General features: G+C 45.4%; 200 protein-coding genes, 4 tRNA genes, 1 other RNA gene and 1 pseudogene (1 of these 206 cut by a window edge). 117 read left to right on the top strand and 89 right to left on the bottom strand.

All coding sequences use genetic code 11. The annotated features are described in order from the left end of the window. Positions 1 to 590 carry the end of a 2,4-dienoyl-CoA reductase FMN-binding domain-containing protein gene (locus MU515_RS05545; protein WP_432816134.1) on the top strand. It extends 1,414 nt beyond the left edge of the window, so 590 of the gene's 2,004 nt are visible here — the last part of the coding sequence; the start codon falls outside the window, past its left edge; its stop codon occupies positions 588 to 590. A 69-nt stretch (positions 591 to 659) separates the two neighbouring features. Here the strand turns inward: MU515_RS05545 and purU are convergent, their stop codons facing one another. Continuing rightward, on the bottom strand, positions 660 to 1,493 hold the full coding sequence (gene purU / locus MU515_RS05540) for a formyltetrahydrofolate deformylase (RefSeq protein WP_260259381.1): 834 nt from the start codon (positions 1,491 to 1,493) through the stop codon (positions 660 to 662). A 231-nt stretch (positions 1,494 to 1,724) separates the two neighbouring features. Here purU and MU515_RS05535 point away from each other — a divergent pair, with 231 nt between their 5' ends. Together MU515_RS05535 and MU515_RS05530 are read left to right on the top strand one after the other, a co-directional pair. Next, positions 1,725 to 1,925, top strand: a complete 201-nt coding sequence (locus MU515_RS05535; protein WP_260259380.1) for a hypothetical protein — start codon at positions 1,725 to 1,727, stop codon at positions 1,923 to 1,925. A 131-nt stretch (positions 1,926 to 2,056) separates the two neighbouring features. Beyond that, on the top strand, positions 2,057 to 2,749 hold the full coding sequence (locus tag MU515_RS05530) for an aspartate/glutamate racemase family protein (protein WP_260259379.1): 693 nt from the start codon (positions 2,057 to 2,059) through the stop codon (positions 2,747 to 2,749). A 60-nt stretch (positions 2,750 to 2,809) separates the two neighbouring features. On the opposite strand, the gene MU515_RS05525 is transcribed toward MU515_RS05530, so the two are convergent. Further along, entirely contained in the window at positions 2,810 to 3,058 is a 249-nt protein-coding gene (locus MU515_RS05525) for a DUF3297 family protein (RefSeq protein WP_260259378.1), read from the bottom strand. A gap of 152 nt (positions 3,059 to 3,210) precedes the next feature. Between MU515_RS05525 and yoaA the strand changes: the two genes are divergently transcribed. The 8 genes from yoaA (at position 3,211) to MU515_RS05485 (ending at position 13,680) form a co-directional block, all read left to right on the top strand. Further along, on the top strand, positions 3,211 to 5,136 hold the full coding sequence (yoaA, locus tag MU515_RS05520) for a DNA repair helicase YoaA (RefSeq protein WP_260259377.1): 1,926 nt from the start codon (positions 3,211 to 3,213) through the stop codon (positions 5,134 to 5,136). An 8-nt stretch (positions 5,137 to 5,144) separates the two neighbouring features. Continuing rightward, positions 5,145 to 5,846, top strand: coding sequence for a tRNA (adenosine(37)-N6)-threonylcarbamoyltransferase complex dimerization subunit type 1 TsaB (gene tsaB / locus MU515_RS05515; RefSeq protein WP_260259376.1), 702 nt, complete (start codon positions 5,145 to 5,147; stop codon positions 5,844 to 5,846). 52 nt (positions 5,847 to 5,898) lie between these two features. Continuing rightward, positions 5,899 to 6,201 (top strand): chromosome partitioning protein ParA, encoded by a 303-nt coding sequence (locus MU515_RS05510; protein WP_260259375.1) that lies wholly within the window; start codon positions 5,899 to 5,901, stop codon positions 6,199 to 6,201. A 49-nt stretch (positions 6,202 to 6,250) separates the two neighbouring features. Continuing rightward, a complete protein-coding gene (locus MU515_RS05505; protein WP_260259374.1) occupies positions 6,251 to 6,805 on the top strand; it encodes a Slp family lipoprotein in 555 nt (184 codons plus the stop codon). Continuing rightward, entirely contained in the window at positions 6,805 to 7,671 is an 867-nt protein-coding gene (locus MU515_RS05500) for an alpha/beta fold hydrolase (protein ID WP_260259373.1), read from the top strand. Before MU515_RS05505 ends, MU515_RS05500 begins: the two co-directional genes overlap by 1 nt. A 141-nt stretch (positions 7,672 to 7,812) precedes the next feature. Continuing rightward, a complete protein-coding gene (fadD, locus tag MU515_RS05495; RefSeq protein WP_260259372.1) occupies positions 7,813 to 9,525 on the top strand; it encodes a long-chain-fatty-acid--CoA ligase FadD in 1,713 nt (570 codons plus the stop codon). 67 nt (positions 9,526 to 9,592) lie between these two features. Further along, on the top strand, positions 9,593 to 10,711 hold the full coding sequence (gene rnd, locus MU515_RS05490; protein ID WP_260259371.1) for a ribonuclease D: 1,119 nt from the start codon (positions 9,593 to 9,595) through the stop codon (positions 10,709 to 10,711). Positions 10,712 to 10,977: 266 nt separating this feature from the next. Further along, a complete protein-coding gene (locus MU515_RS05485; protein ID WP_260259370.1) occupies positions 10,978 to 13,680 on the top strand; it encodes a hypothetical protein in 2,703 nt (900 codons plus the stop codon). A 63-nt stretch (positions 13,681 to 13,743) separates the two neighbouring features. Here MU515_RS05485 and MU515_RS05480 read toward each other — a convergent pair whose 3' ends face one another. The 3 genes from MU515_RS05480 to rne all read right to left on the bottom strand — a co-directional run bounded on the left by MU515_RS05480 (position 13,744) and on the right by rne (position 20,479). Continuing rightward, the gene (locus MU515_RS05480; protein ID WP_279256972.1) at positions 13,744 to 15,327 is read right to left on the bottom strand and encodes a phospholipase D family protein; all 1,584 of its coding nucleotides are present in this window, start codon (positions 15,325 to 15,327) and stop codon (positions 13,744 to 13,746) included. A gap of 143 nt (positions 15,328 to 15,470) precedes the next feature. Then, positions 15,471 to 17,030 carry a SulP family inorganic anion transporter gene (locus MU515_RS05475; RefSeq protein WP_260259368.1) on the bottom strand — a complete coding sequence of 520 codons (1,560 nt, stop codon included), beginning with the start codon at positions 17,028 to 17,030 and terminating at the stop codon, positions 15,471 to 15,473. Between the two features lie 425 nt (positions 17,031 to 17,455). Next, positions 17,456 to 20,479: a ribonuclease E gene (gene rne, locus MU515_RS05470; RefSeq protein ID WP_260259367.1), complete on the bottom strand. Its 3,024-nt coding sequence runs from the start codon at positions 20,477 to 20,479 to the stop codon at positions 17,456 to 17,458. Between the two features lie 568 nt (positions 20,480 to 21,047). Here rne and rluC point away from each other — a divergent pair. Continuing rightward, positions 21,048 to 21,995: a 23S rRNA pseudouridine(955/2504/2580) synthase RluC gene (rluC, locus tag MU515_RS05465; protein WP_260259366.1), complete on the top strand. Its 948-nt coding sequence runs from the start codon at positions 21,048 to 21,050 to the stop codon at positions 21,993 to 21,995. A 58-nt stretch (positions 21,996 to 22,053) separates the two neighbouring features. Here rluC and MU515_RS05460 read toward each other — a convergent pair whose 3' ends face one another. Next, the gene (locus MU515_RS05460) at positions 22,054 to 22,635 is read right to left on the bottom strand and encodes a Maf family protein (RefSeq protein WP_260259365.1); all 582 of its coding nucleotides are present in this window, start codon (positions 22,633 to 22,635) and stop codon (positions 22,054 to 22,056) included. A gap of 160 nt (positions 22,636 to 22,795) precedes the next feature. Between MU515_RS05460 and yceD the strand changes: the two genes are divergently transcribed. From yceD to MU515_RS05385, 15 genes are all read left to right on the top strand, one after another. Next, the gene (yceD, locus tag MU515_RS05455; protein ID WP_260259364.1) at positions 22,796 to 23,320 is read left to right on the top strand and encodes a 23S rRNA accumulation protein YceD; all 525 of its coding nucleotides are present in this window, start codon (positions 22,796 to 22,798) and stop codon (positions 23,318 to 23,320) included. A 31-nt stretch (positions 23,321 to 23,351) separates the two neighbouring features. Continuing rightward, a complete protein-coding gene (gene rpmF, locus MU515_RS05450) occupies positions 23,352 to 23,522 on the top strand; it encodes a 50S ribosomal protein L32 (protein ID WP_260259363.1) in 171 nt (56 codons plus the stop codon). A 9-nt stretch (positions 23,523 to 23,531) separates the two neighbouring features. Continuing rightward, positions 23,532 to 24,557, top strand: coding sequence for a phosphate acyltransferase PlsX (plsX, locus tag MU515_RS05445; protein WP_260259362.1), 1,026 nt, complete (start codon positions 23,532 to 23,534; stop codon positions 24,555 to 24,557). A gap of 5 nt (positions 24,558 to 24,562) precedes the next feature. Further along, a complete protein-coding gene (locus MU515_RS05440) occupies positions 24,563 to 25,513 on the top strand; it encodes a beta-ketoacyl-ACP synthase III (RefSeq protein WP_260259361.1) in 951 nt (316 codons plus the stop codon). A 74-nt stretch (positions 25,514 to 25,587) separates the two neighbouring features. Further along, positions 25,588 to 26,511 carry an ACP S-malonyltransferase gene (gene fabD, locus MU515_RS05435; protein ID WP_260259360.1) on the top strand — a complete coding sequence of 308 codons (924 nt, stop codon included), beginning with the start codon at positions 25,588 to 25,590 and terminating at the stop codon, positions 26,509 to 26,511. Between the two features lie 21 nt (positions 26,512 to 26,532). After that, a complete protein-coding gene (fabG, locus tag MU515_RS05430; protein WP_260259609.1) occupies positions 26,533 to 27,267 on the top strand; it encodes a 3-oxoacyl-ACP reductase FabG in 735 nt (244 codons plus the stop codon). A gap of 236 nt (positions 27,268 to 27,503) precedes the next feature. Next, a complete protein-coding gene (acpP, locus tag MU515_RS05425; protein ID WP_004406112.1) occupies positions 27,504 to 27,737 on the top strand; it encodes an acyl carrier protein in 234 nt (77 codons plus the stop codon). Positions 27,738 to 27,828: 91 nt separating this feature from the next. Beyond that, positions 27,829 to 29,070, top strand: a complete 1,242-nt coding sequence (gene fabF, locus MU515_RS05420) for a beta-ketoacyl-ACP synthase II (protein WP_260259359.1) — start codon at positions 27,829 to 27,831, stop codon at positions 29,068 to 29,070. An 85-nt stretch (positions 29,071 to 29,155) separates the two neighbouring features. Further along, positions 29,156 to 29,959, top strand: coding sequence for an aminodeoxychorismate lyase (gene pabC / locus MU515_RS05415; protein ID WP_260259358.1), 804 nt, complete (start codon positions 29,156 to 29,158; stop codon positions 29,957 to 29,959). Beyond that, positions 29,956 to 30,972, top strand: a complete 1,017-nt coding sequence (gene mltG / locus MU515_RS05410) for an endolytic transglycosylase MltG (RefSeq protein ID WP_260259357.1) — start codon at positions 29,956 to 29,958, stop codon at positions 30,970 to 30,972. Before pabC ends, mltG begins: the two co-directional genes overlap by 4 nt. Continuing rightward, positions 30,969 to 31,601, top strand: coding sequence for a dTMP kinase (gene tmk, locus MU515_RS05405; RefSeq protein ID WP_260259356.1), 633 nt, complete (start codon positions 30,969 to 30,971; stop codon positions 31,599 to 31,601). The genes mltG and tmk overlap by 4 nt, the downstream gene beginning before the upstream one ends. Continuing rightward, positions 31,602 to 32,564: a DNA polymerase III subunit delta' gene (locus tag MU515_RS05400; protein ID WP_260259355.1), complete on the top strand. Its 963-nt coding sequence runs from the start codon at positions 31,602 to 31,604 to the stop codon at positions 32,562 to 32,564. Further along, positions 32,555 to 33,322 carry a TatD family hydrolase gene (locus tag MU515_RS05395; protein WP_260259354.1) on the top strand — a complete coding sequence of 256 codons (768 nt, stop codon included), beginning with the start codon at positions 32,555 to 32,557 and terminating at the stop codon, positions 33,320 to 33,322. Before MU515_RS05400 ends, MU515_RS05395 begins: the two co-directional genes overlap by 10 nt. Positions 33,323 to 33,767: 445 nt before the next feature. Beyond that, positions 33,768 to 35,264, top strand: coding sequence for a PTS glucose transporter subunit IIBC (gene ptsG / locus MU515_RS05390; RefSeq protein ID WP_260259353.1), 1,497 nt, complete (start codon positions 33,768 to 33,770; stop codon positions 35,262 to 35,264). 192 nt (positions 35,265 to 35,456) lie between these two features. Continuing rightward, entirely contained in the window at positions 35,457 to 35,876 is a 420-nt protein-coding gene (locus MU515_RS05385) for a hypothetical protein (RefSeq protein ID WP_432816131.1), read from the top strand. A gap of 56 nt (positions 35,877 to 35,932) precedes the next feature. Here MU515_RS05385 and MU515_RS05380 read toward each other — a convergent pair whose 3' ends face one another. Both MU515_RS05380 and MU515_RS05375 read right to left on the bottom strand, forming a co-directional pair. Next, positions 35,933 to 36,028, bottom strand: coding sequence for a MetS family NSS transporter small subunit (locus tag MU515_RS05380; RefSeq protein WP_260259352.1), 96 nt, complete (start codon positions 36,026 to 36,028; stop codon positions 35,933 to 35,935). A gap of 2 nt (positions 36,029 to 36,030) precedes the next feature. Then, entirely contained in the window at positions 36,031 to 37,497 is a 1,467-nt protein-coding gene (locus tag MU515_RS05375) for a sodium-dependent transporter (protein WP_260259351.1), read from the bottom strand. Between the two features lie 632 nt (positions 37,498 to 38,129). On the opposite strand from MU515_RS05375, the gene MU515_RS05370 reads away from it, so the two are divergent. After that, the gene (locus MU515_RS05370; RefSeq protein WP_260259350.1) at positions 38,130 to 38,630 is read left to right on the top strand and encodes a type II secretion system protein; all 501 of its coding nucleotides are present in this window, start codon (positions 38,130 to 38,132) and stop codon (positions 38,628 to 38,630) included. Here the strand turns inward: MU515_RS05370 and MU515_RS05365 are convergent. Next, positions 38,627 to 39,223 (bottom strand): porin family protein, encoded by a 597-nt coding sequence (locus MU515_RS05365; protein WP_260259349.1) that lies wholly within the window; start codon positions 39,221 to 39,223, stop codon positions 38,627 to 38,629. The two genes, MU515_RS05370 and MU515_RS05365, sit on opposite strands and share 4 nt — an antisense overlap. 193 nt (positions 39,224 to 39,416) lie before the next feature. On the opposite strand from MU515_RS05365, the gene cydH reads away from it, so the two are divergent. From cydH to MU515_RS05345, 4 genes are all read left to right on the top strand, one after another. Next, entirely contained in the window at positions 39,417 to 39,509 is a 93-nt protein-coding gene (cydH, locus tag MU515_RS05360; RefSeq protein ID WP_260259348.1) for a cytochrome bd-I oxidase subunit CydH, read from the top strand. A gap of 9 nt (positions 39,510 to 39,518) precedes the next feature. Beyond that, on the top strand, positions 39,519 to 40,691 hold the full coding sequence (locus MU515_RS05355) for a patatin-like phospholipase family protein (protein WP_260259347.1): 1,173 nt from the start codon (positions 39,519 to 39,521) through the stop codon (positions 40,689 to 40,691). 242 nt (positions 40,692 to 40,933) lie between these two features. Then, complete coding sequence (gene mlc / locus MU515_RS05350) at positions 40,934 to 42,151, top strand: sugar metabolism global transcriptional regulator Mlc (protein ID WP_260259346.1); 1,218 nt, start codon at positions 40,934 to 40,936, stop codon at positions 42,149 to 42,151. A 103-nt stretch (positions 42,152 to 42,254) separates the two neighbouring features. Next, positions 42,255 to 43,202 carry a chemotaxis protein CheV gene (locus MU515_RS05345; protein ID WP_260259345.1) on the top strand — a complete coding sequence of 316 codons (948 nt, stop codon included), beginning with the start codon at positions 42,255 to 42,257 and terminating at the stop codon, positions 43,200 to 43,202. A gap of 305 nt (positions 43,203 to 43,507) precedes the next feature. On the opposite strand, the gene MU515_RS05340 is transcribed toward MU515_RS05345, so the two are convergent. The 4 genes from MU515_RS05340 to MU515_RS05325 form a co-directional block, all read right to left on the bottom strand. After that, entirely contained in the window at positions 43,508 to 46,579 is a 3,072-nt protein-coding gene (locus MU515_RS05340) for an error-prone DNA polymerase (RefSeq protein ID WP_260259344.1), read from the bottom strand. A gap of 9 nt (positions 46,580 to 46,588) precedes the next feature. Continuing rightward, positions 46,589 to 47,986, bottom strand: coding sequence for a Y-family DNA polymerase (locus MU515_RS05335; RefSeq protein ID WP_260259343.1), 1,398 nt, complete (start codon positions 47,984 to 47,986; stop codon positions 46,589 to 46,591). Positions 47,987 to 47,988: 2 nt separating this feature from the next. Then, a complete protein-coding gene (imuA, locus tag MU515_RS05330) occupies positions 47,989 to 48,666 on the bottom strand; it encodes a translesion DNA synthesis-associated protein ImuA (protein WP_260259342.1) in 678 nt (225 codons plus the stop codon). A 143-nt stretch (positions 48,667 to 48,809) separates the two neighbouring features. Then, on the bottom strand, positions 48,810 to 49,562 hold the full coding sequence (locus MU515_RS05325) for a YciK family oxidoreductase (protein WP_260259341.1): 753 nt from the start codon (positions 49,560 to 49,562) through the stop codon (positions 48,810 to 48,812). Positions 49,563 to 49,652: 90 nt separating this feature from the next. Between MU515_RS05325 and sohB the strand changes: the two genes are divergently transcribed. Beyond that, the gene (sohB, locus tag MU515_RS05320; protein WP_260259340.1) at positions 49,653 to 50,714 is read left to right on the top strand and encodes a protease SohB; all 1,062 of its coding nucleotides are present in this window, start codon (positions 49,653 to 49,655) and stop codon (positions 50,712 to 50,714) included. Between the two features lie 201 nt (positions 50,715 to 50,915). On the opposite strand, the gene MU515_RS05315 is transcribed toward sohB, so the two are convergent. The 11 genes from MU515_RS05315 to rrtA all read right to left on the bottom strand — a co-directional run bounded on the left by MU515_RS05315 (position 50,916) and on the right by rrtA (position 60,751). Continuing rightward, positions 50,916 to 51,770, bottom strand: a complete 855-nt coding sequence (locus tag MU515_RS05315; RefSeq protein ID WP_260259339.1) for a tagatose bisphosphate family class II aldolase — start codon at positions 51,768 to 51,770, stop codon at positions 50,916 to 50,918. Next, entirely contained in the window at positions 51,761 to 52,954 is a 1,194-nt protein-coding gene (gene nagA / locus MU515_RS05310) for an N-acetylglucosamine-6-phosphate deacetylase (RefSeq protein WP_260259338.1), read from the bottom strand. The genes MU515_RS05315 and nagA overlap by 10 nt, the downstream gene beginning before the upstream one ends. Continuing rightward, positions 52,944 to 53,384 (bottom strand): PTS galactosamine/N-acetylgalactosamine transporter subunit IIA, encoded by a 441-nt coding sequence (gene agaF, locus MU515_RS05305; RefSeq protein ID WP_260259337.1) that lies wholly within the window; start codon positions 53,382 to 53,384, stop codon positions 52,944 to 52,946. The genes nagA and agaF overlap by 11 nt, the downstream gene beginning before the upstream one ends. 59 nt (positions 53,385 to 53,443) lie before the next feature. Beyond that, positions 53,444 to 54,328: a PTS N-acetylgalactosamine transporter subunit IID gene (gene agaE / locus MU515_RS05300; protein WP_260259336.1), complete on the bottom strand. Its 885-nt coding sequence runs from the start codon at positions 54,326 to 54,328 to the stop codon at positions 53,444 to 53,446. Then, positions 54,318 to 55,094, bottom strand: a complete 777-nt coding sequence (gene agaW, locus MU515_RS05295; RefSeq protein WP_260259335.1) for a PTS N-acetylgalactosamine transporter subunit IIC — start codon at positions 55,092 to 55,094, stop codon at positions 54,318 to 54,320. Before agaW ends, agaE begins: the two co-directional genes overlap by 11 nt. Positions 55,095 to 55,112: 18 nt before the next feature. Further along, positions 55,113 to 55,586, bottom strand: coding sequence for a PTS N-acetylgalactosamine transporter subunit IIB (agaV, locus tag MU515_RS05290; protein WP_260259334.1), 474 nt, complete (start codon positions 55,584 to 55,586; stop codon positions 55,113 to 55,115). Positions 55,587 to 55,644: 58 nt separating this feature from the next. Then, a complete protein-coding gene (locus MU515_RS05285) occupies positions 55,645 to 56,802 on the bottom strand; it encodes an SIS domain-containing protein (protein ID WP_260259333.1) in 1,158 nt (385 codons plus the stop codon). Continuing rightward, positions 56,802 to 58,109: a D-tagatose-bisphosphate aldolase, class II, non-catalytic subunit gene (locus tag MU515_RS05280; protein ID WP_260259332.1), complete on the bottom strand. Its 1,308-nt coding sequence runs from the start codon at positions 58,107 to 58,109 to the stop codon at positions 56,802 to 56,804. The genes MU515_RS05285 and MU515_RS05280 overlap by 1 nt, the downstream gene beginning before the upstream one ends. Positions 58,110 to 58,117: 8 nt before the next feature. After that, positions 58,118 to 58,894: a transcriptional repressor AgaR gene (gene agaR, locus MU515_RS05275; RefSeq protein ID WP_260259331.1), complete on the bottom strand. Its 777-nt coding sequence runs from the start codon at positions 58,892 to 58,894 to the stop codon at positions 58,118 to 58,120. Between the two features lie 433 nt (positions 58,895 to 59,327). Beyond that, on the bottom strand, positions 59,328 to 60,101 hold the full coding sequence (gene agaR, locus MU515_RS05270) for a transcriptional repressor AgaR (protein ID WP_260259330.1): 774 nt from the start codon (positions 60,099 to 60,101) through the stop codon (positions 59,328 to 59,330). 86 nt (positions 60,102 to 60,187) lie between these two features. Continuing rightward, positions 60,188 to 60,751 carry a rhombosortase gene (rrtA, locus tag MU515_RS05265; protein WP_349775408.1) on the bottom strand — a complete coding sequence of 188 codons (564 nt, stop codon included), beginning with the start codon at positions 60,749 to 60,751 and terminating at the stop codon, positions 60,188 to 60,190. Between rrtA and MU515_RS05260 the strand changes: the two genes are divergently transcribed. Next, entirely contained in the window at positions 60,740 to 61,351 is a 612-nt protein-coding gene (locus MU515_RS05260; RefSeq protein WP_260259328.1) for a tRNA-uridine aminocarboxypropyltransferase, read from the top strand. The two genes, rrtA and MU515_RS05260, sit on opposite strands and share 12 nt — an antisense overlap. A 15-nt stretch (positions 61,352 to 61,366) precedes the next feature. On the opposite strand, the gene MU515_RS05255 is transcribed toward MU515_RS05260, so the two are convergent. The 3 genes from MU515_RS05255 to MU515_RS05245 form a co-directional block, all read right to left on the bottom strand. Beyond that, entirely contained in the window at positions 61,367 to 62,683 is a 1,317-nt protein-coding gene (locus tag MU515_RS05255) for an anti-phage deoxyguanosine triphosphatase (RefSeq protein WP_260259327.1), read from the bottom strand. Between the two features lie 120 nt (positions 62,684 to 62,803). Beyond that, positions 62,804 to 63,388 (bottom strand): 5'-deoxynucleotidase, encoded by a 585-nt coding sequence (gene yfbR / locus MU515_RS05250; protein ID WP_260259326.1) that lies wholly within the window; start codon positions 63,386 to 63,388, stop codon positions 62,804 to 62,806. 123 nt (positions 63,389 to 63,511) lie between these two features. Beyond that, a complete protein-coding gene (locus MU515_RS05245) occupies positions 63,512 to 64,726 on the bottom strand; it encodes a pyridoxal phosphate-dependent aminotransferase (RefSeq protein WP_260259325.1) in 1,215 nt (404 codons plus the stop codon). A gap of 207 nt (positions 64,727 to 64,933) precedes the next feature. On the opposite strand from MU515_RS05245, the gene MU515_RS05240 reads away from it, so the two are divergent. The 7 genes from MU515_RS05240 to MU515_RS05210 all read left to right on the top strand — a co-directional run bounded on the left by MU515_RS05240 (position 64,934) and on the right by MU515_RS05210 (position 72,459). Beyond that, complete coding sequence (locus tag MU515_RS05240; protein ID WP_260259324.1) at positions 64,934 to 66,241, top strand: isochorismate synthase; 1,308 nt, start codon at positions 64,934 to 64,936, stop codon at positions 66,239 to 66,241. After that, on the top strand, positions 66,241 to 67,974 hold the full coding sequence (menD, locus tag MU515_RS05235; RefSeq protein ID WP_260259323.1) for a 2-succinyl-5-enolpyruvyl-6-hydroxy-3-cyclohexene-1-carboxylic-acid synthase: 1,734 nt from the start codon (positions 66,241 to 66,243) through the stop codon (positions 67,972 to 67,974). The genes MU515_RS05240 and menD overlap by 1 nt, the downstream gene beginning before the upstream one ends. After that, positions 67,961 to 68,752, top strand: a complete 792-nt coding sequence (gene menH, locus MU515_RS05230; RefSeq protein WP_260259322.1) for a 2-succinyl-6-hydroxy-2,4-cyclohexadiene-1-carboxylate synthase — start codon at positions 67,961 to 67,963, stop codon at positions 68,750 to 68,752. The genes menD and menH overlap by 14 nt, the downstream gene beginning before the upstream one ends. Before the next feature lie 25 nt (positions 68,753 to 68,777). Then, on the top strand, positions 68,778 to 69,644 hold the full coding sequence (menB, locus tag MU515_RS05225; RefSeq protein WP_260259321.1) for a 1,4-dihydroxy-2-naphthoyl-CoA synthase: 867 nt from the start codon (positions 68,778 to 68,780) through the stop codon (positions 69,642 to 69,644). 131 nt (positions 69,645 to 69,775) lie between these two features. After that, positions 69,776 to 70,762, top strand: a complete 987-nt coding sequence (menC, locus tag MU515_RS05220; protein ID WP_260259320.1) for an o-succinylbenzoate synthase — start codon at positions 69,776 to 69,778, stop codon at positions 70,760 to 70,762. Then, entirely contained in the window at positions 70,762 to 72,177 is a 1,416-nt protein-coding gene (gene menE, locus MU515_RS05215; RefSeq protein ID WP_260259319.1) for an o-succinylbenzoate--CoA ligase, read from the top strand. Before menC ends, menE begins: the two co-directional genes overlap by 1 nt. 108 nt (positions 72,178 to 72,285) lie before the next feature. Continuing rightward, positions 72,286 to 72,459: a hypothetical protein gene (locus MU515_RS05210; protein WP_260259318.1), complete on the top strand. Its 174-nt coding sequence runs from the start codon at positions 72,286 to 72,288 to the stop codon at positions 72,457 to 72,459. Here the strand turns inward: MU515_RS05210 and MU515_RS05205 are convergent. The 3 genes from MU515_RS05205 to MU515_RS05195 form a co-directional block, all read right to left on the bottom strand. Further along, the gene (locus MU515_RS05205; protein WP_260259317.1) at positions 72,456 to 73,379 is read right to left on the bottom strand and encodes a YeiH family protein; all 924 of its coding nucleotides are present in this window, start codon (positions 73,377 to 73,379) and stop codon (positions 72,456 to 72,458) included. The genes MU515_RS05210 and MU515_RS05205 overlap by 4 nt on opposite strands. Positions 73,380 to 73,522: 143 nt before the next feature. Next, a complete protein-coding gene (locus MU515_RS05200; RefSeq protein WP_260259316.1) occupies positions 73,523 to 75,397 on the bottom strand; it encodes an MFS transporter in 1,875 nt (624 codons plus the stop codon). A 16-nt stretch (positions 75,398 to 75,413) separates the two neighbouring features. Next, positions 75,414 to 76,004, bottom strand: a complete 591-nt coding sequence (locus MU515_RS05195; RefSeq protein WP_260259315.1) for a TetR/AcrR family transcriptional regulator — start codon at positions 76,002 to 76,004, stop codon at positions 75,414 to 75,416. A gap of 194 nt (positions 76,005 to 76,198) precedes the next feature. On the opposite strand from MU515_RS05195, the gene MU515_RS05190 reads away from it, so the two are divergent. Together MU515_RS05190 and MU515_RS05185 are read left to right on the top strand one after the other, a co-directional pair. Beyond that, positions 76,199 to 77,074, top strand: coding sequence for a Tim44 domain-containing protein (locus tag MU515_RS05190; protein ID WP_260259314.1), 876 nt, complete (start codon positions 76,199 to 76,201; stop codon positions 77,072 to 77,074). A 104-nt stretch (positions 77,075 to 77,178) separates the two neighbouring features. After that, on the top strand, positions 77,179 to 77,499 hold the full coding sequence (locus MU515_RS05185; protein ID WP_260259313.1) for a DUF1244 domain-containing protein: 321 nt from the start codon (positions 77,179 to 77,181) through the stop codon (positions 77,497 to 77,499). A 57-nt stretch (positions 77,500 to 77,556) separates the two neighbouring features. Here MU515_RS05185 and tsaA read toward each other — a convergent pair whose 3' ends face one another. Together tsaA and MU515_RS05175 are read right to left on the bottom strand one after the other, a co-directional pair. Next, entirely contained in the window at positions 77,557 to 77,955 is a 399-nt protein-coding gene (tsaA, locus tag MU515_RS05180; RefSeq protein ID WP_260259312.1) for a tRNA (N6-threonylcarbamoyladenosine(37)-N6)-methyltransferase TrmO, read from the bottom strand. A 10-nt stretch (positions 77,956 to 77,965) separates the two neighbouring features. Continuing rightward, positions 77,966 to 78,853, bottom strand: coding sequence for a DMT family transporter (locus MU515_RS05175; RefSeq protein ID WP_260259311.1), 888 nt, complete (start codon positions 78,851 to 78,853; stop codon positions 77,966 to 77,968). A 104-nt stretch (positions 78,854 to 78,957) separates the two neighbouring features. On the opposite strand from MU515_RS05175, the gene MU515_RS05170 reads away from it, so the two are divergent. After that, positions 78,958 to 79,542, top strand: coding sequence for a TetR/AcrR family transcriptional regulator (locus tag MU515_RS05170; protein ID WP_260259310.1), 585 nt, complete (start codon positions 78,958 to 78,960; stop codon positions 79,540 to 79,542). A 28-nt stretch (positions 79,543 to 79,570) separates the two neighbouring features. Here MU515_RS05170 and MU515_RS05165 read toward each other — a convergent pair whose 3' ends face one another. Together MU515_RS05165 and MU515_RS05160 are read right to left on the bottom strand one after the other, a co-directional pair. Further along, positions 79,571 to 80,770 carry a CobW family GTP-binding protein gene (locus MU515_RS05165; RefSeq protein ID WP_260259309.1) on the bottom strand — a complete coding sequence of 400 codons (1,200 nt, stop codon included), beginning with the start codon at positions 80,768 to 80,770 and terminating at the stop codon, positions 79,571 to 79,573. Between the two features lie 207 nt (positions 80,771 to 80,977). Continuing rightward, on the bottom strand, positions 80,978 to 82,051 hold the full coding sequence (locus MU515_RS05160; RefSeq protein WP_260259308.1) for a PLP-dependent cysteine synthase family protein: 1,074 nt from the start codon (positions 82,049 to 82,051) through the stop codon (positions 80,978 to 80,980). Between the two features lie 125 nt (positions 82,052 to 82,176). Here MU515_RS05160 and MU515_RS05155 point away from each other — a divergent pair, with 125 nt between their 5' ends. After that, entirely contained in the window at positions 82,177 to 82,644 is a 468-nt protein-coding gene (locus MU515_RS05155) for an Lrp/AsnC family transcriptional regulator (protein ID WP_260259307.1), read from the top strand. Between the two features lie 47 nt (positions 82,645 to 82,691). Here the strand turns inward: MU515_RS05155 and tesB are convergent, their stop codons facing one another. Further along, positions 82,692 to 83,552, bottom strand: a complete 861-nt coding sequence (gene tesB, locus MU515_RS05150) for an acyl-CoA thioesterase II (protein ID WP_260259306.1) — start codon at positions 83,550 to 83,552, stop codon at positions 82,692 to 82,694. 190 nt (positions 83,553 to 83,742) lie between these two features. On the opposite strand from tesB, the gene MU515_RS05145 reads away from it, so the two are divergent. Then, on the top strand, positions 83,743 to 84,165 hold the full coding sequence (locus MU515_RS05145; protein ID WP_260259305.1) for a YbaY family lipoprotein: 423 nt from the start codon (positions 83,743 to 83,745) through the stop codon (positions 84,163 to 84,165). A gap of 49 nt (positions 84,166 to 84,214) precedes the next feature. On the opposite strand, the gene MU515_RS05140 is transcribed toward MU515_RS05145, so the two are convergent. Further along, positions 84,215 to 84,517: an MGMT family protein gene (locus tag MU515_RS05140; RefSeq protein ID WP_260259304.1), complete on the bottom strand. Its 303-nt coding sequence runs from the start codon at positions 84,515 to 84,517 to the stop codon at positions 84,215 to 84,217. A 124-nt stretch (positions 84,518 to 84,641) separates the two neighbouring features. On the opposite strand from MU515_RS05140, the gene MU515_RS05135 reads away from it, so the two are divergent. The 3 genes from MU515_RS05135 to ffs all read left to right on the top strand — a co-directional run bounded on the left by MU515_RS05135 (position 84,642) and on the right by ffs (position 87,805). Further along, the gene (locus MU515_RS05135; RefSeq protein ID WP_260259303.1) at positions 84,642 to 85,382 is read left to right on the top strand and encodes a VP0952 family biofilm-associated protein; all 741 of its coding nucleotides are present in this window, start codon (positions 84,642 to 84,644) and stop codon (positions 85,380 to 85,382) included. A 130-nt stretch (positions 85,383 to 85,512) separates the two neighbouring features. Beyond that, positions 85,513 to 87,549, top strand: a complete 2,037-nt coding sequence (locus MU515_RS05130) for a GGDEF domain-containing protein (protein WP_432816133.1) — start codon at positions 85,513 to 85,515, stop codon at positions 87,547 to 87,549. A gap of 159 nt (positions 87,550 to 87,708) precedes the next feature. Further along, positions 87,709 to 87,805: signal recognition particle sRNA small type (gene ffs, locus MU515_RS05125), an RNA gene on the top strand. A 170-nt stretch (positions 87,806 to 87,975) separates the two neighbouring features. Here the strand turns inward: ffs and MU515_RS05120 are convergent. Next, positions 87,976 to 88,350, bottom strand: a complete 375-nt coding sequence (locus MU515_RS05120; RefSeq protein WP_260259301.1) for a YbaN family protein — start codon at positions 88,348 to 88,350, stop codon at positions 87,976 to 87,978. 95 nt (positions 88,351 to 88,445) lie between these two features. Then, on the bottom strand, positions 88,446 to 89,078 hold the full coding sequence (locus MU515_RS05115; RefSeq protein ID WP_260259300.1) for an SDR family NAD(P)-dependent oxidoreductase: 633 nt from the start codon (positions 89,076 to 89,078) through the stop codon (positions 88,446 to 88,448). 282 nt (positions 89,079 to 89,360) lie between these two features. Here MU515_RS05115 and MU515_RS05110 point away from each other — a divergent pair, with 282 nt between their 5' ends. The 3 genes from MU515_RS05110 (at position 89,361) to hutX (ending at position 93,582) form a co-directional block, all read left to right on the top strand. Next, positions 89,361 to 91,529 (top strand): TonB-dependent hemoglobin/transferrin/lactoferrin family receptor, encoded by a 2,169-nt coding sequence (locus MU515_RS05110; protein WP_260259299.1) that lies wholly within the window; start codon positions 89,361 to 89,363, stop codon positions 91,527 to 91,529. A gap of 167 nt (positions 91,530 to 91,696) precedes the next feature. Continuing rightward, positions 91,697 to 93,070 (top strand): heme anaerobic degradation radical SAM methyltransferase ChuW/HutW, encoded by a 1,374-nt coding sequence (hutW, locus tag MU515_RS05105; protein WP_260259298.1) that lies wholly within the window; start codon positions 91,697 to 91,699, stop codon positions 93,068 to 93,070. An 11-nt stretch (positions 93,071 to 93,081) separates the two neighbouring features. Beyond that, complete coding sequence (gene hutX, locus MU515_RS05100; RefSeq protein ID WP_260259297.1) at positions 93,082 to 93,582, top strand: heme utilization cystosolic carrier protein HutX; 501 nt, start codon at positions 93,082 to 93,084, stop codon at positions 93,580 to 93,582. 251 nt (positions 93,583 to 93,833) lie between these two features. Here the strand turns inward: hutX and MU515_RS05095 are convergent, their stop codons facing one another. From MU515_RS05095 to MU515_RS05085, 3 genes are all read right to left on the bottom strand, one after another. After that, a complete protein-coding gene (locus MU515_RS05095; RefSeq protein WP_260259296.1) occupies positions 93,834 to 94,337 on the bottom strand; it encodes a hypothetical protein in 504 nt (167 codons plus the stop codon). 77 nt (positions 94,338 to 94,414) lie between these two features. Next, complete coding sequence (locus MU515_RS05090) at positions 94,415 to 95,122, bottom strand: type 1 glutamine amidotransferase (RefSeq protein ID WP_260259295.1); 708 nt, start codon at positions 95,120 to 95,122, stop codon at positions 94,415 to 94,417. A gap of 155 nt (positions 95,123 to 95,277) precedes the next feature. Beyond that, positions 95,278 to 96,297 (bottom strand): permease, encoded by a 1,020-nt coding sequence (locus MU515_RS05085; protein WP_260259294.1) that lies wholly within the window; start codon positions 96,295 to 96,297, stop codon positions 95,278 to 95,280. 145 nt (positions 96,298 to 96,442) lie between these two features. Here MU515_RS05085 and MU515_RS05080 point away from each other — a divergent pair, with 145 nt between their 5' ends. The 4 genes from MU515_RS05080 (at position 96,443) to MU515_RS05065 (ending at position 98,641) form a co-directional block, all read left to right on the top strand. Beyond that, a complete protein-coding gene (locus MU515_RS05080; protein ID WP_260259293.1) occupies positions 96,443 to 96,721 on the top strand; it encodes a hypothetical protein in 279 nt (92 codons plus the stop codon). Further along, positions 96,722 to 97,111 (top strand): ArsR/SmtB family transcription factor, encoded by a 390-nt coding sequence (locus tag MU515_RS05075; protein ID WP_260259292.1) that lies wholly within the window; start codon positions 96,722 to 96,724, stop codon positions 97,109 to 97,111. Positions 97,112 to 97,298: 187 nt separating this feature from the next. Beyond that, positions 97,299 to 97,451, top strand: a complete 153-nt coding sequence (locus MU515_RS05070) for a hypothetical protein (protein WP_260259291.1) — start codon at positions 97,299 to 97,301, stop codon at positions 97,449 to 97,451. Positions 97,452 to 97,681: 230 nt separating this feature from the next. Then, a complete protein-coding gene (locus MU515_RS05065) occupies positions 97,682 to 98,641 on the top strand; it encodes a DUF3187 family protein (RefSeq protein ID WP_260259290.1) in 960 nt (319 codons plus the stop codon). 35 nt (positions 98,642 to 98,676) lie between these two features. On the opposite strand, the gene MU515_RS05060 is transcribed toward MU515_RS05065, so the two are convergent. Beyond that, positions 98,677 to 99,561, bottom strand: a complete 885-nt coding sequence (locus tag MU515_RS05060; protein ID WP_260259289.1) for a LysR family transcriptional regulator — start codon at positions 99,559 to 99,561, stop codon at positions 98,677 to 98,679. Between the two features lie 167 nt (positions 99,562 to 99,728). Between MU515_RS05060 and MU515_RS05055 the strand changes: the two genes are divergently transcribed. The 6 genes from MU515_RS05055 (at position 99,729) to oppF (ending at position 106,629) form a co-directional block, all read left to right on the top strand. Beyond that, entirely contained in the window at positions 99,729 to 100,448 is a 720-nt protein-coding gene (locus MU515_RS05055; protein ID WP_260259607.1) for an SDR family oxidoreductase, read from the top strand. 533 nt (positions 100,449 to 100,981) lie between these two features. Further along, complete coding sequence (locus MU515_RS05050) at positions 100,982 to 102,658, top strand: ABC transporter substrate-binding protein (RefSeq protein ID WP_260259288.1); 1,677 nt, start codon at positions 100,982 to 100,984, stop codon at positions 102,656 to 102,658. 98 nt (positions 102,659 to 102,756) lie between these two features. Next, complete coding sequence (gene oppB, locus MU515_RS05045) at positions 102,757 to 103,677, top strand: oligopeptide ABC transporter permease OppB (RefSeq protein ID WP_260259287.1); 921 nt, start codon at positions 102,757 to 102,759, stop codon at positions 103,675 to 103,677. A gap of 15 nt (positions 103,678 to 103,692) precedes the next feature. Then, positions 103,693 to 104,595: an oligopeptide ABC transporter permease OppC gene (gene oppC / locus MU515_RS05040; protein ID WP_260259286.1), complete on the top strand. Its 903-nt coding sequence runs from the start codon at positions 103,693 to 103,695 to the stop codon at positions 104,593 to 104,595. Between the two features lie 73 nt (positions 104,596 to 104,668). Continuing rightward, positions 104,669 to 105,640 (top strand): ABC transporter ATP-binding protein, encoded by a 972-nt coding sequence (locus MU515_RS05035; protein ID WP_260259285.1) that lies wholly within the window; start codon positions 104,669 to 104,671, stop codon positions 105,638 to 105,640. After that, positions 105,637 to 106,629, top strand: coding sequence for a murein tripeptide/oligopeptide ABC transporter ATP binding protein OppF (gene oppF / locus MU515_RS05030; protein WP_260259284.1), 993 nt, complete (start codon positions 105,637 to 105,639; stop codon positions 106,627 to 106,629). The genes MU515_RS05035 and oppF overlap by 4 nt, the downstream gene beginning before the upstream one ends. A gap of 76 nt (positions 106,630 to 106,705) precedes the next feature. Here the strand turns inward: oppF and MU515_RS05025 are convergent, their stop codons facing one another. Next, the gene (locus MU515_RS05025) at positions 106,706 to 107,251 is read right to left on the bottom strand and encodes a TetR/AcrR family transcriptional regulator (protein ID WP_260259283.1); all 546 of its coding nucleotides are present in this window, start codon (positions 107,249 to 107,251) and stop codon (positions 106,706 to 106,708) included. Between the two features lie 104 nt (positions 107,252 to 107,355). On the opposite strand from MU515_RS05025, the gene MU515_RS05020 reads away from it, so the two are divergent. The 7 genes from MU515_RS05020 (at position 107,356) to MU515_RS04990 (ending at position 116,285) form a co-directional block, all read left to right on the top strand. After that, positions 107,356 to 107,814, top strand: a complete 459-nt coding sequence (locus MU515_RS05020; protein WP_260259282.1) for an HPP family protein — start codon at positions 107,356 to 107,358, stop codon at positions 107,812 to 107,814. A gap of 125 nt (positions 107,815 to 107,939) precedes the next feature. Beyond that, a complete protein-coding gene (locus MU515_RS05015) occupies positions 107,940 to 108,884 on the top strand; it encodes a glutathione S-transferase family protein (protein ID WP_260259281.1) in 945 nt (314 codons plus the stop codon). Between the two features lie 380 nt (positions 108,885 to 109,264). Continuing rightward, complete coding sequence (locus tag MU515_RS05010) at positions 109,265 to 109,783, top strand: pilus assembly FimT family protein (RefSeq protein WP_260259280.1); 519 nt, start codon at positions 109,265 to 109,267, stop codon at positions 109,781 to 109,783. Then, positions 109,780 to 110,172 (top strand): type IV pilus modification PilV family protein, encoded by a 393-nt coding sequence (locus MU515_RS05005; RefSeq protein WP_260259279.1) that lies wholly within the window; start codon positions 109,780 to 109,782, stop codon positions 110,170 to 110,172. The genes MU515_RS05010 and MU515_RS05005 overlap by 4 nt, the downstream gene beginning before the upstream one ends. Beyond that, positions 110,172 to 110,882, top strand: coding sequence for a prepilin-type N-terminal cleavage/methylation domain-containing protein (locus tag MU515_RS05000; protein WP_260259278.1), 711 nt, complete (start codon positions 110,172 to 110,174; stop codon positions 110,880 to 110,882). The genes MU515_RS05005 and MU515_RS05000 overlap by 1 nt, the downstream gene beginning before the upstream one ends. A 49-nt stretch (positions 110,883 to 110,931) precedes the next feature. After that, the gene (locus MU515_RS04995) at positions 110,932 to 111,372 is read left to right on the top strand and encodes an MSHA biogenesis protein MshP (protein WP_260259277.1); all 441 of its coding nucleotides are present in this window, start codon (positions 110,932 to 110,934) and stop codon (positions 111,370 to 111,372) included. A 5-nt stretch (positions 111,373 to 111,377) separates the two neighbouring features. Beyond that, positions 111,378 to 116,285 (top strand): LamG-like jellyroll fold domain-containing protein, encoded by a 4,908-nt coding sequence (locus MU515_RS04990; RefSeq protein ID WP_260259276.1) that lies wholly within the window; start codon positions 111,378 to 111,380, stop codon positions 116,283 to 116,285. A gap of 168 nt (positions 116,286 to 116,453) precedes the next feature. On the opposite strand, the gene MU515_RS04985 is transcribed toward MU515_RS04990, so the two are convergent. Then, entirely contained in the window at positions 116,454 to 117,053 is a 600-nt protein-coding gene (locus tag MU515_RS04985) for a TetR/AcrR family transcriptional regulator (RefSeq protein ID WP_260259275.1), read from the bottom strand. Between the two features lie 145 nt (positions 117,054 to 117,198). Between MU515_RS04985 and MU515_RS04980 the strand changes: the two genes are divergently transcribed. Together MU515_RS04980 and MU515_RS04975 are read left to right on the top strand one after the other, a co-directional pair. Further along, a complete protein-coding gene (locus MU515_RS04980) occupies positions 117,199 to 118,299 on the top strand; it encodes an efflux RND transporter periplasmic adaptor subunit (protein WP_260259274.1) in 1,101 nt (366 codons plus the stop codon). Continuing rightward, complete coding sequence (locus MU515_RS04975) at positions 118,299 to 121,346, top strand: efflux RND transporter permease subunit (RefSeq protein ID WP_260259273.1); 3,048 nt, start codon at positions 118,299 to 118,301, stop codon at positions 121,344 to 121,346. Before MU515_RS04980 ends, MU515_RS04975 begins: the two co-directional genes overlap by 1 nt. Before the next feature lie 94 nt (positions 121,347 to 121,440). Here the strand turns inward: MU515_RS04975 and MU515_RS04970 are convergent, their stop codons facing one another. The 5 genes from MU515_RS04970 to MU515_RS04950 all read right to left on the bottom strand — a co-directional run bounded on the left by MU515_RS04970 (position 121,441) and on the right by MU515_RS04950 (position 127,545). After that, on the bottom strand, positions 121,441 to 121,692 hold the full coding sequence (locus tag MU515_RS04970; RefSeq protein WP_260259272.1) for a DUF3081 domain-containing protein: 252 nt from the start codon (positions 121,690 to 121,692) through the stop codon (positions 121,441 to 121,443). 97 nt (positions 121,693 to 121,789) lie between these two features. Beyond that, positions 121,790 to 122,797, bottom strand: coding sequence for a GGDEF domain-containing protein (locus MU515_RS04965; protein ID WP_260259271.1), 1,008 nt, complete (start codon positions 122,795 to 122,797; stop codon positions 121,790 to 121,792). 114 nt (positions 122,798 to 122,911) lie between these two features. Beyond that, positions 122,912 to 123,928: a GGDEF domain-containing protein gene (locus tag MU515_RS20040; RefSeq protein WP_349775406.1), complete on the bottom strand. Its 1,017-nt coding sequence runs from the start codon at positions 123,926 to 123,928 to the stop codon at positions 122,912 to 122,914. Between the two features lie 140 nt (positions 123,929 to 124,068). Continuing rightward, positions 124,069 to 126,213 (bottom strand): phosphate acetyltransferase, encoded by a 2,145-nt coding sequence (gene pta, locus MU515_RS04955; protein WP_260259269.1) that lies wholly within the window; start codon positions 126,211 to 126,213, stop codon positions 124,069 to 124,071. Positions 126,214 to 126,348: 135 nt separating this feature from the next. After that, positions 126,349 to 127,545 carry an acetate kinase gene (locus tag MU515_RS04950; RefSeq protein WP_260259268.1) on the bottom strand — a complete coding sequence of 399 codons (1,197 nt, stop codon included), beginning with the start codon at positions 127,543 to 127,545 and terminating at the stop codon, positions 126,349 to 126,351. Positions 127,546 to 127,911: 366 nt separating this feature from the next. On the opposite strand from MU515_RS04950, the gene yfbV reads away from it, so the two are divergent. Beyond that, positions 127,912 to 128,364 carry a terminus macrodomain insulation protein YfbV gene (yfbV, locus tag MU515_RS04945; protein WP_260259267.1) on the top strand — a complete coding sequence of 151 codons (453 nt, stop codon included), beginning with the start codon at positions 127,912 to 127,914 and terminating at the stop codon, positions 128,362 to 128,364. A 9-nt stretch (positions 128,365 to 128,373) separates the two neighbouring features. Here the strand turns inward: yfbV and MU515_RS04940 are convergent, their stop codons facing one another. Together MU515_RS04940 and MU515_RS04935 are read right to left on the bottom strand one after the other, a co-directional pair. Next, a complete protein-coding gene (locus tag MU515_RS04940) occupies positions 128,374 to 129,093 on the bottom strand; it encodes a LytR/AlgR family response regulator transcription factor (protein ID WP_260259266.1) in 720 nt (239 codons plus the stop codon). After that, positions 129,086 to 130,252, bottom strand: coding sequence for a sensor histidine kinase (locus MU515_RS04935; protein WP_260259265.1), 1,167 nt, complete (start codon positions 130,250 to 130,252; stop codon positions 129,086 to 129,088). Before MU515_RS04935 ends, MU515_RS04940 begins: the two co-directional genes overlap by 8 nt. Before the next feature lie 344 nt (positions 130,253 to 130,596). Between MU515_RS04935 and MU515_RS04930 the strand changes: the two genes are divergently transcribed. Both MU515_RS04930 and MU515_RS04925 read left to right on the top strand, forming a co-directional pair. Continuing rightward, the gene (locus MU515_RS04930; protein WP_260259264.1) at positions 130,597 to 136,353 is read left to right on the top strand and encodes an Ig-like domain-containing protein; all 5,757 of its coding nucleotides are present in this window, start codon (positions 130,597 to 130,599) and stop codon (positions 136,351 to 136,353) included. Between the two features lie 95 nt (positions 136,354 to 136,448). Continuing rightward, positions 136,449 to 137,036 (top strand): annotated as a pseudogene (locus tag MU515_RS04925) (outer membrane beta-barrel protein); the annotation flags it as partial. A gap of 87 nt (positions 137,037 to 137,123) precedes the next feature. Here the strand turns inward: MU515_RS04925 and ald are convergent. Further along, complete coding sequence (gene ald, locus MU515_RS04920) at positions 137,124 to 138,248, bottom strand: alanine dehydrogenase (RefSeq protein WP_260259262.1); 1,125 nt, start codon at positions 138,246 to 138,248, stop codon at positions 137,124 to 137,126. A 156-nt stretch (positions 138,249 to 138,404) separates the two neighbouring features. On the opposite strand from ald, the gene lrp reads away from it, so the two are divergent. Further along, entirely contained in the window at positions 138,405 to 138,899 is a 495-nt protein-coding gene (gene lrp / locus MU515_RS04915; RefSeq protein WP_260259261.1) for a leucine-responsive transcriptional regulator Lrp, read from the top strand. Between the two features lie 267 nt (positions 138,900 to 139,166). Beyond that, positions 139,167 to 142,055, top strand: a complete 2,889-nt coding sequence (locus tag MU515_RS04910; RefSeq protein ID WP_260259260.1) for a DNA translocase FtsK — start codon at positions 139,167 to 139,169, stop codon at positions 142,053 to 142,055. Positions 142,056 to 142,263: 208 nt separating this feature from the next. Here MU515_RS04910 and dsbB read toward each other — a convergent pair whose 3' ends face one another. Both dsbB and nhaB read right to left on the bottom strand, forming a co-directional pair. Next, a complete protein-coding gene (dsbB, locus tag MU515_RS04905) occupies positions 142,264 to 142,782 on the bottom strand; it encodes a disulfide bond formation protein DsbB (protein WP_260259259.1) in 519 nt (172 codons plus the stop codon). A gap of 104 nt (positions 142,783 to 142,886) precedes the next feature. Continuing rightward, positions 142,887 to 144,473 carry a Na(+)/H(+) antiporter NhaB gene (gene nhaB, locus MU515_RS04900; RefSeq protein WP_260259258.1) on the bottom strand — a complete coding sequence of 529 codons (1,587 nt, stop codon included), beginning with the start codon at positions 144,471 to 144,473 and terminating at the stop codon, positions 142,887 to 142,889. 645 nt (positions 144,474 to 145,118) lie between these two features. Between nhaB and fadR the strand changes: the two genes are divergently transcribed. Beyond that, positions 145,119 to 145,958 (top strand): fatty acid metabolism transcriptional regulator FadR, encoded by an 840-nt coding sequence (gene fadR, locus MU515_RS04895; RefSeq protein ID WP_260259257.1) that lies wholly within the window; start codon positions 145,119 to 145,121, stop codon positions 145,956 to 145,958. Positions 145,959 to 146,035: 77 nt separating this feature from the next. Here the strand turns inward: fadR and MU515_RS04890 are convergent, their stop codons facing one another. From MU515_RS04890 to MU515_RS04870, 5 genes are all read right to left on the bottom strand, one after another. Then, positions 146,036 to 147,073 (bottom strand): FAD-binding oxidoreductase, encoded by a 1,038-nt coding sequence (locus MU515_RS04890; RefSeq protein ID WP_260259256.1) that lies wholly within the window; start codon positions 147,071 to 147,073, stop codon positions 146,036 to 146,038. A gap of 44 nt (positions 147,074 to 147,117) precedes the next feature. Beyond that, on the bottom strand, positions 147,118 to 148,779 hold the full coding sequence (gene hcp / locus MU515_RS04885) for a hydroxylamine reductase (protein WP_260259255.1): 1,662 nt from the start codon (positions 148,777 to 148,779) through the stop codon (positions 147,118 to 147,120). Between the two features lie 187 nt (positions 148,780 to 148,966). Beyond that, the gene (gene norR / locus MU515_RS04880) at positions 148,967 to 150,490 is read right to left on the bottom strand and encodes a nitric oxide reductase transcriptional regulator NorR (protein ID WP_260259254.1); all 1,524 of its coding nucleotides are present in this window, start codon (positions 150,488 to 150,490) and stop codon (positions 148,967 to 148,969) included. Between the two features lie 132 nt (positions 150,491 to 150,622). Beyond that, a complete protein-coding gene (locus tag MU515_RS04875; RefSeq protein WP_260259253.1) occupies positions 150,623 to 151,792 on the bottom strand; it encodes a DUF1887 family protein in 1,170 nt (389 codons plus the stop codon). A gap of 153 nt (positions 151,793 to 151,945) precedes the next feature. Next, positions 151,946 to 153,937, bottom strand: coding sequence for a methyl-accepting chemotaxis protein (locus MU515_RS04870; RefSeq protein ID WP_260259252.1), 1,992 nt, complete (start codon positions 153,935 to 153,937; stop codon positions 151,946 to 151,948). A gap of 227 nt (positions 153,938 to 154,164) precedes the next feature. On the opposite strand from MU515_RS04870, the gene hinT reads away from it, so the two are divergent. The 7 genes from hinT (at position 154,165) to MU515_RS04835 (ending at position 160,439) form a co-directional block, all read left to right on the top strand. Then, the gene (gene hinT, locus MU515_RS04865) at positions 154,165 to 154,515 is read left to right on the top strand and encodes a purine nucleoside phosphoramidase (protein ID WP_260259251.1); all 351 of its coding nucleotides are present in this window, start codon (positions 154,165 to 154,167) and stop codon (positions 154,513 to 154,515) included. 86 nt (positions 154,516 to 154,601) lie between these two features. Then, positions 154,602 to 155,993 carry a COG3014 family protein gene (locus MU515_RS04860; RefSeq protein WP_260259250.1) on the top strand — a complete coding sequence of 464 codons (1,392 nt, stop codon included), beginning with the start codon at positions 154,602 to 154,604 and terminating at the stop codon, positions 155,991 to 155,993. Continuing rightward, positions 155,993 to 156,379: a YcfL family putative periplasmic lipoprotein gene (locus MU515_RS04855; protein WP_260259249.1), complete on the top strand. Its 387-nt coding sequence runs from the start codon at positions 155,993 to 155,995 to the stop codon at positions 156,377 to 156,379. Before MU515_RS04860 ends, MU515_RS04855 begins: the two co-directional genes overlap by 1 nt. Positions 156,380 to 156,506: 127 nt before the next feature. Then, positions 156,507 to 157,097: a penicillin-binding protein activator LpoB gene (gene lpoB / locus MU515_RS04850; RefSeq protein ID WP_260259248.1), complete on the top strand. Its 591-nt coding sequence runs from the start codon at positions 156,507 to 156,509 to the stop codon at positions 157,095 to 157,097. Positions 157,098 to 157,112: 15 nt separating this feature from the next. Continuing rightward, positions 157,113 to 157,967, top strand: a complete 855-nt coding sequence (locus tag MU515_RS04845) for a phosphotransferase (RefSeq protein ID WP_260259247.1) — start codon at positions 157,113 to 157,115, stop codon at positions 157,965 to 157,967. 152 nt (positions 157,968 to 158,119) lie between these two features. Further along, positions 158,120 to 158,662: an alpha/beta hydrolase YcfP gene (gene ycfP, locus MU515_RS04840; protein ID WP_260259246.1), complete on the top strand. Its 543-nt coding sequence runs from the start codon at positions 158,120 to 158,122 to the stop codon at positions 158,660 to 158,662. 487 nt (positions 158,663 to 159,149) lie between these two features. Continuing rightward, positions 159,150 to 160,439 (top strand): NAD(P)/FAD-dependent oxidoreductase, encoded by a 1,290-nt coding sequence (locus tag MU515_RS04835; RefSeq protein ID WP_260259245.1) that lies wholly within the window; start codon positions 159,150 to 159,152, stop codon positions 160,437 to 160,439. 88 nt (positions 160,440 to 160,527) lie between these two features. Here MU515_RS04835 and MU515_RS04830 read toward each other — a convergent pair whose 3' ends face one another. From MU515_RS04830 to pspF, 7 genes are all read right to left on the bottom strand, one after another. Continuing rightward, entirely contained in the window at positions 160,528 to 161,067 is a 540-nt protein-coding gene (locus MU515_RS04830) for a GNAT family N-acetyltransferase (RefSeq protein ID WP_260259244.1), read from the bottom strand. Between the two features lie 10 nt (positions 161,068 to 161,077). Then, positions 161,078 to 161,872: a peptide ABC transporter ATP-binding protein gene (locus tag MU515_RS04825; RefSeq protein ID WP_260259243.1), complete on the bottom strand. Its 795-nt coding sequence runs from the start codon at positions 161,870 to 161,872 to the stop codon at positions 161,078 to 161,080. Further along, entirely contained in the window at positions 161,869 to 162,864 is a 996-nt protein-coding gene (locus MU515_RS04820) for a peptide ABC transporter ATP-binding protein (protein WP_260259242.1), read from the bottom strand. The genes MU515_RS04825 and MU515_RS04820 overlap by 4 nt, the downstream gene beginning before the upstream one ends. Continuing rightward, positions 162,864 to 163,751, bottom strand: a complete 888-nt coding sequence (gene sapC, locus MU515_RS04815; RefSeq protein WP_260259241.1) for a putrescine export ABC transporter permease SapC — start codon at positions 163,749 to 163,751, stop codon at positions 162,864 to 162,866. The genes MU515_RS04820 and sapC overlap by 1 nt, the downstream gene beginning before the upstream one ends. Next, a complete protein-coding gene (locus tag MU515_RS04810; RefSeq protein WP_260259240.1) occupies positions 163,738 to 164,700 on the bottom strand; it encodes an ABC transporter permease in 963 nt (320 codons plus the stop codon). The genes sapC and MU515_RS04810 overlap by 14 nt, the downstream gene beginning before the upstream one ends. Beyond that, a complete protein-coding gene (locus MU515_RS04805; RefSeq protein WP_260259239.1) occupies positions 164,701 to 166,320 on the bottom strand; it encodes an ABC transporter substrate-binding protein in 1,620 nt (539 codons plus the stop codon). It lies immediately after the preceding gene. Between the two features lie 152 nt (positions 166,321 to 166,472). After that, positions 166,473 to 167,465, bottom strand: a complete 993-nt coding sequence (pspF, locus tag MU515_RS04800; protein WP_260259238.1) for a phage shock protein operon transcriptional activator — start codon at positions 167,463 to 167,465, stop codon at positions 166,473 to 166,475. A 185-nt stretch (positions 167,466 to 167,650) separates the two neighbouring features. Here pspF and pspA point away from each other — a divergent pair, with 185 nt between their 5' ends. The 7 genes from pspA to MU515_RS04765 all read left to right on the top strand — a co-directional run bounded on the left by pspA (position 167,651) and on the right by MU515_RS04765 (position 174,931). Next, the gene (pspA, locus tag MU515_RS04795) at positions 167,651 to 168,319 is read left to right on the top strand and encodes a phage shock protein PspA (protein WP_260259237.1); all 669 of its coding nucleotides are present in this window, start codon (positions 167,651 to 167,653) and stop codon (positions 168,317 to 168,319) included. 79 nt (positions 168,320 to 168,398) lie between these two features. Beyond that, complete coding sequence (gene pspB / locus MU515_RS04790; RefSeq protein ID WP_260259236.1) at positions 168,399 to 168,632, top strand: envelope stress response membrane protein PspB; 234 nt, start codon at positions 168,399 to 168,401, stop codon at positions 168,630 to 168,632. Next, complete coding sequence (pspC, locus tag MU515_RS04785) at positions 168,625 to 169,011, top strand: envelope stress response membrane protein PspC (RefSeq protein WP_260259235.1); 387 nt, start codon at positions 168,625 to 168,627, stop codon at positions 169,009 to 169,011. The genes pspB and pspC overlap by 8 nt, the downstream gene beginning before the upstream one ends. Positions 169,012 to 169,151: 140 nt before the next feature. After that, complete coding sequence (locus MU515_RS04780; RefSeq protein WP_260259234.1) at positions 169,152 to 170,183, top strand: efflux RND transporter periplasmic adaptor subunit; 1,032 nt, start codon at positions 169,152 to 169,154, stop codon at positions 170,181 to 170,183. A 1-nt stretch (position 170,184) separates the two neighbouring features. After that, positions 170,185 to 171,264 carry an efflux RND transporter periplasmic adaptor subunit gene (locus tag MU515_RS04775; RefSeq protein ID WP_260259233.1) on the top strand — a complete coding sequence of 360 codons (1,080 nt, stop codon included), beginning with the start codon at positions 170,185 to 170,187 and terminating at the stop codon, positions 171,262 to 171,264. After that, positions 171,257 to 174,355, top strand: a complete 3,099-nt coding sequence (locus MU515_RS04770) for an efflux RND transporter permease subunit (RefSeq protein WP_260259232.1) — start codon at positions 171,257 to 171,259, stop codon at positions 174,353 to 174,355. Before MU515_RS04775 ends, MU515_RS04770 begins: the two co-directional genes overlap by 8 nt. A gap of 9 nt (positions 174,356 to 174,364) precedes the next feature. Then, positions 174,365 to 174,931 carry a DNA-3-methyladenine glycosylase I gene (locus MU515_RS04765; protein WP_260259231.1) on the top strand — a complete coding sequence of 189 codons (567 nt, stop codon included), beginning with the start codon at positions 174,365 to 174,367 and terminating at the stop codon, positions 174,929 to 174,931. Between the two features lie 18 nt (positions 174,932 to 174,949). Here the strand turns inward: MU515_RS04765 and MU515_RS04760 are convergent, their stop codons facing one another. Continuing rightward, positions 174,950 to 176,155 (bottom strand): cystathionine beta-lyase, encoded by a 1,206-nt coding sequence (locus tag MU515_RS04760; protein WP_260259230.1) that lies wholly within the window; start codon positions 176,153 to 176,155, stop codon positions 174,950 to 174,952. A 110-nt stretch (positions 176,156 to 176,265) separates the two neighbouring features. Beyond that, positions 176,266 to 177,714 (bottom strand): cardiolipin synthase, encoded by a 1,449-nt coding sequence (gene cls, locus MU515_RS04755; protein ID WP_260259229.1) that lies wholly within the window; start codon positions 177,712 to 177,714, stop codon positions 176,266 to 176,268. Positions 177,715 to 178,103: 389 nt separating this feature from the next. Here cls and MU515_RS04750 point away from each other — a divergent pair, with 389 nt between their 5' ends. The 4 genes from MU515_RS04750 to MU515_RS04735 all read left to right on the top strand — a co-directional run bounded on the left by MU515_RS04750 (position 178,104) and on the right by MU515_RS04735 (position 183,011). Beyond that, on the top strand, positions 178,104 to 179,447 hold the full coding sequence (locus MU515_RS04750; RefSeq protein WP_260259228.1) for a sodium-dependent transporter: 1,344 nt from the start codon (positions 178,104 to 178,106) through the stop codon (positions 179,445 to 179,447). Positions 179,448 to 179,618: 171 nt separating this feature from the next. Further along, positions 179,619 to 181,238, top strand: a complete 1,620-nt coding sequence (locus MU515_RS04745; protein ID WP_260259227.1) for a methyl-accepting chemotaxis protein — start codon at positions 179,619 to 179,621, stop codon at positions 181,236 to 181,238. Positions 181,239 to 181,368: 130 nt separating this feature from the next. Next, positions 181,369 to 182,064: a TIGR01621 family pseudouridine synthase gene (locus MU515_RS04740; RefSeq protein WP_260259226.1), complete on the top strand. Its 696-nt coding sequence runs from the start codon at positions 181,369 to 181,371 to the stop codon at positions 182,062 to 182,064. Positions 182,065 to 182,072: 8 nt separating this feature from the next. After that, positions 182,073 to 183,011, top strand: a complete 939-nt coding sequence (locus MU515_RS04735) for a class I SAM-dependent methyltransferase (protein ID WP_260259606.1) — start codon at positions 182,073 to 182,075, stop codon at positions 183,009 to 183,011. Positions 183,012 to 183,051: 40 nt separating this feature from the next. Here the strand turns inward: MU515_RS04735 and MU515_RS04730 are convergent, their stop codons facing one another. From MU515_RS04730 to MU515_RS04705, 6 genes are all read right to left on the bottom strand, one after another. Further along, positions 183,052 to 183,921, bottom strand: coding sequence for a glycosyltransferase family 2 protein (locus tag MU515_RS04730; RefSeq protein ID WP_260259225.1), 870 nt, complete (start codon positions 183,919 to 183,921; stop codon positions 183,052 to 183,054). 196 nt (positions 183,922 to 184,117) lie between these two features. Continuing rightward, complete coding sequence (locus MU515_RS04725; protein ID WP_260259224.1) at positions 184,118 to 184,726, bottom strand: CDP-alcohol phosphatidyltransferase family protein; 609 nt, start codon at positions 184,724 to 184,726, stop codon at positions 184,118 to 184,120. After that, entirely contained in the window at positions 184,719 to 185,366 is a 648-nt protein-coding gene (locus tag MU515_RS04720; protein ID WP_260259223.1) for an ATP-binding cassette domain-containing protein, read from the bottom strand. The genes MU515_RS04725 and MU515_RS04720 overlap by 8 nt, the downstream gene beginning before the upstream one ends. Beyond that, positions 185,332 to 187,032: an ABC transporter permease gene (locus tag MU515_RS04715; RefSeq protein ID WP_260259222.1), complete on the bottom strand. Its 1,701-nt coding sequence runs from the start codon at positions 187,030 to 187,032 to the stop codon at positions 185,332 to 185,334. The genes MU515_RS04720 and MU515_RS04715 overlap by 35 nt, the downstream gene beginning before the upstream one ends. A 32-nt stretch (positions 187,033 to 187,064) precedes the next feature. Continuing rightward, a complete protein-coding gene (locus tag MU515_RS04710; protein ID WP_260259221.1) occupies positions 187,065 to 188,210 on the bottom strand; it encodes an ABC transporter substrate-binding protein in 1,146 nt (381 codons plus the stop codon). A gap of 204 nt (positions 188,211 to 188,414) precedes the next feature. Further along, positions 188,415 to 188,864 (bottom strand): META domain-containing protein, encoded by a 450-nt coding sequence (locus MU515_RS04705; protein ID WP_260259220.1) that lies wholly within the window; start codon positions 188,862 to 188,864, stop codon positions 188,415 to 188,417. A gap of 142 nt (positions 188,865 to 189,006) precedes the next feature. Here MU515_RS04705 and MU515_RS04700 point away from each other — a divergent pair, with 142 nt between their 5' ends. Next, positions 189,007 to 189,255: a DUF1289 domain-containing protein gene (locus tag MU515_RS04700; protein WP_260259219.1), complete on the top strand. Its 249-nt coding sequence runs from the start codon at positions 189,007 to 189,009 to the stop codon at positions 189,253 to 189,255. Between the two features lie 20 nt (positions 189,256 to 189,275). Here MU515_RS04700 and MU515_RS04695 read toward each other — a convergent pair whose 3' ends face one another. Continuing rightward, positions 189,276 to 189,497, bottom strand: coding sequence for a hypothetical protein (locus MU515_RS04695; protein WP_260259218.1), 222 nt, complete (start codon positions 189,495 to 189,497; stop codon positions 189,276 to 189,278). 558 nt (positions 189,498 to 190,055) lie between these two features. Between MU515_RS04695 and MU515_RS04690 the strand changes: the two genes are divergently transcribed. Further along, positions 190,056 to 191,342: an outer membrane protein transport protein gene (locus MU515_RS04690; protein WP_260259217.1), complete on the top strand. Its 1,287-nt coding sequence runs from the start codon at positions 190,056 to 190,058 to the stop codon at positions 191,340 to 191,342. Positions 191,343 to 191,395: 53 nt separating this feature from the next. Here the strand turns inward: MU515_RS04690 and MU515_RS04685 are convergent, their stop codons facing one another. From MU515_RS04685 to MU515_RS04660, 6 genes are all read right to left on the bottom strand, one after another. Further along, positions 191,396 to 191,785: a GspS/AspS pilotin family protein gene (locus MU515_RS04685; RefSeq protein ID WP_260259216.1), complete on the bottom strand. Its 390-nt coding sequence runs from the start codon at positions 191,783 to 191,785 to the stop codon at positions 191,396 to 191,398. Continuing rightward, a complete protein-coding gene (locus MU515_RS04680) occupies positions 191,785 to 192,081 on the bottom strand; it encodes a YciI family protein (RefSeq protein ID WP_260259215.1) in 297 nt (98 codons plus the stop codon). The genes MU515_RS04685 and MU515_RS04680 overlap by 1 nt, the downstream gene beginning before the upstream one ends. Before the next feature lie 157 nt (positions 192,082 to 192,238). Next, the gene (gene yciA / locus MU515_RS04675; protein WP_260259214.1) at positions 192,239 to 192,634 is read right to left on the bottom strand and encodes an acyl-CoA thioester hydrolase YciA; all 396 of its coding nucleotides are present in this window, start codon (positions 192,632 to 192,634) and stop codon (positions 192,239 to 192,241) included. 146 nt (positions 192,635 to 192,780) lie between these two features. After that, positions 192,781 to 193,311: a septation protein A gene (locus MU515_RS04670; RefSeq protein ID WP_260259213.1), complete on the bottom strand. Its 531-nt coding sequence runs from the start codon at positions 193,309 to 193,311 to the stop codon at positions 192,781 to 192,783. 84 nt (positions 193,312 to 193,395) lie between these two features. Beyond that, entirely contained in the window at positions 193,396 to 193,647 is a 252-nt protein-coding gene (locus MU515_RS04665; protein ID WP_260259212.1) for a regulatory protein GemA, read from the bottom strand. A 152-nt stretch (positions 193,648 to 193,799) separates the two neighbouring features. Then, a complete protein-coding gene (locus MU515_RS04660; RefSeq protein WP_260259211.1) occupies positions 193,800 to 196,292 on the bottom strand; it encodes a response regulator in 2,493 nt (830 codons plus the stop codon). Between the two features lie 407 nt (positions 196,293 to 196,699). Between MU515_RS04660 and MU515_RS04655 the strand changes: the two genes are divergently transcribed. Both MU515_RS04655 and ihfA read left to right on the top strand, forming a co-directional pair. Next, positions 196,700 to 198,823 carry a diguanylate cyclase domain-containing protein gene (locus MU515_RS04655; protein WP_260259210.1) on the top strand — a complete coding sequence of 708 codons (2,124 nt, stop codon included), beginning with the start codon at positions 196,700 to 196,702 and terminating at the stop codon, positions 198,821 to 198,823. A 346-nt stretch (positions 198,824 to 199,169) separates the two neighbouring features. Further along, a complete protein-coding gene (gene ihfA / locus MU515_RS04650; RefSeq protein ID WP_260259209.1) occupies positions 199,170 to 199,463 on the top strand; it encodes an integration host factor subunit alpha in 294 nt (97 codons plus the stop codon). A 176-nt stretch (positions 199,464 to 199,639) separates the two neighbouring features. Here the strand turns inward: ihfA and MU515_RS04645 are convergent, their stop codons facing one another. Next, entirely contained in the window at positions 199,640 to 199,960 is a 321-nt protein-coding gene (locus MU515_RS04645; RefSeq protein WP_260259208.1) for an HI1450 family dsDNA-mimic protein, read from the bottom strand. Continuing rightward, positions 199,960 to 200,526 (bottom strand): elongation factor P-like protein YeiP, encoded by a 567-nt coding sequence (gene yeiP, locus MU515_RS04640; protein ID WP_260259207.1) that lies wholly within the window; start codon positions 200,524 to 200,526, stop codon positions 199,960 to 199,962. The genes MU515_RS04645 and yeiP overlap by 1 nt, the downstream gene beginning before the upstream one ends. A gap of 189 nt (positions 200,527 to 200,715) precedes the next feature. Between yeiP and MU515_RS04635 the strand changes: the two genes are divergently transcribed. Both MU515_RS04635 and MU515_RS04630 read left to right on the top strand, forming a co-directional pair. Further along, positions 200,716 to 201,483 (top strand): nucleotidyltransferase domain-containing protein, encoded by a 768-nt coding sequence (locus MU515_RS04635; protein ID WP_260259206.1) that lies wholly within the window; start codon positions 200,716 to 200,718, stop codon positions 201,481 to 201,483. Positions 201,484 to 201,673: 190 nt separating this feature from the next. Then, complete coding sequence (locus MU515_RS04630) at positions 201,674 to 203,731, top strand: EAL domain-containing protein (protein WP_260259205.1); 2,058 nt, start codon at positions 201,674 to 201,676, stop codon at positions 203,729 to 203,731. Here MU515_RS04630 and MU515_RS04625 read toward each other — a convergent pair. The 3 genes from MU515_RS04625 to MU515_RS04615 form a co-directional block, all read right to left on the bottom strand. Next, positions 203,717 to 206,080: a DNA polymerase II gene (locus tag MU515_RS04625; protein WP_260259204.1), complete on the bottom strand. Its 2,364-nt coding sequence runs from the start codon at positions 206,078 to 206,080 to the stop codon at positions 203,717 to 203,719. The two genes, MU515_RS04630 and MU515_RS04625, sit on opposite strands and share 15 nt — an antisense overlap. Before the next feature lie 83 nt (positions 206,081 to 206,163). Further along, on the bottom strand, positions 206,164 to 208,014 hold the full coding sequence (locus tag MU515_RS04620; protein WP_260259203.1) for an Lnb N-terminal periplasmic domain-containing protein: 1,851 nt from the start codon (positions 208,012 to 208,014) through the stop codon (positions 206,164 to 206,166). A gap of 125 nt (positions 208,015 to 208,139) precedes the next feature. Beyond that, on the bottom strand, positions 208,140 to 208,625 hold the full coding sequence (locus MU515_RS04615) for a DUF3015 domain-containing protein (RefSeq protein ID WP_260259202.1): 486 nt from the start codon (positions 208,623 to 208,625) through the stop codon (positions 208,140 to 208,142). A 370-nt stretch (positions 208,626 to 208,995) separates the two neighbouring features. Between MU515_RS04615 and uvrY the strand changes: the two genes are divergently transcribed. From uvrY to pgsA, 3 genes are all read left to right on the top strand, one after another. Then, on the top strand, positions 208,996 to 209,640 hold the full coding sequence (gene uvrY, locus MU515_RS04610) for a UvrY/SirA/GacA family response regulator transcription factor (RefSeq protein WP_260259201.1): 645 nt from the start codon (positions 208,996 to 208,998) through the stop codon (positions 209,638 to 209,640). Continuing rightward, positions 209,640 to 211,472, top strand: a complete 1,833-nt coding sequence (gene uvrC / locus MU515_RS04605; RefSeq protein ID WP_260259200.1) for an excinuclease ABC subunit UvrC — start codon at positions 209,640 to 209,642, stop codon at positions 211,470 to 211,472. The genes uvrY and uvrC overlap by 1 nt, the downstream gene beginning before the upstream one ends. 75 nt (positions 211,473 to 211,547) lie before the next feature. Then, positions 211,548 to 212,105, top strand: a complete 558-nt coding sequence (pgsA, locus tag MU515_RS04600) for a CDP-diacylglycerol--glycerol-3-phosphate 3-phosphatidyltransferase (protein WP_260259199.1) — start codon at positions 211,548 to 211,550, stop codon at positions 212,103 to 212,105. A gap of 104 nt (positions 212,106 to 212,209) precedes the next feature. On the opposite strand, the gene MU515_RS04595 is transcribed toward pgsA, so the two are convergent. Beyond that, a complete protein-coding gene (locus tag MU515_RS04595) occupies positions 212,210 to 215,221 on the bottom strand; it encodes an EAL domain-containing protein (protein ID WP_260259198.1) in 3,012 nt (1,003 codons plus the stop codon). 331 nt (positions 215,222 to 215,552) lie between these two features. Here MU515_RS04595 and MU515_RS04590 point away from each other — a divergent pair. From MU515_RS04590 to MU515_RS04565, 6 genes are all read left to right on the top strand, one after another. Beyond that, positions 215,553 to 215,626, top strand: a tRNA-Cys gene (locus MU515_RS04590). A 4-nt stretch (positions 215,627 to 215,630) separates the two neighbouring features. Then, positions 215,631 to 215,706, top strand: a tRNA-Gly gene (locus MU515_RS04585). 86 nt (positions 215,707 to 215,792) lie between these two features. Then, positions 215,793 to 215,879 (top strand) — tRNA-Leu (locus MU515_RS04580). A 15-nt stretch (positions 215,880 to 215,894) separates the two neighbouring features. Next, positions 215,895 to 215,970: transfer RNA gene (locus tag MU515_RS04575), tRNA-Gly, on the top strand. A 357-nt stretch (positions 215,971 to 216,327) separates the two neighbouring features. After that, positions 216,328 to 216,834, top strand: a complete 507-nt coding sequence (locus MU515_RS04570) for a hypothetical protein (protein ID WP_260259197.1) — start codon at positions 216,328 to 216,330, stop codon at positions 216,832 to 216,834. A gap of 17 nt (positions 216,835 to 216,851) precedes the next feature. After that, positions 216,852 to 218,342 (top strand): diguanylate cyclase, encoded by a 1,491-nt coding sequence (locus MU515_RS04565; RefSeq protein ID WP_260259196.1) that lies wholly within the window; start codon positions 216,852 to 216,854, stop codon positions 218,340 to 218,342. Position 218,343: 1 nt separating this feature from the next. Here MU515_RS04565 and MU515_RS04560 read toward each other — a convergent pair whose 3' ends face one another. Continuing rightward, entirely contained in the window at positions 218,344 to 219,453 is a 1,110-nt protein-coding gene (locus tag MU515_RS04560; protein WP_260259195.1) for a PQQ-dependent sugar dehydrogenase, read from the bottom strand. Between the two features lie 225 nt (positions 219,454 to 219,678). On the opposite strand from MU515_RS04560, the gene MU515_RS04555 reads away from it, so the two are divergent. The 5 genes from MU515_RS04555 to MU515_RS04535 all read left to right on the top strand — a co-directional run bounded on the left by MU515_RS04555 (position 219,679) and on the right by MU515_RS04535 (position 226,366). Then, entirely contained in the window at positions 219,679 to 220,458 is a 780-nt protein-coding gene (locus MU515_RS04555) for a TetR/AcrR family transcriptional regulator (protein ID WP_260259194.1), read from the top strand. A gap of 210 nt (positions 220,459 to 220,668) precedes the next feature. Further along, positions 220,669 to 223,047 carry an efflux RND transporter permease subunit gene (locus MU515_RS04550; RefSeq protein ID WP_260259193.1) on the top strand — a complete coding sequence of 793 codons (2,379 nt, stop codon included), beginning with the start codon at positions 220,669 to 220,671 and terminating at the stop codon, positions 223,045 to 223,047. 27 nt (positions 223,048 to 223,074) lie between these two features. Continuing rightward, on the top strand, positions 223,075 to 223,875 hold the full coding sequence (locus tag MU515_RS04545; protein WP_260259192.1) for an outer membrane lipoprotein-sorting protein: 801 nt from the start codon (positions 223,075 to 223,077) through the stop codon (positions 223,873 to 223,875). A 9-nt stretch (positions 223,876 to 223,884) separates the two neighbouring features. After that, on the top strand, positions 223,885 to 225,072 hold the full coding sequence (locus MU515_RS04540) for a hypothetical protein (RefSeq protein WP_260259191.1): 1,188 nt from the start codon (positions 223,885 to 223,887) through the stop codon (positions 225,070 to 225,072). 178 nt (positions 225,073 to 225,250) lie between these two features. Next, complete coding sequence (locus MU515_RS04535; protein WP_260259190.1) at positions 225,251 to 226,366, top strand: GGDEF domain-containing protein; 1,116 nt, start codon at positions 225,251 to 225,253, stop codon at positions 226,364 to 226,366. A 34-nt stretch (positions 226,367 to 226,400) separates the two neighbouring features. On the opposite strand, the gene MU515_RS04530 is transcribed toward MU515_RS04535, so the two are convergent. Further along, complete coding sequence (locus MU515_RS04530; protein WP_260259189.1) at positions 226,401 to 226,886, bottom strand: GNAT family N-acetyltransferase; 486 nt, start codon at positions 226,884 to 226,886, stop codon at positions 226,401 to 226,403. Positions 226,887 to 227,122: 236 nt separating this feature from the next. On the opposite strand from MU515_RS04530, the gene pheS reads away from it, so the two are divergent. Next, a complete protein-coding gene (pheS, locus tag MU515_RS04525; RefSeq protein ID WP_260259188.1) occupies positions 227,123 to 228,106 on the top strand; it encodes a phenylalanine--tRNA ligase subunit alpha in 984 nt (327 codons plus the stop codon). 16 nt (positions 228,107 to 228,122) lie between these two features. Beyond that, positions 228,123 to 230,528, top strand: coding sequence for a phenylalanine--tRNA ligase subunit beta (gene pheT, locus MU515_RS04520; protein WP_260259187.1), 2,406 nt, complete (start codon positions 228,123 to 228,125; stop codon positions 230,526 to 230,528). Positions 230,529 to 230,686: the final 158 nt, after the last annotated feature.

Genomic DNA, 230,686 nt, shown 5'->3' with positions numbered 1-230,686 from the left:
TTGACGGCATTGATAACCCAGACAAGGTAGTGGATTACCAAACCTTGATTAGAGATAAGACCTATGTAGGCGATAAGGTAGCTATTGTTGGTGCGGGTGGGATTGGCGTTGACGTTGCTTCCATGCTGACTGAGCCCGAAAGCCATCAGTTAGATGATTGGTTATACGAGTGGGGGATTGATAAAGAGATTGCCCACCCGGGCGGCTTGTACCCTTACCCTGATGCGATGAGTGATAAAACCGTCTGGGTATTACAGCGTCGCAAGGGGCGTGTCGGTAAAGGGCCGGGTAAAACGACAGGGTGGATCCATAAACGTACACTAGAGAAGCGCGGTGTGAATCTACTTGGCGGCGTGAGCTACGAGAAGATTGATGAGCAAGGTTTACACATTTCAATTGATGACCAGCCGCAGCTGCTCGATGCAGACAAAGTCATTATTTGTGCTGGGCAAGAGTCAGTCAGGCCGTTTGAAAATCAATGGCCTGAGTTTGGCGACAAATTGCACGTAATAGGCGGCGCAGATTACGCCGGAGAACTTGATGCCGTCCGAGCCATCAAACAAGGGGTTGAGCTCGGCATTAAGCTATAGCGACGAGTTAACCCTGCAACAAACAAAAACGCCCTCTCGATGTGAGAGGGCGTTTTCGTTCAAAGTAGCTTATAAAATAACGGTCTTATTGCCATAAACAAACACGTGGTCATTAACCACTTTATTGAGCGCTTTACTCAGAACGTTTTTCTCAACATCGCGGCCGGCTTGAGCCATGTCTTTCGCGCTGAAGTTATGATCCACAGGAATGACATCTTGCTTGATGATTGGACCTTCATCGAGATCGTTAGTAACGAAGTGCGCCGTAGCACCAATGATCTTTACGCCTCGGTCATACGCTTGCTGATAAGGTTTAGCGCCAATGAATGCAGGTAAGAAGCTGTGGTGAATGTTGATGATTTTGTGGTGATACTTTTCAACAAAACCAGCGGTCAGAACGCGCATGTACTTGGCCAATACTAAGTAGTCCGCTTGGTATTCATCAATCACTTTTAGCATTGCTTGCTCATGCTCTTCACGCGATAAACCTTCATGGCTGACATGGTGATAAGGAATATCAAACTTTTCCGTCAAGTTTTGTAGGGTATCGTAGTTACCCACCACGGCGGCAATTTCAATATCTAGACTGCCATCATAGTTCTTCATCAGAATATCGCCTAAACAGTGGGCTTCTTTGGTCACCAAAATCACGACGCGCTTACGGCTAGAGTCGACAAGTTTACGTTTTGCTCCGCTCGGAAGCGCCTGATCTAAATCTGCAAGAAGGGTTTGATCATTGAAATACCCCTCCAGTTCGGTGCGCATAAAAAAGTGCCCACTCGAGTTATCTACAAATTCATTGTTATGAATAATATTCAGCTGATGCTTATAACAAATGTTTGTGATTTTGGAGATGAGTCCAGGTGCGTCGCTACAGTGTGTAAGCAGTGTTTTCTTTTCCATTTCGTACGTACTTCCGTGAATTATTTTTTTCGTATGGTGAATTTTTTCAGCGCTTCTGAAGGGTGAGCTAACCCGCAAAACTTCCCTAACAATTAAACTAATATCAAGTTGAATTCAACAGAAAATCTACTTAAATAGGAGTAGGTTATCTCGACGAAGTTAGTCTTTTGCGATTATTTCCGTTGCACGGTTGAAGATTCTTTCTCATTTGAGCGTCTTAAGGTGGTATGTATGGATAAAGAGCTATTAGCACGTAAATTATATTCTGAGCGCGTAAGTGCTTTACTAGGCGACTGTGAAATAGACGAAGCTATCCTAACCGAAATGTGGGACAACAAAGCTTCGCCAAGTGATGCCGCTAAAGCCATCATCGATAGCCATAGTGATTTTGATGGCCCAGCGTGGTTATCGCGATATCTACAACGACGCTAAACCTTAACCAAACCAGATTCCGACGCGGCTCATTTGAGCCGCGTTTTTATTTGCCTAAAAGTCTTATTGAGATTACCGCCGACGGTTGCTAGTGTGGAGCATCGCTTAAATAGTTAGCAAGGAAATTTAAAATGAAAACAATCGGAATGCTAGGCGGGATGAGCTGGGAATCAACCGCAAGTTACTATAAAGCGATCAACCAAGGTGTGAAGCGTGAGCTCGGTGGTTTGCACTCAGCGAAAATCTGTCTCTATAGTGTCGATTTTGATGAAATAGAAAAACTGCAACACCAAGGTAAGTGGGATGAAACCGCAGTCATTTTGTCTAATGCGGCAAAAGCAGTAGAGGCGGGCGGCGCTGATTTTTTGATGATTTGCACCAATACCATGCACAAGGTTGCTAATGATATTCAGGCAAACATTTCCATTCCTATTTTGCATATCGCCGATGCTACGGCGCAAAAATTGGTTTTAGATGGCATCAGTAAAGTGGGCTTACTTGGTACGCGATTTACTATGGAGCAAGACTTCTACAAAAGCCGATTAACTGATCATTTTGCTATTGAGGTTGTTGTGCCGAATGAAGAAGACCGAACCACGGTGCACGACATTATCTATAACGAATTATGTTTGGGTGATATTCGCGATGAGTCGAGAGAGCGTTATGTTGAGATTGTCGCACGCTTGGCGGAGCAAGGAGCCCAAGCGGTTATTCTCGGCTGTACTGAAATTGCTTTGTTGATTCAGCAACACCATTCGCATGTACCACTGTATGACACAACAGAAATCCATGCCGAACAAGCAGTGAAGCAAGCCATAGCTTAAGGGTTTGAAGGGAAGAAAATGCATAGAGCAATACGCTCTATGCATCTAAAACAGTGGTGATTATTTGTAGAACGCTTCTACTTCACCTTTTAGCTTAATTAGCATTGGGTTGCCGAAACGGTCTTTCGCTTTAGGAGAAGCGATTTTTACCCAACCTTCACTGATGCAGTATTCTTCAACGTCAGTACGCTCTTTGCCATTTAGGCGAATACCGATGTGGTGCTCGAAGCACTCAGCAACGTAGTGTGGGCTGCGTGGGTTACCAGCAAGGTGATCCGGTAGTGCTGGTTTTGCGTTGTTATCGCTCATGTTTGTATCCAGAATATAGGGAATAAGGCCGCTATTTTAGGGGCTGACAGCCCTTCTCTCAATAGTTTTATCCCATCTTGCTTGATTAGAACAAATACTGTTTTAACTGTCGTTCAGGTATACTTTGGTTTTTTGTTACCCGCAGCAGTGGCATGATCTCAAAAACCTTTTCTCAAGATGGCGCATTAGGCAAAGCCATACCCGGATTCCAACCGCGTCAGGCTCAGCTTGATATGGCCGAGGCTGTTCGCAAAGCGATTAAATCGGAAGGCCAACTGGTGATTGAAGCGGGAACAGGTACAGGCAAAACCTTCGCTTATTTAGTGCCAGCATTGCTTAGCGGTAAGAAAATCATCATCAGCACCGGTTCTAAGAACCTGCAAGAGCAGCTCTTCCACCGAGATCTTCCGTTAATGACCAGCGCACTCGGCTTTTATGGCCAAGTGGCACTGTTAAAAGGGCGGGCTAACTATCTGTGTTTGGATAGGCTTAGCCGTCAAATGATTGAAAGCCATAGTCACCAAGCGGATCCCACTTTACTTAGTCAATTAGTGAAAGTACGCAGTTGGTCGTCGGAAACCAAAACAGGTGATTTAGGTGATTGCGATGCCATTGCTGAAGACAGCCCTGTTATCCCTACCATTACCTCAACCAATGACAATTGTTTGGGAAAAGATTGCCCCAGTTACGGTGATTGCTTTGTTTTAAAAGCGCGTAAGAAAGCGCTCGATGCCGATGTAGTGGTGGTCAACCATCACCTGTTTTTAGCCGATTTAGCCATTAAAGAGACTGGCTTTGGGGAGCTGATTCCTGAAGCGGATGTGTTTATCTTCGATGAAGCCCATCAGCTGCCAGATATCGCCAGCCAATACTTTGGTCAATCGGTATCAAGTCGCCAAGTTCAAGAGTTAGCCAAAGATATCGAGATCGGCTATGGAACTGAAGCCAAAGATATGCGCCAACTGCAAAAGGTGGCGGAGAAGCTGGTTCAGTGCGCAATGGACTTACGTATCACATTGGGAGAGCCGGGCTTTCGTGGCAACTGGCGTGAAGCCTTGCAATCACCGTCAATTGCTCGTGAGATGGAGCGACTGATCGAAGCGCTCGATTTCTCAATTGAGGTGCTTAAGATCGCCCTTGGCCGCAGCCAATTACTTGATACGGCCTTTGAAAGGGCGAACTTGATTAAAGGCCGAATTGAGCGTGTGTGCGATGTTTCTATTACCGGTTATTCCTATTGGTTTGATACCTCGCCGCGCCATTTTAGTTTGCATATTACGCCGCTATCGGTGGCGGATAAGTTCCACGAACAAATAGAGCTAAAGCAGGGCGCGTGGGTGTTTACCTCCGCCACTCTTGCGGTGAATGACGATTTTGGCCACTTCACCTCTCGCTTGGGCTTGAAGCCGCAACAGCAGATGTCTTTGCCCAGCCCGTTTGATTACCAAAGCCAAGCGCGTTTGTGTGTCCCACGTTATTTACCCGAACCAAACAGTGCAGGCTTAGCCGATAAACTGGTGCGTATGTTGGCACCGGTGATTGAGAAAAACCAAGGGCGATGTTTCTTTTTATGTACATCGCACAGCATGATGCGAGAGCTGGGTGAGCGCTTTAGAGACGTGCTTACAGTGCCTGTGTTGATGCAAGGTGAAACCAGCAAGCAGAAAACGTTGGCCGAGTTTATGGAGCTTGGTAACGCCTTGCTGGTGGCAACAGGTGCTTTTTGGGAAGGCATTGATGTTAGAGGTGACACCCTGAGCTGTGTTATTATCGATAAATTACCGTTTACCGCCCCAGACGATCCGCTGCTAAAAGCGCGAATTGAAGATTGTCGTTTAAAAGGTGGTGACCCATTTGCTCAAGTGCAATTACCGGATGCGGTGATTACCCTTAAGCAGGGAGTGGGACGATTAATTCGCGATAAGAAAGACAAAGGTGCGTTGATAATCTGTGATAACCGTTTGGTGACACGAGATTACGGTGGCGTGTTTCTAGCGAGTTTACCGCCAATTCCGCGTACGCGAGATTTGGCGAAAGTTGACCATTTCCTTCAACAGATACAAACAGATACAAATTAGAGATTTTGATGAGCGCAAAGATCCTTGCCTTAGATACCGCAACAGAAAACTGCTCTGTTGCTTTATTGGTTGATGACAAAGTTTACGCACGTAGCGAAGTAGCGCCGCGTGACCACACCAAAAAAGTACTGCCTATGGTGGATGAAGTACTGAAAGAAGCAGGCCTAACTTTAGCTGATCTAGATGCATTAGCATTTGGTCGCGGGCCGGGCAGCTTTACTGGTGTTCGTATCGGTATTGGTATTGCTCAAGGCCTTGCCTTTGGTGCAGAGCTTCCTATGATTGGCGTATCAACCCTTGAAGCAATGGCTCAAGGTTCTTACCGAGTTCATGGTGTAACCGATGTGGCATGTGCGATTGATGCGCGTATGAGTGAAGTGTACTGGGGACGTTACTCTCGCCAAGAAAATGGTGAGTGGGCAGCGGTTGACGCCGAGTGCGTAATTGCACCAGCAAACTTGGTTGAACAACTGACAGCCGATGAGCAAACGTGGACAACTGCGGGTACAGGCTGGGCAGCCTATCAAGACGAACTAGCGGGTCTAACCATTAGCCGTAATGCAGGTGATGTGCAGTTCCCTGATGCGCAAGATATCGTGCAAGTGGCTAAGTTTGCGTGGCAAAAGGGTGAGACGGTCTCTGCAGAAGAAGCGAGCCCTGTTTACTTGCGTGACACCGTGGCGTGGAAAAAACTGCCAGGCCGTGAATAACACGCGCTAGGCGAGCTTTCCCGTTAAGGCAACGAGTTAATAAGCGAATAGTATGGTTTCAGTTAACGGATTACCTCCTTCGGTCCCTGGCCCAAATCGAGCCAATAAGACCAACAAGAAGAATCAGGTAAAGAAATCTGAGGACAAGTCACCCGTAGGCCAACCTTCGAAAGTGGCCAATGCGGTAGCGCATACTATTCGCCATGTTAATGAGTCCGATATTCATAAAGCGCAGATTCAATATGATCTTCCTGAAGGCCGCAGCCGTAAAGCGATGGAAGAGTACATGCGAGTCATGAACCAAGCCAAAAGAGAGGAACTAATTAACATGTTAGGGGTCGATATTTATATATAACTCTTCTTATCTCTCTGCTTTTAATATTCGCTTTTTTGAGAATGCCATTATGAATACACGTATTGTCCGGTTCGCCACTGTTTTTATCTCATCTATTTTCCTCATCGCCTGTTCTTCATTACCAGAAGACCTTAAATCGGATAATCCTAATATCGTGACCGACTACGCGGCTTGGCAGCAGAGCGCCAATAGTAGTGATGAAGTTCGTGTGGGTGGTGTGATTGCCAAAGTCACCAATTTGGAAAACCGTACTCGCATTGAGGTCGTCAACTTGCCGATCAGTAGCTCGGGCAAGCCGGATATTAAACAAGAGCCGAAAGGCCGTTTTGTCGGTTATGTGGATGGCTTTGCTGACCCAGTAACCTTAAGTGAAGGCCGCCTAATTACGCTATTAGGTAAAGCCGATGGTACTGAGAAGAATAAAGTCGGCGAGTTTGATTATGATTTTCCTGTCATGGCGATAAGCAACTACCATCTATGGCGTATTGAGGAGCGCGTGATTGTGCATGATACGCCTACTCATCTTTACCCATGTCGTGGTCTGTACTGTCGTGACATCAATTATGGCAATCGCTCAGGACGAGTGATCCAAGAAGTGAAGTAATGATCAAATCAAACCAATACGCTTGCGGTCAGTTATCTCTCGCAGCATTGGAAATAGGACATCCTAAAACGGCCGATATCTCGGTCGTTTTTTTGCATGGTTGGTTAGATAATGCCGCCAGCTTTGAAACAGTAATGACTGAGCTTCATCAGTGCCATCCTCTGCTCCATCTTTGCGCAATCGATTTACCTGGCCATGGCCTATCTGAGCATAAAGGTGATGGCCACTTCTATCCATTTCACGACTATATCGACGATGTTTACCAGCTGTTGACTACTTTATCGCCAAACAAGTTAGTGCTAGTAGGACATTCGCTTGGTGCTTTGATTGCAAGTTGCTATAGTGCCGCCTTTCCTGAAAAAGTGGCAGGATTAATGCAGATTGAAGGGGATGGCCCCTTAGCGGAATCTGCAGTAAACAGTGTGGAAAGATTGCGTGAAGGTGTCAAAAGCCGACAACGTATTCGACGCAAGCCAGAAAGAGCCATGGCAACGATAGAAGAAGCTATCGAAAGGCGTGCTGCGGTTAATCATCTCGCTCCAGAGTTGATTGCTCCTGTGGTAAAACGTGGCCTTGTTCGTGGCGAGCAAGGTTGGCTATGGCGTCATGATAAACGGTTACAAGCCGACTCCTTGTATCGCATGCCGTTTGAAAGTGCTGAACAGTTTCGCCAACACATTGTTTGCCCGCAACTCATCCTATTGGGTGAGCAAGGTTTTGCTGCCTTAAAGCAGGCGAAACCTGTTGCCAAAGGCGATGTTGAAATACACACCATTGCTGGTGGTCACCACTGTCACTTACAACAGCCAAAGGCCGTCGCAGAACGGATTTTTGGCTTGGTTAACAAAATTGAAACAAGTGTTTGAGTGTTTCGTGCTCAAGCTCTTAGCCTGTGTTGTAATAGCATGATTAAAGACCAGTTTGACTGGATTAGGGCAGCCGAATAAGCGTTCAAACGCTGAGCGTTGCCCGTGTTGCAACACCCATCATATTCGAGGAGTAGTACCGTGGATAAACCTTGGTTATCACGTTATCCAGATGAAGTGCCTGAGCACATCAACCCAGACCAATACCCATCTTTGGTTGAGATGTTTGAGCAATCAGTACAAAAGTTTGCTGATCAACCAGCGTTTATGAATATGGGCTCGGTCATGACCTTCCGTAAATTGGAAGAGCGTAGCCGTGCTTTTGCCGCATATCTACAAAATGATCTTAAGCTGCAAAAGGGCGACCGTGTAGCACTTATGATGCCTAACTTACTGCAATACCCAGTAGCACTGTTTGGTGTACTACGTGCTGGCCTTATTGCGGTAAATGTAAACCCACTTTACACCCCGCGTGAGCTCGAGCATCAGCTAAATGACTCTGGCGCTAAGGCGATTGTGATTGTCTCTAACTTTGCCAACACTCTTGAGCAAATCGTTGATAATACGCCAGTGAAACACGTGGTGTTGACCAGTCTTGGTCAAATGCTGCCACGCGCAAAAGGTACGATTGTTGATTTCGTAGTGAAGTACGTAAAAGGCATGGTACCTAAGTACGACCTGCCGGGCGCAATTTCAATGCGTAAAGCGTTACGTAAAGGCCGTCGTTTGCAATACGTTAAGCCATTTATGTCTGGTGATGATATTGCATTCCTGCAATACACAGGTGGTACGACAGGCGTGGCTAAGGGCGCAATCCTTACGCACCGCAATATGATTGCAAACGTAATGCAGGCAAAAGGTGCGTACGGCCCAGTATTATCTGAAGGTCGAGAGTTAGTCGTTACTGCGCTGCCTCTTTACCACGTATTCGCATTGACGGTTAACTGCCTACTGTTTATCGAAATGGGCGGTCGAAACCTACTCATCACTAACCCACGTGATATTCCGGGCTTTATTAAAGAGCTACAGAAATACCCATTCACAGCGGTAACCGGTGTAAATACACTGTTTAATGCGCTAGTGAACAATGAAGATTTCCACGAACTTGATTTTAGCAATATGAAGCTATCTGTTGGTGGCGGTATGGCGGTACAGCGCGGTGTTGCTGAGCAGTGGAAGAAAGTGACGGGTATCCACCTTCTTGAAGGCTATGGCTTAACGGAATGTTCACCGTTGGTGACAGGTAACCCTTACGATCTTATCGACTACACAGGTGCGATTGGTCTTCCTGTACCATCGACAGAAGTGCGTATTGTCGATGAAGAAGGTAACCCACTACCGAATACCGAAGTCGGCGAGCTGCAAGTCCGTGGTCCGCAGGTCATGCAAGGTTACTGGCAGCGTCCGGAAGCGACCAAAGAAGTGCTGACGGAAGAGGGTTGGTTATCCACTGGCGATATCGTTAAGTTTGACGATGAAGGTCTGATTCATATCGTTGACCGTAAGAAAGACATGATTCTGGTTTCTGGTTTCAACGTATACCCGAATGAAATCGAAGATGTGGTGTCTACCCACGGTAAGGTGCTAGAAGTTGCCGCGATTGGTCAACCGCATGAAGTCTCAGGTGAATTAGTGAAAATCTACGTAGTAAAACGTGATCCTAGCTTGACCAAAGAAGAAGTGATTGCTCATTGTCGTCAGCACCTGACAGGCTACAAGATTCCTAAGATTGTTGAGTTTAAAGACGACTTGCCAAAAACTAACGTTGGTAAGATTCTTCGCCGCGTATTGCGTGAAGAGAACGACGCTAATATTGCTAAGGCCGCACAAGGCACTCAAGCTAAGGCTGAATAGCCCTATAAACTCTGTTAGAATGCCGACCGTCAAGTCGGCATTTTTATTTGCTCACAGCGAGAATTCAGTGAATTATCAAATCATCACCGAGGTAGCTCAACTCGAAGCTGCCTGTCATCAAGCAAGAAGCGTGGACGCTGTTATGCTTGATACCGAATTTGTGCGTACCCGCACTTTCTACCCTCAGCTCGGTCTTATCCAGCTTTTTGATGGGCAAACACTGTCGTTGATCGACCCATTAGAAATTGAAGACATGTCGTCATTTGTCGACTTGTTGCAAGATAAGCAGGTGCGTAAAGTTCTGCACGCTTGTGGTGAAGATTTAGAAGTATTCCACAACAGCTTTGGTTGCTTGCCAGAGCCAATGGTCGATACACAAATCATGGCGGCATTTCTAGGTAATGGCCTATCAACCGGCTTTGCTACTCTAGTGGAAGCAAACTTAGGTATTGCGCTTGATAAGAGTGAATCACGCACCGACTGGTTAGCGCGTCCACTTTCTCAAAAGCAGCTTGATTACGCTGCTGCTGACGTTTACTACCTAAAGCCTCTGTTTGAAAAACTATTGAGCGAAGTTGAGCAAGCAGGTTGGTGGCAAGCCGCGCAATCTGAATGTGAGTTGATTGCCTCTAAGCGCATTAAAAAAGTGGATGTCGAGAACGCCTACTTGGATATCAAAGGTGCATGGCAGCTAAAACCGCGTGAATTAGCGATTTTAAGACCACTTGCTACTTGGCGTTACAAAGAAGCGGTACGCCGTGATTTGGCGCTTAACTTCATCTTCAAAGAGAATGATTTGCTGACGATTGCTCGTAATGGCATTCAAAACCGTCATCAAATGGAGCAAGAGGGCATTGACCCGCGCGCTCTACATCGCCACAGTGCGAGAATCATCTCAATCGTAAAACTGGCTAAGCATACGCCAGTTGAAGAGTACCCCGCGCCTATCGAGCGTTTAATGGATAAGCCGGGTTACAAGCAGCTGTTTAAAGTACTCAAAGATGAGGTGAAGAAAGCGGCTCAAACCAGTGGGCTGGCCACCGAGTTCTTAGCCTCTAAAAAACAGCTTAACCAATTACTAAGCTGGGTTTGGAAACACAACCGAAACAGCGATAAGTTGCCAGATGTAATGCAAGGCTGGCGCTTAGAATTGTTCGGTGCCAGTTTAGATAAAAAAGTTGGATAAACTGGCTAAGAAAATAAGCCAGCAAATATGAATAACAAGGCTGAGGTTGAATGACCTCAGCCTTTTTGTTTTGGGCGAAAACGTTTACTTTTTTGTGTGTGGTCTGGCAGTGTGCGCTGTCCCATACATTTCACCTTCCCGTTAGACATTGTAAGTGCAATAGATATACTGCCGATCTTTTCAATTGGCTTTTCTATCAGTAAGTTAGATGTATTTGCGTTAATGAATCTGCGCGCGAAATGTCTATCGTCTGAAGCAGGTTTTACATGGCAGAATTCGATAAATCCATTCAAATCACCGTTAACTCTCAAGACTCAGAAAGTATCGTTCAAGCGTTAACTGAGTATCGTCAGCGTTTGGCCGATGGTAGCGCTTTTAGATTGCACATGGGCACTTTATTTAATATTGAGTTTGTCGATCAAACCGGTAAACCACTGAGCCTTGATGATGCGGGTGACAAGCGTGACTTAGTTGCTCACGTGCTCAACACCTATCGAAGTGATGAGAAAAGCACTTATATCAGCGAGCCAGTTCTGTTTGCTTGTGCGCTAAATTTCCCTCAATTGGAACAAGAATTACAGCTTACCGCTCAAGCTATGGTGGATTTTGCCCGAAGCCGAAACGACCAAAGTGATTTGATGCTGAGTGATATGAATATCTTCGGCATTGAAGCGCTATTTATCATGGCCAAAGTGAATCCTGCTCATAGCTTTTATTTGAGTAGTTTTGTTATTCCTTATTGGAACACCGAGTCTTGGTCAGTGCCTTTTCAAATGTTCATGGCTTTAGTTGAAGAGTTTGGTTGGAGCCGAGATCTGATTAAGGCTTATATTTGGTCAGATGGCGCTCATATCCGTCGTCATTTCTATATGGATCGTGATGGATACCAACAACAACCTGATCTACTCGACCATCTCAATCAAAATCCAGATGATTACGCTTGGTTTAAACAGCAGTTAATCGAGCGCTTAGGCCAACAGCCTATGATTTCTGTTCCGGTGCAAAGTTCAGAACATCCGACATTAAGCTTCTACTACAGCTTAGGTGCTTGGGACGTCCCAGCGCCATATTATGAAGATGAGCAATATCAAGACCAAGTTAAGCAGCAGACCATTTTAGGTTCGCGTGTCGACGAAGAAGCATTCAATTTACTTGCAGAAGTAAAGGCTCAATACCCAGGAGTGAGCTTAACTAAAGTGGCGCCAGCGTGGCAGCTCGAAGACAGATATGCCCAGTGGGAACATACTCGTATCGTTGATGACCCGTTTGAGGATGAAGACTCTGAACCTGAAGAAGTATGGTCTGAGGCAGAGTGGAAATCTTGCTTTTATCCCTTAAACCCCAATTTGCCGCTTGTGAATATTAGCGAGTTCGAAAGCATCGACCATAAGTTAATGGGGCTTGATGATGAGATGCTTGAGTATTTACCTACTCACATCGGTGGTTGTGCGTATGCTGCGTGGCGGCTCAATGATCATATAGAGTCTGAACCTGAAGAACATGAGTTGTTAGCGTGGTTAGAGCAACATTTATTGACAGCTTTGACAGACAAATACAAGCGTTATACAAGTTTACAAGCTGAGGAATTAGCGGATGTACAAACTTGGCTTTCTCAAGTCGATTGCGGCTTTAACGACCGAGAAATGATTTCCTTGCTGGCTGAATCTTGTTACAGGGATTGTGGCCGTTCAGGTGATATGGTTAGTCCAAATCAACCAGCCTATGCTTTGCTTGGGAGCAAGGATGGTTATCAAAGAGCGATTTTAGCGCTGTTTTGGTTAATGGAAGTCTTCGCTCGCGGAAATCTGAAATCTGATTTAGAAGTGCTGGTTAAGCGCCACTGGACTTTATGGGTGACGCTCGCTCCTCAACGTGTCATTAACCGCATTTTCCATTTTAGGTCGGACTATCCATTGTACGGTCTTACCGAGAGTCAGCAACTCGAAGAACATATCGTACAATGTTTAGCATCAACGGGTGTGGCGCAATCGGATATTGATGTTTACTTGCTAATGACCTATCAATCTGCATCTAGTTATCGCCCTGTATCAGCGCGTTTTTGGCAGAGCTACTGTGAGCGGGTCAATGGCTTCGCGTATGCAGAGGCGGATGACACCAGCATGATTGGTCGCCATCAATGGGCTGAGCGTGAGAAGTTGCTCAAATCGTTGGAACGTTGTTACCCAGAACAAGTTGCTCTGTTCTTTATGCATGCACGATTGGTGAATCCAGAGGTGGAATTACCTATTGAAGAGTGGTTTAACTCAGTATTGCTCAAGGATCTCAGCGATGAGCTTGAACCGGAGAAAGCAGCAGAGATCACCAACAAAATTTTGAGCTACTTGGATACAGGGCAAGATTTAGAGTCTCTAACGCCTAAAGCATTAGGCGTGCCTAAACTACAAGGCTGGGACCCTTACGCGAGATATCGAGGTCAAGTCGCGCCATCTGAACTAATTTGGCTGCTACCGGAACAAAAAGCGAAGCGTTTGGCCGTATTCTTTAGTCAGTTAGGTAAGCGAGGCTTACATTGGATGATGTGTAACTTCGTTGAACAAGCCCATGCAATTCATTGCATTCAAACAAGAGGGCTAAACCTTACTGAGCGTTGGACAGACGAACACATCGGCCATAACACCATTAATCAACCTAGTTATAGTACTGCACTGACCCGTGCGCGAGAGGAATGGGCGTTAAACTGGCTAGATGATGCGGGTGTGAATGAGTTTATGCTGCTGTACTTTGCTGCGCACGAGGCGCGCGAACCTGCAGAGTTTGTGCAGCGATTAGCAAAAGAAGGTCGAATACCAGATCTCAAAGCTTGGCTAACAGCCGCAGAGCGCCTGAAGCTAGTTGAGTTGCTCGAGCAAGGCGATGTTGATTCATATCGCGATGGGTTGCAAGTGTTCCTGAATGACAGCTCTATTGAAGTAAGAAAAGCAGCCCAGAAGCTGCTAGGCAGTGAGTAAAACCTCTTAGCCTGTATACAAAAACTAAAGGTCGCGATTAGCGACCTTTTTGTTTCTACGGTGTTAGAGCTGATCTTCGATAGGTAAAATGCCTGCCCCCCAAGCGCCAAGCCGCAGCCATAAGCTGGCGTCAGGCTCGCGAGTGTAGTCTTGTTGAGTAATATCGTTATGCCAGATGATGTCATTGTTTTGGTCGAGCGATAAACGGTAGGTATTTTGCGCTAAGTTGCTCTCTAAGTTAGCTAAGGCATGCTGAACAAATTTGGGTGCGTCGACCAGTACACCCATCTCAGTATTCAAAAATGCCGATCTTGGGTCGAAGTTAAATGAGCCGGCAAAGATCTGTTCGTCATCAAGGATGAATGTTTTCGCGTGTAAACTGGTTCGCGAGCTGCCAAGCCATGAGTAGCGCTTTTTGACGCTAGGGTCGGCTTTGACTTCATACAGCTTTATGCCTGCGCTGAGAAGCTGAGTTCGGTATTTTGCGTACCAACCGTGCACAGCAAATACATCATTAGAGGCTAACGAGTTGGTGATAATGGTGATATCAATGCCCGACTGTGCAGCCTTGACCAATATGTCGGTACCCGCTTGGGTCGGGACAAAGTAGGGAGAAACCAGCAAGAAAGAGGACTCAGCGCGGCGTAAGATACCGTCGAGAGCATGCAGCATTAAATCATTATCGCTTGGTTGGTATACCTTGCTCGGTTGATCGTAATGCACTTCAGCTTTACCCCAGTAAAAGTGAAGCTGCTCGCTTTTTAATGCTTTAACGAGAGGCAGTTCGTCAAAGGTTGCCGCGTAATCTGATCCATCAAAGTGGTGGTTTAGTACGCGTTTCCACTCTTCTATATCTGTATTATCTGGTTGGCTTTGCTGCTCAAATAGCAAGGTGCTTGGTACTGCAGGTGCGCTGTTCCAGTAGAGGTCGAACTGCTTGCCGATTTCGGCAACTGATTGGCCCATTAGTAGTAAGTCAAAATCACCGAAGTCTACTTCATGGTTGGCGGCAAAATATTCGTTGCCGATGTTGCGCCCGCCAGCGATGGCAAATGCACCATCCGCAATAATGGACTTATTATGCATGCGTCGGTTCATTCGTTTGAAGTCGTTAATAAAATCGAGCGCACGAAGACCTCGATTAGCAAAAGGGTTAAATAAACGCAGTTCAATGTTTGGGTGAGCCGCGAGAGAGGCCATATCGCTGTCGCTGCGGGCTTGCATGTCATCAAGCAACACGCGAACTCTTACGCCACGTTCAGCGGCTAAATAGAGCGAATAGGTCAGCAAAGAGCTGGTGCTGTCGTCGCGATAAATATAATACTGCAGGTCGATAGAGTGTTGTGCGTTATCAATCAAAGCCAGCCGAGCGTAAAGAGCTTCTTGGCCATTGGCGAGCGGATAGAATCCGCTATCAGTTTGCGGAGAGTGGCCTTGCGCGTAATCATTGGCAAGTTTGCCTAACAGCGTAGTTGAGTCGAGAGGTTGCGAATGAGAGCTAGGTTTATCTATTGCTTCTAACGGTGTCACAGGCATTAACCAAGCGCTAATGAATAATACCACAAGCAACAAGCCAGCAGCCTGAATCAATCGCTTAAGGCCTACGCGCCATGGTGAGTGCGCTTTTTCAGTCCGTGAGTCTTGCATCCTAGCCATATCCTTTTGTTTTTCTTGTTGAGATTTAAGCACATAGCGAATGGAAGGGCTAGAAGGATTTTATAGAACAGTATTATCTTGCGACAAAAGAAAAGGGCTTCCTTAGTGGAAGCCCTTTTACATACAAAATTCAATTAACCAGCAAGTACGTCCGTCGCTACTTTGTAGCTTGGATCTTCTTTCACGTTAATTTCAACTAAGCTGCCTGCTTTATGAAGTAGAGCACGACAATCTTGGCTTAGGTGACGCAGGTGCAGCGTTTTACCTACTGCTGCATAACGTTCTGCTAGAGTTTCAATCGCTTCAATTGCAGAGTGGTCAGTCACGCGTGAATCAGCGAAGTCGACAATCACATCTTTCGGATCGTTTTGTGCGTTGAATAACTCTAGGAAGTTAGCCGCGCTACCAAAGAAGATAGGACCATGAACGTGATATACCTTAGAGCCATCTTCGTTGATCTTGCTTGAAGCGTAGATGTGCTTCGCGTGTTGCCAAGCAAACATAAGTGCAGAAACGATCACACCCACCGCAACCGCTACCGCAAGGTCAGTCAATACAGTAACAACAGTTACGAGTACAATAACGAAGAAATCTTGTTTTGGTACACGGCGAGCAAGTTTGAATGTTGCCCATTCGAATGTACCAATTACCACCATGAACATTACACCAACAAGTGCAGCAAGTGGGATCATCTCAATCAGAGAAGAAGCAAACAGGATAAAGCAAAGTAGCATTACTGCTGCAACGATACCTGACAGACGACCACGGCCACCAGAGTTTACGTTGATCATTGATTGACCAATCATCGCACAGCCGCCCATCGCGCCAAATACTGAACATGTTACGTTCGCAAGGCCCTGACCAACACATTCACGGTTAGATTGACCACGAGTGTTTGTCATCTCATCCAGTACAGTCAATGTCAGTAGAGACTCAATAAGACCGATAGCCGCAAGGATAATTGCGTAAGGTAGGATGATTTGCAGTGTTTCTAACGTAAATGGTACAGCAGGAATAGAGAATGTTGGCAGTGTACCAGCCAGTGTTGCTGCTTCGTCACCAGACATAGTACGTAGGAAGTCTACTACTGTGCGAGTTTCAAGGTCTAAACCTACAACCAGAGCGGTTACCGTTACAATCGCCACCAAAGAAGAGGGTACTGCGGTCGTTAGCTTTGGTAGGAAGTGGATGATCGCCATAGTCAGCGCCACAAGGCCAAGCATCAACATCATTTGATCGCTAGGTAGCCAAGTGAGTGCACCACTTAGATCTGGTGCTTTAAATTGACCAAGCTGAGCAAGGAAAATCACAATCGCTAAACCGTTCACGAAACCAATCATAACTGGGTGTGGAACCATGCGAATGAATTTACCTAGCTTGAAGATACCCGCAGCAATCTGCAGCACACCGGCTAATAAGATAGCGGCAAAGAGGTATTGCACACCATGAGTAGCCACAAGGCTAACCATTACAACCGCCATTGCGCCAGTTGCGCCAGAGATCATACCTGGGCGACCACCAAAGATAGAAGTGATTAGGCCGACAATGAATGCTGCGTAAAGACCAACCATAGGGTCAACGCCAGCAACAAATGCGAATGCAACGGCTTCAGGTACCAATGCTAACGCAACGGTTAGACCTGATAACACATCGTTTTTTACAGAGTGCTTAGAAAATTGTGGGAATTCAAACATGTTTGCTCAGTTAGGCTAAGTGTTTACAACTATTCTGAATTTGGCTTTTGTCGGCACTGAAGCAAAAATGAGATGTAACACCAAGTTCATCAGTTATCTATTCATTCTAGCTGGTTAAAACAACTTATAACGGCGTTAAAGATCTTGTAGGTAGAATAACTAGCTAGCGGCAATCTTTGCTTTGTTCTAAGTGATTTTTCCTGCGCAAATTTATGAACATCTAATTAATGTATTTGGTTCAAAAGAGCAGAGTGACTAAAGTCAGTAATTCAGATCGAATCGGCGCATGCTACCGAAAAGTGTGATTAAGTTCAAGAATGAACCAGAAGTTAACCAATATTAATCCCGTATGAACAGGTGAGAGAAATACAAAAAGGCCGCTATTTCTAGCGGCCTTTTACTCACTGATGAGGTGTTAGCTTGACTTAGTAACCCTGCGGTTTCGTCATGCCTGAGCCAGCTTGGCTTGTTGCCACTTGGCTACCTGCACCTTTACCTACGTAACGTTCGCTACGAATAGGTGCTGCATTAACTGTGATCTCTTTTAGCTCTTGTGGGCCAGGGGCTTTCGCCATTGGTGCACTCGCTTGAGATTTAATCGTTGCCGCTGGCTTGGCTTTAGCCACTACTGGCTTCTCTTCAACCGCAGTTTCAACTTCTGCTGCCGGTTGTTCAGCTACTGGAGTTTCAACAGCTGGTGCTACTGGCGTCTCTACTACCGGAGCTTCTGCAGCTACTGTTTCAACCATTGGTGCGTCAACTACTGGAGTTTCAACAACTGGCTCAACGACTTTAACTTCAGCTTCAACTACCGGTGCAACTTGAGGTTGGCTTACCACTGGCTCTTCGCGACGGATAATGACTTTACCCATTGCCATTTCAGGGCAAGCAAAGCCGCCTAGCGTTGCAACTGTTGCTACTTCTGCAGCTTTGTTGTCATTGCGCTTAGGTTTTTGCACAGGTTTTGGTAGATCGTAACGCGGCATTACTTTACCCATTGCCATCTCTGGAGAGGCTACACCACCTTTGCGTAGGCGGAATGGGTTAGGGCGACGATCACGACCACGGCGACGACGTTGACCACTTGCACGCAGGTGACGAGGTGAGCGACGATTACGACGTTGTTTGCCGTTCTCTTGAGCACCATTGTCTTGCGTGTTTTGAGCTTGGTTTTGCTCGTTAGTTACGGCTTCTTCAACTTGTGCTTGTGGTTTTTCTTCCACTTGCTCAGCTTTGTCTGCTTTTGCTTGTTGGTCTTTAACGCGAACTTGCTTCGAAAGCTTACGACGTTGGCGACGTTCTTTTACTTTTGCTGTTTTTTCTTCAGCGCGAGTATCGGTTTGTTCGCCTTGTGCATCAGCAGCCAGTTTCAAGCCTTCTTCTTCAACCTTACTTGCTTTTACGTCATCACGTTTGTTGCGACGGTCTTGCTTAGGTTTACGGTTCTGCTTGCGCTCAGTTTGCTTGTTGTCACCCGCTTCATCACGTTGATTCTTGCGTTTGTTATCACGCTTATCATCACGGTTGTTGTCGCGGTTATCACGGCTATCTTCGCGGTTACCGTTACGATCGTTGCGGTTGCCATCGCGGTTGTTGCGACGGTTGCGGTCGTTGCGGTTATTGCGACGATTACGATTGTTGTTACGGTTAGACTTCTCGCGTGGCTGCTTCTCTTCTGGTTTTTCTTCAGTTTTCTCTTCAGATTTACCAAATAGGAAGCTACCAAGAGCTTTGAAGAAGCGGCTAACAATGCCATCTTGCTCTTGTTTCTCTGCTGGTTTTTCAGCTTTCGCTTTCGGCGCTGGTTGCGCTTTCTTAACCGGTGCAGGAGCTGATTGAGCAGGAGAAGCAAAGCCTTTTAGTGCTGGCTCTTCAATCTTCTTAACTTTAACTTCAGCTTCAGGTGCTTCTTTGCTTTCTGCTTCTTTCATTGCTTCCAGTTTCTTAGGAAGTAGGTATGAAAGCAGGTCAAATTCTTCACCTTCACGAACGCGAATTACGTCGAAGTGCGGAGTTTCCATTTCAGAGTTAGGAACAACCGTAATCTTCACTTCTTGGTTACGTTCGATGTGGTTTACTGAGCGACGTTTTTCGTTCAGTAGGTACGAAGCGATTGGCACAGGCACAACAGCTAATACTTGTGCTGTATTGTCTTTAAGTGCTTCTTCTTCGATTAGACGCAGTACAGAAAGCGCGAGTGATTCGTTATCACGAACAACACCAGTACCAGTACAGCGTGGACAAATGTGGTGGCTTGCTTCAGCCAGAGATGGGCTTAGGCGCTGACGCGACATCTCTAATAAGCCAAAGCGAGAAATACGGCCGATCTGAACACGAGCACGGTCCATACGAACCGCATCACGTAGACGGTTTTCTACTTCACGTTGGTGACGCACTGGCGTCATATCGATGAAGTCGATAACCACTAGACCACCTAAGTCACGTAGACGCAATTGACGTGCAATTTCATCTGCCGCTTCTAGGTTGGTGTTGAGTGCTGTTTCTTCGATATCGCCGCCTTTGGTTGCGCGAGCTGAGTTGATATCGATAGACGTAAGTGCTTCAGTTGGATCGATAACGATTGAACCACCAGATGGCAGGCGCACTTCGCGTTGGAAAGCAGATTCGATCTGGCTTTCGATTTGGTAGTGGCTGAATAGTGGAACGTCGCCGTCGTATTTCTTAACACGGTTTTCGAAATCTGGGCGTACCAAACGGATATGCTCAAGAGCACGGTCGTAAATCGTGTTGCTGTCGATCAGAATCTCACCAATGTCGCGGCGCAAGTAGTCGCGGATTGCGCGAACAATTACGTTACTTTCTTGGTGGATTAGGAAAGGCGCTGGGTTTGCATCAGATGCTTGCTTGATTGCACCCCAGTGGTTTAGCAATACGTTTAAGTCCCACTCAAGTTCTTCTGCGCTTTTGCCTACACCAGCTGTACGAACAATAAGACCCATACCTTGCGGTAGTTCTAGGGTGCTTAGTGCTGCTTTTAGTTGTGTACGCTCGTCACCTTCGATACGGCGAGAGATACCGCCAGCACGAGGGTTATTAGGCATAAGAACTAGGTAGCTACCCGCAAGAGAAATGAAAGTAGTTAGAGCTGCGCCCTTGCTACCACGTTCTTCTTTCTCTACTTGTACGATTACTTCTTGGCCTTCAGTCAGCACTTCTTTAATGCTTGGACGGCCTTGGTAGGTGTAACCTTCAGGGAAGTATTCGCGGGCAATTTCTTTAAGAGGGAGGAAACCGTGTCGTTCTGCACCATAGTCAACGAAAGCCGCTTCTAGGCTTGGTTCTATGCGAGTGATACGTCCTTTGTAGATGTTTGCTTTTTTAGATTCGTGGCCTGGGCTTTCGATATCAAGATCGAATAGGCGTTGGCCGTCTACTAAAGCAACGCGCAACTCTTCTTTTTGAGTTGCGTTGATTAGCATTCTTTTCATTTAAAAATCTCGTTGTCATTCTTTTGTTTTGTCGCTTGTTGCCTTGTTTTCGCATTCACGGTGCCTGATCCCATGGTTTAATCGGTGCAGCCTCCCGGCTGGAGGGATGCTCGTGGGCACTCCAGTTCTCACAAGTCGATTTCTGCTTGTGAGCCGCAATGTCGGCGGATATTTACTCAACATGAAGGGCGATGAGTAGGGCAACAAGTGTGTTGAGAGTGGGAAAGGTCTTACGCCGTGTGCTGCGCTTCCTATCAATCAACGGTCTACTCATTAATTTTTGCTCTTAAATGATTCGCTTAGTACAAAACTCATTCAAATCATCCATTGCAGGTGTGAACTATAGCAGTACCCAGTTCAGTCAGCAATCTGCTTTATAATAAAACGCTAAATAATCCAAAACTATTTTTAGCAAGTGATTGTTTTTAAAGGCAGTGAGAAAAGTTAACATGATATTTATAATTGGCTTGGCTGTTTTTTGTTCGTAGTTCAACTGAAATTAAGTAAACTCCCGATTAATTGCGAAGAAAATGTGAATTTGCGCAGAGTAGAGTGATAGAATATCGCCATGAGTGAAATTAGAACGAAAGTCCAGTTTGTCGATATTGATGCAGACATGGCTGGCCAGCGTATTGATAACTTCTTACGCAACCAATTGAAAAGTATCCCAAAGAGCATGGTTTATCGTATCTTGCGTAAGGGAGAGGTTCGGGTAAACAAAAAACGCATCAAAGCGGAATATAAACTTCAAGCGGGCGACGTTGTGCGTATTCCACCTGTCACGCTGGAAGAAAAACCAGAAGAAACTGCGCCAAGTACTAAGTTAAACAAGGTGGCAGAGCTAGAACACATGATCATCCACGAAGATGAGCATATGTTGATTCTGAACAAGCCTTCGGGGACGGCGGTACATGGTGGCAGCGGCCTTAAGTTTGGTGCAATAGAAGCGTTACGCGCTTTGCGACCGGAAGCTCGTTTCTTAGAGTTAGTGCATCGTATTGACCGTGACACTTCAGGCATTTTGCTTGTGGCTAAGAAGCGCTCGGCATTGCGTCATTTGCAAGCGCAGTTCCGTGAGAAGACAGTCAAAAAATTCTATTTCGCACTAGTGATGGGCGAGTGGAAGAACAGCTGTAAAAAAGTTAACGCGCCGCTACTTAAAAACGAAGTAAACAGCATTGTGCGTGTTAATCCAAATGGTAAGCCATCGGAAACTCGCTATAAGATCCTTGAGAAGTTTAAGGATGCAACTTTGGTTCAAGCCAGTCCGATTACTGGGCGCACTCACCAAATCCGCGTCCATTGTCAGTACACAGGCCATCCTATTGCATGGGATGACCGTTATGGTGATCGCCGCTTTGATGCTTATACCGGCAAAGTAGGGTTAGACCGCTTGTTCTTGCATGCGGCGAATATTAAGTTCCAACACCCTTCAAATGATGAGTGGATGGAAATTAACGCGCCGATGGAGCCTAGACTGGAAAAAGCGCTCGCAGGCTTGCGTAAGCAGTCTTGATTGCTTAATCGCAGATTAAGAGAAAGGGAGCAATGGCTCCCTTTTGTGATCTTTGCGGCTAAAGAACGTCAATGCCTTGTTTAGCAAGCATGTCGATTAAATCTATCAAGGGCAGACCAACTAAGGTGTTTGGGTCTTTTCCTTCTAAACGATCAAATAGGGCAATACCCAATCCTTCACTTTTAAAGCTCCCCGCGCAATAAAAAGGCTGCTCTTTATCGACGTAGCTTTCGATCTGCGATTGGCTAAGCTCTCTGAAATGAACGATAAAGGTATCCACTGTGACGTCGGTTTGCTGGGTCTCAGTGTTATATAGCGCTAGACCGGTATAAAAAGTAATGGCGTGACCACTTTGGCGGCTAAGCTGTTCAATGGCTTTCTCTCTGGTGTGCGGTTTACCGATGATTTCGCCATCAATGACACACACTTGGTCACTGCCTATCACCACGCTTGGTTTATCTACTAAGCAAGACTGCGCTTTACCTATGGCTAGTCGTTTAACCAAATCGATTGGCGTCTCACTGGAAAGGGCGGTTTCGTCAAAGTTAGGTGAAGCAGTCTCAAACGAGATTGCTAGTTTATTGAGCAGCTGTTTTCGATATGGTGATGTAGAGGCTAAAACTAGTTGGTAATTTGGCATTTTTATTTACAATCTGATCTTGAATAGTGATTGGGATAATTTCGCTTGTAAGTGGATATCTTAGCACTAGAAGTATTAAGTATGTGAGAAGCAAAAAAAGTACAACTTTTTGCCCTTTTCCTTTGACTCTAAACAATTTGGAAGATAGAATTCGCGCCCTATGCAAAAGGTAAAAATACCGCGAACGGTTGATCCGGCACGAGCTGCTCAAAAGCGACTTGATTATGATGGTATCATTCAGGTCAGTCTTTTTAAGCGCTTATTGGAATCGGTCGAAGGCGTTCAACGCGACGCTCAAGTGTCATTGTCATTTGAGTTAGATGAACAGCGACTCGTTGTTATCTCTGGTAAAGCTAACATCGAAGTTGATTTAGAGTGTCAACGCTGTAATGAGGTTTTCGCACATGAGTGCGAAGTTCAATTCACTTATACTCCTTACTATAGTGAGAAAAGTGAAGAGGACGCACCGGAAGAGTACGATTTGGTAGATCTGAACGAGTACGGTGAAGTCGACCTAATACAGTTAGTTGAAGACGAGTTCATTCTAAACTTGCCTCAAATAGCGATGCATGATGAAGCGGACTGTAGCGTTGATTCAGATAATATGGTGTTTGGTGAGATTCCAGAAGAAATTGTGGAAGAAAAACCGAATCCATTCGATGTTTTAAAAAGCTTGAAGAAGTAATTCTTTAAGTATTTACATAGGAGTAGGGTCCATGGCCGTACAGAAAAACCGTAAAACACGTTCTAAGCGTGGTATGCGTCGTTCACACGATGCCCTAACTACAGCTGCACTATCTGTTGATGCGACTTCAGGTGAAACTCACCTACGTCACAACATGACAGCTGAAGGTTACTACCGCGGCAAGAAGGTTATCAACAAGTAAGGTTGACCTTTGCAAAATATAACCGTTGCACTTGATGCAATGGGCGGAGACTTCGGTCCTCGCGTAACAGTGCCTGCCGCCGTGCAGGCACTGTCGCATTTCCCAGAGCTAAAAGTGATCTTATTAGGTGATCGGACTTCGATTACCACTCAACTATCCTCCCTTGGTTACCAGCCAGATGCTCGGCTGAGCATTCAACACTGTGACCGAGTGATCTCAAACTCAGAAAAACCTTCCCTCGCATTACGCAATGGCCACGACAGCTCGATGGGCTGCGCGATTGAACTCGTTTCCGAAGGAAAAGCCGATGCTTGCGTCAGCGGCGGTAATACCGGTGCATTGATGGCTTTGTCGCGTTTTCGACTTAAGTTGTTACCGGGTATTGAGCGTCCTGCTCTGATTTCGGCATTACCTACTGCATCTGGCAACCGTACTTGGATGTTGGATTTAGGGGCAAACGTATCAAGCGATGCGGATTCTTTATTCCAGTTTGCTGTAATGGGAAGCGCATTAGCTGAGCAGTATCTCGATCGTCCACCACGTGTGGCGATTTTGAATATCGGCGCTGAAGAAATAAAAGGTAATGATCTTGTCAAGCGCTGCGCAGAGATGCTATCACAGACCCAATCCGTTAACTTTGTCGGCTATATTGAAGGTAATCAGCTATTGCATGATGCGGCAGATGTCGTAGTGTGTGATGGTTTCGTTGGCAATGTTTGCTTAAAAACATGCGAAGGAACAGCCCAGCTTTTTATAGATAAGTTGAAAAACTACATGATGGCCTCATCTATAAAGGGTTGGATTGCAAGAAAAATCTTTTCTGGGTTATTTAATGAACTAAAAACATTGAACCCCGACCAGTATAACGGCGCAAGTTTGCTAGGATTGCGCGGCATTGTGATAAAAAGCCACGGAAGTGCTGATGTAGAAGCGGTCGTTAATGCCATTGGCGAAGCTCTGCACGAGGTCAAACGACAAGTACCAAGCCGTATTAGCGATCGTTTGGAAGCGGTTTTACTCGAGAGGCATTATTAGTCTTCATGTATAGCAAAATTTTAGGTACTGGCAGCTACCTGCCATCTCAGGTGCGTTCAAACGCAGATCTAGAGAAAATGGTAGATACAACTGACGAGTGGATTGTCACTCGTACAGGTATTAAAGAACGCCGCATCGCTGCTGAAAACGAAACCGTGGCAGATATGGGTTACCACGCTGCGGTAAACGCTATCGACATGGCGGGCATTGATAAGAACGATATCGACTTGATCATCGTTGCGACCACCAGCGGTAGCCATACATTCCCATCATCTGCGTGTCAGGTGCAAGGTATGCTTGGCATTAAAGGTTGCCCAGCATTTGACTTAGCAGCAGCATGTTCAGGTTTTGTTTACGCGCTCTCTGTTGCCGATCAACATATCAAAACGGGCATGTGCAAAAACGTGCTTGTGATTGGTGCCGATGCATTGTCGAAGACTTGCGATCCTACAGACCGTTCAACCATCATCCTATTTGGTGATGGCGCAGGTGCTGTAGTAGTAGGTGCAAGCGAAGAGCCAGGTATCCTGTCTACGCACATTAATGCTGACGGCGCGTTTGGCGATCTACTTAGCCTTGAAGTCCCAGAGCGTGGTAAAGATGCTGACAAATGGCTGCACATGGCAGGCAACGAAGTATTTAAAGTGGCAGTCACTCAGCTATCTAAGCTAGTAAAAGACACACTTGCTGCTAACGACATGCACAAATCTGAGCTGGATTGGCTAGTACCGCACCAAGCGAACTACCGCATTATTTCAGCGACAGCGAAAAAGCTTTCGATGTCATTAGACCAAGTCGTAGTTACCTTGGATAAACACGGTAACACTTCAGCAGCGACAGTACCGACTGCGCTTGATGAAGCAGTACGTGATGGTCGAATTAAACGTGGCCAAACTCTTCTACTTGAAGCGTTTGGTGGTGGCTTCACTTGGGGCTCTGCCTTAGTGAAATTCTAAGCCATAAAGAATTCAATTTAAGATGCACTTTTGGGTGCATCTTTTCTTTCTTACTTTGCTTTAAGGAAAAGAATATGAGCAAGTTTGCTATCGTATTTCCAGGTCAAGGTTCTCAAGCTCTAGGTATGCTTGCTGAGCTTGGCGAACAATATGACGTAGTAAAACAAACTTTTGCAGAAGCGTCTGACGTACTAGGTTATGACCTATGGGCATTAGTTCAAAATGGCCCTGTAGAAGATCTAAACCAAACTTTCCGTACTCAGCCAGCACTACTCGCTTCATCTGTTGCTATCTGGCGCGTATGGCAAGAGCTTGGCCTTGAGCAGCCTGCAAACCTAGCGGGTCACAGCCTAGGTGAATACTCAGCACTTGTTTGTGCGGGTGTTATCGATTTCAAACAAGCAATCAAACTGGTTGAACTGCGTGGTCAGCTAATGCAAGAAGCGGTACCAGCGGGTACTGGCGCAATGTACGCGATCATCGGTCTGGATGATGAAGCGATTGCTAAAGCATGTGAAGACGCAGCGCAAGGTGAAGTGGTTTCTCCAGTAAACTTTAACTCACCGGGTCAGGTTGTAATTGCAGGTAGTAAAGATGCAGTAGAGCGCGCAGGCGCACTATGTAAAGAAGCAGGTGCTAAACGTGCACTGCCACTACCAGTATCAGTACCATCTCACTGTGCACTAATGAAACCAGCGGCTGAGAAGCTAGCGGTAGCACTAGAAGAGATTGAATTTAACGCACCTCAGCTACCAGTAATCAACAACGTTGATGTGGCGGCTGAAACTGATCCTGCGAAAATCAAAGACGCACTTGTTCGCCAGCTACATAGCCCAGTTCGTTGGACTGAGAGCGTTCAGCTAATGAGCGAGCAAGGTGTTGAAAAACTACTAGAATTAGGTCCAGGTAAAGTTCTAACTGGTCTAACTAAGCGAATCGTTAAGACTCTTAGCGGCGCAGCGGTTAACGATATTGCATCGCTAGACGCAGCTAAGTAATCGAAAGGAACTAGAATAATGATGAATCTAGAAGGCAAAATTGCACTAGTAACTGGCGCAAGTCGCGGTATTGGCCGTGCAATCGCTGAGCTTCTTGTTGAGCGCGGCGCGACAGTTATTGGTACAGCGACTTCTGACAATGGTGCAGCAGCTATCAGCGAGTACCTTGGTGAAAATGGTAAAGGCCTAGCGCTTAACGTAACAGATGTTGCGTCAATTGAAGCGACGCTAAAAACCATCAATGATGAGTTTGGTGCGATTGATATCCTAGTGAACAATGCTGGTATCACACGCGATAACCTACTTATGCGTATGAAAGATGACGAGTGGAACGACATCATTGATACTAACCTAACGCCAATCTTCCGTATGTCGAAAGCGGTTCTACGTGGCATGATGAAAAAACGCGCTGGTCGTATCATCAACGTAGGTTCTGTTGTAGGTACTATGGGTAACGCTGGTCAAGCAAACTACGCAGCAGCAAAAGCAGGTGTGATCGGTTTCACTAAATCGATGGCTCGTGAAGTGGCTTCTCGTGGCGTAACAGTAAACACTGTAGCACCTGGTTTTATCGAAACTGACATGACTAAGGCGCTAAATGACGACCAACGTGCAGCAACGTTAGCGAACGTGCCTGCAGGTCGTTTAGGTGACCCTCGTGAGATCGCATCTGCTGTTGCATTTTTAGCATCGCCAGAAGCGGCATACATCACAGGTGAAACTTTGCATGTTAATGGCGGCATGTATATGGTGTAATAGCTGAGTTTGAACAGATTTAGCGAGTTTATATGTTCTCAACTCGCTATAATTATGTGAAACTTGCTATTGAAGTGCACAAGATTTGTGCATGATATAAGTCAAAAATGTATTGAATTTCGGTTAAAATCGCTAAAATTGTGGTTTGACCAGCAAGGTCCCTCTTGCAACTTTCAGTAGTTCTAATAAACTACGGAATCATCGCATTAGGCGAAATCTGTAAAGGAAAAGAAAAAATGAGCAACATCGAAGAACGCGTAAAGAAAATCATTGTTGAACAGCTAGGTGTAGACGAAGCAGAAGTTAAAAACGAAGCTTCTTTCGTTGATGATCTAGGTGCTGATTCTCTAGACACTGTTGAACTAGTAATGGCTCTAGAAGAAGAATTCGACACTGAGATTCCAGACGAAGAAGCTGAGAAGATCACTACTGTTCAAGCTGCTATCGACTACGTAAACAGCGCTCAGTAATATCCCCCCAGGCGGCCTTCTGGCCGCCTGAGTTCTTTTTTAAACTCTTCTATATCCTCATAGAATCATTTCAAACCCGGAGAATAAAGTCGTGTCCAAGCGTCGTGTTGTTGTCACTGGCATGGGTATGTTGTCACCGGTAGGCAACACTGTAGAATCATCATGGAAAGCCCTGCTAGCTGGTCAAAGTGGTATCTCGAATATCGAGCACTTTGATGCAGAGAATTTCTCTACTCGCTTTGCAGGTCTAATCAAAGATTTTGACTGCACAGAGTACATGTCTAAGAAAGATGCTCGTAAAATGGATTTGTTTATCCAATACGGTATCGCTGCGGGCATTCAAGCCCTAGATGACTCTGGCTTACAAATTAACGAAGAAAACGCTCCACGTGTTGGTGTAGCAATTGGCTCTGGTATCGGCGGCCTAGACCTAATCGAAAACGGTCACACAGCACTTGTAGAGAAAGGCCCACGTAAAGTTAGCCCGTTCTTCGTACCATCAACCATCGTAAACATGGTTGCAGGTAACCTATCTATCATGCGTGGACTTCGTGGTCCAAACATCGCTATTTCTACAGCGTGTACCACTGGTTTGCACAACATTGGTCATGCGGCTCGTATGATTGCATACGGCGATGCTGATGCAATGGTTGCAGGTGGTTCAGAGAAAGCTTCTACACCACTAGGTATGGCTGGTTTTGGTGCGGCTAAAGCGCTTTCTACTCGTAACGATGAGCCTCAAAAAGCTTCTCGTCCATGGGACAAAGACCGTGACGGTTTCGTTCTAGGTGACGGTGCTGGCATCATGGTTCTAGAAGAGTACGAACACGCGAAAGCACGTGGCGCTAAGATTTACGCAGAGCTTGTTGGCTTTGGTATGTCTGGTGACGCTTACCACATGACTTCACCAAGTGAAGACGGTTCAGGTGGTGCACTAGCGATGGAAGCAGCGATGCGTGATGCAGGCGTAACTGGTACTCAAATCGGTTATGTAAATGCTCACGGTACGTCTACTCCAGCGGGTGACGTAGCAGAAATCAAAGGTGTTAAGCGTGCTCTAGGTGAAGAGGGTGCTAAGCAAGTTAAGGTTTCTTCTACTAAATCTATGACTGGTCACCTATTAGGTGCAGCAGGTTCTGTTGAAGCAATCATCACGGTATTGTCATTGGTAGATCAAATTGTTCCACCAACGATTAACCTTGATAACCCAGAAGAAGGTTTAGATATCGACCTTGTTCCACACACTGCTAAGAAAGTAGATATGGAATACGCTATCTGTAACTCATTCGGCTTCGGTGGTACGAACGGTTCTCTAGTCTTCAAAAAGATTTAATCAAGAATCTTCGTTAGAATTGTGATAAAACGGCTTAATGTTCAGGCATTAAGCCGTTTTTGTATCTAAACAAAAGGGAAAGGATGTGATTTGGTTAAATGGACAACCAACCGAGACAGTTTCGGTTTCTGATCGCTCATTTCAATATGGGGATGGCGGATTTACCACCATTCTCACCGCTGATGGAAAACTGGTTGCTTGGCAGTATCATTTAGAGCGCATGCAATCCTGCTTGGATGCTTTGCGTATCCCTCATCCTGATTGGTTACAAGTTTTGAACTGGCTCGAAATGGCTGCATTACATGCTCCATTGGCCGGTTTAAAGCTGCATATTAGCCGTGGTGAAGGCGGAAGGGGCTATAGCCCTACTCAAGTGAGTGCGCCTAATGTTACTATTAGCAACTTTGCTTACCCAGAGCACTACGTACAGCTAAAGCAAAACGGTTTAGAGTTGGCCGTTTGTAATCTTGCACTTGGGATTAACCCATTATTAGCCGGACACAAACACAATAATCGTTTGGAACAAGTATTGTGTAAGGCCGATGTGGAGTCACAAGGCTTTGCCGATGGTGTGGTATTGGATATCAACCAGCAGGTGATTGAAACCACTATGGCGAACCTGTTTTGGCGCAAAGGCGATAGCTTATATACGCCAGATCTCAGCGCATCCGGTGTTGCTGGTGTGGTTCGCCGACAAGTACTTGAGTTTGCCGAGCGTGAACAAGTAAAAACTCATATTGGAAATTACTGTTTGGATGATCTCATCCAGGCAGATGAAGTGATGGTGTGCAATTCAATTATGGGTGTCGTACCTGTAACAAAAATCGCTCAGCAACACTTTGAAATTGGAACAATGACAAGACGTATTCAGGAGATGTTGTCACCGTGATTAAGAAGATCACCCTGTTTTTAGTATTGGTAGCCGCTATCGCAGCTGGCGCTTTTTATTATGTAACCAATCAAGTTAACCTTTTTTTATCTCAGCCTCTTAAGCTGTCAGAACAACAAATTTTCACGGTTAAGTCCGGCAGCAGCTTTCATAGCGTTCTGAACCAGCTCCAACAGCAAGAATTGATCGATGGCAGCGACATGATGCCATTAGTACGTCGTCTGCACCCTGAGTTAACTCAGTTGAAAGCGGGCACTTACTTAATTACCCCAGATTTAACGCTGACGACCGCGCTCCAGTTGTTTAAAACAGGTAAAGAACACCAGTTCTCTCTAACTTTCGTTGAAGGCTCTCGCTTTAGTGAGTGGCGTGAGATTCTCGCCAATGCGCCATACTTGGAGCACAAAACTCTGCAAATGACAGAAGCGGAAATCGCTAAAGCATTAGGAATCAGCCACGAAAAATTAGAGGGCCTATTGCTTGCTGAGACTTTCCACTACACCTACGGTGACAGTGATTTAGAAATCCTCCAACGTTCGGCGGATAAGCTGCAAGCGGTATTAGATGAAGCGTGGGCAAGTCGCCAAGATAAGCTGCCGCTGAAGTCACCTTACGAAGCCTTGATCTTAGCGTCTATCATTGAAAAAGAAACGGCGGTTGAGTCTGAAAGAGAGCGTGTCGCGTCAGTGTTTGTGAACCGCTTAAACAAGGGCATGCGCCTGCAAACCGACCCAACCGTTATCTATGGTATGGGCGATAAGTACGACGGTAACATCCGTAAGAAAGATTTGCGCACTCGCACCGCTTACAACACCTATGTGATTTTTGGTTTGCCGCCAACTCCTATTGCAATGGCTGGTGAAGCATCGATTAAAGCCGCACTCAACCCTGAGAGCAGCAAGTACTTCTACTTTGTTGCTAGTGGTAAAGGTGGTCATGTTTTCTCGAAAACACTGGCTGAACACAACCGCGCAGTACGTGCTTACCTAAAACAATTAAGAAGTAACAAATGAAGCAAGCAAAATTTATCGTAATCGAAGGCCTTGAAGGCGCAGGTAAGAGCACCGCTATTCAAGCAGTTTTAGACGCACTGCTAGCCGCGGGTGTTGAGTCGATTAAGAATACTCGCGAACCGGGCGGAACGTTACTGGCAGAAAAGTTGCGCAGTCTTGTAAAGCAAGAGCATGAAGGTGAAGTCCTGCAAGATATGACTGAGCTTTTGATGATGTATGCTGCGCGAGTGCAATTAGTCGAGAACGTGATTAAACCAACCCTAGCGGAAGGGACTTGGGTGGTTGGCGATCGTCATGATATGTCTTCACAAGCTTATCAGGGCGGCGGTCGTCAGATCCCGCGTGAAACGATGCAGTCACTGCGTGATACTACGCTTGGTGAGTTTAAGCCTGACTTAACGCTATACCTCGACCTTGATCCACGAGTCGGGCTTGAGCGTGCTCGTGGCCGCGGTGAGTTGGATCGTATTGAAAAAATGGATATGAGCTTTTTTGACCGCACACGCGAGCGTTACCTTGAGATCGCGCAGAGCGATGATTCTGTTGTGATCATCAATGCAGAGCAAGAGATAAACAAGGTTGCCGCTGATATTACCGCAGCGCTTAATAACTGGTTGGATGCTCAATAAATGGCAACCTTATACCCTTGGCTAACCTCTATGTGGCAGCAGTGGCAAACGCATCTCGAAGCGGATCGTTTTTCTAATGCGGCATTGTTGGTGGCAAAGCCGGGCTTAGGTGCTGAGCAATTGGTCGAGCAGTTTGGTCGCGCGGTTATGTGCAGTAACTATGCTGCTGACCCTTGTGGGTTTTGCCATAGCTGTCAGTTAATGGAATCAGACAACCACCCAGATTTTCATGTGATTAAGCCTGAGAAAGAGGGTAAAGCGATCACGGTTGAGCAGATTCGTCAGTGTAACCGCCTTGCACAAGAGTCTTCGCAGCTTTCTGGCTACCGTATTTTCATTATTGAGCCAGCAGATGCCATGAATGAATCTGCGGCGAATGCACTGCTAAAAACGCTGGAAGAGCCTTCTTCAAGCTGTCTGTTTTTGTTGGTCGCACATTCAGCATCGCAATTGTTGCCTACGATCACCAGCCGTTGTCAGCAGTGGCATTTAGCGACCCCTGAGGCATCACAGGTGGCAGAATGGTTAGCGCAAGAAACGCAGCAAAATGTGCCAAGTTATGCCGCGCACATTAACGGTAACGCGCCACTGAAAACCTTGCAGTTTATTGAGCAGGGTGAGCAGAAACAATATCAGGCGATTGAGCAGCAGTTTTTGACCGTGGTGAAACAGCAAGGTGACGCGATAAAGTTGGCGAAAGAGCTCGCTAGCAATGCAGAACAAGCGTTAACTTGGCTATGGTATTTAATGACTGACGCGCAAAAACAGCACTTTGGCTTAACGTTAGACTCTGTAGTGCCGGGCGCAGCTGCGTTAGTTAACACTGTGAGTTACCCTGTGCTCTATACTCAAACCGATGCCCTTGGCGCATTGATTGAGCAGATTACTCAGCACACGGGCTTAAACCGTGAGCTTCTCATACTAGATTGGTTATATAAATTTAACGAGGAAGCATGTTTGTAGATTCCCATTGCCATCTGGATAAACTGGATTATCAAGAACTACATCAAGGGATTGCTGATGTTGTCGCTAAGGCCGAAGCCGCTAACGTCTCACACTTGTTATCGGTAGGGGTAACCCTTGACGCATTTCCTAATATGATGGAAATGATTGAGCCGTACAGCAACGTTTCAGCGTCATGCGGTGTTCACCCATTAGATGTTGAAAGCGACTTCTCTCTGGACGTTCTACGACGTTACGCTAGCCATGACCGCGTGGTGGCTATTGGTGAAACAGGCTTAGATTATCACTACAAGCCAGAGACAAAAGACTTACAGCAATTACGCTTTGAGCAGCAAGTAGAACTTGCCGTTGCGCTTAATAAGCCATTAATCATTCATACTCGCGATGCCCGTGAAGATACACTGAATATTTTACGCAATGGTGGGGCAGAGAAGTGCGGGGGAGTGATTCATTGCTTTACTGAAGATCTTGCATTTGCTCAGGCTGCAATGGAACTTGGTTTTTATATTTCGATTTCAGGTATCGTGACGTTCAGACAAGCGACGGAACTCAAAGAAGTAGTGAAACAATTGCCACTTGAAAGGTTGCTGATTGAGACGGATTCTCCTTATTTGGCGCCGGTGCCACATCGTGGTAAACAGAACCAACCTGCATATGTGGTCGAAGTGGCTGCATATATAGCTCAGCTAAAAGGTGTCGCGTTATCGAAAGTTGGTGAAAAAACTAGCGAAAACTACCGAAATCTTTTTTTGAGATAGAAAACGAAACTCGGATAAAAAAGGAGCAGCAGCTCCTTTTTTTTGTGCCCTAAGTCACGCGCAAACGTTTTTGGAGTCGTGTTCACTAAAAATGTTGAAATTTATAGAGTGAATACCCAAAAATGTAATTTTGTTACACGAAATAACAAACACCTCTATTTTATTCACCCAACAAAATTAATGTCTCTTTAGGTTATTTGTTTATTAATCAATAAGATATTGTCATGTAATCCATTCCAAAACCGATTTTTGCGTGTGATCTATCTATTACTTTGAAACTTAATTCTGTAAGTGACTAGAAAACGCGATGAGCCTCAAGATATATTTAGAGGCAGAAAATATAACGTAACAAGTGGTTACATTTTCTATGGGTGCTAACATTTAGGCTACGGGGGTGTGCCGTTAGAGCCCATGATGATTCTTATAATCTTTCAGGAGCATAAACATGTTTAAGAACCTTTTTGCTAACCTGCAGAAAGTTGGTAAAGCTCTGATGCTTCCGGTATCAGTTTTACCCGTTGCAGGTATCCTACTTGGTGTAGGTGCTGCCGATCTTCCATTCATTCCAGAAATCGTTTCAAATCTAATGGAACAAGCTGGTGGTTCAGTATTCGGTCAAATGGCGCTGCTATTTGCTGTTGGTGTAGCACTTGGCTTTACAAACAATGACGGTGTAGCAGGTCTTGCTGCAATCGTTGGTTACGGCATCATGGCTGCAACTCTTGGCGTACTAGCTGGTCTAGACGTTGAAGCTGCTAAAGCGGCTGCACTAGCAGCAGGCGAAGTTCTAGATGCTAAAGCAATCGGTCTAATCGAGAAACAATACGAGACAGGTGTACTAGGTGGTATCCTTGTTGGTGCTATTGCGGCTTGGTCTTTCAACCGTTTCTTCAAAATTCAACTTCCAGAATACCTTGGCTTCTTCGCTGGTAAGCGTGCAGTGCCAATCATCACTGGTTTCCTAGCAATTGCTCTTGCTCTTGTACTTTCTATCATTTGGCCGCCAATCGCGTCAGTAATGCAAACATTCTCTGACTGGGCTGCGCACCAAAACCCACAAGTAGCATTCGGTATCTACGGTATCGTTGAACGTTCTCTAATTCCATTCGGTCTACACCACGTATGGAACGTACCGTTCTTCTTCGAAGCTGGTTCTTGTGTTGACGCTAACGGCGTTGCTCAAAACGGTGTTCTAACTTGTTACCTAGTTGCTGATGACGCATCTCGTCTTGCTGGTAATGGCTTCGGTCAGCTAGCGGGTGGTTACATGTTCAAGATGTTCGGTCTTCCAGCTGCTGCTATCGCTATCGCTCATTCTGCTAAACCAGAGAACCGCGCGAAAGTAATGGGTATCATGGCTTCTGCTGCACTGACTTCATTCCTAACAGGTATTACTGAACCAATCGAATTCTCGTTCCTATTCGTTGCTCCAGTACTATACGGAATTCACGCTCTACTAGCAGGTTCTGCATACGTTCTAGCGAACACTCTAGGCTTTGTACACGGTACTTCGTTCTCACACGGTCTAATCGACTTCCTAGTTCTATCTGGTAACGCTAAGAACCTAGGCCTAATGGTTGGTTGTGGTATCGCATACGCAGCAATCTACTACCTAGTATTCCGCACTGTAATCAAGGCACTAGATCTTAAGACTCCAGGTCGTGAAGACGAAACAGAAGAAGAAGTAGTAACTGCTGGTTCTGATATGGCTGGTGAACTTGTTGCGGCATTCGGTGGTAAAGCGAACATCACAGGTCTAGACGCATGTATCACTCGTCTACGTGTTGCAGTAGCAGACACTGAGCAAGTAGACCAAGACAAACTGAAAAAACTAGGTGCAGCAGGTGTTGTTGTAGTTTCTGGTGGTGTTCAGGCAATCTTTGGTACTAAGTCAGACAACCTTAAAACAGAAATGGATGAGTGGATTCGTAACCACGGTTAATCCAACCTATTTCCCCTAATAGGTACAAAGGAGGCTTCGGCCTCCTTTTTTTATGCCTGTTGCTCGAGTATATCGCCTTCATATTTTTGCGCTCCCTTTCGCTAACTTAGCCATTCACTGACCTTACCTTGACCGACGATTGACCACTTCTCGAAACAATAGGTACTTTGCACATCTCGGGTTGGAGAAAATATGAAACTTAGGATACTGATAAGCTCAATAGGCTTTGCTGCGACTATGGTAAGTACCGGTGTGTTTGCCAGCGATGAGCAGCATCCACAACTCGCGGTTGGTTTAGCGGTTGATCAGCAGTTAAGCGTGGTGGTAGAGCTCGATGAAAGCTACCGATTTATCATCGGTAATCAAGGCACGGCTTTTGATTACATCGCGATGAGAGGTGAGTTTGATACCAATGAGCCTATTACTTGGTATGCGGGTGTGGGCGCGTGGGGAGAGTGGGAAGATGGCTTTGGTTTACGCGTGCCATTGGGATTGAATTACCAAGTGAGTCAAAATTTGCAGATGTATGGTCAGATCCAACCGGAACTTGATATGCACAAAGGTTGGGAACTTGGCATTGGTGGTGCGATTAGCGCAAAGTACCACTTCTAAAAATCAAACACTAAAAAGCCGGCAATCTTGCCGGCTTTTGCATGTAAAAACGATGTTTACTGTTTATCCATCGCTCGCTTGATACAGATGGCTGCGCCACCCCAAGTAATACCAAGACCTAAAACCATCATAATGATTGCACCTGTAGTCATGATTATGCCTCCTGCTGACGGTTAGTTGCGTTGATAATTAGACCGAATACGAATAGCGCTGCGATGATCACCCAACCTAGTGTTAGGTCATAGCCGCCGTAGCCTTCAGTAAATAGTGTTTGTAGCTTAGTCGCCAAGATGATTGCTAGCATTACTGGTGTTACGAAGCGTAGGCAGACATCAAACCATTGACCGATAGTGAAGTCAGAGGTTGCGTTTACGTAGCCACGCACATCTGCCACTTTGTTCAGTAGCCATGCCATCAATACAATCTCAACCAGACCACCAACCATGATGCCGACGTTATTCGCGAAGTGGTCAACAAGGTCTAGAAGCAATAAGCCGCCATTGGTTGCAAATGCCATTGAAACCACTAAGCCGACGCCAATAACGATATTTGCTGCTTTCTTACGGCTCCAGTTTAGTTTGTCCATGATGGCTGATGTTACCGCCTCCATGATAGAGATGTGCGAGCTAAGGCCTGCAACTACTAGAGCAAAGAAGAACAGTGGACCAAGAATGTATGGCGCTGGAAGCAAATTGATTGCCGCAGGTAGCGTTACAAACGCAAGACCTACACCAGCAGTAACAACTTCAGTTAACGGCTTGCCCTGTTCTTGAGCCATGTACCCTAGTACTGAGAAGATCATGATACCCGCTAGGATAGAGAAGCCACAGTTGATAAGCACCGTCATGAATGCGTTGTTAGTGATGTCTGATTTCTCTGGCAAGTAGCTAGAGTAAGCAAGCATGATGGCGAAACCGATACTTAGGGTAAAGAAGATCTGGCCGTACGCCGCTGCCCAAACTTTTACATCCCAAATTTTGCTAAAGTCAGGTTCAAACATGTAGTTCACACCGTCTAGCGCACCTGGTAGGAACACCATACGAGCGATCAGCAATACCACCATGATGAACAAGATAGGCATCATGATTTTTGATGCACGTTCGATACCTGATTTCACACCACCTACAATAGCGGCATAAGTGATACCCCATGCGATAAGCATTGCAATCGCGATCTTCCACTGAATGCTGCCTAGCGCCGTTGGCGAGTGTTCACCACCGAGTTGAAGGTATTCACCGAAGAAGAATGCGTTAGTATCTGCGCCCCAACTTTGGGTGAACGACATCCCAAAGTAAGATATTGCCCAGCCGATAACAGCCACATAGTAAACCGCAATCAGAGCCGCAACACCCACCTGGAACCAACCAAGCCACTCAAATTTAGCGTGGATTTTGCCCAGTGTTTTTGGTGCGCTGCCACGGTACTTTTGACCCATGCTGAATTCCAAAATCATAAATGGAATACCAGCGGTTAGCATGGCAAAAAGGTAAGGAATGAAGAAGGCGCCGCCGCCATTCTCATAGGCCATATAAGGGAAACGCCAGATGTTACCCAAACCGATAGCAGATCCTACTGCAGCCAAGATAAATCCAGCTCGGGATCCCCATTGTTCTCGCTTCATAGTTGACTCCTGTTACAACTCCCTGAGATATGAAGCTTTTCTTAGGCTGAGAGCCAAAATAATGGGCGTGAAGAGACAAAGTGCTAGAAGATAGCCGATGTACTTTGCTCTATCATCCATGATATGGCTAAAGTTTAGATTTAAATTTTGTAAGCTCTAAGAAAACTCAGAATATTGTTCTTAAAATTTTGATGTGTGTTTGCAAAAACTGAAACTTTCAGCTGTGCATGTCTAGAGACTAACGATTAATGCGCGTTAACGCAATAGATTGTAAGTGTTACAAAATGTCGTTTTTGTGGTGTTTAAATTGTTTAATTTGGGAATTGTTAGAGGAAGGTAAAAGTGTGATCTCAGTTTTGCTTGTGTTTATCACTATTAAAATCAACATTCGTAGAATATTAAACTTTTTTAGATTAAAGAGCGTATCACTGACATTTAAACAATCCTGTTCGTTTTTTGCTGCTAAGTCGCTATTTGCAAAAACAATCAGTAAACCTCGCTATATCTGGCTATCCACTCTCAAAAGTTTCTTTTCGTATTACGTGTTGTCTTTTAAGTACTGATAACCCTTTAGCGTTAGTGGTAGCGTAATGAGTGGTTCGTTGTGACTAGTCTTATGGGCGGTAGCTGGTATGAGAAAAAGTGGTTTTTCACTGATTGAGTTAGTGGTTGTGATTGTGATGTTGTCTGTTTTAGCTATCAGTGCTTCCAGTTACTACATAAACTTGCAATCTCAGGCTAGGGTTGCTGTGCTAGAAAATGTTTTAGGAAGTATAAAGACGCTCAACACGCAAGTGGGTGTTATGTCTCATTTAGATTATGTCAAAGTTAGGCAGGATCACAGTGAAGGCAGCCGCTTACAATATTTGGATTTAAATCGAGATGGCGTTCAGCAAGAAGATCAGGGCGAATGGAGTTTAATATGGGGGTATTTGGATAATACTCATATGCCAGATGCGATCATTTTGGATGAAAAACTCGTCCAACTTGTCGCTGGGCGCGCAGAGTATTACGTCGGCTTTGACCGTGACGGAACAGGTTCGCCTCTCAGTGGTGCGTGTTGGGTGCGTTATGCCCAACCAGATTTTGACGGCGACGAACCTGCCTATGGTTCAGACTTTACTGGGTGTTAGAATTTAAAGACTAATCCAAAATTGACCGAGACTTGGTTCATCCAATCCGTATCAAACTTAACCACGCAGTTATTGCCGCCATTGGTTGGCAGATTACAAGCGGCACTGGTTTGATCGTCGACAACCGTCCCGAGCCATCGTACTTGCGTGTTAAAACTCAAATTATTGCTAATTGGGTATTCGAAGCCGCCAAAAATACTGGCTGAAAAGCCCAAGTTGTCATCTACCCAGTTCGCATCGACGTACCCACCACCTAAACCCACACCTACGTATGAGTTAATGCCACCATCCATTGGGTAATAAACACTGCTTTGAAAGTGTAGATAGTGAACGGTCACATCTAGATGGGTGTTTTCCGCATCACTGGATTGGCTTGAGTAGAATAGGCCGATTCTTCCTTGCTGTAAGTCGCTCTCGATGGAAAAGGCATAATTCACGCTAGGAGAAATGTTGTAATTTTGTTGATTTTGATCGGTAACATCACCGCCTCCTGTATGTCCTACCCAAGGGGTAATATGGATTTGTGCCCAGCTATTTGAGCTAAACAGTAAGATGGAAATGCCAATTAACGTTGATAATTTAAGGTGTTTCATTCCGCTTTCCCTTATTTTTGGCCTAGCCTTAATGTAGTTGTGTGTTGTACTGGCTAGGTTTGCCGAGATAGAGCTCGCTATATACCTACTTATTGTGATGCTAACGTCATAATTGTGCACAAAAAAACCACAGAAATTGAATGTATTTCACGCTGGTGTTATTGTTTTGTTAATTTAATGTGGAGGTGTATCTATGGAATCAGAACTCAAATACGCATTGTTGATTACAGCGTCAGTGTTCGTTGTATTGATTGGTTTTGGTGTGGTAGCGATTGCTACTGCATAAGAACTAGCAATGAAAAATAGCGGTGTAGTGACTAACACTGCTGATTGGGTCGATATTGATCGACTCAGTAAATACACCGGAGGGCAAAATGCCCTAATCGCCCAAGGTGGTGGGCAGAGAGGGATATTTACCTCTGGTGTGTTAGATGCTTTCTTGCTGTCTAATTTTGACCCTTTTCACCGCTTTTACGGCACTTCTGCCGGAGCCCTTAATATCGCTGCGTATCTTTGTCGTCAAAAGGGCATTGGTCGCTCGTTTATCTTAGATCTCACGACTCATCCTGAATTTTTCCATCTCTTCAGCTATATCCGTAATAATCAATCGCTCGGTCTTGATTGGGCTCTCGATCAGATCTGCGAATATCCTTATAAACTTGATATTGATATGGGGCGCCAAGTATTAGGCACGCGCAAAGCATTTGCGGCAGTGACTGACTACGCGCACTTGAGCGACCATTACTTACCTATGCTGCAAGCGGATTGGAAAAAAGTATTAATTGCAACGTGCGCCATCCCACGCTTGTATCGGCAAGAGGTGGAGTTTGAGCATGGCCGTTATATCGACGGCGGGGTATCCGCTTCAATACCTGTTCAGGAGGCTTGGCGCCAAGGTGGACGCTGCCTAGTCGTGATTCGAACTGAAGGTGACGATCTTGCAGCTTCAGAGCCAGTAATCGAGCAAGGCGATGAGTTGCACTGGTATCGAGATTCTTTGAATACTGTTCAAGAGCATTGGCAACAGAAATTAAGCCAATGGAAGCAAGATTGGGGCAGTTTCTTTGGTGAACGCATTCAGCGTTCAAAAGAGCAGAAACAAGCCACTGGTAATGCTCCACTGCTTAACGGTGGGCGGTGGCTATTTGGTGCAGATGACATTTATCGCTTAAGCCATCTATTAGGAGACAGCTTCGATTCTGGATTAGCCGATATGCTGATGGTGCATTATCAAACCTATTCCCTCACACAAGATTTCCTTCATCAGCCACCAGATGACTGTTTTATTGTGCAAATCAAACCGGATAAACCTCTGCGTTCAAGCTCATTAATGAGCAGTTCTGATGATTTATTGCACGATTATCAGGTGGGTTTAGATGCGGGCTTTCGTTGCGTTGATCTTTTCGCCCAGACAGGCATCTCTCTTCATGACCGAATGCTTGATCTGCACCCTCAAAAGTGGGCTTAGCTCTTAGATTAAGTGTAATGCTTGAAATTCCAACCCCAATATCGTGATTATCGGTCGCAATACCCACATATTTATTACCGCAAAATAATTAAGCAAAAAATGTAGTAAACGTTTGGCTATTTGACCTCGCACACAAAGAAATACGTTTGTGCGTGATGCTTGTCACGGCAATCTATCAAGGGGCTTCACAATTACTTCGCAAAGTAAAAAAATTACCAAGTTATTGATTGTCGGAGTGCCTTATGTACATGGCTCAACCTGGTCATATTGATCATATCAAGCAGGTCAATGCTGGCCGTGTATATAAACTGATAGATCAAAAAGGCCCCATTTCTCGCATAGATTTGTCTAAACAGAGCGAACTTGCCCCTGCGAGTATTACCAAAATTACTCGTGAGCTGATCGAAGCGCACCTTATTCATGAGACTACTGTTCAAGAGGCGACCAGTCGAGGTCGACCTGCCGTAGGTCTACAAGTCAATAATGAAGGGTGGCAGTTTTTGTCGATGCGTTTAGGCCGTGGTTATTTGACCATTGCACTGCATGAACTTGGCGGTGATGTGCTTATTGATACCAAAATCGATATTCATGAAATCGACCAAGAGGACGTGCTTGCGAGGCTGCTGCACGAAATCGATGAATTTTTCCAAACCTATTCTGACCAACTTGACCGTGTCACTAGTATCGCGATTACCTTACCGGGTCTAGTGAACTCTGAGCAAGGCATCGTCTTGCAAATGCCACACTACAACGTAGAGAACTTGGCTCTCGGCCCTGAAATTTACAAAGCGACAGGCTTGCCTGTGTTTGTGGCCAACGATACCCGAGCTTGGGCATTGGCAGAGAAGTTATTTGGTCACTCTCAAGAGTGTGAGAACTCTGTTCTAATTTCCATTCACCACGGATTGGGCGCTGGTATTATTCTTGATGGCCGTGTACTGCAAGGTCGCCATGGCAATATCGGTGAACTAGGCCATATACAAATTGATCCTCAGGGCAAATTATGCCATTGCGGTAACCGAGGTTGCTTGGAAACCGTAGCTAGCTCACAAGCTATTCGTACTGAAGTTAAGGAACGTATCGCTAACGGCGAAGAATCGGTATTATCAGCAATAGAAGAAGTGTCTGTTGAAGATATATGTGAAGCCGCAGCCAATGGTGATGCGCTGGCGGTTAATGTGATTGAAAAGCTGGCGCGCTATTTAGGTGCGGCTATTGCATTGGTGATTAACCTGTTCAACCCTGAGAAGGTGCTGATCGGTGGTACAATTAACCAAGCGAAAGAAATTCTTTATCCAGCGATTCAGAAATGCATTAACGAGCAAAGCTTGCCTGTGTACCACCAAGATTTGGAATTGGTAGAATCACGTTTCTATAAACAAGCAACTATGACTGGTGCTGCTTTAGTAAAGCAGGCACTATATGACGGTTTGTTGCTTATGAAAGTGATTGAAGGTTAACGTCGCACTGTTTTGCTGTTAACCTTGTAGAGCATGTGGGTTGTGGCCAAATTGGTCTCTTCCAGACCGTGTGATGTATAGATTACCGTTGTAGAGATGCCTTATGTCCGGAGTATTAAATACAGTAGACCAACGTACCAATTTGGTCGGTGAAAACCGTTTGGAGTTGTTACTGTTTAGCTTAAACAGCAGCCAAATGTTTGCGATAAACGTGTTTAAGGTACGTGAGGTTATTAAAGTCCCACCTCTAACTAAAATGCCTGGATCTCATTACCACATTACTGGTGTGGCATCGTTGCGTGGTGTTTCAGTACCCGTAATTGATTTACGTGGTGCGATTGGCTTCCCGCCATCTCGTTTAGAAAATCAAGAAGAAAACCTGATCATTACGGAATACAACCGTACCATTCAGGGCTTTTTGGTTGGCCAAGTGCGTAATATCGTTAATACCACTTGGAGTGAAATACAGCCGCCGCCTAAAACCGCTGGCCGTGCGAACTACCTAACTGCTATTACCCAGCTTAAAGAGGGTGATAACAGCCGTATTGTTGAAATCATCGACGTAGAAAAAGTACTCGCAGAGATCATCGATTACGATGTGTCGATCTCTGAAGGTGTGCTTGATGATGAGCTGGCGGCGCAAATGGTAGGCCGTAATGTGCTTATTGTGGATGACTCATCTACCGCGCGCTCACAGGTGAGAGGCACATTATCTCAGCTTGGCCTAAACATCATAGAATGTTGTGACGGTCTTCAAGCGCTGAATTTACTTAGATCTTGGAGTGATGAAGGCAAGAAGGTAACCGATGAAATATTACTCATGATTACCGATGCTGAGATGCCTGAAATGGATGGTTACAAATTAACGTATGAGATCCGCAATGACTCTAGAATGAGTGATTTGCATGTTGTCTTGAATACGTCACTTAGCGGCAGTTTCAACGAAGCTATGGTGAAAAAGGTAGGTTGTAACCGCTTTATCTCGAAATTCCAGCCAGATTTATTGGTGGAAGTTACGCAAGAACGTTTGCGTGAATTACTAAATAATTAGTATTTCATACTATATATAGTCCGTGAACTCTGGTTACGCTGATGCTAGTATTTATGTGTTATTTCGTTACACGAAGTAGCAAACCTTTTTAAATACAACTTTTCATCAGATACCTAAGGTAGTTCCTATTCATGATATGGTTTACGTCTAAGGTTGTCATGACCTTATGCCTCTTACTATACAGGGAATACAAGAAAAGAAGTACGGACGCTGAAGACGAGTTGTAACTTGTCACAAATAACTTTAAAAGGGAGCTGACTAGCTCCCTTTTGCTTATCATTAAACGGTATGTGTAACTGTTTAAGTTAGTGAAAGTCTCTCGATTTTGTCGTTAGCCCAGAGAGCCCATCGGTAAGATCTTCAAGCCGACCCGCAATCACATGAGTCACTTCTCCTTCTCGTTCTAATATGCCTTTGACGCGCAATATCTTTGCGGTGAGGTAGGCCTGTTTTTGTGCTCTCGCGGTAGCGCGCCAAACCACCACATTGATGTTGCCGGTATCATCTTCTAAGGTGAAAAAGGTTACCCCTGCAGCGGTGCCGGGGGCTTGCTTGCCTGTTACTACACCCACTACTGTGACCAGAGATTGGTGGTCTTTATGCACCAATTGGTTCATACGGGTAAATCGGCCTAATACACCGGCTTGTTCAAGCAGTTTGATTGGATGATGGTTGAGTGACAATCCCGTTGAGGCATAGTCTTCCAATAGAGTCTGCGCATCGGTTGGTGCTGCAATAGGCACTTGGCTTGGCTCTTCTATTTGTTGAAACAGGGGCAAGTCAGATAAAGAATCCATCATTGCCCAACGAGTTTGGTAGCGGTTATTGGCAATGGCATGCATCGCATTGGCTGAGGCTAGCAGTTCAATATCCCGCTTACTTAGCCCAATGTGCTTGATTTGACTCGGGTGAGTAAAACCACCTTGGCCACGAGCTTTAATCAGTTGCTGACAACTCTCTTTGCTTAAGCCTTTTATCTGACGTAAGCCTAATCGAATCGCGAGACGGTTTTGGTGCTGAACTACTTGGTGATCATAGCTTGAGGCATTGACACAAATAGGGTGAATGATAAGCCCATGGCGGCGAGCATCTTGCACTAATTGCGATGAGCTATAAAAGCCCATCGGTAAGCTATTCAGTAGCGAGGTGTAAAAGGCTTCTGGGTAGTAATATTTCAGCCATGCCGAGCAATATGCCAATACTGCAAAAGAGGCGGAATGACTTTCCGGAAAGCCATATTCGCCAAAACCTAAGATCTGATCAAAGATGCGCTCAGCAAACTCCAAATCGTAGCCACGGCTTTGCATGCCATCAATCAGTTTGGTTTTGAACTTAATAAGGTCGCCATTTTTCTTCCAAGCGGCCATCGCGCGGCGCAATTGGTCTGCTTCACCGCCACTAAAGCCTGCTGCCACCATCGCTAGCTTAATGACTTGTTCTTGGAAAATAGGCACACCCATAGTGCGTGACAATACCGCTTCTACCTCTTTTGATGGGTAGGTGATCGGCTCAATACCATCGCGACGTTTTAGGAAAGGGTGCACCATGTCGCCTTGAATCGGTCCGGGGCGAACAATGGCGATTTGAATCACCAGATCATAATAAGTGCGCGGCTTAAGCCTTGGCAGCATACTCATTTGCGCCCTTGATTCGATTTGGAACACTCCTACGGTGTCGGCCTTTTGAATCATGCCATACACATTGGCGTCATCTTGACGGCGGGTGATTTCCGCAATTGAAAGGCGCTGACCATGAAAGCGTTCGACTAACTCAAAGCATTTACGAATGGCGCTGAGCATACCCAGCGCGAGGACATCGACTTTCAGGAGCGCAAGGCTTTCAAGATCGTCTTTGTCCCACTGGATCACAGTGCGGTCGGGCATCGAGGCATTTTCAACCGGTACCAGTTCATACAAAGGGCCAGAAGAAATCACAAAGCCGCCCACGTGTTGAGACAGGTGACGAGGAAAACCAATAATCTCATTCACTAAGCTAATGAACTGCTCACCCTTGAGTGAATCCGGTTCAATACCAAGTTGGATAATTTGCGCTTGCCAGCCCAATGCGCGATCGCGGCGATTAACATTTTTGATGAAATAGTCGAGTTGACTCTCTTCAATACCTAACGCTTTACCGACATCGCGCACTGCGCTTTTAAAGCGGTAAGAAATCACGGTAGCCGCAAGCGCAGCACGTTCACGGCCATATTTTTGGTAAATGTATTGAATGACTTCTTCGCGTCTTTGGTGTTCAAAATCGACATCAATATCCGGCGGCTCGTTACGCTCTTTGCTAATAAAACGTTCGAACAGTACTGAGATCTGCCTTGGGTCGACAGAGGTGATTTCTAAGCAGTAGCAGACCACAGAGTTGGCCGCTGAGCCTCGACCTTGATAAAGAATCTTCTGCCGTTTAGCAAACATTACGATGTCATGAATGGTGAGAAAGTAAAACGGGTAATTGAGTTCTTCAATCAGCTGTAATTCTTTCTCGATAGTTTGCGCTATCTCAGCGGGAATGCCTTCAGGGAAACGGCTCTGCTTGCCTTGTTCTACCAAAGTACGCAGGTAACTCATCGGGGTTTCACCATCAGGAATCAGCTCACTAGGATATTCGTATTGCAGCTCGTCCAAACTGAATTGGCAACGCGTCGCAATGTAGACGCTTTCGCTAAGCCACTCAGCTTTAAATAGCTTGCTGAGCTTATCTAAGCTGCGTAGTGAACGTTCGGTATTGACCAAGAGGTGCGCGCCAATCGTATCTACACTGCCACCATGTTTAATTGCGGTTAAGGTGTGCTGCAAAGGTAGCCTTGTGGCTGTGTGCATCAGTACACCGCCACACGCGGTTATCGGCAACTGAAACTCTTTGGCGAGGCTCTCACAGTGGCTGACGTACTCTTTATCGTTAGAGCCAAGATGGCGCTGAATGCCAAGCCACAATCGCTGTTGGTGGTGTTGGCTAAGCCATTGCCCCCATTTGTGGTCAACGTGTTGATGAGTAGGCAGCCAAATGACCAAGCAGTGGCGTACAGACATCAAATCCCACTCAGAGAGCTGATAGTGGCCTTTCTCTGAGCGACGACGAGCATTGGTGATAATTCGACACAATTCCGCATAAGCTTGACGGTTAGGGCACAGCAGGACGACTTGGCACTCTTGGTTGAGCCAAAACATACTGCCAATAATCAGTTTCACACCTAACTGGTGATTTTTAATCGCAGTGTGAGCTCGTACTACGCCCGCGACTGAGCATTCGTCAGTAATGGCTAATGCTTTATAACGTAAGAAGTCTGACTGTAAGATCAGCTCCTCTGCATGGGATGCTCCGGTCAAAAATGAAAAATTGGTTTGGCAAAACAATTCAGCGTAATTCATCGGGATGCCTTAGCTAAATTGGCCGTGGAGAAACCACTGCTTATCTTGATTGCGAAATACCCAAAGCCAGCGGCCTTGATAGCTGCGCGCCACAAAGTAATCGCGGGTGATGTCTTCGCCATCCCACCAACCGGTAACAAAGCGTTCAGGCCCTTGAATCAAAGACACCTTCTCTTGCAGTGGTTGTGGCTCTGGCAGCAGAATGCTTGGCCTATGGCGCATGGTTTTGGCTTTGTGGGGTATCTCATGGCTTGGATCGCACAGCTGAGTGGCATGTTCTGGGCGAGGGTCGTTACTGAGCATCACCTTACGCACTTGCTGTTTGCCTAGCTTGGCTTGCAGTAATCCAATCAGTTCTAGCTCAGTTTGCTGCCCTTGTGGGCCATTGAAAATATCCCGGCTGGTGGCCTCTAACTCACCACTGCGAGTAATGGCTAAGGTCAACCCTTGTACAGGGGCATCGAGCTTGATGGATTCCAGTGTGAGCTGGCATAAACGCGCCCATTGCTGAGCAATGTAATCACCACTGGCAGAGGTGAAAGTAATGCTGCTGTCTTGTTTATCTCGCTGATGCAAAGTGAGTACTAATTCATAGGCCACTTGATTGCGTAGGGTTAGAAATAACTCCAATCGCTTGAGCAAAATATTGAGTGGCTTTTCTAGCCACTGAATGTTTTCGATTTCGTACAGCAGCTCTAGATAGCTATGAAACTTTTCTGGCGGGTGATAGAAATCGATTGGGTGCTTAAATTGCCCCAGTAGGCGGCCAACATAATTGACCAAATCGATATCAAATCGACGTGCTAACTCCTGCATAGGGAGGCTGAGTAAATCATTTAATGTATTCACGCCGACACGCAGCAGCGCGTCTACTTGTTTACTTGCAAGCTCTGTAGCAATCAGCGGAAAGCGACGTATTTTTTCGAGTAATTGAGTACGGTCATCACTGATAAGTTGCGTGGCCGATTTAGCCAGCAAAATAGCGGAATATGGTGAGAACCCAGTGGCGAAAGAGTAGTTAAAGCCGAGCGTATTTAAGTGCTGAGAAAGCGTTTGCCAGTAGCGCTCTAAACCGCCATATAAGCAGAGCATATCAGTGACTTTAAGTAAGATGCCTTGCGGCGCAAATAGGGCAATATCAGAGGTGACCATATATAGCCACTGAGCAATGTCGGTTAGGGTTTGCTGCTCTTGCTTTTCGTCGTAAGGGTGTACTTGTAAATCATGGCATAAGGCACTGGCACTGCCTAAGCCCATCCCAATTTGAATGCCTTGCTCTATGGCGAGTTGATTGGCTTGCACTACTTGAAAGCGCGCGCCATCAACAATCACTAACGGTTGTTCTTGTTCCGCAAATAGAGCGTTTAATTGCAACGCAGGGAAGTGTAAATATAGCCAAAGGGTCATGATTAGCCTTGCTTACGCATAGGGAATGGCACAACCACAGATTGCGGTTTTTGAATGGCTAATTGTGGCCAGCGAGCGCTCATATCAATCACAAAATTGCCATGTGGCCAACCGCCTTTACGTTTAGTAATGGCGACGTTTAAGCCTTGATTATGCGCTTCCAATTTTAAGCTTAAACTGACCGGCAGAGAGAACACATGTTGCTGTGGCTGCTTAAATAAAAAGTGCAGAGCTTGGCCTGTTTCACTCGCTACTTGCAGGCGACGGGCTTGATGCACTTCCAGCTCAGCTTGCCAAAGCAATACGTTGCTACAAGCGCCGCTTTTTAAGCATTGCTCAGCAGCCCATAAAGCATGCTGTGGGTTATCAGGGTAGATCAGTAAGACTTGATTGGGATCGAGTCCTTCATTCACCAGCATTTCAGCACATAGATAACCGGGAGGCTGAATAAACACACTAAGACGCTCTCCGCCATTATTGAGTATGTGAGGCAGTAGCAGACGCAGTTCACCAATTCCAGACTCTGTTTGAAGCTCAACAACGCCATGTTTTGGGAAGCCACCATCGAGCTTTTGATCAAGCAATGCAAAACCTGTCGGGTAATGATCTTGTGGCTCATGTTGGGTTGAGCCTTGCCATAGCCATTGTTTTTGCTTGAGATGTTCGATAGAAGGAGTCATAGGCGTTAAAATAAAAAAAACTGTATATACATACAGTATAATTTATTCGCCGTTGGCTGCAATAGCCCGAAACTAAAAAACGCCTTGTGGGCTCACAAGGCGTTGATGTAAATCAGTTAAATTGTCTTATTTTTTGCGGTTATTTACTGCGACAGTTTTTTCGGCTGAGCATCGATACATTGGCCATGTACTTGCTTGCCTTCTGGCGCCATTAAGTAAAGGTAGAGTGGCATGATATCCAATGGTGTTTTGAGCAATTCAGCATCTTCAGCAGGGTAGGCTTTAGCGCGCATACCTGTGCGAGTGGCCCCTGGGTTAATCGCATTGACGCGAATAGTAGAGTCGCTCAGCTCGTCAGCCAGCACTTGCATCATGCCTTCTGTGGCAAACTTTGACATGGCGTAAGTACCCCAGAAAGCGCGACCACTATGGCCAACCGTTGAAGAAGTGAAGACTAAGCGAGCATCTTGAGATTTGTGCAGCAATGGTAGTAGAGCTTGTGTCATTAAAAATTGCGCTTTCACATTTACTTGCATCACATCGTCGTAGCTCTCTTCACCAATTTGATCGAATGGGCTGATCACCCCCAGCAAACTGGCATTGTGTAAAACACCGTCTAAGTGACCGAATTGGCCTTCAATGGTGTCAGCCATATCAAGATAGTTCTGCTTTGAGGCGCCTTTCATATCGAGTGGAATAATCGCTGCTTGTGGGTAGCCCGCGGCTTCAATCTCATCATAAGTTTGTTCCAGCTTTTTAACGGTGCGACCAAGTAGGATAACGGTCGCGCCTCGCTCAGCAAAACTTAACGCGGCTTGTTTACCAATACCTGCCCCGGCACCGGTCACAAGAATGATTTTGTCTTTTAATGCGTCGCCAGCAACTGAATATTCCACTCTATACTTCCTTATTATGATGATTTACTTTAAGAAATCGTAATATGGTGGTTACAATACATCAATTCGCCCATTGAGAGGATATTCACCTTGGAATTTTTGTTGGATTACGGCCTGTTTTTGGCCAAGATTGTGACTGTAGTGGTCGCATTGATAGCGATTCTAATCATCGCTAAAAGTGCAGGTGGGAAAGGTGGCTCGGTTAAAGGTGAGCTAGAAGTGACCAACCTAACTGAGAAGCACAAAGAGACAGTGGAGCAACTAGAGCACCACTTGCATGATGACTCTTTCATTAAAGCTCGCGATAAAGCTGAGAAGAAACAAGAGAAAGAGAAAAACAAAGCGCGCGAAAAAGAGATCAAGCAAGCAGCGAAAGAGGGCGAGTTAGATTCTAAACGCGAACCTCATCTGTTTGTATTGGATTTCAAAGGCAGCATTGATGCCAAAGAAGTAGCGTCATTGCGTGAAGAAGTGACCGCAGTGCTTGCGGTAGCGCGTGACGGTGATGAAGTGCTACTTCGCCTTGAATCAGGCGGCGGTATGGTACATGGCTATGGCTTGGCATCATCGCAGCTTGATCGCCTAAAAGCGGCGGGTCTGCCATTGACGATTTCAGTGGATAAAGTGGCAGCAAGTGGCGGCTACATGATGGCATGTATTGCCGATAAAATTGTTTCTGCACCTTTTGCTATTGTGGGCTCAATCGGTGTGATTGCGCAGCTACCAAACTTTAATAAAGTATTGAAAAAATACGATATTGAGTATGAACAGCTGACTGCGGGTGAGTACAAACGAACCCTAACCATGTTTGGTGAAAATACCGACAAAGCGCGTGATAAGTTCAAACAAGAGCTAGAAGAGACGCACGTACTGTTCAAAGACTTCATTCGTGAGCGTCGACCAGAGCTCGATCTGGAAAATGTGGCAACGGGTGAGCACTGGTTTGGTACTCAAGCACACAAGTTGGGTTTGGTTGATGAAATCAAAACCTCAGACGATCTTGTTGTTGAAGCGTGTAAAGATAAGACCGTATTGGCGATTCATTACGTAGAGAAGAAGAAAATCACTTCTAAGCTTGCAGGCCTTGTGGGTGAAGCAGCAGATAACGTATTGATGAAGCTAGCCGATCGTGGTCAACGCCCGATTGTTTAAGCTAGTAAAAGCTTAATGGATAGTGAAAGAGCAAGGCCTTGAGCCTTGCTTTTTTTATGCCATTTCAATCAGTACCGATCGCATATAACAAGACATTAGACCGAAAAAAGGGAGCCTGACTAGGGCTCCCTGAATAACACCTATAGGGGGTGGGTGTTACCTATACCAAATCGGTGCTGCCGCAACCTCGGGTATAAATGTTTAAGCTTTACCTTCACTTCCGCACATGCGGATCTTATCTATAACAACTTGCTTCATCGCTGCTTTGCCCGGAGTAATGTATTTACGCGGGTCATTAGCGCCTGGGTTTTCGCTGAAGTGCTGTTTCACCGCATCTGAGAAGGCAATTTTTAGTTCAGTGGCGATGTTCACTTTGCATACACCTAAATCGATGCTGCGTTTGACCATCTCATCAGGCACACCAGATGCGCCATGAAGGACCAAAGGAATATCAACTAAAGAGCGAATCTTCTCTAAGCGATCAAAATCGAGTTTTGGTTCAGACTTGTACATGCCGTGAGCGGTACCAATCGCTACCGCAAGAGAGTCGATACCAGTGCGACGAACAAACTCCGCAGCGGATGCTGGGTCGGTCATAAAGGCATCGGCACTATCCACAATCAGGTCATCCTCTTGGCCGCCAAGACGGCCTAGTTCAGCTTCAACACTGGCGTCGTAACGGTTGCAGTGCTGTACGACTGAGCGGACAATCTCAATGTTTTGATCAAATGCGTGGTGAGAACCATCAATCATCACTGAGCGAATACCATGCTCTACCTTAGTGCGGATGTCTTGCAGGTCTTCGTGATGGTCAAGATGCAGTACAAGCGGCATAGAGTGTTTATGTGCTGCCTCTTTACAGATGCTGATTAGGTAATCAGTGCCTGCGTAATCATAAGTGCCCGGCGTACCCGCTAAGATAACTGGCGAGCCCATTTCAGAAGCGGTTTCAACGATAACTTGCACTGTTTCAAGGTTGTGAATGTTGAAAGCGGGTACCGCATAGCCACCTAGTTGTGCACGTTTAAGCATTTCACGAGAAGAAATTAGATACATAAAGCCTCCTGGTTGGGCGTAGCAACTGCATCGAATACCAGACGCCCGTTCACCCAAGTTTTATCAATTGAGAAATCAGAATGAATAGCCACCATAGAAGCGCGTTTGCCCACTTCTAAAGTGCCGAGTTGATGTTGAATACCGAGAGATTGAGCAGGCGTTAAAGAAGCCATGAGCCATGCTTGTTCAAGCGGTAAATTAAGCCATTGCTGCAAGTTAGTGACGGCGTTATTTAGAGTCAGAGTGCTGCCAGCTAAGCTGCCAGAGTCCGTCATAACCACACCGTCTTTCATCGTGACGGTGTATTCGCCCAGCACGTATTGACCATCAGGCATACCTGCCGCGCACATTGAATCCGTGATAAGGGTTAAGCGAGATGAGCAGCAGCGATGCGCGACATCTATCGCGGTTGGGTGTACGTGATGGCCATCGGCAATCATTTCCACATAACAATTTGGGTGAACTAAGCCAGCGCCAACAACGCCCGGGTCTCGGTGATGAAGACCACGCATACCGTTGTAACAGTGGACAATGCCATTTGCGCCAGCATTTAATGCGTTTTTCACTTGGTCATGGCTGGCGTCAGTATGGCCAAGCATGATTTTGATGCCTTGTGAGCGTAGGTAGCGAATCGCTTCCAATGCGCCCGGTTTTTCAGGGGCTAATGCCACGGTGATAAGTTGGTTATCGCAATAAGAAATCCAGTTTTCTAACTCTTCAGTTGATAACTCACGAAACCATTCTGTTGGGTGAGCGCCTTTGTTCTTCTCAGTGAAGTAAGGCCCTTCTAAATACGCGCCTAAAATCTCGGCACCTGCCACTCCCATTTTTTTGCTTTGCGCGACTTGTTTTAGCGCCGCACGGATTTTTGCTACCGGCGCGGTTACTGTGGTGGGAACAAATGCAGTCACGCCTTTGCTGGCGAAAAAGTTCGACATGGTATTTAGGCTATCGTGGCTTGCATCCATCACATCGCAGCCATTTGCGCCATGAACGTGTGAGTCAATCAGCCCCGGCATTAGGCTCACTTTGCCTAAGTCGGTGTAGTCTTGGTCAATCGTGCTATCAAAAGGGCGAATTGCCGCAATCAAGCCGTGGCCATCGACACTAACAATGGCATCATTGAGCCATTGATTGCCGTGTAGCACTCGCTCTGCACGATAGTGTTGTAGATCAGATGCCATCTTCTTCTACCGTTGCTGTTTGTTCAGCTTTACATGCCATTTCTGCTGCAAGAGAGGTAATGCCTCGGTGCGCACATTCAACCGCTTGGTCACGAAACTCAATCAGTTGGAGTTCGTCGCGCTCTAACAGCATTTCAGCCGCCATTTGCAGGTTAGTGCCTGTCACTACTTCAATATCGCTACGCTCTTGGCTTAGCAGTGATGCGGTGCGAAACGGTGTTCCGCCCAATAAATCAGTGAGAAAAACGATGCCGTCACCCGAGTCAATCTCTTCAATGGCACTGCGCATCGACGCTTCAAGTTGTGGTGTCGTCGCTTCTTCCGGAAAATCGATGAACTTGAACTGAGGCTGCTCACCAATCACTTGATGAATCGCTTTTGCGATACCTGAAGCAAAGCCACCGTGGCCAGACAAAATTACTGAAATCATGTGTTGTTCCTTTTGTGGGGCTGGCGTACCAGCCCCGTTTTATTGGTGTTACTCGGTGTTTATAGGAAGCCCATAAAGCGGCCAACAATGCCTAGAGTCACGGTAATACCGATCAGTTTTAGTGGGCTCCAGCCGCGTTTCACTAGTGCATACATTGCTAGGGTGTAAACCAGTGGTAAGAAGGCTGGCATAAGCTTGTCGATAACGTCAGCTTGCAGTTTTACGACTGCATCACCCGCGGTGATTTCCGCTGTGGTGGATAGGCGAACGTATGTCGCAACTAATGCACCGATAACTGTCATACCGACCATTGAAGCGGCGTGACCGACCTTCTTGGTGTTAGCTTTAATCACAGGGATAGCTTGAACACCCATGCGGTAGGCGTAGTGCGCTAAGCCAAAGCGAAGACCAAAGTGAACCGCGTTAAACAGCACGAAGAAGAACACTGCACCCATGATGGAGCCTTGCAATGCTAGGTCGGCACCGATACCACCACAGATAGGAAGTAGGGTTAGCCAGAACATGGCATCACCGATACCGCCCATAGGGGCACCGACTGCGATTTTGGTGCTCTGAATACTGTTGATGTTTTGTTTAGAACGCTCCATCGCCAGCACGATACCCATTACGAAGGTCACCAAGAATGGGTGCGTGTTGAAGAACCCCATGTGGCCTTGCATCGCTTTCGAAAGGTCAGCCTTGTTGGTGTGGATTTTCTTCAGAGCAGGCAGTAGGCCATAGAGCCAACCAGAAGCCTGCATACGTTCGAAGTTAAATGACGCTTGCAGCAACAGCGAACGCCAAGCCATTTTGTTGATGTCAGCTTTGGTTAGCTCAGCACCAATCTCTTTGTTTTCGTACTCGTCTTGCGCTACACCTGGAGCAGGTTGCACCTCAGTGTTTTGGCCGCGAAGGTCAAGCTCATTGCTTACATTAGATTCCATCTTCAAAGTCCTCAGCTGGTGCAGTTGCAGGGGTAGGTTCGGTTTTGCGCATAAAGTCGATGATTGCCATAGCGGTTGCAGCGGCAGCAATGGCTAGGATTGGCAGTTCAATCCAAGCTGCGGCAACAAAGCCAAGGATGAAGTAAGGGATGTAGGCATTCTTCATCATGATTTTCATCAGTACCGCGAAACCAATGGCTGGCATGATGCCGCCGGCAACACCTAGGCCGTCGATAAGCTCTTTAGGCAGCGCTTGAACCATTGCACCAGCGTGCTCGGCACCTAGGTAGATTGGTAGGAAGGCACATAGGAAGTAGAAAGTGCCAAGTACCGCCAGTGCGAAGTAGTTAACGCGCTCGATACCGTCGGTATCTGCATTACGAGCAAAGTCATCACATTTCGACATCACAGCAGACATCGCTGAGAACAGTAGTGTGATACCCATTTGCACCGCGACCGCGAAAGGTACAGCGACACCCACCGCCACGTTTGGCTCAACTTTGGTGGTGATTGCGAAGGTCGTACCTACGATAGTACCGATGATTACGTTTGGTGGCTGAGCGCCTGCAAGAGGGGCAAGGCCCATCCAGATTAGCTCTAACGTACCACCAACCAGAATACCGGTTTGCAGGTCGCCTAAGATGAGGCCGACCAGCGGGCCAAGTACCACAGGGCGGTGGAAGTGGGTGAGGCCGTTGAACAAGTCAAGGCCTGCAAAGAAGGCTAGGATGCCGAGCATCAACGCCTGTAAGAGTCCTATTTCCATGATGTTTGTCCTTTATTATCAGATAAGAGTAAAGAGGTCGGTTGCGCTTTCTGTAGGCACACCTTGAATGGTGCAGTTCACCCCCAGCGCTTTTAGTTTTTCAAATTCCTCGACGTCTGCGGCATCCACCGAAACGGTCTTAGAAATCTGTTTTTTGCCTTCCACGTAGTGCATGTTGCCTACGTTGATGTTGGTAATTGGCACGCCGCCATCTACCAGTTGACGAAAATCTTTTGGTGTACGACACACCAGTAGGATGCGTTGGCGATCAGAGGCTTTGTGAATGGTGTCGATGGTTTTTTGTACCGTCCAAAAACGAATCGCGATACCGTCAGCCAGCACCATTTCCATTAGGTTTTGTTGGATGGAGTCTTCCGCGACTTCATCGTTAACCACAACAACGATGTTTGCGTCTGCAAAACCTACCCACTGAACACCGACTTGGCCGTGAACTAGACGCTCATCAATACGACTTAAAACGATATTTGGCATGTTAGTTTCCTTCTAAAATTCAATTGCTTAATTAATTGATGCTTATTAATGGGTAGCGTTATTTGTTAAATGGATAGATGGTGACACCTTGCACCACGCGGTTTACTTCGCCAGTTGGGCATGGGTTGTCAGGACCAAATCCAAGCTGGAGTGATTTTTCAAATGCCAACATTTGGCAGAACAAAATGTATGGGAAGCAAAGCCATGCATCGCCTAGGTTGAGTTGGCCTAGCTCAAATACGTTGTCGCTATCTAGCGCGCCTTCAGTAATGGCAATATGGCCAAGGGCTTGCTGGTCACGGCGAATCTCATTGAACAGGTCCATGTCGTATTGACGGGTGTATGCATCGCTAGAGAAAAGTTGAATTACTAGCGCTTTGTCATTGATGGTGAATTTAGGCCCGTGGCGAAAACCTAATGATGAGTCAAATGCGGTCATCACTTTGCCTGCGCTTAGCTCTAAAGATTTCAATGAGGCTTCTCGAGCAAGGCCAGCAAAGCCGCCGCTGCCAAGCACGATTAGGCGTTCATAAGGTTGGCTAGCCAGCTGTTTAATGTTGCTTTGCCATTGTGACAACTTGCTTTCACATAGCTCTGCGATGGCTTCGATTTGGCCGCGCCATTGGCTTGGGGTTTCACCGCCTAGCAACGTTAAAGACGACATCAACATGCAGCTAAAGCTGGATGTCATGGCAAAGCTTTTATCGTTTGAGCCTTCTGGCATCAGCATGCAGTATGCGTTGCTGGCTTTGTCTGAGTAGCGAGATAGAGCACCGTCGCTGTTACAGGTTAAAAACAGGTGGAAGCTTTCAGGGATTAACTGATCCACTAGCTCAACCGCTGCCACACTTTCAGGGCTGTTGCCTGAGCGAGCATAAGAGACCAACAAAGTCGGGCGCTTAGGGTCTAGGTACTGCTCTGGGTTAGAAACTAAATCCGTAGTTGGAATAGACTCGACTTGGAAGTTCAATCCCGCTTGGATAAATGGCGCAGCCGCGTCACCCACAAAAGCGGAAGTGCCAGCACCGGTTAGAATGATGCGCAGCTCTTTGCGTGCTAATAGTGGCGATAAGAACGCGTTAGCAGATTCAAACTGGCTTTCCAATATGTCAGCAAGGTTGCGCCACAAGCGCGGTTGATGATTGATTTCTTGAGCAGTATGAATACCGCCTCGTTGCTCAAGCCATTCGGCTTGGTAGCCTAAAAACGTGGTCATTAGATGGTCTCCTTACACGCTACTGCATTTGAATAACAGGCATCGGAATAGACCTCGGTCACTTCCATGATCTTGTGAATTACAATGTCAGCAGGTTGATTCTGAATTTGGTTTTGGAAAATCGCTTTCGCTTGATTCGGTAGATATTGGCTAAGCAGAGTCAGCGGCAATGGGTTCGCAGCAAGGTTGTTAAACAGCGTGCGCTGCGCTTTTTGAACTTCTGGATGTGTCCAGTAGTAACGAATGCGGTCACTTAGGCTGTAGCTGCAATCGAGAAATTGCTGGTGGCCTTTGCTTAGGTAGTGCGAGCGCCAGTAATCCGGTTCTTCACGCATCACTTGCTCGACGGTGTCACGCAGGTGAGAAGCATCGTGGCTACCTAGCCATTCCAGCTCAGCGCGATCTAGGCCATATAGTGCTTCACGCAGTGCGAAGGTGAGTGCTGGGCCGACTTTCAAAATCGCGAAGTGGTCTTTTACCAACTCGTGGTACGCGGTTGGATTTTGGTAATCGGTCGAATGCGCCTCGAATACTAAGTGAGGCTGACCCTTGATGATTTTGCTCAGCGCTTGCGCTTGGCTGCTTTGGTAGTGGTGAATGGAGTGATGGTCGAACTCGACACCTGGTTGAACCACAAGGCCAATCACACGTGGCCAAACGTAACCTAAACCTAGGTCACTAAAAGCTTGGTGATGGGCATCTAGTGTGGCTAATGCTTCGTCAGGTTTGGTGAGTTCTAGCCCTTCGTCTTCCAGAGATTCAAGCGCACCGCCCGGTGTCGGCACTTCTGTACCGATGACGTATAAAGGGGCTTGGCCACCAGATTGATGCCATGCGTCTTCAGCAACTAAACAAAGCTGCGCCGCGCGCTCGGCCATCACTTCTTCACTAAGTGGCGTTTCGTCGTCAGCGCAAGACATTGAGCAATCAAGGTGAATCTTGTTAAACCCAGCTGTGACATAGTCATGAATCATCGTTGCTGAGTATTCCATGGCCTGTTTTGCAGGTAGGTTCTGCCAACAGTTTGGGCCAAGGTGGTCGCCACCAAGTACAATGCGCTCAGTAGGAAAATTAAGTTGCTCTGCAAGCTGGTATACGTGCTTAGCAAAGTCTTGTGGCGTCATGCCTGTGTAGCCACCAAATTGATTCACTTGGTTTGAGGTTGCTTCAATCAGCACCAACTGGTTATCTTGTGCGGCTTGTTTAAGCGCCGCTTCGAGCACTAATGGGTGCGCAGAGCAAACTGAGTAAATGCCAGTTGCTTGTCCTTGTTTGTGCTGCTCAATCAGTGATTGTAAAGATTTCATGGTGGTCCCTAATTAATGGTTTGGTCTGCGAGAATCACTTCGACACCCATGTCGAGTAAGGCTTGGTGCGTGCTGTGCGGGATATTGCTGTCGGTGACTAGCACATCAATTTGGTTGGCCGCACGAATCATGCAAAAGCTTTTGCGGCCAAATTTGCTTGAGTCCGTTACCGCGATAACTTGATGCGCAACCTCGCACATGGCGCGGTTGATTTGTGCTTCATGGTTGTCTGGTGTGGTGATACCCGCTTTGAGGTCGAAGCCATCGACCCCTAAGAAAAGTTTGTCGAATAGGTAAGAGCGAACTTGCTGTTCACCGTGGTGACCAATCAGAGAGCAAGAAGCTCTGCGTAATGTGCCGCCCACGACATGTAAATCGATGTTTTCATTGCCGCTGAGTTGGTAAGCGGTGTTGAGTGCGTTGGTCATTACTACCAGTTGCTGCTTGTCACTCAGGTACTGAGGCATTAAACCGATGGTAGAGCCGGAATCTAGGATGATAGCTTCGCCGTCTTTCACTAGTTTGGCTGCGGCCAAGGCAATGCTCTGTTTGGCGTTGCGGTTGATTTGATCTTTGCGGTAAAGAGGCTGATCGAATGCGAAGTTTGGGTTCAAACTAGCGCCGCCGTAGCAGCGGAATACGCAGCCTTCTTTCTCAAGTAAATTCAGATCATGACGAATGGTTACCGCAGACACATTAAATTGGTCGACAAACTCATCCACACGGCCTGAGCCATGAGTGCGAATATGCGCCATTATCTTTTGTCTTCGTTCTGCACTGGTCATTACCAATTCCTCTTTCGTTACATTTCATTTGTTCTTAGAAATGTTTCGATTTCTTTTGATTGGTATTAAAGCAGGGCAAACAAAACAAAAGTGAAAGTTAGATCACACCCTATTGTCTTTCGGTTTTTGCCCAAAAACCCTTTCGTTCTCATTAAAGTGAAAGGTCAGTCTTTCGGTTTTTGTGGTGTGTTATGAATTGAAAGCCGCTATTTTGCTGACAAGTGTTAAATTGAAAGTGAAAGAGGGAAAATTGTGGCAATGAAAGTAGGGGTTTCGGAATGTCACCTGCGCGAGATCACACTTTGAACAAGTGAGTAAAATTTGTGCAGGGTGAAATGAAGAATAATCGCGACCAAGCGACTATTCATTCAGTTGAAACCAGTCAGTAGATGATCGCGATAAAAAGCGAAATAAGAGGTGTAGTGAGATTGGTCTATGAGACATCAACAATTCGAACATCTACGCCAAGCGCGGTTAGATGATCGAGGTAATCTTGTGGAATGCCGCCATCTGTAATCAACATATCGAGTTGCTCAGGGCGAGCAATCAAGCAAAAGCTTTGGCGATTAAATTTAGAAGAGTCGGTGATCGCGATAACGGTTTGGGCGGCTTCAACCATTTTACGGTTAATATCCGCTTCCCCTTGATGCGGGGTCGTGACGCCAGTTTGTTTATCAAAGCCATCCACGCCTAAAAATAGCGTATTAAATCGAAAGCCTGATAAGAGCTCTTCACCACCTGAACCGTGCAAAGAGTATGAGTTCTTACGCATCATGCCGCCGGTGACCATCACCTCGACCTCATCTTGATTTGCAAGGTGATAAGCGATGTTGATCCCGTTGGTCATTACGGTCAAATCACGTTTCTCGTGCAGGTGATGGGCAATTTGCTCAGTGGTCGAGCCTGAATCGAGAATGATGCGATCACCATCTTGTATGAGCGAAGCAGCGTATTGGCCAAGTTTGGCTTTGATACTGGAGTGTATTTGCTTTTTATCGTTGAGTGGGCGCTCAAACGCAAATTGATTATTGATCAGCGCGCCGCCGTAGCAACGAGTTACACAGCCTTTCTTTTCAAGGAAGTTAAGATCGCTACGGATGGTCACTTCTGAAACGTCATACAGCTGGGAAAAGTAGTTCACATCGCCTTTTTGATTGGTTTGTATGTATTGCAAAATGGCGTCGCGACGCTGAGCGGTGGTGGTCATAATTTATACTGTGCAACAAGATGTTTATAAACGAAGAATATCAGTGTTTTAGTTTGGCCGAAAATCAATAGATTAGGGAGTGCGACTTAGCGTCCACTTTTGTAAAGCGGATATGAGACGAGTGCGAATATTAAGCCACTGACCACACCGCACAAGTGAGCTTCAATCGCCACTCGCGCTTGAATCAGCTCGGCCGTAGAGGCTGAAGGGCCATAAACAAGTTCCCATACCACTTTTGCTACCACGCCAATTACCAGTAACCAGCTAGATGCTCGACCTTGCAAGGCCTCTCTGAGTGCGTAGTAAGCGAACAAGCCATGTAACGTGCCCGACAGCCCAACGTAGCTCTGAATATTAGTATAAAGAATGCCGATGCCTACGCCTAAACTAACGAATACCAATAAAGCCAGTAGTGATCGAACACTCGGTTTAAAAATGAAAGTGATGATCCACAGCGCGGCAAGATTCATCGCTAAGTGGTTAAAGTTGGTATGAGTGAAGTTTCCTGTTAGGATGCGCAACCACTGCCCTTGTGGGATAAGGTCCGCTTGCCAGTTGGCCACGGATGCCAAGGGTTCAAACTGCAACGCAAAGCAGACTGCACTTACCGCTAACAAACTAAAGATTAATTGCCAGCCATGTCTCGTTATTGTTCTCAATGTGGAAAATCACTCAAAGCGTGTATTTGTCAGTGGGTACAAAGCCTACCATCGAACGTCGAGTTAATCATCCTCCAACATCCAAGTGAAGCAAAGCGCCCTATGGGGACAGCTCGCATTCTTACCCTTTGTTTGTCAAACAGTTATTGTTTTGTCGGTGAGAACTTTACCGACCATTCGCAGCTAAATCAGCTATTGTCAGAGAGTGATTATCGTCATTTTGTTTTGTACCCGGGTGAGCAGGCGATAGAGTTGATTCAGCTTGAAAGCCAATCGACATCAACCAAGCAAAAGTATCGGGTTATTTTGTTAGATGGCACGTGGAAGAAAGCCTTCAAAATGTGGCAGCTTTCAACCAATCTACATTCGTTAGCGCAAGTGAAACTGCCGAATGATTTGAAAGGAAACTATCGGATTCGCAAAGCGCCAAGTGACAATTCACTTTCTACCGTTGAAGCGGGCTATTATGTTTTGCAAGGCCTTGAGCCAGAACGCGACTTTTCACCCTTACTGGTGGCATTTGAACAAATGATAGAGTTTCAAATTGCTCAAATGCCAGCGGGCGTGTTTGAGAAAAACTACCGCCAATAGTCTCTTCCCCTAGCTTTACAGCGGAGAAAACAGTTGCTGGTGGAGGCGCTTAGCATGACCATCGGTAATGGATGAGATGTAATCTGCAATCACCCGCATCTGCGCGGCTTCATCTTTGGCATTACGCCAATCTGTTCTCACTTCTAATGGCAATAGGCGCATTGGGTCAGCACTCATGGCTTCAAAGATATCCATGATGATTTGTTGACCCTTGTATTCCATCACCTGTACGTGCGGCGCTTGAATCACATATTGACTCACAAAGCGTTTTAGAATTTCTAACGCTTTGGCCATGCTTGGCTCTAAGTAGGCATTGAACGCCAGTAGTTTAGAATCAAATGGGGCATCGACGGGTTTAATGGAAATACTGGTCAGCAGGGCATTAACCATGCCGCCAATCGCATCTTTGCGTTGGTAGTGTGTACCAGCAAACAACATTTCATTGACTGAAGCGATGTGCTTTTCAAACCATGGGTCACCACATTCTGCCAATTGGCTGGCTGCCGCTTCCAACCATTGGTGGCGATTCACCATGCCTAACACAATCGCATCTTCTAAATCGTGCACGCCGTAGGCGATGTCATCAGCTAGCTCCATAATTGAGCAGTCTAAGGATTTATAACGCGTTTTACTGTGTTGTTCAGGGCTAAGCTGCTCGTCACGCATCTGGGAGAAAACCTGTTTTTCCCCATCGGTGAGTGGTTGTAAGATCCAGTCAAATAATGCTGAGTCACAATCGTAAATGCCTTTCGCCGGAGTCCAATCGTGAGCACGTAACTTTCTTTGATGGGAGACAGGCTCTGCGCGCTGTTTAGCTTGCGTAGCACTAATAAGCGCAGGATATTTGATTAAGCCGAGTAGGGTGCGGCGCACAAGGTTCATTCCGAAGTTTTCGGTATAAGGCTCGAGTTTCGTTACGATGCGGAAGGTTTGCGCGTTGCCTTCAAAACCGCCATGGTCACGCATCATATAATTGAGTGCGATTTCACCACCATGACCATAAGGCGGGTGGCCGATATCATGCGCGAGACAGATAGAATCGATCAGGCTATCGGTAGGCAGTAAACTACGAAATTCAGGTTGCTTCTTTTTGATTTGGGCGACGATTCCCGTGCCTAGTTGGGCTGCTTCCAGTGAGTGAGTCAGTCGGGTTCGGTGGAAATCATCGATGCTGGTGCCGTGTATTTGAGTTTTCGCTTGGAGGCGACGAAATGCCGCGGAGTGGAGAATGCGGGCTCTATCGCGTTGATAAGGGCTGCGATGGTCATCGCGGCGGATTTTATGCTCATCGTCATGACGGCTTTGCCACATTGGGCTGAGATCAAAAGTCATACGCGCACTCCTTAACTTGGGCCAACCAACAATCAGTAATTAGAAATATTCACTCACCTGTATTTTCCGAAGAGGAATTTATCCGGATATGTTCAACTTATTTCATTACCATACAGTGTGTTAGCTGATTTCGTCTAGTGATAGTTCAAAGCTTGGCGCAAAAGTATTAAGAAAATAGTCCATTTCTGGGGTATGACGCTCTTTTAAGGTGATATCAAGGCGTTTTTTTGCCAAAGCATATTCGTGATTTCCGGCGCTAAGTTCTTCTAAACATTTAAGATAGGCGCAGATGGTATCCGCTTGTTTAACGATTTTTGCGTCTTCACTGTGGGCCGATTGAGAGACTAAATAAGGCGCAAAGTCCTCTTGGAACTCTTCTGGCAACATGGAAAGCAATTTTTGCTCTGCGGCGGCTTCAATCTTCTTATATTCTTTGGCGATCTCTGGGTTGTAGTATTTCACCGGAGTGGGTAAATCACCGGTTAATACTTCACTGGTGTCATGGTACATGCCCAATATAGCGATACGTTCAGGGTTGACGTTACCACCAAACTTTTTGTTTTTGATCAGAGCAAGGGCATGGGCAACAAAGGCGACTTGTAGGCTGTGCTCAGAGATGTTCTCTGTGGAGACAGAGCGCATCAGTGGCCAACGCTGTATTAGTTTCATCCGAGCGAGATGAGCGAAAAAATGGCTCTCTTTCATGACTTGTTTCCTTCCCTTTAAATCTTGTCTCAAGATAATGGCCTATTGAGTCACCATCAATAAAAAAGCAACCACCTGATTGCAGATGATTGCTTTAAGAATAAGAGACTTAGGTTTGAATTGCTACTGGCTATATGTCGACAAGAAGCGTTCAAAGCGGCCAATGGCGGTTTCTAAGTCTTCCACGTGTGGCAACGTCACAATGCGGAAGTGATCCGGCTTAGGCCAGTTGAAGCCAGTCCCTTGTACTAGCAGTACTTTTTCTTGTACTAAGAAATCGAGCACCATTTTTTGGTCATCGTGAATCTTGTACTTTTTCGTATCAATTTTCGGGAATAGGTACATCGCACCTTTAGGCTTCACACACGATACACCTGGGATTTGGTTGATCAGTTCCCAAGCACGGTCGCGCTGCTCAAGTAAGCGGCCACCCGGTAGGATCAGCTCATTGATACTCTGATAACCGCCCAATGCGGTTTGAATCGCATGCTGCATTGGCACGTTGGCACACAAACGCATCGACGACAGCATCTCTAAGCCGGCAATGTAGCCTGTCGCTTGATGCTTCGGTCCAGTCATAAACATCCAACCGCCACGGAAGCCACAAACACGGTAGGCTTTAGATAGGCCATTGAAGGTCATCACCAACACATCGTCAGTAAGCGTCGCCACAGAGGTGTGAGTTGCACCGTCGTACAGCACTTTGTCGTAAATCTCATCAGCAAAGATAATTAGCTTGTGCTGACGAGCAATTTCGATCACTTCCAACAAGAAGTCTCGGCTGTATACCGCGCCAGTCGGGTTGTTTGGGTTAATCAGCACAATGCCGCGTGTTTTTGGTGTGATTTTGCTGCGAATGTCATCGAGATCTGGGAACCAGTCTGCTTGCTCATCACAGATGTAATGCACCGCTTTACCGCCAGATAGCGCTACAGAGGCTGTCCATAGCGGGTAGTCAGGCGCAGGAACAAGCATTTCATCGCCATTATTTAGCAGGGCTTGCATTGCCATCACGATCAGCTCAGACACGCCGTTACCAATGTAGACATCTTCCACATCTAAAGAGCGAATGCCTTTCTTTTGATAATGCTGTACCACGGCTTTACGCGCTGGGTAAATGCCTTTTGAGTCACAGTAACCTTGCGAAGTTGGCAAGTTACGAATCACATCGACCAAAATTTCATCTGGGGCGTCAAAACCAAATGGGGCGGGGTTACCAATATTTAGTTTCAGTATTTTATGCCCCTCTTCCTCCATGCGCTTAGCATGTTTGAGTACAGGACCTCTAATGTCATAGCAGACATTATCGAGTTTTGACGACATCCCGATATTTTGCATTGTGTAAAACCTAAAAATAATTGAATTTCTTTATTAAAGTACACCAAAATGGGGTTTGGTAGAATATAAATCTGACTTTTAGCGCTTTTTAGTTCAACTACCATCTGGGCGTAATCACAGGATTCTGCAAAAGATTGCTTACGATCTTGATCTGCACGCAGTGTATAATTAGATTACTCATCTAAATCGATTGTCATCGAGGTTTATTTGTCATATTTCCAGCAAGCCATTACCGAACTGATTAACCGTGTAAAGGATGCAATTGGCGGGGAAACTCGTCTGGTTCAAGTTCTACCGCAAAAGCCTGATTTTGCGTGCATTGATTGGTTACAAGCTCAGCCTTTGTTTCCAAAGTTTTATTGGCAATCAAGAGATACCCAAGAAGAAGTGGTGGCATTAGGCCAACTACATACTTTTACTGAACCTGCACCTGCGTACGCCTGTATTAGTGGCGAGCAACGTATTTGGGGTGGACGCTCTTTTGATGGTCAAAGCGACAAAAACCTCGATTGTCCGGAATCTTTCTTTTTCTTACCGCAAATAGAGTTAATTCGTGAAGAGACGCGTTGGTCTTTGGCGGTTAACTTTCATCACGATAAGCAACTTGCCGTTAATGCTTTGAGCAGTTTGAAGCATCAGGTCGCGAGTTTATTGCCTTTGTCTGCCCACGTTAAGCAGATGAGCCATAGTCCAGAGCAGCCGCAATGGACGCAATTGGTCGAGCAAGCCCTTACAGGTATCGAGCAGCAAGCGTTTAAAAAAGTGGTGTTGGCGCGTAAGACAACTCTTGAGTTAGACGCAGCGATTTGCGGCACTCAACTACTCAAATCCAGTATTGAACATAATCATCAGAGTTTTCACTTTATGTTAGCCCTTGATGATACCCATTGCTTTTTAGGCTCGACCCCTGAGCGCTTATATCAACGCTTAGGCGCAGAGCTTTATACCGAAGCACTTGCGGGTACGATTGGTCGTGGTGACAGTGCAAGCCAAGATATGAAGCTCGCGAATTGGCTTTCTCAAGACAGTAAAAACCTCAATGAGAACCAATTTGTGGTGGATGACATTATAGAGCGCCTCACGCCATATTCAGATGTGGTGGAAGTTGAGCAAGAGGTGCGCTTGGTGCGCCTGCGTAAAGTACAGCACCTCAAACGCAGTATTCGTGCGCAGCTCAAAGCAGGCGTTAATGGTGTTCAGCTGCTGTCCTGCCTGCAACCGACAGCGGCTGTAGCAGGGCTACCAAGAAAAGAGTCGATGGCCTTTATTCAACAGCATGAGCCTTTTGCGCGCAGTTGGTATGCTGGCTCTATGGGTTACATTAGCCATGAAAAAGCCGAGTTTTGCGTTGCGATTCGCAGTGCGCAAGTCGCTGACGAACAAGTTCATTTGTATGCAGGCGCGGGGATTGTACCGGGCTCTGTGGCTGAACATGAGTGGCAAGAGCTGAATAAAAAGATGGCGACGTTGTTGTCGCTGATTACCGATCATCCACCGTTAGGAGTAGCCTCTTAATGGCTCAGCAAACTCCAATTTCAGACCAAGCGGTATTAAACCGAATTTGGTCGCAAACACTGCTAGAAGAGTTAACGCGTTTTGGCGTTGAACAAATTTGTGTGGCGCCGGGGTCGCGTTCTACTCCGCTCACTCTAGAAGCGGCAGAAAATACAAAGCTGACGCTTCATACACATTTTGATGAGCGTGGTTTAGGTTTTCTGGCGTTAGGGCTAGCCAAGGCGAGCCACAAGCCGGTAGCCATCGTGGTGACTTCAGGCACCGCGGTCGCTAACTTATTGCCCGCGATTGCAGAGGCTAAGCTAACTGGTGAAAAGCTGGTGGTGCTCACCGCAGATCGTCCTGTAGAGTTGGTGGATTGCGGCGCTAATCAGGCCATAGTGCAAAGTGGTATTTTCTCTTCGCATGTCACAGCAAGCCTCGAACTGCCGACACCGAGCACGCAAGTTTCATTGCGTTGGTTGCTGACATCTGTTGATGATGTGATGTATCGCCAGCAGCAATTTGGTAGTACGGTGCATATTAATTGTCCGTTTCCTGAGCCGCTTTATTCCGACCAAGATAAGTCTATCTATCAAGATTACTTAGCGCAGATATCAGCTTGGCGAGAGAGCCAAAAACCTTACGTAAACAAAGTGCTGCCACAGGCAAGCTTTGCATCCGACATCGACTTGAATTGGATGGCTCGCAAAGGCGTACTTGTAGTTGGCAGTGTGGAACTCAAACAGGCGAAATTAGCGCAGCAACTAGCAAAGTATTTAGGATGGCCTTTGCTGTGTGATGCACAATCTGGCTGCACCAGTGAGTGGGCCCATTTTGATATTTGGCTGCAAGATGCCAAGGCCAAAAATGATCTCAGTGAAGCGCAAGTTGTGGTTCAGCTTGGCTCTCGAATCGTTTCAAAGCGCCTCAACCAATGGCTGTGCAGTGCAGTGGAACAGGGCGCAGAGTACCACTACGTGAGTCCTCAGTTATCACGCAACAACCAAGCTCACTTGCCACAAATTCATCATCAGAGCGACTTAGAAACTTGGCTGGATACGCACATAGCGCGAAGTTACGATCTAGTTATTGATAATGCGGGTTGGGCAGACTCTCTCAAAGGACAAAGCCAGCGAGTTGCGAATATTGCCAAAGACGTGTGTGCGGAAAATGTGTCTCTGTCAGAGTTAGAACTCGCGTTAACGTTGCAGCAATTACCAAGTAAAGCTCAGCTATTTTTAGGCAACAGTTTATTTGTGCGTTTGGTCGATATGTTTGCCCAAATTGATGGCCGAGCTGTTTACTCTAACCGAGGAGCGTCGGGCATTGATGGCTTAGTGGCGACAACTGCAGGAGTGGTAAGAGCAAATCAACAGCCAAGTGTGTTGTATATTGGTGATACGTCACTGCTTTATGATGTGAACTCTTTAGCGTTGTTCACTGAGCAACAAACACCAGTTGTGATTGTGGTAACCAATAACGATGGCGGCGCTATTTTTGATTTGCTGCCAGTGCCTAAACAGCAAAAGCAGGCTTTGTATCAAATGCCTCATGGCTATGATTTTAGCCACGCAGCAAAGCAGTTTAAGCTTGGCTATCAATTGGTGGCGACTCGGCAAGAGTATCAACAGCAGCTAGAACAACATTTGTTATCTGGCAGTGGCGCATTACTGTTGGAGGTGCAAACACCTCCGGAACAAGCGTCGAATCAAATTAAACAGGTACTGAATCAGTTACATGCTCGCTTATAGCTATCATCCACCGAAAGACCCACAGACAGAAGCACCAGTATTGGTGTTTCTGCATGGTTTGTTAGGTGATGGCTACGATTGGCAAGCATGTATCGAGAACCTTCCTGAGTGGCCGTGTATTACCCTTGATTTACCCGGCCATGGCCAAAGCAAACACATTCAATGTGACGATTTTGCTCACGTTTGTCGGCTCATTTTTGACACTTTACTTACTCTAGTAAAGGGTAATTCTTCTATAGTATTAATCGGTTACTCATTAGGTGGGCGCATTGCAATGCATGGCATTGCTCATCATGCCTTTGAGGGATTGCCTATACCACTCGCGATAATTGAAGGCGGTAACTTTGGTTTACAGGCAGAAGAGGAAAAGCAGCAGCGTTGGCAAACCGATTGCCGTTGGGCAAACCGTTTCAAATCTGAGCCAATTGAACAGGTATTGAACGATTGGTATCGCCAAGCGGTATTTTCTTCATTAAACCATGCGCAAAGACAAACTTTAATTCAGCTACGCAGTGCTAATCTAGGCCCGGCGATTGGGCACATGTTGCAAGCAACATCACTTGCGAAACAAACGTTTTTGCTGAATCAATTACGCGATAGCAGCACGCATTTACATTATATATGCGGCGCAAAGGATCATAAGTTCAGCCAGATGGCACAGGCCAGTGGCTTAGCTTTCAGTCAAATCGCAAATGCAGGACATAATGTACATAAAGAACAACCTCAAGCATTTGCGCACCAAATTAAAGAACAAATTTGCACTCATTTCGACGAGTGAATAGCTAAAACAAACAGGAATCACCATGGCTAAAACAGTAGGTATTTCAGAACAAGAATTATACGCACCAGTGAACTGGCAAGATTGCAGCGAGCAATTTGAAGATATTCATTATCACAAGTCGGAAGACGGCATCGCAAAAATCACCATTGCACGTCCACAGGTACGTAACGCGTTTCGTCCACAAACAGTAAAAGAGATGATCAATGCACTGGCAGATGCTCGCTATGATGAGCAAGTGGGTGTGATTATCTTAACCGGTTTGGGTGAAGATGCGTTCTGCTCTGGCGGTGACCAAAAAATCCGTGGCGACTACGGCGGCTACCAAGATGATAGCGGTACTCACCACTTAAACGTACTGGATTTCCAACGTCAAATTCGCACTTGTCCTAAACCAGTTATCGCAGCCGTTGCAGGCTGGGCAGTTGGCGGCGGCCACGTACTTCACATGATGTGTGATTTAACCATCGCAGCTGAAAATGCACAGTTTGGTCAAACAGGCCCGAAAGTGGGCTCGTTCGATGGCGGCTGGGGCGCATCTTACATGGCGCGTATCGTGGGTCAGAAGAAAGCACGCGAAATTTGGTTCTTATGCCGTTTCTACGATGCGCAAGAAGCACTAGATATGGGCTTAGTAAACACAGTTGTACCACTAGAAGACCTAGAGAATGAGACGGTTCGTTGGTGTCGTGAAACGCTACAGCACAGCCCAATGGCACTGCGTTGTTTGAAAGCCGCACTGAACGCGGATTGCGACGGCCAAGCTGGTCTGCAAGAGCTAGCGGGTAACGCGACTATGATGTTCTACATGACGGAAGAAGGCCAAGAAGGCCGTAACGCATTCAACGAGAAGCGTCGCCCTGATTTCAATAAATTCCCTCGTAACCCATAGAGATCATTAGGATTCGCAGCAGCAATGAAAATAAATTGAGATTAGATTGAATCTTAGTGAATGAAATCGGGTCTATATCATTGCTGTCTGTTCGTTTTATGAGTCCCTTCAACGAGTGAAAGAGAAAGATTATGAGGTCAGCTAAACTGTACCGATACGCTCTGCCAATGGATAGCGGGGTGATATTGCGCGAACGTCGCCTGACGGAGCGCGAAGGGTTCATTATCGAACTCGCAGAAGAGGGCAAAATCGGCCGTGCCGAAGTTGCGCCTTTGCAAGGTTTTAGCACTGAAACCATGGAAGAAGCCTATTCTCAATTGGTCGAGCATTTAAGTGCATGGCAACAAAACAAAACGCTTGATCAAAGTGAGATGTACCCATCAGTCGCTTATGGTTTATCCATGGCTCAGCTAGAGTTGAACCAAGGTTTACCTGCTGAGGGTATCTATGACTCTGCGCCTCTATGTAGTGGTGACCCAGATGAACTGCTGCCAAAACTGCTTAACATGGAAGGTAAAAAAGTCGCCAAAATCAAAGTTGGCCTTTATGAACCGATTCGTGATGGCATGGTGGTTAACTTGTTCTTAGAGTCTATCCCAGAGTTAACATTGCGCCTTGATGCCAACCGCGCATGGACGAAAGAGAAAGCGCTGAAATTTGCTAGCTACGTGACGCCGTCGTTTAGACAGCGCATTGAGTTCATCGAAGAGCCTTGTAAAGTGCCGGGCGATAGCTTTTCGTTCGCCATCGATACGGGTATTGCAGTCGCATGGGATGAAACACTGCAACATGCAGTGCGTAAGCCAGATTTCAAACTGAACGATTTCACCGGCGCGAAAACCATCGTAATTAAACCGATGCTGATTGGTTCGGTAGAAACCTGTGCATCGCTCATTGAACAAGCGAAAGCGATGGGTATCAAAGCGGTAATTAGCTCAAGCATCGAAAGTAGCTTGGGCTTGAATCAATTAGCCCGTTTAGCTAAATGGTTATTGCCTGATGAAGTACCGGGACTGGATACCAATAGCCTGTTTGCTTCTCAGCTTGAAGTGCCGTGGCCGGGCAGCGATCTGCCTGTTGCCAAGCTCTCAGATCAAGCGTTAATCTGGCAAGCTTAATGGCAGTCAGCACACCTGTACAAAACTGGGCTCGCACGAGCCCAGATGCCCTCGCGGTTATCACTCCTCACCAATCACTCTCTTGGTTGCAATTACAATCTCGCATTGACCATCTTAGCGCTCAGCTGAAACAGCAAGGCATTAAGCAAGGTGATGTTGTCACTTGTGTGGGTCGCAACAGTGAGCAGTTATTGCTGCTTTACTTGGCGTGTATTCAAAGTGGGGTAATCTGCGCTTTTAGCATGCCAGAGCCTAAGCAAAAGCTTACCGATAAGCTCAAGCGTTTATACGCTGACAGTGCTCATGCGTTGATTTGGACTGTGGATGATGCCATCTGCTTAAACGCAGTGGTCAACGGGAACGTCGTCAAACTCGATTTTACCTGTCTTGAAAACCTATCTGGTTTAGAGCATCAAGCTGCGGGCGTATTTTCACCGCAGCAGTTGTGCTCAATAGTATTTACCTCTGGATCGACGGGCACGCCTAAAGCCGTCGCTCATCAATTCGCGCAGCATCAGGCCTCGGCGCAAGGTTTGTTGGAACAGTTTCAGTTTACCCAGAGCGATACTTGGTTGCTGAGTTTGCCTATGTATCATGTTTCCGGTTTAGCCATCGTACATCGCTGGTTAAGTGTAGGAGCATGTTTAAAGGTCGGAACGGGCGATCTTATGGCCGACATCCAAGGAGTTAGCCATGCTTCACTGGTCGCGACTCAGCTAGAACGTTTACTCGCTTCTAAGCAAGCATTGTCTTTAACTCATGTGCTGCTAGGTGGTAGCCACGTCGATTTGTCATTAAGTCAGGCTGCGGCTCAACGCGGCATTGAAACATGGCTAGGCTACGGCATGACAGAAGCCGCCTCGACGGTAACAGTAAAAAGGATTGACGCGAACTACAGCGCAGGGAAGGTTTTGCCTCAGCGCCAATTAGATATTCGCGAGGGGCGAATTTGGGTTGGCGGTAACACGCTGGCCAGTGGCTATTTCCAACAAGGTTCACTGACTCCGATTGTTGATTCAAATGGTTGGTTTGATAGTAAAGATCTCGGCCATTGGTCAGAGCATGGCGAGCTCATCATTGTCGGCCGCGCGGATAATCAGTTTATTTCAGGTGGCGAGAACATTCATTGTGAAGAGATCGAGCAAGCCCTTGCTCTGCACCCTCATGTATCACAGGTTATGGTTGTTGCAGTGGAAAATTCCCAATACGGCGCTCGTCCAATTGCACTTGTCAGTAGTGATATAAATTTTGAGTTGGGTGAACTCAATCAGTGGTTAGATGACAAACTCGTGCACTTTAAACACCCAGATGCTTACCTAGAGCTACCTCAGCAGTTATTGTCTGGCGGAATTAAACTCTCGCGACGAGATGTAAAAAACTGGCTGGCGGAAAACACGGATTGGGTTCCGGTTTAGGTCGTTTTTAGTGACTCAAAGTTATATCACAGAGCAAAAGTGAATTTCTCACTCTTATATCCATAATTCATAATAACTATTGTGAACTTGTTTATAAGGATATAAGAAGTGAAGTTAGCATTAATTGTGATTGCGTTGCTGAGTATCGTGGTGGCGACGCAAACTCTAGGTTTGTATCGCTCCATCGCTGAATTAGTCGCGTTTGTTTGCGTTGCTGCGGCGGTTATCCTTTATCGTAAGCATAAGCGCCGCAAAGAGGTGTTTGAGCCGGAAGAACTTTAAGCGAGCATTAACCAAGCTAACGAACTCGTTGAGACAAGCACCCAAAGAGTGACGCCATACATCAGCGGCTTTGCGCCTGCTGAACGCAGTTTTCCTACCGAAATACCACAGCCAATCAAGAACAAACATACCACTAGCGTTTTCTTCGCTAAGTCAAAAATGATCTGATATGCCGCTTCAAACTGAGGCAAAGCATCACTAATGCCGATTGCCGCACAGTAGAAAAGAATGAAATAAGGAATTGTGATTTTCTTTGAATCATTGCGGAATATAAACGCACTAATAAAGGCGACAGGGATAATCCACAATGCACGTGCAAGCTTCAAAGTAGTAGCGGTTGTTAGCGCTTCTTCTCCATACGCAGATGCCGCGCCAACGACCGAAGACGTATCATGAATAGCAATCGCTGCCCAAGTACCGAATGTGTGCTGATCTAAGCCTAGAGCGTGGCCAATGACTGGGAAGATAAAAAGCGCCACAGAGTTGAGCACAAATACAGTTGCCAGTGCTAAACCAATTTGTTCGTCTTCAGCTTTAATCGCCGGAGAGACAGCCGCAATCGCACTGCCACCACAGATAGCCGTGCCAGATGCAATTAAATAGCCCAACTTTTGGTCGAGTTTAAGAGCTTTGGTTAGCCACCAACCAACGATTAACGTGCCCGAAATCGTCGCGATGATGATGCCAATACCATCAGAGGTAACGGCAAGCGCTTGCTCGAAGTGAATACCAAAACCTAAGCCAACAATGGAGTAGGCGAGTAGCTTTTTGGTGATCTTGGCGAGGTTTAATTCGCTAGGCACTAAGCCTAAAGTCGCGAGTAAAAAACCAATAACAAGCGCGGTTGGGGAAGTAACATACGGTGTTAAACAAGCGATAAGAGCCAGTGCAAAAATGAAATAGTGTTTATAGTTGTTCATTATTATGGGTGGATTAAAAAAGTGTCGAAACAGAATGCTATTTTAGCCTAACGGCGTTGGTCAGTAAGTCTGAATGTTTTGAACGCCTGTTCAGAAAAACTGAACAGGCGCTCTTTAGTTAATAAGCTAAAAGGGTAGGGCTGTTAGCGCCAATCGCCTCGTAATGCTGATACCTTTTCATGCATCACCAAAGTGGTGGCGCTTTTGGGATCAACAGGTTCGCCAGCTTCAATTTCAAGTTTTGACCAGAATCGTTTTGGTCTGCCCTTACATGCGCGGCCTTTGTATCGGCTGAAATAACTGCCCCAAAGCCCTTTTAGTGCCATAGGAATTACTGGCACTGGACTGCGGCGTAAGATGATATCCATCCCGCGCATAAATTCGTTCATCTCGCCATCCGAGGTAAGCCTACCTTCAGGGAAGATACACACAATATGTCCTTCATTGAGTGCTTGTTCGACTTCGGAAAATGCGGTGCGAATAGAGCCTCTTCGTGTGGCAGAGATTGGGATAACGCCCGCGCGTTTCAGGAAGCGCCTTAACGGCGGCAAGTTGGCGTATTCTTCTTCCATTACAAAGCGAATAAGCCTCGGACATACCGCACTGAGCAGTAGCGCATCCATGTAGCTTACATGGTTACATACGATCAGAGCTCCGCCTTTCTCGGGCAAGTGATGTAAGTTCTTGTGATTAACGCGGTACATGGTGTGAGTTACAACCCACATTAAAAAACGCACCACAAAAATAGGCACTTGAAGGAATAGGTAACCCGCCACCAATAAGTTGAGCGCAGCCAGTAGCGCAAACAACTGTGGAATGGTCAGTTCAATGACACTTAGACAAATAATGCCGAGTATTGCGCTACCGACCATAAATAGTGAGTTATAGATATTGAGCGCAGCGATAACCTGCGCGCGCTGTGTGATTTTAGCGCGTTGTTGCATCATGGCGTATAAAGGTACGATGAACACGCCACCTGAAGCGCCTAATAAAAGCAGGTAAGCGAACACCGGCCAAAGTGGTTGATGGCTGATGAATTCGATAAAGCTACTAAACTCCGGCAAGGTTTCAGGCACGGAACGAGCCATTAACCAACCAAAGATGGTGATGCCTAAACTGCCTAATGGCACTATGCCTACTTCAATACGGTGGTTAGACAGTTTATCGCAGGCCAATGAGCCTATCGCAATCCCCACGGAAAACAGTGCGAGCAGAAACGAAACCGCACTTTCATTGCCATTGAGATAAATTTTGGTGAAGTTAGGAAATTGAGTTAGATAGGCCGCGCCCAAGAACCAGAACCAGCTAATTGCCATGATTGATTGGAAGATCACGCGGTCAGATTTGGCGATCGCAATCGTCTGTTTCGTCTGAGTAATAGGCTGCCAACGGAATTTAAGGTCTGGTGCGGCGGCAGGCGCTTCTGGAATGGAGCGGCTGGCAAGGTAGCCGAGTAGAGCAAATAAAACGACGCTGCCTGCTGCCACGTAACGTGCATGATCAATAGAGGCAATCACCCCTGCGCCTAGTGTACCCAGCAAGATAGCCAAGAAGGTGCCCGTTTCAACTAACGCGTTGCCCGGTACGAGCTCTTTAGGTTTAAGTTGCTGCGGCAATAGCGCATATTTGACTGGGCCGAAGAAGGCCGATTGCGTACCCATTAAAAAGAGTAGAAACAGCAATATCACGTAGCTTTGGGTCAAGAAACCTATCGCACCAAGACACATGATGCCAATTTCAGCCAACTTCACTTTGCGGATAAACCAAGATTTCTCATATTTGTCGGCTAATACGCCTGCGGAAGCGGAGAAAAGGAAAAAGGGTAAAATGAATAGGCCAGCAGCAAGGTTTATAAAGAGATTACTTGAGGCAGGCAAAGCCCCTGCGCCAGCGAACGCGACAAACAACAAGAGAACGTTTTTAAAAATATTGTCGTTGAATGCGCCAAAAAACTGGGTGATGAAGTAGGGTAAGAAGCGTCTCTGAGTTAAAAGCGACGCTTGATTTTGCTGTGGCATTGCATGTCCTTTTGCGTTACCAGTTGGCTAGATAGTTTGAAAGTAAGTTCTCAATGAGCTGGTTGCCATCAATTGGTTCTGCGGCGAAGAACTTGTCATCTACGCTCAGTAGCGTGATGCCATGAACACCAGACCACAACACACGGCTCGCTTGCAGCACCTCTGCATCAGAGCGCTGTGGTGCGAGCACGCGCAGTAAGCTTTCAAGCATCCCCGTCATATTATCAATACGCTCGCTTTGCCATTCAGGCAGCGTTTCGCCATTCATATTGTGCTCAAAGATCAACTGCCAACGATGAGGATGACGCTGAGCAAACTCATGATAAAGATAGGCTAACTGATATAAAGCCGTCTTTGGATCTTTGCTCTTATTCACGACTTTTTTCGCTTCAACAGAAAGCTCATCGATGGTTTGCGCGACGGCATGCAGCAACAAAAGATTGTAGTTGCCAAATACATTCACCAAGGTACTAGGAACGTAACCAATCATATTGGCGATTTTCCGCAGGCTGAGCTCATGGTAAGAGTTATCTTCTAAAAACTCTTTTACCGTCTTCAAAGTCAGTGCGATGAGTTGTTCGCGGGTGTGATCGTTTCTACGTGCCATAGTTATCTAGGAAATGAATAGCTTAAGTTAAAAGAACAATGTTCAATATTCTAATGAGGTACTACCACTAGCGTCAACCGCCTCGAGTAGCATAATTGCAATATTCTGATACATGAATTCAAGTATAGATTGTTCCAATCTTCTATAGAGAGCGCTAATATTAAAATTGAAAGTAAAGTACCCTAAGGAAAAACATGAAACGACTTTTTTCTCTAGTGGCGTTATTGATGGTCTCTGTTGCCATTACGCCTATAGCGGAAGCTAAAAAGTTTGGTGGTGGTAAGTCTTTTGGCAAGAGCTTTAAGACAGCGCCTGCACCTAAACAACAAAAACAAAACACCAACACCATCGGTAAAGACCAAACAGCAAAACCAAGCTCAAGCAAAAAAGGCTTGACGGGCGGTATTCTAGGCGGCCTATTGGCGGGTGGTCTACTTGCTGCATTCTTCGGTGGCGCGTTTGAAGGTATCCAGTTTATGGATATTCTTATCATGGGTTTGATCGCGTTTGTGATCTTTAAACTGATGCGCGGGCTACTCGGGGCGAAGCAAGGTAGTATGAACCAGCACCAACGCCAACAGCCAGCTTTTGGTGGTAATGCGCCTAAGTTTGAGCAACCAAACGTGCACAACTTCGAGCAGCAGCCAAATACTAACCAAGGCGGTTTTGGCTTCGGTTCGCAAACTGATGTACCTCACAACTTCCCACCGGGTTTTGACCAAGCGGCATTTGTGAATGGTTCGCGTGAGCACTACCGTATTTTGCAAGGTGCGTGGAACCACAATCAGCTTGAGACGATTGAAGAATACGTTTCACCAAGCCTATACCAAGACTTGAAAGATGAGCGTGCAAAACTAAGCGGTGACCAGCATACTGACGTGATGTACGTTGATGCGGAAATCGTACGTGCTGACTACGACGCCAATAAAGCGCAGCTTAGCTTGCAGTTTAGTGGCCGCTACCGTGATGCTGTTGAAGGTATTGAAGAAAATATCGAAGACATCTGGCATCTAGAGCGTGATCTAACCGTGCCAAATGCACCTTGGTTGATTGTCGGTATTCAAGGTTAATTGTTACCTACCTAACATTGCTAAAAACGCCCAAGTGAATGCTTGGGCGTTTTTTTATGGCTGGTTTATACTCGCTTAAAACTCATTATAAAAAGGAAAGTAAAGTGGCTGACTTTAAATATAAAAATCTAACCCAAGAGCAACAAGACAAGCTAGATGCACAGGTTTTTCGTCGTTTGTTAGCGCATCTTGATGACAATAAAGATGTGCAAAATATTGATTTGATGATTTTGGCAGGATTCTGCCGAAATTGTTTTAGTAAATGGTACAAAGCGGAAGCGGAGCAGCAAGGCTTAGATTTAGATATCGATGACGCCCGTGAGCGCGTCTACGGCATGACTTATGATGAGTGGAAACAAAACCATCAGCCTAAGGCAACGCCAGAGCAATTGGCGGCATTTGAAGCGCGCCAGAAAGATAAGTAAGCAAAGAGGCAGCCGATGGCTGCCTCTTTGATGTTTGTATGGGTAGATTCCGTTACTTTAATCGCTCAATTCTTTTTTAATCGCGGGCTTAATATCTATGACCGGCGTTCCGTCTAGGCAATCTAATCCTTTTACCGTGATACAACCATTATTGATCGACTCGATTGATAATACGGCCGCGCCTATTGGGTTTGGTCGGTGTGGGGAACGCAGTGCAAAAGTTCCTTTGGTTATCCCTTGCTTACCTTCTTGAACCATTTGATCTCGCTGCGCTTGCTCTAACCAATACAGAACCAAAATTTCTTCACCAGTTTTGAGCCCCTCTAAGCCTGATTTATATGAGTCAAACAACGTGATTTGACAACTAGGACCGCTCGCATCGATGTTATTAGGGCATTGGGTTAGTGATGTATAAGGTGTTGCGATAGTCCCGATATAAGTGATCTCTGTTCTCATGTAATTACTCCTATTGTTCGCCTTTCATTGATGTAAGGGTGTAAAGCAAAATAGTGATCAAAATAATTATGCCCCCGATCACACTGGTCAGTGTTGGCATCTCAGTAAAGAATAAAAATCCCCAGATAGGAGCGAGGACTGTTTCTAGCATCAACGTCATTGAAACCTCTGCTGCTGTGATATAGCGAGTCGCGACCATAGACATTACGCGACCGAGTGGTGCGCTGAATAATCCCATCGCTCCCATAATGACCCATGTACTGATGCTATAACTGCTTGGCTCAGCAAAAAACGCCATTACGATGGCGAGTAGAAGTCCCCCGAAGCCAACACTCGCTAATCTGCTCACTTGTTGATACTTGCGTAGCAAGGTAAACATAAGTCCAAGACAAATAACGGAAAAAAGTGCGAGAGCATCGCCAAACCAATGACCTGAGCTCATTGAGCCTGACACGACAATGCCGATCCCGACCATAACGGCGACAATCGCTGCGATGGTGGAGCGGCTGGTTTTTTCTCGCAATATAAGCCAGCTAAAGATAGCGGCAATCGCAGGTGATGCACTTAGGATGATAAAGGTGTTGGCGATTGAAGTATTTTTGATACTGAACACAAGCCCTGAAGCACTACCAAGCATCAGTATGCCTGCAAACAACAAGGGCCAACCGCTTTGAAAGACAGCCTGTTTTATACCTCTTTTATCGGTTGCTTTAAGCAACACTGGCATTGAAATAGCGCTAAATAGGCCGAACAAGAAAGCAGTATCAAAGCCACTTACTCCAGCAAAACGGATGAATACGGGGTCAATACTCATGAGTAACGCTCCAATTAAAGCGATAAGAAACCCACGAGTTCGGTAGTTGTTGTTGGCGAAAGCTCGGGTAATAAGAGTCGTCATAAAAGTTCTCCATTATAAAATCATACTGGCGAGTATGGTTTTATAATGATACTCTGTCAATAAAAATCATACTAACAAGTATGATTAATGATTTGAGGCTGATGATGAGTAAAATTGAACAAAACAGAGAAAAGAAAAGGCGCGCGATTTTAGATTCGGCAAAATCGATATTCTTATCAGAGGGATATAGCGCAGCCAGTATGGACGGGATTGCTTCACAAGCTAAGATAACAAAACAAACGCTTTATCGTTATTTTCCTTCGAAAATACAGCTTTTTCATGAAACTTTGCAGCAAATAGGCGCTAATTATAATGACCGTTCTTCTCAGCATTTAGCTCTACAAGATGCGCGTGAAGCTTTGATTACGTTTGCCACTGAATTCGTTCAATTTCATTTATCAGCGGAGCACATCGCAACGCAAAGATTATTGATAGCTGAGGCTGCACAAGCTCCAGAAGTGGTGGAAAGTTTTATGAGTATTGGTCCCAATGACACACGTCATGTGCTAGAGACATTCTTTGACGAACGATTTGGTCTTACGCGATCTGAGAGGAAAATAGAATTGTGGCTAGGTATGCTGTTAGCCCCGCGTTCGGGGGCTTTATTAGGACTGGCTGCTATGAGCAAAGCTGAGATAGAGCAGCACGCAATTGAGGCGACGGATTTACTTCTTGCCTCGATTAAATAGTGTTATCTATATACGACTGCTCCAGCTATTAGCTAACTAACTTCGCCACTTTTTGTGGCCACGGGTCGGCAAAAGGTTTGCCATTTTGCCAATCCACTAATTCACTTTTGGTGAGCAAACACTTTTTGAGAGCTTGAATAAAGCCATCTACTTCGTCGGTCTGGCCGATAACAGTCAACTTACAGCGGCGATCGCCAAAACGGCTGTCTGTACTATCGATTTTCTGCTGTACAATTTGTCTTTGTGCTTGGGTAAGGTTTTGTCCATCGTCTTCTAATGCTGCGGCACGCCAAAAGCCAACCACCTCTAAGCCAACACTGCCGTTGGTTTGGCTCCAAAGTAATGAAACATCATCTCTGGTGGGCAACCAAAAAAAACCTTTGCTGCGAAATACCCCTTTAGTTAAGTGCTGATGGCAGGCTTGCCACAATCTTTCTGGGTGAAAAGGGCGATCGTCTTCAAGTACTTTGGCGACAATTCTCTGATTCGTTTTACCTGAAAGATTCAATGGCGCGTTGGCTTGCGCTCTTAATTCTTCGGTGAGCTGCGCCACAAGATGGTAGTTGTATTCTTGGTTTTGCAATAAGTGTTGCGCTGAAATATTACCCCAACTCACACTGGTAATAGAGGCATAAGGGTTAATTGGATGGATGCTTTGGCCTATGGTTTGAATGGCCTGGGGATCTAATCGATCGGCTTTAGTGAGCAATATTTGATTGGAGAACATGATCTGTTCAACCAGCAAATTTTCTATTCCGCGTTTATCTTGCGCAAGATTATTTTGCCAGTTTGGGAGCAGCGATTTCCCAGCATTAAAGTCTTGCGCTAGCCATGTCGCATCAACCAGTGTAATGACACTGCTCAGGCGGAATTTGTTTTGGCCTTGGAAGTATTCCACTAATGGCAGAGGGTGGCTGCTGCCCGAGGTTTCTATCAAAATCCACGCAGGTTTTTGACTGGCAAGGGTTTTGAGGCTCTTGTGCAGTTGCTTAACGCCATTTGGGCTACTCACACTGTCACCACTGATAGTGACAAAGTTGCCTTGTTCTTCATTGACGGCATCAGTATTGGCGATGAGCACGCCATCAACATCCAATTCACTCATGTCATTCACTAACACAGAAGGGGCCGGATGCTCATCATTAGAGCGAGTGATAATGCTGCGAAGAAGAGTGGTTTTTCCTGAACCAAGAAAGCCGTGCAAAATGACAACGGGAATGCGAGCCACGGTGATATATCCTTTGTTTTATTTGACGTTATAACATAACAAAAGATAGCTAAGAGATCGAACTGTACCTTTAGACTCGGTACACCGCTAATCGGCGGGAAGTTTAGCGAAGTGTAGAGTGTTTGTGGTTTGGGATTAGGAGACAAGGAGAGCAAGGGAGTAAGTGATTTCAGGCTTCACTTACTCCCTTATGAGTTTTCAGATTGGTTAATCGGCGTTGAGTTCGCCAGTGGCTTCAAAGGTTTCTAGCTTAGCCATATATGGCTGTAAATCACCGATGTTATTTTCTACCCACTCAGGGTTGTAATAAGTATCTAAGTAGCGTTCGCCACTATCACATAGCAATGTGACAATTGAGCCTGTCTCGCCACGTTTTTTCATTTCGCTTGCTAGCTGGAGTACGCCATAGAGGTTCGTGCCGGTGGATGCGCCCACTTTTCTACCAAGGATTTTCTCAAGCCAATGTGCGGTGGCTACGGATGCCGCATCTTTAATGGTGCGCATTTCGTCGATAACGCCCGGAATAAAACTTGGCTCAACACGAGGACGGCCGATACCTTCAATCTTGCTGCCGCAATCACCGGTCAGGTTGGCATTGCCAGTTTTGAAGTAGTCATGGAACACTGAGTTTTCAGGGTCTACCACGCACAGTTTAGTGTCGTGTTTTTGGTAACGAATAAAGCGGCCGATGGTTGCGGAAGTACCACCAGTACCCGGGCTCATCACCACCCATGCAGGAACAGGGTGATCCTCTAGCTCCATTTGGCTGAAGATAGAATTGGCGATGTTGTTGTTACCGCGCCAGTCGGTTGCGCGCTCAGCGTAGGTAAACTGATCCATGTAATGACCGTTCAGTTCTTTCGCTAGGCGGTGCGATTCTGCGTAAATTTGGTCTGAGCGATCGACAAGGTGAGCTTGGCCGCCGTAGAACTCAATTTGCTCAATTTTCTTACGTGCGGTGCATTTAGGCATTACGGCAATAAATGGCAAACCTAGTAAACGTGCAAAGTAGGCTTCAGAAACCGCAGTGCTGCCAGAAGAGGATTCGATGATGGTCGTTTCAGGGCCTACCCAGCCATTACAAATCGCGTACAAAAATAGCGAGCGAGCTAAGCGGTGTTTAAGAGAGCCTGTTGGGTGAGTACTTTCATCTTTCAGGTAAATATCGATACCGGCAACGCTAGGTAAATCTAATTTGATTAGGTGGGTATCCGCAGAGCGTTGGTAATCCGCTTCAATTTTACGAACAGCGTTGTTAATCCAGTTATGGTCAGTACACATTAGACTCTCTCCAATTAATTATTATGTTAATAATCTACCTATAAATGGAGAGAAAACCTTTGCTAATTTGCCTTTGTTTTCCCTATTATGGAGAAAATTATTCTCTTATTGGGTGTGATTGAGAAATGGAATTGGATAAAACAGACAGAAAGATACTCAGTTTGCTACAAGATGACGCTACCTTGTCACTCAATGAGTTGGCTGAAGCGGTGAATTTGACCACCACGCCGTGCTGGAAAAGATTAAAAAAGCTAGAAGATCAGGGGATTATTCAAAAAAGGGTGGCGCTGCTTAATCCTGATAAGCTTGATCTCTCCTTTACTGCGTTTGTGATGGTGAAAACCAGTGATCACTCTCATGAGTGGTATAGCCAATTTGTCGAAACGGTCTCTGAGTTTCCTGAGGTGATGGAGTTCTATCGAATGGCGGGCGAGTATGACTACATGATGAAAGTGTTGGTCAAGGATATGCCATGCTTTGACCAATTCTACAAAAAGCTGGTTAACTCAGTGGCGGGTATTTCGAATGTGACGTCAACTTTCGCGATGGAGCCGCTGAAATACACCACAGCTTTGCCATTGGGCGCTAGTTGAGCCGCTCTAAAAAAGGGCTCTAAGAGCCCTTGTATAAAGTGGTTAGTTTAACCGGTAAAGCGCATTACGCCTTCTTGCACCGCAGAGGCGACTAAATCACCGTTGCGGTTGTAAATTTCGCCACGTACTAAGCCACGAGTATTGCTCGCCGTTGGGCTTTCAATTGAGTACAGCAGCCATTCATCCATTTTAAATGGGCGATGGAACCAGATTGAGTGGTCAATAGTCGCGACTTGGAATTTCGGTGTTAGCAATGAAACCCCGTGAGGGTGCAAGGCCGTGGTTAAGAAGCCCCAGTCAGATGCATAAGCCAATAGATATTGGTGAATCAATTGGTTATCTGGCATCTCGCCGTTGGCTTTAATCCAAAGGTACTGCTTTGGTTCAACCTTTTGTGGTTTTAATGGGTTAACCACGGTAACAGGGCGCATCTCAATGGATTTTTCACCACAGAAAGTCTTCTGCAATTTCTCGGGTAAGAAATCTTTGATTTGTTCAGCCAGTTGAGATTCTGACGCAAAATTTTCTGGTCCAGGAATATCAGGCATGGTGTTTTGATGTTCAAAACCCGGCGCATCACCATGGTAAGAAGCGGTTAAGTAGAAAATAGGGCGGCCATTTTGAATCGCTTTTACGCGGCGCGTGCTAAAACTGCGGCCATCACGCAGGTTTTCTACATCATAGATGATCGCTTTTTCAGGATCGCCAGGGTAGAGAAAATAGCTGTGAAATGAGTGCACGGTGCGATCTGGGTCTACCGTGTAACGAGCGGCTGAGAGTGCTTGCCCAATCACTTGGCCGCCATACACTTGCGGTAATCCTAAGTGTTCGCTTTGGCCACGATAGAGCCCTTCTTCTAGCTTTTCGAGCTGTAATAAACTTAGTAGCTCGGTTAGAGGTTTACTCATAGTTTTGATATTCCATTAAAAATTCTAAATCCATTTTACCTTACTTGGTTGAGTATAGAGCAAATACTCATTAAAAATTGACACAGTCAAGAGTGAGTCAATAGTTTGCGTGTCAGCATGACTTTAGTGAACCCCGTATCTATAATTGATTTAAAGGCTCATAACTATCTAATTTATAAAGGGGCACGTTATGAAAAAAGCACTGATGTTGGCCATGTCGGTATTGTTTGGCGCACTGCTTATTGGTTGTCAATCAAACTCATCTCAACAAGGTATTCAATTGCAAACTATTTCCGGTTCGGTTGCCTATCGTGAGCGTATTGCGTTACCTGATAACGCGGTGATCACGGTAAAACTGCAAGACGTTTCGTTAGCAGATGCACCTGCAAAAGTGATCGCAGAGCAAACCATTCAAACTAATGGCGCGCAAGTACCATTTGACTTTAAGCTGATGTATGACGCGAGCTCAATCATTCCCAATCATACTTACAGTGTAAGCGCGAGAATTGAAGTAGACGGTAAACTGCGTTTCATTACCGATACAATTAACCCTGCAATCACTGATCCAAGCAACACGACTGAATTCAACTTGATGCTGGTGGGTGTTCGTTAATTAGCATTAATTAACACAGGCTGATTAAAAGATATGGATGGTGATGGCCTTAAGGTTGCCATCCATATTGTTTCATCGAGACTTTTCCTGCTGCGCTAACTTGCACGCCTTCCGCAATCAGCGCTCTTTTCTGCCTTAATAAATCATCCCCTTTCAAAGAGATCTGCCCTTGAGCATTGGTGACTCGATGCCATGGCAAGGTTGCCCCTTCAGGTAAACGACTTAACGCTTTACCCACATGGCGCGCATAACCGGGGTAACCCGCCATTTTTGCTATTTCACCGTAACTTGTGACTTTTCCATGTGGAATTTGGTGAATTACAGCAAAGATTTGCACTAAAAACTGGTCCATACTTTTACTTGATGTGTTGACGATAAGATTCAGTAAACTGAGATGAATCTGAACATTGTGCAATGAATGCGCAATAGGTCAACACCCTAATTCGATGTTTCCAAGGATGGGATAAGGAGAGGGTATGCTGTTTTCGACTTTGCAGTTTTTTATCGCTGCTATTTTGGCCGTCATCTGCGCCAGAGTGATCGGACATAGTGATGGCGATATACCGTTGCTGGCGGTATTGATTCCGGTTCTGTGGTTTATTCCTCGCCGCAGCTTTTCTACTGTCATTTTCTTAGTGGCCTCGGCTATTTACGGCCTAACGTTACCTTATCAATCAATCACGCTCTCGGTCAGCTTATGGGTACTTTTCCCTTTGCTGATGGTGGTATTTTCTCATCGCAGCAATTTAGGGGTGATGGTGACCATAGGTTTGATTGTGTCGGCCCTATTGGTGGGCATTATGACCACGCAAGCAGCAGGCAAACTGGAAGGTTCTGCGTGGGTGACGGTAATACAAACGCTGGCTATAGCAACGGTTTGGTGGTCTATACGCTACTGGCAACCAAGCAAACAACATAGCTGGTGGGCGTTATTGCTCATCGTGCCGCTTTGGATTGCGCAGTTAGGTTATGCCGTTTTATTCGCTTTGTCTGTGGTGGGCATCATGGCTGCAATGGAGAGCTTGGCGAAGCTAAAGAACTTCCGTTGGAGTAAGCTGCTGTGTTGGACATTACCCTCAGTAGGCTTTGCGGCTTTGGTGCTAGCACCAAATGTTGACGTGCCGAATCCTGTGTTCGTTGTATGGTTATGCTTGTTGGGTACTGCATGGATTGCAGACTATATTTTGCAAAGTGTCGAACATCACGAAGAAATCTAACTAAACAGCATGCCATTTGTTGGCCTAGTGACAAAAATATGACAATATGTTCACATTATGTTCAACCAGTGGCACAGTTTACTTAGAGAAACAGCAAGCAAGTGAGCCAATGCCCTAACGGTAAACCGCAATTATTATAAAAGCTATGGTTAGGTTAAGCGTCTTTTGCTCTCTGTTTGTGCTGCTCGTTAGCTCGGCTTTTGCCATGCCTTCGTCTTCAGGTAAAGGCTATCGTGTTGCGATGGAAGCTGACGATGTAGTCAGTCGAGTGTTATTCGATTCATTGGCTGACGAGTTTAATTTAGCCATTGAATACGTCTATTACCCCAGTTTTAACGATATTCTTACGGCCGTTGAACTGGGCGAAAGTGACTTTGCCGCCAACGTGACTTACACCGACCAGCGCGCTCATCGATTTGATTTTTCTAGCCCTACCAACATCGAATATACCTACCTTTATAGCTTTTCTAACCATACCCTAGATTCCATTGATACCGTTGGTATTCCCAAAGGCACCATTTATGGTGATGTGATTCGTGAGCATTACCCTGCGATCAAACAAGTGGAATATTTAGGTCATGAACACGCGCGCCAACTTCTTAATGATGGCGTCGTTGATGGTGTCGTTGATGCCATCAATCAACTAAAACCTATGTTGATGGCTGGGCTAGATGCGCAGCTTCTTAATCACCAAATCTCAATTAAGCCTGTTTCTCTAATTGCTCCCAAAAACAAACACCCAGAGAAATTACAACAGTTTGAAAAGTATATACATTCAGCACCGGTGCAGAAGTTATTGCGCGAGACGATTCGCAATTACCAATTTGAGATCCGCCAAACCGCATTGAGAGAAATGGTTGTTAAGAGTGGTATTGACCGAGAAAAACCGCTTCGAATGAAGATTGAAAATGCCGCTCACTTTGCCAGTTATCAAGACAATGGCACAGTCACGGGCATTACGCCTGACGTGCTGTATTCCGCTTGTCATATTTTGATGTTGAAGTGCCAACTACTTAGCCACGCGGAAGAGTCTTGGGAAGAGATGTACGGCGATTTTCAATCGCAAGATATAGAAATTCTTTCACCACTTGCTAAATCTGAATCTCGTAAGCAGTTTGCCCATTTTAGTGATCCTTATGTCATCTCATATGGTGTGATGATTAAGCGCGAAGGGTATAAAGAGAATGTCTATAGCAATGTGTCCGAGCTAATTATCGAGCGCATTGGTGTGCAAAAGGATGATTTCTACCACGAACTGCTAGGGCAGATGTTGCCGCAAAAAGAGCTCTATACCTACAGCAATGCCAAACAGCAAGTCGCCGCATTAATGAACCGAGAAGTAGATTATATTGCGATGAGCCGCGCAAGCTATCACCAAGTGTTGAGAGATGCTAGGACACTGCTGCCTTTAGTTGAAGATGAGTTAATCGGTGAAATCTACTCTTCTGAATTGGCCATCGGTTTTTCTAAAAGCGAGCTGGGTGAGGCCCTTGTGCCGCTGTTTAACCGTGCAATCAAAATCATGGATCTGGAAAAAATCATCAGTCGTCATGATATGCAGCCAGACTGGAAGGCCACATTACAAACAGAGCAACGTTTCGCGCGCAGAAGCATCGCGTTATTTGTGCTTGTGCTGATGGTCGCGTTCATTTTCGTTATCTATCTGCACCATCAATCCAATACCGATAACTTAACTAAATTGCGTAACCGCCGTGCGCTTCAACGACGATTCAGACAAGGAATTAGCGCTAACCAGACGTTCATCTATCTTGATGTAAACAAGTTTAAGCCTATTAACGACACCTTTGGTCATGAAGTCGGTGATCAAGTGCTGAAAGATATCGCTAAAAAGATCCAGCAGTATTGGAAAGGGCAGAGCTATCGAATTGGCGGGGATGAATTTGTTCTGGTAGGAGCGGTCAGCTCTGTTGAGCTCAGTTACGCATTGATTAACTTGCAAAAGATGCAGTTTACTTCGCTGGACAATACCATCCAATTGGATGTTTCTTTGGCGTTTGGCGTATCTAAGCCGAGAGCGGAAACCATGAGCCTTGAAGATGTAATGCATGAAGCGGATCTCTCCATGTACTCAAACAAGCGCAAAATCGCCCAAAACGAAGTGCAGCTTAATCGAGCAGTATCGCTGGAAACACGCCTAGCTAATTAAATGATTTTGCTTAGTTAATTAGCAAAGGGGCGTTACTTTGTTTATTTGCTAGGCAGTTAAACTTAAATGAGCGCTTTAATTGCGATTGGCACTTGCAATAGCGCATGTGATACCTGATAATTCACGCACTCTCTGGTTAACAGAGATGCTCTATGGAGGCCCTGGTCCTCCCGCAACAATAGCTCGTGAACTCGGTCAGGTCCGGAAGGAAGCAGCCGCAGCGAGTGACTTGTGTGCCGGGATGTGGCTGGGGCTTCCACCCATCTAGCGCATGCAAATTCCTTTTTGTTCTCCTACTTTAGATTGTCTTATCTAGAGCGATTCGTCATATTCCTTTTTTGTTTGTATCCCTATTCTTACCAATAACACTTTCCGTGCTATGTCTTTCAGGTTTATTTGTACGGGTATCGTCGATATTTATCAGAGTCAGTTTCTCTCCGGCAAACGGTACATACAGCCGAATACGATAAGGCCAATCGCTAATAACATCAATTTTAGGTGGGGGTGAGGGGCAAGATAGATTGATAGCGAGAAGCTTAAAACAATCACAGCGAACGCTTTTAGTTTCACATCTCTTCTTATGCAGCGATGCTGCTGCCAATCGAGCAAAATTGGACCGAGCTTAGGGTGCTGTAACAATCTTTGATGTGCTGCCGGAGAAGATTTCATAAAGCAGCATGCCGCCAATAATACAAAAGGCGTTGTTGGTAACAGCGGTAGAATAACTCCTGCGGCAGCCAAGATAATGGCTAGCCAGCCAGTGGAAAGTAGCAGCCATCGTTTGAGAGAATAAGTGTGCATAGTCGACATCAGTATTGATTGAGCGATTAAGCGCAGAACAAGGCTCTGCGCTTAGTGATTTTAAAAGTGGTATGCCACGTTTAAGCCGAAGTTAACTAGTAGCTTAGGTTCGGGTCGATACAGTGATAAATTTGACCAATCGATGTTGGATCGTTGATTAAGGTAGATACCACTCTCGCCAACTCTTGACGAGAAATCACGCCATGCACTTCTGAATTTTGTGAAAGCTGCGCTTGATGAGTCACGTTGCCATCTTTGAGTCCACCTGGGCGCACAATTGTGTAATCAAGCGAGCTCGAAGTTAGCCATGTTTCTGCAAGAGACTTTTCTCTGACGACTGCGCCAAATCCTTGTTTCGCTCTTTCAGAGAGATATTGCCAGGTGTCGCCGCAACCAAGGGAAGTGATGAGAATCAAACGCGTGCATTGTTGTGCTTCCATGGCGTCGATAAGGTGGCGGTGGCCAAGGTAATCTACAGGCACATCAGCCATGAAACTACCCATACTTGAGACATGCAAAGTATCTTGAGGTAGTTGAGAAACTGCCGCATTCACCTGATCTTTGTCGGTCGCATCACAGCGGATAGAAGGTATGTTTTTTTGTTCTAGCTGAAGATTTTTTGAAGGATCTCTTGCGATGGCTGTTACCTCAAAGCCGAGTTGGTGAAATTGCTCGACCATTGCTGCACCCAGTCCACTTGCCGCGCCCCATATAGCTATTTTTTGCATTATTCCCCCTAATGGTTTGTTCTATTTTTGTGCTCAGTATTGGTTTCACACTGATGATATGACGTTTTCAAGACCAAACATTTTTACGTTCAATCGGCGCACGTTCATCTTATTTAACTCATCAATACGTGACGTTGCCTACATTATCCTTATATACAGTATTGTGTATTTTATTTGTTTTGTTTGATATCGATCAAATAAACATGAAAGAAAATGATAGTAATTATCATTTCAATTCGTATGATGTGCGGCAGGTGATATTTAAATGTTTAGGATAAGAAAATGCACAAGAAATCCGTATTGTCTATGTCGATACTGCTTGCTCTATCTACTCAAGTGATGGCTGAAGAGATCTTCACAATGGAGACGGTTACAGTAACGGCAACTCGTGTTGAGCAAAAAGTGGACGAGATCGCTGCAACCGTGAATGTTGTATCAGCAAAAGATATCGAACAAAACATGATGGACGATATCAGCAAAGTATTCGATTACACGCCAGGGGTTGATTTCAACGCAGACAAAACCGGTCGCGCGGATTCGCAGGATATTAATATTCGTGGTGTAGAAGGTGACCGAGTAAACATTATTATCGATGGGGTTACTGCTCCAAGCCGTTACGGTGACGGACCTGAGTTTGTTTCTTCAAGTCGTGTTGCTATTGATCCTGAAATGCTTAAAGCGGTGGAAGTTGTAAAAGGTGCATCATCGACACTGTATGGCTCAGAAGGTATGGGCGGTGCGGTTATTTTTGTTACTAAAGATCCTAAAGACTTTTTAGCTGAAGGAGATGACTCTGGTGGTTTAGTTAAAACTCAGTATTCCTCATCAGATGAATCGTTCAAAGAAACCGTAGTGTTAGCCAATCGAACAGGCGATCTGGAGAGCATGATTACTTATACTCGCAGAGATGGTCATGAGTTGAACAACTTCGTGGAAGAGAGTGACCGAATCGAAGCCGATTACCAACAAGACAATGTGCTTGCGAAGTTACAGTATCAAGTAAATGAAAACCACCGAGTAGAGTTTACCGGTGAGTATGTAGATAACTCGCTAGAGACGGATAGCCTAAATGCTCATCGTGCAACTGATGGCTCGCGCGAGTACCATTATTACGATACAGATGATAATACTCGTCGTGACCGATTGAGCTTTAAGCATATTTACGATGGAAATCTTCTCATTACCGATTCAATTTCTTCTCAATTTAACTGGCTTAATCAAGAGCGCAATAGCATTACTGACCGCCATAAATTAGGTAAGGATGCAAACTTTAAACACTACATCTACAGTGAAGACACGCTTCAAGCCGAAATTCAGTTAGACAAATCATTTTATCTTGGGGAAACCGAACACTACTTAATCTATGGTTTAGCGGCTAAGCAGTCTTCATTTGAAAACCAAAACAACAACTTTGATGGCGGAGTCGCTGATCCAAAACTTTATCAGCCTGATGCAAAAGATACGTCATTTGGTATTTTCGCCCAGGATGAAATTGCGTTGCTGGATGGTCAATTACTATTGTCACCGGGTGTTCGTTACGATTCTTATCAAAGTTCGCCAGATACGCTGACTCGCTCAGATGGCAGTGTGGATACCTACGATGATTTTTCTGGTGATGCCTTCACCGCTAAATTGGGTGCGTTGTACCAGATTACTTCTGAACTTTCGACTTATGCTCAGGTCAGCCAAGGCTACCGAGCGCCGACGTTCGTTGAATTGTATTACGCGTTTGAAGAACGCCCAATGTCGATGTTCGAGATCATCAATGTCGCTAACGATGATTTAGAAGCTGAAACCAGCATTAACTACGAGTGGGGCTTCAAACATAATACAGCGGCTACGGCAACGCAGTTTAATGTGTTTTATAGCGAATACGATAATTTCATTTCACAAGAGTTAGTGAACAGTACCTACGATGATAATGGTACTCGTAACCCTATCGATGATGTTACGAGCTTATTTTATAGCTATGTAAACATTGAAGAAGCAACCATTAAGGGAATTGAGTTAAGCAATACTGTTAACTTTGGTGCGCTCAACCCGAGCTTTAATGGCTTTCGATCTAATTTGGCTGCGACTTATACAGAAGGTGAAGATGGTCAAGGCGAAGAGCTGGTCTCTATCAACCCATGGAATTTAGTCGCAGGGCTTAGCTTTGATACGCCGCAAGGCAATTGGGGGACAAGCATCAAGGTCAAGTATGTAGCGGATAAAACCTCAGATCGCGTTTTAGAACAAGGTGGCATACAAGTCGATACGCCAAGTTACACTGTGGCTGATTTAACTATGTACTATAAGCCAATGAAAGATCTAACGCTTAGAGCGGGTGTCTTCAATCTTACCGATGAGCAGTACTGGAACTGGCACAACGTTCGTGGGCAAGACACATTGGAAGGCAGCACAACGCAACCAGAACGTAACTACTCATTAAGCGTCGCTTACGAGTTTTAAGCCTAGGGAGTGAATGCAGTGTCAGGCTAAACGCTGCATTCATTTCTTTTCAGAACCATGCCGTGTCGTGATCAATCTGGCTTAAAACTGGCGCTTTACCGCTCGGTTTACTCAAAAACTATTCAAAAAGATTGGCGCGCATTGGTAAGCAATTGCTGAGATACCCAATGTTAGATATTAACCAGTTCGACTCTGAAATTATTGGTGCTGATACACCAGATCCATTGCGATATTCCTTTGTCGCTAAAAAAGGAGCGCATGCGGCTGGCTCAGCCATGCCCGTGATGCCTGATCAAAAGCAACCTACGCTAGAGAAAATGTTTGCGACTCAAGGCGACAAAGCTAAAAAACGTTGCTTATACATTCATATTCCATTTTGTCGAGTGCGTTGTACCTTCTGTAATTTCTTTCAAAATGCGGCCAGTCGTAAACTGGTTGATGGTTATTTTGATGCTTTAATGGCTGAAATTAAGCAGAAAGCGGCAATGAACTGGACTCAAACCGGAACATTTCATGCCGTCTATATTGGTGGCGGCACTCCAACAGATTTGTCGCCTTTGCAAGTAGAGCAGTTAGGTAAAGCAATTCGTGCTCATTTCCCGTTAGCAACAGATTGCGAAATTACGCTAGAAGGGCGAATTAATCGTTTCAGTGATGAGATGTTTGATCGTGCACTTGAAGGCGGCTTCAACCGTTTTTCATTTGGTGTGCAGAGCTTTGATACGCAAGTTCGTCGTAAGGCGAAAAGACTCGATGATCGCGAAGATGTCATGGAGCGAATTGCTCAGCTCAGTGCAACTGAGCAAGCCCCAATTATTATTGATTTGTTATATGGGCTGCCTTACCAAAACCTCGATGTGCTTGAACAAGATCTTAAAGACTTTATGGACACAGGGGCGCACGGGTTAGACCTCTATCAACTTATTGTTGGTGGTAGTGCACCTATGATCAATTTACAAGAGAAAGGCAAATTACCCGCGCCGGCCAATACTGCCCAAAAAGCAGAAATGTACCAATTGGGTGTAGAGTTTATGGCTAAGCAGCATATGCGCCAATTGAGTGTAAACCACTGGACTAGGGACAACCGAGAGCGCAGTCAATACAACAGTTTGGCGAAAACCTATGCTGAGGTTCTACCAATTGGTAGTGGAGCTGGGGGCAATGTTGCGGGCTATAGCATGATGCATCACCGCTCATTGGATACCTATATTGATGCGATGAACACAGGCCAACCAGTGGTGGCGATGATGTTTAAGCAAAACCCATTAGAACCCGTTTTTGCAAGCCTGAAATCGCAATTTGATAGCGGCATTGTGCGCCGTAGCAGCTTGCCACAAGTGGGTGGGCAGTCGACATTTGATTTTCTTAACCCGCTATTTGAATTGTGGCAAAAGCGCGGTTTGATAGAGCTTGAGCAAGACTGTGCGGTATTAACGTTAGCGGGATGTTTTTGGTCGGTGAGCTTATCTCAAGCGTGTATTCATGTGGTTCAAACGACCTTTCAGGCGCAAATGCCAAAACCAAAAATGATGACAATGTAAGTGAGACAATAATGGAAAATATCCAACAGCAAGTGGCCGATATTATTGAACAAGATGCGTCCATGCTACCAGCAGCTATTGCCGCGCAACTGAATGTAAGTGAATTTGAAGTGGTACGCAGCTTACCAAAAGAGATGGCTACTTTAGTTGAAGGTATCAAGGCACAGCAGATTTTAGAGAGCTTGGTTGGCTTTGGCCCGGTGACCACGATTGTTCAAGCTGGTGGCTCAATATTTGAAGTGAAGGCCCCTTTCCCTAAAGGAAAAGTCGCTCGTGGCTATTACAACCTCATGGGTGAAGCAGGGCAGCTGCATGGTCATTTGAAAGTCGAAAATATGGTCAATGTTGCTTTGATCAGCAAACCGTTTATGGGGATGGATAGCCATTACTTTGGCTTCTTTGACGCGCAAGGTGACTCGATCTTCAAAGTCTATCTGGGTCGAGATGAGCAACGTAAGCTGATTCCTGAACAAGTTAGTATGTTTGAGCAGTGGAAATTAGATTTAGTTTGATTCTTAACGGCTTGCTCTTCGGCCACTATCGACGCAATTGAAAGGCTTTGGTAGTCTGCTAGCGAATAGTTTAAAACAGCGATATGAATGATTGCATTTGGCAGTTTATGATCAAAGCTGGTTTTAATTCGCAGCCTGGGACTGAGTTTCCTAAGAAGTCAGCTTTTGAGTATATAGCTAACCTCGACTACCCAAGTTTTGCTCCAAATACGTCTGAATCAATACTAAGCCGCCTATTGGGCGGCTTTTGTTTAGAACCCGCCGGCCCATTCATCAAATGATTGAATATTATCAATTTCTTGCTGAGTTCTTGGGGCAGGGTAGTAAGGCAATGCGAGCAACTTATCGGAAGGAAGCAATTCCCATTCGGGGCTCATTTTTAAACGGGTTAGTTTGCTTTGGCCTTGTTTGGTGACATACATGTAGTAACCGTCACTGTGAGTATTGGCATAGCTCGCTATTTTCACCACATCGCCTGTTGGCAATTTCACCTTGCGACCTAATGGATAAAGTTGATGCAGCGCGAAGCTGACATGGGCGTCTTCTAGATAACCATGTTTGAAGCGGTATAAACCAATCGCTGTTGAGGTATGTCGTACGCTCCATCCAGCAAGTTTTAAGCCTTTCAAAGAGTCCTTAAAAGGTTTTCCCGTTGGTTCGCCTTCGTTGGAGATGAACTGAACAATCACTTCATCTCCTTGCTCTTGTTGAATACTCAAGAACTGCTCACCGGTTTTATCAGCTAATAATTTCATTGCGACTTAGGTTGAAGTGAAACTGTTAGCCATAATACTCGTTCATATTTGGTATAACAAACGGTTTATTGTGATGTTCAATCGTGCAATTGTTGCAGGTGATTACGTAAAATTTGATTAAAGGCGGTGTGGTCTAGGGGACGCTCTAGACCAAAATCAGGCAAAGCATGAACTTTCTGTTGCAATATGTCTTGGCGTTGCTTAATTAGGTTGAGCAAAAATGCAGGGGTGAACTCAGGGTGCCCTTGGATTGTGAGTACCGTATTTTTGTAACGCGTAACAAAGTGAGGGCAAAAGTCGCTACCCGCGACCGATTCAAAATTTGGCGCAAGGGCGATGACCTGATCTTGATGTATCGACAATATATTTAGACCATCACCGTGGCTAAAGCTACCTAGCGACTGCTTAAACGTGACATCGTAAGCGCCTAATCCCCAGCCTTGATCGGATTTTTCTACTTGGCCGCCAAGTGCGTAATGTATCGCTTGATGGCCGAAACAAATACCGACCAGTGGTTTTTGCGCCTTAAATGCTTGTCTTATAAAAGTGGCGAGTGAATCTATCCAAGTGGCATTGTCATTAACGCCTGATGGGCTACCGCCAATGACATAGGCGTCACATTCGTCAGTAGATGAGGGGAGGGCATGCTGTTGGTATACATTCCATTCATGGATTTGCGCAATTTCATCAAGGCCAATGTGTTTAATAAGACAGTCGGAGTAATGACCAAACTGGTCAATCATAGGTGCAGCGACGTCGCCACATTTCAAAATACCAATTTTCATCGGGTTTCTCTTGAGATTTATCGTATGAGTATAGGTACGTTGGCCTACTCATGCAGACCAACGGTAGGGGGAAATTAGGAGCTGAGTGCAGTAAGTGACAAGCGCTGCTCTGACGGTATAAAAGTCAGTGCAGTGCCCGTCTACTTATTGGAGGATTAGATGACAAATTGAAATAGCACGCCGCCAATGACTGCTGTGGTTAGCACTATGGCCACAAATGCAAACACTGCTTTTGGTTTCAGTACCGAAGAGACTAAAGCAATCTCAGGCAAACTTGCCCCGGTACCACCGACGATAAGCGCCATAGCCGGGCCCATCCCCATGCCTTTGGCGATCAGCACGTTTAAAAGTGGGATGGCCATTTCGATACGTAGGTAAAGTGGCACACCAATGACCGCAGCAATAAAAATAGCGAGTAAGTTGTCACCGCCAACATATTTCTCTACCAATTCTGCTGGTAAATACGCGGCCGAAAGGCCACTAATTAGTGCACCTAATAGCACGTAAGGGATGATCTTCTTAAACAGAGCCAAAGCAAAACGCATTGCTTTAGCGCCTTTACTTGGCTCGACTTCATTGAGCTCAAGGATTGCACCGTCGCAGCCGGCAGCAACTTTCGGTTCAGTTTGGCTCACGTTGGCCGCACAACTTGCTGTCACTTGTGGCTGAGGTGTGCAACTGTTATTTACCGCGCTGCTATTTGCTGTGCCACAGGTTGGGGCTGATTTTGGTTCGATTTCTTCGCCGCGTTTGATCTCATTGCGCCAAGGCGTTTTGGATATTAGCCATCCGCCAAATACCGCCGAGGAGAAGGTCAGCGCTAGGTATACGGCAGTGGTTTTAAGGCCAAACGTGGCGTAGACCATGGCAAGTACGATGAAGTTACATAACGGCGCAGAAATAAGAAAGCTCATTACCGTGCTTAATGATACGCCCATGGTTGCCATGCCCATTGACACAGGAACCACGGAAGCACTGCAAAATGGGGTTAGCATGCCAAACAGTGCACCAAATAAAGGGCCATATTTCTCATGCTTGGTGAGTTTCTTTTGCAGCTTGTCTTGAGGAACGTATTCGCGCATAAATCCGGTCAGGATTGATACGACGGCGATGACGACCACTAAAGCGCCTCCAACGTGTATGAATTCATCGAGTGCGATGGAGAGTTTGTCCATGTTCACAATATCACCTCTAAAGATAGTTAATTAGTAAATGCTTAAATAGCGGTTGGATGAATATATGATCACTTGCACGAATGTGCAAGTATGAATTTGTGTGGTATTCTAAATTGAGTTTTCACAGGAACAGCAAGGATTGAGTATGAAGAATAGCCTTTTAGTGAAGGCAACCAAGTGGTGTGCTTATAGCCATATCGTGCAAGTCGTCAGAGTTTTAATTAAAGGCGGAGATCTCTCCAACCAGACTCGAACAGGTCGAAATATTGCGTTGCTAGGTTTGTTTTGTCCGTTTTTCTGGATTGCGTTATTTAACGGTGTAACGGGTGCTGAGCTAGCTTTTCATGCTATTCATTCGGGTATCGTTTTCTGCATAGGCATGGTTATAATGATGATTAGCCTTAGAAAACAAAAGTCTACGTAAATGGAAGAACAATACTTAGATGCTCTTAAAGCCTTAGCAGAGCCGCACCGATTGAAACTATGCTGGTTGCTGATTCATGTTGATCAGAAAATCACTGTTGCTGAGGCGATGGACGTGACAGGCGAAACTCAATATAACGTGTCGCGTAACCTTAAAATGCTGTTTAAATCAGGCTTACTGAGTCAAGAAAAGCGTGGTAAGTGGGTTTACTATACGTTGGCTGAGCAAACCCAACCTCATTGGCAAAGCTTGGTTGAGTCGGTTAGGAACTTACCACAACATGCTTTTGAGCAGGAGAAAGCGCGTTGCCAAATACGTTTATCAATGAGAGAAAATAACGAATGTACGGTCGGGCCTAACAGCCAAGAATGGTTGTCGAAAACGGTTTAGTTAAGTAAAAAGACGACGTAAGTATTGAGAATGATTGGCCTTGATGATGGCTGATTAAAAGAGTTGGCTAAAGGTTGTTTTGGTTGTCGTAACGACAAATAACTTGATTAGTTGCTCTGGGTGAAACCTGCTTCAATAGCGCCAACGATAAAATTCATCGTCAATTACTTACATTCAAGGTATTCATATGTTTTCTATTGGTGATTTAGTTGTAGCAACTAAAGGTATTGAGTTGGGTCAAATGGAAGTGACTGGCTTTAGCAGTGGCGGTTTTTACGTACACGTTCTAGTTAACGATATGTCACTGACTTACCCAGCAAAAGATCTTAAGAAAGCGTAATTAAGAACTCTTTTCTGTAAAGAAGGTAGCCAAATGGCTACCTTTTTGCGTTTTTGCTACCAAGCATCACTTTCTTCTATCGATTTTTACAGTATCTAAGTAGTACCAATGTATTCAATTGCTATTGGTGATAATTCGGCACGAATAATAATCGAACACTGTTTTAAAAATGTTCGATTAGGTGTATGCTGCACGGGTGTATAGTTAAATATCATTGCGAGTGATGTAAAATGGTTAATAATTTGATGGGTAAATGGTTGGTGATTCTGGCGTGTTCCCCAGCGTTAGCGTGGGCGAATACTCAATCTACTCCTTTGCGTACCTACGCTTCTTCGCCATTTCAATCAAGCTCACTGAGTACCCAGCTTCGTAGTGGTTTTGCGCCGCAGCAGACCGAACTATTTTCAATGCTGTCGGCGGCAAGTGTTTGGGCTCAAAGTGATGATTTTCAATTAGATTACTACCAAAACCAAGCACACTTAGGCATGCAGTGGCGCGTGAGTGACAGGCTCAGCGCTGAGGTGATGTACCAATATTCTTGGGCTGGCAACAACCATATCGACACCTTAACGATTGGTTTTCATGACTTCTTCAATATTGGCCAGAATGGTCGACTGGACGTTGATAAACACAGTTTTGATATTCGCAGTGATACCTATGGTATTGAAGTGACGGATTTTGAAGGGGAAACGTTAGTGAATGCGCTGCATGGTTATATGCAGTATCAACTTTTTGAAAATCAAAATCATGCCTTAGCGCTGGGTGGGTCACTTTACTACAACAGCGTGAATGATTCGCCGTTTGAAACCTCGGTTTTTGAGCAAGGGGTGCAGCTCAACTATTCATTTATTAATGGTAACCATGCGGTGTTTACGACAGTAGGCTTTACCCACCGTGACGATAATCTATTGATGAACATCATTCCTGTAGATAGTGGAAGCACAGCCGCATTTGCTATCGGCTATAACTATCGCTTTTTCGAGCGTCATGAGGTTGTGATTGAGTATCACGGCTTTGAAGGGGTACTCGATGATGGCAGCGAATTTGAGAAGCGCTCCCACGAAGTGGTAACAGGCTATCGTTACCATGGCGATGGTATCGCTTTTGAACTATTAGCCACTGAAAACGCCATCCATATGGATAATTCAACCGATATTATGTTCACTACGGGGTTACGTTTCTATCTCTAACTTTGTGGCTATCGATTTGGGTATAAGCAGCGAGGTTAAAATCGCTGCTTAACAAATTCAATAAACGCTCGCAGCCGTTTAGGTTGGTAGCGGTCTTTATGATACAGGGCAGAGAAGGGTACGCTGGCGATTTTCCAAGTGGGCATGACAGACGTTAACAGGCCTTGTTCGATCTCCTGCTCACAATACACTTTTGGTACACGGATAATACCGTTCCCCGCGAGTGCGGATTTGATCAGCGCGCGGCCGTTTTTGCACGTTAGTGCACCTTTCACGTGCACATCGTAATGCTGCGCGGAATCGGTCGCTTGATACGCCCATCGAGTCACCGAACCGGTAAGCACTCTATGCTGTGCCAATTGCTTTGGATGTTCAGGTGAGCCAAATGTCTCAATATATAGAGGGCTTGCCAAGGTTACCATTTCAACATCTAGTAAGTGTTTGGCGACAAAACCTGAATCTTCTAAATTGCCCATACGAAACGCTACATCAAATTGATCTTCAATTAAGTCGATTCGGTGACTAGAAAAGTCCAAATCAATCGTCACATTTGGATAAAGTGACATAAATTCTGCGATCGATTGAGCGATCACTTCTTCCCCTAAATAACCGCCAACACAATTGACTCTAATTAGCCCGCGCACTTGTTCTGTGTCATCAACGGCGGCGAGCAATGCTTGATCAATACTGTGTAGGGCGGATTCACACTGCTTGTATAATCGCTCGCCGGCTTGAGTAAGTTTGAGCGTGCGAGTAGTACGAATCAGCAAAGTCACGCCCATTTGTTTTTCAAGCGCACTGATCTGACGCGAAACGTGCGAGCGAGATACATTGAGCGCGTCTGCCGCTTTCGTAAAGTTGCCAAGCTGAGCAATTAAAACGAATGAGCGAATGTCTGCAAGCTGAATGCGATTAATCATATAAACAACCAGAGATATCAACCAGAACCCTAGCTTAATTTTATTGTTGCACCTGTGCAACAGTGATTGAACTTAAATGCTATATATCAACGATCATCAAATCCCTAAACTAGCCTCATTGCCACGTACAAGGGTACGGGTCAACTCAATCGAATTGGAGAATAATGATGAAAAAACTAATTGTTGTAACAGGTGCAAGTTCTGGTATTGGTGAAGCGATTGCTCGTCGTTTGAGCGCGGCTGGTCATCCTCTACTGTTAATTGCACGCCGTGTAGAGCGTTTAACAGCGCTAGAGCTACCAAACACACTGTGTGAAAAAGTAGACGTGCTGGATAAAGAAAGCTTCGAAGCTGCGATTGCGAAAGCAGAAGCTCAGTTTGGTCCAACAGATTGTATTGTGAACAATGCTGGCGTGATGTTGCTAAGCGAGCTAGATGTACAAGATCCAGCAGAATGGAAACGCATGTTCGACGTAAACGTTATTGGCCTAATGAACGGCATGCAAGCGGTACTAGCACCGATGAAAGAGCGTCGTAGCGGCACTATCATCAACATCAGCTCAGTGGCGGGTCGTAAAACGTTCCCGAATCACGCAGCATATTGTGGCACTAAATTCGCTGTGCACGCTATTTCTGAAAATGTACGTGAAGAAGTGGCAAACTTCGACGTTCGCGTAACCACCATTGCTCCGGGCGCAGTAGAAACAGAGCTTCTATCTCATACTACGTCACAAGACATTATTAATGGCTACGGTGAGTGGAAAGAAGAAATGGGTGGCGTGTTAGCCGCTGACGATATCGCTCGTTCAGTAGAATATGCGTACAACCAACCACAAGGTGTGTGTGTACGTGAGATTGTTTTGGCGCCAACACGTCAACAACCATAAGCTTAATTGAGCTTTTTTAAGCCCCGCATTGCGGGGCTTTGTTGCATTTGGGAGTTTAGTTATTTTTTATGAATATTTATTGATTTACGTAGGCGAAGTAGGGCGAAAATAGAGCAGTGATATGCATCACATATTGTAAAGGTCGAACAATGGATTCTGTTATTTGTTAAGGATATTGCGTGACGAGTGTTAATTTTGTTGCACAATGTTTGGCATAAGATGCTAAAAAAAAGTATCTTGGTAGACGATTTGGCACTTCAATCTAGACGCAAACGTTATCTCAATCCAAAATATCGTTTGTGTGACAAAAAATAGTGATTCTTGCCAGTTTGTAGAGGGATTTGAAGAATTATTCGATTTTCCATCACATTTTTATGGCAAATTACTTCAATGATTGCTAATGTGTGCCGCAATCTTTGTAAGGATTTAGGTTTTTCTGCTTGAAAATTGAGCAGAAAAAATCTAATTCACTACCGTTCGAGTGACCTTACAAAGTAGTCATGGATGCAAATAAAAAACTTGGAGTTTTACGCATGTATAAGAACAAAATTACACGCGCACTGTTCGTGGGCGCGGGCCTTTCTCTTGCACTTGTGGGCTGTGGTGACAAACCAGAGCAACAGCAAGCTGCAGCACCAGCACCTCAACCAGAAGCTCAAACAGATTCTACAGAAACAACACTGGCTGAAGTACAAGAGCTGGTTCGTGGTAACGGTACTGAAGTTGCTACTATCGACCCTCACAAATCTCAAGGTGTTCCAGAGTCTCACGTTATCCGTGACCTACTTGAAGGTCTAGTTAACCAAGACGCTGACGGCAACACTGTTCCAGCAGTAGCAGAAAGCTGGGAAACAACAGACAACAAAACGTTCACTTTCCACCTTCGTAAAGATGCAGTTTGGTCAAACGGCGATCCTGTAACAGCAGGCGATTTCGTATACAGTTTCCAACGCGCTGTTGATCCGGCAACTGCTTCTCCATACGCTTGGTACATGGAATACACCAAGATGGTTAACGCTAAAGACATCGTAGCAGGCAAGATGGATAAGTCTGAGCTAGGTGTTAAAGCGGTTGACGATCACACGCTATTGGTTGAGCTAGAAACTGCGGTACCTTACTTCGTAATGATGATGGGTCACACAACAGTTAAGCCAGTTCACCAAGCAACAGTTGAAAAATTCGGCGACCAATGGACTAAACCTGAAAACTTCGTGGGTAACGGTGCTTACGTTGTAGATCAGTGGGTTGTGAACGAGCGTCTAACGCTTAAGCGTAACGAAAAGTACTGGGATAACGAGCACACTACTCTAAACAAGGTAACGTTCCTACCGATCGAAAACCAAGTTTCAGAGATGAACCGTTTCCTAGCGGGTGAAATCGACTTCACTAACGAACTGCCAATCGAGCACTTCAAGCGCCTAACTAAAGAGCACCCAGAATCAGTATCTGTAACAGGTAACCTGTGTACTTACTACTACATCTTCAACACGAAGAAAGCACCATTTGATGATGCTCGTGTTCGTCAAGCGATCTCATACGCTATCGACCGTAACGTAGTAACAGATGCAATCCTTGCTCAAGGCCAAAAACCTGCTTACTTCCTAACTCCAGAAATCACAGCAGGCTTTGATCCAGAAATGCCAGCATACGGTGCAATGACGCAAGAAGAGCGTAATGCAGCGGCAGCTAAACTACTAGAAGAAGCGGGCTTCGGTGCAGATAACCCACTGAAATTCAGCCTTCTTTACAACACGTCTGAAAACCACAAGAAGATTGCAGTAGCACTTGGTTCTATGTGGAAGAAGACACTAGGTCTAGACGTTACTCTTGAAAACCAAGAGTGGAAAACGTACCTATCATCAAAAGACTCAGGTGACTTTGAAGTTGCTCGTGCAGGTTGGTGTGGTGACTACAACGAAGCTTCGTCGTTCCTAACTCTAATGAAGAGTAACAACACGACTGGCGGTATTCACTATGACAGCAAAGCGTACGATGACATCATGGCACAAGCACTTGCGTCTACTTCAGAAGAAGAGCGTAAAGCACTTTACCTAGAAGCTGAGAAGCTACTAGCGAAAGATATGCCTATCGCGCCTATCTACCAGTACGTGAAATCACGTCTACTTTCTCCACAGGTTGGTGGCTTCCCAGCAAACAACCCAGAAGAGAAAATCTACTCTAAAGATCTATTTATCAAAGCTAGTAAATAACTAAGCTCATAGAACTATAAAAATATTGACGCTGCATGTGAGAAATCACATGCAGGGTCTTGTTGTACTTAACTGTCACAGACTGAAAGAGTGAGTTTATGCTTAAATTCATCGCTAAAAGGATATTTGAGGCGATCCCAACTATGTTGGTTTTGATCACCGTATCTTTCTTTCTTATGCGTTTCGCACCAGGTAACCCATTTTCTACTGAGCGTCCTTTGCCGCCAGAAGTTATGGCTAACATCGAGGCTAAATACGGCCTAGATAAACCTGTTTTTGAACAATACACCACTTACTTATTTAACGTTGTACAAGGTGATTTTGGTCCTTCATTCAAGTACCTAGATTACTCAGTAAACGAACTGATCGCAGGTGCACTTCCTGTATCAGCAAAAGTGGGTGCTATCGCATTTATTTTCACTGTCATTTTGGGTGTTACCGTCGGCACCATAGCCGCATTAAGGCAAAACTCCTGGATTGACTACACCGTAATGTCCACCGCTATGCTCGGGGTGGTGCTGCCATCGTTCGTGTTGGCACCTGCACTGATTTACTTCTTCTCTTTGAAGATGAAGCTTTTTCCTGCTGGGGGGTGGAATGACGGTTCCTTCCAATACCTGTTCTTACCAGTTATCGCCATGTCGCTACTTTACGTTGCAACCTTTGCGCGTATTACGCGTGGCTCGATGATTGAAACCCTGAACAGTAACTTTATTCGTACTGCACGTGCGAAAGGTCTTAGCTACCGTTACATCATCGTTAAACACGCACTGAAACCAGCGCTTCTTCCAGTTGTTTCGTACATGGGCCCTGCGTTCGTAGGTATCATCACTGGTTCAGTTGTTGTTGAGACCATTTTCGGTCTACCAGGTATCGGTAAGCTATTCGTTAACGCCGCGTTCAACCGTGACTATTCGTTGGTAATGGGTGTGACCATTTTGATTGGTTTCCTATTTATCTTGTTCAATGCCATCGTGGATATTCTACTGGCAATGATCGACCCGAAAATTCGCTACTAACAGGGACGTTTGGTTATGTTAACGAAAAAAGAAAACCTAGAAGCGATTGAGAAGTTTTCTGAGAATTTAGAAATCGAAGGTCGCAGTTTATGGCAAGACGCTCGCATTCGTTTTATGCGCAACAAAGCGGCGATGGTGAGCTTAGCAATCTTGTTTGTTATGACATTGGCAGTGATTTTCTTGCCGATGATCGCTCCTTACACATTTGATAATACGGATTGGGGTTCAATGCACGTTGGCCCTAATGCTGACCACTGGTTTGGTACTGACAGCTTAGGTCGTGACCTATATGTACGTACTCTAGTGGGTGGACGTATCTCGTTGATGGTAGGCGTGATGGGCGCATTCGTAGCGGTACTGATTGGTACACTTTACGGCGCGGCATCAGGCTTCATTGGCGGTCGTACTGACCGTATCATGATGCGTATCCTAGAAATCCTTTACGCAGTTCCGTTTATGTTCCTAGTTATCGTACTGGTGACATTCTTCGGTCGTAACATTGTCCTAATCTTCGTTGCTATCGGTGCAATTGCTTGGCTAGATATGGCGCGTATTGTACGTGGTCAAACATTAAGCCTACGTAGCAAAGAGTTCATCGAAGCGGCACACGTTTGTGGTGTGAGCAAGTGGAACATCATCACTCGCCATATCGTACCGAACGTATTAGGTATTGTTGCGGTTTACTCGACACTGCTGATCCCAAGTATGATCTTGACAGAGTCGTTCCTATCTTTCCTTGGCCTTGGTGTTCAAGAGCCGATGACAAGTTGGGGCGCGCTGCTGCAAGAAGGCGCACAGACAATGGAAGTTGCTATTTGGCAGCTTGCGTTCCCAGCACTATTCATGGTTGTAACACTTTTCTGTTTCAACTATGTGGGTGATGGTCTGCGTGATGCGCTGGATCCAAAAGACAGATAATAACGACAGCTAGAAACTAGCAATAAATAAGCAATAAATTATAAAAAAATCGAAAAGATTATAGGAAGCAATGATGAGCTTATTAGATGTTAAAGATCTGCGTGTCGAGTTCACCACACAAGATGGTATCGTAACCGCAGTAAACGATCTTAATTTTTCACTAGAGCAAGGCGAAACCCTCGGCATCGTGGGTGAGTCTGGCTCTGGTAAGTCGCAAACCGTATTCGCAATCATGGGTTTGCTTGCGAAAAACGGCATTATTTCAGGTAGCGCAAAGTTTGAGGGTAATGAAATCCTTAACTTGCCTGAGAAAGCATTAAACAAAGTTCGTGCAGAACAGATCGCGATGATCTTCCAAGACCCAATGACTTCGTTGAACCCATACATGAAAGTTAGCGACCAGCTAATGGAAGTGTTGATGCTGCACAAGGGCATGGGTAAAGCGGAAGCATTTGAAGAGTCAGTGCGTATGCTTGAGGCGGTGAAAATCCCTGAAGCGCGCAAGCGTATCACTATGTACCCGCACGAATTTTCTGGCGGTATGCGCCAGCGTGTAATGATCGCAATGGCGCTATTGTGTCGTCCAAAACTGTTGATTGCCGATGAGCCAACAACAGCGCTAGATGTAACAGTACAAGCTCAGATCATGGATCTTTTGAACGAGCTGAAGAGTGAGTTCAATACCGCAATCATCATGATTACCCACGATTTAGGCGTGGTTGCAGGCTCTTGTGACAAAGTGCTTGTAATGTACGCAGGCCGTACCATGGAATACGGCAAAGTGGATGATATTTTCTACAACCCAAGCCACCCGTATGCGGAAGGTCTACTTAAAGCGATCCCTCGTTTGGATACAGAAGGTGAGATTCTACCGACAATCCCGGGTAACCCACCTAACTTACTGCGTCTACCGACTGGCTGCCCTTACCAAGAGCGTTGCCACCGTGTGATTGACCGTTGTAAGCAGGAGTCGCCGATTCTGACACCATTTGGTGAAGGCCGTCAGCGCGCATGTTTTTCTGATTGGGAGGCTTGGAGCAAATGAGTGTAGAGAAATCGATATTACTAGATGTTAAAGATTTAAAAGTTCACTTCAGTATTGCTGCTAAATCAGCATGGCCGTGGACAAAACCATCAAACCTAAAAGCGGTTGATGGTGTTAACGTGCGCCTATACGAAGGTGAAACTTTGGGTGTAGTAGGTGAGTCAGGTTGTGGTAAATCCACTTTTGCTCGCGCAATCATTGGTTTAGTTGAAGCAACTGAGGGTGAAGTAGTTTGGCTAGGCCAAGACCTCACTAAAATGCAAGAAGTGAAGCGCCGCGAAACGCGTAAAGAGATTCAAATGATTTTCCAAGATCCTTTGGCGTCTCTTAACCCACGTATGACAGTGGGCGACATCATTGCTGAACCGCTGGAAACCTTCTATCCAGAGCTCTCTAAGCAAGAAGTAAAAGATCGCGTAAAAGAGATGATGGCTAAGGTAGGTCTGCTACCAAACGTTATCAACCGTTACCCACACGAATTCTCTGGCGGTCAGTGTCAGCGTATTGGTATTGCGCGTGCGCTTATCTTAAAACCTAAGATGATCATCTGTGATGAACCAGTATCGGCGCTAGATGTATCGATTCAGGCTCAGGTGGTTAACCTACTGAAAGAACTGCAAAAAGAACTTGGCTTATCGCTAGTCTTCATCGCGCACGATCTATCAGTGGTTAAACACATTTCTGACCGCGTATTGGTAATGTATCTAGGTAACGCAGTAGAGCTAGGCGAAGCTGACGCTCTATTTGCTGACCCGAAACACCCATACACGCGCGCACTGATGTCAGCTGTACCGATTCCTGATCCGAATCTAGAACGCAGTAAAAAGATTGAAATGCTAGAAGGTGATTTACCGTCACCAATCAACCCACCATCAGGTTGTGTATTCCGAACGCGCTGCCCTCAAGCTACCGAGGCATGTGCGAATCAAAAACCACACATCCAAGGGAATGATGTTCATGCAGTGTCGTGCTTGAACGTTAGCATTTAACCCATTCAGCCTGTGACGGGCTTAAGCGCGGCTTCTTAGTAGGTCGCGCTTTTTTTATGCCTAAAGGGAAGTGCTGTTAAATCAAGCGTTGTAATACCGCTTTCGCTTTCTCACAATGAGAAATATCACCAGTTAGGTGAGCTAATGTGATAGTGCCTTCTTTCATGGTGCAAATAGCGTCAAGTAGATGAGGGGGCTCACCACTTAGTTTTCCGCTAATTACTTCACGCACTTTAGCTTTATGCATCGCGCAGTATTCAATAATCTCACATTGGATATGGCTAAACTCTCCTGCAGTATTGATAAAAAAGCAGCCTCGAAAATCACCTAACTCCTCTGCCTTGCCAGCGAACCACTTTTCCAAGCTTGTAAACAATTGGTCGATAACCTCAGCATTAGAATGGGAGTGGGCTAATTGCTTGGTCAGCCAGTCGATGAATGTAGTATGCCTTTGCTGCAGAGCCGCTAAAAGCAGCGCGTCTTTACTCTCAAAGTGGCTATAGAGCGTTCTTTTAGCCACACCAGATGTCTTTAAAATTTCATTGATACCGATGGCATGCACACCTTGGTGATAAAAAAGGTTCAGTGCGGTGTCCACCAATAGCTGGCGTTTTTTACTCATATCCGTTCTCTACACATCCAATTCAGGAAACAGTTTGACAAAAGTAGACCGATTTGTCTATTTTAATAAAGGAGACAGATTGGTCTACTTTTTGAGAGGTAAATATGAATAAGATTGTTACGGCTTGTATTGCGGGTATTGGTGCGGCTCTTGCGATTGGTGTATTGTCGTTTTTGGATGCATCTTTGGCCCAGCTCACTTTGGTCATGGCACCGTTTGGTGCGACGACAGTGTTGGTTTTTGGCTTGCCTAATAGCCCACTGGCGCAGCCTAAAAACGTTATCTTTGGCCATTTGATTACAGCTGCGGTTGGCGTAATCTTCACGCAATATGTCGGGGTAACTCCTTTGACGCTTGCGCTTGCCACTGGGGTTGGGGTCAGCTGCATGCTATTGACTAACACAACCCATCCACCCGCAGGTGCAAACCCGATGCTGATTATGTTAGCGGGTCAAACATGGGGATTTCTTGTTACTCCGGTATTAAGTGGCGCAATACTGATTGTGTTGGTTGCTAAATTGTTTCACCAGCTAAAGCAGCAATGGACGCCAGTGGATTTATAGCAACAGGCGGTGGTGGATAAGAACTCACTTGCTCGAATTATTTGAACATCATGGCTTAATCCATCGTCTGTATTTATGACGCCCTCTATATAGACTTAAGTGATTAGAGCAAAGGGAGATAAACCATGGGTAAGTTAGTTGATGGCGTTTGGTATGATGTTTGGTACGACACCAAAAGTAGCGGCGGCAAGTTTGTCCGTGAAGATGCGGGCTTTCGTGATTGGGTAGAAGACACACCCGATGCCAAGTTTAAACCGGAGTCTGGCCGTTATCATCTATACGTTTCTCTCGCTTGCCCTTGGGCGCATCGCACCTTGATATTTCGACAGCTCAAACAGCTTGAGTCTCATATTGATGTCACCGTGGTTTGCCCGGATATGATGAATGAAGGTTGGCAGATGGGCTTGCCTGAACCTCTATTTGGCCACACGCGCATGCATCAAATCTATACACAAGCGAAGCCCGACTATACAGGGCGAGTGACAGTCCCCGTGCTGTGGGATAAGAAAACGCAAACCATCGTCAGTAATGAATCTTCTGAGATCATTCGCATGTTTAACTCTGCGTTTGATTCTGTCACTGGTAATCAACTCGATTTTTACCCACAAGAGTTACGTAGCGTGATTGATGAGTGGAATGATTACATCTACCCAGCCATTAATAACGGTGTCTATCGCTGCGGTTTTGCCACTACACAAGAGGCGTATGAAGAAGCGTATAACCAATTGTTTGACGCGCTAGATAAGGTAGAGAGCCACTTAGCAACGCATCGCTATTTAGCGGGCTCAAAGATCACTGAAGTGGATTGGCGATTGTTTACCACACTGGTTCGTTTTGATGCCGTTTATGTCGGGCATTTTAAGTGCAATAAGCAAAGAATCGCCGACTACCCGAACTTGAATGGTTATATGAAGGAGCTATACCAAGTAGAAGGGATAAAGGAAACCACCGACTTTTATCATATCAAGCGCCATTACTATTTCAGCCATAAAGGGATAAACCCAACTCAAATCGTTCCTAAGGGCCCAGATTTGGATTTAGAGTCAGCGCACGGGCGTGAAGGGATCTGACTATCAAAACGCTGTTTAAAAACGGATTTTTTTTACTCATTTGGTGGTGTAGTGCACATAAATGATTTAAATATGTGAGGTTGGCCGAAAATATTCTGTAACTATTAGTAAGCAAGGTTAAAATTAACACTATAAACAGGGCCGATAGCCACACAGTGAGCAAAGGCCCAACAAATATAATTTTAACTTTGCTTGCTTATGCTGCTATACGTGATTTTCTTCACTGGTTTTGCTTTCGTAAAACCGGTGATTTCTGCTATTCGATTTTCATTTTCGGATGCGTTTTCTGCTGTGGAAACGCCTCTGAAATTGCTGTCATCCGGTTTTTCTAGGGAGGCTGTCTGTCGCCTGAATTTGCGGCCTAGCCGCAAGGGGGGCTTATGACCAGCCACGCCTCTGAGAAAACCCAACCGCAAACCGGTTTCACTCTTGTTGAGCTGATTGTGGTTATTCTACTACTTTCGATTTTGTCGGCCGTCGCCGTTTCTCGATTTACCAGCAAACAGAGTTTTGAGGTCTTTGCGCTTCAAGAGCTGGTGGTTTCTGTCGTTCGTCAAGTTCAAGTTAACCGCATGCAATCGAATGTGGATATTGATGCGGTGAACAATGATAACTTCGTGCTGGCGGTAGCGAGTGATTGTCTTGGCTCGGTTGCAGCATGCAAGGATTATCAACTGGATCCAAATGCGCCCGCGAGGAGTGATAGGGTCACGCCGCCAGAATATCAATTTAGCATTGTCGGCGGAGACACTAGCGTCAGCTTTGATCTATTAGGAAATCCGCTAATGACGACATTACCGGTTGAAATATTGGTGACTTCCTCCGTTTCGTCAGAGGCCGGTAAGGTATGTATTAACTCTCAAGGTCATGTGACTGCGACAACCGGAGCGTGCTTATGAGCGTGAAAAAAGTACGTGCATTTACTCTTATCGAAGCTGTAATTGTGATCGTCATACTGGGTTTGGTGATGATCACCTACAGCGCTTTTTTAGCTCCGCAATTTGCTGCATCAAGTGACTCACAGTATTACACACGTAGCTCTGCTCTCACTCAAAGAGTGATGACTCAGCTGCTCGCCACTCAAGATAGTGACCTTAGCGCAGCGTTAGCGAGCGCGAAAGTGCTTGGCCCAACCTACAAAAACATCAACATTGATCAGAGCTTTATCAGCGTGGTTAGTGATGGCGCCGCGACAATACCGGTAGAGATGCAGCAAATTACGCTGATTATTGAGGCCGGTAACCAACCCCCAATTACGCTTACGGCATGTAAAGGGGAGTATGAATAATGAACAAGGGTTTTACTCTGTTAGAGATGGTTCTTGCGATTATCGTTACTTCAGTTTTATCGTTGGGTATGGCTGATCTGGCTGGAGTTGGGACACGTGGTTATTTTCAATCGATAGACCGGTATCGGGTACAGAATGAAGCGCGATTCGTATTAGAAAAGCTGTCACGCGAGGTGCGCCATGCGGTACCAAACTTATTCTCAAGCACCAATACGGCTAACTGTATTTCGTTTTTCCCTATTATTGATGGCGGGTTTTATGCGATATCTGGGGCCGATTTGAGTTTTGTGGTGAGCGATTACGATCGTGTAAATAAGCAGTCTGGTGCGCTCTCTATCGTGATTAACCCAACTCAACCTTATGAGAACATTCACAACATCGACAATACGTTTGATTTGGCCGATGCGACTACATCGGGGGGCGTTTATACCATTGCTAATGCGGCACGTCTTCTCGTCGGTGGCTCGGTAGGGCAACGTCACTATGTGTTTAACAAAAGTGGTGAGGTTCAATATTGCGTTAACGGTTCTCTCATTTCGCGAAACAGTGTTGTGGTCAGCGATCGGTTGATTCCTAGTAGTGAAAACTCACTCAATTATTCGGCAGCAACGGTGCAAAGAAATGGCTTAGTCGATATGACGTTAGTGTTTGGCATCAATGGCGAACAGACCCAGTACGAGCAAGAGGTGCAGGTGACAAATGTTCCTTAGTTCATTAAATAAGCGGGCTCTTTGCAGCGCATCAAACAATAAAGTCTCAGTGAGTAAACGTAAGCAGCAGGGCAATATGCTGATGGTGGTGATTTTCATCATTGTCGTGCTTGGTTTTCTTGCCACCAATCTTGTTCTGGTGAACTGGTCTGATAGTGATTCTAACAACCGGTCTATATTCGGTACTCAAGCGTGGCTGTTGGCACACTCAAGCAATGAGTACGTTTTATCAAAGATGTACCCGGCTTCTGATACTCGGCTTACACCAGTTGCAGACGTATGCACTGAGATTGGTGTTGGCGCTTACAACAATTTTATTACTAACACCATCATTGACAGCAGTGCCATTCAGTGTGAGCTGATAGCACTAGAGTGCCGTGATACCGGTGACCTCGATGGACAAACGTTTTATATCATTAATTCACAAATTAGTTGTGGCAGTGGCGCTTATGAAGTGCAGCGTAATCAAGAATTTTGGGTGAGAGAGTAGTAACCATGAATATTCGTAATGTACTCTGTTTTGCTTTTATCGCCTTCGCGACAATCTTACCTCCAACGATGGTCTATGGGGCGACCTACGATTTAGAAAATCAAAATCACTTTGATCAACTCTGTAAAAAAAAGAATGGTCAGCCAGCTAATGCACACATCAATGGTTCTTACTGGCAACGGGAGTATTATTGTGACGGCATTTTCACCGCGAGTAATGACATTATTGTGCTCTACGGTAATAGTACGATTAAAGCGGATAAAAAGTTTCAGCTATCTAATGTAACGATACAGCCTTATGACCCGTCTCTTCCTTGGATCGCAGATACCACAACGCTAACAACTAATAACAATCATAGTAATGCTAACAAAAGCACTTCAACCTTAGATAACGTCACGCTTGCCGGAAGCATTGACATGCAAGGTCACCTTGTTCTTCGTGACTCATTTGTTAATTCAATCAATGGGGATGGCGGTAGCGTAACAGTTAGGCGTGAGGCAGAAATACTTGGCTCGACGCTGCAAAGCTACGTGAAAACCAGTGATTATACGGCTCCCGTTTGGATTGAAAACTCAACGATTTTAGGACGGGTTGATGGTCGAGGCTCAATTGACATTTTAGGCTCAACGGTGGGCAGCGATGTCAAAGGGTTAGACAGTGGTTATCCGATCACGATAGAAAACTCAGTGCTCAAGGGGCGTGTCGATAGCCGCGGTAAGTTAGAAATTACCGGCTCAACCGTCGAAGATAATGTGAATAGTACCGACTACAGCTACTCAGTCGATATTGTTAGTTCGGAATTAAAAAGCCGAGTGGATGCTCGTGGCAAATTGACCATTACCGATTCAACCGTCGGCAGTGACGCTAGGGTGACCGATGTGGGTTATCGTATAGATATCTCTGGTTCAACCATTAGCGGCCGGGTCGATGGGCGAGGTGATACTGAGATATCAAGCTCGACTATTATGGGTAGTGTGCAAATACCGGAATCCGGCTATTCGGTGACGCTAGACAGTGCAACCGTGAAGGGTAGAGTCGATGGGCGGGGGAAAATAACCCTAAAAAACAGCTCAACGGTGACGGGTGACGTTCAGACAACTGATTATGGTTATAGCATTACCGCTGATGATTCAGTGGTAGAAGGTACTGCTCAAGCCAGAGGTGATGTGGTTTTGACCAACACCACCATCTATGGCGATGCGATAGCTACTGACCAATTTTATGTCAGATTCCCCGGTTACGTACAGAATCCAGCCAACAATACCAGTGAAGTCTATGGGCAATGTTTGTATAAAACCGATCCTGATCCGGTAGATATATGTGGTGTCGGTGCGATGCCCACACCGATTGCTCAATACCATCTGGAAAAATCAGGCTGGAATGGCACAGCAGGTGAAGTGATTGACGAGGTCGGTAATCATCACGGCTATACCGTGAATAATCCAACAGTCGGTACGTTTGATCCTGCGCTTGTTCCCGACGGGTTGAGTATGGGTACATGTGGCTATGGTGAATTTGTAAACAGTAATGCGTCGTTTATTGAAGTACCGGATGACAATGGTTTGGATTTTGAAGGCGAATTTGCGGTCACGTCGTGGATTAACCCAAGCAATAACCCGAGTAGCGACCTTTACACCATAGTGTCGAAAGATACCAACTACGAGTTTCATATCAATAGCGCGGGTAAAGTTTATTGGTATTGGGAGTATTTCAATAGTCGCGGCAATATCGAGGTTCAAACTCTGACGAGTCAAACGCCGATCAAGCATAATGAATGGACGCACGTTGCCATTAGTTACACGCCGGGAAGCACTAACAGCAAAGCTAAAGCTGAGATCTATATTGATGGAGTGCTAGATAATAGTTGGCAGGCATCATCCAAAGGTTACGCTAGGCTGCGTACTAACAGCGATACGTTGAGAATTGGTAATGATGCCAATTACACTTCGCGGGTGTTTAATGGCGCTATCGATGAAGTGCAAATCTTTGATCGTGCGCTCAATGTTCGGCAAGTCAGTGACATCCTTAATCAACGACACCTATGTTCAGATAGCGATATTCCAACCCAATGTACTCTGTTGCCAAAAGAAGACTTTAGCAGCGATTTAGATAACTGGTCCGTGACCTCTTATCAAAACAGTGTATTGCCGGAAATTTCTGATAAAGGCCGGTTGCAACTCAATGCCAATTTACAAAACCAATCAACGGCAGCAACCTACCAGTATATTTTCCCAGCGAAAAATAACTTAGTCACGATAGAGTTTGACCACTATGCCGACTCAGGTTCAGGTGCAGACGGCATGGCTTTGGTACTCTCTGATGCAGCGGTTCCGCCGCAAGCTGGGGCATTCGGTGGCCCTTTAGGGTATGGACAAAAATACGATCAAGACTATACGGGGCAGCGAGTTGAAGGCTTTGCTGGTGGCTGGCTTGGTATCGGCATCGATGAATATGGTAACTATTCAAACTCCAATCTTGATAATAATCCAGTGTTCACGCCAAACGCGGTCGCGGTTCGTGGTTCTGGGCAAAAAGTGTCAGGCAAATGGTTAGGTGGTTACGACTATATCCTAGGGTATTCTGGTTCTTTGCTTAATAAAGGCTTTTGGAACGCCTCAGAGCTCGATAATGGTGAGATACGTCGCTTTAGAGTGGTGGTAGCAAGTAGCGAGCAAAGAGTGCTGTTTTCGTTAGAAATTTTAGGTGATGACGGTGACTGGGACATGCTTATTCCGAGTACTAACATCATGGCAGGGTATGGTCAGGCTCAAATACCAGAAAATTTCAGATTGTCGTTAACCGCATCAACCGGTCTCTATACCAACTACCATGAAATTGATGATGTGCAAGTGTGTGCGGCCAAGTATGAACCAATAAACCAGAACCTACACCATTTTGAGTTTGATCATACCGGCATAGGTAACACCTGCTCACCGGAGAAGGTCACTCTAAGGGCGTGTGCAGATGATGCATGTACGCTTTACAATAAACCGGTTAGTGTGAAACTTGCTCCGGAAAGTAGTAATACGGAAACCTATTGGGTGGGTGGCGATGATGTTTCGTTTACTGGTACGACAGAGCTTGAACTTGGTAGCTACACCAATACGACTGCTGAGATAGGCATCAGTGAGTTCGCGCCGGATTCGGTACCGTCAAGTATTGAAAGTGTGCGATGCAGTGTCAATGGCTCTACTCATAGTCGCGATAATTGTGATATCCGTTTTGAACAAGGTAATTTGACTCTCGAAGTGAGCAATAAATACGCTGATAAATGGCTAGACGGGAGTGACGCGCAACATCCACCAGCAAGCATTGCTTTTTGTGGCTCGCAGAATATCGATTTTACGTACAGTAAAAACATCGACTTTTCGATTCAGTACGATAACCCAAGTGCAGCGGATCCGTATTTTAATCAGCAACCGGTTGAGATTGAGGTGCAAAATGCGCAAGGCAATTGGCAATCTTATACGGTGACTGAGTCCCCGGTAAGTGTTCCGGTTAAGTTTGATAACTCTGGTCGTGCTAACTTTAGATTAAATTACGCGGAAGCTGGGCGAGTAAATCTAAAGGCGTCTTATAACCGCGGAGCGGCTGAAGGAGTCAGTGCTTTCGTCAGTGTGCCGCTTCGCTTAGACGCGTCTGTTGTGATTGCTGATTATGCCGCGGGGTCGGAGTTTACTTATTCTGTTATGGCTCGTTCTTATACCGGTTCAATCATTAAGAACTATCAGCAGATGGGTAATAACTCCGAATATAAAATTGCTTTAGGTGTTGAAGTGGATTATCCCGACCCTGCACTGTCACGTACGCCAAATCTAAAAGAGGTCGAGTACGAGCATCCAATGACTAGCTCGGGACAGGTAGACATTGTTCAAACAGTGGACGATGTAGGTATATTTACCCTCACCGCTACCGCGCCGGAGTATTTGGGCGCGACAGATTATCCAATTGCGCCTGCGCGCTTGACCAATGTCGGACGTTTTTATCCGGCTCTGTTCAGAGTGACCGGTTCGCCTGCATGGACACCAAAAAATGGTCGGTTTGCCTATATGAACCAGCCTTTTGATGGCATTGAGTTTCAAGTTGAAGCTCTTAACCTAAATGGCGCTAGAGTTGCGAACTATGATTCAACAAAGGGCTATACCGAGCTTGCAGGGTTCACCTTGTTTGAAGATAACGCAGATTCCACATTTGCTGCGCGCTTAAATGTACCTACGTTTGATTCAGAATGGAGCGAAGGGCTTGGTACATTCACTTGGAATAACAGTGGCAGTATCGATTGCTCCTCAACCTTGTGCTGGGAAAAAGCGACCACGCAGGACGGTTATACCGATGGTCCTTTTAATGCAAGTTTGCCGAACCTAACCACCAACATTTCGGTTGCAGGCATAGCCAACCCTGACCCTGTAGTGGTTGATACCGATCATGCAGTCTTGTCCAATCAACCTGAAATCTGGTTTGGCCGTATCCGTTTAGACAGCGTCGGTGGGCAAACGTCGACCAATATTGGCATTCCTTTACATATTGAGCGCTGGAATGGTGCGAGCTTTGAAGTGGACGACATTGATCACTCGTCAAATATCCTAGGGATTGAGTCTCACTCTGAGCATCATATTTGGATAGAAGAGGGGATGACGGCAACCGGAGTGGGTCTCTCTGGCGGTGGTATGGTTTCAGGCGGTCACTCAAGCTCGATAACCGCAAACCGTGATGTAAGTTCTGATGTTCGACAGCAGAGTCAGGTTTGGTTGGATATGACCAGTTATCCATGGTTTAGATATGATTGGAGCGACGCTAACGCAACAGACGATGCAAGAGGAGAGCAAGACCCGTCCTCGGTGGTGACGTTTGGGATATATCGAGGTAATGACCACATAATCTTCCGCGGCGAATCGGAATTAATGGGTCAGTGATACGTCACTGACTCATTATTCGAGCAGGTAGGGCGGAGGTTCTGACACACCACGTTATTACGCCCTTTGCGCTTCGCTTCGAACAAGCCTTGGTCGACAAGTTGCAATAGTCGACCAACGCTTATCCACTCGGTATTAGCTAAAATTGGGACGTTTTTCTATGTGTTTCTAGTGGTTAGGCGAGAAGGCTTTTATCACGGTAGAGACAATAGTGTCGATTTTGCTGGCTAACTCAGCCCCTTCCGGTTTTTCATTAAGATCAAGCACCTGAGGCCAAAACATCAAGCCTTGAAATAGGCTAATATAGACGCTAGTGATGGTTTGCGCTTCGTCGGCCACGAGCCTCCCATCTGCGATAGCCTTTTCAAACCAACCATTCACGGCACGGGTTCGATACAACCTCTGAGAAACACTTTTCGCTAATTCGGGTTGGCGGAAGAACTCCATCACAATCGTGCGCGAGAATGCGATGCCATAGTTTTGATACAGCACTTCTATCTCACGTTGAGTAATTTCAGCAAGCTGCGCTTCAAGGGTTTGGTCTGGGTGATACGGGTAATCACCTTTGCGCTCTATCTCTTCTTGTACGATCGACAAAACCGCCTCGAACAGTAACTCTTTACTTTCAAAGTGGCGATATAAAGTGCGTTTAGAGACTTCGGCTGCCGCGCTGACATTATTCATATTGGCCGCGGCAAAACCATTCTCAATAAACTCTGTTTTTGCGGCATTGATAATGGCGCGTTTTTTTTGTTCTGAACGGTTCATTTCTTCCCTCCGTATTAAAGTCTAACAATCACACATCAAAAGGTAAACTTTAGAGTTTACTTTTTATAAATCTCACCATAAAATCCGGAAATAAACTCATGAGTTTACTTTTTGTTGATGACGTTTTTTCTATTTGGAGAACACCGTGAATAAAGCGCACCCAAATGCTTTTTGTTGCAAACGCTCGTTGCTAGCGTTGGCTCTAGGTTTAACAACCGCACTGCTGACAGGCTGTGGTGATGAGGCTCAAATTGCAGCGGAAAAGCCAAGTATTAAGCCGGCCCTAGTGGAAGTCGTAAAGGCACAAACTAACCAGAGTTTGAGCTTTAACGGTGAGGTGCAAGCGGCAAAAAGAGCCGAGCTTGCTTTCCGTATTGGTGGTCGTTTAAGTGACTTGTTGGTAGAAGAAGGCCAACGGGTTGAAGAAGGGCAGTTGCTGGCGAAGTTAGACTCTCGCGATGCAGAAACCAACTACGCCTCAGCCAATATTGAATTAGAGAATGTACGTGCGGAATACGTACGTGCAAAGGCGATCTATGACAAGACTAAAGCGATCTCAAAAAGCAGCTTAGATGAGATAACCGCGCGCTATAACTTGGCCAAAAACCGAGTGTCTGAGGCGAAGCGTCAGTTAGATTACACAAAAATTGAAGCGCCTTTTGCTGGCATCATCGGCAAAACATGGGTGGATAACCATACCCAAGTACAAGCAAATTCAGCGGTGTTTACGTTACATGATCTTAGCGACCTTGAGGTGGTCATCCACATTCCTGATAGTGTGATGCTTTCGAGTGTTCAAGGTACAAAAGCTCAAGCTGAGATCAGTGCGATTCCGCAAGTGACGTTTGATTTGAGTCTGCGCACTTACGCGACTCAAGCAGAGGCGGCAACGCAAAGCTATGCGGTCGTACTTGGGTTTGATGATGTTAAAGGCTACCGAGTTCTGCCGGGTATGGCGGTAAAAGTGTTTCCAGCACCATCTGATCTGACTGAAAACATGGCAGGTCAAACGCTGACTTTACCAGTAACGGCGATCATGCCGGATAACCAAGATAAGCAATTTGTTTGGGTTGTTGGCCAAAATAACGGCGTCACCAAGCGTTACGTTGAAGTAGGTCAGTTGAACAAAGAACGAGTGCAAATTACTGCTCACCTGAACCCAGGAGAGCAAGTGGTGATCGCCGGTGTGTCGAGTTTACGTGAAGGTATGGTCATTCGCCCGATGCTAAATGAAGAGGCTAAGTAATGAACATTGCGCGTTATACCATTGCTAAACGCACCAGTGTTTGGGTACTGATCGCCTTGGTTTTATTGGGCGGCTACATTAGCTACCTAAAACTTGGCCGTTTTGAAGATCCTGAGTTCGTGATTCGCCAAGCGGTGATTAACACGGCATATCCCGGTGCTACAGCGCAAGAAGTGTCCGATGAAGTGACCGACGTTATTGAAGGGGCAGTGCAGTCTCTACAAGAGCTCAAAGAGGTAAAGTCGGTCTCTAAGCAAGGCATGTCTGAGGTCACGGTTGAAATTAAACTGGAATTTGCAGGCAGTGCGGCTGAGCTACAGCAAGTGTGGGATAAGCTGCGCCGTAAGATTAGTGACGCCCAGCGTATGCTACCACCGGGTGCAGGTGCACCTATGGTCAACGATGACTTTGCTGACGTATACGCACTGTTTTTTGCTGTAACCGGTGAAGGTTACAGCGACAAACAGCTGCAAGATTACGTTGACCAGTTAAGACGTGATTTAGTGCTGGTGGATGGCGTAGCCAAAACCGCCACACTAGCAGAGCGCCAAGAGACCATTTTTGTTGAGATTTCGAGCGAACGTTTGGCTAAATTCGGCGTGTCGGCGCAGCAAGTTTTGCAAGTGCTTCAAAAGCAGAGCATGGTAACGGTGGCTGGTACTATCGATGCTAACGATATGCGTATTCCGGTTATTCCGAGTACTTCTGTGTTGTCGTTTGAGCACTTACGCCAACTGCCAATCAGTGTTGGACAAGATCGCGCGGTGATGCGTTTAGGTGACATAGCAACGGTTACTCGTGGCTACCAAGAGCCAGCAAGCATGCTGATGCGTTACAACGGCGAACGGGCGATTGGCTTTGGTATTTCCAACGTCACTGGCGGTAACGTGGTTGATATGGGTGACGCGGTAAAAGTGCGTTTGGCTGAGTTAGAAGATCAGCGTCCACTTGGTATGGATCTGCATGTTATTTCGATGCAGTCAGACTCGGTACGCGCTTCAGTTGCCAACTTCATTGATAACCTGATAGCTGCGGTCGGGATTGTATTTGTGGTGCTATTGCTGTTTATGGGCGTGCGCTCGGGCATCATCATCGGGTTTGTGCTGTTACTTACCGTTGCAGGCACGCTGTGCATTATGTTTATCGAAGACATTGCCATGCAGCGTATCTCACTGGGGGCGCTGATTATCGCGCTTGGTATGTTGGTGGACAACGCGATTGTCGTCACCGATGGCATTTTGGTTCGTTTGCAGCAAAATCCGGATGAAGATAAGCAAACTATCGTCTCGGAGGTTGTGGATTCGACTAAGTGGCCTCTACTTGGCGGTACTGTTGTGGGCATCTGTGCCTTTAGCGCGATTGGCTTATCCCCTTCTGATATGGGTGAGTATGCCGGCTCTCTCTTTTGGGTAATTCTATACTCAATGCTGCTTAGTTGGGTGTTTGCCGTCACGGTTACACCAATGCTTTGCTTTGATTTCTTGAAAGTTAAAGTAACAAAAGGCGGCGTGAAAGTTGGCAAAATGATGTCACTGTACAAAGCCTTGCTGGCATGGGTACTGAAATATCGCATGATGAGTTTGGCAATGTTAGTTGGTCTAATGGCGATTGCCGTGTTCAGTCTGAAATATGTGCCACCAGGCTTTATGCCAGACTCTCAGCGCCCGCAATTTGTTGTAGACGTCTATTTGCCTCAAGGTTCGGACATCAGCCGCACAGAGCGCGTTGTGGAGAGTATTGAGCAAGATGTAAAAGCGAAAGAAGGCGTGACCAATATTGCTAGCTTTATTGGCGGTGGTGGCTTGCGCTTTATGCTGACTTATTCACCAGAAGCGCGCAATACCGCTTATGGCCAGTTGCTGATTGATATTGACGATTACAAAAAAATCGCACCGATGTTAGGTGAGTTGCAAGATGAGCTATCAGCCAAATACCCAGACGCTTCAATCAAAGTATGGAAGTTTATGTTGGGTCGTGGCGGCGGTAAAAAGATTGAAGCTGGCTTTAAAGGCCCAGACAGTGCAGTGCTGCGCCAACTTGCAGAGCAAGCGAAAGCGATCATGCTAGCAGATGCGAATTTGATTGCGGTTCAAGATGATTGGCGTCAACAAGTGCCAGTGCTTGAGCCTGTTTACTCAGTGGAAAAAGCGCAGCGCTTCGGTTTAACCGCGCAAGAGATTAATCAAGCCATCGCGCAAACGCTGAATGGTCAAAATGTGGCGGTCTACCGTGAAGGTAACGACTTGATTCCGATTGTTGTGCGAGCGCCACAGGCTGAACGCGATCATCAACGCGCGGTGGAAAACACCGAAGTGTATAGCCAAGTAGCAGGTAGTTATATTCCGGTTAGCCAGTTGGTTGATTCAGTGGATGTGGTTTGGCAAGACGCGATGCTACGTCGTATCGATAGAATGCCAACCATCTTGGTGCAGGCAGATCCGGCTCCGGGCGTATTAACATCTGATGCGTTTAATCAGGTAAGAACGCAAGTTGAAGCAATAGAGCTACCACCGGGCTATGAGCTGACTTGGTATGGTGAATATAAAGCGTCGAAAGATGCAAACCAAGGCTTGGTGATTTCTGCACCTTATGGGTTTGCAGCGATGATTTTGTCGGTGATCTTTATGTTCAACGCTATTCGTCAACCATTAGTGATTTGGTTAACTGCGCCACTGGCGGTTATTGGTGTCACCTTTGGCTTGATTGTGTTCCAAACACCATTCGAGTTTATGGCGATTCTTGGTTTCTTGAGCCTGATTGGCATGATGGTGAAAAACGCCATTGTATTGGTTGACCAAGCAGATGTAGAAATCGCACAAGGTAAGGTGGCGTATCATGCCATTATCGATGCAGCAACCAGCCGTGCGCGTCCGGTATTATTGGGCGCGTTGACCACCATACTGGGTGTTGCGCCGCTGCTTGTCGATCCGTTCTTCAAGAGTATGGCGGTAACCATTATGTTTGGTTTGCTGTTTGCCACGATCTTGACGTTAGTGGTGATACCGCTGTTCTACGCGCTGTTTTTCAAAGTGAAAGTAGTGCAGTAGCTATCCGTATAAACGAACTAAGCCCCGAATTATCGGGGCTTTTGCTTAATATGGGTGGTGGTATTAGCTAATGGAAGTAGGTGAGGAAGTCAGCCTATTTAGCCAGTGTGGCTATTTTTTTCAAAAAACTATCACGTAGGTGCTCTTGATCATATTCAAGGTGGTAAGTGTTATGAAAGCCGACTTTGAGCTGTACACCATTACCGCGCAAGTAAACGTTATAGCCATCATAGTCTGAGAAAGCTTCAACGCCTTCGTATATCTTGCCGTGCTCGGTAGGAGATCCATTGTTCATCACACATTCGTAGGCGTGTAACACCTTGGTCGGATCCAGTTCGTTTTTCATATCGTTCGCCTCATAATTCCCTCAGGTTAATTATGGTTAAAGGTTCCTTTATTTGCTAAATAGATACGAGGAAAGAGAGAGTAAAGTTTACTTAATTTTATTGCTCTATAGCGTCATCAAAGCAGACTTGGTTGCGCCCTTGCTTCTTGGCGCGATATAAAGCTTTATCGGCAAGATGTAGAGTTGAATCAAATTCGGTATCTGGGCTTGAGCAGCTCACACCTATACTAACCGTAAAGTGGATTGCGGTTTGATGATATCGATAATGAGTGTCGTCAAAAGTTTTTCTAACGCGCTCTGCTAGCATAGCCACATCACTGCAATCTTCAGCTAAGACAAGACAAAGGAATTCTTCCCCACCAATACGGTATAGCTGGCTATTTCCCGTCACTGCTTTAAGCGTCGCTGCGGTTTGCTGCAAAACACCATCTCCTGCAATGTGGCTGTATTGGTCATTGATTTTTTTGAAGTGATCAATGTCGATGTAAAGCAAGTGATACTGACAACCAGACTTTTGTAAATGCTCTATTGCACGCTCTAGCGCTAATCGGTTTTGTAGCCCAGAGAGCGGGTCATGAGTCGCTTGATATTCCAACTGCTCACTTTGCCTCTGGCGAGTTAACTCATGCAGATGAGAAATGGTCCATATGGCGGCATAAACCAAAGCAAAGTTTATCAGTGTGAAATAGGTAGTCATCTTTAACCAGATGATCGGAACAATAGTGATAAACAGCAGGGCAGTAAATAGCGTTGCGTAGCGAAAGTTCAAAAAGATGTAGTAAATGGCAGGCAAGCAAATAAAAGCAAATATAACACCTGAATTTATTGGAACAGTAATCAAACTGTTTAACATCATTATGGTTAGATAAATAGTATTACCATAGAAATACCAACGCTTGAGATTATCGCGCTTAATTTGCAAATAGATGTAAATACAGAAGGAGCTATAGATTAGAGCACTGGTGCCAACTGGATAATTGTGAGTAATGAAAAAGTTTAGCACAACACTAAACATCATGATGATGCCAAAAACGATACTGGTGACTTGTAGAACAAGCGCTCGTTGACGATAAGGGGCGAGAGTGTCGGTATCAGGATTAGACATATCAATTCATTAACATTGTTGTTAAAGAATTGATGATATATAGATTAGAGTAATAAATCCAAGCGAAACTTAATTGCGTCGTGTTCTGCGGATAGTTTATCTACAGCATTATTGCTAGTTATCTTTAGCCTGCGGGCAGAATACAATGCGATTCTTACCTGCATTCTTCGCTTGATATGTCGCTTCATCGGCTGCTTTTATCGCGACATCTAAAGGCCAAACTTCATTAGCCGCTAATGGTAGCAATCCACCACTAAGCGTAACGTTAATGTCGCCATTGCTTACGTGGATAGTTGTTTCTCTAAGGGTTAAGCCCAAATTTTGTGAAAGCTCTAAAGCATCATTGTTGCTATCTGAACGGAATAGAAGACAAAATTCCTCTCCTCCAACACGATAGCATTGACTATTTTCTAGTACGCGTTGGGCGACTGAAGTGAATGTTTTTAAGGCTAAATCACCGGCTTCGTGCCCATAGCAATCGTTGATGGCCTTAAAATCGTCCAAATCTATATGAAGAAGGTACTGACCAGTATGTTGAGATATATTGTTCCAGTCTTGTGTCAAAGCGCGTCGATTTAGGCAGCCTGTAAGGTTGTCGGTTCGTGCAAGGTTCGCTAGTTCTTCTTGTATAGATAGGTGAATACCTTCGTGGTTATAAGCGACAGCCCAGATCATGATATAAGGCAGTATAAAGTTAATCAGTGAATGAGAAACTTCAAATTGGAAAATGGCTTCAGGGTAGTAGATAAGTATGATCCCACCTAACATAGAGAATGTACTTACTGCTCCAATTGTTCGGCTAAAAAACAGCTGGTATAAGGCTGGGAGGGGGTATGCCCAAAAAATAATGTTAGTATTCTCGGGGGCCGTATTAAAGCCATGTAATAACCCAAAGGTAATTAATAGTGCACCCACAGCAGGCTGCCACGTTAATGGCTGAAATTTGCATATTTTATAATGCATCCAAATAAACAAACCACTGATTGATGCCTCGACAGTAGCAAGTAAATAATTGTGTGTGATAAACAGGTTGACTATAGCGACGATCGCAACGAACGTAGCAATCATAAGGCTGACAGATTTGAGTACGCGCTCACGGATGGATGACTGACTGTTAATGGAATCTGACATAGAAGCTTATGTTAGTAGCGACTGGAACGATGTATTGTATATTTGCGTATTTATAAATTCAACAGTTAAGCTCAAGTTCTAGACAAACAAAAAGCCCTCGCAGTGCGAGGGCTTTCTCAATCAATCAAGTAATTGCAGAATTACTTTTGCTCTTGGTCAGCTTGGATTGCTGTTAGAGCGATTGTGTATACGATATCGTCTACTAGTGCACCGCGAGACAGATCGTTAACTGGCTTGCGCATACCTTGTAGCATTGGACCGATAGATACTAGGTCAGCTGAACGTTGTACCGCTTTGTAAGTCGTGTTACCAGTGTTTAGATCTGGGAATACGAATACAGTCGCTTTACCTGCTACTGGAGAGTTAGGCGCTTTAGAAGCTGCCACGTTTTCCATGATTGCTGCGTCGTACTGTAGAGGACCGTCGATGATTAGATCAGGACGCTTCTCTTGAGCAAGTTTTGTTGCTTCACGTACTTTATCTACGTCTGCACCTTTACCTGACTCACCAGTAGAGTAAGAGATCATTGCAACGCGAGGGTCGATACCGAATGCTGCTGCAGAGTCAGCAGATTGGATAGCGATTTCAGCAAGTTGCTCAGCTGTTGGATCTGGGTTGATCGCACAGTCACCGTATACCAGTACTTGGTCAGGCAGAAGCATGAAGAATACTGAAGATACGATAGACGCATTAGGTGCAGTCTTGATGATTTGGAACGGAGGAACGATAGTGTTCGCAGTCGTGTGAACAGCACCAGACACTAGGCCGTCAACTTCGTTGTTCTCAAGCATCATTGTGCCTAGGAATACTGAATCTTGTAGCTTCTCACGAGCAACAACTTCAGTCATACCTTTCGCACCACGTAATTCAACTAGGCGAGCTACGTAGTTTTCACGTACTGAATCAGCATCGATGATTTGTACGCCAGCACCCAGTTCAACACCTTGTTGAGCAGCAACGCGTTTGATTTCTTCTGGGTTACCAAGAAGCACACATTCAGCAATACCGCGTTCAGCACAGATAGCTGCCGCTTTTACTGTACGTGGCTCATCACCTTCAGGAAGAACGATACGCTTACCAGCTTTACGAGCGAACTCAGTTAGTTGGTAACGGAATGCCGGTGGGCTTAGACGACGAGACTTCTGAGTACCTTCAGTCATAGACTCGATCCAGTTACCGTCGATGTGACCAGCAACGTGCTCGTTGATGAACTCGATACGCTCTTTATCGTCTGCAGGTACTTCTAGGCTGAAGCTTTGAAGGTTCAGAGAAGTCTGCCAAGTGTTACCTTGTGCTTTGAATAGTGGTAGACCAGTTTCGAAAGCTGGCTTACATAGCGTTGCAATCTCTTCTGGCATGTCGTAACCGCCAGTTAGAAGTACTGCACCGATATCAACACCGTTCATTGCTGCAAGTGCTGCTGCAACGATAACGTCTGGACGGTCTGCTGAAGTTACAAGTAGAGAGCCTGGTTTGAAGTGCTCAATCATGTTTGGCAGAGAACGTGCACAGAAAGTGATGCTCTTAATACGACGAGTATTGATGTCACCTTCGTTGATGATGTCAGCTTTAAGATGCGACGCCATGTCTACTGCACGAGTAGCAATTAGGTCAATGCTCCATGGCACGCAACCTAGTACACGAATTGGAGAAGTGTTGAAGATTTCCATCACTTTCATTTCGTTTTGCTTCGCGCTGTCTGCATCGTCAAAGATTTCAGATAGGTCAGGGCGAGTACGGCCAGCTTCATCTACAGGAGCGTTAAGTTTGTTGATGATAACGCCTGAGATGTTTTTGTTCTTAGTGCCGCCGAAGTTAGAACATGCTACTTCGATACGCTCTTTAAGTTGTGCTGGGTTGTCAGTACCCGGAGTTGCAACCATTACGATTTCAGCGCCAAGTGTTGCTGCAATTTCAGCGTTCACTTGGTTTGCGAATGGGTGCTTACGAGTAGGTACAAGACCTTCGATAAGCGTTACGTCCGCATCGCTATTGATTTGGTTGTAACGTTCAACAACAGTTTCTAACAGCTCGTCCATGTTGTCGTTACCGATTAGGCTCTCAGCAACAGACATTTGCATAGGTTCGCCGATCTTCATATCGCTGTTTGCACCAACGATAGTAGAAGTCAGATCAGGCTGATCGCCACCGTGACGTGGTTGTGCGATTGGCTTGTAGAAAGAAACTTTAACGCCCTTGCGCTCCATTGCGCGAAGAACACCCATGCTTACGCTAGTTAGACCAACACCAGCGCTAGTAGGGATAAGCATAATAGTACGAGACATTCGTATAAGTACCTTTAGCTATTGTGATCAAAGCTTAACTACGTATTCCATGCACGGCAAAGAATAGGAGTTAAGCCCCTTATAATTCTTCTTATGAAGAAAACTGGCTAGCCATTAGGCTAGCCAGAGAAGTCATTAAAGACCTGTTAGGCGTGCAGTGTCTTCAGCAATTACTAGCTCTTCGTTAGTAGAGATAACCATTGCTGGGATACGGCTGTTTGCAGTAGTGATAGTACCTTCACCACCGAAACGTGCTTTAAGGTTTGCTTCGCCATCTACTTCGATGCCGAAGATAGCTAGACGGTTAAGAACCATCTCACGGATTGGGCCAGAGTTCTCGCCGATACCGCCAGTGAAAGTGATTGCGTCTAGACGACCTTCCATTGAAGCTGTGTAACCCGCTACGTATTTAGCTAGACGGTGACAGAACACGTCCATTGCGCGAGTTGCTTCTTCTTTCTCACCGTAGTTGTCTTCAACGAAACGACAGTCAGAAGTCACTTCAGTTAGACCAGCAAGACCAGACTCTTTAGTTAGCATGTTGTTGATTTGCTCAACTGAGTAACCTAGAGCGTCGTGTAGGTGGAATACGATAGCAGGATCGATATCACCACAACGAGTACCCATTACTAGACCTTCAAGAGGAGTTAGACCCATAGAAGTATCTACAGATTGGCCGTTCTTGATTGCACAAACAGAAGCACCGTTACCTAGGTGACAGTTGATGATGTTTACTTCTTCAACTGGCTTGTCTAGTAGGTTAGCAACTTCACGAGTGATGAACAGGTGAGAAGTACCGTGCATGCCGTAACGACGGATGCCGTGCTCTTTGTATAGGTTGTATGGAAGAGCGTATAGGAAAGATTCCTCAGGCATAGTTTGGTGGAACGCAGTGTCAAATACAGCAACGTTCTTAAGCTCTGGGAAGTTAACTTTAGCCGCTTCAATACCGATAAGGTGTGCTGGGTTGTGAAGTGGTGCGAAAGTCGCAGCGTCTTGAATACCCTTTAGAACATCATCAGTGATCAGTGCAGATTGAGTGAACTGCTCACCACCGTGTACAACGCGGTGACCGATAGCGCCTAGGTTAGCTTTAAGCTCTGGCTTAGAAGCAAGAATAGTTTCTACCATGAAAGATAGTGCTTCTACGTGAGCTGCACCAGCACCTAGTTGAGCTTCGTGTTTACCATCAAGTTTCCACTTGATACGCGCTTCAGGAAGGTGCAGACATTCTGCAAGACCTGATAGATGCTCGTCGCCGTTTTCCGCATCTACAACAGCAAATTTAAGAGAAGAACTACCACAGTTTAAAACTAAAACTAGCTTAGACATGTATGACTACCTGTTTATTCGTCTGACAAAAAATCAGTTAAGGGTGAAAAATTAATCACAAGAATAGCCGAGTCTTTTATCAACTGCGTACTATTCTTGGTCAAAAAAACTTCAATTTCCGTGTGAAAAAGAGGTCGCTTTACCAATAAAGCAACTTGTGCAATCCTTGCAGATATCTCTCAAAGTTGCCTAAATTGTAAATAACAGCAACAATGAGATTGAGGGTGTGCAAAGGATAGCGATAATAGACAAATATAACAAAAAAAATTTGAAAGAATATTAACTTTCGTCAATTTTTTACGCTATCAGTTGAAACTTTCAACTATTTTTTAGTTTGATGCCCTGTGCTGGAAGTGAGAGAGTGCTATGAATAATAAAGTCGGTATCGTTCACAGCTTACGTGATGGTCAAAAGTACATGGATACTTGGCCAATGAAGAAAGAGCTGGCTCCTATGTTTCCGGAGTTGCGTATTATCAAAGCCACGCGCTTTGGTATGAAAGTCATGCCTGCAATTGCAGCAATCAGTGTGCTGACACAAATGACGTTTGGAAACTATCAAGCTATGCCTCAAGCGGTCATCATCGCGATTTTTGCGATAAGTATGCCGGTACAAGGTATTTGGTGGTTGGGCAATCGCGCGAACACTGAATTACCGCGCCCTTTAGCTGGTTGGTATCGCGAGCTGCATCAAAAAATCTTAGAGTCAGGCTTTGCATTAGAGCCTTTGAAAGCTAAGCCACGTTATAAAGAGCTAGCGATCATTCTTAACCGAGCATTTAAGCAGCTGGATAAGAGTGCATTCGAACGCTGGTTTTGATAAGACTCACTAAACCAAATATTGATCTGACAGCTCTTTGAATTTGGAGCGGGAGACCGGAATAACATCACTAAAATCTTGTAACGTGATGAACTTATTTCGGTCTCGAGAGATGATTTTTTTTACTCTATCTAGACGAATGATATAGCTGCGATGAACTCTATAAAATTCTGTTTGCGGCAATTGTTCTTCAAAGCTTGAAATACTCTGTTCAACAACAATTCTCTCTTGTTCGATTGTTTTTGCTCCTAATGGCGTCAAATGTATCTGTTGATAGCGCCCTAAGCTCTCTATTAAGTTAATGTATTGGTAGTCTAAATTGTATGTGGTCGCTCCATCAGAGACTGCAAGAACAGTTTTTGTGTTAACCGATGACGAGCGTTTATGTATCTTTCCTATGCATTGAATCAAGCGAGACGGGCGAACAGGCTTTAGTATATAGTCGGTTACGTTCGTTTCAAATGCAGAGAGAGCGTGCCCGGGGTAAGCTGTGATATAGACTAAACTATATTCGATGTGCTCGGTTATCTTAGCGACAGTTAAGCCATTATGTATTGGCATTTCAATATCTAAGAAAACGACGTCTGGCTTGAGTTCTAATATTGCACTTATTCCTTCATCTGAGTTTGTATAGCATCCAATAATTTCAATGCCATCTAAGCTTTTAAGCGTGCTCTCTATTGCTTGAATCGCTGATGGTTCATCATCGATCAATATGACGTTAAGCATTCAGACCTCGGTTTGATTCTAAGTTAATTCTAATTGTAGCTATGGTGCGTTGATTTTCATTTTTGATGTCAAAACTCGCGTTGTTATACTCAAGTTCCAAAGTTTTAACGATGCTTGAAAGCCCGGTACCGTATCTAAATTCTATATCTTGACTGAGTGCTGTATTTTCTACAACTATAAGTAGTTGTGGTGTGTTGAATTCTGATTTTATATGCAGTTCAATGGGGTTGTTAGATTTGCTAACGACATGTTTTATGACATTCTCTACTAAGGTAAGAGTTAGCATTGGAGGAATTGACTGATTGGCACTGTGTCTTTCTACATCAATTTCATAAGTGAATCGCTGTTCAAAACGCACTGATTGAATGGCCAAGTAGTGTTCTACTATCTCAATTTCCTTCTTAATGGTTGTTTCGGTTTTTCCTGCAAATTCAATCGTGTTCCTAAGTAAGTCGCTCAAATCATACAGTACCTCTTTGGCTAATGTTGGACGATGCGTGATTTCATTAGAAATTAGATTCAATGTGTTAAAAAGAAAATGAGGGTTGGTTTGCATCCGCAACAGTTCGAGCTCAGACTTTTGCAGCGATGTGATCAAATTAGAGGATTTTTTGGTGAGGTAAGAGTTGGCTTTCTCTAGCGCTTCTGCACTTCTTTCTCGATTGCTTTCGTAAGTGTGAGAGACTCCCCAGGCGCACAAATAGGTCGAGATAAAATTGATGAGCAAGAAGGTAGGTGTGAGGTAACCCAACTGCGCGATCTGAAAAACTACATAAAACATGATTGTTAGGCAAGCCAAAGACCACAGAAAGCCTTTGATTTTTCCTAGAGCTAAATAAAATACGGTCGGCAAAGTCAGCGACCATATAAATAGTGACGCTCCTTCATTTATATTGAAGTATGCCCACCCTACAGTGAGCGTTGTTAAAGCAAAGCAATGTAGGTCTAGAAACCACCATTTCCTGGGTTTTGTGCGCATGTGATACAGCATATATACAGACAAAAAAAAGTAGACGATTTCCGCTATGCCCAAATAGATGTTACCGCCTTCAGATGGGGACAGATTGTGGATGCTTAGGAGCAGGGAAAGCGAACCCAAAGTGAAACACATCCCCTTAAGTACTTTGTCTCTTAGAAGTTGAGTCGATTCGTTGTCCATATGTGTTTGCCTGAGAGTTATTGCTTATACAGAAAAGCTTATTCTATGATGTTTTTCGCAAATAATATGCTTTAAAAACAACGATTAAAAGTAATACTTATATTAATTAGTTTGAATGGTGATAAGTTGATTCTTTTTTAAGTATGTTTTATGACGAAGTGCTCTGTTTGTACCATTCATTCCCTAAATAGTACCATTGATTACATTGATATGGATATGCCGTTTTATATAATTATCAATAGCGTAAAGTTTGTGTTAATTGGGGTATGGCGTTCGCCAAAGTGAGAATTCATGAAGGCGAATGAAATGCTCGACGTATAACGTAAGCTAACTAATGGTGCGCTATGATGAAGCCTTTGCTCAAAATTCCTATTTTGACACTCACCCTCGCGAGTATCTATTCTCAACATATTTATGCAGCAACAGAAACCGTTAAGTCTACACCATCAACTCCAAGCGGTGTGGAGTGGACGGATGGCGCTTGTATTGACATTAACCCTTGCTTAATTAGTAATCTTGCCGAGCTGCGTTGGTTAAGTGAAACCCCCGCTGCTTGGGATGAGTACTACGTGCAGACTGCGGATATTGATGCGTCTGAGACCGCTTCTTGGAATGAATCGAAAGGGTGGGACCCTATAGGGGATAAATCTACGTACTTTACGGGCTCCTATGACGGAAAGCTCCATAAGGTGGATGGCCTGACTATTAATGATACTGATCTTTACGTAGGGGGCTTTTTTTCGACAATTGGCACTGAAGCAGAGATCAAGAATTTAATGATCTCTAATGCAGATATTACTTCGGGTCAGGTCGCAGGGATACTCGCAGGAAAGAGTTTCGGTCGTATCGAGAGGGTAGCTACCACAGGATCAGTTGCCGGGTATTATTATATCGGAGGCCTATTAGGCTTAATAGAATCAGGCAGCATTGAAAATAGCTACTCATCAGCTTCAATCAGTGGGACATCACAATATAGCCAATATGCCGGTGGTGCTATTGGTGAGGCAAGAGCACCTTCAATAATCAACAATATTTACAGCACTGGTGCCGTTGACACTGCGCTTTACAAAGCGGGAGGTTTGATAGGTGTTTCTAAAGGCGTAATCAATAACTCACTCTTCGATAGTGATACCTCTGGGTATAACTCAGCCGTAGGTGATGAGTTGCCGATGTCAACGGCCAACATGCAGACTCAGTCTACTTACACAAATATAGGGTGGGATTTTGATTCGATTTGGAAAATCGAGAGCAATAACTACCCAACGTTTATAGTGTTACCTAATGAAGCGCCTGTTGCTATAGGGCCAAATAATGTAACACTTAGTGAGGACTCCTCTGTAGAGGTTAGCTTAATTGGCGGTGATGTAGATGGTGATACTCTCACATACGCCATTTCTACTCAGCCCACCTCTGGTAGTATCACGCTTATCGAAAACGTCGTAACTTACACACCGAATCAAGATTTCAACGGTCAAGACACGTTTGAATTTGTGGTGAATGATGGCACAGTAGATTCTGAGCCTGCATTGGTGACAGTTGATGTCTCGCCTGTTAATGATGCGCCCCAGCTCCAGACGGAGGAGTGGTTATCAGAAAGCCCTAGCTTAACTTATCCTGATTCATATCAAATAGATAAAAACTATTCATTTACTTCAAAAGAGGGGTATCCAGCGGTTATTGCTATTAGTCAAGCAGGTACGATTAATGTTCAGTTTTTGATTGAAAATGCTTGGGTTACTCAAGGAGAATTTACAACTACTACTGATGACTACAAAATTGGCACATTTGATTTTATTGTCGATGACTCAGGTAAATACCACTATTCGTTGATCGGTGAAGATAACAGGGTTGAGTATGGGGTCAGTGTCGAAGCTGGCTGGGATAGAATGTTAACCGATTTTATATCTTCTGGTAATGAGCATGTTGTAAGTATTGATAGTCATGATGGAAGTTTATATCTGGCTTACTTTACCACAAGCGATAAGATGGCAATCAAAAAGTTCAATGGAACTTGGAGTGATGCGGTGGCAGAGCGCTATATTACCGATGAACACGATAATCATAAACGCCCGGCTTACCATTTAGATTTGCAGATTTCACCGACAGGTGACTTACACTTAGCAATTTTGCAATTAGACTCTCGAGATTTACACACTACATTTTTATATTCATTTAGAGATTCTAGTTGGTCACAAAGACCCATAATGTATAAAGAAACTACTGTCAAAATGTGGGTTTTTTCTAACGACAAGATCTTAATGCTAGCCGAATCTGGAAGTGAGTCTAGCCCTAGTCTAGATCTGAAAACGATAACAGGGAATGCGATCCAGGGTAGTACTGTTAATGGAGCTTATAGTGGACATATTAGTACTGATACTCAAGGTGAAGTATATTTATCGTATGTTCTAAAGTCAGATCAAATTGGACAAGTCAAAAAGTGGGATGATCGTTATAATTCTTTCATTAATTTTACTCAGAGCTATATAAACTTGGAGCCTGAACAGCTTGTTTCCGAGATCAGTCTGACCTCGAATAGCAGCAGTGAACTATATGGTATCATTCTAGACGAAGCTTCTCCGACCGAATTGATGGTAAGTGAATTTCAAACTAACCGTTGGTTGGGGGATGATCTATCTATTTTAGAAGACGCAAATGCATCAAATGTTATAACTAACAAACTGGCTGTTAAGGATCCAGACTCTTTATATGAACCAGGAAAGGCAACGTTAATTCATAGTGATATCTCATCAGGAAATCTACAAGTAATCGAATCTAATTTCGTTGACGTAAAAATACGTTTTCTGGAAGAGAATGGAGAAAGGAAAAAGAAAATTATTACAATTACTGGTGATTTAGACGAAGTAATTGAAGCTCTCAAATCAGTACAATATACCCCTTCACTCAACTTTTACGGTGAGTCGACCGTAGAGGTGGATGTAGAAGATGATCATGCTGAAAAAGCAGATTTAGCGACAATGACTCTGAGAGTTAGTCCCGTAGATGATGCGCCTATCGGTAATGATGGCACATTGGTAGTCAATGAAGATGCCTCAGCAGCCTTGGACTTGTCTACACTAGTGACAGAGCTCGATGGTGACAACTTAGAGTACATCGTAGAGGGGGCGAGTGTAGGCTCGCTTACACTTAGCGGTTCGGTCGTTACTTATACGCCAAATTCGAATGTTAATGGCAGCGATAGCTTTACTTATACAGTTTTAGATGCTTCAAAGTCTAAATCAGCGACAGATCGTATTCTCGCAACCAACAGCATTGTTGTCACGATTCATTCAGTTGATGACGCACCAGTTATCTCCGGTACTCCTGCTACAACTATTGATCAAGGTGCAATTTATTACTTTAAACCAACAGTCGTTGACGCCGATGCATCCGATACTCATGAATTCGCAATTCAATATAAACCATCGTGGGCGACATTTAATGAGAAAACCGGTGAGTTAACCGGCACACCGAAAAACGGTGATGTCACATCTCTCTCTGGCATCGTTATCTCGGTTCGAGATAGCACTGGCCTGACGGACGCACTCCCAGCGTTTAATATTACGGTACGCAATGTCAATGACGCACCTGAAATAAGTAATAGCCCAACGTCAACGGTGCTGCAAGATGAAGCGTATCATTTCATTCCAACTATCTCTGATGTGGATATAAATGATAGTCATACCTTTACGATTAATAACAAACCGGAATGGCTAGCCTTTAATGATGAAACCGGACAGCTTTCGGGTACTCCGATCTATCAAGATATAGGTAGTTACTCCTCAATTACGCTGACCGTTACCGATGAAGGTGGACTATCAGACAGTTTAACTTTTGATATTGAAGTTCAGGTCTCGGAGCTGTCTGGTCAGGATGACAGTATAGAGCTTGTTAGTGTCGATTCTGAACGCTACGTGCTTGATGTGATGGCTAATGATGTTTATCCAAAAGGTTCCGAGCCTAAAATTGTGTCCGCTACAACAAACCATGGCCGTGTTGAAATTAACGGAAACCAATTGGAATTGGTATTAGACAGCTCAGTAAAAGAAGTAGTCATTGAGTACTTTCTTGAGGTGGTTTGGCCTGAAGAGCTAACAGTTAAGCAATCGACAGGACATGAGTCATTAAAAGATTCAGCAACGGTGGAGCTAATCATTGTTCGCAACGATGTTTTACTGCCAGTTATCGAAGTGCCTGCCGATGTCGAAGTTAATGCCGATGCGCTATTTACTAAGGTGGATTTAGGTACCCCTAGTGCAACGGATTCATCAGGTAACACATTGCCAGTGTCTTTGGTGGATGGTGTAACGTTATTTGCTCCGGGCACCAACAAAGTGCAATGGAAAGCGGTAGATGAGGAGGGGCGAGAATCGATTGAGACTCAAACGGTTCGCGTGCATCCCCTGGTTTCTTTGCCTAAGGATGCGGTGATTCAACAAGATCAAAGTAGCTATGTTGTTGAAGTGCTACTCAACGGTGAAGCCCCTTATTATCCGGTATTTGTTCCTTACGCAATCAACGGTGAAGCTCAACCTGATTTAATTATTTTTGAGGGCACAACGGGTTCTATTGAATTGTTGAGTACAGAACTAGCTTACTTTACCCAAGAAGTGTCGACTATAGAGGTTGTACTGGGTGACGGGGTCAATAAAGGTGATAAAGCGACGTTCGCGCTCACGCTTCAAGAAGCTGCGATGGCACCAGAAGTGTCTTCAGTGGTTATGCAAAATAGTATTGAGCGTCAGGTGGTAGATGTTGCTGGCGGTGATGTGACCATTACCGCGTCAGTGGACAATAAAATGGACGCAGCAACCTATGGTTTCGAATGGAAGTTAGAAGGCAGTGTGGCACCGCCTGAATCATCCGATACTTTTGTGTTCACTCCATCATTATCAGGGGAAGAGGCAGAAGTGGTTAAAGTAACTGTTGATGTCAATATGGAAGTTGAGGGAACAAAATTCACTACAGAACATGAAGTATTTATAGAAGTACGTAAAGGACTAGAGGCACTTGACCCTCTCAAAGACTCGGATGGTGATTCGATTCCAGATAGTGAAGAAGGGTATGCTGATAGCGATAAAGACGGAGTGCCAGATTTCCAAGATGCGATTGCGGAATGTAATGTTATGCAAGAGCGAGCGGAGATTGCTGATGGGTATTTAGTCGAAGCAGAGGCGGGACTATGTTTGCGTAAAGGTATCACGGTAGCCAATAACCATCACGGTGGCTTAGAACTAGATATTGAGCACGATGAACTGAAGTCTGATAGTCATAACCCAAATATTGGTGGTGTGTTTGACTTTGTCATTACTGGCCTTAAACAACCTGGGGATTACGCAAGTATTGTTATTCCACAAGTGAACCCAATCCCTGAGGACGCTAAGTATGCCAAGTACAAACGTATCGCTGATGATTGGGGCTGGGTAGACTTTGAAGAGCAGGATAAAGATGGAAATACTGATCCTGAAGGGAATGTGATTGTTCATGGTTACCTATCTTCAGCACCAGGTGAGCCGGGTTACTGTCCACCTCCGGGTAACCCTGAGTCGGCAAATTCAGGTTGGACATTGGGTTTAAATAAGGGCGACTGGTGTGTGCAACTGATCATTAAAGATGGCGGGTTGAATGATGCGGATGGCATTGCTAATGGCACTGTGGTTGATCCAGGTGGCGTTGCTATTGCTTTATCGGGTAACACCTTGCCGGTTGCGAATGAAGATAGCTTTGTGGTCTACCTAAATGAAGAACAAGAGTTGAATGTCTTGGTGAATGACGAAGATGCCGAAGGTCAAGTTATTATCACATCAGCATCAGCTAACTTAGGTAATGTGGAAGTACAACCTGATGGGATGAGCCTTCTATATACACCAGCAACGAACCAAATTGGCTCTGTAGAAATCACTTATTCAATTGAGGATACCGATGGTGCACCAGCGAGCGCTAGAGCACTCGTAGCTGTCGTTGAACCTAGATTGGTTGAGCCTACACCAGACAATGGTGGCTCAAAAGCCACATCAGGAGGTTCAATCGGCACCATGGTACTAGTTTTGTTAGGCGGTGTAGGGTGGTCGCGTCGTAAGCACCTAAAGAAATTAGCAGCATAAATACATGGCTTTGGCGAACCTTCTTCGGTTCGCCTTCATAGGTAAATCAATGAAAAAATAAATTATTCGCTCCTCTCTATTTATGTTTATGTCTTCCTTTTTCTGCAATGGCAGAGCAGATCGAACATGCAGAGAGAGAGGTGTATTATGTTTCGACTGGCTTTGGTGTTGCGACACAATTAGGCGTGTCGGTAGCGGATGTAAATAGCGCTCTTGTGAATCAAGGGCATTCAGCAGACATTAATATATTCGATACTCAAAGTGTTGGTTATAGCCTTTGGCTTGGCTGGCAGTTATATCATCACGTAGCGCTAGAACTAGGCTACTTAGATTTTGGTGCGAGCAGTGTCGATCTGAATACATTATCTAGTGGTGGGGAACGCGCGCTATTAGATGCAATGCCGACTGCAGGGCATGGAATGAGCATTGCGCTAAAGCCTAGTTACGAATTGTCTGATAATTGGACGGTTACAGGGCGTATTGGTTTAATGAACTGGGCATCTGATTTAGAGCTAGTCGATTTAAAGAGTGATAAATCTGGAACTGATTTGTTGTTAGGTGCCGGATTAAGTTATCACTTGAGTGAGGGTTGGGCGGTTGAATTGAGCTGGGATACAACCAAAATGGATCAAACTCAAAACCATTTAGTGGCGTTCAACATAGCCTATCAATTTAATTGGTGATCGATTTTAATTTCTAATCAACTAAACGCCAAGCATAATATAGCTTGGCGTTTTTTTTGAATATGATTCAATATCTGTTGAAGACAATTAGTTGAACATCGCAATCGCGTCTGCAGGGTCAACGTATTCTAGGTCGAAGCTTTCAGCCACTTCTTTACATGTCACTTTACCGTGAATCACGTTTAGGCCTTCTAGGAAGCCGTGATCGTCGAGTAGGGCAGCTTTATAGCCTTTATTTGCCAGTTTCACGATGTAAGGAAGCGTTGCGTTGTTAAGAGCGAAGGTAGAAGTTCGTGCAACCGCGCCTGGCATGTTAGCTACGCAGTAGTGCACCACGTCATCAACGATGTAGGTTGGATCAGCGTGTGTTGTCGCGTGAGAGGTTTCAAAACAGCCACCTTGGTCAATCGCTACATCAACCACAGCTGCGCCTGGTTTCATTTTCGCGATGTGCTCTTTCGTCACCAATTTCGGCGCTGCTGCCCCCGGGATTAGAACAGCTCCAATCACTAGATCTGCATCAAGAACATGCTTTTCGATAGCATCTTCTGTTGAATAAACAACTTTTGCACGGCCTTGGAACTCTTCGTCCAATTTGCGAAGCGTGTCAATATTTCGGTCGAGAATCGTTACATCTGCTCTCATACCGACTGCCATTCGAGCTGCATTTGCACCCACGACACCACCGCCAACAACGACGACTTTAGCAGGCTCAACCCCCGGCACACCGCCTAGTAGCAGGCCTCGGCCGCCATGAGACTTCTCTAAAGTTTGCGCGCCAGCTTGGATAGACATGCGACCTGCAACTTCAGACATTGGAGCAAGTAGTGGCAAGCGACCCATATTATCTGTTACAGTCTCATAGGCTATACAGACAGCTTTGCTCTTGATTAGCTCATCAGTTTGTGGAAAATCTGGTGCTAGGTGCAAATACGTAAATAATATTTGCCCCTCTTTGAGCATGGCTCTCTCGACAGCTTGAGGTTCTTTGACCTTAACAATCATTTCTGCTTTCGCAAAAACGTCAGCAGCAGTAGGAAGAATGGATGCGCCTACAGCGACGTAATCGTCGTCTGAGAATCCAATGCCCGTGCCGGCTTGGGTTTCAACAAAAACTTGGTGGCCTTGAGACACTAGCTCGCGAACGCTAGCTGGGATCATGCCTACGCGGTACTCGTGGTTTTTGATTTCCTTAGGTACGCCAATGATCATCCTGACTCCTCATTTTATTTTGGTTGTATTGACTATGTGTAGGGTAGTATTGTCGAATTAATATCTAGTATAGAGTTAAATGTTTAACATTTGATGCTAAATATTAAAAAGATGTAGTATATTTTTTTGCAAGGAAGTAATAAGGTGGAATAAAAAATGGCAGACAACAATAAGAAGCCGTCCAAGGATCTAGACCGTATTGACAGAAATATTCTGAATGAATTACAGAAAGACGGTCGTATTTCAAACGTAGAACTATCAAAGCGTGTGGGCCTTTCGCCGACGCCGTGTTTGGAGCGTGTTCGTCGTTTAGAACGTCAGGGCTACATTACGGGTTACACAGCTTTGCTGAACCCGCAATATCTTGATGCGTCACTACTCGTATTTGTTGAAATTACGTTAAATCGTGGTGCGCCAGACGTGTTCGAACAGTTCAACACCGCGGTACAAAAACTTGATGACATTCAAGAGTGCCATCTAGTTTCAGGTGATTTTGACTACCTATTAAAAACGCGCGTATCAGATATGGGTGCATATCGTAAGCTACTTGGTGACACACTATTGCGTCTACCGGGTGTAAACGACACTCGTACATACGTGGTTATGGAAGAAGTCAAACAAACAAACCAATTGGTAATTAAGACTCGATAATTTTTGACAGCAGAGCTGCATAACTTTGCCGATGAAGGCAGTTTTTGTCTTCTCGCAGACTCTTTTGCGGTAGCTTTGCTCAGTCATAGGCAACAAAAGGTATCAGAGGTGGAATCCCTTTCGATATTCTGACGTTAGACAATTGGGTTTTTACCTTTGATATGGTTAAATCTATAGTCCGGGCAGCCTGCGCTGCTCGGACTATTTTTTTAACTCCGATCTACGCAGCTCAACCAGTAGATTAGGACCAGAGAAGACAAGTTGGATATGTTCAAGAAGAACAACAATAAAGTAGAAACAATTATAAAAACGGGTGAAGAGCCTCAGTCTTCCCGTCTCAATGGCCCACAGAGGCTAAAAGAGTGTACCTTCATTGTTGCGGTGCTCGCTTCGATTTTGCTCTATATCGCTTTATTAACCTTTAGCCCGGCTGATCCGTCGTGGTCACAAACTGCTTGGGGCGGCAATATTTCCAATGCTGGCGGCATGGTGGGCGCATGGCTAGCGGATACCTTATTCTTTTCCTTTGGTTCTTTGGCTTACACACTTCCATTTGTACTGACAGCGACGGCATGGGTGCTATTTAGAAAACGCGGTGAAGATGAACCTCTCGACTTCATGCTGTGGGGCACCCGCTTATTGGGGCTCGCAATTCTTATTCTGACCAGTTGCGCACTCGCTGATATTAACTTTGATGACATTTGGTACTTTTCATCCGGTGGTGTCATCGGGGATGTACTAACAAGCTTAGCGTTACCGACACTGAATGTGTTGGGCACTACTCTTGTTTTATTGTTTCTTTGGGGCGCTGGCTTAACTCTGTTAACTGGTGTTTCTTGGCTGACGATTGTGGATTGGCTCGGTGCGACTGCGATTAAAGCGGTGACGGCGCTGTTCAATCGCATTCGAGGTGAGCAAGATGAAATGCTTGAGCCAGAGTTAACCATTCCTCAACCTGAGCCTGCTGCGCCAAAACCAGTGGCGACACCAACACCAACACCAGCAGAGCCGGTTCAAGCTGACGAAACTAAGCGTCATTACAATATTCATATGCCTCAAGCGCCAGTTGAGCAAACAGCCCCTGTGCACGCTGAACCAACTCAAGCGGTTGCAGAGCAAGTTTCTCAACCAGTCGAATCTCAAGTTGAATACCACTATGAAGGTGCTGAGCCAGAATCGGAGCGTAACCGTCAGTTGGGTGCGACGATAGAACAGCTTGAAGCCGATGCATTGAGCGTTGATGATTACGCTGAGCATGCGGAAGAAGTCGTGATACCTGCATCTGAAGCCGTAGTAGAAAGTGCACAAGTAGAACAGCCTGAAACCGAGCAAGTGTCAGCGAGCGATTTACCTTGGGCTGAAAGTGAACCACTTATTGATGAGGCGGTATTAGAAAGTATTTCTACTCAAGTGGAACCGTCACAACATGTTGAACCAGTGGTCGGTGACCTAAGCGTTGCAGAGCCCGAAATAGTCGAAGCTGAAATTGCAGTGCCTGCTGTCGAGGAAGAGCAACAATCAGAATCTTCAGAAGCAGCGACAGCACAGGATCAAGATGTAGAAGCGTTCCAAAATATTGTCGCAGAAGCGCAAGCTAACGTTGCTGCATCGCAAAATCCATTCTTGGTACAGCAAGAGGTTAATCTGCCTAAGCCTGCAGAGCCTCTTCCTACATTGGATCTGCTGTACCACCCTGAAAAGCGTGAAAACTTTATTGATCGTGAAGCGCTTGAAGGGATCGCTCGTTTAGTTGAATCTAAACTTGCTGACTACAAAATTCAGGCGACGGTGGTGGATATCTTCCCTGGTCCTGTGATTACACGTTTTGAGCTTGATCTTGCGCCGGGTGTAAAGGTAAGCCGTATTTCTAGCTTGTCGATGGACTTAGCACGCTCGCTTTCAGCAATGGCGGTGCGTGTGGTTGAAGTTATTCCGGGCAAGCCGTATATCGGTCTTGAGTTGCCGAATATGAGCCGTCAGACTGTTTACTTCTCGGATGTGGTCGGTAGTCAGAAATTTATTGATGCTAAGTCGCCAACCACAGTGGTTTTAGGCCAAGATATCGCGGGTGAAGCCGTGATCGCGGATATCGCTAAGATGCCACACGTATTGGTTGCGGGTACCACAGGTTCGGGTAAATCGGTGGGTGTGAACGTCATGATCCTGAGTATGCTTTATAAAGCTTCTCCAGAAGATCTGCGTTTCATCATGATTGACCCGAAAATGTTGGAGCTTTCTATTTACGAAGGTATCCCACACTTGTTGTCAGAAGTAGTTACGGATATGAAAGACGCATCGAACGCGCTGCGTTGGTGTGTGGGCGAGATGGAACGCCGTTACAAGCTAATGTCTGCGCTTGGTGTACGTAACATCAAAGGCTTTAATGATAAGTTGAAGATGGCCGCAGAAGCGGGGCACCCAATTCACGACCCTCTATGGCAACCGGGCGATAGTATGGATCAAGAGCCGCCATTATTGGAAAAACTGCCATACATTGTTGTGGTTGTGGATGAGTTCGCTGATCTTATGATGGTGGTGGGTAAGAAGGTTGAAGAACTGATTGCTCGCTTGGCGCAAAAAGCGCGTGCGGCTGGGGTTCACTTGATTCTCGCGACCCAGCGTCCATCGGTGGATGTGATTACAGGCCTAATTAAAGCAAACATCCCAACTCGTGTGGCGTTTACGGTTTCAACTAAGACTGACTCGCGCACTATTCTAGACCAAGGCGGTGCTGAATCACTGCTTGGTATGGGTGATATGCTGTATCTTCCGCCGGGTTCTAGCCATACAGAGCGTGTACACGGTGCGTTTGCTTCGGATGATGATGTTCATGCGGTAGTAAACAACTGGAAAGCACGTGGTAAGCCGAATTACATTGAAGAGATTACTAATGGTGACCAAGGGCCAGAAGGATTGCTACCGGGTGAGAAACCGGAAGGCGATGAAGATATGGACCCATTGTTTGACCAAGTTGTTGAGCACGTAGTGCAATCGCGTCGTGGCTCAGTATCAGGTGTTCAACGTCGCTTTAAGATTGGTTACAACCGTGCAGCGCGTATTGTAGAGCAGCTAGAAGCGCAAGGTATCGTGAGTGCTCCAGGCCATAACGGTAACCGTGAGGTGCTTGCACCAGCTCCCGGTAGAGATATGAATTAATCTACTGTTTTGCATAGTCCATATAGACGTAAACGCAGGTTGAACACCTGCGTTTTTTTGTGTCTGTATTTAGGGGAAAGCTTGTGGAGTAGTGCGGTTCTAATCTGTTTTGATGCTTCAGCGGAAAGGTTCAATTTGGCGCATGTAGAAACAGCAGCTACAAAAAAGCTGGCTTATTCGCCAGCTTTCTAAATCAGTAGGTTGAGAGCTATTTGCTTTTCACAAACTGAGCAATCACGATGCCCGCTAGCGCGACTAGGTTGGCTGCAAAGATAACCACAAGCCACTGCGGCATCGATAGGCCTAAGAACTGCCACACGACTTTAGAGCAATCACCGTAGGCTTCGAACATCCAAGGTGCCCATTGGTTCAATGGTGCCCAATCAGGGAAGGTGACAAACAAATCACAGGTCGCAAACGGAGACGGGTTGAATTGGTAATCCACATGCTGCATCGACAGGGCTAAGCCTTTGTAGGCACTAGCGCCCCATGCTGCAAGGCCAAGCCAGCGCGCGATAGGGTTGTTCGGTGCAATAAGGCCGATTACAGCGGCTCCGCCAATACCCATCATTGCCACACGCTCATAGATACACATCACGCACGGCGGTAATAGCATTAGGTGTTGAAAGCCGAGCGCGCAAAGCTCGAAGAAGACAATAAAGCCAAGAAGAAGTGCCCATGACAGACGACGTTGAGAAAACGCTTTAAGCGTTTGAAGAAAGTTCACTATTCCTGTTTCCCTGGTTGTTCTAGTAAAAATAAAAAAGCTCCAAAAGGGGCTATGGCCTTTTAGAGCTTTTTATCTTGGATTAGTTTCCTAATCAAGCGAAATTAATGGCCACCTGATACGGCGTGGCTCACATCTCCAACGTGATGTGAAATCCAACCCGCGTCATATAGCCATGCAGTTGCAGGCTCTAGGAAGAACATAATGCCCGCTAAGCCCACTAGTGCAAGCACGATAGTGTATGGCAACGCCATAATCACCATGCGGCCGTAAGACAGACGAATTAACGGTGCTAGAGCTGACGTTAGTAGGAATAGGAAAGCAGCTTGGCCGTTTGGCGTTGCAACTGAAGGTAAGTTGGTACCTGTGTTGATAGCGACTGCAAGCAGGTCAAATTGGTCACGAGTAATCATGCCATCAATAAGAGCCGATTTTACTTCGTTGATGTAAACCGTACCTACGAATACGTTATCCGATACCATCGAGAGCAGGCCATTTGCTACGTAGAACATCGCTAGCTGGGTGCCTTTATCTTCAACTGCTAATACTGCGTCGATAACTGGCTTAAATAGCTCTTGGTCGATGATTACCGCAACCACAGCGAAGAACACAGCAAGTAAGGCAGTAAACGGCAGCGCTTCTTCAAACGCTTTACCCATTGAGTGCTCTTCGATTACGCCAGTGAATGCAGTCGCAAGGATGATAACTGAAAGACCGATTAGACCAACTGCCGCTAAGTGAAGGGCTAGAGCGGCAATCAGCCAAACGGCGATGAAACCTTGAACCCAAAGTTTAGCCACGTCTTGATTAGTACGAGTCTTACGTTCTTCTTTATCGAACTCAACTAGGATGTTACGTACTGCGTCAGGCAGTTGCGCGCCGTAACCGAATACTTTGAATTTCTCAACTAAAGCACAAGTAATTAGACCACAGAAGAAAACTGGCAACGTCACTGGCGCCATACGCAGTAGGAACTCACCGAATAGCCAACCTGCTTGGTCTGCAATGATAAGGTTTTGTGGTTCACCAACCATAGTGGTTACACCACCTAGTGCGGTACCCACACCTGCGTGCATAAGTAGCGAGCGTAGGAATGCGCGGTAGTTTTCTAGGTCGTCACGGGTCAGCTCAGAGATGCTGCCATCTTGAGTGTGGTCATGGTCACCAATTGGGTTACCGGAAGCCACTTTGTGGTAAATCGAGTAGAAACCTACTGCCACGCTGATTACAACCGCGATAACCGTCAGTGCATCAAGGAAAGCAGATAGGAATGCCGCAGCAAAACAGAATGCAACGGACAATAGAATCTTAGAGCGGATGCCGAGCAGTATCTTAGTGAAGATAAATAGCAGCAACTGCTTCATGAAGTAGATACCAGCAACCATGAAGACTAGTAATAGCAGTACTTCGATGTTAGCCACTAATTCATGTTTAACTTGCTCGGGGGATGTCATGCCTATGGCGATGGCTTCAATAGCGAGTAAACCACCAGGTTGTAGAGGATAGCATTTAAGCGCCATCGCGAGGGTAAAGATGAACTCTGCAACGAGTAGCCAACCTGCAACAAATGGGTCGACGAAGAAGAAAACAATAGGGTTGATGACTAGAAAAGCGATGATTAGAACTTTATACCAGTCTGGTGCTTTACCAAGGAAGTTCTTGATAAATGCGTTTCCGAGTGACATCGGCATGATCAAATTACTCTTAAATGTTGTTACGAATAGACACTTCGTGTGCTTGTATCCGTTTATCGGCGATTAATTATTAGATACAACCCGAATCAACAGCGACTTAGAAAAACAACATTACGTGAAATGTGATGTGGCCTTGCCAAGTCACTCCCTGAGAAAGACAAGCACTCCGTTACTTTGGTCGCCACTCTACTCTTCGAAGCAATTTAGTCAATCATTATGTTTATATTGATAAAATGCTTACTGAGTTTTAGATTAAAAACGCGATCAAAGTTGGGTTAGCATAACATGATAGTTGTAAAAAAATCCATTATATACCTCAGCCGAACTGAAAGCAGAGAATAAGATAACTTATGAGTTATATATGAAGGTAAATGACATATTATTTTTGCATTTATAAAAACTTAGTTTTTACTGTTGGGGCTTTATTTATGGGCGGTGTGTTTAAGCGGATTCTACTAAATTATGGATTTATTCACTTTGCCTTACCTTATCGAGAAGGCAAACGTTCCTTTTAAATTAGTGTTATTACTCTAGTATAATTTTGCGAGGAGTTTACTGTAGGTTTGTTTCCGATGCGTTATAAGTAGTGGTATGATGAGTTTATCTGATCCCCCTATAACTAGAATATACGGACACAATTTAATGGTCATTAAGGCAAAGAGCCCTGCAGGATTTGCGGAAAAATACATTATCGAGAGTATTTGGAAAGGGCGCTTCCCTCCAGGTTCAATTCTTCCAGCAGAAAGAGAGCTTTCAGAACTTATTGGTGTTACTCGCACCACATTACGAGAAGTATTACAGCGTCTAGCGCGTGACGGTTGGTTAACAATTCAGCATGGCAAACCAACCAAAGTAAACCAATTCATGGAAACCTCAGGTTTACACATTTTGGATACTTTGATGACGTTAGATGCAGACAACGCAACCTCAATCGTGGAAGATTTGCTTGCAGCACGTACAAATATCAGCCCAATTTTCATGCGTTATGCATTTAAAGCGAACAAAGAAAATGCTGAAAGAACCATTATTGGTGTCATTGAATCGTGTGAGGCGTTATTAGCTGCAGAGTCTTGGGATGCATTTATGGAATCGTCTCCATACGCAGACAAGATTAAACAGCATATTAAAGATGACGGTGAAAAAGATCCTATTAAGCGTCAATCAACGTTAGTAGCGAAAACATTTAACTTCTACGATTACATGTTGTTCCAACGCTTAGCCTTCCACTCAGGCAACCAAATTTACGGCCTAATCTTCAATGGTCTTAAAAAACTGTATGATCGCGTAGGTAGCTACTATTTCTCGAAGCCAGAAGCTCGTGATTTGGCACTTAAATTCTACCGTGATTTGCTTGAGGTTTGTGAATCAGGTAACCGCGAGCAGATTCCAGTTGTCGTGCGCAACTACGGCGTAGAAAGTGCTCAGATTTGGAATCAGATGAAGACCACATTGCCAACCAACTTTACGGAAGACGATAGCTAATTACTCTGCAAAGTCGTTACTGTTGAGTTGAACAGATTAAAGCCCATCACTTGATGGGCTTTTTGTTTACTCTGCGCTTAGCTCAGTTCGAGCGCTAAATCCCCTTCAATGGTAGAAGAGCAGGCGAGTACATAACCTTGCTCTACCTCTTCAGCACTTAGCGGACCGACACTTAAAGACTTGACGCTTCCATCGGTCACTTTGCATTTACATGAGCCGCAGATACCGCTGCGACAAGCAATAATAATCGGGAGTTGCTCTGCTTCTAAGCTATCGGCGAGGGTCGCACCATGCTGAGCTTGGAATGTTTTGCCAAAGCTCTCGACCGTGACAGTGGCTTGGTCGTTTTGCACATGTTCTTGGTTTTGATTCGCTTCTGCAATCGGTGTGAAGCTTTCTTGATAAAACTCGTTCATATCAAATTGCAGTGCTTCTAAGTAGCCTTTACTGTCGCGCATGAATTGCTCTGGCCCACATAGATACACAGTCCTTTGCTGATAATCGGCGGCCAAGTTGACTAACCAATCCGCATCAAAACGCCCTTGGTGGTATGGTGTGTCTGTGGCGTCTTTTAGCAACAGATTTAAGTGAAAATTGGCATGCTGCGAATCAAGTTGAGCCAACTCTTCTAAGTAAATAGTTTCACTTGCAGAGCGAGCTATATGCACAAACGCTATATCAATGTTTACTTGCTGAGCTAACCAATGCTTCGCCATGGCGTAAACAGGAGTAATGCCGCAACCTGCACTGAGCAGCAGTGCCTTATCATTGCGCGCAGGATGGTCGATACAGTTGAAATTGCCCGTTGGTGCAAGGCAAAGCACCGTATCGCCAATTGATAGCTTATCAAGGATGTAGTTGGATACCTTACCGCTATCAACGCGCTTTATAGTTAATTGCAGGTAATCTTGCTCTGGCAATGAACTGATGGAATAGGCGCGATATTCGACTTTGCCATTTATCTCAAAGCCTAAGCTAACAAATTGCCCCGGTTTAAAATCGAACCTCTCACCGCTATTGGCACTCAGCTTGATGCTGAAGCAATCGGCGGTCTCTTGGATTTTATCGATGCACGTTAGTGTGGCTGGCAAACCTTGCGGCCATTCAAATTTCATACGATCTTCTCGAATAAGAAGGGGACGAAACGTCCCCTGATTGATTAGGCAGAAAGGATAGTGTTGAGATCGGCTTCAACGCTTGAGATAGCGCGCATATCAAATTTGTCTTGAATAATGGCAAGCAAGTTGTCAGTGAGGAAAGCCGGAGCCGTTGGGCCGGTATAAATACCTTTGACACCCAATGCGAATAGAGTCAGTAGAATCACAATCGCTTTTTGTTCAAACCAAGAAAGTACAAGTGTTAGCGGTAGTTCATTGATGTCGCAGTCAAACTCTTTAGCCAGCGCTAGCGCCAGTTGGATTGCTGAATATGCGTCGTTACACTGACCTACATCGAGCAGGCGAGGGATGCCATTAATGTCACCGAACTGATTTTTGTTAAAGCGGAATTTGCCACACGCTAGGGTCAAAATGAGGGTATCTTCAGGCGCTTGAGCTGTGAAATCTGTGTAGTAGCTGCGCTCTGCTTTGTCACCGTCACAACCACCAACTAAGAAGAAGTGGCGAATATTACCTTGTTTTACTTGGTCAATAACCGCCGGCGCTGCGTTCATGAGTGCATTGCGGCCAAAGCCAACAGTGATCATTTGCTCAATTTCGTTGTGCAAGAAACCTGCTTGAGCCTTCGCGCATTCAATCACTTGCGAGAAGTCGTCGCCTTCAATATGCGCAACACCTGGCCAGCCAACAATGCTACGGGTAAATAGGCGGTCGGCGTATTGACCGACATCTGGGCTAAGTAGGCAGTTGGAGGTCATCACGATTGCGCCCGGGAAATTGGCGAACTCTTTTTGTTGGTTTTGCCATGCGCTGCCGTAGTTGCCCACAAGATGCGGGTATTTGTGTAGTTCTGGGTATCCGTGAGCCGGTAACATTTCACCATTGGTGTAAACGTTGATGCCTGTCCCTTGAGTTTGTTGAAGGATTTTTTCAAGGTCATGTAAGTCATGGCCAGAAACCAGAATACACTTGCCCTGAACCGGTTTTACGTTCACCGCTGTTGGCTGCGGGTGACCAAAGGTTTTGGTTTCACCATGATCAAGCATTTCCATTACTTTGTAGTTCATCAGACCGATCTGCATTGAGCAATCAAGTAGTTGGCCTAGATCTTCTGGGTCAGTGCCCAGCCACGCCATGATTTGATGGTATTCGGCAAAAATAGCATCGTCGGTTTGTTCCAAAACACGTGCGTGCTCCATGTAAGCCGCTGCACCTTTTAAGCCGTACAAGCACAATAAGCGAAGACCAATTACATCTTCATGCACGCTGTCCTTACCACGATTCACCGCCACTTGTGGCGCAAACGCTAAGATCTCTTGCGCTGAGCTTGGTAGTTCGAAATGAGCGACTGCTGGTGCTTGCTCAAGCTCTTGATTCGCTAATGCTGCTACGGCGGTCACTGTTTGCTTTAATTTGTCTTTGTATCGAGCGGCTAAAGTAGCGAGCTCAAGAATGCGCTCTGGATCAAAGTTAACGTTAGTCAGGGTCGCAAAGAAAGCACGAGGCGCCCATTGGTCGATTTCTGCGTCAATGATGTCGAACTTACGCGCTTGAGTTGCCCAGTAAGAGACACCTTGAAGGGTGTAAACCAATACGTCTTGTAGATCGGATACTTCTGATGTCTTGCCACACATCCCTTGCGCGAATGAACAGCCTTTAATGGTTGGGGTTTGAATTGTCTGTTCACATTGAATACAGAACATAGTTGCTCTCCAGAGTTGTCGCCCATTTGATTGATTAAACTGGGCTGTTTGTTTTGATAACTCGGTAGAGCAGGGATTGTGCCAAAATATAAATTATTGAATTTAATGGGTTTTGCTGTTGATGAGAATGTGTTTAGTTGTAAAAAAGACAACGCCTTTGATGTCTTTTTTACAACGGTAAATAGGTTTACAGTTCGAACTTCTTGCCCATGCGATACAAATTACCGCGATCCATCTGCAGGAATTCAGCCGCTTTTGCCCAGACATTATTCGATTCGCTTAATGCATGCTCAATCAGTTGTTTTTGATAACTTTCAACCAGTTGGCGCATTGGCTTACTTTCCGGTGGGAATAAGTCTGATGTGTTTTTTACATCGTGATTTATATTGGGCAGATCGAAATGATGGCCTTCTATTGTTTCGCATTGCTGCTGAATAGCATGTAACGCGGCGCGTGTAAGCGTATGTTCGAGCTCACGTACATTACCTAGCCATGGCTGCTGCTCTAACATATCTAATGCTTTAGGGTGAACATGTAAGTTAGGTGCATTAAACTGCTGGCGAACTTTCTCTAGCAAATAACCGGCGAGCACAGGGATGTCTGAGTGACGTTCGCGCAGGGGCGGCACGTGAATCGGAAACACATTCAGTCTATGAAACAAATCAGAGCGAAAACGACCCTGAACTACCTCATCAGGTAATTTGCGATTGGTTGCTGCGAGAATACGCACATTCACGGTTTGGTACTTGTCACTGCCCACACGTTGCAGTTCGCCTTGCTGAATGACGCGCAATAGCTTGGCTTGCAGTACTAGTGGTAATTCTCCCACTTCGTCGAGAAACAGTGTCCCACCATCAGCGAGTTCAAATTTACCTGCACGATGGCTATTTGCGCCAGTAAATGCGCCTTTTACATGACCAAACAATTCACTCTCGGCTAACCCTTCTGGTAGCGCGGCACAGTTTACGTAGATCATTGGCCTGTCAGCTCGGTGTGAAAGAGCATGAACTTTGTGAGCCACGAGTTCTTTACCCGTGCCAGTCTCACCTGTAATAAGCACCGCATAATCAGAGTGAGCTACAGTCGCGATATTGGTGCTGAGTTGTGCCATCAGAGGGCTTAATCCAATCATTTCTCCATGCTGTGAGCGTGCTTGTTGAATCAGTGTTTGTGTGACGTATTTTTGTTTTCGGTTTTGCGTTCTTAACGCTTTTATTTGACCGATGTTACGTAAGGTTGCCGCTGTCAGTGCTGCGAAGGTTTCGACCGTAACCATATCTAAATGGTCAAAGGCGCCGACGTTAAGTGCATCCATGGTTAATACCCCAACTAGCGCGCCATCAACATACAAACTGCAACCAAGGCAATCATGCACATCAATGTTGTGTTCAATATTCAGCAGCGCTCCGTCAAATGGGTCTGGTAGTGGGCTGTCGGCATCAAACCGCACTGGCTGCTTGCTCGCCATGATCTGTTGTAGGCGAGGGTGCTGAGTTGGGCAAAATCTTCGTCCTAAGATAGCTGAAGTGAGCCCTTCAACGGCAACAGGGGAGAGGTAGCCGTTTTCATCCAGCACAAATAGAGCGCTGGCGTCACAAGGGAACACTTGGCTAATGCCTTGCAATAGTTTTTGGTATTGCTGCTCGGTCGATAAGCTTGAGCTTAAATTGAGGGAAAGTTGCAGTAGGACTTGTTCAACAGACAGTGACATGGAAATGCTCAATCAAAGAATTTGCTGAGCATGGTATCAATAGGATGTATTTTTCACATCGCCCGAAAGGGCATAAACGGCGTACGTTTGATGATGATCAAAAAGGCCTCGTCGAACGAGGCCTCATTGGAATTAGCAATCAGAGCAATCTTCACTGCCACCCGCTTCCATAAACCAACGGGTTAGGTGTGCTTTCAGGTCTTTAAGCTCATCAGGGCCAATTAAGGCTAAGCCAAGATCTTCTGCACGGGTGATGTCGTTGTAACGCAGCGGGCGGAAACTCACTAACATCGCACGCGCTTGTAGGCCGCCTAGTAGGTCGCGCAGTGATTCAAGCTTGTAGAGCGTATCGTCGCCATCATCGCGCATACCTTTAGTCTTACACTCAATGATATGCAGCTTGTTGTTAACTACAGAAGCAACATCAAGCTCGTTACGCACTTCGCGGTCACCCAACTGGCGATACACTTGCACGTTTAATGAACGATCTTGAATGGTTGGCATATCTTGCTGAATTTGGCGCACGGTACTGTGTACCAGCGTTTCTAGCCATTCACCATTTGAGAAGCGGCGCGCCTCTTCACTTTCAAAAGTAAGGATACCGTTTTCGTAAGTGGCGATGTTCGCTTCCACAAGGTCGCTCAGCAGCATATTTAGTTCGCGGTAGCCTTGTTGTTTTTCTGACAGCTCAACATCCAACTTTTGCTCTTTGCGACAGGTCGTTGCAAGGTAGTTGAGTGTCGCAAGACCAGGGCCAAGCTCTAATGCGTTGCTTGCCCAGCGCTCTCCAAGTTCATACAACTTTTGGTCTAGCTGAGGTGGAAGCTCTTGTTCATTAAACTCACCACGCGCGCCAAAAATGGTTAAATAGTCAGAGATGGTAATGCGGTCTTGAACTTGGGTGTCTTCTTTGCCGTCAGGGTAGAGCCAACATAGGCGGTCGCTGTTTGGTTCAACAACAAAAATTGCCCAGTGGTAGCTACGAAATACTTCATAAACTGAGAGCAAGCGGTGACGAAGGCCACAACTTGCGTTGAGTTTAACTTCTTCCCCGCGAGACTTAAGATCTTCCGCTAGCGCTGCCACAGACTGTTTAATCTTAGAGGTGTTTGCAACGTTTGGAATTTGGTAAAACTCAGACGTAATATTGCGTTGTTTCAATACACTGTGCAGACGTTCGTACAATTCTTTTTGGTTTTCAACGCCGATAAACACAATGTGCTGACTAATAGTTCGATTGTCCAATAGTGGAGTGATCAAGCGAATAGGGTCTTGATCTATGATGCCAACATGAACTGCCATAATTGTTCCTCATGTTTGGCTTGCAATACAAACTGGAAAAAAAGGTGAAACGCCGCAAGCCATAATAACCATATAATGTTGGCGCATATAAAAAACAAGGGCGATTAATAAAATTAATCGCCCTTGTTCAATTATTTACAACAAACTTGCGTGTTAAAGCTTGAAGCGATGTACCAATTCTCCTTGCTGATTAGCAAGTTGGGTGAGGTTATTACTGGTTGCAGCAATGTCTGCCATCGCAGTGTAGCTGCTGTCGGCAATGTGGTTGATCTCTTCAATGTTTTGCGCAATTTCAGATGCCGTTTGGTTTTGTTCAGCAGCGGCAGTAGAAATATGGCCACTCATTTGGCTAATTTCCATGATCAGTGATTGAATCTCTTCCATCGCACTGTTGGCGCTAGAAGCTTGATCAACTGACAAGGTCATATCATCCATACAGCTTTGAATAACGCTGTTGGCGGAGGTTGAACTGCTTTGCAAGTTACTGATCATGTTCTCAATCTCAGAGGTTGATTCTGTTGTGCGCTGTGCAAGCACGCGGACTTCATCTGCAACCACGGCAAAACCACGACCTTGTTCACCAGCACGGGCTGCTTCAATCGCTGCGTTAAGTGCAAGTAGGTTGGTTTGCTCTGCGATATTGCGAATCACATCTAGGATAGAGCCAATTTGGCTACTCATGTTTTGCAGCTCTTTCACCGCATCAACCGATTCATTCAAGCGAGTCTCAAGTTGGTTGATGGTAGTGATGTTGGTGCTCATGATCTGACGACCTTGCTCCGACGCTACTTCAACTTTCTCAACCATTTGCAACGAGCTTTGCGCACTTTGCGCCACTTCTTCAACGGAGTGAGTCATCTCAGTCATCGCGGTAGCAACACTCGCCGTTTGCTGGCGTTGTTGGTTAAGCTGTGACTGCGCGTTAGACAGTGTGCTTTGGTTGTTGTTAGCCGTTTGAGTCAGGTTATCTGATGCGTCATTGAGCCTAACAAGAATGTTGTGGAGGTTCTCAGCTAGGTCATTGATATGACCACTTACGCGGCTAAACTCGTTGTTGTAACGAACTTCAATGCGTTGAGTCATGTCACCGTCGCTCAGCCCTTCAAGCGTCTTCAAGATGCGAGTCAGAGGGTCACGAACGCTTTTCGCCAAGCTGTAGCCGATACCAGCAGCCAATGCGCCAATTACGATACACAAGAAAATTGCGCGGACTAGGCTCTCGTCGTACACGTTTCCTGCTTCAGCCAATGAGTTATTCAAACCGTCTTGCGCGGTTTCACTGAATGAGGCCAACAGAGTCATAGAGGTATCCACCTCTTTGGTTAGGTTAGCGATATTTTCATACAGCGCTTTGCGCGAGATAAGGTAGTTGTTGTGTTGGTCTAACACACCGCCTTTTTTACCGATATCCAATGTGAACTGTTTTACCGAAGAATCGAAGGTATTTTTTAGCTCTGGTAATTGAGCAGTAAGGCCACGGTATGCGTAATTTAGGTGAGTAACGGCTTTTTTGTTGCGTGCAACGGCTTTCGCCACGAACGCTGTATCGCTGCTTGCCAATGCATCAGAGGTAATCACTTCTGCATCTCTTAGCTTCACAAAGTAGCTCTTCGCCATCACCTTCACCGCGATCTTATCTTGATCGTCGATGTATTCCTTCATACCGACACTCAGTTCAGAGTGAAGACGTTGGAATTGGCGAGTTGATTTTTGAACTTGTGCTTGGGCGATGAACATATTGCGGTAGTTATCCATCGCAAGCTGTGCTTCATCAAAGTAACGTTGTTCGATTTGCTTAACTTGCTCTACACGCTCTTTTAACTCTGGATGATCAGCACTAGCTTGTTCTAGCTGCGTTAAAGATTGATCGTAACGGGTTTGAGCTTCGCCAAACTGCGCGCGTATCACATCCATGCGCTCAAAACTTTGAGTCGTTAAATAGTCTTTGAAAAGTTTGTCAGCAGAAAGCAAATCAACGTTAGTTTGATTTGAGTAAGACACAAGGGGCAGTGATGTATTGGTTACACTAGCAAAATTTTGATGTATGAGTTCCATACCACGCAATGCCATAAATGTGGAAATCGCGAACATCAAAATGATCAATGCAAACCCAGCGTACATTCTTCGAATCACTGAGCCTTTCATAGACCTCTCCTAAATTTAATAAATATATTATTGGTTATAAAGTACCAGACGCTAAGATATTGTATTGACTACGAGACACGCATTTTTTGACGCACAAGACAAAAATGACTCGATATAAGTTATTTTGAAGCGCAAAATATTAAAATTGAACGCTGTTTTTAATTGTGATTTAGATCGGCATGAAGCATACTCAATTACATAGCTAATCTTATTTCATGGAGTCCGGCATGGCTGAAGAAACCATTTTTAGTAAAATCATTCGAAAAGAGATCCCGGCTGATGTCGTTTACCAAGACGATTTGGTCACCGCATTCCGTGACATCAATCCACGTGCTCCAAGCCATATTTTGATTATCCCAAACAAGCTGATTCCAACTGTGAATGATATTGAAGCGGATGATGAGTTAACCATGGGCCGCATGTTTACCGTGGCAAAGCAACTGGCTAAAGAAGAAGGGATTGACCAAGATGGTTACCGATTGATCATGAATTGCAATGCGCATGGTGGGCAAGAGGTGTACCATATTCATATGCATTTAGTTGGTGGTCGACCACTCGGCCCGATGATAGTGAACTAAACTTATTTGAAAGTGATCTGTCAAAAAAGCACGATCAAAAGGATTGTGCTTTTTTTATAACTACAAATTTCAATACGGAGTACGAATTGAACAATACTCTTCGACTCATACTGGCCTCATTGAGCACCTTGACGCTTGCAGCGTGCGCGAATCTTTCTGCCGGTAATCTTTTTAGCCATTACAGCGCACAAACTCAGCAGGTTTACCAATCGGTAAAAGTTGGCCAGTACCAATTGGCCGAGCAACAATTGCCTGATGAAGTGGCTGGCGACATTTTAGATAATTTTGAAAAAGGCCGCGTGGCGTTGCTTAATCAAGATTATCCGCAGAGTCAGGCAGCACTGGAACTCAGTGACCGCGCGGTTCGTCAGCAGCAAGACCAAGCTACCATCTCTATTTCTGAAACCGCCGTCAACGTTGGCTCTATCGCGGTGAATGACAACTTAAACTTCTATCAACCCGCAGACTATGAGTTGGGCTTTCTCCACCTATACTTAGGATTGAACTACGTTAAAGCTAATAAGCTCGATGACGCTTTGGTTGAAATGCGCCGCGCTAACCAAGTTCAAGAGCGAGCACGCAAAGATAGAGAGCGCGATCTTCAAGACGCTGAACAACAAATGAAGCAGCAAGGGCTAACACCTAACTTGGGCAGTGTGTTAGCAAAATACCCAGACGCAGGGAAAAGCTTACAAGCGGTACAAAATGGCTACTTGCTTTATTTATCGGCATTGTTGTTTGAGGCGGATAATGATTTAAACAGTGCTTATGTTGATTATCGACGAGCGCTAGCGGTTATGCCGGATAACCGCAGTGTGATTGATAGCACAATGCGCGTCGCGAAACGACTGGGTATGCGAGAAGATTTAGCCAAGCTGGAAAAGCGTTATGGCACGTATCAACCGTTAGCAAAAGGCAAAGCGCGAGTCATTGTGTTGCAAGAGCAAGACATAGTAGAAGCATTACAAGGTTGGAAGCTTTCTTTGCCTTTATATGACAGTCGCGGTAACGGCGCGTTGTATTCTTTAGCGTTACCTTACTACCCAACCAGTGCGTCGATTCGCTATACACCTCTGGCTTTAAACCAACGTAGTGTGAATCAAGAACTGTTGGCCGATGTAAACTTGATGGCGCAAAAGAATTTGTCAGAAAAAATGCCGTCAATTGTTATTCGCCAAGCGCTGCGAGTGGTCGCTAAAGATAGGCTCCGTAAAGAGGCCGCTCAAGGTGACGATGTTGGTAATTTACTGTTCAATGTATGGAACACTTTAACCGAGCAGCCAGATACGCGCAGCTGGCAAACTTTACCAGCGAGTGTGTACAGCTCAACGTCGGTTGTAGCGCCGGGAGAGCAGCAACTCTTGGCAGGTTCTCAGGCGTATTCGTTTAATGCGCAAGAAGGTCAAACCGTGCTTGTGTGGTTATCGCGTCAAGGCAATAGCGCCACTATTTGGCACAAACAATTAGGGAAACTGTGATGAAAAAATGGGTTATAGCATTAATGGCAACCTTTGCCGTAGTCGGTTGCAGTTCCAATACTTCGGGGCTGCGTATTGATGGTGGTTCACAGAGCGTGTTATTCGCCAACTCATCGCTAGATCGTCATTTAGCGGTTGAAGATATCACCACCACTGAAATGGATGGTCATACTCGCGGCATAGTGAGTTTGGCGAGCAAAACCAGCGGCGATCAGCATCTGTTGTATCGATTCTATTGGTATGACGACCAAGGGCTTGAAGTTGATACCAAAGTGAGCAATTGGAAACGTTTGATTATCCGTGGAGAAGAGATACTCACTATCTCTGAAGTGGCGGTGAATCCAAATGCCACGCAATTTCGAGTACAGATTCGCGAGCAGGATTAGTACCTGCTAGATGAAACGGAGTGAGGTGTCTCGCTACACACCGTTAGTTACAAATTTTCTGAACCATTCCTACTGTGAGCGGGTCAGAATACGTATAAATTAATGAGAATACATTAAGGATTTTACAATGAAAAAGAGTGTTATTGCGCTGCTGGGCCTAGCGGTAATTCTAGGCGGTTGTTCAAACAAGGTAAGTTACGGTGACGCGCAAGCGGTTGAAACGACCACTATCGACTTTGGTTCGACTGATCTACAAACCATCGCAGCAGAAATGGTTGATAGCATGATGAACTCAGGTTCGGTTGCCGCTATTACTCGTGACTCTCGCCCGATTGTGTTTGTTGAGCGCATCAAAAACAAAACCAGCGAACATATTGATACAGAATCTATTACAGACACGATCAGTACGAAAATGCTGAACTCTGGCAAGTTCCGCTTTGTCGATATGGGCCGTGTTGAAGCGGTTCGTGATCAGCTTAAATTCCAAAACAATGATGAGCTTGTAAACCAAAGCAACGCGATTCAATTTGGTAAAATGGTCGGCGCGCAGTACATGCTTTACGGCAACCTATCGAGCATCGCCAAAGCTGATGGCAGCGATAAAGACGTTTACTACAAAATGACCATGCGTTTGATGGATCTTGAGACAGGTCTTATCGAATGGGCTGATGAAACGGAAATTCGTAAGCAAGAATCTAAGAGCCTACTAGGCCTATAACATAAGGAGCGTGATATGGCGCGAATGTCTTGGCAAGAAGCATGTCAATTAGATAGTTCATTGGTGTCATTAGAGCGCTTCTTTTCTATCCCCCCTGATTATGGGCAAACCTTAACAGGGGGGCTGACGAATCGTTGTTGGAAAGTCGTTACTCAAAGCGGCGACGCCTATGTGTGGCGACCGACCACACCCATTACTCAAGCTTTTTCTATTTCCCGCTTTCAAGAATATCAAATCTTATCCGCCATCCAAGAATCGCAACTTAGCCCCAAGCCTATATACATTAACGATCAAGGCTTGCTGGTGGAGTGGATTGAAGGCGAACCGCTGACTGACAACCTCAGCCTTGATCTGATGTTAGAGGCGCTTAAGGCGGTGCACAGCGTAGATACTACTCGCGTGCCTGTTGCGCCTTTCAACTATACCGCCCGAGTAGACCATTACTGGATGCAGCTAAAAGATCATCTTAAAACCGAGCGCTACCAAACCATTTATCGTGATTGGCGAAATGCGCCAAGCCTTGCTGATGTTGGCCATACCTTGTGCCATTTCGATTTAGCGGGCTATAACATGGTGAATACCTCTGCGGGGGCGAAAATCATAGATTGGGAATACGCGACGATTGCAGACCCGCGCTTGGATCTGACGTTGAGCCTTGAAGTCGCAGACGCGAACAGCATCGAAAACATCCATCGTTATTGTCAATTGCGTGAAATAGAAGGCGTTGATGATTGGGTTGAAGGGGTCTTAGCTTGGACGCCAAGAGCCTCGATGATGGCGATGTTATGGTATTTACTGGCGTATCAACTGTGGGGTGATGAGCCGTATTTACGCCAAGCAGAGCAGCTTAGCGAACAGTTTTGCAAATGAGATCACTGTTTCACGTAAAGTTATTATGAATTTTACAATGCGAACTTTAAAACCCTAATTTTCGTGTTAGATTAAAATTAGTTTGTTGCAGTTTAGTTAGTCACTCTCGAACTCGTGTTAAAACAAACAGTATAATAAATCGGGGAAACAACATGATAATTTACCTTCACGGCTTTGATAGCACTAGCCCAGGCAATCACGAAAAAGTTTTACAATTGCAGTTCATTGACGACGATGTTCGCTTCATAAACTACAGCACACTTCACCCAAAACATGACATGCAGCATCTGCTTAAAGAAGTTCACAAAGTGATTGCGCAGTCAGATGACCCAAATCCAATTATTTGTGGTGTTGGCCTTGGTGGTTATTGGTCAGAGCGAATCGGCTTCTTATGTGGTATCAAGCAGGTTATCTTTAACCCGAACCTTCATCCAGAGAAAAACATGGTTGGCCGAATTGATCGCCCTGAAGAATATGAAGATATCGCGACGAAATGTGTCTCTGAGTTTCGTATGAAAAACGCCAAACATTGCTTAGTGGTGTTATCAAGAAAAGACGAGATTCACGATAACTCTAAGAGCGCGGCAGAGCTTGAAGGCTACTATGACATCATTTGGGATGAGAAAGAGAGCCACAAATTCAAGAAAATCTCCCATCACCTTCAAGCAATGAAAGCCTTCAAACAAGCCAATTAATTCGATTCGGCATAAATTGTTGCAAAAAAGCGATACAACTAAAGTTGTGTCGCTTTTTTAGTTTTTAGACCACAAAAGTCGCAACTTAGCTGTTTATTAACCTGCTGAAAAGAATTAAAGCAAACTTTCCTGCCGAGCGAGAAAGGGGCATATTGGTATTGCTGCATAAACCCCTAACTTTTATGCAGAGATTCGTGCAATCTATGGTTGCGCAGTAAGTTTTGCTCTATATAATGAGCGAAGTAAAAATTATTTGATAAATATCAAAAAAAATTGAGAGTGAGTAAGAAACTTACCCAAATTTTTGCCAAACCGAGCAAAAAAATAGCCCGGAACGAGCAATCGGCTCAAATTGAGCTTTTAATCCAATACGTAACTCGAAGTACCTCTATCGCAAACGAAGGCGAAGATTGATTAAGAATTCCATCAAATCGCGTAACGCGGTTTGTATAAATTTAATGTTTATTGTTTTTAGAGGGTAGTTGCTGTGACACGAATTATCGTAGTAGGTGGCGGTGCAGGCGGTTTAGAGCTTGTGACTAAGCTAGGCCATACACTTGGCCGTAAAGGACGTGCTAGCGTAACTTTGGTTGACCGTAAGGCAAGCCATTTATGGAAACCATTATTACACGAAGTGGCGACCGGTTCGTTAGATGAAGGCGTTGATGCATTGAGCTACCGCGCACACGCGAAAAATCACCATTTTGATTTTCAAATGGGCAGCCTAGCGGACATCGATCGCGAGCGTAAAGTTATCACTTTAGCAGAGCTAAAAGATGATAACGGTGAGCTATTGATGCCGAGCCGTGAACTTGAATACGATGTATTGGTTCTGGCGATTGGTTCAACATCGAACGACTTCAACACACCAGGTGTTCGTGACAACTGTATTTTCCTAGACAGCCCTGAACAAGCGCACCGTTTCCGTACCAATATGAACAACGAATTCTTAAAGCTACACGCTAAGAATGGTCAAGGTACAGTAGACATCGCTATCGTTGGCGCAGGCGCAACGGGTGTTGAGCTTTCAGCTGAGCTGCACAATGCAGTGAAAGAGCTGCGTACATACGGCTTTGGTGATCTAGACTCAAGCAAGCTAAATGTAAACCTAGTTGAAGCGGGTGAGCGCATTCTTCCAGCTCTACCAACTCGTATCTCAAGCGCTGCGCACCAAGAGCTAACTAAGCTAGGTGTTAACGTGCGTACAGCGACTATGGTAACGCAAGCTGATAAAGATGGCTTAGTGACTAAAGATGGCGACAAGATCCCTGCACAAATCATGGTTTGGGCCGCTGGCATCAAAGCCCCTGATTTTATGAAAGAGATCGGCGGCCTTGAAAGCAACCGTATTAACCAGCTAGTTGTGAAAGACACGCTGCAAACCACTCGCGACGACAGCATTTTTGTTATTGGGGATTTGGCTCAGTGCACTCAAGAAGATGGTTCATTTGTTCCACCTCGCGCGCAAGCCGCTCACCAAATGGCGAGCCGTGCGTTCTCTAACATCATTGCTAAGCTAAACGGCCGTGATCTAAAACCTTATGTTTACAAAGACAAAGGCTCTTTGGTTTCACTTAGCCGCTTCTCTACCGTGGGCAGCTTGATGGGTAACCTGACTAAAGGTTCTATGATGGTTGAAGGACGTATCGCACGTGTGGTGTATATTTCTCTCTACCGTTTACACCAAATGGCGTTGCACGGTGTGTTTAAGACCGCTCTTATTATTCTGATGGGCCGCATTAACCGCGTACTACGTCCGAACTTGAAGCTGCATTAATTGATGCCAGTTTGAAAATGAAAAAGACCTCCGTTTGGAGGTCTTTTTGTATCTGCACTTTATGCTGAGGTTAACTTAGAGCGGTGACTTAACTGGGGATGATGGAATAGACCGCCCCTTGTTTTGGTTTTCCATTAAACACGAAACGATTGGCGGCGAGAGTTTCAAATTTGGCACCGCAGGCAATGGCAAGGCGCTGGCTCGCTTGGTTGTCTGGGTCACAAACAATTTCCACTCGCGTAAGCTTTAAGATATCAAAACAAAACTCGACTAAGGCGTTAACCGCTTGCTTTGCGTAGCCTTGCTGCTGGTAACTGTCACCAATCCAATAGCCAATACTGGCCATATTGAAGGTTTGATAAAGCTCGTTGATCGCCACCATACCAATCAGTTTGTCGTCGCTGCGGCGGAAAATACCGAATCCATACGCTTCAGATTTGACCCAATTCAGTCGAGTTGCGAGCAAAAATTGTTCGGCTTCAGAGTGAGTAAAGTCGCTATGACACCAGTCTATCCATTGATGCAGGCTAGGGGAGTGCGTGACTAACTGCTGGAGCTCTTCACTGCACTCGGCATCAATCAGCCTCAAGACAAACTGTTGGGTAATGATTTGATAATCAGGACTCATTCGGTATTCATTACTTAAAGCATGGCGCTTTGTTGAAATGACTTTCTATCAAGCGTTGAGTAATAGGGTGCTCTGGACAGGTCAAAATACTCTGGGTATCACCAGCTTCAACTACGTTGCCCTCATGCATTACCATTACTTTATCAGTGATGTGCTTCACCACGCCGATGTGCTGAGACACGTAAACAAAAGAAACGCCCATCTCTTCTTGCAGCTCTAGGAACAAGTTGATGATCTGCGAGCGCATTGCCATGTCTAAGCCGTTTAACGCCTCATCAGCCACTATGATAGAGGGTTGCAGAATCAGCGCGCGAGCGAGACATACGCGCTGCTTTTGGCCTGTCGCTAACATTTGCGGGTAGAAATACGCATGTTCTGGCAGCAAGCCAACCCGCAGCAATGTGTCTTTCACACGACGCATGCGAGCTTCTGGTGGCATGTTGGTGTTTCGCTTCAGTGGGCCTTCTAAAATTCGACCGATCTGAATTCTCGGGTTTAGTGAGGTATTCGGGTCTTGGAAGATCATTCGAATCAGCTTACAGCGGGTCGAGTAATCTTTGTGTTCTAACAGGTCACCATTGACTCGAATCTCACCCGAACTAGGCTCAACCATGCCCGCCAGCATACGAGCCAGTGTTGATTTACCTGAACCGTTTTGGCCGATAAAACCAATAGTTTGGCCTGCTTCTAACGTGAAGCTTACCGGTTTAACCGCATGTTGCTCTTTACGACGGAAGATGCCTGAGCGAGTGACAAACGATTTGGATAAGTTGGTCACTTCGAGTAAAGCATTACTGCTGGTCATGCTTTTTTCTCCGTATTGAGAGGGAAGTGACATGCATATTTATGATTTTTCACGCGTTTTGCCATTGGGATTTCCACACACTGCCTTTGCGCATAAGGGCAACGTGGCCCAAGACGACAGCCGATAGGCAAGTGCTGCAAAGGAGGGATGGTCCCCGGTAGTGATTGAAGTTTTTCTTTATGGGGAATCCACTCAGAAAAATCAGGCATCGCTTTTAGTAGCGCAACCGTATAAGGGTGCTTAGGCTTGGCTAAGATCTTGTCGGTATCGGCTGACTCTACCGATTGGCCGCAATACATTACTGTAATACGGGTCGCCCATTGGGTAATAGTGGTCAAGTCATGACCAATCAACATAATGCTGGTGTTGTGCAACTGATTCATGCGGCTGAGTAGACGCAAAATCTGAGACTGAGTGATTGGGTCTAAGTCATTGGTTGGCTCATCAGCAATCAGCAATTTTGGTTTTGCTGCAATCGCCATCGCAATCATGATTTTTTGGCACTCACCATCAGTTAGCTCATACGGGTAGCTACTCATGATCTGTTTGTGGTTTTTAATCCCGACTTTGTGCAGTAGGGCAATGGCCTGCTTTTTACGCCATTGAAAACGTTGCCACCAACGGCCTTCAAATGAACGCGAAGGAATCGCCTCAATCAGCTGTTTGCCTACTTCGTCTGATGGGTCCAAACAGGTTGAAGGTTCTTGGAAGATCATCGCGATATCACGCGCGATCACACGACGTCTTTCACGTGGTGTCAGTTGCAGTAGGTCGATATTGCCAAGGCGCATACGGTCAGCGGTGACCCGCCAGTTGTCTTTACAAACACCGACAATCGCCTTTGCGACTAAGCTTTTTCCTGAGCCAGATTCACCCACTAGGCCACGAATCTCACCTTCGTTTAAGGTAAGACTCATACGGTCTACCGCTTTGACCATACCTTGCGGAGTTTCAATCTCAATGGTTAAGTGTCGAATATCTAGTAATGGCATTATTCGATCCCCGCATTGAGAGCTCGGCGCACGCCTTCACCCACTAAGTTGACCACGATAACTGTACACATAATGGCTAGCCCCGGCAGGGTTACCGTCCAAGGTGCTAGGTAAATGAGCTCTACCGAGTCGCCCAAAATTGCGCCCCATTCAGCACTTGGTGCTTGTGCGCCAAGGCCTAAAAATCCTAAAGCGGTGATATCTAAAATCGCGATAGAGAGCGCAAGGGTAAACTCAGATGCGAACACCACTAAGATGTTAGGCAGGATAGAGTTCCAGAGCAGGTAGAAATCATTCGCGCCATCTAAACGCGCAGCGAGTACGTAGTCTTTTTCAACTTCGGTGTGCACGGCAATGTAGACTGAGCGAATAAAGCGCGGAATAAGCGCTAAGCAGATTGCCAATAATACGTTGAATTCCCCAAAGCCGAGGAAGGCCACGAAAATAATCGCAAGTAGCAAAGAAGGGATCGACATAACGGTATCGAGTAGGTGGTTCAAAATACTCGATAGAAGCCCTTTGGTCATACCCGCTAGGATGCCAATCAAACAGCCAATAGCCGCTGCAATTACTGTGATGATAACCGCCGCACCAAAGGTAAGCTGAGAGCCAACAATCAGACGAGACAAAATATCACGGCCTAAATCATCGGTACCTAAGAAGTACTCAACCGTACCTGCGGGGTTCCATGATGGAGGCAGTAAAAGTTCACCGGTTTGAGCCTGAGGGTCGTGCGGGGCAAGCCATGGTGCAATCAATGTGATCAGAACAATGAGTACAAAGCACCATAAGCCAAACATAGCGAGGCTGTTAGCGCGATAACTGCGCCAAAAACGCTCGAATTGCGTTGGGATACGCTCTTCTTGATAAACGCTATCGGTTAGCATACCACTCTTTCCTTACTAACGGATTGACCATCGCACCAATCAAATCAGACAAAATATTCGCCGTTAACACTAGGGTTGCGACCACGATGACACCCGCTTGAATGGCAACGTAATCTTGGTTAGACAGAGCATCGAGTAACCAACGGCCAATACCCGGCCAGTTGAAGATGGACTCGGTCACTATCGCTAATGTAAGCATACTCGATAACTGCACGCCGATCTTAGGGATGATAGGCGGAATCGCATTACGCAAAACGTGCTCGGTAACGATCTCATGTGTGGCTAAACCTTTGATTCGTGCCGCGCGAATATAGTTCTTGCTCATGACTTCTGAAACCGAAGCGCGCATCAAGCCAATAACCTGAGTAGTCGGGGCAAGCGCCAAAACCAAACAAGGCAAAATCAGATGGTCAATCACGCTTTGTAGTGCGTGAGCGCGGTATTCACCTTTGGCAAAAAACGCATCAATAATGGCAAAGCCAGTAATGTGGTCGATTTGATACAGTAAGTCATAGCGACCAGCCACAGGGAACACTTGGTAGTGCAGCGAGAACACCATGATCATCAACAGCGCGACCCAAAACAGCGGCGCAGAGTAACCCGACATGGAAGTGAAAGAGATGATGGTATCTAGCCATTTACCTTGCTTCATGCCCGCAACGGTGCCGATTGGAATACCAATCAACAGTGATAAAACAAATGCGATTAAACACAGCTCTAGCGTGGCAGGGAAGACGGACTTCAACTCATCGATGATAGGCACACCGTGCTTATTCACCCCAAAGTTGAGCTGCATAAGCTCACCAAGGTAATTAGACCAACCTTGCCAGTAATCTTGCAGTAACCAAGGGGAGGTTGGATCAAGACGCAGCAAGCTGTAACCGACCACAGTTAAGATCAGCAAAGTGATAATGAAAAGGTTGAGGCGACGAATCGTATACAACAGCATTTATTGCACCCTTTCCACTAAATCAAACGGTTGAGCATTAAATGGACTCACTTTAAAACCGGTCAACGATTTATCATGCGCTTGGAATTGCATGCCATGGTTGAGCGGAATGACAGGAAACTCTTGGTTCAAAATATTCTGGGCTTGCTTATAGAGATTGAGTCGATAGCGCGGCTTATCCACTTCCAATGCCAAATCAAGCAAGAAATCGAAATCAGGATTACACCAGCTAGATACATTTAATCCGGCACGTTCTGAATCACAAGATAGCAGTGGGCGTAAGAAGTTATCTGGGTCGCCAGTGTCCGCTATCCAGCCAGTTAGGTAGAGATCGATGTTGCTGTCGCTTGCTAGGTCATTGCGATTGAAACGATCATCAGTCATTAAATTGAGCGTAATGCCAATATCGGCGAAGTTCGCTTGGATAAGCTCAGCGGTTTTGCGCGGGCTAGGGTTGTAAGAGCGCGGTTCAAGAGGTACTGACATATTAAGCTCTAAACCTTTGCTATAGCCTGCTTCGCGCAGCAGAGCGATTGCGTAGTTACGATCGTAGCGAACTTGAATGTTGTCGCCGTTGTAGGCCCATGAATTTGGCGGCAATACCGAATACGCCTGACTGCCTGTTCCATAATAAACCGAATCGAGGATGTTCTGGCGGTTTATGGCGTAGTTAAGCGCTTTACGTACCCGAGGATCATTCAGGGCTGGATGCGAGGTGTTGACCGCAATAAAGGAAATATTCATCGCTGGTTTTGCGGTCAGCTCGATACCGTCATGAGCTTCAATGGTTGGAATTTGGCTAGAGAGTGGTGAGCTTAATACGTCACATTCATTACGGAGAAGCTTCGCCAGTGTACCTGTACCACGGTGCGAAATATCAAACACCACTTGTTCCATTTTAGCGCGACCTGCCCAGTAGCCATCATGGCGCTTCAAACGCACCAAATCGTTGATCTGATAATCATCAAGATAGAATGGACCGGTACCAACAGGGTGGCTGTCTAGCATTGATTTTTCGTCAGATACTTGCAGTTGGTTGCCATACTCTTTAGACAAAATTACCGCGTGGCTGGTCGAAATGTTCGATAAGAAAGTGTTATCAGGTCGAGCAAGCGTGAATTTTACCGTGTGCTTATCGATGGCCTCAATGTTGGTCAATAAGTTCTGAAAATCGATGCCACTGAACCAAGGATATAAGCCGCTTCCAACGTAGTGGAATGGATGCGAAGAGTCGATGATTCGGCGGAAACTGAATACGACATCGTCAGCGGTGAGGTGACGTGATGGCGTAAACCAGTCAGTGGTTTGAAAAGAGACGTCTCGTTTTAACTTAAAGGTATACTCTGTACCTTCATCGTTTACTTGCCAGCTTTCAGCGATATTCGCCACGGGCTGGAAGGTTTCACCATCAAGTGTGAGTATAGTATCAAACAGTTGAGAACTGAGAGTTTCTGACGTGATGCCACTATCCACAAGCTGTGGATTGAACGTAGTTGGCCCTGCTTGTCCACAAAAGACAAATCCAGATTGGCGCACTTTATTGTGGTTAATTTTTTCGCCACAGCCAGCCAGTAGGCTAACCGCAAAAAAACTTAACGTCAGTTGTGTGAATGCTTTCATAAGAATATGGGAATCGAAGCACAGCGGAACTCACCATTATGCCTCATCCCTCCAGTGTGTGACTACTAATTGTTTTTGCAAACCTAATTATTAATTTTAAACCTTTTAGCGGTACTCATTTGTTCAGGCCTGTGGATTGCTGCGAAATCTCGTTAACTCTCGCGAGTGAGTTCATATTTTCGCACCATTCCCCTTAACTGATGATAACTTAGGCCGAGTAACTCTGCCGCTTTGCGCTGATTAAATTTACTTTGTTTTAGCGCTGCGGTTAGTAATGCTTGGTCTTGTTCTTCTTGCCATGCTTTGTAATCGAGTGGGAAACTAAACTCTACACTGGCCAATTGCTGCGTTGTCTGTTCGCTTTCACTGGTGCTTGCGGATTCACGCTGAAATGGGTCAAAGATAAGATGATCAATTGGGTAATCTTGCACACCGTGTTGGTATACAGCGCGCTCAACCACGTTTTTAAGTTCGCGCACGTTACCCGGCCACGGGTATTCTAATAGTTGCCCCATTGCTGCATGGCTAAAGCCCACAAAGTACTCAAAGCCTAACTCTCGACACATTTTAATAGCGTAGTATTCTGCCAGTAACGGAATGTCTTCCAGTCTTTCTCTAAGTGGTGGCAAGTGAACCACGTCAAAGGCTAAGCGATCGAGCAAGTCTGCTCTAAAATCTCCGCTTTGCGCCATTTGCGGTAAATCTGCATTGGTGGCACATATCAAACGAACATTGGCATTCATTAACTGGTGGCCGCCGACACGTTCATATTGCCCGTATTCAATCACTCGAAGTAGCTTTTCTTGTACCAATAACGGTGCGGTGGCAAGCTCATCAAGGAATAGTGTGCCATTTTCTGCTCGTTCGAAACGGCCTTTATGACGTCCTTTAGAGCCAGTAAAAGCGCCGGACTCATGACCAAAAAGTTCAGAGTCGATCAAGCCTTCGCTTAAGGTTGAACAGTTAAGCGAGATAAGAGGTTGGTCCCAACGTTTGGATAAGTAGTGCAAGCGCTGCGCAATCAGCTCTTTACCCGTACCACGCTCGCCAATAATCAGCACTGGGCGTTCGATCGCGGCCAAGGTGGACACTTTATCCAATACCGCCAGAAAGGCTGGGGACTCGCCGATTAGGTTTTGCTGCATTGCGATTATCTCAGTTGGTAAATTTTACCTATAGTTGGTCAAATTCATCATAAAGGCAAGCTGATTGATAAGGAGTTATGACTAAAGCGCTGTTTTTATTGGGATTAAAACTTGGCATGCAACTTGTAATGTATCAAGCAGATTGATTATCTTCGTTCAGTTATTACCAAGTAAAGGAGTCACCCATGGGTATTTTTTCTCGATTTGCAGACATTGTGAACTCAAACATTAGTGCTCTACTCGATAAAGCGGAAGATCCTGAAAAAATGATCCGCTTAATCATTCAAGAAATGGAAGACACGTTAGTTGAGGTGCGTACTAACTCAGCGAAGGCGATTGCCGACAAAAAAGAATTGGCACGTAAGGTTGAAGCTATTGACGAGCAGGTTAGCGATTGGGCTGAAAAAGCAACGCTCGCATTAAGCAAACAGCGTGAAGATTTAGCACGTGCAGCTTTAATTGAAAAACAGAAGCTGCAAGATGTGTTGAAAGGCCTCCACACAGAGCAAACTTTGGTTGAAGAGACCATTGACAAGTTGACTGGTGAAATTGGCAAGCTGGAAAGCAAAATCACTGAAACTCGCGCCAAGCAGCAAGCGATTGTAATTCGTACTCAAACCGCAACAAATCGTCGTGACGTTCAAAAACAGCTACATACAGCACGAACTCATGAAGCAATGGCGAAGTTTGATCAATATTCACGTAAAATTGATGAGCTAGAAGCGGAAGCGGATCTCTATGCAAAAACAGGTCAAGGTAAGTCTCTAGACCAAGAGTTCGCAGAGCTGCAAGCTCAGGACGAAATTGAGCAAGAGCTAGCGAAATTGAAACAGCAAATGGAAGAAAAGAAATAAATTATTTTGCTGCGGCAGAAACCCACGTTTATCGGGTTTCTGTCATAAGAGCCATTCGAGCGGATTTTAGGAGTTGTTTATGTCATGGTTTTGGATTGCGTTACCACTGATCGTTTTTATGATTTTTGTAGCGCCTATTTGGTTGATTTTGCATTACCGTAGCAAGAAAACTTCAAGCAGCGGTCTCTCACAGGAAGACTACCAACGTCTAGAGAAGCTCTCTAAGCAAGCTGAATCGATGCGTGATCGCGTTGATACGCTAGAGCGAATTTTGGATTCGGAGTCTCCAAACTGGAGGCGTCGTTATGAGTAAAGAATTGTATCGTGATACGGCCAACGGCAAATTATCCGGTGTCTGTGCCGGTGTAGCCCACTACTTCGGAATGGAAGTATGGCTAGTACGTATTTTAGTTATTTCAGCCTTCTTGTTAGGTGGTAACTTTTTAGTGCTATTGGCTTATATCGCTCTGTCGTTTATGTTGGAAAAACAGCCAGCGAATTATGTTGAAAGTATTAAATCTCAACAAGAACATAAGTTAAAAAATAAGCCTTGGCAGGCAGGGCAATCGCCAGAACGTCTATTGGATACACTAGAGCGAGACATGGCGAGCCTTGAAGGAAAGGTGCGCGATATCGAAGCTTATGTAACGTCAGATACCTTTAAAGTGAACCGCGAGTTCAGCAAGCTGTAACCCTTCTTTTGAGAGATGCATTTGCATCTCTCAACTTGTTCATTTCTCACAACTATATCAATACCACGTGTGGCGGACTATTTAACGGTCAACTATGTTTGAAAGAGGCTTTTGCTCTCAAGCGATAGGGATGACCAATTATGCGCACAACTCTTCTGCTCTTTTTTGCCACTCTCACCCTGATAGGGTGTAGCGAGGAGCTTCCTCCAGTTCCTGAACCCGATTCTCGTCCTGCTAAATTATTCTCTGTTTCCGTCGGTAATTCTCAGTTTCAACGCCAGTTTCCTGCCACAACAGAGGCCGGAGAGCGCGCAGTGTTGGCGTATCGAGTGCCCGGACAAATGCAAACCATCGACGTGGTTGCAGGGCAAATGGTGAAAAAGGGCGAGGTGTTGGCAACCCTTAACCCTGATGAGTACCAATTGCTGGCCGATCAGGCGCAGGCCCAGTTCCGCTTAGCTGACGTTCAGTACCAACGCTCTAAAAAGCTGCGTCGCGATAAAGTGGTGTCAGAGCAAGATTTTGACCAAGCTAAAGCGAATCGAAATTCCGCTAAAGCCACATTGGATCAAGCCAAAGCCAATCTGCGTTATACCAAGCTTGTTGCGCCTTATGATGGCACCATCTCTTTAATTCCTGCCGAAAACTATGAATACATCGCCGCCAAGCAAGGGGTGATGAATATTCAGACTAATCGTTTAATGAAAGTGTCGTTCCAACTCCCTGACCATCTATTGACCCGTTTTACAGAAGGAGTGGATAGCGAAGCGTACATGACGTTTGATGCTTTTCCTGCCAATCGATACTCATTGACCTTTCAAGAAATTGATACCGAAGCCGACCCAAAAACCGGCTCTTATAAGGTCACTATGGTGATGGAGCGGCCGGAAAACGTCGGCATATTACCGGGAATGTCGGGTGCAGTAACGGTGATTGCAGCGTCTTCGACGGCGACCAGTATCCCTGTTTCGGCGCTGTTTGAAGAGAATGGCAAAACGTGTGTGTGGCGCGTTAGCTCTGAAGGCATTGTAGAAAAAGCTGCGGTTGACCTGAATGAAAAACGACAAGTGGTCACAGGGTTAGCCGATGGCGATCAAATTGTGATTTCCGGTGTCAGCGGCATTACGGCGGGCATCAAAGTGCGTGAATGGATTAAAGAGAGAGGGCTGTAATATGAAATCAAGAGTTTGGTTTTTACTCGCAGCCGCAGTGCTTTTGTCGGCTTGTGGTGGTGAGCCGCAATATGTGAATTTTGGCGACCCTAAAGTCAAAGTGGTGACACTATCTTCTAATCAAAAAAATGATAATTTGTATTTTCCTGCGGTGGCGCATGCGGCAGAAAAATCTCATTTAAGTTTTCGGGTTGCGGGTGAAGTCAGCCGAGTGTTCGTCAAAGAGGGGGATAAAGTGACCCAAGGGACGGTGATTGCTCAACTTGATCCGACAGACTACCAACTGGAAGTGGATAACGCTTCAGCCCGCTACAGCGTTATCAACAGTCAGTACAACCGCTCAAGCCCACTAGTTAAAAAAGGGCTGTTGGCCAAATCACAATTTGATGAGATCGCGGCTGAACGTCAAATCGCTTATGCGGAGTTGCAACTCGCTAAGCTGCGCTTGTCTTTCACGCAAATTAAAGCGCCGGTTGATGGCATTATTTCACGCGTATCGGTCGATCAATTTGAGAATGTGCAGGTAGGCCAACAAGTGGTGAATATCCATAGCCTCGATAGCGTGGAAATATTGATTCAATTGCCAGATAGAATTTACGTTAATCAGCCCGAACAAGATAAGTTGGCGAAGATAGATGCAGTGGTCAAAGTACCAAGCGGTAATGAATACCACGCCACCATCAAAGAGTTCACCACTGAGCCAGACCCAAGCACCGGTACGTTTAATGTGACTCTGTCACTTCCTATGCCGGAGAACGAATACATTCTTGATGGCATGGCGGTAGAAGTGACGTCGAAAAGTGAGCAGGTAGGGTTAAACCTCAAGCAAGGGGTGATGATTCCTATCGAAGCCATGTTTAACGCTGATGGCGATGATATTGACCGAGCGAATAAGTTTGTATGGGTATTGAACCCAGATAATACCGTGAGCAAAACCCAGATAGTGGTAGGGGCGGCGAGCCAAAATAGTATTCAAGTTTTGTCGGGATTAGAACAAGGGCAGCAGATAGTGACCGCGGGTATCAGCCGGTTGCGTGATGGGATGCGCGTTGCTCTAGCACAGGAGGCGGCTAATGAGTAATCAAGTAGAGCAGAATAATCCAGACGATAGCCAAACCGGTATTGCGGCGTATTTTATTCGCAATCGGGTGATTAGCTGGATGATCGCGCTAATCTTTTTGATTGGTGGTGTTGCCTCTTTCTTTGGTTTGGGTCGTTTAGAAGACCCTGCGTTTACCATTAAAGACGCCATGGTGGTGACTTCATACCCGGGCGCTACGCCGCAGCAAGTCGAAGAGGAAGTGACTTATCCACTAGAAAAAGCGATTCAGCAATTAACCTATGTGGATGAAGTCAATTCCATTTCTAGCCGTGGTTTATCGCAAATCAGTGTCTCAATGAAAAACAATTATGGCCCTGATGATTTACCGCAAATCTGGGATGAGCTACGCCGTAAAGTCAACGATTTGAAAGGCACATTCCCGCCCGGAGTGAACGACCCGCAAGTGATTGATGATTTTGGTGACGTCTACGGGATTTTGCTGGCGGTTACCGGTGAAGGGTACTCCTACAAAGAGCTGCTCGATTATGTTGATTATTTACGCCGTGAGCTGGAGTTGGTCGATGGCGTAAGCAAAGTGTCGGTCACAGGACAGCAGCAAGAGCAAGTGTTCATCGAAATTTCCATGAAACGGTTGAGTAGTTTAGGGCTTTCACCCACAACCGTGTTTGATTTGCTTTCTACGCAGAATGTGGTTTCCTCGGCGGGCGCGGTGCGAATCGGGGATGAGTACATTCGGATTCATCCAACCGGTGAGTTTCAAAACGTCGAGCAATTAGGCGATCTGATCATTACCGAAAGCGGTGCTCAGGGTTTGATTTACCTGCGTGATGTCGCCAGCATCGAACGCGGTTATGTTGAAGTTCCAAGCAACATCATCACCTTTAATGGTCGTTTAGCGCTTAACGTTGGGGTTTCGTTCGCACAAGGGGTCAATGTTGTTGATGTTGGGACGCGTTTTGACCACCGCCTTGCGGAGCTAAAATACCAGCAACCTGTCGGGATAGAAATATCTGAAATTTACAGCCAACCGAAAGAAGTAGACAAGTCGGTCAGTGGTTTTGTAGTCAGCCTTGGGCAGGCGGTTGCGATTGTTATTATTGTGCTGCTGTTCTTCATGGGGCTGCGCTCAGGCTTACTGATTGGCCTTATTTTGCTGCTCACCGTGCTGGGCACTTTCATATTCATGAAGTACTACCAAATTGATTTGCAACGTATTTCACTTGGCGCGCTAGTGATAGCACTCGGTATGCTGGTGGATAATGCCATTGTGGTAGTCGAAGGGATATTGATTGGTACGCAAAAAGGCCGAACGAGGATGCAAGCCGCGACGGATATCGTGACGCAGACAAAATGGCCTTTGCTTGGCGCAACGGTAATTGCTGTCACTGCGTTTGCGCCAATTGGGCTCTCTCAAGACGCAACCGGTGAATACTGTGGCACTCTGTTTACTGTGTTGCTGATTTCGTTGATGCTCAGTTGGTTTACCGCGATTTCGCTGACGCCTTTCTTTGCTGATCTGTTTTTCAAAGGACAAAAGCAGCCGCAGCAAGATGCGGACAGTGACCCATACAACGGGGTGATTTTCGTTGTGTATAAGAACTTCTTACAGCTTTGTATGAAGCGAGCGTGGCTGACGGTCATAGTATGTGTGGTTGGCTTGTTTGCCAGCATTTACGGCTTTACCCATGTAAAACAATCTTTCTTCCCGTCATCAACAACGCCAATGTTCCAAGTGGATGTTTGGCTGCCTGAAGGTACGGATATACGCGCGACCAATACTAAGCTTAAAGCGCTGCAAGCTTGGATTGCGTCACAAGAGGGCGTTGAGCATGTGACCACCACGGCCGGTAAAGGCTTACAACGCTTCATGCTGACATATGCTCCGGAGAAAAGTTATGCCGCCTATGGCGAAATTACGACCCGTGTGGAGAGCTATGAAATATTAGCCGATCTCATGACGCGTTTTCGGGTTTATGTCGAAGCGAGCATGCCGGAGATCAACTACAAGCTGAAACAAATCGAACTTGGCCCGGGTGGCGGGGCGAAAATTGAAGCGCGAATCATAGGCTCTGATCCGACAGTGCTTCGCTCTGTTGCCGCGCAAGTTGAAGAGATCATGCATGCAGATCCCGGCGCGACGAATATTCGCCACGATTGGCGAGAACGTACCAAGGTGCTTGAACCACAGTTTAATGAAAGCCAAGCCCGCCGTTACGGTATCACTAAATCGGATGTCGATGATTTCCTAGCCATGTCGTTCTCAGGTACTTCAGTGGGTGTGTACCGAGATGGTACGACCCTAATGCCGATTGTGGCTCGTTTGCCAGAAGATGAACGGGTCGATATTCGCAACATTGAAGGGATGAAAATCTGGAGCCCAGCGCTGAGTGAATACATTCCGCTGCAACAGGTGACGCTAGGCTACGATACGCGTTGGGAAGACCCAATTATTGTGCGCAAAAACCGTAAACGTATGCTCACCATCATGGCCGATCCAGACCTGCTTGGCGAGGAAACCGCTGCAACCTTACAGAAGCGGCTACAAACTAAAATTGAGGCCATTGAGTTACCTGCTGGATACTCCCTTGAATGGGGCGGGGAGTATGAATCGTCTGGTGAGGCGCAAGCTTCTTTGTTTACGACCATGCCTCTAGGTTATCTGTTTATGTTCCTTATTACCGTGTTCTTGTTTAACTCGGTGAAAGAGCCATTAATTGTCTGGTTGACGGTGCCTTTGGCCTTAATTGGTGTAACGACGGGGTTACTTGCGCTTAATACGCCTTTCGGTTTTATGGCCTTACTCGGTTTCTTGAGTTTATCCGGTATGCTACTTAAAAACGGTATTGTACTGCTTGACCAAATTGAGATTGAGATGAAATCAGGTAAGGACCCTTACGTCGCAGTCGTCGATGCCGCGGTGAGTCGTGTTCGACCGGTTTGCATGGCAGCGGTGACGACCATTTTAGGTATGGTTCCTTTGCTTCCGGACATCTTCTTTAAACCGATGGCGGTGACGATTATGTTTGGTTTGGGCTTTGCGACCGTGCTGACATTAATCGTTGTGCCAGTGTTGTATCGTATGTTCCATCGATTAGACGTGCGAAAGTAACAGGGTAATATGACAACACAAACATGCGCATGGGCGCTCAATCACCCACTAGAAAAGGAATACCACGATAGTGAATGGGGTGTCCCGGTTTATGATGATAAAACGCTGTTTGAGTTCATCACCCTTGAAGGGGCGCAAGCAGGGCTAAGTTGGATAACCATCCTGAAAAAGCGTGAAGGGTATCGGGCGGCGTTTGAAGATTATGACTTACATGTATTGAGCCAACATGGTGAGGAGCGTGTAGAGCAAATTATCGCTCAGTTTGATGTGGTTAAGCATCGCGGCAAGATTGCCTCGGTGTTTACCAATGCCCAAGCAGCGTTGGCATTGATTGAGGAGTATGGCAGTTTGTCTAACGCGCTTTGGTCACAAGTCGGCGGCGAGCCAATCATCAATCACTGGCAAGAGATGTCTCAAGTGCCAGCGTCAACTGAAACCTCAAAGGCGCTGAGTAAGTTTCTAAAAAAGCGGGGCTTTAAGTTTGTCGGCGAAACGATTTGCTATGCCTTTATGCAGGCGGTCGGGATGGTCGATGATCATCTTGATGATTGTCCAAAAAAGTCAGGGGCTAAATAGCCCCTGTTTTTTTGTCTGTTAGCTTGTGGCTGCTTTTTCTAATATCAGCGCATTGTAGCGTTCAAAGCCCGCTTCTAAATCGGCAATTAAGTCATCCACATCTTCTAAGCCAATATGGACGCGGATGAGCGTTCCAGAAAAGTTAGGGTTGGCAACGGTGCGCAATGAGTTAAAACTTTTCGGTTCATTGGCCAGAATGAGGCTTTCAAATCCGCCCCACGAGTAACCCATACTAAAGTGTTTCATACCATCGAGCAGTACAGTCGTTGCGCGAGGGTAACTGGTTTTCAATACAAATGAAAACAGGCCATTGCCGCCACTAAAGTCACGTTCGAAAAACTCATGGCCGGGGCAGGTATCGAGCGCCGGGTGGCGAACATGGTCCACCTCTGGTCGAGATTGCAACCACTGCGCTACTTTTAAGCTGCTTTGCGCATGTTGACGTAAGCGCACATCCAAAGTGCGAATACCACGTAATCCGAGATAAGCGTCGTCTGGAGAGACACATTGGCCCATTAGGTAGCTTTGCTCGCGTAATTGATCCCAACATTTTTCGTTGGCAACCGCTGTACCTAGCATCACGTCCGAGTGGCCGATAATGTATTTGGTCGCCGCTTGAATAGAGATGTCAACGCCAAACTCGAACGGTGAGAAGTTAACGCCCGCGCCCCAAGTGTTATCGAGCATCACAACAATATCGTGCTGATGAGCAATACTCGCCATGGCCGGTACATCTTGTACTTCCATTGTGATTGAGCCTGGTGATTCGAGGAATAGCACTTTGGTATTTGGCTGAATCAGTTTTTCGATGCCAGCGCCAATCATTGGGTCGTAATAGGTGGTCTCTACGCCCATCTTCTTCATGATTTTGTCGCAAAAATCACGGGTCGGTTCGTAACAGGTATCCACCATCAAAATGTGATCGCCTGATTCAACAAAAGATAAGATGGCATTAGAGATCGCTGCTGTACCACATGGATAAAGGGCACAGCCTGCGCCGCCTTCAATCTCTACCATTGCGTCTTGAAAGGCGAAGTGGGTATTGGTGCCGCGGCGACCATAGAAGAGGGTTTTACCAGCACGGTTAACGGTGGCGTGATGTTTTTCTGCCACGGTATCAAATACGACGGTTGACGCTCTTTGAACGGGAGGGTTAACCACACCATTGGTCCATTTTTTGTCACGACCAGCGGTTACGTACTTGGTCTGCTTACCTTCTGACATAAGAATTCCTTGTCTCTGTTTCGAGTTGCTCTATTTAAACCACGCTGCATCATGAATAGCAAGGAAATGAACGGCTTGCCGCTGGATAAAATGTAAAACAAATTATTTGGCTACAGCAGTGGGTTAAACAGGTAGAACACTCTCTCAAGGAAACGAGAATATAAGGTGCGTTGACGCCACTGTGTCATATCGACAACGTGTGACTGCTCCATGTAGCTTTTTTGCAATTCATACATTTGCTGGGTAAAGGCTTGGTCATCAATGGCTAAAGTAAGTTCAAAGTTGAGCCATAAGCTGCGCATATCCATATTGACCGTACCCACTAAGCAGAACTGCTCATCAATCACGACAGATTTTGTGTGCAGTAAGCCACCATAAAACTCATAGATTTTCACCCCAGCTTCAAGCAGTTCACTGTAAAAGGCACGCGATGCCCATTGAACCATCAGTGAATCATTTTTGTGTGGGATGATCAGCTCAACCTTAATACCGCGCTGTGCGGTCATCTTTAATGTTTCCAGCAAATCGGCACTCGGCACAAAATACGGGGTAGTAATGCGCACCGATTGATTGGCTTGGTTTATAGCGAGTGTCAGTACTTGATAAATTAAATACTCTGGCATGCCGGGGCCTGATGGTACGACTTGTACCGGATGCTCAGAGGCTTGCACCTGACACTGCGGGGTAGGAGGAAAAGCACGTTCGCCCGTTTCGACTTCCCAGTCCCAACTGTGTACTGCTGAGAGAACGTTGACCGTTGGGCCAGTAATTCTGACCATAATATCAATCCATTGACCAACTCCTGAATCTTGCTTGAAGTAGGCAGGATCGACCATGTTCATTGAACCGGTATAACCGATAGTTTCATCTATCACGATGATCTTTCGGTGCTGCCTTAGATCAAGCCGACGTAAGAAAATACGCCATGGGCTTACTGCTAAGGCTTGTACCACTTTAATGCCAGCTGCTTTCATCTTGCCAACCCAAGGGCTGCGGAAAAAGCGTGGGCTACCTGCAGAATCAAGCAGGAGTTTGATTTCAACGCCGCGCTCGGCTGCACGGATAAGGGCGTTACCCACTTCATCGGCCATGCCACCAGGGTGCCAAATGTAGAAAACCATGCGGATGGAATGTTGGGCATGGTCAATATCATCGATCACCGAGCGCATGATTGCCTCAGGCGATTTTTGTAAAGAGAGTTCGTTGCCACTTAGCGCCGGTAATCCCAGTCGGTTGTTACATAGCTCATCAATACGATAGATGTGGCGACCGAACTTTTCTGGTGAGTGGGCGGCACAATCATTAAGGCTAGAGAACCATTCAGCAAAAGGCGCCAGCATTTCTTTTGCGCGCTCGGCTCGTTTACGGCCAAGATTTAACTCGCCAAATAGGAAGTAACAGCCGACACCAACAATAGGAATGATATAGATAACCATCAGCCAAGCGAGTGAGACGCTGACCGCACGACGCTTCAATACGACCCGCAAGGTGACACCCGCAACGAGAATCCAGTACAGCACAATGCTAGCAATAGTGACAAAGTGGTAAAACTGTTCCATATCTCAGCCTAAAAGTGGGGTGACGGTTGTCGGTAAGTGATTGTTAAATAGTAAGCTGTTTCTCGCAATCTTCACAGTAAAAGCTTGAGCTATTCATCAATTTTAAAGCTTAGGGATGAGAGACATTGAGCAATCGATTGCAAAAGAGGATTTATGTTATGTGAATGTAAAATGCGATAGAAATCGTTTTCTTTGCTTAAAAAAGCAGCATTTAACCGATGCGATAAGGGTTTTGGATAGAAAATAGAACTCTTGGGGTTTCAATTTTAATCTCAAACTGTTTTACTTGCTACAAATCGAGCGTCACTATTATTTTTTAAATGTGTAAATTTTAATTTACACCCACAATTTAGACGCCTACCTGCAAACACAACATTGGTAATAACACTATGGCGAGTAACTCAAGAGGCCATTTCTCATCGAAATTGGGCTTTATTATGGCAGCGGCTGGTTCAGCAGTCGGATTAGGTAACGTATGGGGTTTCCCAACCAAAGCGGCCAGTAACGGTGGCGCAGCATTTTTGGTCATCTACTTAGCGATGGTCTTTTTGCTTGCATTCCCTATGCTAGTTGCTGAGCTGACGATTGGTCGACACGGTCAATCAAACCCAATTGCCTCGCTACGTTCTGTATGGACGAAAAATCGCATGGCGGCAGGGCTGTTTGGCCTGATCGCGATGATCGCGGCGTCGATGATTTTAAGCTTCTACTCAATTCTTGCGGGTTGGTTGATGGGTTTCTCTGCCGCACCAACGCTTGAGTTTGTTGGGCTGCAATCTGCGGCAGATTGGCTTACTAATTTCAGTGGTGCTCGTAATGTCGTATTAGCTGCGCTGTTCTCTCTTCTTACAATTTACGTTGTGCAAAAAGGTGTCGCTGACGGTATTGAAAAATGGTCGACTCGCCTAATGCCGATGCTGTTCGTACTGTTTGGTGTCATGATCATCTACATCTTTACTCAAGATGGTGCGATGGAAGGTCTAAAAATGTACCTTGTCCCTGACGTTTCACATATGACGCCAAGCTTGATGGTTGATGCAATGGGCCAAGCTTTCTTCTCTCTATCACTGGGTGTTGGCTCAATGATGGTGTACGGCTCATACCTAAAGAAAGATGTGAACATTCCTAAAACAGCGGCGCAAGTAGCAGCGATTGACACCGGTGTTGCATTCAGTGCTGGTCTTTTGATTCTTCCTGCGATGTTCGTAGCGAAAAACAACGGTGTAGAAATCTTTAATAAAGCGGGTGAGCTAATGAGCTCTGGCGACCTAGTGTTCGCAGTGCTACCTGCAATGTTCGATACCATGGGCAGTGCGGGTGCGATTGTTGGTACGGGCTTCTTCGTCCTAATGGTTATCGCGGCGCTTACGTCTTCAATTTCGTTGCTAGAAGTACCCGTTTCGTGTGCTCAAGACGAACTTAAGATGGACCGTACTAAAGCCACTTGGGTTATTGGTGGTGCGATTCTTATCCTAAGTATCATTATCTCACTAAACTTTGGTTCGCTGTTCGGTCTTATTGCTGATATCTCAACGGTGTACATGCAGCCATTACTAGGTGTGGTATGGGCTATCGTAGTTGGTTGGATTTGGAACCGTAACAAGCTACTGAATGAGCTAAAAGAAGGTAACCCAGAAATTGAGCAAGGGTTGTTCTGGAAGATTTGGCCTTGGTATGTACGTATTGTTTGTCCTGTCGCTATCTTAGCCGTGTTCATCTTCTCGATTGTTTAGTGAAGTCTCTCGCAAAAAGCCTCTAATTTTAGAGGCTTTTTTTATATTGATGCAATTGCGTATAAAGTTCGTGAAATCTGTGACGATAACATAACACTGGTCCATAAAAATTTGGGCGAGCATAAGTCCCCATTCAAATAACAACAATTACAATTTAGAAGGTAAGCACAAGTGAATTTATCAGTAAGAAAGAAGTTGTACGCCGGCTTTGGAAGTATTTTGGCGATTCTTATGATCATGGTCGCTATCATCTGGAATGAAGTTTATTCATCGCACGCCGTAGCTGATGAGATTCGAACAGATGATGTGCCTGAGTTAGTCGGTTATCTAACCATGATCGATAACGCTGGTGACGTATACCGTGATGCGACTGGCGCAGTGACTGGCGTAAAAGGCGCTTTAGACGATTATTATGCAAACAAGCAAGAGTTTGCAGATGACGTAGCACTGCTTAAAACGCTTGAAACCAAAGGTGGCAGCGATTATCAGCAAGTAGAGAAAGTTGAAGGCTTGATGAATGCCTTTACTTCAGACTTTGAAAGCCAAATCGTGCCACTTTTAGAAAGTCGCAATTTCACTCTAGCAGCGGTTATCCCTCTTCTTCGCCGCAGCTATGAAGAAAACTTAGTACCGATTGAAACTATTTTGGATGAAGCGACCTCTTCTGGCGAAGTGAGCTCGCAAGAGGCGCTTGTTGACCTAAGTGATTCGTTTACCAAAATTGAATACACCATTCTTGTACTTTCTTCTATTGCGGTAGCGCTGACTTGTGTCATTGCCTACATTTTGTCTAACTCGATCACGACGCGTTTAACCAAGCTAGACGAAGTGGCGCAAAAAGTGGCAGATGGCGACCTTTCAACCGAAGAGATTAATGACAAATCCGGTGATGAACTGGCAAACCTAGCGCGTTCAATCAACCGCATGCAAGGCTCTTTGGTAACGCTGATTGGTTCAATCTCGTCAGTGGCGTCAGAAGTGAAGCAAGTGACAGGCGAACTCTCTTCTGTGAGTGGTGATATTGTGAAGGGCGCTTCTTCGCAAGCAGATAAAGCAAGCTTAATTGCCACCGCTGCTGAAGAGTTAAGCCTGACCATTTCCGAGGTGGCACAGCAAGGCTCTGCAACTTATGAAGAGTCGAAGCGTTCTGAGCAATCGGCGGAAGAAGGTCGCAACGTTATCGTGGAGATGGTTGCAAGCATTCAACAGGTTAGCCAACAAATGTCAGACATGTCTTCACAGATGAATGAATTGGGTACTCATGGCGAGAAGATTGGTAGTGTAATTAAAGTTATCGAAGATATCGCAGAACAGACCAATCTATTGGCGCTTAATGCGGCGATTGAAGCGGCGCGTGCGGGTGAGTTTGGTCGCGGTTTCGCGGTTGTAGCTGATGAAGTTCGTGCGCTTGCAGAGCGAACTACAAAAGCGACACAAGAAGTTTCTGGCATCATTCAAGCGATTCAAATGGGTACACAAGAAGCGGTTACCTTTACCGATGACAACTGCCGATTGGTTGAAATTGGCGTAAGCCAAAGCACAGGCGCGGTTAGCGCTTTGGAAGAGATTGTATCGGGCGCATCTGATGTTCAGCGTATGATCAGTTCCATTGCAACCGCAGCGGAAGAGCAAACCGCAGTAACTAAAGAAATTGCCGCTGACATTACTTCAATCAGTGATATTTCTGCTCGCTCGCTTGAGCTAGCTAACAGTAGTTCTAGTAGCGTTGCTGGCCTTAACGACCGCGTTTCTGAGCTTGAAGCTTTAGTTGGTAAGTTCCGCTTAGCGTAACCTTGCTTAATTTGCTGATATAGTAATCAAACAGCAGGTTTATATTAAATTGAATGAGCCAAACTCCTGACTGGGGTTTGGCTCATTTTGCTTTAGGTATATACTCTTGCACCCAAAGTGGAGTGGCTTCATGTTTGATATTCTTTTTACCCATCCTCAATTTGTTGTGATCAACAAGCATCCTAATGTGTCGGTGCATAAAGATGATGGTGACACCATGTTGGTGCAAGAGGTGGCTAACCATCTGGGTGATACTCAGCTATACCTAGTACATCGCTTAGATAAAATGACCTCTGGTATTTTGCTACTGGCGCGTAATGCGCAAGCTGCAAGCGTGTTATCTCAAGCTTTTGCCAACAGACAGGTAGAGAAGTTCTATTTGGCCATCGGCAGCAAAAAGCCAAAGAAAAAACAGGGATTGATTTCTGGGGATATGGAACGTTCAAGGCGCTCCGCATGGAAGTTACTCAACAGCCAAGATAATCCGGCTGTGACGCAGTTTTTTTCACTCGCGGCTGAGCCGGGGGAGAGACTTTTTCTGTGTAAACCTCATACGGGGAAAACCCATCAAATTCGCGTGGCGATAAAATCAGTGGGTTCTGCTATTGTGGGTGACCCTATTTACAATCCATCCTCTCAATCTGACCGTGGCTACTTACATGCATTTGCGCTTAAGTTTCCATACTTAGAGGATACATTCGAAATTATCTGTGACCCGCGTGACCATCAAGCGCTGGGCAGTAAATGGCATCAACCAACCACAAGCGAAGGTATTGACCAATGGCTGGAACCATGGAGCCTAACATGGCCGAAAATCAACAAATAATCGAGTCTATGCAGATAGACCAACTGCCGGTGTTTTTTGAACACCTTAATGAGCAGTTAGCTGAAGCTCCAGATGAAGTTCGCCGTCTTTTTCATGGCCGTGGTCGTCACTGGTCAGGGCTAGAACAACTCACTTGTGATTGGTTGCAAGGCCAATTGATCGTCAATCTGTTCAAAGCGGTTTCAGAACCGTTCTTAGATACACTAAAAACTGGGCTTATGGATTTAAGCACCAGCGCGCTGTGGCAACGAAAGCAAGGCCGTTCCATTGTGCTACAGCACCGTTACACCGATGGTGCGCCCTCTGAAGTGTTAGTGGGTGAGTTAGACTCTAGACCTGTGGTAATTGAATCTGGGCTTAAGTTTCAGCTCGATATCGGTCGTAACCAAAACTTTGGTTTGTTCTTAGATATGCGCTTAGGCCGAGATTGGGTAAAGCAAAACGCCCATCAGGCCAACGTGCTGAATTTGTTCGCTTATACCTGCGGTTTCTCAGTTGCAGCTATTGCTGGTGGTGCAGACAGCGTTGTTAACGTGGATATGGCGAAATCGTCGCTTTCAAAAGGTCGAGAGAACCACAAACTTAACGGTCATAACATCAATCAAGTCCGTTTCTTTGCTCATGATATTTTTAAGTCTTGGGGGAAGATTAAAAAAGCGGGTCAGTACGATTTGATTATTATTGATCCACCGTCATTCCAAAAAGGTAGCTTTGCCTTAACTAAAGATTACCAAAAGATCTTGCGTCGCCTACCAGATTTGCTGGCTGACGGTGGTCAGGTATTAGCGTGTGTGAATTCGCCAGTGGTAAATTGCGACTTTTTGATTGATGGTATGAAAGAAGAGGCGCCAACTCTTCAATATGTAGAGCGCTTAGATAACCCACCAGAGTTTCCTGATACCGATGAACAAGCTGCACTGAAATGTTTGGTGTTTAAAAAAGCTTAATCAAGACAACTAAAAAGCCCCGAAAGGGGCTTTTTTGTATTTAGAGGTGCGAGCCGAGTTGCTGTCTCATTATGTTCAGGTATTTGTCGTTCAAACCGCCTTCGACATTGGCGTGCTTGAGCTCTTCTGAGTCATTGGATAGAAACAAGAACTTTCTTCGATAATGGGTATTCAGGGGGACTTTGTTTATCTCAATTCCAACCGATTTGGCAATGCAATTGATCCAAACATCATCGGCGTTGGGGCAAAGACGGAGCGCAAGGTCGGTATCTTTGATTGATTTACGCTGTTCATTCGCTGGGAAAAAGGTACCGCCACCGGAGGTGATAAAGGTATCGCCTGTATTGGGCTGGTCAACTTCAAACTTCCAATTGGAGTAGGGCAGCGGTTCTTGGTTTTTCCCTCGTTGAATCTGGTGAGCTCGACAGCCAATGATTGCTTCAGGCTTTTTCTGATGTTGTTTGTAGAGACGTTCAACCAAATCGTATGGGTAAAGAATGTCATCATCCACGGTAATAATGTGCATATCTGGCGCAGAGTCGATGGCAGGGAATAGCTTTTTATACGAACCTGTATTCGGAGTGAATTTGACTGTTAGCCCTCGTTCCACTTGGCGTTTAAGCGTACCCGGTAGCGTCTCCATGGTAAATTCATTTTCATCTAACCAAAGCACAATGCTGTTGGGTTTGATGGTTTGCGCACCGAGCGATTCGATAGTGAGGTAGACCAAGCTTACTCGTGAAGAATAACTGGTCAAACTGATCATAATGTTATGCGTAGAGTCGGGGTTGATCAGTGAGGTTTCCGACTCTAAGCAAGAATGGGTGTAGCGATCGATTAAGACTTGTTCTTTTACTTTTGATTCAATTGCGATGCGTTTTGATATATGGGAGATAATTTTACTAATCACGGGCAATCCATTTTATTTACACTGACGTTTTAAAAGAAGATGTGGTTTAAAGCCGTTTAGTGACTTCTCTTCTGATACTAATCAGCGCATGTTCCCAATGGTTCGCTTGAAAATAAACCTCTGTACTATACCTGTTTAATATCAAATGAAACTTAAGACAGACCCTTTCACGCATTACAAATGACCGTGATTTAGATCACTGTTTGAGCGTTTGAAACCCAGAGTAAATTCGCGTAAAAGTGGTAAACCAACATGCTGCACCAAATAGGTAAGCGATGATGGCAAAGTGCTGTGGGAACAGACAGAACAAGATAAAACAAGCGATGGTCTCGGTGCCTTCGGTCAAGCCACTCATATAATAGAGTGATTTGTTTTGATAGGTCGGATTCTCTATTCCTCTTTTTCCTGCCATGACCGCAAAGGCTAAAAAGCTCGAACCAGTACCGATGAATGAGAAGATGAGAAAAGCGCCAGCAATGGCATTGCTTTCAGGATTGGCGAGAACAAAACCAAACGGAATCAAAGAGTAGAACAAGAAATCGAGGCTGATATCTAAAAATCCTCCAGCATCTGTTATGCCTTGTCGTCTTGCCAGCGCGCCATCAAGGCCATCGCAAATTCTATTGCTGACGATAAAGATCAGCGCAAGCCAGTATTGCTCAAAGATAAGTGCGGGCAATGCCAAGCAACCAATCGCAAAACCAAACAATGTCGTGCTGTTCGCGGTAACGCCCATTCGATCAAGCAGTGTAGCGGTTTGGGTTAATGGCCAGCGAATGGCTTTGATACTGAACTTATCAAGCATGTTGGCTCTCCTTTGGCCATAGGTAAATAGTACTGTTCGTTGGCGCATCAGCTTGATCATGAGTGACTAATAGGGCGGGGATATTCGCTTGGGTGAGCTGCTCAAATACCCAATCACGAAACTGCTTACGTAGTGATTGATCGAGTTTACTGAACGGTTCATCGAGTAATGCGACTTTAGGTTTAGCCAGTAACATGCGTATTAAACTGATTCGCGCGCGCTGACCACCTGAGATCTGTTCTGGGAATGCATTGGCAAGAGAAGCAAGATTCACGTTGTTTAAGCTCTCAAGAGCTAACTGCTTTCTTTGATTGCCTTTTACCTCATTCGGCAGAGCAAAAGCGAGATTTTGCCAAACGTTGAGGTGAGGAAAGAGCAAATCATCTTGAAATAGTACCCCGACGCCTCGCTCATGGGGTGTCACGTTAGTGATGTTCTTGTTGTTCAACCAAACTTCACCTCTGTAGTTGAAGTCTTTGTTTAAGTGGCCAGCAATAACGTTAAGTAGGGTCGATTTTCCACAACCACTTGGCCCCATTACACAGGCAACGTCTCCCGGCTCTACTGTAAGGGTAAAGCTACGAATGAGCGACTCTTCAGATCGCTTATTGATGGAAAGGTTTTTGAGACAAAGTGTCATGACCAAGCGTTTCCTTAATTGGTGTATAGGTTCGCAGTCTAGCTTTATGGCTAATGAGCATTGAAATCATAAAGAAAATCAGCGGTAGGATCGCTTGCCACAGAGCGTAAATCGCTGTGACTCGGCGATCAAACCCACTCGACAGTGCCACCGCTTCGGTAGTGATAGTGGCGACCCGACCTCCACCGAGTATCAGTGTCGGTAAATATTGCGCGAGGCTGACACTCGCTCCGATGGCCCATGCGTAAAGAAGCGCAGGCAGCAAGATACGCCCTTTGACCATAACAAATGTATACAGAGGCTTTTTGCCAAGGCTTAGCGCGGTTTTAGTAAAATTGTCATTGTAGCTTCGCCATGGCCCATCAAGCGCCAGATAGACAAAGGGAAAAGCAAAAAATAGGTGTGACCAAATGACCCACAGCATAAATTGGTCACTGTCTAAATAGAGCGTGGTAATTTGCAACCCAAACAATAAAGAGAGTTGAGGCACTAACATCGGCAGTGCAATGATGTAGTTGGGCAGAGCAAGGCGATGCTTCGCTCGATATTCTTGGGCGATGATCCCCATCAATAGAGCTAAAAAGGCAGTAACGACCGCGAGCAATAAACTCTGCTCGATTGTTGGCCATATATTCTGCCATTCGAACTGCCAAAAGCGCAGGCTGTATCGACTTGGTAATAAATCAGGAAAACGCCAACGATGAGCAAAACTCCACAGCATCATAATCGGTAACATTAATAGAGCCAACGCAGAGATAAACGAAATAAAGGACTTACCAGGTAAGGAGAAGCCGTAGCGGCCAGAGTATTGCCATTTGCTCAACTGCTGAGTAGCAAGTTTTTCTACGCCGACCACTAACAGCAATAGCGCACTGGCGATAGCAAACAGCACCATAGCCCCTGCAGATGCTCTAGGTAGCAGAGTTAAATCAGGGTCACTAAACCACTGCCAAACCAAAACCGCAAAGGTAGGCGGGTTGGTTGGGCCAAGGATCAAGCTTAAATCGACCACTGCCGCGCCGTAGGCGATAACGGCAAATAAGGCGAAGCGCATTTTGTTTAGCCACTGAGGTAGCACAATCTTCAACCACATTTGCGCTGGTGAATAACCTAAGGCACTGGCCACGTGATGCGTCTTCTCAAGGTTGAGTTGCATCAGTATCGGCAAGCTCATTAAAAGCAAAAACGGCACTTCTTTAATGGCCAATGCGAGAGTCAGTCCAACTGCGTAGGCATCATTTACAAACCAAGCTGTGGTTTGGTTGTTAGGTACTAGGTTAAATACTTCATGGGCAATACGAGCGAACACTCCGGTCGGAGCGAGCAAGAAGGCAAAGCCAATCGCGAAGGCGACATGTGGCAGTGCCAACAGCGGGGAGAGTAGGGTTTCTACTTTACGCCAATGGCGAGAAAACCAAAGCTGCTGAATGATAGCAAAGCATAAAAGCGCAGCTAAGTATGTGCTGGCAATGCTGCTAAATAAGGTAAGCAAAATCGATTGTGTTACCCCTGACCAACTGAATACTAAGCTATACGCTTTAATGGAAAAATCATTTAACCCAATCGGAGGGATATAACCAAATGAAGAGAGCGAGACGCCAATAAGCCCCGGGGCCACTGGCACAATACATACAACAATAAGGATGAAATAGCTCGCTCTAAACATCTGGCTCTCTATACTTCTTCTTTATGGGCTATTTATTGGCCGTAACGCTCTAGCCAAGCTTTTTCTAGCGCTGGTTGCCAGCTTGGGTGTGGCTCAGCGATAGATGAAAATAGCTTGGTATTTTTCGCTGAACCGGTCAAATATTGGTTATCAAGTACCGATGGGTCACCCCAAATGTTCAAATCGCCTTTACGTGATTGCGCTTCTGGGCTTAATAGGAAGTTAATCACCACTTGAGCACCTGCTGAAGCATTGGCATTCCATGGGATAGCGAGGAAGTGAATGTTAGACAATGCCCCTGCCTGCATTGCATAGGTTTGGGTTGTTTCAGCTAAATTGCCGCTCACTTGGGCAGAAAATACCGCGTTAGGGTTAAATGTAATCGCTAAATCCAGCTGACCGTCATCGAGTAACTGGAAGGTTTCTGTCGAACTGGCTGGGAACTGTTTGCCTTGACGCCAAGCTACTTTGTGGAACTGGTCAAGATATTGCCAAAGCGGGGCAGTCAAGGCAGTAAAGTCAGCTTGCTCAACAGGCTTGCTAAGAGCTGTGTTATTTGCCGTTAACTCAATGAGTAACGCTTTGAGGAAGCTAGTACCATGAAACTCTGGTGGTTTTGGATAACTGATACGATTAGGAAAGGCTTGCGCATAGCTTAACAGCTCGGCAAATGAAGCCGGAGGGTTATTGAGGGTTTGCGTGTCGTGAATAAATACCAGTTGGCCCACACCCCAAGGTGCTTCAAGTCCTAATGTTGGTTCAGAGAAGTCAGAGTCGACAGGAAGGGTTTTGTCGACATATTGCCAACTAGGTAAGCCTTCAACAAAAGGGCCAAACAGTAAATCGTTGTCCTTCATCGATTTAAAATTCTCGCCATTGATCCAAACCATATCAACACTGCCACCGCTGTTTTTGCCTGCGGCTTTTTCTGCGATCAATCGTGTAGTGGTTTCAGCAATATCGGTAACTTTAACGTGTTTGAGTGTGACGCCGTATTGTTGTTTAACTTGATTGCCAGCCCAGCGAATGTAGTTATTAATTTCTTGGCTACCGCCCCAAGCATGAAAGTAGACAGTTTCGCCCTTAGCTTGTTGTTGAGTGGCTTGCCAGTTGGTGTCTGAGGCAAACAGCGAAAATGAAGTAATTAATGAAGAAAAGAGTATCAACAGCCTTGTCATAATGATTCCTCGACGTTGTTAAATTATATGTCTGTATTGCTAGACCGGTGTCGTTCAGTTTTCTATTCATTATGACGGAAAAATTTTAAATTTTTTATGTATTTGGCATAATTGTTATTTAATTGTATGAGTTTTGTGCGTTGGCAATAAAAAAGCAGCCAAATTGGCTGCTTTATGCTGTGTTCTAATCAATTAAATGATGGATTAGTATTTCCAATCACTCAATTTGAATGTCAGTGTGTGCTTTTCACCAGTTAGCACTAGGCTGTCGTTCGTCAGCGTCATGTCGCTCCAGCTAGATAGCGTTGTAGAGAACTTTTGCTCGATTTCGTTTGCCGGGCCCATGCAAAGTTTCATTGTCATGCCCATTTTATCGATACGGAACTGGTTCATATCTTTAAGTTCAGCTAAGCCAAAGTAGTTATTGCAGCCAGCGTTGCCGTTTGCTGTCATCTTCTCGCCAACTTCTAGCGTTGGTGCTTTAGCGTCGTCACTTAACGCAAGCTCATTGCCGTCAATACTGACCAGTTCCCAATGATGATGTTGTAGATCTGAAGCAGTAATCTGTTGAACTTCATCACCTTGGCTTGCACATGCTGTTAGTAGAACAGGCAGAGTAAGTGCAGCAACCAGTGTTTTTGAGCTAAGCTTCATAGTAATAAACTCCAAAAAAGTGTTTGATGACATAGTGTCGTGGCGCTAATTATAGGCTAAGCAATTGGTATCGTGTCAGTTTTCGGTCATAGTTGTGTAGTGTTTTGTAGAGAAAATAGATGTAAATAAAACGGGGTAAGGTATGCAGCAGCTAGAATTTTTTACCATTCCTAACCCATGTGTTGGTGTTTGCTCGGTGGACGATAAAGGCTACTGCAAAGGATGCATGAGAAAACGAGAAGAGCGCTTTAATTGGCTCAGTTTCTCTCCTGCAGAACAGTTGCATGTCATGAAGCTATGCCGCCAGCGCTACAGAAGAAAAATGTTAGCAAAATCAAAAGACAACGCCACACCCACTGAGCCACAAAGCCCTCAGCAAGATCTGTTTTAACCTTAAATTGAACCTTGAGCCTACTTTAAGCCCCACTGATCGCTCACCCAACCCCCTGCATTTTCGTCAAAGTGACAACCGGAAAAACGATGATTACGTTCAATGCTTTTTTCACACTCAGGCTCTGAGTCAATTAGCTTTTGAATATGATTGGCCATAGGATCGCCGCTTTGCAGTCGTTGCTGCCTCGTCGCAACTTCTTTGATGAGTTGAAGGCGGTACGAATTGCTAGCACGTTTCATAGCGGATGTCCTGTGTTGGTTGACCTTTACAAAAGTTAGGACTGGAAAAGATCTTCGTCAAATCCACAGTAGACTTTTTTCTGATTTTTAACCTAGCTCGACTGTAATATTGAAATAATCGCTGCGTTAATGCCTTTTTAAACCATACATTTAACTGATTTTACGTGCCACAAATGTGCAATAAAAGATTCATCTTTGTTAAATTAAACCGTTTTATTGCTTAGCGCTATTACTACATTTGCTATTGGAAATTGTGGAGGCGGGATTATCGCTCTAATGATAATTGTTCTCATGATTTTACGCATTTGAACGCGCTATCTTGCGAGATGTCTGCATGATTTTGATATTTGGCACAAAATAATTATCTGGTCATACCTGTTCATTAGATCCTTTGCGTTAAACGAGAGCAATTACTCTAATTGATGTTTTTATAAAGTACTGAAGTTGTGAGACATTTACCGCGGAATAAAGTTCTGTAAAATGACAAACAAAACGCCGTAGGGATTAAGGCGAAGTGCCAAGGTTAGGCACATAAACTGACGTTTTACAGGCATAACAATGACTAAAAAATTCACGCTCTCTAGCTCTGCATTGCTTATCGGTGCAGCACTTATTTCTGCTCAAGCAAACGCAGCAGGTTTCCAACTTAACGCTCAATCTGCGACAGGTATTGGTCGAGCATTTGCCGGTGATGCCGTTATCGCTGACAACGCGTCTGTAATGGCTCGTAACCCAGCAGCGATGGCATTGTTTGATGAAACAGCGCTTTCTCTAGGTTTTGAAGCGATCATTACTGATATCGAAGTGAAGGATTCCACTTATACATATTTAGATTCAATTAAGCTTTCCAATCCAAATCGTGGTCCTCAGTACGTAACTGAAGAGTCTAATTATGATAATGCGGGTGGTACTTCCGTTGCTCCAAACCTACACCTAATCGTTCCAATTGATGATCAATTTGCGGTAGGTGCGAACATCTATTCGAATTTTGGTACAAGCACAGAGTTTGATTCTAGCTTTGCGGCGTCAGAATACGGCGGCACGACGGATGTGATGAGCATGAACATCGGTCTGTCTGGTTCATACCGCTTAAATCAACAATGGAGCTTTGGTGCCGGTCTTGATCTTATTTACGGTAAAGGTGAGTTAGAACGAACGCTAAACGATGGGATTATGATTTATGGTGGAGAGACTGGTGCATCAGCATCTGCAGATGGATGGGCATTAGGTTTTAACCTTGGAACCGTGTATGAATTAGATGCAAATAATCGATTTGGATTCTCATACCGTTATTCACCGGAGATCGAAGCGGAAGGTGATGTTGAGTATCTTCTTTCAGGCCTAGGCAAGGTTGAAGATACTCTATACCTATCACTACCACACATGATGGAATTCTCTGGTTACCACCGTATTGAAAACAGCAAGTTTGCGGTTCACTACAGCGTTCAATACATTGGTTGGTCGATATTTGAAGATTTAGAAGCTGAAAAGTCTGGCGTACTGAATGAGTACAAATGGCAAGATGGTATGCACTATGCGATTGGCGGTACTTATTACCTGAACAATGACTGGACACTACGTGTAGGTTATATGTACGACACAAGTGCTCAAGACGAGTTAACCTCTGTTTCTGTGCCAGACTCAGACCGTCAATGGTTTTCTGCGGGCTTTACTTACCACATCAATGCTAAGTCTAATATCGATTTTGGCTTCACTTACTTAATGGGTAAGGATGTGGATGTACACGAAAGTCTGGAACTTGATGGAATGTTAGTTTCAGAGATTACTGCGACAACTCGCGCCAACGCCATTCTTGTTGGCCTGCAATACAGCCGCACATTCTAATTTAGAGTCGGTAATAAAAACCTCGCGATTGCGAGGTTTTTTTAGCTTTGAAGTTACTTAGAGCAACTTGCTTCACTGATGAATTCATCAGCGGTCAATTGGCCGCGACTGTTTCTCATCTTAATGCGATAGCTTAAGCCTGCTGCAAGGTTTTGCTTGGTATCTTCGTTGGTGCAGTAGTAGTGCTTACTGGCTGACAAAACTTGATTTAGGCTTTTTGCCCCTTTCTGCTCTTCGTTATACACCATCATTATCTCAATGGTAGAGCCTTTAGCATTCGCGCGCATAATTGAGAGCGGGCCTGCTTCAATTGGCAGTTCTGCGGCTAAGATACTGGCGCGGTTATTGGCCAACAACTCTAATTGCTTTTGCTCATCAGAGTTAGAAGCGCAACCCACGGCAGTTGCCGCGATCAGCGCAGCGAGTAGTATGTTTTTTCTCATCAGAATACTTTTTTAAATGGTTTTACAATCACAGATTGATAAACACCGGCATCGACATACGGATCGGCGTCAGCCCATGCTTGAGCTTGTTCTAAACTGTCAAATTGAGCGATGACTGTTGAGCCCGTAAAGCCTGCTTCAGCAGGGTTTTCAGTATCAATTGCAGGCATTGGGCCAGCAGTTAGCAATCGACCTTCATCTTGTAATTCTTGCAGGCGTGCAAGGTGAGCAGGGCGCACGCTCATGCGTTTTTCTAACGAGTTTTCCACGTCTTGAGAAAAGATTACGTACCACATCTGTTTGTCCTTATAAGTGGGCTTAGGCTAACACTCTACCTTAGCTTGCGTCGGTTTTTGAGTGCAAACCAGCAAAATGTGAAATATTCCCCGTATTGTCAGCGCGTTAGTAGAGTGACAGAGCAATAAAAGTCGATGACCCTAGCTTTCGATTTCTCTACGTATTTATAGCTCTAGGTTTGCCGTCACTGTCGATCGCGACATAGTTGAAGGTCGCATGGCAAACCATAAAGCGGTCTTCAAGGCCGTGCTCTTTTACAGGTTTTACCCAGACTTCCAATTCAATGCTCATTGATGTGCGGCCAATACGTGTGCATTCACCGTAGCAGCACACAACATCACCGACCTTTACTGGTTTTTTAAAGGTGATATCGGAGACAGAAACCGTAACAATACGACCACCAGAAATCTCTTTGGCCAGGATCCCGCCAGCGAGATCGAGCTGAGACATGATCCAGCCGCCAAAGATATCGCCGTTAGCGTTGGTATCCGCAGGCATAGCGAGCGTACGAAGCAGCAATTGGCCGCGAGGAGAAGAAATTTCTTGGCTCATTTAGACATCCACAACTTAATGATGTCAGTTCATGGGATGAACTGCAGGGTTTGATATAGAAAGAAAAAGCGACCTCTTGGCCGCTTGATGACGAATTATACTCAAGATGAAGCAAAAATCATCTGCTTGAATTAATCGTTTTATTGCTATTTCTCGTTTGGCGTTTGTTTGTAGATGTAGATACCGGTAAGCAGAGTAAAACCAAAGGTTGCTGCGAGTAGTCCAAACACTTTGAAATTAACCCAAACATCAAGAGGCAGCTCAAATGCCACATAGACGTTGAGCGCTGCACAGAAAGAGAAGAACAGCACCCACGCCCATGTCACCTTTGCCCAAACGGAATCAGGCAACGTGAGTTCTTTGCTAAGCATACCTTTTATCGCTGATCTTCCCATTAAATGGCTGACAGCGAGGCCAATTGCGAACACCGCGTAGACGATAGTGACCTTCCATTTAATGAAGTTATCGTCGTGGAGAAATATCGTCATACCACCAAAGATAGCGACCATGACAAAGGTAATTAGCTGCATCTTCTCTACTTTCTTATACACAAGATACGTAACGGCAATTTGAATCGCGGTGGCGACGATAAGCGCACCGGTGGCGACGTATATGTTTTGAAGTTTGTATAGCGCAAAGAAAACAATGAGAGGAAGAAAATCGAGCAGTTGTTTCATGATGTCTGTCTTTAGGGGCTTAATTACCTTCAGTCTAACCAATTCCCTACGCAATACAAAGGCGTTAATCTAACCGCTTAGCCTTCAACTTATCGATGTGGAACGAGTGAGTTTCGGGATCATACTCTTCACCTCTTCGAGATAACCTTCATCTCTCAAGTTGTCCACAGTACCAATCAGTTCATCGTCAGACATGGAAAAGCAGCTGGATTTTCCCGTCATCACATTCAAAGTTTGATGATACTCATCTTCATTGAAATGGCCCATTCTATCGACCAGTAAGCTTTTAACGCCTAAATGGATTAGGTGGTAGTAGGTCTGTCTTTCTAATTCCATAACCGTAACCTCGTACTGCTGGCTAGTGATATCCATTAGTAAGCATATTCAGTGCCAGTTGCGAAGTCTTGACGGGGTAAGGAAAAGAGGGGCGAAGACAAACAAGCCCTCAGTATGATTCTCAAAACGACAATCATACTGACAGCAATATATTACGCAGGTGTGCTATCTAAGGCCTTTTGCAGCGTCTCTTTAAGAGCGAGCTTAGTCGTAGGTTTTACTAAACGGCCATCCATCAGCTGTTTTATTTTTGCTACTTCCGGTTCGCCGGATTCGCCAGAGAGCGCATAAATCGGGATTTGCGGATAGTCCTCGCGGATAATTCGTGCCGCTTCAAACCCATTCATGATAGGCATTTGAATATCCATGAAAACCAAGTCGATGGCGTTGTTTTGGATGATTTCAACCGCCACTTTGCCATTGTTAGCCAATATCACATCATAGCCGAGTTGATTTAAATAGAGTTTGACCAGTTCACGTTGAACCTCTTTGTCATCGACCACTAAGATGGTGTGATAGATACGCTCAGCATGAGGCTCAGTACTCGCAATGGACGGTGTAAGTGTTGGGGAGGCTTCTTCTATGTTATGGCGATGAGACGTCGACAGCGTACCCACGGGGAAGGTTAAGTGGAACTCGGTAAATTCGCCTTCTTTTGAATAGCACTGGATAGAGCCGCCGAATGATTTCATCACTCGCTTACAATAGCCAAGTCCTAGGCCACTGCCGCCGCTTTTGTTGTGAGAGAAGAAATCGTCAAACACGCGGTTGATCAGTTTTTCTGGAATGCCGGGGCCGGTATCGCGGAAGATGACGTAATTCTCATACTTTCCTGCCATAGTACGAATTTCAATCTTACTGTCAGGGTAAGAGTCGAAGTAGTAAATTGCGTTGCGCAGTAGGTTGAAAATAACAAAGCTAAACAAGGTATCGTTTATCTTCGCGCGGAAGTCGTGAACGGTGACCAAACTGACTCGCTGACGAATCTCGTTGGAGGAAAACGCATAACGCTCGATAGCTTGGTGTATCGACTGCTTCATTGAGGTTTCAACAGACGGCTCTTGTTCTAGTGCTGCGTCGTTCACTTCTCGTAAAATAATATCGATTAGCTGGCGGCCACGTTCAATCGCCATTTTCCCTTTGGCCACTTCAAGTTCTAGTTCATCACTGCTCGCGCCCTGTTGAATCTTCTGACTTACCGATTCAAATTGCAGCTGAACCTGCGCAAGTGGGTTACGCATCTCATGGGCGATGGAGTTCGCAAGGGCCTGCGATTGACGAACTTTTCTATCGGCGTTGATATAGCCTTGGGCTGTTTTAAGCACTTTTTGCAATGCCAATACTTCTTCACAGTAGTAGAGGTGGCCATTACGCTTTTTACGCGCCAGCAATAGGTGGGTCATGTTGTCTTGGTAATCGAATATCGGCAGTACTAAGGCGACATTTTCATCCTTCATCTTTTGGTACAGGTGCTCAAGTACAGGGTTACTGTTTGATTCGGTTAGAACGATTTCTTCAATCTCTTCAAAGATTAATACGCTGTTTTGGTTAAACAGCTGAGAGGTATAAACCTTCTCATCATTTAGATTGGAGATCAGCTGCAGGTCGTGCTCGGAGATGTCTAAGGTATCGGCAATCTTACTGATGGCTGCGGATGTCGATCGCTGAAATTCGTTACTTAATGCGCGAATAGTCTGATGCGGCGCTTTCGTATTGCCGTACACCAATCGGCTGGTGTATTTACCTGTTTTACGTAGCAACTTGCGCCAAGCAAGGCCAGATATTAAACAACTGGCAAAGATAATGGCGGAGAAATCAAAAGTTGAGACGGAATTGATCACTAAGCTAAGCGGAACCGCAATGGCAATACTGGTAAAAAGCACCGAAAGCACAGAATAGAGAATATGACGATTGCTATAAAACCTCGAAGTTAATAGGGCATAGCCCATGAGCAGCATTTCTGTAATCGAGAGGGTTGGCGGTAGCCAAGTTAAAGAGAAGTTTTGCCATATTAGTGGAACAATGCCGTTGACCACTATGGTCGAGACCATGAAAACACCAATGCCAAATAACATATAGAGCGATTTGATGTGCTGAAGTGGCCTAGCTTTGCGTGAATAGAGTAAAACATTTCTTAGTGACATACCAAGTAAGGCGACGATAGATAAGAAGAACCAAATGGCTTGTTCGCCTAAATGCAGGTGGAAGTTACCAATACTTTGAATGGTGACACCTATGACCGTTGGGCCGACGTCTGAGTTCCAATACAGCGCAAGTATGGTTAAGGTGATGAATACAACGCTTTGAATGGCTTGAGGTACAGGCTTGTCTATATCGCGTATTAATTTATTGGTGACGAGAAAGGCAAATGAAAACGCGCAATAAGAGGCAAGGTTGGCAAACAGTGCCATATTGAGAATCAAGGATTCGTTGACTTCAACCAACAGCGGGGAGTAGAAAAAAGCGTTACTCAATACCCAGGCTAGGATAGAAAATGTATAGCATACATAGGGAATGCTGATGGTTTTTTCGTAGATCCCGCGCGAGATTTTGATGGAGTGAAGAAAATAGATTGCCCAGCCGAGAACCACCAAGCAAACGGCAGACAACAGTAAGAAGATGGGGTGCAAAAATGATTCAATCATAACCCACCTCGTAGGCCGATAGTGGCCTCGGAGATGCGATTGGAATCAACCTCGCCTGATAAATATTAAAACTGCTCAGCGCCAAGCCTGAGCATTGAGATACAACTTTCATTACGCCAACTATGTCTATTATTGTTTTAACTGCGATTTAGGGCGATCGCTTAGCGTAAGTTATCTAATAAACCATACGATTTGTAAATAGGTGCATAGCGCAGCTGAGGGCTATTTCGCGTTTAAACCGACATGATTTGTGCTAAGTGACTTGGTTTTTTGCAGCCAAATCAAATCAGTCTACGAAATAAAATTGTTCCTAAATCGGTTTGCATCGGAGAATGTGCACGTTCTCGAAGTCCCTATGGCAAGGATTGTGATACTATCTATTAAGGTATGTTGTTTGGTTAATAAAGATGAATTCGCAATCCTATTATTCAAAAGCCAGCACTCAAGCACTTGAAGTGTTAACAGGGCTGCATGGCAATCGTAATGTTGTCGCAGTGCAGCAAGCGCAGCAAAAAATCACTCAAATTGTTGAAGAAACCGCGGAAGAGCTAAGCCCGGTATTTGACCAGTTTCTCGAAGCTACGCTAAGTTATCGTCAAGGTGACTACAAAACTGCTATCGAGCAATATGAAGTCTTGCTTGGTGCGATCGAAAAACCAGACGAATTTGTCTTGTACCCGTATGTGTGTATTTATCTCGCCACCATCTATTCACGCTTAGGGCAAACCTTCCTTTCACAGCATTACTTCACCTTGGCAGAGAAAAACTTAAGTGACTCTGATGCTAAGTTGGTTCTGTTTTTAAATGTGAATCTAGGTGACATTTACCTGCAATTATCAGAGTGGGATAAAGCGTTAGCCCACAGCTTGAAAGCCGTCTCGGTAGGGCAGGAGTCCGACAACCAAGAGACGTATGCGTTAGCCATGGTGAACGCAGGTTTAGCTTATGCAAAACAGGGTATGCACACCGAAGCGGAAGAGATATTACAACGTGCGCAGCAATTCACCGAGCAATATGGACTGGATCACTCTCACGCTTATGTGAAGCTCTATCAAGCTCAGTGGCAAGAGACATTAGGTGATACCGCCGCGACTCAAGCCGCCTACCAAACCGCTTTTGGCTACATCAAAAAAATTGGTGATGCTTTTTTCCAAATCGAGTTCTTTGAAGCATACGCCAACTTCCTATATCAATCTGGGCAATACGCCAATGCGATTTCGTTTTGTCGCCAGATTTTCATGAGCCCGATGCTGCAATCTCATTCGCACAGCTTGTTGAAACTCTATCGCGTCATGTCGGATAGTTGCCATCAAGTGGGTGATTTAGCGCAAGAGAACAAGTATTTACGTTTGATTCAATCACTGCTTGACCAAGAGTTGGTGACACGTAAAAAGAATGAAGTTGAGTACATCAACAAAGTGGTGCGTTACGCCGAAAGCGAGAACCGCTACAAGCAATCTCTATTGGTGCAAGACAGGTTAGCGGGGCTGAGTGAACTAGGACAACTGATCTCTTCGTCACGCGAGTCAGAACAAGATTTCCTCAAGATTTTCAATGCGATCAACCAAGTGCTTCCTATCTCGGCGTTTGGTTTATCATTTTATGATAAGGCGAAAAACGAGTTGGAATATCGCTACATGGTGGAAGAGGGCAAGTTTTATGACCCGTTCACCGTGAGCTGCGAAAGTGTGTGTCGCATAGGTGTGTATAGCGCGCTCAATCGTAAAACGGTACGTTTAGACACCTCCAGCCGAGCGGAAGTAAATCAATATCTCGATACGCAATGCCATGATGAAGATATTTGGCTGCATCATAACGAGGAAGAACAGTCTCTTGCGTCGGTGATCACCACGCCTGTCATATTCCATGATGAGCTTTTGGGTGTAATGACAGTGCAAAAGAATCGAGGTTATGAGTATAACCAAGCGCATGAGCAGCTTGTTGAGCAGGTTGCGAGCTATTTGGCGGTTGCTATTAGCCATGACAAGCAAACCATTGAACTAGAAAACCAGAATCAATACCTAGAGCAAATTTATCACACCGACCATTTAACGGGGTTGAAGAATCATTACGGCTTGTTGCAATGGTTGGGTGAAAGCTGCGAACCTGCGCCGGATTGCGCACTGCTGGTGGCTCTTGATGGTTTCAAACGGTTTAACGCGGAACATGGCCGTCAGGCCGGTGATGAAGCGCTCGTAGAGTGTACGCGCTTACTCAAAGACAGTATTACTAGCGATCTACAGCTATTCCGTACTCATAGTGACCAGTTTTTAGTATTAGGCGCTCAGTTGGATAAACAACAGGCGCTGAAAATTGGTCACCAAATTCGTACTACGATTAAGCAGTACTTCACCATGATGTATGGTGACGGAGAGAAACCTGTGCTTACCAGTACCATTGGCATTACTTTCTTCACCTCAGATTCAAGCGGTGTACCGTATGAGCAACAGCTGTCTCATTTAGAAACCACCATGCATGCTGCAAAACAAAGACGCTGTGATGGTGTGTTTTGCGTAACAGGAAGCATGTAATAAAGTTAGTATAACCAACTGATTTATATGCATTTAGTCTAACTATGTAAAAAAATAATACGTGACTAATTAAGTGAATAATCCGTACATTTTATTGATGTGCGATATATCGTGCTGATTAGCGCGCGCGTTACTGGATTTAACTCTATGATTTGGCGGATTTTAGCAAAACTATCTGATTGTTTTTTATGAATAAAGTAAAAACAAGTTAGAAAAAAGTTGGCGAAAATCATGAGCTTGGCATACACTTTCCAAGTAATATCGATATGTCATTGATTGACGAGGCGAAATGCTTTGGCGCTGTCTTCTGACAGTGATGTTTAACACAGCTTTTGAGGAAAATTCTATGGCGCTCACAAAAGCCGAATTGGCTGAGAACCTATTTGAAAAGCTTGGATATAGTAAACGAGATGCCAAGGAGACGGTTGAGGCATTTTTTGAAGAGATTCGCAAGGCACTGGAAAGTGGCGAACAAGTGAAGCTTTCAGGATTTGGTAATTTTGACCTACGTGAAAAGAATGAGCGTCCTGGACGCAACCCTAAAACGGGTGAAGACATTCCAATTAGCGCGCGCCGTGTTGTTACGTTTCGCCCGGGTCAAAAATTGAAAGCTCGTGTTGAGAATATTAAGAAAGCTTAATAACACGATATCACAAGGATTTGAGTAGTAGCTGTATTCAGCTGCTGCTGAGTTAGTAGGCAAGGCTCCTTGATCAAGCTAAGCCTAATAACCAAGTATTGGTGAAATAGAGTAAAAAAATACCCAAGCATTGGCTTGGGTATTTTTTTATCTGCAACGAGAGATAACTCTCGCCTTTAGTCTCGTTTCCAGAGAATGTGACAGAACTTATGATCAGGGTCGCGACTCACGAGTAGTCGTGCGAACACGTCATCCAGCACATCATTATCTTCATTCACAAGACCAATACGAACTTCGGCGTATGTTTCTTTGTCGACTTCAAAGCCAACGTGCTCAACCCAGTCTTCGCCAGTTTCTACAAGCTCAGCTGCGCCACGATCTTCAAACTGAGCGGTGAATAAAATCACATCAGCGGCTTCAAGGTTATCTGGTGCCATCTCAAGAAAGATGTCGTATGCGGTATCGATAACGTCGTCGTATGAAATCAAATCAGACATTAGGCACGGCTCATGTATTTACGTTCAGTTGTGTTGACGATGATACGATCACCCGTCGCGATGTACTCAGGAACTTGAACTGTTAGGCCTGTTGCGAAACGTGCAGGTTTAGTACGAGCAGAAGCTGAAGCTCCTTTAATTGACGGGTCAGTTTCTTCGATTACAAGCTCAACCGTTGCTGGTAGTTCGATAGCCACTGCGTTGCCGTTGATAAGTACAACGTAAACACCTTTGATCTCTTCAGTGATGAAAAGTAGCTCGTCTTCGATATCCGCTTTCTTGAAAGTGAACTGAGTGTAGTCTTCGTTATCCATGAAGATGTACTCATCGCCATCAACGTAAGAGAAAGAGACAGCACGTTTGAACATGTCAACCGTCTCAACTACGTCATCAGACTTAAAACGCTCGTCAGAACGTGCACCTGTGTTGAGGTCAGTACAGCGAAGCTTGTAAATTTTAGCGCCGCCACGACCGCCTGGTGTGGTTACTTCGATATCTTTAATTAGCAATGTTTTGCCATTTGATTCAATCGCAAAACCTTTTTTAAGCTCACTTGCCTTAGGCATGAACAGATTTCCTTCATATAGGTTGTAAGGGCGGCATTATATACCTAACCCAAGTGTAGATGCTACGTTCACATTTCGTTGGTCGAATGAAAAACACAGCTTTGCAATTGCACGGTTTATCTTGATTGATAAACCTGAGTAAGCGAACATACTAGTTAATGACTTCTAGCAATTTGTTTATTCGTTTCAATGATTTTATCGCCAATAGATCCTAAACAGCCATTACAACCTGAGTATCAAGCCGCCATTAAAGAATTGGTTAGCTTTTTACGCAGCGGTGTGGGTAAAAATCTTCACAGTGTGTATGTTTATGGCAGTGTGGCGCGCAAAAGGGCTAAGCCTCATCGCTCTAACCTAGATATTATCGTGGTAACAGAGCGTGATTTTAGCGACACCCGCACAACGGTGTTCAATACCGTGCGCTGGCGTTTTCAAAAATCTTATCCTCATATTAAAGACGTCAACTTCAAAACCGGTTTGCTCAGTGATGTCGCCTCACTCGACAGTATTTTTTCTTGGGGTTTCCAACTTCGACACTGCGCCGTATGTGTATATGGTGAAGACCTTTCTGAGTGTTTTGGTGATTATGAACCAAGTTGGGAGATTGCCAAGCAATGGAATATGGATCTGGAAGATTGGCTTGCGGTTTATCGTAAGCGCATTGCCCAAGCAAAAGATGACACGGAGCAAGTTGTCGCTCAAGTTCAAATTGCAAAAAAACTGTTGCGAGCAAGTTATGGCGTAGTCATGCCGAGAGACCGTAATTGGTTTGATGATCCTATTGAATGTGGCAAGCAGTTTCTGCGCTATCACCCAGATAAACAAGTAGAAATCGAGAGATTGGCCATTTTGCTCTCAGGGCGGTTAATTGCTAAGCGATCAGTGCTTGGTATCATTGATTCATATGGCCTCTGGCTGGTCAAACTATACAAAAAAACTGAGTTTAGAATCGGTTAATTCGGACTATTTGCTTATAGCACGAATTAATAGCTTCGATTTGTGCTTTTTATCAATATAAAATGCCATTCGTTAAATCTGTACTGAAATTGACCTGCCTCACAACCGCGTCAGAATTTTTGTTTTATTATCAAGATTATAATAATTTTTTAATATTCTAGTTTGAAACGGAGAAGCGGTTATTTCGTTTATGAGCGTAAAACAACTCCACCAAGCAATGACTTCTCAACTGCAAGCGATTCGAGAAGGGCTGTTATGGATTTTGCCTTGTTTAATGATCTTGTCATTGATCTTGTTTGTCGCCTCTATCGGGGAGTTCGTTCTAGGAAGGGATGAGCCTTGGGTTAAGGTGTTGTTCGAGCTGTACTACTTTGTCAATGACTTGTTCCCAATCTTACTGACTGCTGCACTCGCATTTATTTTAGCCATGCGATGGCGATTGCCCAGACCGCCGATCGCTCTCGTTTCAATTGTCTACCTAGCCCTTTTTAATCAATTATTCAGTTTTACAGGTAGCACAGTTGTTTTCGAGCTCATCATCTCAATGGTGACGCCGCTCTACGCTGTTCCTTTGATCGCTTATCTATATAAGATTCGCTGGATGAAGTTTGTTACCAACAACCATCTTGGGCGAATTGTTAAAGAATCCATCAATCTCATCTTACCTACATTGATAGTGGGTGTGTTAGTGCTATCAATTAACGCCTCAATTATCTTCCTGATTGAAGCGAGCAACATTCTTAACTTGTTTACGATTAGCTACAGTGATTCACCGCTCGAGTTCGGTGTGTTGTTTGCGATGGTCAACTCATGTTTATGGTTTTTTGGTATTCATGGCTATTACGCATTATTGCCATGGGTCGACATTCTTCAAGGGGCAGTCGAAGTCGCCAACCAAGAAGTTCTGGCGACAGGTGTTACGACCAGTTTCGTTAACCACTCGTTTATGGCGGTGTTTACCTTTTTGGGCGGCGCAGGTGCAACACTAGGTTTAAGCTTTGCGCTGCTGCTGTTTAGTAATAACCGCGCATACCGGTTAATCGCAATGGCGAGCTTACCGCTTGGCTTACTCAACATTAATGAAGTTCTGCTGTTCGGTTTGCCGATTATTTTCAACCCACGGCTGTTTATTCCATTTGCTCTCGCACCCGTCGCAAATACCATAGTGGCGTATTTAGCGATAAGCATGGGCTGGGTTGCCGCGCCAGTAACAGGGATGCCATTTAGCAGCCCAGTATTTGTTAACGCTTGGATTGTGACACAAGGCGATGTTAATGCCAGCTTTTTACAGCTAGTCAATATCGGTGTGTCATTACTGGTGTATGCACCGTTTGTGTTGTCGTTGAATCGTACAACAAGTGACAAAACTATCTTATTCTCATCGCTCGATACTACTTACTCTCGTCGTCACGAGGAAGCGCTCACCTTGAGCGATGATCGTGTCACAAAGATAGTGAATGAAAACCATAAACAGCAGACCTTAGAGCAAAAATTACATAGCTTTAGTGACAAAGAGTTTTGTATGGAGTACCAGCCGCAGATATGCCGCGTCACAGGCCAAGTCGTTGGCTGTGAAGCTTTGATTCGCTCCGTAGATGCAGAAGGGAAAATCGAATACCCAGGAGCGTTCTTACCTTGGTTTGAGCAAGCAGGCTTAATGAAAGACATTGATCGCTGGGCCGTGGTGCAAGTGGTGCATGATATTAAAATCGCGATGGCAGAGGGATGGGCTGTACCGACGAGTGTTAACTTGACCCCAGAGACGTTGTTAGACGAAGACTTAATGCGGCAACTGGCAGCTTACATTAGCCGAGTAGGAGAGTACGTCCACGTTGAGATTACCGAAGAATCCCTGCTTAAAGATAAAGAACGAGTGACCAAGTCTTTGAACGCGCTGCACAAAGTTGGCGCCAAGATTTATATTGATGACTTTGGCTCGGGTTTCTCGTCGCTTAGTTATCTGACCATGTTTGATGTTGATGCGATAAAAATCGATCGCAGTTTTATTCATACTATCGAAAACACCAAAGGGCAGAAAGTGTTCAATGGCCTGATTAGTGTCGCGCAAGACCTTAATTTGGCCGTGGTTGTCGAAGGGGTTGAAACGGAAACTCAGTTAGAGCGTATACCGCTGAGAAACCATTTATCGATTCAAGGCTGGTACTTCAGTAAGTCGATTCCACTCGCGCAATTGCGTCATTACGTTACCCAACGTAAGAATCGGCATGAATCGTTAGAACAAACCTAACTGGGGTTCGCTGAGTGTTTTGAAGTCGATCCCGACAAAAGGAAGGATCGCCTCAGCAACCGGTTTTAGTTGTTTATCAATGTAGTGTTGATAGTCGATGGTACTCTTTAGGTACTCTTTAGGCTCCGGCCCATTTATGGTGATCAGGTATTCAATTCGACCTTTGTTTTGATACTGCAAAGGTCTACCTAGCTGGCTATTAATCTCATCCGCCAAACGTGCCGCGCGAACCTGTGGCGGCACGTTTTTTTGGTAGTCGTGCAATTTGCGTCTTAGGCGTTTTTGATACACCAATTGGTCATCAAATTTGCCCGCAAGGGTGCTTTCGACAAAGTCACGCACGTATTGGCTAGGATTTTCGCCATGAAATACCATGCGATACAATTTTTGTTGGAAAGCTTGCGCTAGCGGCGTCCAATCTGTGCGTGCGCTTTCTAATCCTTTGAAGATCAGCCTCTCTGATTCTCCATCACCAATTAAGCCCGCATAGCGTTTCTTCGAGCCTGTTTCTTGCCCGCGAATGGTTGGCATCAAGAATTTTTTGTAATGGGTTTCGTATTCTAGTTCGAGAATGGAGGTGAGGTTATATTCTTCGCGCAGGTGGGCCGTCCACCATTGGTTGATATCTTTAACCAAAGCATGACCGATCTCATCAGCTTGCGCTTGGTCATAGCTTCCATTTAGCGATACAAAAGTGGAGTCCGTATCGCCATAGATAACCTGATAGCCTTTTTGCTCAATCAGCCGCTTAGTTTGTTTCATGATCTCATGCCCGCGCATAGTGATACTTGAGGCTAAACGGGTATCAAAAAATCGGCAGCCTGATGAACCCAGTACGCCGTAAAAAGAGTTCATGATGATCTTTATCGCCTGAGAAAAGGCCTTTTCATTGTTCTTTTTCGCGACATCACGCGCTGCCCATAGTTTTTCAATCATCTCAGGTAAGAAGTGTTTGCTTCGATGAAATTGCCCGCCGCGAAAGCCCGCCACTGCTTGGTTTTCGCCTTGACCAAGTTCGAGTTTTAGTCCTTCAATTAACCCCATTGGGTCGATAAGAAATGAGCGAATGATAGAGGGGTAAAGGCTTTTGAAATCGAGCACTAACACTGAATCATAAAGGTTTGGAATAGAATCCATCACATAGCCGCCTGGACTAGCAAGCCAGTTTTCTGGATGCAAGTTAGGCGCAATATAACCAGCGCGATGCAAGCGAGGTAAATATAAGTTGGTAAATGCAGCGACAGAGCCTCCAATGCGATCAAGCTCGACACCAGTCAACTTAGAGCGCTCAATGGCAAACTCAATCAGGTGCGTGTGGGCGAAGATTTTGTTTACCAATACGCAATCTTGCAGGTTGTACTTTGCCAACGAAGGTTTGTCGTGACGGAACATATGATTAATTTCATCCATTCGGTCATGCACATTGTGAATCTGTTTTCCTTCGCCGAGTAATTCTTGAGAAACCGCCTCGAGTGACCAACTACGAAAGTGATAAGTCGCGGTTTTCAGTGTATCAATACCATCCATTACCACTCGGCCAGGAATGGAGATAAAGGCTTGCTGGGTGGTGTTTGAGGTTCTAAAAAAGCTCGCTTGTTGGCCTCTACCAAGAATGAGTTTTATCTGATGAAACTCAGCGCGCTTGTGCAGTAAACGAAAGTCGAAGTCGATGACGTTCCAGCCAATGATGACATCTGGGTCATATTGCTCAAACCAAGCCATCATTGCTCGTAATAGTTGTGCCTCGTTGGCTACCCACTCAACTTTAGTCTCACAAGGTTGCTCTTCGCCAACCAAAATGACGCGGCTATCCATTGGGCTATCAAGGCCAATGGAGTAGAGAATGCCTTTTTCAGAACATTCAATATCAAGTGATACCACATTAAGTGTTGGTGTGTAGTCGGACTTTCGGCACTGACTTTGATGAACGCGTTGATAGCGGGGCATTGTTTGGTGTTGGCCGGTAAACTCAACGCCACCCTGAATAAAACGCTCCATTAAATAGCGATCAGCAAGGCGAATATCGTTTTCGTAGCTGACAATATCGTGTTGTAACAATCGCTCTGCCAGCTGCTGAGATTGGCGGATTGTGTTGGTGTAACAAGCGGTGAGCGGCGTTTGATCAAAGTGGCGCAGCGGTAAGGTTTTAAATTCTGTCGCTATTGAATGCTGTTTGGCAATGTTCTCAGCGTTTTGCTGTTGTTCTTGGGCAATGAAAAATACGGGCTTCTCTTCGTTGATCAGTAACTGAGTTGGCCCATTGTCAGTGGTAAGCCAAAGTTCAATTTGGGTTTTGCCAGAAACATCGCGGGCTTGGCGAGTGAGTAAAAAGCCTTGCTGAATGGTCAACGAAAAGTCCTTGAAGAAATAAGAGGCGAAGCCAAAAAGAAAAAGAGCGGATATCACATCCGCTCTATTATTCTAGCAAGGGGTTAAAAGTAAATATAGCCAGTGAATTTGGCGGACACTTCTTCTTCCCCCCAATGTAGATAGCTAACTTGGCTTCTAAGCGCGACATTGCGGCTCAAACTCCAATGCCAACTGGCAGTGGCTTTCGCGTTTTGGTCGGCGTCAGAGTCCGCTAAGGCAAGGTATTGGCCTTCTAGCCCTAAGCGATGGTTATCGCCAACTTGCATCACCACACCGGCTTCAACACCTGCGCCAAATGTCGCTTGGTAATCCGTGAGGTCACCACTGCTCACTTCTGCCGAGAGTAAGCCATAAAAATGGAGGGACTGCGCGTCACCCCACGCTTTGCCATAGCCACCTTGTCCAAACCAGCGGCTTGCGAGTTTACCTTCGTTTGGCATACGGTCGTAACCCACGCGAGCATTCCATGCAAGGCTATCAAAGACGCGATTACTCGGTGCTAGTGCCATTGCATCAATGAGGTAGAGGCGGTCAAAACGACTCGTCCCTTCTTCATCCACGCTGATTTGAGTATCAAGGAAACTAATCTTCGCTCCTGGAATAAAGCCTTGCTGCGAGTCGAGCAGATCATGGTAGGCAATTCGCCATTCTAATGTTGCTTTGTCTTGGTAGTTATCGCTGTATTGATAACTCAAACCGGCACGCGCTGAGGCATGGCCTTGCTCTGGAGAAACTTCAGGCTGAGGCACTGGTGAAAAAGGTGAGTCGACTTTAATTCTACTGCGTTGGTAGAGCAGTTCGGTCAGCCTTTTGGCTGTGGGGTCGCGCTCTAATCCTAGGTCATAAAGCTCAAAGTTAAGCCACTCGTAGGCAAATTCCAAAATAGCAGCGCGCTGCTCCTCACTGTATTGCTCTGGTGATGGGAACTCGCCTTGTTTTGCTGCCACTGCTGCATCAAATAGGTTTTGGTCAATCTCATTCGCTTGGTGTAACAAGCGCGTACCGAATGACTCGCGATATTTCGGTGGCTCGATAAGACCGGCCTTGCTTAGCGCTTCAACGGTATCTGACGGAATAGCATGCATCGGGAATTGGTCTACCAACTGGATATCTTCGCGGGCGAGTTCAAGTAGCCCTAACAATTGGTACGAACAGTTTTCATCCAAGAAATAGTAGTCGAATTCGGCTTTTTGCATTTCCCATAGATGAAGTAGTACGCGCTCAACTTCTTGCTCGTTAAGTTTGAGTTTGTACTCCCAAATGTCTCTTGATTCAATATCGTTATACTCGCGTACTTTACGGTAGTAGGGCATAACGGTGAAACGACCGGGATAACTGCCAACCAAACCTTTGATGGCATAGAGTGCAGCGTTGTCTTGGGTTTCTGGCTCAGCAGCAAAGTTAATCGCAAACGCCACTAACTCTTTGTGGCGAGTTTGATCTTTAGCATCGATTCTAAGTAGCGAATGGCCAAACATCGACGAAGGGTTGTTCATGAATGCGGTTGGAAAAACCAGTGTCATTCCCTCTGGGTCAAGTACTTCACGCCATGTATCGAGCTCTTCACAGTTCAACTGGGCAACTCGGTCTTGTTTGGATTCTAGCCAAGTGTAACGAGCGGGGAACTCGCACCGCGCCGTTTGAGCCAGTTGTTCATCGGCTTGATATAACGTATCGATGGTGGCTTGAAGTTCTGCTTGAGGAGATGTTTTGCCTTTTTCAGCAAGGAAGAAGGCTTCGCTATCAACGGTACTTTTATAACTAGAAAGAGTCGCCGGAAGATAGTGACCAAGCTTTAGCCAATAGTTGTTTTGGGAAAGCTGTTCCACATCAAGCGAAGTCGCTTGAGCTAGTGAAGATAGCGTCCAGCCACAACCAAGAAGCAGGGCTTTAGAGAGAGCAGAATAGTTCATTCAATTCCGTGAGTATCAGTGTGAATAGGCAAGGGCTTTAACTAAAAGCCGTTGCCTATTGACGCTAGAGCAGAATGAAAAAAGTGCCCTAAAAAGGGCACTTTCTTAATTGAACAGAAATTCAATTAGATCGCGTAACCAGCTAGAGTAGCGTCAGCTGCAACTAGGTTGTTTAGGTTTGCGAAAACTTCTTCAGAAGTTACATTCTCAGACTTGAATACTTCAGCGAAGTTTTCTTGAGCTAGTGCGTTGAATGCTGCTTTGTCTGCTTCTTGTACGCCCCAAACTTCAGATAGAGTCGCAAGAGTTTCGCCTTCGCCTTTTGCGATGTCGCGAGCTAGGTTATCGATGTTGCCGTCGATGAACATTGCAAGTTTTTCAGAAGAAGTGATAGTACCGTTACCGTCACAGCCAAGAGTACCAAAAGTGATACCGAAAGTTTGGTTACCAGAAGTACCGTTAGTAGTAGCGCCTAGTACTTTAAATACTTTGCCTGATTTACCATCAAAAACCATAGTACCTAGACCACAACCGATGTCTTGGTCAGCTAGAGCAATGTTTGACATTGGAAGAGTTGCAGCTAGAGCAGCCACCGCTAGAAGCTTTTTCATAACATATCCTTAATTTATATTAAAACCAGCGTAAACCCGCTGGTATTTATAATTCGGCATTCAAAAAAACACCAAGCGCAAAAATAAATGAAAAGTGTTTCAGTTTCAATCCATCAGTTGAAATTAAACGAGTTGAATAATCACAAAATGAATGAAAACCAATGATATCGTCTAACGTATTGATTAGTCGCATATTTGCAATTAACGCGTCAGAAGTGAAAATTAGTTCTTGCTAAACTTTGCGTTTCGGCACATATTCGGACTAATGAAATTTTCATTTTTAGGTTAAACTAGGCAACCAAGTTGCTATCCGCCTAACTATCTAGGTGGGTGCAGAGCCAAGCCAATTAATAAGTGTGGAGATACAAGTTTGATAAGTGTTTTCCTTGTAGATGATCACGAGCTGGTTCGCACAGGGATACGACGTATTATTGAAGACGTCCGTGGAATGAACGTGGCAGGGGAAGCTGAAAGCGGTGAAGACGCAGTAAAATGGTGTCGTAACAATCATGTTGACGTCATTTTGATGGATATGAATATGCCGGGTATCGGTGGCTTAGAAGCGACCAAAAAAATCCTGCGTTTCAATCCGGATGTAAAAATCATCGTTTTAACTGTTCATACGGAAAATCCGTTTCCAACTAAAGTGATGCAAGCTGGAGCTGCTGGTTATTTGACCAAAGGCGCTGGCCCTGACGAAATGGTCAATGCAATTCGTGTGGTGAATAGTGGTCAACGCTATATTTCACCTGAAATTGCTCAACAGATGGCGCTTAGCCAATTCTCTCCAGCATCGGAAAATCCATTTGCCGATCTGTCAGAGCGAGAGTTGCAGATCATGATGATGATAACCAAAGGCCAAAAGGTTACTGATATTTCAGAACAGCTAAGCCTGAGCCCGAAAACAGTGAATAGCTATCGTTATCGACTGTTTGCTAAGCTCGATATCAACGGTGATGTAGAACTGACTCACCTTGCTATCCGACATGGAATGCTAGATACCGAGACGTTATAGTGGGTTTGTCCTTTGACTCAGCTTCTTTTTTAAAGACGGTAACCAACCAACCCGGCGTATATCGAATGTATAACGCCGAGTCGGTGGTTATTTACGTCGGTAAAGCAAAAGATCTTAAAAAGCGCCTTTCCAGTTACTTTCGTAGCAAAGTTGACAGTGAAAAGACCCGAGCGCTCGTCAGCAACATCGATAAGATTGATGTCACGGTGACCCATACCGAGACAGAGGCGCTGATTCTCGAACACAATTACATCAAGCAGTACTTACCGAAGTACAACGTTCTATTGCGTGATGATAAATCATACCCCTATATCTTTGTCAGCGGCCATAAACACCCGCGATTGTCGATGCATCGTGGTGCTAAGCGTCGTAAAGGTGAGTATTTTGGCCCGTATCCTGATTCAGGTGCGGTACGAGAAACGCTTCATCTGATCCAAAAGATTTTCCCCGTTCGCCAATGTGAAGACACCGTTTATAGCAATCGCACTCGTCCTTGCCTGATGTATCAGATTGGCCGCTGCGCAGGCCCTTGTGTCAGTAGCATTATCTCGGATGAGGAATATCAGGAACTGGTCGATTACGTGCGCTTGTTTTTGCAAGGCAAAGATAAGCAAGTGTTAGAGACGCTGGTACAAAAGATGGAGCAGGCCAGTCAGCAATTGAAGTTTGAAGATGCAGCCAAGTTTCGCGATCAGATCCAAGCTATTCGCCGAGTTCAAGAGCAGCAGTTTGTGTCTGAAGACAGTATGGATGACATGGATGTGCTGGGCTTTGCTCAAGAGAATGGCATCGCATGTATCCATATCTTGATGATTCGCCAAGGTAAGGTGTTGGGCAGTCGTAGCCACTTCCCCAAGATTCCTAATAACACCACGTCAGAAGAAGTGTTCTATAGCTTTCTGAGTCAATATTACCTTAGCCACAATGAAGCGCGAACAGTGCCGACCCGTATTATCTTAAATTCGGGTTTGCTTGATGACACCGGCTCTTTGCAAGAAGCGCTTGGTTCTATTGCTGGGCGTAAGGTGCACTTCCACGTTAACCCGACTGGTACAAGAGGGCGCTACTTAAAGCTCTCAAATACTAACGCGTTAACTGCGATTACCACCAAGATTAATCATAAGATGACCATCTCCCAGCGCTTTAAAGAGTTGACGGAGTTGTTGGCGATGGATTCGATTAATCGAATGGAGTGTTTTGATATTTCCCACACTATGGGTGAAAGCACTATCGCATCGTGTGTGGTATTTAATCAGGAAGGGCCAGTAAGGCAAGAGTACCGACGTTACAATATCACTGGCATTACGGGTGGTGATGATTATGCTGCGATGGGGCAAGCGTTAGAGCGCCGCTATTCTAAGCAACTGGATGTGGATAAGATTCCCGATATTGTGTTTATCGATGGTGGTAAAGGGCAACTGAACCGCGCACATGAGATCATTACCCAATATTGGGGTGATTGGCCAAAACGTCCACGTTTGATTGGTATTGCCAAAGGGGTGACCCGCAAACCAGGTTTGGAAACTTTGATTACCACAGATGGTGACGAATTTAACTTACCGAGTGATGCACCAGCACTGCATCTGATGCAACATATTCGCGATGAAAGCCATAACCACGCTATTGCTGGTCACCGTGCTAAACGTGGAAAAACGCGTAGAACCAGTGCATTAGAAGGTATTGAAGGTATTGGGCCGAAACGCAGACAAGCACTGTTGAAATATATGGGCGGATTGCAAGAGCTAAAACGCGCGACTGTTGAAGAAATCGCCAAAGTACCTGGTATCTCTCGATCTTTGGCAGAAAACATTTATCAAGCATTGAAACAATAGCAAAAATCCCGCACCATAAGGGCCTGTTTTTAGGCAGCAAACAGTGCATACGCAAACAATAAGAGCCAAATAACTATGCGTTTCAATATCCCAAACATTCTTTCACTACTCCGACTGTTCTTAATCCCAGTTTTTGTTGTGGTTTTTTATCTCCCTTACAGCTGGGCTCCGTTTGCAGCGGCAATGGTGTTTTGGGTAGCAGGCTTTACCGATTGGTTAGATGGCATGCTAGCACGCAAGCTAGGCCAAACCTCACGCTTTGGTGCGTTTATCGATCCAGTGGCGGATAAAGTACTAGTGGCAACGGCTCTGATTTTGATTACTGAGCATTACCATTCGATTTGGATTACCATTCCTGCGGTGACCATGATTGGACGAGAGATCATCATCTCTGCACTACGTGAGTGGATGGCTGAAATTGGTAAACGCGCGAGCGTGGCAGTTTCTTGGGTTGGTAAATTCAAAACTCTGGCTCAGATGTTTGCATTGTGGGTATTAATCTGGCGTTATGACGATTGGATGATCTGGTTAGGTTACGGCGCTCTATACATCGCTACTGTGCTGACTTACTGGTCAATGGCTCAATACCTAATGGCTGCTAAAGATGACCTATTAAGCGAAGAGCATCAATAACGGCTTTGTGCTGTGACTGATTTGGTCACATTGCACTAAAAAGAATCCTACAAAAAGACCTGCTGTTTTCAGCAGGTCTTTTTTATTGGTTGAGAGTCGTATGACTAACTTTCAGCAATGGTTTCATGCGACGCGGACATCTTTTCATTGAACAGTTCCAGTGGCAGCGGTTTAGCAAAATAGTAGCCTTGCAGTAAATCGGCATTGAGCTGTTTGAGCTTGTCGAGATGTTGCTGAGTTTCAACCCCTTCAATGGTTACGCGTAACCCAAGTTGATGACCCATTAGTAGAATGGTCGAAACAAAGTTAAGTTGAGCGTCATCGTTGACAATATCAGCAACGAATGAGCGATCGATTTTTATTTCATCTACTGGCAAGTGGTGCAGTAGTGATAACGATGAGAAGCCAGTGCCAAAATCATCGAGCGATAAGTACGCGCCAGCTTTTTTCAGCTCTTCAAGAGCCGATAGGCAACGAGAAAAATCGGAAATGGCCGCCGTTTCCGTCACTTCAAAACAGAACTGACGAGCATCAAGCTGATGATGACTGATGATGCTCAGTACATCAGTGGCAAAGTGCTCTTGGATAAGCTGCTTGGCGCTGATGTTGATTGAAATGTGCTTGAGTTCCTTCAACTTTGGCGAGTGCTTAATGTCTTCACAAATCTTGTGCAGCAGATAACGGCCTAAATCATTAATGAGCTGGCTGCGCTCAGCAATTTCAATGAAACGGGTTGGCGGAATATAACCCAGCTGAGGAGAGTGCCATCTCGCGAGCGCTTCTACACCTTCGAACTTGTTACTGGTTGGGTTATATAAAGGTTGGTAATTAAGCTGAATCTCATCATTGCTGAGGGCGCGTTTTAGGTGATGCTCAATGGTCACTTCATCCAACAGCGCACTTTCTTCTTGGTGATTAAAGCAAACCGGAGAGGCGTTACCTTGGCGTTTAGCTTGATACATGGCCATGTCTGCACGTTTGATCAAGTCTTCGGCCGACTCAGCATCAAGTGGGTACATAGCAATGCCGATACTGCCTTGCGCGGTGATTTCGATGTTGTCACACACCATTGGTTTAGCAATGGTTTGCAGAATATCGTTAGCAAGCTGAGTGGCACTTTGATGATCGGCGACATCACAGAAAAAGAGAAACTCATCGCCGCCTAAGCGGGCAAGTTGATGGCGCTCACCCAAATAATGTTGAAGTTCTTTCGCCACGTGGATCAGTAACGCATCTCCAACATGATGACCAAAAGAATCGTTAATCATTTTAAAGCGATTCAAATCCATCATCATCACCGCGCGCGGCTGAGCAGGGCATTGTTCGATATGATGACTGATGTTTTCGATGATCATTCGGCGGTTGGCAGCCCCTGTCAGCGCATCATAATAGGCCATGCGATGAATCTTTTCTTGGCTGTTCATTTGCTCGGTAATATCACTGATCGATCCAATGATTCGCACCGGAGAGCCGTTTGCTTCATAGACAGCTGAGCCGCTCGCTTTCACCCAAATGTACTGGCCACAATTTTGGCGTAGTCTAAATTCAACCTTGAATGGATGGTGATCAGTTAAGTGCGCTTGAATACTATCTTCAATGCGAGAAAGGTCTTCAGCATGGATGAGTTCAACGAATTGTCTCAAGCCAAATATTGATGTGGTCTTAGATGACTTTTCACCGATGATCGACAGCATACGCGCATTTAAGCGAAACTTTTTGGTTTTTAAGTCCCATTCCCAAATTCCGTCATTAGAGCTATTCGATACCACTTCAAGCTGTTGTAAAAGTTGCTGGGACTTTTGTTCTTTTTGATTGCTGGTGGAGACTAATTCATCACGCTCGATAAAGAGCGCCAACATATCAAGATAGTTGTTAAACATATCTTGCGGATTAATCTTGTGCAGCTGTGAAACACCATCAATCACTGCCACCAGTTTCCAACGGTTATTTTGACCGGTCGCGATTGGCAAAATTGTTGCCACATAGTGCGGGCAACCTTGCAGAAAAGGAAACTCTTCAATTCTATCATTCAAGCCAGAATCTTGCGGGATAGGGGTAGGCTGGGTCATACCTGATTCCGCCCAACTCTCGATACAATAATCTTTGTCGCTGGATGAGGCTAAACAAGCCCAGTCTAAGCCACTGCCATAGAGGCTTTTGGCGTCTAAGATAGCATCGAAACCGCCCTTAGCTTGTGAATAGAAGTTATCAAATATCTCTGAGGTGGATGTGCGCGTACTTTGCGATATCGCTGAGCGAATCGAGTGTGTTGCTTCTGCATCATCGAGTGCTTGATTACCACAAGAGCTGCGTCGAATCAGCTTTTGCGCTTGGGTGTAGATTTGAGAAGAAAAAGCCACGCCATTAATGCGAGAGACTGCGCGGTTGAAGACATGGGTGGTCAAGGCCTCTAGCTGCTGATCAACCGTGGTTAGACTAGGGCTAGTGTGTTTACCCGCAAAGATATTATCGATGCCTACTACAGCAATATCTTCAGGTACGCGGTAGCCTAAATGAGTCAGCTGCTCAATCATGCCGATGGCATTGTGGTCAGTGGCACAAATGATTGCACTGCAAGGTTGGTTGCGCTGCTGAAATAACACCGCGCCATCACGACCGCCTGCTAAATAGCAGTTGTGAACTGAAAAGAGCAATTCAGGGTTAAATGGTTCAGCAATTTGATTGCGATAAGAGTTATAGCGCTCTCTGATATCGTTGACATTCAGATCACCACAAAAGCCTATTTTTTGATGGCCTTGCTCTGTGAGCCACTGGTAAAGCTCGGCGACGCCTTGGGTTTGGTCACTATAAAATTGTTCTACTGGAAGAGGGTTATAGCTAGCTCCCATAGAAAAAACGGGGATGTCTTGCTTGATGGCTTGTTCGACAAGCTTGTGAGTAGCAGAGTGGAGGACGACGATAAGGGCATCAATATGAGCGAGTGACACATTAAGAGAAAAGTCTCTTTTGTCACCGGAGCGAATGAAGATAAGGTTTACTTCTTGTTCACTGGCGAGTTTACGCAGAGTTGCGTTTATCTCACCCATATAAAAGCCACTTAACATTGGCATAATAATGCCGATCGTTGGTCTATAATCGTTTCGTTGATTTCTCATAACTGGAATACCAATCGAGCTCCCCACAAGCACTACTGTTTGGAATACCATTCTAAAGACTATTGAGTAATGCTGAATAACATTACTTTGAATTTGTAAACTCGCTCACGAAGCGCGTGCATGCGTGACCCAGTGGCAAAAGGCATTGCTTGAGAGAATCACACTTGATCTTTCTCTTTCTGATGACTAAGAAAAGTACAATTTAAAGCGCCTTTGAACGTAATTTGCTCAAACGATTAGAAAAATCAAAAATAGTGTTGACTCGTTAGAGCGAATCCGTAGAATGCATCCCGTACCCAAGAGGAACGCGATAAACGTTTCGGGATACGAAGGCGCCTTGGCAGAGTGGCTATGCAGCGGATTGCAAATCCGTGGACCTCGGTTCGACTCCGGGAGGCGCCTCCATTTTGCGACACTAGCTCAGTTGGTAGAGCGCAACCTTGCCAAGGTTGAGGTCACGAGTTCGAACCTCGTGTGTCGCTCCAAATTAAAAGATAGCGATTAACCAAAGTCGATATCTAGATGGTGTTTTACTTACTTCAGTAAAGGCCTCACAAATTTAGATTTGTGTGCCCTGGTGGTGGAATTGGTAGACACAAGGGATTTAAAATCCCTCGACGTTCGCGTTGTGCCGGTTCAAGTCCGGCCCGGGGCACCATCTAAACCTTACATTGCGACACTAGCTCAGTTGGTAGAGCGCAACCTTGCCAAGGTTGAGGTCACGAGTTCGAACCTCGTGTGTCGCTCCAAACAGAAAGCCTCGACTTATGTCGGGGCTTTTTTGTATCTTCCAATTAACCCTCCATACTTTGGTTTTAGCTGTGGCTACCACAGCATGATTAAGCGCCTAAATGCGAATAGTTAAGCAGATTCGTTCATGGTCAACGCCATTTTGACGCGGAAACTAATGAAACAGAGCGCGTTTTTTATGATTCAGCACACACGCTTAATAGTCACTGCCGTTTCCTGTGCAAAAACAATACTAATCACACATAGAATCGAATAAGATCATTTCTGCAATAGATGTAAATCTTTATTTCAATGAGATAAACATCAGCAAAACAATAATTACATTTGGCATTTCAGCGTGCATTGATAGGTTGAGAATGAAAGCACTGTCGATTTTTATCGTAGTACAGGCTCTTTTTCTTTCTCCGAGTTTAAGAGCTGAGTCACTCGCAAGTTATCCCGTCGGCTGGGAATCATGGGTCTTAGTAAAAGAGACCATGAACTACCCTGCGGATACCGTCTTGCCTGCAGACGCGTCACTCTTTTTCCAACAAACCGTTCAGGCATACAGTTGGATTAATGAAGGGCAGGGTTCTCCTGTCACTATTCGAGTCAACCCTGAAAAGCTGGATGAATTTTTTACCCAAGGGCCATACAGTGACGGCCCAACCGCGGTGGCTTTTACAGAAACCCCCGGTATTTTGTGGGTAACAGAGCATATAGGCGGCGAAGCTATATATGGCAGTTACAACCCCAAGGGTGAGGATATAAGCCATTCTCATCCCACGTTAAAACCCAGTTACTGCCAAAGTTGTCATAGCACTTATAAGGATATTTGTGTGAACGGAATATGTACTGACCTAGATCGAGCTGGAGTGAAGTAGGTAGAAGGTAAGCACAAATGATCAATGTCGTAAAAAGGCTGAGTATTAATCAGATGCTGTTGGTTTCGCATCTGTTATTGGCGTTGCTGATCATTAGTGGCCTGAGTATGGCGCGCTTTGACAGTGAATGGCATCGTCAAATCGATTATTCAGCGTCGCTTGCAAAACAATCCCTTCATCCTCACGTGAACACTTTCTCTACCGCCGTGTCTGGCATTAATTACGCCAACTTAACCATGCCACAAACCCTTGATTCGTTAGCCGTGGTAGACGATATTTTGTTTGTTGATATTCAAGGTACGTCAGATTACTCTGGTCAGTCTGTCCATGTTCGCTATTTGCCTGTTGAGCGTGAAGTGTGGCGTGCCGATGTTGAACCGCAAGAAATTGCCGCAGCGCAGCAACGGGTGGAAAAACTGACCGCGTTGCTCAAAGAAGTCGAAAGCTTCAATACCATCAAAACTCGTAAACTCAACTATTTACTTAATAAAGCACAAGCAGAGTACCAAGCGCTGACAAAAAGCTACGGCAAAGAAAATACTGCCACGGTAAAATGGCAAAAACCGGTTAAAACTCAAGAGCACTATTTCCTTCAAGAGCAAGAATACTTGTTACATGTGGTACTGCCACTAAGAAACAAAAACGGCGGTGAGTTGTGGGCGGTGATTGATGCCAGCAAGTTGGCCAATATCAAACACAAGTTGATGAAAGATATCATGGTCGAAGCCTTGTTTGCGGTCATATTGTCAGTGGCGGTGGTATTGTGGGCAACGCATTGGGTAGTTGCGCCATTGAAAAACCTCGCTAAGAGCATGAGCGGCGAGGAGACCTACAGTAACATCAAGGATCTACCGGAGCTTACGCGTTCCGATGAAATTGGCCAATTGGCGCAGGCTTACAAAGGGCTGCTGCTTAAAATAGACCGTCAAATGAACTCATTGCGGGCAAAATCCGATGCTGATCCTCTCACTGGGCTAGGTTCGCGTTACAAATATGCGCGCACATCACAGCCCTACATCAAAAATAACGTTTTGCAGGGTAAATATGTGGGCTTGATGATTATCGATATCGATAACTTTAAAGCCTTCAATGATATTTATGGTCACATGCAGGGCGATGCAGCATTGGCTGCGGTTGCTTGTAACGTGCAGAAGGCACTGACTAACGTCGATATGGCCTTCCGCTATGGTGGGGAAGAATTTGTGGTTCTATGCGCCCGTCACGACCGCAATGAACTTGAGCGTGTAGGAGAGTTGGTAAGGCGAGCAATTGAAGACTTGAACGTTGAACACGTCGGTAATGCTCCGTACGGGAAAATAACCATCTCTATTGGCGGTGCTTTAGCTCAAAAAGACGCCCTAGGCAGTGAAGAAAGTACTTATGAGCATTTGGTTGAGTCGCTGTTTGCGACAGCGGATAAAGCACTTTATGAATGTAAAAGCGCTGGGCGTAATCGCGTTGCGTGGGCCAATGTATTCAGCGCCGATCTCGCGGTAGAACCTGCTTAAATCACTCAGCGACTAAGCGGTATATCTTGCCGCTATCGGTACTGAAATATATCTCGCCGTCTTTAGATACTTCAATATCTCTGATTCGTTCACCGAGCTGCTGTAAAATGCGTTGTTCAGAAGCAATGTTACCCTGGGCATCAAGCTTAACCACATTGATATGAGTCAGTTTTAATGCACCAATCAATAGGGAGTTGTTGAGCGTGTTGTGCTTGTCATGGCGATATATGGCAAGAGAGCTAGGAGCGATTGACGGGATATAGACTTTACTCGGTGAGACAATACCTTGTTTCTCTTTCGCTTCCCCCACGGCAATTGGCCCCCAATACTCCTTACCGTGTGAGGTTATTGGCCAGCCATAGTTTTTTCCTTTGGCTATGATGTTAATTTCATCACCACCTCTTGGGCCATGTTCAACCGACCATAGCCTATCTAAATGTTTATCAAATATGAGCCCTTGAGGGTTCCTGTGCCCGTAACTCCAAATTGCGGCCTGCGCCTCTGGTTTCGTCGTAAACGGGTTATCGCTAGGAATTGTACCGTCAGGGTTCAGTCTAACGATGCTGCCCGCGTGAGTGGCTAAGTCTTGCCCATTGTCTCGCTCTGCGCGATCTCCTATTGAGAAGTAGAGATATTTGTCATCAAAGGCAATTCGGCTACCGAAATGGCGACCAGAAGTCGAGCCAGATTGTGCTGTGAATAAAACCGTGACTTCGCTTAGCGACTCTTTATTGAGCGTAGCTTGTGCCAGTACGGTCTCAATTGCTTTATTGGAGCGTTTCGCATACGTGAAATAAACTTTATGTGGTTCGAAAGGGGACAGCGCGATATCTAAAAGACCGCCTTGACCCGTCACCACAACATCAGGCAGTTGATAGATAGGTTGGTAGCGTTTGTCTGATATATAAAGTATGCCAATTTGCCCATTGCGCTCACTGACAAGCATTCGATTTGGATCGAGAGCGCTTAATCCCCATGGAACATTCAAACCGGTGTAAATGGTTTCTACATTCCAACGGTCTTCTTTTAAGTGATCAGATGTATCAGCGTATACGATGCTAGGTAAGGTGGTGATTAGGATCAATAGCAGCAGCCGGTGACGTCGAGACATAAATATCATCCTTGGTGTTTTCCCTAATTTATAGCTTAGCAAAATGTTCTAATGGAATAATTATTCGCTAATTTTATAAAACCACTTGATCTGCTCATTTGGTGAGCTATTATGACGAAGTGTCAAAAATGACGAGTCGTCATAAAAAACGAGTTCGGGGCGTGTTTCGAATCGTGTTACAATGAAATGGTTAGGGAGTAACTTAAGACATAGGCTTGGTAGAACATGTTTAGCTTTAGCTGTAAAAACAAAAAAGGTGAAGGTTGTTCATTGGGGTTAACCAAGAAACAACAAGCCATTGCAGATAGAGAGATAGAGCTCATATTACTGGCGAAGTCTCTTGTTCAAGAGCAAGGCTTTGGTAACTTAACGATGGATAAGCTCACCGCGATGAGCCCTTATTCTAAAGGTACCATTTACAATCATTTTTGCAGCAAAGAAGATGTGATCATTGCGTTATGCATTCATTCGCTAAAAACCGAATCGTTGCTGTTTGCGCGTTCAGCGGAGTTTGAAGGTAATTCGCGTGAACGGGTGATTGCGATGCATGTAAGTTATCGCATTTATGCTCGAATGGAGCCTGTGCTATCTACGTGCGCCATTATGGCTAAGAGTCCATGGGTACTAGAAAAAGCCTCCCCAGAGAGAGTAAAAGAACTGAATGAGTTGGAAGAACAACTTATTGATTACGCAGACGACCTGATCAATCGTGCTGTCGAATCAGGAGATTTAAAGTTCTCTCCTGGTATTGGTTCTGACTCTATTGTCTTTGCTAACTGGTCAATTGCATTTGGTTCAAATGCATTAGCTCAGAATGCATCGAACAGCCGTTGTATTAAGCGTATTCAAGATCCGTTTTCCGTATTACACAATGCCAATATGTTGCTCGATGGTCTCGATTGGAAACCACTGTCTACCGAGTGGGACTACCGCAAAACATGGCAACGTGTTGAAACAGAACTCTTTAACGATGAAATCGAATACTTACACTCAGTTGGGCGTTAATCTCTAAGAGAGATGGATAAGTCCTAACGAGTAGGTAATGAGGTCGAGTTGTCTATCTTCGACTTTTTATTTTGCCATTTGATGACGATTCGTCAATTTTTGATGCAGCTTCCTTGTTTAATAGGAAGATGATCGAGTTTACTTAAAATCCAGCGAATTGCTGGATTTTAAATAGACATAATTGACGAAGCGTCACAAATGGAGAGTGTGATGAACGCGACCAATCCCAATTCAAACGCATGGTTTACTTGGCCTACTCGATTCACCTGGTGGATAGTTACGGCCATGATAGGCTTGATAGTTGCTGCAACTATTGGAGGTAAAAACCTCTATTTTCGCGGTGATTACGACATCTTTTTCGATGGCCAGAATAAGCAGTTAATGGCCTTTGATGAAATTCAAACGACTTTTGCTAAATCCGACAACTTATCCATTATCATTGCGCCTAAAGATCGCAATGTATTCACTGAAAGCACTTTAACGCTGATTCAGCAGTTCACTTATGATGCGTGGCAAGTGCCGTATGCGAGCCGAGTAGATTCTCTGGCAAATTACCAGCATACCGAAGCGGAACAAGATGATTTGTTAGTTGAGGATCTTTTGTTCGAAGATTATCCGCTGACCCCAGAGCGTATTGAGCGAGCGAAAAATATCGCACTCAACGAGCCCGCTATTGTTGATTCAATGGTCTCCAAAGCTGGCGATGTCTCGGTTATCAACATTACCGTGCAACTTCCGGAAATCGACAAAACAGCGGAAACCATCGAGGCAGTAGTTTATACCGACCAACTGATAGAAAAATATCAGCAGCTTTACCCTCAAGTAGAGTTCCACAAGGCGGGCATCATTGCACTGAACGATGCATTTATGGTCGCAGCCCAAGAAGACAGTGCAACGTTAGTACCCAGTATGCTGCTAGTTATATTGGTGTTCTTAACCATCATGTTGCGCTCGTTTGTTAGCGTAATCGCCACGCTGATAGTCATCATTACATCTGTTAGCTCAACATTGGGGCTGTCTGGTTGGGCAGGCATGTTCTTAAGTACCGCAACGGTCAATATTCCTACCTTGGTAATGACACTGGCCGTGGCCGACTGCGTGCATGTTATTGCGACTATGCGCCAACGTATGCAGCACGGTGATAGTAAGGCTCATGCAATCAACCATAGTGTTGCGATTAATGCGATGCCGATATTGATTACCTCAGTGACCACTGCAATTGGTTTCTTGATGATGAACATGTCAGATTCTCCAGTGCTACGTGACTTTGGTAACTTAGCGGCATTAGGCGTGATGATTGCCTGCTTGTTGTCAGTTACCTTACTTCCAGCACTGCTTAAGATTTTGCCTATACGCGTTAAAGCATATGCGCAGGGCAAAGACGAACCTCGTACCTTTATGGATAGCTTGGGCGATCTTGTTGTTGCAAATCGAAAACTGCTCTTGCCTGTATCGGCATTGGTAATTGTCGCAGCGGCCGCATTAATCCCTCTTAACAAAGTGAATGATGAGTCGGTCAAATACTTCGATCAGCGTAGTGAGTTCCGTCAAGCGGCTGACTTTATGGAGCAGCGAATCAGCGGGATGACAAATATCAGCATTGCGATTAAGACAGCAGAATCGCAAGGCATCTCAGATCCAACGTTCCTCAATACTTTGAATAATTTTAGTGATTGGCTTCGTGACCAGCCTGAAACTGACCATGTAGCGACACTGTCAGACGTGTATAAACGCCTAAACAAAAACATGCACGGGGATGATGAAAGTTACTACCGTTTGCCACAAGAGAGAGAGCTAGCTGCACAATATCTGCTGCTGTATGAGATGTCCTTACCGTTTGGTTTGGATTTGAACAACCAGATTAACGTTGATAAGTCATCTGTGAAGTTGGTATTAACCACGGATAACTTGGGCAGTGTAGAGCTGGTAGATTTAGAGAACCGTATTTACGCTTGGTTTGCCTCTAATGCTCCTCAATACGAAGTGGTGGCGTCGAGCCCGACCTTAATGTTTGCTCACATCGGTGAGACCAACATGGCGAGTATGCTTTCTACCTTGCCAATCACTTTAGTACTGATCTCCGCTTTAATGATTTTCTCTTTGCGCTCGCTGCGTCTTGGCGTGATCAGCTTAATGCCTAATGTCGCACCAGCCATCATAGGCTTTGGTTTGTGGGCCTTATTGTCGGGCGAAATTAACCTTGGCCTATCGGTGGTGGTGACCTTGACACTCGGTATCGTTGTGGATGACTCAGTGCACTTCCTATCAAAGTATCAACGCGCTCGTAAGATGGGGCAGGATGCGGAACAAGCCGTTCGCTACGCTTTTCATACCGTAGGTAGAGCATTATGGATTACTACGGTGGTATTAGTGGCAGGCTTTAGCGTGCTGGCTATGTCTACCTTCCGCCTCAATGCCGATATGGGGCTACTCAGTGCCATTGTTATTTTTATTGCCTTAGTGGTGGACTTTGTATTCCTGCCAGCACTACTGATGAAGTTTGATAACAAAAGCTACCCGCAACCTTCGCAGCAACTGACACCTCAAGTAGAACCTAACATCACTCAACATGCTGACTCTCGCGCTTAAGCGAGAGTTTGAAAAGGACGACACACTATGACATTTACAATCAAATCAATCGTAAACAGCGTAGCGCTAGCATCGCTACTCACTATTACAGCAAGCTTTTATGCTATCGCAGATACGCAGCGAGGTTTAGAAATCGCTCAAGAACGCAAAGTGAGAGACCAAGGTTGGAGTGACTCGGTAGCAACAATGGAGATGATTTTGCGTAATGCATCAGGAGAAAGCAGCACACGCTTAATGCGTCTCAAGTCGCTAGAAGTTAATGGCGATGGTGACAAAGGGCTGACCATTTTTGATGAGCCTAGAGATGTGAAAGGCACGGCATTTTTAAACCACTCTCATGTGGTCGATGCTGATGATCAATGGCTTTATTTACCTGCGTTAAAACGAGTGAAGCGTATCTCATCACGTAATAAATCGGGCCCATTTATGGGCAGTGAATTTTCTTATGAGGATCTCAGCTCGTTTGAGTTAGAGAAGTACAGCTTTAACTTGGTTAATCAAGAGCAGTTTGAAGGACAGGATGCTTACGTGTTGGAGCAGGTGCCTACGGATAAATATTCTGGTTATACCAAGCAGATGGTTTGGCTAGACACAGAGCATTATCGTCCGCTTAAAATCGAATTTTATGACCGTAGAGGCGCATTGCTGAAAACGTTAGCGTTCAACGATTATCAGTTGTACCTCGATAAATATTGGCGCGCTCATAAGATGAAGATGGTCAATCATCAGTCGGGTAAAAGCACCGAGCTAAATACCAGTGATTTAGCCTTTCAGACGGGCCTTGAAGATAAAGATTTTCAAAAGAATATCTTGAAGCGAGTAAAATAGGTGAAAGGTATGGTGCAAAACAGCATTAAGGTTGGCGCAATGAGCGCTAGCCTTCTTATCGCCGGTGGTCTATCGCTTCCCTCATGGGCAATGGATATCGCTGGGCAGGTCAATCTCGAATATCGACAGTTTTTCCAACAAGGTCTGCAAGGACAAGATGAATATCAAACCTCTCTTGTTGTCGAGCCTGAGTTTTACTGGGAGTTACAAGAAGGGGACGCAAGTTTTACTTTTAGGCCGTTTTTTCGTTTAGACAGTCTCGATGAAGAGCGTACACACGGTGACATTCGGGAGGCTCTGTATTTAACCTATTGGGATGATTACGAACTAAGAGCTGGGATTGGTAAGGTCTTCTGGGGAGTAACGGAGTCTGCCCATTTGGTCGATGTAGTTAACCAAACCGATGAAGTGGAGTCTGTCGATGGTGAGCAGAAGCTAGGCCAACCCATGGTGCATTTTACCAGCATCAAAGAGTGGGGCACAGTTGATGCGCTATTGATGCCCTATTTTCGGGAGCGAAACTTTGCAGGTGTTGATGGTCGATTAAGGCCGCCGACCGCGTTAACGGGCGAGGCGAAATACGAATCGAGCCGAGAGCAAAAGCATGTGGATTTCGCACTGCGTTACAGCGTGATGCTGGATGATTGGGATGTAGGGTTGAGCTATTTTCAGGGAACAAATCGAGATCCTTACTATCAATTCAATGGCCAAGAACTCAGCCCATTTTATGCGCAGGCAAAACAAGTTGGGGTTGATGTCCAAGGTATTGCCGGCGATTGGTTGTGGAAGCTAGAGTCCATTTACCGAGATAGCTTAGACCATCACACTGCCTTGGTTGCCGGTTTTGAATACACCTGGGTTGGCGCACTCGATTCTGTGTGGGATGTCGGGTGGATAGCCGAATATCTGTACGATAGCCGCGGGGCCAATGCTCAGGGAATAGGGCAAAATGATGTTTTTGTTGGAACCCGTTTAGCGCTCAATGATGAAGATGGCACGGAGATACTGTTTGGTATTACCCAAGATTTAGATAACAGCGATGTGTATAACGGCAAGCTAGAAGCGTCGAGTCGATTAACCAATCAATTAAAATGGCGTGTTGACGCATGGCTATTTGAAAATGAAACCCCATCAGATTTACTCTACTTCGGCAGAAAAGATGACTTTATCCAAGTCGCTCTGGAGTTCTATTTTTAATCGATTACGACCAATGAGTTTACCGAATAACCGCGAGGCGAGCGTGCTTTGCGGTTTATGTGACGTTTTGTGCATAAGCCCCATGAAATAGAAGGGTATTTAAGGTAGGGTAAAAACCATAAATAATTAGTATTAGTTGGCTACGGCGTATTGCTGTCAGTACTCTAAGAGGTACTCGATGAACTCATTTGTGTGGGATAGTTGTTACGAAACAGGTATCGAAATGGTTGATGAGCAGCACCAAGTGCTGGTGGATATCATCAATCGATATGGCGCTTTGGTTAAAGACAACAGCATTTCAATTCAAGATATCCGTACAGTATTGTTTGAGCTCTCACGCTATTCTGAATTTCACTTTCGTGAAGAAGAAACCTTGATGCGCGAGAAGGGCATTTATCCTGAGCATCTAGACAAGCACATCAAAGTTCATCGCGCCTTTATGACTGAAATTTTCAGCATGCAGGCGTTTGTCAGTGAAGAGAACAAACAAGCGTCGGAGCTCCTGCTCAACTTCCTCATCCATTGGTTGGCTTATCATATCTTGGGTATCGATAAGAACATGTCGCGCCAAGTTGAGAAGATTGATCGCGGGGTTGACCCTAAGCTCGCTTATGAACAAGAAGAAAAAGCCCAAGACAATAGTACAGGGCCGCTTGTGAATGCCCTTACCGGTTTGTTCGATCAAGTTTCAGAGCGCAATAAAGCCTTACTTGAGCTAAACCAACGTTTAGAAGAGATGGTTGAAGAACGCACTCATCAATTATTAAAAGCCAATAAGCAGTTGGAAGAACTTTCTTTAACCGACTCTTTGACTCAGTTGCCCAATCGACGCTGCGCGATGCGTCAGTTGAGACATTTTTGGCAACTAGCGGAAGAGAAAAATGAACCTTTAGTCGCGATTATGATTGATGTTGACCATTTTAAAGAGGTTAACGATAGTGCTGGTCATGATGCAGGTGATCTCGTACTGCAAGAAATCGCACAGATGCTCAAAGACCACTTTAGAAACGATGATGTGGTGTGCCGGTTAGGCGGCGATGAATTTTTCGTTATTTGCCCAAATACAGATCAAGCGGGTGGGCTTAATATCGCGCAAAAAGTGCAGCAAAATATTGCCGAGGTACAATTGGACTTAGGCAAGGCATTTTGGCGCGGTAGCATTAGCGTAGGGATTGCAGAGCGTAATGATGAAATGAGCAGTTTCCACGACTTGATTAAGCTTGCGGATAACGCGGTATATCAAGCCAAATCGAGTGGTCGCAACCGGGTTTCAGCTTGGCTTAGTGTCGAGTAGTAAAGTCTGTTTGCAAAGATAACCCAGAGCTAGATTAGTCTAGCTCTTTTAACATCCACACATCGCAGCCATTATGCTCTGTTCCTGCAAGTGGCGCAGTTAAGTGCTCAAAGCCAAGTTTTTCATACAGTGCAACCGCCGCTTTCATCGAGGTGAGAGTGTCCAAATAACATTGCTTAAAGCCTTGTTGATTAGCGAACTCAAAGCATTGCTCGCTCAGCTTCCTTCCTAAGCCAAGGCCTCGACCTTCCGGTAATAAAAACAGCTTTTTCAGCTCACAGATACTGTCTGAACCTGCGAAAGGGGCCAGTCCACAGCCGCCAACGATTTTTCCATCAACAAGTGCAATGAGATAGCGGCTTTTGTTTTGCTGACTATAGTGTTGGCTCATTGCTTCAACTTCTGGGTCGGATGGGCCAAATCCTTCACCGACTGCGCCAAACTCAGCGCCTACCGCTTTGATTATTTTGCAGATTTCATGGTCATGTTGGGCTTCAATCGGAGTGATAACCAGCGACATAATTGCTTCCTTAATTGCTCTATTTCACACTGGATATGGGTACAAAACTGCGGACAATCAACATTAGAGCCGAATTTTTACACAAAGGCGGTGAGAATACAGATTTCAGATTGGATTTAGACACGGCATTCGTTACTATGTAAGGCTATTTGAAGACCCAAGATCCCGTATGGGACGCTTATGGACACTACCACTTATGCTAAGGCCAACCTTAGACATAGGTAGATGAGGAAACGATGCAACATCTAGAAGAGATCATTGCTAATGCGAACGCAGCAATCGAAGCTGCAGATTCGCTAGTCGCACTTGATGAAGTGCGTGTTCAGTATCTAGGTAAAAAAGGTGAGCTAACGGCTCAGCTTCAAAGCCTAGGTAAACTGCCACCAGAAGAGCGCCGCAGTGCTGGTCAAGAGATCAACAAAGCGAAAGGCGTTGTTCAGCAAGCTATCGCAGCTCGTAAAGACGCACTACAAAGTGCTGAACTAGAAGCTAAGCTAGCGGCAGAAACTATCGACGTAACATTACCAGGTCGTCGCATTGAAAACGGCGGTTTGCACCCAGTTACGCGCACTGTTGAGCGTATTGAACAGTTCTTTGGTGAACTAGGCTTTAACACTGAGTCTGGCCCAGAGATCGAAGATGCATTCCATAACTTTGATGCGTTGAACATTGCGGAAGATCACCCAGCTCGTACTGACCACGATACTTTCTTCTTTAACCCAGATTTGATGCTTCGTACTCACACGTCTGGCGTTCAGATTCGTACAATGGAAAATGGTAAACCACCTTTCCGTTTCATCGCTCCTGGCCGCGTTTACCGTAACGACTACGACCAAACGCATACGCCAATGTTCCACCAAGTGGAAGGCATGCTAGTAGACGAAAACGTAAACTTCGCGCAGCTTAAAGGCATCCTGCATGACTTCCTATGTAACTTCTTTGAAGAAGAAGTGGAAGTGCGTTTCCGCCCATCTTACTTCCCATTCACAGAGCCTTCAGCTGAAGTAGACGTGAAAGGTAAAAACGGTAAGTGGCTAGAGGTACTAGGCTGTGGCATGGTTCACCCTAACGTACTTCGCTCTGTAGGCATCGACCCAGAGAAATACTCAGGTTTCGCATTCGGTATGGGTGTAGAGCGTCTGACTATGCTGCGTTACGGCGTAAACGATCTACGTGCGTTCTTCGAGAACGATCTTCGTTTCCTAAAACAGTTCAAGTAATCCAGAGGCAAATCCTATGAAATTCAGCGAATCATGGCTTCGTGAGTGGGTTAACCCTGCGGTATCTACTGACGAACTGACACACCAAATCACTATGGCTGGCCTAGAGGTAGACGACGTTCTTCCTGTAGCTGGTTCTTTCACTGGCGTTAAAGTGGGCAAAGTTGTCGAATGTGGCCAACACCCAGACGCAGACAAGCTACGCGTAACAAAAGTAGATGTTGGTGCTGAAGAGCTACTAGACATCGTTTGTGGTGCGTCTAACTGTCGTCTTGGCATCAAAGTAGCGGTTGCGACTGTTGGTGCTGTACTGCCAGGTGACTTCAAAATCAAAAAAGCCAAACTACGTGGTCAACCATCACACGGCATGCTTTGTTCATTCACTGAACTAGGCATCGACGTAGAATCTGATGGCATCATGGAACTAGCAGAAGACGCAGTAATCGGTACCGATTTCCGTGAATTCCTAGGTCTTGATGACGTAACCGTAGACGTAGACCTAACAGCAAACCGCGCTGACTGTTTCAGCATCCGTGGTCTAGCTCGTGAAGTTGGCGTACTAAACCGTGCTGACGTAACAGAGCCATCTGTTGAAGCAGTTGCTGCATCAATCGAAGATACTGTATCTATCGAAGTGAAAGCACCTGCGGCATGTCCACGTTACCTAGGTCGTGTAGTTAAGAACGTAAACGTTCAAGCTGAAACACCACTATGGATGCAAGAAAAACTGCGCCGTTGTGGTATCCGCTCTATCGACCCAGTAGTAGACATCACTAACTACGTTCTTCTAGAGCAAGGCCAACCAATGCACGCATTTGATCTCGCTAAGATTGAAGGCGGTATCGTGGTTCGTATGGCTGAACAAGGCGAGAAACTTACTCTTCTTGACGGTAACGAAGCTGAGCTAAACGCAGATACTCTTGTTGTAGCAGACCACAACAAAGCACTAGCAATTGCTGGTATCTTTGGTGGCGAAGAGTCTGGTGTAACGACTGAGACTAAAGACGTGCTACTTGAGTGTGCATTCTTCGCACCTGACCACATCCGTGGCCGTGCACGTAGCTATGGTCTGCACACTGATTCTTCAATGCGTTTTGAGCGTGGTGTGGACTTCGCACTGCAAGCAAGCGCAATGGAGCGTGCAACTCAGCTTCTTGTTGAGATTTGTGGCGGTGAAGTTGCTCCAGTGGTTGGCGTTGAGTCAGAAGCTGAACTTCCAAAAGCAAACAAAGTATCACTACGTCGCACTAAGCTAGATAACCTACTAGGTCACCACATCGCAGATGCTGATGTTGTTGAAATCCTAGAGCGTCTAGGCCTAACTGTTGAAACAACAGCAGAAGGTTGGGCAGCAGTTGCTCCGACATGGCGTTTCGATATCGCTATCGAGCAAGATCTGATTGAAGAAGTTGGCCGTATCTACGGTTACGACAACATTCCAAATCAAAACCCTGCTGCAGCACTTAAGATGCACAACCACGTGGAAGCGGATCTGCCACTTAAGCGTGTTCGTAACCTACTGGTTGACCGTGGTTACCAAGAAGCAATTACTTACAGCTTCGTTGAGCCAGAACAGCAAAAACTGGTTGTTCCAGGTGTTGAGCCATTAATCCTGCCATTCCCAATTTCTGCGGATATGTCAGCAATGCGCCTAGGCCTAATCCAAGGTCTACTAAACACTGTGGTTCATAACCAGAAGCGTCAACAGCCACGTGTTCGTCTATTCGAATACGGTCTACGTTTCATCCCATGTGAATCTGCTGAAAACGGCATGCGCCAAGAGCCTATGCTTGCTGGTGTTATTGCTGGTACTCGTAGCGAAGAGCATTGGGACATTGAAACCAACACAGTTGATTTCTTTGACCTAAAAGGCGACCTAGAGGCTGTTCTTGAGCTGTCTGCTAACGAAAAAGCATACTCTTTTGCTGCACTAACAGCAGAAGACAAAGCGGCGAACCCAGCACTTCACCCAGGCCAATCAGCAGCAATCATCGTTGATGGTAAGCAGGTAGGTGTGATTGGTACTGTTCACCCAGAACTAGAGCGTAAGTTTGGTCTAAACGGCCGTACTATCGTATTCGAAGTTGAATGGTCTGCAATCAACACGAAAGTGATTCCAGAAGCGGTACAGCTTTCTAAGTTCCCATCAAACCGTCGTGACATCGCGGTAGTTGTTGACGAAGCAGTAGCTTCAGGCGACATCGTAGCAGCATGTCTAGAGCAAGGTGGTGAGTTCCTGAAAGATGCGAAACTGTTCGACGTTTACGTAGGTAAAGGCGTTGAAGAAGGTAAGAAGAGCCTAGCAATCGCACTGACGCTACAGTCAGTGGAACGTACGCTAGAAGATGCAGACATCGCTGGTGCGGTTGATGCTATCGTTGCTCACGTATCTGAGAAGTTTGGTGCGTCACTGCGTGACTAATCACTTCTGATTAGATAGAAAATCAAAGGCCTCGCATTGCGAGTAATGCCAGTCAGTTAAGCTGACTGGCATTTTTCCTATTTGTTGCGTACTTCTTGGGTTTCAACTTAACCCATCGAGGATAACTTCTATCTTCTCTTCGAGGCGGTAGGATAAAC

Origin of the sequence: Vibrio intestinalis (genome assembly GCF_025195085.2) — a bacterium.
GTDB classification, from domain to species: Bacteria; Pseudomonadota; Gammaproteobacteria; order Enterobacterales; family Vibrionaceae; genus Vibrio; species Vibrio intestinalis.
Note: the sequence above shows the minus strand (reverse complement) of the source record. Positions and strands in the feature narration are given on the sequence as shown.

What these genes read in the sequence shown, in the direction of transcription:
- purU (WP_260259381.1), bottom strand. Translation starts at nt 1,493, where the DNA reads ATGGAAAAGAAAACACTGCTTACACACTGTAGCGACGCACCTGGACTC.
- MU515_RS05535 (WP_260259380.1), top strand. Translation starts at nt 1,725, where the DNA reads ATGGATAAAGAGCTATTAGCACGTAAATTATATTCTGAGCGCGTAAGT.
- MU515_RS05530 (WP_260259379.1), top strand. Translation starts at nt 2,057, where the DNA reads ATGAAAACAATCGGAATGCTAGGCGGGATGAGCTGGGAATCAACCGCA.
- MU515_RS05525 (WP_260259378.1), bottom strand. Translation starts at nt 3,058, where the DNA reads ATGAGCGATAACAACGCAAAACCAGCACTACCGGATCACCTTGCTGGT.
- yoaA (WP_260259377.1), top strand. Translation starts at nt 3,211, where the DNA reads ATGATCTCAAAAACCTTTTCTCAAGATGGCGCATTAGGCAAAGCCATA.
- tsaB (WP_260259376.1), top strand. Translation starts at nt 5,145, where the DNA reads ATGAGCGCAAAGATCCTTGCCTTAGATACCGCAACAGAAAACTGCTCT.
- MU515_RS05510 (WP_260259375.1), top strand. Translation starts at nt 5,899, where the DNA reads ATGGTTTCAGTTAACGGATTACCTCCTTCGGTCCCTGGCCCAAATCGA.
- MU515_RS05505 (WP_260259374.1), top strand. Translation starts at nt 6,251, where the DNA reads ATGAATACACGTATTGTCCGGTTCGCCACTGTTTTTATCTCATCTATT.
- MU515_RS05500 (WP_260259373.1), top strand. Translation starts at nt 6,805, where the DNA reads ATGATCAAATCAAACCAATACGCTTGCGGTCAGTTATCTCTCGCAGCA.
- MU515_RS05485 (WP_260259370.1), top strand. Translation starts at nt 10,978, where the DNA reads ATGGCAGAATTCGATAAATCCATTCAAATCACCGTTAACTCTCAAGAC.
- MU515_RS05480 (WP_279256972.1), bottom strand. Translation starts at nt 15,327, where the DNA reads ATGCAAGACTCACGGACTGAAAAAGCGCACTCACCATGGCGCGTAGGC.
- MU515_RS05475 (WP_260259368.1), bottom strand. Translation starts at nt 17,030, where the DNA reads ATGTTTGAATTCCCACAATTTTCTAAGCACTCTGTAAAAAACGATGTG.
- rne (WP_260259367.1), bottom strand. Translation starts at nt 20,479, where the DNA reads ATGAAAAGAATGCTAATCAACGCAACTCAAAAAGAAGAGTTGCGCGTT.
- rluC (WP_260259366.1), top strand. Translation starts at nt 21,048, where the DNA reads ATGAGTGAAATTAGAACGAAAGTCCAGTTTGTCGATATTGATGCAGAC.
- MU515_RS05460 (WP_260259365.1), bottom strand. Translation starts at nt 22,635, where the DNA reads ATGCCAAATTACCAACTAGTTTTAGCCTCTACATCACCATATCGAAAA.
- yceD (WP_260259364.1), top strand. Translation starts at nt 22,796, where the DNA reads ATGCAAAAGGTAAAAATACCGCGAACGGTTGATCCGGCACGAGCTGCT.
- rpmF (WP_260259363.1), top strand. Translation starts at nt 23,352, where the DNA reads ATGGCCGTACAGAAAAACCGTAAAACACGTTCTAAGCGTGGTATGCGT.
- MU515_RS05440 (WP_260259361.1), top strand. Translation starts at nt 24,563, where the DNA reads ATGTATAGCAAAATTTTAGGTACTGGCAGCTACCTGCCATCTCAGGTG.
- fabD (WP_260259360.1), top strand. Translation starts at nt 25,588, where the DNA reads ATGAGCAAGTTTGCTATCGTATTTCCAGGTCAAGGTTCTCAAGCTCTA.
- fabG (WP_260259609.1), top strand. Translation starts at nt 26,533, where the DNA reads ATGAATCTAGAAGGCAAAATTGCACTAGTAACTGGCGCAAGTCGCGGT.
- acpP (WP_004406112.1), top strand. Translation starts at nt 27,504, where the DNA reads ATGAGCAACATCGAAGAACGCGTAAAGAAAATCATTGTTGAACAGCTA.
- tmk (WP_260259356.1), top strand. Translation starts at nt 30,969, where the DNA reads ATGAAGCAAGCAAAATTTATCGTAATCGAAGGCCTTGAAGGCGCAGGT.
- MU515_RS05400 (WP_260259355.1), top strand. Translation starts at nt 31,602, where the DNA reads ATGGCAACCTTATACCCTTGGCTAACCTCTATGTGGCAGCAGTGGCAA.
- MU515_RS05395 (WP_260259354.1), top strand. Translation starts at nt 32,555, where the DNA reads ATGTTTGTAGATTCCCATTGCCATCTGGATAAACTGGATTATCAAGAA.
- ptsG (WP_260259353.1), top strand. Translation starts at nt 33,768, where the DNA reads ATGTTTAAGAACCTTTTTGCTAACCTGCAGAAAGTTGGTAAAGCTCTG.
- MU515_RS05385 (WP_432816131.1), top strand. Translation starts at nt 35,457, where the DNA reads ATGAAACTTAGGATACTGATAAGCTCAATAGGCTTTGCTGCGACTATG.
- MU515_RS05380 (WP_260259352.1), bottom strand. Translation starts at nt 36,028, where the DNA reads ATGACTACAGGTGCAATCATTATGATGGTTTTAGGTCTTGGTATTACT.
- MU515_RS05375 (WP_260259351.1), bottom strand. Translation starts at nt 37,497, where the DNA reads ATGAAGCGAGAACAATGGGGATCCCGAGCTGGATTTATCTTGGCTGCA.
- MU515_RS05370 (WP_260259350.1), top strand. Translation starts at nt 38,130, where the DNA reads ATGAGAAAAAGTGGTTTTTCACTGATTGAGTTAGTGGTTGTGATTGTG.
- MU515_RS05365 (WP_260259349.1), bottom strand. Translation starts at nt 39,223, where the DNA reads ATGAAACACCTTAAATTATCAACGTTAATTGGCATTTCCATCTTACTG.
- cydH (WP_260259348.1), top strand. Translation starts at nt 39,417, where the DNA reads ATGGAATCAGAACTCAAATACGCATTGTTGATTACAGCGTCAGTGTTC.
- MU515_RS05355 (WP_260259347.1), top strand. Translation starts at nt 39,519, where the DNA reads ATGAAAAATAGCGGTGTAGTGACTAACACTGCTGATTGGGTCGATATT.
- mlc (WP_260259346.1), top strand. Translation starts at nt 40,934, where the DNA reads ATGTACATGGCTCAACCTGGTCATATTGATCATATCAAGCAGGTCAAT.
- MU515_RS05345 (WP_260259345.1), top strand. Translation starts at nt 42,255, where the DNA reads ATGTCCGGAGTATTAAATACAGTAGACCAACGTACCAATTTGGTCGGT.
- MU515_RS05340 (WP_260259344.1), bottom strand. Translation starts at nt 46,579, where the DNA reads ATGAATTACGCTGAATTGTTTTGCCAAACCAATTTTTCATTTTTGACC.
- MU515_RS05335 (WP_260259343.1), bottom strand. Translation starts at nt 47,986, where the DNA reads ATGACCCTTTGGCTATATTTACACTTCCCTGCGTTGCAATTAAACGCT.
- imuA (WP_260259342.1), bottom strand. Translation starts at nt 48,666, where the DNA reads ATGACTCCTTCTATCGAACATCTCAAGCAAAAACAATGGCTATGGCAA.
- MU515_RS05315 (WP_260259339.1), bottom strand. Translation starts at nt 51,770, where the DNA reads ATGTATCTAATTTCTTCTCGTGAAATGCTTAAACGTGCACAACTAGGT.
- nagA (WP_260259338.1), bottom strand. Translation starts at nt 52,954, where the DNA reads ATGGCATCTGATCTACAACACTATCGTGCAGAGCGAGTGCTACACGGC.
- agaF (WP_260259337.1), bottom strand. Translation starts at nt 53,384, where the DNA reads ATGATTTCAGTAATTTTGTCTGGCCACGGTGGCTTTGCTTCAGGTATC.
- agaE (WP_260259336.1), bottom strand. Translation starts at nt 54,328, where the DNA reads ATGGAATCTAATGTAAGCAATGAGCTTGACCTTCGCGGCCAAAACACT.
- agaW (WP_260259335.1), bottom strand. Translation starts at nt 55,094, where the DNA reads ATGGAAATAGGACTCTTACAGGCGTTGATGCTCGGCATCCTAGCCTTC.
- agaV (WP_260259334.1), bottom strand. Translation starts at nt 55,586, where the DNA reads ATGCCAAATATCGTTTTAAGTCGTATTGATGAGCGTCTAGTTCACGGC.
- MU515_RS05285 (WP_260259333.1), bottom strand. Translation starts at nt 56,802, where the DNA reads ATGACCACGTTTTTAGGCTACCAAGCCGAATGGCTTGAGCAACGAGGC.
- MU515_RS05280 (WP_260259332.1), bottom strand. Translation starts at nt 58,109, where the DNA reads ATGAAATCTTTACAATCACTGATTGAGCAGCACAAACAAGGACAAGCA.
- agaR (WP_260259331.1), bottom strand. Translation starts at nt 58,894, where the DNA reads ATGACCAGTGCAGAACGAAGACAAAAGATAATGGCGCATATTCGCACT.
- agaR (WP_260259330.1), bottom strand. Translation starts at nt 60,101, where the DNA reads ATGACCACCACCGCTCAGCGTCGCGACGCCATTTTGCAATACATACAA.
- MU515_RS05260 (WP_260259328.1), top strand. Translation starts at nt 60,740, where the DNA reads ATGTCTCGTTATTGTTCTCAATGTGGAAAATCACTCAAAGCGTGTATT.
- MU515_RS05255 (WP_260259327.1), bottom strand. Translation starts at nt 62,683, where the DNA reads ATGACTTTTGATCTCAGCCCAATGTGGCAAAGCCGTCATGACGATGAG.
- yfbR (WP_260259326.1), bottom strand. Translation starts at nt 63,388, where the DNA reads ATGAAAGAGAGCCATTTTTTCGCTCATCTCGCTCGGATGAAACTAATA.
- MU515_RS05245 (WP_260259325.1), bottom strand. Translation starts at nt 64,726, where the DNA reads ATGCAAAATATCGGGATGTCGTCAAAACTCGATAATGTCTGCTATGAC.
- menD (WP_260259323.1), top strand. Translation starts at nt 66,241, where the DNA reads ATGGCTCAGCAAACTCCAATTTCAGACCAAGCGGTATTAAACCGAATT.
- menH (WP_260259322.1), top strand. Translation starts at nt 67,961, where the DNA reads ATGCTCGCTTATAGCTATCATCCACCGAAAGACCCACAGACAGAAGCA.
- menB (WP_260259321.1), top strand. Translation starts at nt 68,778, where the DNA reads ATGGCTAAAACAGTAGGTATTTCAGAACAAGAATTATACGCACCAGTG.
- menC (WP_260259320.1), top strand. Translation starts at nt 69,776, where the DNA reads ATGAGGTCAGCTAAACTGTACCGATACGCTCTGCCAATGGATAGCGGG.
- menE (WP_260259319.1), top strand. Translation starts at nt 70,762, where the DNA reads ATGGCAGTCAGCACACCTGTACAAAACTGGGCTCGCACGAGCCCAGAT.
- MU515_RS05205 (WP_260259317.1), bottom strand. Translation starts at nt 73,379, where the DNA reads ATGAACAACTATAAACACTATTTCATTTTTGCACTGGCTCTTATCGCT.
- MU515_RS05200 (WP_260259316.1), bottom strand. Translation starts at nt 75,397, where the DNA reads ATGCCACAGCAAAATCAAGCGTCGCTTTTAACTCAGAGACGCTTCTTA.
- MU515_RS05195 (WP_260259315.1), bottom strand. Translation starts at nt 76,004, where the DNA reads ATGGCACGTAGAAACGATCACACCCGCGAACAACTCATCGCACTGACT.
- MU515_RS05190 (WP_260259314.1), top strand. Translation starts at nt 76,199, where the DNA reads ATGAAACGACTTTTTTCTCTAGTGGCGTTATTGATGGTCTCTGTTGCC.
- tsaA (WP_260259312.1), bottom strand. Translation starts at nt 77,955, where the DNA reads ATGAGAACAGAGATCACTTATATCGGGACTATCGCAACACCTTATACA.
- MU515_RS05175 (WP_260259311.1), bottom strand. Translation starts at nt 78,853, where the DNA reads ATGACGACTCTTATTACCCGAGCTTTCGCCAACAACAACTACCGAACT.
- MU515_RS05170 (WP_260259310.1), top strand. Translation starts at nt 78,958, where the DNA reads ATGAGTAAAATTGAACAAAACAGAGAAAAGAAAAGGCGCGCGATTTTA.
- MU515_RS05160 (WP_260259308.1), bottom strand. Translation starts at nt 82,051, where the DNA reads ATGTGTACTGACCATAACTGGATTAACAACGCTGTTCGTAAAATTGAA.
- MU515_RS05155 (WP_260259307.1), top strand. Translation starts at nt 82,177, where the DNA reads ATGGAATTGGATAAAACAGACAGAAAGATACTCAGTTTGCTACAAGAT.
- tesB (WP_260259306.1), bottom strand. Translation starts at nt 83,552, where the DNA reads ATGAGTAAACCTCTAACCGAGCTACTAAGTTTATTACAGCTCGAAAAG.
- MU515_RS05145 (WP_260259305.1), top strand. Translation starts at nt 83,743, where the DNA reads ATGAAAAAAGCACTGATGTTGGCCATGTCGGTATTGTTTGGCGCACTG.
- MU515_RS05140 (WP_260259304.1), bottom strand. Translation starts at nt 84,517, where the DNA reads ATGGACCAGTTTTTAGTGCAAATCTTTGCTGTAATTCACCAAATTCCA.
- MU515_RS05135 (WP_260259303.1), top strand. Translation starts at nt 84,642, where the DNA reads ATGCTGTTTTCGACTTTGCAGTTTTTTATCGCTGCTATTTTGGCCGTC.
- MU515_RS05120 (WP_260259301.1), bottom strand. Translation starts at nt 88,350, where the DNA reads ATGCACACTTATTCTCTCAAACGATGGCTGCTACTTTCCACTGGCTGG.
- MU515_RS05115 (WP_260259300.1), bottom strand. Translation starts at nt 89,078, where the DNA reads ATGCAAAAAATAGCTATATGGGGCGCGGCAAGTGGACTGGGTGCAGCA.
- MU515_RS05110 (WP_260259299.1), top strand. Translation starts at nt 89,361, where the DNA reads ATGCACAAGAAATCCGTATTGTCTATGTCGATACTGCTTGCTCTATCT.
- hutW (WP_260259298.1), top strand. Translation starts at nt 91,697, where the DNA reads ATGTTAGATATTAACCAGTTCGACTCTGAAATTATTGGTGCTGATACA.
- hutX (WP_260259297.1), top strand. Translation starts at nt 93,082, where the DNA reads ATGGAAAATATCCAACAGCAAGTGGCCGATATTATTGAACAAGATGCG.
- MU515_RS05095 (WP_260259296.1), bottom strand. Translation starts at nt 94,337, where the DNA reads ATGAAATTATTAGCTGATAAAACCGGTGAGCAGTTCTTGAGTATTCAA.
- MU515_RS05090 (WP_260259295.1), bottom strand. Translation starts at nt 95,122, where the DNA reads ATGAAAATTGGTATTTTGAAATGTGGCGACGTCGCTGCACCTATGATT.
- MU515_RS05085 (WP_260259294.1), bottom strand. Translation starts at nt 96,297, where the DNA reads ATGGACAAACTCTCCATCGCACTCGATGAATTCATACACGTTGGAGGC.
- MU515_RS05080 (WP_260259293.1), top strand. Translation starts at nt 96,443, where the DNA reads ATGAAGAATAGCCTTTTAGTGAAGGCAACCAAGTGGTGTGCTTATAGC.
- MU515_RS05075 (WP_260259292.1), top strand. Translation starts at nt 96,722, where the DNA reads ATGGAAGAACAATACTTAGATGCTCTTAAAGCCTTAGCAGAGCCGCAC.
- MU515_RS05070 (WP_260259291.1), top strand. Translation starts at nt 97,299, where the DNA reads ATGTTTTCTATTGGTGATTTAGTTGTAGCAACTAAAGGTATTGAGTTG.
- MU515_RS05065 (WP_260259290.1), top strand. Translation starts at nt 97,682, where the DNA reads ATGGTTAATAATTTGATGGGTAAATGGTTGGTGATTCTGGCGTGTTCC.
- MU515_RS05060 (WP_260259289.1), bottom strand. Translation starts at nt 99,561, where the DNA reads ATGATTAATCGCATTCAGCTTGCAGACATTCGCTCATTCGTTTTAATT.
- MU515_RS05055 (WP_260259607.1), top strand. Translation starts at nt 99,729, where the DNA reads ATGAAAAAACTAATTGTTGTAACAGGTGCAAGTTCTGGTATTGGTGAA.
- MU515_RS05050 (WP_260259288.1), top strand. Translation starts at nt 100,982, where the DNA reads ATGTATAAGAACAAAATTACACGCGCACTGTTCGTGGGCGCGGGCCTT.
- oppB (WP_260259287.1), top strand. Translation starts at nt 102,757, where the DNA reads ATGCTTAAATTCATCGCTAAAAGGATATTTGAGGCGATCCCAACTATG.
- oppC (WP_260259286.1), top strand. Translation starts at nt 103,693, where the DNA reads ATGTTAACGAAAAAAGAAAACCTAGAAGCGATTGAGAAGTTTTCTGAG.
- MU515_RS05035 (WP_260259285.1), top strand. Translation starts at nt 104,669, where the DNA reads ATGAGCTTATTAGATGTTAAAGATCTGCGTGTCGAGTTCACCACACAA.
- oppF (WP_260259284.1), top strand. Translation starts at nt 105,637, where the DNA reads ATGAGTGTAGAGAAATCGATATTACTAGATGTTAAAGATTTAAAAGTT.
- MU515_RS05025 (WP_260259283.1), bottom strand. Translation starts at nt 107,251, where the DNA reads ATGAGTAAAAAACGCCAGCTATTGGTGGACACCGCACTGAACCTTTTT.
- MU515_RS05020 (WP_260259282.1), top strand. Translation starts at nt 107,356, where the DNA reads ATGAATAAGATTGTTACGGCTTGTATTGCGGGTATTGGTGCGGCTCTT.
- MU515_RS05015 (WP_260259281.1), top strand. Translation starts at nt 107,940, where the DNA reads ATGGGTAAGTTAGTTGATGGCGTTTGGTATGATGTTTGGTACGACACC.
- MU515_RS05010 (WP_260259280.1), top strand. Translation starts at nt 109,265, where the DNA reads ATGACCAGCCACGCCTCTGAGAAAACCCAACCGCAAACCGGTTTCACT.
- MU515_RS05005 (WP_260259279.1), top strand. Translation starts at nt 109,780, where the DNA reads ATGAGCGTGAAAAAAGTACGTGCATTTACTCTTATCGAAGCTGTAATT.
- MU515_RS05000 (WP_260259278.1), top strand. Translation starts at nt 110,172, where the DNA reads ATGAACAAGGGTTTTACTCTGTTAGAGATGGTTCTTGCGATTATCGTT.
- MU515_RS04990 (WP_260259276.1), top strand. Translation starts at nt 111,378, where the DNA reads ATGAATATTCGTAATGTACTCTGTTTTGCTTTTATCGCCTTCGCGACA.
- MU515_RS04985 (WP_260259275.1), bottom strand. Translation starts at nt 117,053, where the DNA reads ATGAACCGTTCAGAACAAAAAAAACGCGCCATTATCAATGCCGCAAAA.
- MU515_RS04975 (WP_260259273.1), top strand. Translation starts at nt 118,299, where the DNA reads ATGAACATTGCGCGTTATACCATTGCTAAACGCACCAGTGTTTGGGTA.
- MU515_RS04970 (WP_260259272.1), bottom strand. Translation starts at nt 121,692, where the DNA reads ATGAAAAACGAACTGGATCCGACCAAGGTGTTACACGCCTACGAATGT.
- MU515_RS04965 (WP_260259271.1), bottom strand. Translation starts at nt 122,797, where the DNA reads ATGTCTAATCCTGATACCGACACTCTCGCCCCTTATCGTCAACGAGCG.
- MU515_RS20040 (WP_349775406.1), bottom strand. Translation starts at nt 123,928, where the DNA reads ATGTCAGATTCCATTAACAGTCAGTCATCCATCCGTGAGCGCGTACTC.
- pta (WP_260259269.1), bottom strand. Translation starts at nt 126,213, where the DNA reads ATGTCTCGTACTATTATGCTTATCCCTACTAGCGCTGGTGTTGGTCTA.
- MU515_RS04950 (WP_260259268.1), bottom strand. Translation starts at nt 127,545, where the DNA reads ATGTCTAAGCTAGTTTTAGTTTTAAACTGTGGTAGTTCTTCTCTTAAA.
- yfbV (WP_260259267.1), top strand. Translation starts at nt 127,912, where the DNA reads ATGAATAATAAAGTCGGTATCGTTCACAGCTTACGTGATGGTCAAAAG.
- MU515_RS04940 (WP_260259266.1), bottom strand. Translation starts at nt 129,093, where the DNA reads ATGCTTAACGTCATATTGATCGATGATGAACCATCAGCGATTCAAGCA.
- MU515_RS04935 (WP_260259265.1), bottom strand. Translation starts at nt 130,252, where the DNA reads ATGGACAACGAATCGACTCAACTTCTAAGAGACAAAGTACTTAAGGGG.
- MU515_RS04930 (WP_260259264.1), top strand. Translation starts at nt 130,597, where the DNA reads ATGATGAAGCCTTTGCTCAAAATTCCTATTTTGACACTCACCCTCGCG.
- ald (WP_260259262.1), bottom strand. Translation starts at nt 138,248, where the DNA reads ATGATCATTGGCGTACCTAAGGAAATCAAAAACCACGAGTACCGCGTA.
- lrp (WP_260259261.1), top strand. Translation starts at nt 138,405, where the DNA reads ATGGCAGACAACAATAAGAAGCCGTCCAAGGATCTAGACCGTATTGAC.
- MU515_RS04910 (WP_260259260.1), top strand. Translation starts at nt 139,167, where the DNA reads ATGTTCAAGAAGAACAACAATAAAGTAGAAACAATTATAAAAACGGGT.
- nhaB (WP_260259258.1), bottom strand. Translation starts at nt 144,473, where the DNA reads ATGCCGATGTCACTCGGAAACGCATTTATCAAGAACTTCCTTGGTAAA.
- fadR (WP_260259257.1), top strand. Translation starts at nt 145,119, where the DNA reads ATGGTCATTAAGGCAAAGAGCCCTGCAGGATTTGCGGAAAAATACATT.
- MU515_RS04890 (WP_260259256.1), bottom strand. Translation starts at nt 147,073, where the DNA reads ATGAAATTTGAATGGCCGCAAGGTTTGCCAGCCACACTAACGTGCATC.
- hcp (WP_260259255.1), bottom strand. Translation starts at nt 148,779, where the DNA reads ATGTTCTGTATTCAATGTGAACAGACAATTCAAACCCCAACCATTAAA.
- norR (WP_260259254.1), bottom strand. Translation starts at nt 150,490, where the DNA reads ATGTCACTGTCTGTTGAACAAGTCCTACTGCAACTTTCCCTCAATTTA.
- MU515_RS04875 (WP_260259253.1), bottom strand. Translation starts at nt 151,792, where the DNA reads ATGGCAGTTCATGTTGGCATCATAGATCAAGACCCTATTCGCTTGATC.
- MU515_RS04870 (WP_260259252.1), bottom strand. Translation starts at nt 153,937, where the DNA reads ATGAAAGGCTCAGTGATTCGAAGAATGTACGCTGGGTTTGCATTGATC.
- hinT (WP_260259251.1), top strand. Translation starts at nt 154,165, where the DNA reads ATGGCTGAAGAAACCATTTTTAGTAAAATCATTCGAAAAGAGATCCCG.
- MU515_RS04855 (WP_260259249.1), top strand. Translation starts at nt 155,993, where the DNA reads ATGAAAAAATGGGTTATAGCATTAATGGCAACCTTTGCCGTAGTCGGT.
- lpoB (WP_260259248.1), top strand. Translation starts at nt 156,507, where the DNA reads ATGAAAAAGAGTGTTATTGCGCTGCTGGGCCTAGCGGTAATTCTAGGC.
- MU515_RS04845 (WP_260259247.1), top strand. Translation starts at nt 157,113, where the DNA reads ATGGCGCGAATGTCTTGGCAAGAAGCATGTCAATTAGATAGTTCATTG.
- ycfP (WP_260259246.1), top strand. Translation starts at nt 158,120, where the DNA reads ATGATAATTTACCTTCACGGCTTTGATAGCACTAGCCCAGGCAATCAC.
- MU515_RS04830 (WP_260259244.1), bottom strand. Translation starts at nt 161,067, where the DNA reads ATGAGTCCTGATTATCAAATCATTACCCAACAGTTTGTCTTGAGGCTG.
- MU515_RS04825 (WP_260259243.1), bottom strand. Translation starts at nt 161,872, where the DNA reads ATGACCAGCAGTAATGCTTTACTCGAAGTGACCAACTTATCCAAATCG.
- MU515_RS04820 (WP_260259242.1), bottom strand. Translation starts at nt 162,864, where the DNA reads ATGCCATTACTAGATATTCGACACTTAACCATTGAGATTGAAACTCCG.
- sapC (WP_260259241.1), bottom strand. Translation starts at nt 163,751, where the DNA reads ATGCTAACCGATAGCGTTTATCAAGAAGAGCGTATCCCAACGCAATTC.
- MU515_RS04810 (WP_260259240.1), bottom strand. Translation starts at nt 164,700, where the DNA reads ATGCTGTTGTATACGATTCGTCGCCTCAACCTTTTCATTATCACTTTG.
- MU515_RS04805 (WP_260259239.1), bottom strand. Translation starts at nt 166,320, where the DNA reads ATGAAAGCATTCACACAACTGACGTTAAGTTTTTTTGCGGTTAGCCTA.
- pspF (WP_260259238.1), bottom strand. Translation starts at nt 167,465, where the DNA reads ATGCAGCAAAACCTAATCGGCGAGTCCCCAGCCTTTCTGGCGGTATTG.
- pspA (WP_260259237.1), top strand. Translation starts at nt 167,651, where the DNA reads ATGGGTATTTTTTCTCGATTTGCAGACATTGTGAACTCAAACATTAGT.
- pspB (WP_260259236.1), top strand. Translation starts at nt 168,399, where the DNA reads ATGTCATGGTTTTGGATTGCGTTACCACTGATCGTTTTTATGATTTTT.
- pspC (WP_260259235.1), top strand. Translation starts at nt 168,625, where the DNA reads ATGAGTAAAGAATTGTATCGTGATACGGCCAACGGCAAATTATCCGGT.
- MU515_RS04780 (WP_260259234.1), top strand. Translation starts at nt 169,152, where the DNA reads ATGCGCACAACTCTTCTGCTCTTTTTTGCCACTCTCACCCTGATAGGG.
- MU515_RS04775 (WP_260259233.1), top strand. Translation starts at nt 170,185, where the DNA reads ATGAAATCAAGAGTTTGGTTTTTACTCGCAGCCGCAGTGCTTTTGTCG.
- MU515_RS04770 (WP_260259232.1), top strand. Translation starts at nt 171,257, where the DNA reads ATGAGTAATCAAGTAGAGCAGAATAATCCAGACGATAGCCAAACCGGT.
- MU515_RS04765 (WP_260259231.1), top strand. Translation starts at nt 174,365, where the DNA reads ATGACAACACAAACATGCGCATGGGCGCTCAATCACCCACTAGAAAAG.
- MU515_RS04760 (WP_260259230.1), bottom strand. Translation starts at nt 176,155, where the DNA reads ATGTCAGAAGGTAAGCAGACCAAGTACGTAACCGCTGGTCGTGACAAA.
- cls (WP_260259229.1), bottom strand. Translation starts at nt 177,714, where the DNA reads ATGGAACAGTTTTACCACTTTGTCACTATTGCTAGCATTGTGCTGTAC.
- MU515_RS04750 (WP_260259228.1), top strand. Translation starts at nt 178,104, where the DNA reads ATGGCGAGTAACTCAAGAGGCCATTTCTCATCGAAATTGGGCTTTATT.
- MU515_RS04740 (WP_260259226.1), top strand. Translation starts at nt 181,369, where the DNA reads ATGTTTGATATTCTTTTTACCCATCCTCAATTTGTTGTGATCAACAAG.
- MU515_RS04735 (WP_260259606.1), top strand. Translation starts at nt 182,073, where the DNA reads ATGCAGATAGACCAACTGCCGGTGTTTTTTGAACACCTTAATGAGCAG.
- MU515_RS04725 (WP_260259224.1), bottom strand. Translation starts at nt 184,726, where the DNA reads ATGCTTGATAAGTTCAGTATCAAAGCCATTCGCTGGCCATTAACCCAA.
- MU515_RS04720 (WP_260259223.1), bottom strand. Translation starts at nt 185,366, where the DNA reads ATGACACTTTGTCTCAAAAACCTTTCCATCAATAAGCGATCTGAAGAG.
- MU515_RS04715 (WP_260259222.1), bottom strand. Translation starts at nt 187,032, where the DNA reads ATGTTTAGAGCGAGCTATTTCATCCTTATTGTTGTATGTATTGTGCCA.
- MU515_RS04710 (WP_260259221.1), bottom strand. Translation starts at nt 188,210, where the DNA reads ATGACAAGGCTGTTGATACTCTTTTCTTCATTAATTACTTCATTTTCG.
- MU515_RS04705 (WP_260259220.1), bottom strand. Translation starts at nt 188,864, where the DNA reads ATGAAGCTTAGCTCAAAAACACTGGTTGCTGCACTTACTCTGCCTGTT.
- MU515_RS04700 (WP_260259219.1), top strand. Translation starts at nt 189,007, where the DNA reads ATGCAGCAGCTAGAATTTTTTACCATTCCTAACCCATGTGTTGGTGTT.
- MU515_RS04695 (WP_260259218.1), bottom strand. Translation starts at nt 189,497, where the DNA reads ATGAAACGTGCTAGCAATTCGTACCGCCTTCAACTCATCAAAGAAGTT.
- MU515_RS04690 (WP_260259217.1), top strand. Translation starts at nt 190,056, where the DNA reads ATGACTAAAAAATTCACGCTCTCTAGCTCTGCATTGCTTATCGGTGCA.
- MU515_RS04685 (WP_260259216.1), bottom strand. Translation starts at nt 191,785, where the DNA reads ATGAGAAAAAACATACTACTCGCTGCGCTGATCGCGGCAACTGCCGTG.
- MU515_RS04680 (WP_260259215.1), bottom strand. Translation starts at nt 192,081, where the DNA reads ATGTGGTACGTAATCTTTTCTCAAGACGTGGAAAACTCGTTAGAAAAA.
- yciA (WP_260259214.1), bottom strand. Translation starts at nt 192,634, where the DNA reads ATGAGCCAAGAAATTTCTTCTCCTCGCGGCCAATTGCTGCTTCGTACG.
- MU515_RS04670 (WP_260259213.1), bottom strand. Translation starts at nt 193,311, where the DNA reads ATGAAACAACTGCTCGATTTTCTTCCTCTCATTGTTTTCTTTGCGCTA.
- MU515_RS04665 (WP_260259212.1), bottom strand. Translation starts at nt 193,647, where the DNA reads ATGGAATTAGAAAGACAGACCTACTACCACCTAATCCATTTAGGCGTT.
- MU515_RS04660 (WP_260259211.1), bottom strand. Translation starts at nt 196,292, where the DNA reads ATGATTGAATCATTTTTGCACCCCATCTTCTTACTGTTGTCTGCCGTT.
- MU515_RS04655 (WP_260259210.1), top strand. Translation starts at nt 196,700, where the DNA reads ATGAATTCGCAATCCTATTATTCAAAAGCCAGCACTCAAGCACTTGAA.
- ihfA (WP_260259209.1), top strand. Translation starts at nt 199,170, where the DNA reads ATGGCGCTCACAAAAGCCGAATTGGCTGAGAACCTATTTGAAAAGCTT.
- MU515_RS04645 (WP_260259208.1), bottom strand. Translation starts at nt 199,960, where the DNA reads ATGTCTGATTTGATTTCATACGACGACGTTATCGATACCGCATACGAC.
- yeiP (WP_260259207.1), bottom strand. Translation starts at nt 200,526, where the DNA reads ATGCCTAAGGCAAGTGAGCTTAAAAAAGGTTTTGCGATTGAATCAAAT.
- MU515_RS04635 (WP_260259206.1), top strand. Translation starts at nt 200,716, where the DNA reads ATGATTTTATCGCCAATAGATCCTAAACAGCCATTACAACCTGAGTAT.
- MU515_RS04630 (WP_260259205.1), top strand. Translation starts at nt 201,674, where the DNA reads ATGAGCGTAAAACAACTCCACCAAGCAATGACTTCTCAACTGCAAGCG.
- MU515_RS04620 (WP_260259203.1), bottom strand. Translation starts at nt 208,014, where the DNA reads ATGAACTATTCTGCTCTCTCTAAAGCCCTGCTTCTTGGTTGTGGCTGG.
- MU515_RS04615 (WP_260259202.1), bottom strand. Translation starts at nt 208,625, where the DNA reads ATGAAAAAGCTTCTAGCGGTGGCTGCTCTAGCTGCAACTCTTCCAATG.
- pgsA (WP_260259199.1), top strand. Translation starts at nt 211,548, where the DNA reads ATGCGTTTCAATATCCCAAACATTCTTTCACTACTCCGACTGTTCTTA.
- MU515_RS04595 (WP_260259198.1), bottom strand. Translation starts at nt 215,221, where the DNA reads ATGAGAAATCAACGAAACGATTATAGACCAACGATCGGCATTATTATG.
- MU515_RS04570 (WP_260259197.1), top strand. Translation starts at nt 216,328, where the DNA reads ATGAAAGCACTGTCGATTTTTATCGTAGTACAGGCTCTTTTTCTTTCT.
- MU515_RS04565 (WP_260259196.1), top strand. Translation starts at nt 216,852, where the DNA reads ATGATCAATGTCGTAAAAAGGCTGAGTATTAATCAGATGCTGTTGGTT.
- MU515_RS04560 (WP_260259195.1), bottom strand. Translation starts at nt 219,453, where the DNA reads ATGTCTCGACGTCACCGGCTGCTGCTATTGATCCTAATCACCACCTTA.
- MU515_RS04555 (WP_260259194.1), top strand. Translation starts at nt 219,679, where the DNA reads ATGTTTAGCTTTAGCTGTAAAAACAAAAAAGGTGAAGGTTGTTCATTG.
- MU515_RS04550 (WP_260259193.1), top strand. Translation starts at nt 220,669, where the DNA reads ATGAACGCGACCAATCCCAATTCAAACGCATGGTTTACTTGGCCTACT.
- MU515_RS04545 (WP_260259192.1), top strand. Translation starts at nt 223,075, where the DNA reads ATGACATTTACAATCAAATCAATCGTAAACAGCGTAGCGCTAGCATCG.
- MU515_RS04540 (WP_260259191.1), top strand. Translation starts at nt 223,885, where the DNA reads ATGGTGCAAAACAGCATTAAGGTTGGCGCAATGAGCGCTAGCCTTCTT.
- MU515_RS04535 (WP_260259190.1), top strand. Translation starts at nt 225,251, where the DNA reads ATGAACTCATTTGTGTGGGATAGTTGTTACGAAACAGGTATCGAAATG.
- MU515_RS04530 (WP_260259189.1), bottom strand. Translation starts at nt 226,886, where the DNA reads ATGTCGCTGGTTATCACTCCGATTGAAGCCCAACATGACCATGAAATC.
- pheS (WP_260259188.1), top strand. Translation starts at nt 227,123, where the DNA reads ATGCAACATCTAGAAGAGATCATTGCTAATGCGAACGCAGCAATCGAA.
- pheT (WP_260259187.1), top strand. Translation starts at nt 228,123, where the DNA reads ATGAAATTCAGCGAATCATGGCTTCGTGAGTGGGTTAACCCTGCGGTA.